Origin of the sequence: Dyadobacter sp. OTU695, assembly GCF_038440355.1 — a bacterium.
In the GTDB taxonomy this organism is placed as follows: domain Bacteria; phylum Bacteroidota; class Bacteroidia; order Cytophagales; family Spirosomataceae; genus Dyadobacter.
In genome coordinates this window covers 1-230,686 of sequence record NZ_JASATN010000012.1, presented here as the reverse complement: position 1 = coordinate 230,686, position 230,686 = coordinate 1, and the positions used below count along the sequence as shown (strand labels likewise).

The 230,686-nt window shown below is 48.3% G+C and carries 205 protein-coding genes, 4 tRNA genes and 2 pseudogenes (1 of these 211 cut by a window edge); 93 read left to right on the top strand and 118 right to left on the bottom strand.

The genetic code is table 11. From position 1 onward, the window contains the following. On the top strand, nt 1-203 hold the 3' end of the coding sequence (locus tag AAHB90_RS21700; protein ID WP_342087302.1) for a sugar phosphate isomerase/epimerase family protein. The gene continues 685 nt to the left of window position 1, outside the view; only the last 203 of its 888 coding nucleotides appear in the window; its start codon lies beyond the left edge, outside the window; the stop codon is at nt 201-203. A gap of 59 nt (nt 204-262) precedes the next feature. Here the strand turns inward: AAHB90_RS21700 and atpH are convergent, their stop codons facing one another. The 4 genes from atpH to atpB form a co-directional block, all read right to left on the bottom strand. After that, entirely contained in the window at nt 263-799 is a 537-nt protein-coding gene (atpH, locus tag AAHB90_RS21695) for an ATP synthase F1 subunit delta (RefSeq protein WP_342087301.1), read from the bottom strand. Nucleotides 800-822: 23 nt separating this feature from the next. After that, complete coding sequence (gene atpF / locus AAHB90_RS21690; RefSeq protein ID WP_342087300.1) at nt 823-1,317, bottom strand: F0F1 ATP synthase subunit B; 495 nt, start codon at nt 1,315-1,317, stop codon at nt 823-825. 146 nt (nt 1,318-1,463) lie between these two features. Further along, nucleotides 1,464-1,727, bottom strand: a complete 264-nt coding sequence (gene atpE, locus AAHB90_RS21685; protein WP_019942415.1) for an ATP synthase F0 subunit C — start codon at nt 1,725-1,727, stop codon at nt 1,464-1,466. 46 nt (nt 1,728-1,773) lie between these two features. Next, nucleotides 1,774-2,868, bottom strand: coding sequence for a F0F1 ATP synthase subunit A (atpB, locus tag AAHB90_RS21680; RefSeq protein ID WP_342087299.1), 1,095 nt, complete (start codon nt 2,866-2,868; stop codon nt 1,774-1,776). 246 nt (nt 2,869-3,114) lie between these two features. On the opposite strand from atpB, the gene AAHB90_RS21675 reads away from it, so the two are divergent. After that, nucleotides 3,115-3,249, top strand: coding sequence for a hypothetical protein (locus AAHB90_RS21675; protein WP_342087298.1), 135 nt, complete (start codon nt 3,115-3,117; stop codon nt 3,247-3,249). A gap of 25 nt (nt 3,250-3,274) precedes the next feature. Here the strand turns inward: AAHB90_RS21675 and AAHB90_RS21670 are convergent, their stop codons facing one another. Next, nucleotides 3,275-3,499 carry an AtpZ/AtpI family protein gene (locus AAHB90_RS21670; protein WP_342087297.1) on the bottom strand — a complete coding sequence of 75 codons (225 nt, stop codon included), beginning with the start codon at nt 3,497-3,499 and terminating at the stop codon, nt 3,275-3,277. Nucleotides 3,500-3,661: 162 nt separating this feature from the next. Here AAHB90_RS21670 and porW point away from each other — a divergent pair, with 162 nt between their 5' ends. Genes porW through uvrC form a run of 4 tightly spaced genes read left to right on the top strand, consistent with a single transcriptional unit; the run spans nt 3,662 to nt 11,205 of the window. Continuing rightward, nucleotides 3,662-5,866: a type IX secretion system periplasmic lipoprotein PorW/SprE gene (gene porW / locus AAHB90_RS21665; protein ID WP_342087296.1), complete on the top strand. Its 2,205-nt coding sequence runs from the start codon at nt 3,662-3,664 to the stop codon at nt 5,864-5,866. 51 nt (nt 5,867-5,917) lie between these two features. Next, nucleotides 5,918-8,215 carry a transglycosylase domain-containing protein gene (locus tag AAHB90_RS21660; RefSeq protein ID WP_342087295.1) on the top strand — a complete coding sequence of 766 codons (2,298 nt, stop codon included), beginning with the start codon at nt 5,918-5,920 and terminating at the stop codon, nt 8,213-8,215. A gap of 19 nt (nt 8,216-8,234) precedes the next feature. Next, entirely contained in the window at nt 8,235-9,377 is a 1,143-nt protein-coding gene (locus tag AAHB90_RS21655; RefSeq protein WP_342087293.1) for a glycerate kinase, read from the top strand. A gap of 16 nt (nt 9,378-9,393) precedes the next feature. Beyond that, a complete protein-coding gene (gene uvrC / locus AAHB90_RS21650) occupies nt 9,394-11,205 on the top strand; it encodes an excinuclease ABC subunit UvrC (RefSeq protein WP_342087292.1) in 1,812 nt (603 codons plus the stop codon). Here uvrC and AAHB90_RS21645 read toward each other — a convergent pair. Next, entirely contained in the window at nt 11,202-12,416 is a 1,215-nt protein-coding gene (locus AAHB90_RS21645) for an NAD(P)/FAD-dependent oxidoreductase (RefSeq protein ID WP_342087291.1), read from the bottom strand. The genes uvrC and AAHB90_RS21645 overlap by 4 nt on opposite strands. Before the next feature lie 112 nt (nt 12,417-12,528). Between AAHB90_RS21645 and AAHB90_RS21640 the strand changes: the two genes are divergently transcribed. From AAHB90_RS21640 to AAHB90_RS21615, 6 genes are all read left to right on the top strand, one after another. Next, nucleotides 12,529-13,590 carry a saccharopine dehydrogenase family protein gene (locus tag AAHB90_RS21640; protein ID WP_342087290.1) on the top strand — a complete coding sequence of 354 codons (1,062 nt, stop codon included), beginning with the start codon at nt 12,529-12,531 and terminating at the stop codon, nt 13,588-13,590. 2 nt (nt 13,591-13,592) lie between these two features. After that, nucleotides 13,593-15,131 carry an L-piperidine-6-carboxylate dehydrogenase gene (gene amaB / locus AAHB90_RS21635; protein WP_342087289.1) on the top strand — a complete coding sequence of 513 codons (1,539 nt, stop codon included), beginning with the start codon at nt 13,593-13,595 and terminating at the stop codon, nt 15,129-15,131. Nucleotides 15,132-15,192: 61 nt separating this feature from the next. Then, nucleotides 15,193-15,459: a PqqD family protein gene (locus tag AAHB90_RS21630; RefSeq protein ID WP_342087288.1), complete on the top strand. Its 267-nt coding sequence runs from the start codon at nt 15,193-15,195 to the stop codon at nt 15,457-15,459. A gap of 3 nt (nt 15,460-15,462) precedes the next feature. Continuing rightward, nucleotides 15,463-15,903 carry a lasso peptide biosynthesis B2 protein gene (locus tag AAHB90_RS21625; protein WP_342087287.1) on the top strand — a complete coding sequence of 147 codons (441 nt, stop codon included), beginning with the start codon at nt 15,463-15,465 and terminating at the stop codon, nt 15,901-15,903. Nucleotides 15,904-15,923: 20 nt separating this feature from the next. Continuing rightward, complete coding sequence (locus tag AAHB90_RS21620) at nt 15,924-16,838, top strand: serine kinase (protein WP_342087286.1); 915 nt, start codon at nt 15,924-15,926, stop codon at nt 16,836-16,838. Between the two features lies 1 nt (nt 16,839). Further along, entirely contained in the window at nt 16,840-18,021 is a 1,182-nt protein-coding gene (locus tag AAHB90_RS21615) for a nucleotidyltransferase domain-containing protein (protein ID WP_342087285.1), read from the top strand. Here AAHB90_RS21615 and AAHB90_RS21610 read toward each other — a convergent pair. The 3 genes from AAHB90_RS21610 to rsfS all read right to left on the bottom strand — a co-directional run bounded on the left by AAHB90_RS21610 (nt 17,962) and on the right by rsfS (nt 21,527). Further along, nucleotides 17,962-18,909 (bottom strand): aldose 1-epimerase, encoded by a 948-nt coding sequence (locus AAHB90_RS21610; RefSeq protein WP_342087284.1) that lies wholly within the window; start codon nt 18,907-18,909, stop codon nt 17,962-17,964. The genes AAHB90_RS21615 and AAHB90_RS21610 overlap by 60 nt on opposite strands. A 104-nt stretch (nt 18,910-19,013) precedes the next feature. After that, entirely contained in the window at nt 19,014-21,071 is a 2,058-nt protein-coding gene (gene ftsH / locus AAHB90_RS21605) for an ATP-dependent zinc metalloprotease FtsH (protein ID WP_342087283.1), read from the bottom strand. A 72-nt stretch (nt 21,072-21,143) separates the two neighbouring features. Next, nucleotides 21,144-21,527: a ribosome silencing factor gene (gene rsfS, locus AAHB90_RS21600; protein WP_342087282.1), complete on the bottom strand. Its 384-nt coding sequence runs from the start codon at nt 21,525-21,527 to the stop codon at nt 21,144-21,146. A 45-nt stretch (nt 21,528-21,572) separates the two neighbouring features. Here rsfS and AAHB90_RS21595 point away from each other — a divergent pair, with 45 nt between their 5' ends. Next, complete coding sequence (locus AAHB90_RS21595) at nt 21,573-22,340, top strand: biotin--[acetyl-CoA-carboxylase] ligase (protein ID WP_342087281.1); 768 nt, start codon at nt 21,573-21,575, stop codon at nt 22,338-22,340. Here AAHB90_RS21595 and AAHB90_RS21590 read toward each other — a convergent pair whose 3' ends face one another. Both AAHB90_RS21590 and AAHB90_RS21585 read right to left on the bottom strand, forming a co-directional pair. Continuing rightward, nucleotides 22,341-22,670 carry a transmembrane 220 family protein gene (locus AAHB90_RS21590; protein WP_342087280.1) on the bottom strand — a complete coding sequence of 110 codons (330 nt, stop codon included), beginning with the start codon at nt 22,668-22,670 and terminating at the stop codon, nt 22,341-22,343. Nucleotides 22,671-22,766: 96 nt separating this feature from the next. Further along, the gene (locus AAHB90_RS21585) at nt 22,767-23,468 is read right to left on the bottom strand and encodes a tetratricopeptide repeat protein (RefSeq protein ID WP_342087279.1); all 702 of its coding nucleotides are present in this window, start codon (nt 23,466-23,468) and stop codon (nt 22,767-22,769) included. Between the two features lie 284 nt (nt 23,469-23,752). Between AAHB90_RS21585 and fsa the strand changes: the two genes are divergently transcribed. Together fsa and AAHB90_RS21575 are read left to right on the top strand one after the other, a co-directional pair. Then, nucleotides 23,753-24,409, top strand: coding sequence for a fructose-6-phosphate aldolase (gene fsa, locus AAHB90_RS21580; protein WP_342087278.1), 657 nt, complete (start codon nt 23,753-23,755; stop codon nt 24,407-24,409). Between the two features lie 158 nt (nt 24,410-24,567). Further along, a complete protein-coding gene (locus tag AAHB90_RS21575) occupies nt 24,568-25,251 on the top strand; it encodes a cell division ATP-binding protein FtsE (RefSeq protein ID WP_342087277.1) in 684 nt (227 codons plus the stop codon). Between the two features lie 65 nt (nt 25,252-25,316). Here the strand turns inward: AAHB90_RS21575 and porX are convergent, their stop codons facing one another. Together porX and kdsB are read right to left on the bottom strand one after the other, a co-directional pair. Further along, nucleotides 25,317-26,882, bottom strand: coding sequence for a T9SS response regulator signal transducer PorX (gene porX, locus AAHB90_RS21570; protein WP_342087276.1), 1,566 nt, complete (start codon nt 26,880-26,882; stop codon nt 25,317-25,319). Nucleotides 26,883-27,045: 163 nt separating this feature from the next. Further along, the gene (gene kdsB / locus AAHB90_RS21565; RefSeq protein WP_342087275.1) at nt 27,046-27,789 is read right to left on the bottom strand and encodes a 3-deoxy-manno-octulosonate cytidylyltransferase; all 744 of its coding nucleotides are present in this window, start codon (nt 27,787-27,789) and stop codon (nt 27,046-27,048) included. A 44-nt stretch (nt 27,790-27,833) separates the two neighbouring features. Between kdsB and AAHB90_RS21560 the strand changes: the two genes are divergently transcribed. The 7 genes from AAHB90_RS21560 to AAHB90_RS21530 all read left to right on the top strand — a co-directional run bounded on the left by AAHB90_RS21560 (nt 27,834) and on the right by AAHB90_RS21530 (nt 34,650). Beyond that, complete coding sequence (locus tag AAHB90_RS21560) at nt 27,834-28,622, top strand: DUF4905 domain-containing protein (protein ID WP_342087274.1); 789 nt, start codon at nt 27,834-27,836, stop codon at nt 28,620-28,622. A 3-nt stretch (nt 28,623-28,625) separates the two neighbouring features. Next, a complete protein-coding gene (locus AAHB90_RS21555; RefSeq protein ID WP_342087273.1) occupies nt 28,626-29,618 on the top strand; it encodes a septal ring lytic transglycosylase RlpA family protein in 993 nt (330 codons plus the stop codon). 17 nt (nt 29,619-29,635) lie between these two features. After that, the gene (locus tag AAHB90_RS21550) at nt 29,636-29,848 is read left to right on the top strand and encodes a hypothetical protein (RefSeq protein ID WP_342087272.1); all 213 of its coding nucleotides are present in this window, start codon (nt 29,636-29,638) and stop codon (nt 29,846-29,848) included. Next, complete coding sequence (locus AAHB90_RS21545; RefSeq protein WP_342087271.1) at nt 29,835-30,635, top strand: TIGR02757 family protein; 801 nt, start codon at nt 29,835-29,837, stop codon at nt 30,633-30,635. Before AAHB90_RS21550 ends, AAHB90_RS21545 begins: the two co-directional genes overlap by 14 nt. A 258-nt stretch (nt 30,636-30,893) precedes the next feature. Continuing rightward, on the top strand, nt 30,894-32,870 hold the full coding sequence (locus AAHB90_RS21540) for a tail fiber domain-containing protein (protein WP_342087270.1): 1,977 nt from the start codon (nt 30,894-30,896) through the stop codon (nt 32,868-32,870). A gap of 311 nt (nt 32,871-33,181) precedes the next feature. After that, on the top strand, nt 33,182-34,267 hold the full coding sequence (locus AAHB90_RS21535; protein ID WP_342087269.1) for a tail fiber domain-containing protein: 1,086 nt from the start codon (nt 33,182-33,184) through the stop codon (nt 34,265-34,267). Between the two features lie 5 nt (nt 34,268-34,272). After that, nucleotides 34,273-34,650 carry a hypothetical protein gene (locus tag AAHB90_RS21530; protein WP_342087268.1) on the top strand — a complete coding sequence of 126 codons (378 nt, stop codon included), beginning with the start codon at nt 34,273-34,275 and terminating at the stop codon, nt 34,648-34,650. An 86-nt stretch (nt 34,651-34,736) separates the two neighbouring features. Here the strand turns inward: AAHB90_RS21530 and AAHB90_RS21525 are convergent, their stop codons facing one another. The 5 genes from AAHB90_RS21525 to AAHB90_RS21505 all read right to left on the bottom strand — a co-directional run bounded on the left by AAHB90_RS21525 (nt 34,737) and on the right by AAHB90_RS21505 (nt 42,178). Then, complete coding sequence (locus AAHB90_RS21525) at nt 34,737-38,144, bottom strand: ThuA domain-containing protein (protein WP_342087267.1); 3,408 nt, start codon at nt 38,142-38,144, stop codon at nt 34,737-34,739. Nucleotides 38,145-38,229: 85 nt separating this feature from the next. After that, the gene (locus AAHB90_RS21520; protein ID WP_342087266.1) at nt 38,230-39,282 is read right to left on the bottom strand and encodes a sugar phosphate isomerase/epimerase family protein; all 1,053 of its coding nucleotides are present in this window, start codon (nt 39,280-39,282) and stop codon (nt 38,230-38,232) included. 98 nt (nt 39,283-39,380) lie between these two features. Next, nucleotides 39,381-39,749: a four helix bundle protein gene (locus tag AAHB90_RS21515; RefSeq protein WP_342087265.1), complete on the bottom strand. Its 369-nt coding sequence runs from the start codon at nt 39,747-39,749 to the stop codon at nt 39,381-39,383. Between the two features lie 70 nt (nt 39,750-39,819). Next, complete coding sequence (locus tag AAHB90_RS21510; protein ID WP_342087264.1) at nt 39,820-40,965, bottom strand: Gfo/Idh/MocA family protein; 1,146 nt, start codon at nt 40,963-40,965, stop codon at nt 39,820-39,822. Nucleotides 40,966-41,050: 85 nt separating this feature from the next. After that, nucleotides 41,051-42,178, bottom strand: a complete 1,128-nt coding sequence (locus AAHB90_RS21505; RefSeq protein WP_342087325.1) for a Gfo/Idh/MocA family protein — start codon at nt 42,176-42,178, stop codon at nt 41,051-41,053. 243 nt (nt 42,179-42,421) lie between these two features. Between AAHB90_RS21505 and AAHB90_RS21500 the strand changes: the two genes are divergently transcribed. Further along, entirely contained in the window at nt 42,422-43,657 is a 1,236-nt protein-coding gene (locus tag AAHB90_RS21500) for an MFS transporter (RefSeq protein WP_342087263.1), read from the top strand. 69 nt (nt 43,658-43,726) lie between these two features. On the opposite strand, the gene AAHB90_RS21495 is transcribed toward AAHB90_RS21500, so the two are convergent. Both AAHB90_RS21495 and AAHB90_RS21490 read right to left on the bottom strand, forming a co-directional pair. Beyond that, entirely contained in the window at nt 43,727-46,135 is a 2,409-nt protein-coding gene (locus AAHB90_RS21495; protein WP_342087262.1) for an endonuclease MutS2, read from the bottom strand. A gap of 142 nt (nt 46,136-46,277) precedes the next feature. Then, the gene (locus AAHB90_RS21490) at nt 46,278-46,796 is read right to left on the bottom strand and encodes a DUF7935 family protein (RefSeq protein ID WP_342087261.1); all 519 of its coding nucleotides are present in this window, start codon (nt 46,794-46,796) and stop codon (nt 46,278-46,280) included. A gap of 142 nt (nt 46,797-46,938) precedes the next feature. On the opposite strand from AAHB90_RS21490, the gene AAHB90_RS21485 reads away from it, so the two are divergent. Continuing rightward, the gene (locus AAHB90_RS21485; protein ID WP_342087259.1) at nt 46,939-47,238 is read left to right on the top strand and encodes a HesB/IscA family protein; all 300 of its coding nucleotides are present in this window, start codon (nt 46,939-46,941) and stop codon (nt 47,236-47,238) included. 9 nt (nt 47,239-47,247) lie between these two features. Here AAHB90_RS21485 and AAHB90_RS21480 read toward each other — a convergent pair whose 3' ends face one another. Further along, nucleotides 47,248-47,820 carry an NUMOD4 domain-containing protein gene (locus tag AAHB90_RS21480; protein ID WP_342087258.1) on the bottom strand — a complete coding sequence of 191 codons (573 nt, stop codon included), beginning with the start codon at nt 47,818-47,820 and terminating at the stop codon, nt 47,248-47,250. 171 nt (nt 47,821-47,991) lie between these two features. Between AAHB90_RS21480 and AAHB90_RS21475 the strand changes: the two genes are divergently transcribed. Then, nucleotides 47,992-48,351 (top strand): CoA-binding protein, encoded by a 360-nt coding sequence (locus tag AAHB90_RS21475; RefSeq protein ID WP_342087257.1) that lies wholly within the window; start codon nt 47,992-47,994, stop codon nt 48,349-48,351. 9 nt (nt 48,352-48,360) lie between these two features. Here AAHB90_RS21475 and AAHB90_RS21470 read toward each other — a convergent pair whose 3' ends face one another. From AAHB90_RS21470 to AAHB90_RS21450, 5 genes are all read right to left on the bottom strand, one after another. Continuing rightward, nucleotides 48,361-49,362 (bottom strand): 3-oxoacyl-ACP synthase III family protein, encoded by a 1,002-nt coding sequence (locus tag AAHB90_RS21470; RefSeq protein ID WP_342087256.1) that lies wholly within the window; start codon nt 49,360-49,362, stop codon nt 48,361-48,363. Between the two features lie 137 nt (nt 49,363-49,499). Further along, on the bottom strand, nt 49,500-50,204 hold the full coding sequence (gene pssA / locus AAHB90_RS21465) for a CDP-diacylglycerol--serine O-phosphatidyltransferase (RefSeq protein WP_342087255.1): 705 nt from the start codon (nt 50,202-50,204) through the stop codon (nt 49,500-49,502). Between the two features lie 6 nt (nt 50,205-50,210). Beyond that, nucleotides 50,211-50,849, bottom strand: a complete 639-nt coding sequence (locus AAHB90_RS21460; protein WP_342087254.1) for an MBL fold metallo-hydrolase — start codon at nt 50,847-50,849, stop codon at nt 50,211-50,213. Between the two features lie 50 nt (nt 50,850-50,899). Beyond that, entirely contained in the window at nt 50,900-51,592 is a 693-nt protein-coding gene (locus AAHB90_RS21455) for a hypothetical protein (RefSeq protein ID WP_342087252.1), read from the bottom strand. A gap of 58 nt (nt 51,593-51,650) precedes the next feature. After that, entirely contained in the window at nt 51,651-52,355 is a 705-nt protein-coding gene (locus AAHB90_RS21450) for an SAM-dependent methyltransferase (RefSeq protein ID WP_342087251.1), read from the bottom strand. Between the two features lie 80 nt (nt 52,356-52,435). On the opposite strand from AAHB90_RS21450, the gene AAHB90_RS21445 reads away from it, so the two are divergent. Next, nucleotides 52,436-52,867: a hypothetical protein gene (locus AAHB90_RS21445; protein WP_342087250.1), complete on the top strand. Its 432-nt coding sequence runs from the start codon at nt 52,436-52,438 to the stop codon at nt 52,865-52,867. Here the strand turns inward: AAHB90_RS21445 and AAHB90_RS21440 are convergent. Then, entirely contained in the window at nt 52,860-53,636 is a 777-nt protein-coding gene (locus AAHB90_RS21440) for an alpha/beta fold hydrolase (protein ID WP_342087249.1), read from the bottom strand. The genes AAHB90_RS21445 and AAHB90_RS21440 overlap by 8 nt on opposite strands. Before the next feature lie 478 nt (nt 53,637-54,114). Between AAHB90_RS21440 and AAHB90_RS21435 the strand changes: the two genes are divergently transcribed. After that, complete coding sequence (locus AAHB90_RS21435) at nt 54,115-57,474, top strand: TonB-dependent receptor (RefSeq protein WP_342087248.1); 3,360 nt, start codon at nt 54,115-54,117, stop codon at nt 57,472-57,474. Nucleotides 57,475-57,672: 198 nt separating this feature from the next. Here the strand turns inward: AAHB90_RS21435 and AAHB90_RS21430 are convergent, their stop codons facing one another. Together AAHB90_RS21430 and AAHB90_RS21425 are read right to left on the bottom strand one after the other, a co-directional pair. Then, nucleotides 57,673-58,563 carry a glycerophosphodiester phosphodiesterase family protein gene (locus AAHB90_RS21430; RefSeq protein WP_342087247.1) on the bottom strand — a complete coding sequence of 297 codons (891 nt, stop codon included), beginning with the start codon at nt 58,561-58,563 and terminating at the stop codon, nt 57,673-57,675. Further along, the gene (locus AAHB90_RS21425; protein ID WP_342087246.1) at nt 58,563-59,564 is read right to left on the bottom strand and encodes a patatin-like phospholipase family protein; all 1,002 of its coding nucleotides are present in this window, start codon (nt 59,562-59,564) and stop codon (nt 58,563-58,565) included. The genes AAHB90_RS21430 and AAHB90_RS21425 overlap by 1 nt, the downstream gene beginning before the upstream one ends. Nucleotides 59,565-59,807: 243 nt before the next feature. Between AAHB90_RS21425 and AAHB90_RS21420 the strand changes: the two genes are divergently transcribed. After that, nucleotides 59,808-60,782, top strand: a complete 975-nt coding sequence (locus AAHB90_RS21420; protein ID WP_342087245.1) for a polyprenyl synthetase family protein — start codon at nt 59,808-59,810, stop codon at nt 60,780-60,782. 310 nt (nt 60,783-61,092) lie between these two features. Next, complete coding sequence (locus AAHB90_RS21415; RefSeq protein WP_342087244.1) at nt 61,093-62,502, top strand: leucine-rich repeat domain-containing protein; 1,410 nt, start codon at nt 61,093-61,095, stop codon at nt 62,500-62,502. On the opposite strand, the gene AAHB90_RS21410 is transcribed toward AAHB90_RS21415, so the two are convergent. Beyond that, the gene (locus AAHB90_RS21410) at nt 62,499-64,676 is read right to left on the bottom strand and encodes a DUF5916 domain-containing protein (protein WP_342087243.1); all 2,178 of its coding nucleotides are present in this window, start codon (nt 64,674-64,676) and stop codon (nt 62,499-62,501) included. The genes AAHB90_RS21415 and AAHB90_RS21410 overlap by 4 nt on opposite strands. 43 nt (nt 64,677-64,719) lie before the next feature. Further along, nucleotides 64,720-65,019 carry a DUF3817 domain-containing protein gene (locus AAHB90_RS21405; RefSeq protein ID WP_342087242.1) on the bottom strand — a complete coding sequence of 100 codons (300 nt, stop codon included), beginning with the start codon at nt 65,017-65,019 and terminating at the stop codon, nt 64,720-64,722. A 234-nt stretch (nt 65,020-65,253) separates the two neighbouring features. Between AAHB90_RS21405 and AAHB90_RS21400 the strand changes: the two genes are divergently transcribed. After that, nucleotides 65,254-67,806 (top strand): TonB-dependent receptor, encoded by a 2,553-nt coding sequence (locus AAHB90_RS21400; protein ID WP_342087241.1) that lies wholly within the window; start codon nt 65,254-65,256, stop codon nt 67,804-67,806. Here the strand turns inward: AAHB90_RS21400 and AAHB90_RS21395 are convergent. From AAHB90_RS21395 to AAHB90_RS21370, 6 genes are all read right to left on the bottom strand, one after another. After that, nucleotides 67,803-69,182, bottom strand: coding sequence for a flavin monoamine oxidase family protein (locus tag AAHB90_RS21395; protein WP_342087240.1), 1,380 nt, complete (start codon nt 69,180-69,182; stop codon nt 67,803-67,805). The genes AAHB90_RS21400 and AAHB90_RS21395 overlap by 4 nt on opposite strands. Nucleotides 69,183-69,345: 163 nt before the next feature. Continuing rightward, entirely contained in the window at nt 69,346-71,946 is a 2,601-nt protein-coding gene (gene ccsA / locus AAHB90_RS21390) for a cytochrome c biogenesis protein CcsA (RefSeq protein ID WP_342087239.1), read from the bottom strand. Further along, on the bottom strand, nt 71,943-72,377 hold the full coding sequence (locus AAHB90_RS21385) for a cytochrome c maturation protein CcmE domain-containing protein (RefSeq protein ID WP_342087238.1): 435 nt from the start codon (nt 72,375-72,377) through the stop codon (nt 71,943-71,945). The genes ccsA (AAHB90_RS21390) and AAHB90_RS21385 overlap by 4 nt, the downstream gene beginning before the upstream one ends. A gap of 5 nt (nt 72,378-72,382) precedes the next feature. Beyond that, nucleotides 72,383-72,607: a CcmD family protein gene (locus AAHB90_RS21380; protein ID WP_342087237.1), complete on the bottom strand. Its 225-nt coding sequence runs from the start codon at nt 72,605-72,607 to the stop codon at nt 72,383-72,385. A gap of 78 nt (nt 72,608-72,685) precedes the next feature. After that, nucleotides 72,686-73,369, bottom strand: a complete 684-nt coding sequence (ccsA, locus tag AAHB90_RS21375; protein WP_342087236.1) for a cytochrome c biogenesis protein CcsA — start codon at nt 73,367-73,369, stop codon at nt 72,686-72,688. A 44-nt stretch (nt 73,370-73,413) separates the two neighbouring features. After that, nucleotides 73,414-74,076: a heme exporter protein CcmB gene (locus AAHB90_RS21370; protein WP_342087235.1), complete on the bottom strand. Its 663-nt coding sequence runs from the start codon at nt 74,074-74,076 to the stop codon at nt 73,414-73,416. 259 nt (nt 74,077-74,335) lie between these two features. Between AAHB90_RS21370 and AAHB90_RS21365 the strand changes: the two genes are divergently transcribed. Both AAHB90_RS21365 and feoB read left to right on the top strand, forming a co-directional pair. Then, nucleotides 74,336-74,563 (top strand): FeoA family protein, encoded by a 228-nt coding sequence (locus AAHB90_RS21365; protein ID WP_019942477.1) that lies wholly within the window; start codon nt 74,336-74,338, stop codon nt 74,561-74,563. Nucleotides 74,564-74,591: 28 nt separating this feature from the next. Then, entirely contained in the window at nt 74,592-76,727 is a 2,136-nt protein-coding gene (gene feoB / locus AAHB90_RS21360; RefSeq protein WP_342087234.1) for a ferrous iron transport protein B, read from the top strand. A 28-nt stretch (nt 76,728-76,755) separates the two neighbouring features. Here the strand turns inward: feoB and AAHB90_RS21355 are convergent, their stop codons facing one another. Both AAHB90_RS21355 and AAHB90_RS21350 read right to left on the bottom strand, forming a co-directional pair. Next, nucleotides 76,756-76,983 carry a DUF433 domain-containing protein gene (locus tag AAHB90_RS21355; RefSeq protein ID WP_342087233.1) on the bottom strand — a complete coding sequence of 76 codons (228 nt, stop codon included), beginning with the start codon at nt 76,981-76,983 and terminating at the stop codon, nt 76,756-76,758. A 46-nt stretch (nt 76,984-77,029) separates the two neighbouring features. Further along, nucleotides 77,030-78,511, bottom strand: coding sequence for an NAD(P)H-hydrate dehydratase (locus tag AAHB90_RS21350; RefSeq protein ID WP_342087232.1), 1,482 nt, complete (start codon nt 78,509-78,511; stop codon nt 77,030-77,032). A 141-nt stretch (nt 78,512-78,652) separates the two neighbouring features. Between AAHB90_RS21350 and rplS the strand changes: the two genes are divergently transcribed. Continuing rightward, the gene (gene rplS, locus AAHB90_RS21345) at nt 78,653-79,015 is read left to right on the top strand and encodes a 50S ribosomal protein L19 (RefSeq protein WP_015814531.1); all 363 of its coding nucleotides are present in this window, start codon (nt 78,653-78,655) and stop codon (nt 79,013-79,015) included. Between the two features lie 171 nt (nt 79,016-79,186). After that, nucleotides 79,187-79,966, top strand: coding sequence for a diaminopimelate epimerase (dapF, locus tag AAHB90_RS21340; protein ID WP_342087231.1), 780 nt, complete (start codon nt 79,187-79,189; stop codon nt 79,964-79,966). 60 nt (nt 79,967-80,026) lie between these two features. Here dapF and AAHB90_RS21335 read toward each other — a convergent pair whose 3' ends face one another. Together AAHB90_RS21335 and AAHB90_RS21330 are read right to left on the bottom strand one after the other, a co-directional pair. Further along, nucleotides 80,027-80,332, bottom strand: a complete 306-nt coding sequence (locus AAHB90_RS21335) for a rhodanese-like domain-containing protein (protein WP_342087230.1) — start codon at nt 80,330-80,332, stop codon at nt 80,027-80,029. A gap of 8 nt (nt 80,333-80,340) precedes the next feature. Beyond that, nucleotides 80,341-81,483: a DEAD/DEAH box helicase gene (locus tag AAHB90_RS21330; protein WP_342087229.1), complete on the bottom strand. Its 1,143-nt coding sequence runs from the start codon at nt 81,481-81,483 to the stop codon at nt 80,341-80,343. A gap of 180 nt (nt 81,484-81,663) precedes the next feature. Here AAHB90_RS21330 and AAHB90_RS21325 point away from each other — a divergent pair, with 180 nt between their 5' ends. Next, nucleotides 81,664-82,512 carry a hypothetical protein gene (locus AAHB90_RS21325; protein WP_342087228.1) on the top strand — a complete coding sequence of 283 codons (849 nt, stop codon included), beginning with the start codon at nt 81,664-81,666 and terminating at the stop codon, nt 82,510-82,512. Here the strand turns inward: AAHB90_RS21325 and AAHB90_RS21320 are convergent, their stop codons facing one another. Next, entirely contained in the window at nt 82,513-84,267 is a 1,755-nt protein-coding gene (locus AAHB90_RS21320) for a M14 family metallopeptidase (RefSeq protein WP_342087227.1), read from the bottom strand. 15 nt (nt 84,268-84,282) lie between these two features. Beyond that, nucleotides 84,283-85,431, bottom strand: coding sequence for a lipase family protein (locus tag AAHB90_RS21315; RefSeq protein ID WP_342087226.1), 1,149 nt, complete (start codon nt 85,429-85,431; stop codon nt 84,283-84,285). A gap of 215 nt (nt 85,432-85,646) precedes the next feature. On the opposite strand from AAHB90_RS21315, the gene AAHB90_RS21310 reads away from it, so the two are divergent. Beyond that, complete coding sequence (locus tag AAHB90_RS21310; RefSeq protein WP_342087225.1) at nt 85,647-86,903, top strand: cation:proton antiporter; 1,257 nt, start codon at nt 85,647-85,649, stop codon at nt 86,901-86,903. Here the strand turns inward: AAHB90_RS21310 and AAHB90_RS21305 are convergent. From AAHB90_RS21305 to AAHB90_RS21245, 13 genes are all read right to left on the bottom strand, one after another. Beyond that, nucleotides 86,900-87,934 carry a hypothetical protein gene (locus tag AAHB90_RS21305; protein ID WP_342087224.1) on the bottom strand — a complete coding sequence of 345 codons (1,035 nt, stop codon included), beginning with the start codon at nt 87,932-87,934 and terminating at the stop codon, nt 86,900-86,902. The two genes, AAHB90_RS21310 and AAHB90_RS21305, sit on opposite strands and share 4 nt — an antisense overlap. A gap of 4 nt (nt 87,935-87,938) precedes the next feature. Continuing rightward, nucleotides 87,939-90,617, bottom strand: a complete 2,679-nt coding sequence (locus AAHB90_RS21300) for a DUF3352 domain-containing protein (RefSeq protein WP_342087223.1) — start codon at nt 90,615-90,617, stop codon at nt 87,939-87,941. An 11-nt stretch (nt 90,618-90,628) separates the two neighbouring features. Further along, entirely contained in the window at nt 90,629-91,372 is a 744-nt protein-coding gene (locus AAHB90_RS21295; RefSeq protein ID WP_342087222.1) for a glycosyltransferase family 2 protein, read from the bottom strand. Between the two features lie 72 nt (nt 91,373-91,444). Further along, a complete protein-coding gene (locus AAHB90_RS21290) occupies nt 91,445-92,581 on the bottom strand; it encodes an acyltransferase family protein (RefSeq protein WP_342087221.1) in 1,137 nt (378 codons plus the stop codon). Nucleotides 92,582-92,583: 2 nt separating this feature from the next. After that, nucleotides 92,584-94,278: a hypothetical protein gene (locus AAHB90_RS21285; protein ID WP_342087220.1), complete on the bottom strand. Its 1,695-nt coding sequence runs from the start codon at nt 94,276-94,278 to the stop codon at nt 92,584-92,586. Beyond that, on the bottom strand, nt 94,275-95,195 hold the full coding sequence (locus tag AAHB90_RS21280) for a transketolase family protein (RefSeq protein WP_342087219.1): 921 nt from the start codon (nt 95,193-95,195) through the stop codon (nt 94,275-94,277). The genes AAHB90_RS21285 and AAHB90_RS21280 overlap by 4 nt, the downstream gene beginning before the upstream one ends. A 78-nt stretch (nt 95,196-95,273) precedes the next feature. Beyond that, complete coding sequence (locus AAHB90_RS21275) at nt 95,274-97,268, bottom strand: NAD-dependent epimerase/dehydratase family protein (protein ID WP_342087218.1); 1,995 nt, start codon at nt 97,266-97,268, stop codon at nt 95,274-95,276. Beyond that, nucleotides 97,261-98,088, bottom strand: coding sequence for a transketolase (locus AAHB90_RS21270; protein WP_342087217.1), 828 nt, complete (start codon nt 98,086-98,088; stop codon nt 97,261-97,263). The genes AAHB90_RS21275 and AAHB90_RS21270 overlap by 8 nt, the downstream gene beginning before the upstream one ends. A 117-nt stretch (nt 98,089-98,205) precedes the next feature. Further along, nucleotides 98,206-100,062 (bottom strand): glycosyltransferase family 39 protein, encoded by a 1,857-nt coding sequence (locus AAHB90_RS21265; RefSeq protein ID WP_342087216.1) that lies wholly within the window; start codon nt 100,060-100,062, stop codon nt 98,206-98,208. A gap of 59 nt (nt 100,063-100,121) precedes the next feature. Then, nucleotides 100,122-102,143 (bottom strand): OmpA family protein, encoded by a 2,022-nt coding sequence (locus tag AAHB90_RS21260; protein ID WP_342087215.1) that lies wholly within the window; start codon nt 102,141-102,143, stop codon nt 100,122-100,124. A 69-nt stretch (nt 102,144-102,212) separates the two neighbouring features. Continuing rightward, nucleotides 102,213-103,508, bottom strand: a complete 1,296-nt coding sequence (locus AAHB90_RS21255) for an apiosidase-like domain-containing protein (protein ID WP_342087214.1) — start codon at nt 103,506-103,508, stop codon at nt 102,213-102,215. Nucleotides 103,509-103,528: 20 nt separating this feature from the next. Beyond that, nucleotides 103,529-104,176, bottom strand: a complete 648-nt coding sequence (gene rpe, locus AAHB90_RS21250) for a ribulose-phosphate 3-epimerase (protein ID WP_342087213.1) — start codon at nt 104,174-104,176, stop codon at nt 103,529-103,531. A 93-nt stretch (nt 104,177-104,269) separates the two neighbouring features. Beyond that, nucleotides 104,270-104,797, bottom strand: a complete 528-nt coding sequence (locus AAHB90_RS21245) for a Uma2 family endonuclease (protein ID WP_342087212.1) — start codon at nt 104,795-104,797, stop codon at nt 104,270-104,272. Nucleotides 104,798-104,976: 179 nt separating this feature from the next. Between AAHB90_RS21245 and ligA the strand changes: the two genes are divergently transcribed. From ligA to AAHB90_RS21180, 13 genes are all read left to right on the top strand, one after another. Then, nucleotides 104,977-107,064 carry an NAD-dependent DNA ligase LigA gene (ligA, locus tag AAHB90_RS21240; RefSeq protein WP_342087211.1) on the top strand — a complete coding sequence of 696 codons (2,088 nt, stop codon included), beginning with the start codon at nt 104,977-104,979 and terminating at the stop codon, nt 107,062-107,064. A 65-nt stretch (nt 107,065-107,129) separates the two neighbouring features. Beyond that, a complete protein-coding gene (dapA, locus tag AAHB90_RS21235) occupies nt 107,130-108,020 on the top strand; it encodes a 4-hydroxy-tetrahydrodipicolinate synthase (protein ID WP_342087210.1) in 891 nt (296 codons plus the stop codon). 169 nt (nt 108,021-108,189) lie between these two features. Further along, a complete protein-coding gene (locus AAHB90_RS21230) occupies nt 108,190-109,248 on the top strand; it encodes an aminotransferase class V-fold PLP-dependent enzyme (RefSeq protein ID WP_342087209.1) in 1,059 nt (352 codons plus the stop codon). Nucleotides 109,249-109,322: 74 nt separating this feature from the next. Continuing rightward, the gene (locus AAHB90_RS21225) at nt 109,323-110,036 is read left to right on the top strand and encodes an NUDIX hydrolase (RefSeq protein WP_342087208.1); all 714 of its coding nucleotides are present in this window, start codon (nt 109,323-109,325) and stop codon (nt 110,034-110,036) included. Nucleotides 110,037-110,131: 95 nt separating this feature from the next. Then, the gene (locus AAHB90_RS21220) at nt 110,132-110,701 is read left to right on the top strand and encodes a MarC family protein (RefSeq protein WP_342087207.1); all 570 of its coding nucleotides are present in this window, start codon (nt 110,132-110,134) and stop codon (nt 110,699-110,701) included. 55 nt (nt 110,702-110,756) lie between these two features. After that, nucleotides 110,757-111,221 carry a nucleoside triphosphate pyrophosphohydrolase family protein gene (locus AAHB90_RS21215; protein WP_342087206.1) on the top strand — a complete coding sequence of 155 codons (465 nt, stop codon included), beginning with the start codon at nt 110,757-110,759 and terminating at the stop codon, nt 111,219-111,221. Nucleotides 111,222-111,251: 30 nt separating this feature from the next. Then, on the top strand, nt 111,252-112,484 hold the full coding sequence (gene pepT, locus AAHB90_RS21210) for a peptidase T (RefSeq protein WP_342087205.1): 1,233 nt from the start codon (nt 111,252-111,254) through the stop codon (nt 112,482-112,484). A 91-nt stretch (nt 112,485-112,575) separates the two neighbouring features. After that, nucleotides 112,576-113,205 (top strand): ribonuclease H family protein, encoded by a 630-nt coding sequence (locus tag AAHB90_RS21205; protein ID WP_342087204.1) that lies wholly within the window; start codon nt 112,576-112,578, stop codon nt 113,203-113,205. Nucleotides 113,206-113,213: 8 nt separating this feature from the next. Continuing rightward, the gene (locus AAHB90_RS21200; protein WP_342087203.1) at nt 113,214-113,936 is read left to right on the top strand and encodes a tRNA1(Val) (adenine(37)-N6)-methyltransferase; all 723 of its coding nucleotides are present in this window, start codon (nt 113,214-113,216) and stop codon (nt 113,934-113,936) included. Between the two features lie 60 nt (nt 113,937-113,996). Further along, on the top strand, nt 113,997-114,968 hold the full coding sequence (locus AAHB90_RS21195; RefSeq protein ID WP_342087202.1) for a glycosyltransferase family 2 protein: 972 nt from the start codon (nt 113,997-113,999) through the stop codon (nt 114,966-114,968). 60 nt (nt 114,969-115,028) lie between these two features. Then, nucleotides 115,029-115,640 carry an inorganic pyrophosphatase gene (locus tag AAHB90_RS21190; protein WP_446717918.1) on the top strand — a complete coding sequence of 204 codons (612 nt, stop codon included), beginning with the start codon at nt 115,029-115,031 and terminating at the stop codon, nt 115,638-115,640. A 197-nt stretch (nt 115,641-115,837) separates the two neighbouring features. Continuing rightward, the gene (locus AAHB90_RS21185) at nt 115,838-117,433 is read left to right on the top strand and encodes a peptide chain release factor 3 (protein ID WP_342087201.1); all 1,596 of its coding nucleotides are present in this window, start codon (nt 115,838-115,840) and stop codon (nt 117,431-117,433) included. A 118-nt stretch (nt 117,434-117,551) separates the two neighbouring features. Then, a complete protein-coding gene (locus AAHB90_RS21180; protein WP_342087200.1) occupies nt 117,552-118,076 on the top strand; it encodes a Uma2 family endonuclease in 525 nt (174 codons plus the stop codon). A 78-nt stretch (nt 118,077-118,154) separates the two neighbouring features. Here the strand turns inward: AAHB90_RS21180 and AAHB90_RS21175 are convergent, their stop codons facing one another. The 4 genes from AAHB90_RS21175 to AAHB90_RS21160 all read right to left on the bottom strand — a co-directional run bounded on the left by AAHB90_RS21175 (nt 118,155) and on the right by AAHB90_RS21160 (nt 120,376). Next, on the bottom strand, nt 118,155-118,523 hold the full coding sequence (locus AAHB90_RS21175; protein WP_342087199.1) for a hypothetical protein: 369 nt from the start codon (nt 118,521-118,523) through the stop codon (nt 118,155-118,157). Between the two features lie 56 nt (nt 118,524-118,579). Further along, complete coding sequence (locus AAHB90_RS21170; RefSeq protein WP_342087198.1) at nt 118,580-119,335, bottom strand: DUF3307 domain-containing protein; 756 nt, start codon at nt 119,333-119,335, stop codon at nt 118,580-118,582. Between the two features lie 6 nt (nt 119,336-119,341). Beyond that, nucleotides 119,342-119,974: a SatD family protein gene (locus AAHB90_RS21165; protein ID WP_342087197.1), complete on the bottom strand. Its 633-nt coding sequence runs from the start codon at nt 119,972-119,974 to the stop codon at nt 119,342-119,344. 105 nt (nt 119,975-120,079) lie between these two features. Beyond that, entirely contained in the window at nt 120,080-120,376 is a 297-nt protein-coding gene (locus AAHB90_RS21160; protein WP_342087196.1) for a hypothetical protein, read from the bottom strand. A 116-nt stretch (nt 120,377-120,492) separates the two neighbouring features. Between AAHB90_RS21160 and AAHB90_RS21155 the strand changes: the two genes are divergently transcribed. Together AAHB90_RS21155 and AAHB90_RS21150 are read left to right on the top strand one after the other, a co-directional pair. Continuing rightward, complete coding sequence (locus tag AAHB90_RS21155; protein WP_342087195.1) at nt 120,493-123,525, top strand: amidohydrolase family protein; 3,033 nt, start codon at nt 120,493-120,495, stop codon at nt 123,523-123,525. Between the two features lie 32 nt (nt 123,526-123,557). After that, the gene (locus AAHB90_RS21150) at nt 123,558-124,862 is read left to right on the top strand and encodes an amidohydrolase family protein (RefSeq protein WP_342087194.1); all 1,305 of its coding nucleotides are present in this window, start codon (nt 123,558-123,560) and stop codon (nt 124,860-124,862) included. Nucleotides 124,863-124,950: 88 nt separating this feature from the next. Here AAHB90_RS21150 and AAHB90_RS21145 read toward each other — a convergent pair whose 3' ends face one another. The 11 genes from AAHB90_RS21145 to AAHB90_RS21095 form a co-directional block, all read right to left on the bottom strand. After that, a complete protein-coding gene (locus AAHB90_RS21145) occupies nt 124,951-125,790 on the bottom strand; it encodes a CvfB family protein (RefSeq protein ID WP_342087193.1) in 840 nt (279 codons plus the stop codon). Nucleotides 125,791-125,838: 48 nt separating this feature from the next. Next, nucleotides 125,839-128,244 carry a TonB-dependent receptor domain-containing protein gene (locus AAHB90_RS21140; protein ID WP_342087192.1) on the bottom strand — a complete coding sequence of 802 codons (2,406 nt, stop codon included), beginning with the start codon at nt 128,242-128,244 and terminating at the stop codon, nt 125,839-125,841. A gap of 132 nt (nt 128,245-128,376) precedes the next feature. Next, a complete protein-coding gene (locus tag AAHB90_RS21135; RefSeq protein WP_342087191.1) occupies nt 128,377-129,114 on the bottom strand; it encodes a nucleotidyltransferase family protein in 738 nt (245 codons plus the stop codon). Nucleotides 129,115-129,119: 5 nt separating this feature from the next. Further along, entirely contained in the window at nt 129,120-130,283 is a 1,164-nt protein-coding gene (locus AAHB90_RS21130; protein WP_342087190.1) for a LegC family aminotransferase, read from the bottom strand. After that, a complete protein-coding gene (locus AAHB90_RS21125) occupies nt 130,270-131,256 on the bottom strand; it encodes an NAD-dependent epimerase/dehydratase family protein (protein WP_342087189.1) in 987 nt (328 codons plus the stop codon). Before AAHB90_RS21125 ends, AAHB90_RS21130 begins: the two co-directional genes overlap by 14 nt. Next, nucleotides 131,249-132,409 carry a glycosyltransferase family 4 protein gene (locus tag AAHB90_RS21120; RefSeq protein WP_342087188.1) on the bottom strand — a complete coding sequence of 387 codons (1,161 nt, stop codon included), beginning with the start codon at nt 132,407-132,409 and terminating at the stop codon, nt 131,249-131,251. Before AAHB90_RS21120 ends, AAHB90_RS21125 begins: the two co-directional genes overlap by 8 nt. 123 nt (nt 132,410-132,532) lie before the next feature. Beyond that, on the bottom strand, nt 132,533-133,879 hold the full coding sequence (locus tag AAHB90_RS21115) for a TolC family protein (RefSeq protein ID WP_342087187.1): 1,347 nt from the start codon (nt 133,877-133,879) through the stop codon (nt 132,533-132,535). Between the two features lie 62 nt (nt 133,880-133,941). Continuing rightward, on the bottom strand, nt 133,942-137,031 hold the full coding sequence (locus tag AAHB90_RS21110) for an efflux RND transporter permease subunit (protein ID WP_342087186.1): 3,090 nt from the start codon (nt 137,029-137,031) through the stop codon (nt 133,942-133,944). A gap of 52 nt (nt 137,032-137,083) precedes the next feature. Then, nucleotides 137,084-138,187 (bottom strand): efflux RND transporter periplasmic adaptor subunit, encoded by a 1,104-nt coding sequence (locus tag AAHB90_RS21105; RefSeq protein ID WP_342087185.1) that lies wholly within the window; start codon nt 138,185-138,187, stop codon nt 137,084-137,086. A 144-nt stretch (nt 138,188-138,331) separates the two neighbouring features. Continuing rightward, nucleotides 138,332-139,579, bottom strand: a complete 1,248-nt coding sequence (locus tag AAHB90_RS21100; RefSeq protein ID WP_342087184.1) for a chorismate-binding protein — start codon at nt 139,577-139,579, stop codon at nt 138,332-138,334. 50 nt (nt 139,580-139,629) lie between these two features. Continuing rightward, nucleotides 139,630-140,055, bottom strand: coding sequence for a hotdog fold thioesterase (locus tag AAHB90_RS21095; RefSeq protein ID WP_342087183.1), 426 nt, complete (start codon nt 140,053-140,055; stop codon nt 139,630-139,632). Nucleotides 140,056-140,140: 85 nt separating this feature from the next. On the opposite strand from AAHB90_RS21095, the gene AAHB90_RS21090 reads away from it, so the two are divergent. The 4 genes from AAHB90_RS21090 to AAHB90_RS21075 all read left to right on the top strand — a co-directional run bounded on the left by AAHB90_RS21090 (nt 140,141) and on the right by AAHB90_RS21075 (nt 143,619). Next, complete coding sequence (locus AAHB90_RS21090; protein WP_342087182.1) at nt 140,141-140,785, top strand: histidine phosphatase family protein; 645 nt, start codon at nt 140,141-140,143, stop codon at nt 140,783-140,785. Nucleotides 140,786-140,891: 106 nt separating this feature from the next. Continuing rightward, a complete protein-coding gene (locus AAHB90_RS21085; RefSeq protein WP_342087181.1) occupies nt 140,892-141,989 on the top strand; it encodes a sensor histidine kinase in 1,098 nt (365 codons plus the stop codon). Between the two features lie 49 nt (nt 141,990-142,038). Further along, nucleotides 142,039-142,773 carry a LytR/AlgR family response regulator transcription factor gene (locus AAHB90_RS21080; RefSeq protein ID WP_342087180.1) on the top strand — a complete coding sequence of 245 codons (735 nt, stop codon included), beginning with the start codon at nt 142,039-142,041 and terminating at the stop codon, nt 142,771-142,773. 30 nt (nt 142,774-142,803) lie between these two features. Continuing rightward, nucleotides 142,804-143,619 carry a DUF3298 and DUF4163 domain-containing protein gene (locus AAHB90_RS21075; protein ID WP_342087179.1) on the top strand — a complete coding sequence of 272 codons (816 nt, stop codon included), beginning with the start codon at nt 142,804-142,806 and terminating at the stop codon, nt 143,617-143,619. Here AAHB90_RS21075 and radC read toward each other — a convergent pair. The 4 genes and pseudogenes from radC to AAHB90_RS21055 form a co-directional block, all read right to left on the bottom strand. Beyond that, nucleotides 143,620-144,323: pseudogene (radC, locus tag AAHB90_RS21070) on the bottom strand (RadC family protein). 61 nt (nt 144,324-144,384) lie between these two features. Further along, nucleotides 144,385-145,935, bottom strand: a complete 1,551-nt coding sequence (locus AAHB90_RS21065; protein ID WP_342087178.1) for a tetratricopeptide repeat protein — start codon at nt 145,933-145,935, stop codon at nt 144,385-144,387. 49 nt (nt 145,936-145,984) lie between these two features. Continuing rightward, the gene (locus tag AAHB90_RS21060) at nt 145,985-146,731 is read right to left on the bottom strand and encodes a zinc ribbon domain-containing protein (protein ID WP_342087177.1); all 747 of its coding nucleotides are present in this window, start codon (nt 146,729-146,731) and stop codon (nt 145,985-145,987) included. A gap of 98 nt (nt 146,732-146,829) precedes the next feature. Beyond that, on the bottom strand, nt 146,830-147,930 hold the full coding sequence (locus AAHB90_RS21055; RefSeq protein WP_342087176.1) for a Nif3-like dinuclear metal center hexameric protein: 1,101 nt from the start codon (nt 147,928-147,930) through the stop codon (nt 146,830-146,832). A gap of 162 nt (nt 147,931-148,092) precedes the next feature. Here AAHB90_RS21055 and AAHB90_RS21050 point away from each other — a divergent pair. The 11 genes from AAHB90_RS21050 to AAHB90_RS21000 all read left to right on the top strand — a co-directional run bounded on the left by AAHB90_RS21050 (nt 148,093) and on the right by AAHB90_RS21000 (nt 153,318). Further along, nucleotides 148,093-148,166, top strand: a tRNA-Asp gene (locus tag AAHB90_RS21050). 94 nt (nt 148,167-148,260) lie between these two features. Further along, nucleotides 148,261-148,334: transfer RNA gene (locus AAHB90_RS21045), tRNA-Asp, on the top strand. Between the two features lie 161 nt (nt 148,335-148,495). Continuing rightward, nucleotides 148,496-148,795 (top strand): hypothetical protein, encoded by a 300-nt coding sequence (locus AAHB90_RS21040; protein WP_342087175.1) that lies wholly within the window; start codon nt 148,496-148,498, stop codon nt 148,793-148,795. 239 nt (nt 148,796-149,034) lie between these two features. Beyond that, nucleotides 149,035-149,331, top strand: a complete 297-nt coding sequence (locus AAHB90_RS21035; RefSeq protein WP_342087174.1) for a hypothetical protein — start codon at nt 149,035-149,037, stop codon at nt 149,329-149,331. 332 nt (nt 149,332-149,663) lie between these two features. After that, entirely contained in the window at nt 149,664-150,134 is a 471-nt protein-coding gene (locus AAHB90_RS21030) for an Lrp/AsnC ligand binding domain-containing protein (protein WP_090156641.1), read from the top strand. Nucleotides 150,135-150,229: 95 nt separating this feature from the next. Then, nucleotides 150,230-150,583 (top strand): PadR family transcriptional regulator, encoded by a 354-nt coding sequence (locus AAHB90_RS21025; RefSeq protein WP_342087173.1) that lies wholly within the window; start codon nt 150,230-150,232, stop codon nt 150,581-150,583. A 39-nt stretch (nt 150,584-150,622) separates the two neighbouring features. Continuing rightward, the gene (locus AAHB90_RS21020) at nt 150,623-151,648 is read left to right on the top strand and encodes an energy transducer TonB (RefSeq protein WP_342087172.1); all 1,026 of its coding nucleotides are present in this window, start codon (nt 150,623-150,625) and stop codon (nt 151,646-151,648) included. Nucleotides 151,649-151,800: 152 nt separating this feature from the next. Then, entirely contained in the window at nt 151,801-152,325 is a 525-nt protein-coding gene (locus tag AAHB90_RS21015) for a 3'-5' exonuclease (RefSeq protein WP_342087171.1), read from the top strand. 76 nt (nt 152,326-152,401) lie between these two features. Next, nucleotides 152,402-152,578, top strand: coding sequence for a hypothetical protein (locus AAHB90_RS21010; protein WP_342087170.1), 177 nt, complete (start codon nt 152,402-152,404; stop codon nt 152,576-152,578). Nucleotides 152,579-152,711: 133 nt separating this feature from the next. Then, nucleotides 152,712-152,785: transfer RNA gene (locus AAHB90_RS21005), tRNA-Ala, on the top strand. A gap of 56 nt (nt 152,786-152,841) precedes the next feature. After that, on the top strand, nt 152,842-153,318 hold the full coding sequence (locus tag AAHB90_RS21000; RefSeq protein ID WP_342087169.1) for a hypothetical protein: 477 nt from the start codon (nt 152,842-152,844) through the stop codon (nt 153,316-153,318). Nucleotides 153,319-153,382: 64 nt separating this feature from the next. Here AAHB90_RS21000 and AAHB90_RS20995 read toward each other — a convergent pair whose 3' ends face one another. The 4 genes from AAHB90_RS20995 to AAHB90_RS20980 form a co-directional block, all read right to left on the bottom strand. Further along, nucleotides 153,383-154,345, bottom strand: coding sequence for a hypothetical protein (locus tag AAHB90_RS20995; RefSeq protein WP_342087168.1), 963 nt, complete (start codon nt 154,343-154,345; stop codon nt 153,383-153,385). Between the two features lie 55 nt (nt 154,346-154,400). Next, complete coding sequence (locus AAHB90_RS20990; protein WP_342087167.1) at nt 154,401-155,228, bottom strand: DUF4393 domain-containing protein; 828 nt, start codon at nt 155,226-155,228, stop codon at nt 154,401-154,403. 825 nt (nt 155,229-156,053) lie between these two features. Next, on the bottom strand, nt 156,054-157,571 hold the full coding sequence (locus AAHB90_RS20985) for a T9SS type A sorting domain-containing protein (protein ID WP_342087166.1): 1,518 nt from the start codon (nt 157,569-157,571) through the stop codon (nt 156,054-156,056). Between the two features lie 35 nt (nt 157,572-157,606). After that, the gene (locus tag AAHB90_RS20980) at nt 157,607-159,916 is read right to left on the bottom strand and encodes a tail fiber domain-containing protein (protein WP_342087165.1); all 2,310 of its coding nucleotides are present in this window, start codon (nt 159,914-159,916) and stop codon (nt 157,607-157,609) included. A 187-nt stretch (nt 159,917-160,103) separates the two neighbouring features. Between AAHB90_RS20980 and AAHB90_RS20975 the strand changes: the two genes are divergently transcribed. Next, a complete protein-coding gene (locus AAHB90_RS20975) occupies nt 160,104-163,085 on the top strand; it encodes a two-component regulator propeller domain-containing protein (RefSeq protein WP_342087164.1) in 2,982 nt (993 codons plus the stop codon). Here the strand turns inward: AAHB90_RS20975 and AAHB90_RS20970 are convergent. The 3 genes from AAHB90_RS20970 to AAHB90_RS20960 form a co-directional block, all read right to left on the bottom strand. After that, nucleotides 163,054-163,680 carry a response regulator transcription factor gene (locus AAHB90_RS20970; protein ID WP_342087163.1) on the bottom strand — a complete coding sequence of 209 codons (627 nt, stop codon included), beginning with the start codon at nt 163,678-163,680 and terminating at the stop codon, nt 163,054-163,056. The two genes, AAHB90_RS20975 and AAHB90_RS20970, sit on opposite strands and share 32 nt — an antisense overlap. A gap of 174 nt (nt 163,681-163,854) precedes the next feature. Further along, nucleotides 163,855-164,109 carry a hypothetical protein gene (locus AAHB90_RS20965; protein ID WP_342087162.1) on the bottom strand — a complete coding sequence of 85 codons (255 nt, stop codon included), beginning with the start codon at nt 164,107-164,109 and terminating at the stop codon, nt 163,855-163,857. A 139-nt stretch (nt 164,110-164,248) separates the two neighbouring features. After that, complete coding sequence (locus AAHB90_RS20960; RefSeq protein ID WP_342087161.1) at nt 164,249-164,776, bottom strand: hypothetical protein; 528 nt, start codon at nt 164,774-164,776, stop codon at nt 164,249-164,251. Between the two features lie 175 nt (nt 164,777-164,951). Between AAHB90_RS20960 and gndA the strand changes: the two genes are divergently transcribed. From gndA to pgl, 3 genes are read left to right on the top strand one after another with little or no spacing between them, the layout of a single operon-like run. Continuing rightward, entirely contained in the window at nt 164,952-166,364 is a 1,413-nt protein-coding gene (gene gndA, locus AAHB90_RS20955) for an NADP-dependent phosphogluconate dehydrogenase (RefSeq protein ID WP_342087160.1), read from the top strand. A 12-nt stretch (nt 166,365-166,376) separates the two neighbouring features. Next, nucleotides 166,377-167,885 (top strand): glucose-6-phosphate dehydrogenase, encoded by a 1,509-nt coding sequence (gene zwf / locus AAHB90_RS20950; protein ID WP_342087159.1) that lies wholly within the window; start codon nt 166,377-166,379, stop codon nt 167,883-167,885. Nucleotides 167,886-167,888: 3 nt separating this feature from the next. Next, nucleotides 167,889-168,608: a 6-phosphogluconolactonase gene (gene pgl, locus AAHB90_RS20945; protein ID WP_342087158.1), complete on the top strand. Its 720-nt coding sequence runs from the start codon at nt 167,889-167,891 to the stop codon at nt 168,606-168,608. Between the two features lie 143 nt (nt 168,609-168,751). Here the strand turns inward: pgl and AAHB90_RS20940 are convergent, their stop codons facing one another. Next, nucleotides 168,752-168,922, bottom strand: coding sequence for a hypothetical protein (locus AAHB90_RS20940; RefSeq protein WP_342087157.1), 171 nt, complete (start codon nt 168,920-168,922; stop codon nt 168,752-168,754). Between the two features lie 37 nt (nt 168,923-168,959). Here AAHB90_RS20940 and AAHB90_RS20935 point away from each other — a divergent pair, with 37 nt between their 5' ends. After that, entirely contained in the window at nt 168,960-169,793 is an 834-nt protein-coding gene (locus AAHB90_RS20935; protein WP_342087156.1) for an SPFH domain-containing protein, read from the top strand. 46 nt (nt 169,794-169,839) lie between these two features. Here AAHB90_RS20935 and AAHB90_RS20930 read toward each other — a convergent pair whose 3' ends face one another. The 9 genes from AAHB90_RS20930 to AAHB90_RS20890 form a co-directional block, all read right to left on the bottom strand. Next, the gene (locus tag AAHB90_RS20930; protein ID WP_342087155.1) at nt 169,840-170,526 is read right to left on the bottom strand and encodes a hypothetical protein; all 687 of its coding nucleotides are present in this window, start codon (nt 170,524-170,526) and stop codon (nt 169,840-169,842) included. 10 nt (nt 170,527-170,536) lie between these two features. Further along, complete coding sequence (locus tag AAHB90_RS20925; protein WP_342087154.1) at nt 170,537-170,917, bottom strand: GntR family transcriptional regulator; 381 nt, start codon at nt 170,915-170,917, stop codon at nt 170,537-170,539. Between the two features lie 11 nt (nt 170,918-170,928). Further along, entirely contained in the window at nt 170,929-171,741 is an 813-nt protein-coding gene (locus AAHB90_RS20920) for a hypothetical protein (protein WP_342087153.1), read from the bottom strand. Between the two features lie 105 nt (nt 171,742-171,846). Beyond that, nucleotides 171,847-172,683, bottom strand: coding sequence for an ABC transporter ATP-binding protein (locus AAHB90_RS20915; RefSeq protein WP_342087152.1), 837 nt, complete (start codon nt 172,681-172,683; stop codon nt 171,847-171,849). 120 nt (nt 172,684-172,803) lie between these two features. Next, the gene (locus tag AAHB90_RS20910; RefSeq protein WP_342087151.1) at nt 172,804-173,403 is read right to left on the bottom strand and encodes a nucleotidyltransferase family protein; all 600 of its coding nucleotides are present in this window, start codon (nt 173,401-173,403) and stop codon (nt 172,804-172,806) included. A gap of 6 nt (nt 173,404-173,409) precedes the next feature. Beyond that, nucleotides 173,410-174,603 (bottom strand): XdhC family protein, encoded by a 1,194-nt coding sequence (locus AAHB90_RS20905; protein WP_342087150.1) that lies wholly within the window; start codon nt 174,601-174,603, stop codon nt 173,410-173,412. Continuing rightward, a complete protein-coding gene (locus AAHB90_RS20900; RefSeq protein ID WP_342087149.1) occupies nt 174,569-175,747 on the bottom strand; it encodes a cysteine desulfurase family protein in 1,179 nt (392 codons plus the stop codon). Before AAHB90_RS20900 ends, AAHB90_RS20905 begins: the two co-directional genes overlap by 35 nt. Nucleotides 175,748-175,925: 178 nt before the next feature. Continuing rightward, nucleotides 175,926-176,798, bottom strand: coding sequence for a proton-conducting transporter transmembrane domain-containing protein (locus AAHB90_RS20895; RefSeq protein ID WP_342087148.1), 873 nt, complete (start codon nt 176,796-176,798; stop codon nt 175,926-175,928). A gap of 146 nt (nt 176,799-176,944) precedes the next feature. Further along, nucleotides 176,945-178,477 carry a putative inorganic carbon transporter subunit DabA gene (locus AAHB90_RS20890; RefSeq protein WP_342087147.1) on the bottom strand — a complete coding sequence of 511 codons (1,533 nt, stop codon included), beginning with the start codon at nt 178,475-178,477 and terminating at the stop codon, nt 176,945-176,947. Nucleotides 178,478-178,783: 306 nt separating this feature from the next. Here AAHB90_RS20890 and AAHB90_RS20885 point away from each other — a divergent pair, with 306 nt between their 5' ends. Beyond that, nucleotides 178,784-179,419 carry a peroxiredoxin gene (locus AAHB90_RS20885; RefSeq protein ID WP_342087146.1) on the top strand — a complete coding sequence of 212 codons (636 nt, stop codon included), beginning with the start codon at nt 178,784-178,786 and terminating at the stop codon, nt 179,417-179,419. A 56-nt stretch (nt 179,420-179,475) separates the two neighbouring features. On the opposite strand, the gene AAHB90_RS20880 is transcribed toward AAHB90_RS20885, so the two are convergent. Then, complete coding sequence (locus AAHB90_RS20880) at nt 179,476-180,204, bottom strand: DUF6962 family protein (RefSeq protein ID WP_342087145.1); 729 nt, start codon at nt 180,202-180,204, stop codon at nt 179,476-179,478. Between the two features lie 321 nt (nt 180,205-180,525). On the opposite strand from AAHB90_RS20880, the gene AAHB90_RS20875 reads away from it, so the two are divergent. After that, nucleotides 180,526-183,015 (top strand): TonB-dependent receptor domain-containing protein, encoded by a 2,490-nt coding sequence (locus AAHB90_RS20875; RefSeq protein ID WP_342087322.1) that lies wholly within the window; start codon nt 180,526-180,528, stop codon nt 183,013-183,015. A 159-nt stretch (nt 183,016-183,174) separates the two neighbouring features. Continuing rightward, the gene (locus tag AAHB90_RS20870) at nt 183,175-183,876 is read left to right on the top strand and encodes an MCP four helix bundle domain-containing protein (protein ID WP_342087144.1); all 702 of its coding nucleotides are present in this window, start codon (nt 183,175-183,177) and stop codon (nt 183,874-183,876) included. Nucleotides 183,877-183,944: 68 nt separating this feature from the next. On the opposite strand, the gene AAHB90_RS20865 is transcribed toward AAHB90_RS20870, so the two are convergent. Beyond that, nucleotides 183,945-184,496 carry a hypothetical protein gene (locus AAHB90_RS20865; RefSeq protein ID WP_342087143.1) on the bottom strand — a complete coding sequence of 184 codons (552 nt, stop codon included), beginning with the start codon at nt 184,494-184,496 and terminating at the stop codon, nt 183,945-183,947. A gap of 240 nt (nt 184,497-184,736) precedes the next feature. Between AAHB90_RS20865 and htpG the strand changes: the two genes are divergently transcribed. Continuing rightward, entirely contained in the window at nt 184,737-186,566 is a 1,830-nt protein-coding gene (gene htpG, locus AAHB90_RS20860; protein WP_342087142.1) for a molecular chaperone HtpG, read from the top strand. Between the two features lie 52 nt (nt 186,567-186,618). On the opposite strand, the gene AAHB90_RS20855 is transcribed toward htpG, so the two are convergent. The 3 genes from AAHB90_RS20855 to rho all read right to left on the bottom strand — a co-directional run bounded on the left by AAHB90_RS20855 (nt 186,619) and on the right by rho (nt 189,423). Next, nucleotides 186,619-187,137, bottom strand: coding sequence for a hypothetical protein (locus AAHB90_RS20855; protein ID WP_342087141.1), 519 nt, complete (start codon nt 187,135-187,137; stop codon nt 186,619-186,621). After that, a complete protein-coding gene (locus AAHB90_RS20850) occupies nt 187,134-187,487 on the bottom strand; it encodes a hypothetical protein (RefSeq protein WP_342087140.1) in 354 nt (117 codons plus the stop codon). Before AAHB90_RS20850 ends, AAHB90_RS20855 begins: the two co-directional genes overlap by 4 nt. Nucleotides 187,488-187,614: 127 nt before the next feature. Then, nucleotides 187,615-189,423, bottom strand: coding sequence for a transcription termination factor Rho (rho, locus tag AAHB90_RS20845; RefSeq protein ID WP_342087139.1), 1,809 nt, complete (start codon nt 189,421-189,423; stop codon nt 187,615-187,617). A 496-nt stretch (nt 189,424-189,919) separates the two neighbouring features. Here rho and AAHB90_RS20840 point away from each other — a divergent pair, with 496 nt between their 5' ends. From AAHB90_RS20840 to lptC, 3 genes are all read left to right on the top strand, one after another. Then, complete coding sequence (locus tag AAHB90_RS20840) at nt 189,920-190,642, top strand: type III pantothenate kinase (protein ID WP_342087321.1); 723 nt, start codon at nt 189,920-189,922, stop codon at nt 190,640-190,642. Next, nucleotides 190,626-191,915, top strand: coding sequence for a hypothetical protein (locus AAHB90_RS20835; RefSeq protein WP_342087138.1), 1,290 nt, complete (start codon nt 190,626-190,628; stop codon nt 191,913-191,915). Before AAHB90_RS20840 ends, AAHB90_RS20835 begins: the two co-directional genes overlap by 17 nt. Nucleotides 191,916-192,007: 92 nt before the next feature. Next, nucleotides 192,008-192,508, top strand: coding sequence for an LPS export ABC transporter periplasmic protein LptC (lptC, locus tag AAHB90_RS20830; protein ID WP_342087137.1), 501 nt, complete (start codon nt 192,008-192,010; stop codon nt 192,506-192,508). Here the strand turns inward: lptC and AAHB90_RS20825 are convergent. The 11 genes from AAHB90_RS20825 to AAHB90_RS20775 all read right to left on the bottom strand — a co-directional run bounded on the left by AAHB90_RS20825 (nt 192,505) and on the right by AAHB90_RS20775 (nt 202,098). After that, the gene (locus AAHB90_RS20825) at nt 192,505-192,942 is read right to left on the bottom strand and encodes a c-type cytochrome (RefSeq protein WP_342087136.1); all 438 of its coding nucleotides are present in this window, start codon (nt 192,940-192,942) and stop codon (nt 192,505-192,507) included. The two genes, lptC and AAHB90_RS20825, sit on opposite strands and share 4 nt — an antisense overlap. Then, complete coding sequence (locus tag AAHB90_RS20820) at nt 192,939-193,601, bottom strand: SCO family protein (RefSeq protein WP_342087135.1); 663 nt, start codon at nt 193,599-193,601, stop codon at nt 192,939-192,941. Before AAHB90_RS20820 ends, AAHB90_RS20825 begins: the two co-directional genes overlap by 4 nt. A 7-nt stretch (nt 193,602-193,608) precedes the next feature. Then, nucleotides 193,609-194,046 (bottom strand): viral A-type inclusion protein, encoded by a 438-nt coding sequence (locus AAHB90_RS20815; RefSeq protein WP_342087134.1) that lies wholly within the window; start codon nt 194,044-194,046, stop codon nt 193,609-193,611. Nucleotides 194,047-194,076: 30 nt separating this feature from the next. Continuing rightward, nucleotides 194,077-195,732, bottom strand: a complete 1,656-nt coding sequence (gene recN, locus AAHB90_RS20810; protein ID WP_342087133.1) for a DNA repair protein RecN — start codon at nt 195,730-195,732, stop codon at nt 194,077-194,079. Between the two features lie 130 nt (nt 195,733-195,862). Continuing rightward, entirely contained in the window at nt 195,863-196,117 is a 255-nt protein-coding gene (locus AAHB90_RS20805) for a hypothetical protein (protein WP_342087132.1), read from the bottom strand. A 13-nt stretch (nt 196,118-196,130) separates the two neighbouring features. After that, nucleotides 196,131-197,057, bottom strand: coding sequence for a type IX secretion system protein PorD (gene porD / locus AAHB90_RS20800; protein WP_342087131.1), 927 nt, complete (start codon nt 197,055-197,057; stop codon nt 196,131-196,133). Beyond that, complete coding sequence (gene coaBC / locus AAHB90_RS20795; protein WP_342087130.1) at nt 197,042-198,250, bottom strand: bifunctional phosphopantothenoylcysteine decarboxylase/phosphopantothenate--cysteine ligase CoaBC; 1,209 nt, start codon at nt 198,248-198,250, stop codon at nt 197,042-197,044. Before coaBC ends, porD begins: the two co-directional genes overlap by 16 nt. Nucleotides 198,251-198,334: 84 nt before the next feature. Further along, nucleotides 198,335-198,646: a DNA-directed RNA polymerase subunit omega gene (locus tag AAHB90_RS20790; protein ID WP_342087128.1), complete on the bottom strand. Its 312-nt coding sequence runs from the start codon at nt 198,644-198,646 to the stop codon at nt 198,335-198,337. A gap of 48 nt (nt 198,647-198,694) precedes the next feature. Further along, complete coding sequence (locus AAHB90_RS20785; protein ID WP_342087127.1) at nt 198,695-199,618, bottom strand: outer membrane protein assembly factor BamD; 924 nt, start codon at nt 199,616-199,618, stop codon at nt 198,695-198,697. A 76-nt stretch (nt 199,619-199,694) separates the two neighbouring features. Next, a complete protein-coding gene (locus tag AAHB90_RS20780; RefSeq protein WP_342087125.1) occupies nt 199,695-200,312 on the bottom strand; it encodes a T9SS type A sorting domain-containing protein in 618 nt (205 codons plus the stop codon). 175 nt (nt 200,313-200,487) lie between these two features. Next, complete coding sequence (locus tag AAHB90_RS20775) at nt 200,488-202,098, bottom strand: OstA-like protein (protein ID WP_342087124.1); 1,611 nt, start codon at nt 202,096-202,098, stop codon at nt 200,488-200,490. 113 nt (nt 202,099-202,211) lie between these two features. On the opposite strand from AAHB90_RS20775, the gene tilS reads away from it, so the two are divergent. Next, nucleotides 202,212-203,561 (top strand): tRNA lysidine(34) synthetase TilS, encoded by a 1,350-nt coding sequence (gene tilS, locus AAHB90_RS20770; protein ID WP_342087123.1) that lies wholly within the window; start codon nt 202,212-202,214, stop codon nt 203,559-203,561. Nucleotides 203,562-203,646: 85 nt separating this feature from the next. Here tilS and AAHB90_RS20765 read toward each other — a convergent pair whose 3' ends face one another. Continuing rightward, a complete protein-coding gene (locus AAHB90_RS20765; protein ID WP_342087122.1) occupies nt 203,647-203,796 on the bottom strand; it encodes a hypothetical protein in 150 nt (49 codons plus the stop codon). Between the two features lie 273 nt (nt 203,797-204,069). On the opposite strand from AAHB90_RS20765, the gene AAHB90_RS20760 reads away from it, so the two are divergent. Continuing rightward, nucleotides 204,070-204,154: transfer RNA gene (locus tag AAHB90_RS20760), tRNA-Ser, on the top strand. 249 nt (nt 204,155-204,403) lie between these two features. After that, nucleotides 204,404-205,624, top strand: a complete 1,221-nt coding sequence (locus tag AAHB90_RS20755) for a site-specific integrase (protein WP_342087121.1) — start codon at nt 204,404-204,406, stop codon at nt 205,622-205,624. Between the two features lie 784 nt (nt 205,625-206,408). Here AAHB90_RS20755 and AAHB90_RS20750 read toward each other — a convergent pair. The 5 genes from AAHB90_RS20750 to AAHB90_RS20730 form a co-directional block, all read right to left on the bottom strand. Then, nucleotides 206,409-206,570 carry a hypothetical protein gene (locus AAHB90_RS20750; protein ID WP_342087120.1) on the bottom strand — a complete coding sequence of 54 codons (162 nt, stop codon included), beginning with the start codon at nt 206,568-206,570 and terminating at the stop codon, nt 206,409-206,411. 133 nt (nt 206,571-206,703) lie between these two features. After that, nucleotides 206,704-207,636: a DUF2971 domain-containing protein gene (locus tag AAHB90_RS20745; protein ID WP_342087119.1), complete on the bottom strand. Its 933-nt coding sequence runs from the start codon at nt 207,634-207,636 to the stop codon at nt 206,704-206,706. Beyond that, nucleotides 207,558-208,130 (bottom strand): hypothetical protein, encoded by a 573-nt coding sequence (locus AAHB90_RS20740; protein WP_342087118.1) that lies wholly within the window; start codon nt 208,128-208,130, stop codon nt 207,558-207,560. The genes AAHB90_RS20745 and AAHB90_RS20740 overlap by 79 nt, the downstream gene beginning before the upstream one ends. A gap of 29 nt (nt 208,131-208,159) precedes the next feature. Beyond that, a complete protein-coding gene (locus tag AAHB90_RS20735; protein ID WP_342087117.1) occupies nt 208,160-208,891 on the bottom strand; it encodes a hypothetical protein in 732 nt (243 codons plus the stop codon). A 1-nt stretch (nt 208,892) separates the two neighbouring features. Next, entirely contained in the window at nt 208,893-209,999 is a 1,107-nt protein-coding gene (locus tag AAHB90_RS20730) for a hypothetical protein (protein WP_342087116.1), read from the bottom strand. Nucleotides 210,000-210,699: 700 nt separating this feature from the next. Here AAHB90_RS20730 and AAHB90_RS20725 point away from each other — a divergent pair. The 7 genes from AAHB90_RS20725 to AAHB90_RS20695 all read left to right on the top strand — a co-directional run bounded on the left by AAHB90_RS20725 (nt 210,700) and on the right by AAHB90_RS20695 (nt 221,403). Continuing rightward, nucleotides 210,700-212,328: a DUF6119 family protein gene (locus tag AAHB90_RS20725; RefSeq protein WP_342087115.1), complete on the top strand. Its 1,629-nt coding sequence runs from the start codon at nt 210,700-210,702 to the stop codon at nt 212,326-212,328. A 24-nt stretch (nt 212,329-212,352) separates the two neighbouring features. Then, nucleotides 212,353-212,592: a hypothetical protein gene (locus tag AAHB90_RS20720; protein WP_342087114.1), complete on the top strand. Its 240-nt coding sequence runs from the start codon at nt 212,353-212,355 to the stop codon at nt 212,590-212,592. 140 nt (nt 212,593-212,732) lie between these two features. Then, nucleotides 212,733-214,451 (top strand): SH3 domain-containing protein, encoded by a 1,719-nt coding sequence (locus AAHB90_RS20715; protein ID WP_342087113.1) that lies wholly within the window; start codon nt 212,733-212,735, stop codon nt 214,449-214,451. A gap of 515 nt (nt 214,452-214,966) precedes the next feature. Continuing rightward, on the top strand, nt 214,967-217,030 hold the full coding sequence (locus AAHB90_RS20710) for a phospholipase D-like domain-containing protein (RefSeq protein ID WP_342087112.1): 2,064 nt from the start codon (nt 214,967-214,969) through the stop codon (nt 217,028-217,030). Between the two features lie 7 nt (nt 217,031-217,037). Then, nucleotides 217,038-218,024, top strand: coding sequence for a hypothetical protein (locus AAHB90_RS20705; RefSeq protein ID WP_342087111.1), 987 nt, complete (start codon nt 217,038-217,040; stop codon nt 218,022-218,024). A 405-nt stretch (nt 218,025-218,429) separates the two neighbouring features. Continuing rightward, entirely contained in the window at nt 218,430-220,142 is a 1,713-nt protein-coding gene (locus AAHB90_RS20700) for an McrB family protein (protein ID WP_342087110.1), read from the top strand. 1 nt (nt 220,143) lies between these two features. Further along, complete coding sequence (locus AAHB90_RS20695; RefSeq protein WP_342087109.1) at nt 220,144-221,403, top strand: McrC family protein; 1,260 nt, start codon at nt 220,144-220,146, stop codon at nt 221,401-221,403. A gap of 28 nt (nt 221,404-221,431) precedes the next feature. On the opposite strand, the gene AAHB90_RS20690 is transcribed toward AAHB90_RS20695, so the two are convergent. The 4 genes from AAHB90_RS20690 to AAHB90_RS20675 all read right to left on the bottom strand — a co-directional run bounded on the left by AAHB90_RS20690 (nt 221,432) and on the right by AAHB90_RS20675 (nt 228,062). After that, complete coding sequence (locus tag AAHB90_RS20690; RefSeq protein WP_342087108.1) at nt 221,432-221,719, bottom strand: hypothetical protein; 288 nt, start codon at nt 221,717-221,719, stop codon at nt 221,432-221,434. 304 nt (nt 221,720-222,023) lie between these two features. After that, nucleotides 222,024-223,340, bottom strand: a complete 1,317-nt coding sequence (locus tag AAHB90_RS20685) for a restriction endonuclease subunit S (RefSeq protein WP_342087107.1) — start codon at nt 223,338-223,340, stop codon at nt 222,024-222,026. Nucleotides 223,341-223,344: 4 nt separating this feature from the next. Continuing rightward, on the bottom strand, nt 223,345-224,982 hold the full coding sequence (locus AAHB90_RS20680; protein WP_342087106.1) for an HsdM family class I SAM-dependent methyltransferase: 1,638 nt from the start codon (nt 224,980-224,982) through the stop codon (nt 223,345-223,347). A gap of 2 nt (nt 224,983-224,984) precedes the next feature. Then, the gene (locus AAHB90_RS20675; protein ID WP_342087105.1) at nt 224,985-228,062 is read right to left on the bottom strand and encodes a type I restriction endonuclease; all 3,078 of its coding nucleotides are present in this window, start codon (nt 228,060-228,062) and stop codon (nt 224,985-224,987) included. 374 nt (nt 228,063-228,436) lie between these two features. Here AAHB90_RS20675 and AAHB90_RS20670 point away from each other — a divergent pair, with 374 nt between their 5' ends. The 5 genes and pseudogenes from AAHB90_RS20670 to AAHB90_RS20650 all read left to right on the top strand — a co-directional run. Next, entirely contained in the window at nt 228,437-229,201 is a 765-nt protein-coding gene (locus AAHB90_RS20670) for a hypothetical protein (RefSeq protein WP_342087104.1), read from the top strand. Nucleotides 229,202-229,304: 103 nt separating this feature from the next. Next, entirely contained in the window at nt 229,305-229,574 is a 270-nt protein-coding gene (locus AAHB90_RS20665; protein ID WP_342087103.1) for a helix-turn-helix domain-containing protein, read from the top strand. After that, nucleotides 229,571-229,894, top strand: a complete 324-nt coding sequence (locus AAHB90_RS20660) for a hypothetical protein (protein ID WP_342087102.1) — start codon at nt 229,571-229,573, stop codon at nt 229,892-229,894. Before AAHB90_RS20665 ends, AAHB90_RS20660 begins: the two co-directional genes overlap by 4 nt. Further along, nucleotides 229,881-230,252 (top strand): hypothetical protein, encoded by a 372-nt coding sequence (locus AAHB90_RS20655; RefSeq protein WP_342087101.1) that lies wholly within the window; start codon nt 229,881-229,883, stop codon nt 230,250-230,252. Before AAHB90_RS20660 ends, AAHB90_RS20655 begins: the two co-directional genes overlap by 14 nt. Beyond that, nucleotides 230,249-230,686, top strand: a pseudogene (locus AAHB90_RS20650) (hypothetical protein); the annotation flags it as partial. The gene AAHB90_RS20655 and the pseudogene AAHB90_RS20650, both read left to right, overlap by 4 nt.

Sequence of the window (230,686 nt, the reverse complement as noted above, 5' to 3'; positions counted from 1 at the left end):
CATTGTGGCACGTGAAGGATATGGACAAAAAAGACGGCACGTTCGCAGAAGTGGGAACGGGTTCTATCGATTTCAAGAAGATCTTCGATAACCGCAAACTCGCAGGGATGACACATTTCTTTGTTGAGCAGGACGTGGCGAAAGTACCGCCGATACAGGCTATCGAAACAAGCTACAAGAATGTGGTGAAGATGAAAGTCTAGCATAAAAAAAGACCCGGCCGCATAGCAGCCGGGTCTTCCAAATTATGCAGATAAAAATTTCAGTTTACTAACTGTAATTTAAGCTCGTTCAAACGGCTGCGCAGTGAAGCGTCGATTTGGCGGTCGCCAACTGTCAACACATATCCGCCAATGAGTGCATTGTCCACTTTCTCGGCAAGCTGTACCGTTTTTCCGGTTGCGTTAGCAACAATATCGGTGAATTGTTTACGAAGTTCATCGGTAAGCGGGGTTGGGGTTACCACCGTCGCTTTTTCGATTCCCATGTGAACGTTATAGGCATTAATGAATTCTACCGCGATTTCATCGAGGATAGCTTCCCGGTTCTTCTTAGTGATAATATCGAATATCGCGAATGAAACGGGGTTTACACGTTCTTTGAAGAGGCTGTTCAAAATGCCTGATTTTTTCTCGTGACGTACCACCGGGCTTTTCAATGCAAGCATCAGGCCGCGATTTTTGTCTGCCGTATCTTTGAACAACAGCATATCCTGATAAACCGCTTCCAGAACGTTCTGTTCTTTCGCCAGCTCGATCAGCGATTTTGCATATCTGGAAGCTACAATACTTACTGACATCGGATTTGAATTTAGAATGCTGATTAGTTAAGACGCGCAGATGAAGCAAGATCAGCGATCAGTTTTTCCTGCGCTGACTTGTCAGCCAATTCACGGTGCAATACTTTCTCAGCGATTTCCAATGAAAGCGTAGCAACTTCTTTCCTGATTTTACTTACCGCCACAGCTTGTTCGTTACGGATGGTTTCGCGTGCGCTTTCGATCATTTTTTGTCCTTCGATCGCCGCTTTCTCTTTTGACTCTGCGATGTTTCTGTCGGCAGCGTCTTTTGCATCGCGAAGGATCTGGTCGCGGATTGCGTTGGCTTCTGCGATCAGTTTTTCGTTGTCAGACTTCAATTGTGCCATTTCAGCACGGGTTTTTTCTGCAAGGTCCAAAGCACCCTGAATTTCGTTTTCACGATCTTTAAGGCCTTTCAGGATAGGTTTCCAGGCAAATTTGGCCAGGATGAAAACTACCAGCAAAAATACTACAAGCATCCAGAAAATAAGGCCTGGGTTTGGAGTAAGCAATGACATAGTTAAATGAGTTTTTGAGTGTAAGAATGATCTTAATCGGCTCTCTTCTTATTAAAATTTCGTGGAAGCCTAATGCTCCCACGAGAATGTTTTTACGCCGCATCCGGGCCTAGCGCGCCGGGGCAACGAGTCCCTTTCGGAAGCTATTAAAGCTTGAAAGAGATAAGCAGACAGATAACCGCTGCGAAAAGCGCTACCGCTTCAATAAGGGCCGCGATGATCAGCATGGCAGTTTGGATTGCACCAGCAGCTTCTGGTTGACGGGCGATACCTTCAACAGCGCTACCACCGATTTTACCAATACCAAGACCTGCACCGATAGCAGCAAGACCTGCGCCGATAGCAGCACCGAAAACTGCAAGACCTGCACCACCTTGTTCAGCAGCTTGAAGCAAAATTTGAAGCAACATAATTGTGTTTGTTTTAAAATATAATTAATAAAAAAGAGATTCAGAATCAATGTCCGTGATCGGCGTGGCTATGCTCTTCAATAGCGCTTCCGATGTACATGGACGACAATAGTGTGAAGATGAACGCCTGGATGAAAGCTACCATGATCTCGATAAAGTTCAGGAACAATGCGAACAGGGAGATTACAGGGGCGATCACGATGCTTTGGAAAATAAAGATCAGACCGAAAAGGCTCAACAGGATGATGTGACCTGCGGTAATGTTGGCGAACAACCGGACCATCAGGGAGAATGGCTTCATGAACACACCCACGATTTCAACAGGGATCATGATCAGCAACAACGGTACAGGAACACCGGTCGGTTTCACAAGGTGTTTATAGTAGTTGCCGTTTGCATTCAGGTGAACCACGATGAAGGTCAATACCGCCAATGTCATGGTTACCGCGATATTACCGGTAAGGTTAGCCGATCCCGGAAGGAGACCCATGATGTTGTTGATCAAAATAAAGAAGAACAACGTCAGAAGGTAAGGCAGGTACTTTTCGTATTTCGGTCCTACGTTTGGTTTCACAACCTCGTCGCGGATGAAAAGGATGATCACCTCCATGGCCGAGTTGAAGCCTTTTGGCGCTTTGCCTTTGCTGTTTTTGTACCAGCTTGCAATGCTTGTAAAAACGAGGATCAATATCAGGGCGCTCAGAAGCATCGAAGCTACGTTCTTGGTGATTGAGAAGTCGTAGACTTTACGTGATTCGTCAACCGGCACGATCTGCTCCGAATCACCGTGTACCAGGTGATAGCCGTTGTATTCGTGATGCTCGTTGTGGAACTTGGAAGACATGAAAACCTCGATGCCACGGTCTTCCGAGTAAAGAATAACGGGCAGCGGAATGGCTACACCGTGTGAGAACTCCCATTCGTGGGAATCGGCGATGTGGTGCATGATCATATCACCGATATTGAACTTCGCTTCGTGCTCTTCAAGCTTATGTTCAATTTTATGCTCTTCCTCGTTCACCGCCTGGGCGACCTTTCCTGCCTCGTGCTGGGTAGGTTCGTCGGCCCGGGCCGGGAGGTTAAAAACGCATGTTGCCGCTATAAGGGCGATAGTAAAAAACCGTCTCAGATGGGTATACATAAATGCTTGAAATACTATGCTTTGTCAATCGCGGCGCAAGTTACGATACAAACCATATATTTCAAAGCATGTATAAAATAAATAGAGTGCAAAAAAGTTGATAACGAATAGGAATGAATCAGTTAGCCCCCTATACAAAAACAGGGCAATGAAAATGATGCTAAGAATGATCCTTGCAACAATGCTGGAAATGTAAAATGTGACAAATTTCTCACGCTTGTTCCGCATTCCGAACTCCATCAGCCGATGGACCAGAAAAGCGAGCCCGAAAAAGAATACGAGAATGTACCATATATAAGGATGCAGGAAAGAATCCGCGTGAAATCTTTGAGCAAGGAAAAATACAATTCCGAGCAAAATGGTTGCGATCAGGGTACGTAGCATGCCGGGGCGCCGGAGGCAGAGGTTATTGCTTGGTAAAACTTCTTATTAAAAGGTACAGGGAGGCGGCAATCGAAACCAGCGAGAGCACGAGCGTCCATATCGGGACCTTATTCTGCTGCCACTCATCGAGCTTGTAGCCACCATAAGTGAATGCCAGGATAGTGCCCAGCATCTGCATCGCCATCCCTGAGTATTTCAGGAAACGCGTTGACTGGCCTTTGTCCACGGGCTTTCTCGGATCTCCCATAATTCAGCTGTTCCCCGTTTCGATTGTAAGCAATGGTAGAATATCGGGGTAAAATTGCTTCAAATTTTGCAAATGGCATTATCTTCGATACGCATTTATTGAAATTACCGTTTTAGGTTTGCAAACCTGGCACTTAGACGAACATCCCATAAAGTCAATTTCGTGATCGACCGTTTTACCTTCTATATCCGACGCATATTACCGCTACTTGTCATGATCATCGTCGTGGCTGCCTGTTCGCAGTACAGTTCACGGCCCGCAGCGATCACTTTTCACAATGTCGCGGCGCGTTATAATGCCTATTTCATGGCCGAGCAGGATATGGCGGATGCGGAGTTCGAGATGAGAAAGGCTTACAAAGAAAACTATAACCAGCTGCTTCCCATACTGCTTCCGATGGATTCTATCCTTGCGCAGTCGGTGAAACCTAAATTGGAGGATGCGATCAAAAAGGCTTCGATCGTGGCAGAAAAGCACCAGAATAGCAAGTGGATCGACAATAGCTACATTCTTTTGGGTAAATCCCGGTTATACCTGGGGCAATGGGCCGACGGCCTGGAAGCGCTGCGTTACGTATATGCCAACGGGCGTGACGATGACGACAAGAATAACGCGCTGATCCTGCTTATGCGCGCTTACATTGAGCACAAGGACTATTCCAACGCATTGGGGGTGGCCGAATACCTCAGCCAACAACCGTTGAATAAAGCCTCGCAGCGTGATTTTTATCTTACCAAGGCATATCTTCATCAGCAAAACGGCGAGTACCTTACTTCGGTAGCCATCCTGGAAGAGACATTTCCGCTTCTGAAAAAATCCATCGAAACTGCCCGGATCCATTTCGCGGCCGCGCAGATGTACGACCGGCTCGGGCAATATGCGTTAGCCAACAGGCATTATAAAAGCGTAAACAAGAATAAGCCCGATTACGACCTCGGCTTTTATTCAAGCATGAATTCGTTGCAAAATGAGGTGGTACTTAACCCGGAGCGAGACCTTACCAACGTGGGTTTCGACAGAATGCTTCGCGACCGTAAAAATGACGACCTGAAAGACCACGTATACTTCACGATGGGGCTGCTTGCCGAGCATAAAAAACAGATCCCCGAAGCGGTAAGCTATTTGCAACAGGCGGCTGCGGCTTCCAAAGGCAACATGCAGCGGAAAGCCTATACTTACCTGCAATTGGCGCGTATCGAATACGAATCGCTTGAGAACTTCGAAATGTCGAAAGCTTATTATGACAGCGCATTGGCCATTCTCCCGCAGGAGGCGCCCGAGTACCGCCTCGTAGCCGACAGAAAACGCGCGCTCGACAATTTTGTCACACAATACACAATCGTTTCAACGGAGGATAGCCTGCAAAGACTGGCCAAAATGAATCCGGCGGCATTGGACAACAAGATCGACGCGATCATCGAAGCAAGGGAGAAAAAGCGCCTGGAAGAGGAAGAGAAGGCGAGAAAAGCGCAAATTGCGGCACAAAATGCGAGTTTGCAGCAAGGTGGAGGAAATCCACTGGTCACTGGCGGAGAACGTCGCTGGGAATTGTATGATCCGGCACTGATCAGCAAAGGTAAAATCGATTTTAAAAGGACCTGGGGTAACCGGCCGTTGGAAGACGACTGGCGGCGGAGTAGTCGCCCTCTGCGATCGCTTACCGGCAACAATGGGGCCGGTGGTACCGATAGTACCGGCGTTGCGCAGGCCCAGCAGGAGAATACCAGCTTGAAAAAGGGCACGGGAGAATGGGATCAGGTCCACGCTTTGCTCAAAAAGGATGTCCCACTGTCCGATACGGCATTTGCAGCGTCTGAAAAGAAGAAAGAAGACGCGCTTTACAATCTGGGCAAGATTTACCGCTTCGACCTTAAAGAATCCAATCGCGCGATCGCGGCATTCGAACGCGTGCTGTCTGAATATCCCAAAACACAATACAAAGACGAGATTTATTACCTGCTTTTCCTGAGTAACGAGGAAAATACCGCTCAGAAAGAATCCTGGAAATCAAAGCTGCTGAGCGAATACCCGACGTCTACTTATGCGCGCCTGGTCAATAAATCCACCGATACCGGCGGTACATCCGGGAATGCTACAAAGGAATATGAAGCTACCTATAAGCTCTATGCGGATGGCAATTATACCAAAGCGCTGGAAGACATAGAGAAAAACCTGCCTTCCTACAAAGGCAGCTCCATGGAAGATAAGTTCGCATTGTTACGTGTTTTTCTGATCGGCAAGGTGAGGGGTAAGGAAGCTTACGGCCAGGCCATTACCGAGTTTATGCGGCTCTATCCCACCAGTATTTACCTTCCGCGTCTGAAAGAAATGCAGGAATTCAATTCCCTGTCCATGGGTAAAAGATAATAGGCTGAAATTGTATATTTGCCTTTTCCAGTAACCTATCACCCCACATCTATGATTGAATTGCAACCCGGAAAGTATCGGCGTACCATTGTCCGTCTCTGGCGGTTTGTTGGCTTGGGACTGGGTCTGATCATATTCTATATTGTCGCTGTTAGCTTTAACTTTTTGTGGTTGTTCGGCGGCATGCCGGACCTGAAAACGCTCGAAAACCCGAAGAGCGAACTGGCATCGGAGCTGATCAGCGAAGATGGCAAGTCGCTGGGGAAATACTTTTTCGAGAACAGGACGCCTATCGACATCGCGCAGATTTCCCCTAATCTGATCGACGCGCTCATAGCTACCGAGGATGCCCGTTTTGTAAATCACTCAGGTATCGATCCGCGAAGCCTTGCCCGTGTTTTTAAAGGTGTTGTTTCCGGAAGTTCGAGCTCCGGCGGCGGAAGCACGCTTACACAGCAGGTTGCTAAAAACCTGTTCAATACCCGGTCCGAAGAATATGAAGGGTTGTTGGGTAAGATCCCGATGGTGCGCATCGTGATCGCGAAAACCAAGGAATGGGTGCTGGCAGTGGTTTTGGAAAGGAAATATACCAAGCAGGAGATCATGCAGATGTACCTGAATACGGTTTCCTTTGGAAATAACACTTATGGTATCAAAGTCGCTTCCAAAACTTATTTCGACAAAGAGCCATGGGACCTCAACGTAACCGAAGCCGCATTGCTGGTAGGTATGCTCCAAAATCCGACGCTATTTAACCCGCTGCGCTTTCCTACCAATGCATTGAACCGCCGGAACACCGTTCTCGCTCAGATGTATAAATATGACTACATTCCCGAGGAAGACTTTAACAGGTATAAGGAGAAATCGCTGGGCCTGAATTTCACGGTCGACAGCCATAATACCGGTCTCGCACCCTATTTCCGCGAGTCGATGCGGGGATATCTCAAAAGCTGGGTGAAGCTCTATAACGAAGAGCACGATACCGATCTCGATCTTTATACAAGCGGCCTGCGGATTTATACAACCATCGACTCGCGGATGCAGCGCTACCAGGAGGACGCATTGACCGAGCACATGAAAACGCAGCAGAAACTGTTCGATGAGCACTGGAAAGGCCGTAATCCGTGGACATTCGATAATGGGAAGGAAATACCGGGGTTCATCAGGACGGCCGCAAAACGCTCTCCACATTTTCTTTCTCTCAAAAGAGACCTGGGTGAGGAAGCCGCCTGGAAGATCATGAAGAAACCTTATAAAATGAAGGTTTTTACCTGGAATGGCGAAAAAGAAGTGACCATGAGCCCGCTGGACTCCATTGCTTATTACAAACGCTTCCTGCGTGCGGGCATGATGTCCATGGACCCGCGTAACGGGCACGTGAAGGCATGGGTAGGAGGTATTAATTTCAAATATTTCAAATACGACCACGTAAAACAGGGATCGAGGCAGCCGGGTTCTACTTTCAAACCCTTCGTGTATGTCTCGGCATTGGACAAAAATTTCCTGACCCCTTGCGATCACGTGACCGATCAGCCCGTTTACTTCGGCCCTTCCGACGGCGTGCCCGGAGGGTGGTCACCGCACAACTCTAATAACAAGTACTCCTACCAATCGCTGTCTTTAAGGCAGGCATTGGGTAAATCTGTCAATACGGTAAGCGCTTACCTGATGAAAATGGTGCGCCCGAAAGCGGTGGTGGAATATGCGCACAAGCTGGGTATTACTTCCAAATTGCAGGAGGTGCCTTCCCTCTGTCTGGGTATCAGCGATGTGTCGGTGTATGAAATGGTGGGTGCCTATTGCGCATTTGCGAACGGCGGCCACCGTACGGAGCCGATGACGATTCTGCGCATTGAAGATCGCTACGGCAATGTATTGCAGGAGTTTTTCCAGAAACAGAACCAGGAGATCAGCGAAAATATGGCCTACAATATGCTGTACCTGATGCGTGGAGCAGTAGAAGATCCAGGCGGAACAGCGGGCCGCCTGCGGCAATACGGCGTGACCGAAGGTAACGAGATCGCCGCCAAAACAGGCACCACTTCGAACTACTCCGATGGCTGGTTCATGGGCATGACCCAAAACCTCGTGTCGGGGATCTGGGTAGGTGGCGAAGACCGCTCTATTCACTTCCGCACCATTGCATACGGACAAGGCGGACGCATTGCTATGCCAGCCTGGGGCTTGTTTATGCAGAAAGTATATGCGGACCCGACGCTGGTTCAATACCGCAAAGGGCCATTCAACAAGCCGGAAAACTACGTCCGCGAATGCGGTGGCGTAGCAACCGATAGTACCGATACCTACATCCCGCCGTCACGATCCGACGACGAGGGCGTTTTATTCTGACCTTATTAATCCTTTGCCCGTGAATATCCTCGTTGCCCCTGACAAGTTTCGCGGTTCGCTGGAAGCTGCGGAAGTATGCGATGCCATTGCAAGTGGCGTCAGGAAGGCATACCCCGATGCAAAAGTGACGTCGATCCCTTTGGCCGACGGTGGGGAGGGTACCTCGAAAATATTAACGAGGCAAGCGAATGGCTCGGAGGTAACGATAGCCGTCATGGATCCGCTAAACCGGCCTATCAAAGCTACCTATGGCCTTTCGGAGGACCATCAGGTTGCATTCATTGAAATGGCTGCCGCTTCGGGGCTGGGCCTTTTGACCGTCGAGGAGCGCAATCCGCTTCTCACAAGCACATTTGGTACCGGGCAGCTTATCGCTGACGCATTGGAAAGGGGTGTTAAAAAGATCATCCTCGGGATCGGCGGAAGCGCTACAACGGACGGAGGCATCGGAATGGCGGAGGCACTGGGCTATTCTTTCAAAGATCATGAGGGAAATACACTTTTCCCAAACGGGCAATCGCTCGAAAAAATAAGTTTCATCGACGTTCGTAATGTCGATTCAAGGCTCACACCAGCCACCATTATTGTAGCCTGCGACGTAACTAACCCACTTTACGGACGAGACGGTGCAGCTTTTATTTACGGTCCGCAGAAAGGTGCAGACCCTGAAATGGTTGCCCGCCTCGATGCAGGGCTTGAAAACCTTGCGTTGGTAGCCACGCGGGCATTAGGCCGGGGTGTAAGCCTGGTTCCGGGTGCGGGTGCGGCAGGTGGGTTGGGCGCAGGTTGCATGTGGTTCCTGGATGCGGTGCTCAAAGACGGTATCAGTATCGTGATGGAGCAATGTAACATCGCTTCGTTGGTATCAAATGCAGACCTGGTGATCACAGGAGAGGGGAAAGTGGATGAGCAAACACTCGCCGGCAAGGTTGTGAAAGGGCTTGCAGGGCTTTGCAAAAGCCACCATGTGCCGCTGGCGGTCGTTTGCGGTTCTTTGCAGATCACGCCTGAGCAGGCCAGGGCAGCGGGCATGACCTACGCCGTTTCCGTTTTGAATCGGCCTATGGACCTGAATACTGCCCAGCGCGAGGCTTATAGCCTGGTCAGCGACGCAACTTTTCAATTGATGCGGTTGTTTTTTTTCAACAGGGGCGCAGCTTAGTCCTAAATTACAATCAATGTCTGAATTCAATTATAAAGAAGAACTCGTCAAAATTCCTCTCGATCCCGGTGTGTACCGGTACTTCGACGAAACGGGCGAGGTGATATATGTAGGAAAAGCAAAAAGCCTGCGCAACCGGGTTTCGAGCTATTTTTTGAAAAATAACCAGCACGACCGTAAAACCAGACGGCTCGTGAGCCAGATCCGGCGGATCGAGTACACCATCGTTTTGAGCGAATGGGACGCATTGCTGCTCGAAAACCAGCTGATTAAACAGTTGCAGCCCAAATTCAATATCCTGCTCAAAGACGATAAGACCTACCCGTTTATCTGCATTACCGACGAGCCATTCCCGCGCGTGTTCCCGACCCGGAATATGGATCGAACCAAAGGCACTTTTTACGGCCCGTTCGCCAACCTGCGTTCGATGCACACCCTGCTGGATATGTTCAAGGCATTGTACCAGATCCGCTCATGCCAGTTGCCGCTGACAAAGTCGAATATCGAAGCCAAAAAATTCAAGGTTTGCCTAGAATACCACATAGGCAACTGCAAGGGGCCGTGTGAAGGCTTGCAAGGGGAAGATGAATACAATGCGGAGATCGAACAGGTACATAATATATTGAAAGGTAACCTGTCATCGCCTCAGCAGTATTTCAAGGAAAAAATGCTGCAAGCGGCCGAGCAGATGGCATTCGAGAAGGCCCATTCCTGGAAAACCAAGATCGAGCATTTGTCGAACTTCCAGAGCAAGGCTACGGTCATCAACCCGCGCATTGGTAATATCGATGTGTTGACGATCGTTTCCGACGAGGAAGCCGCCTACCTGAATTTTATGAAAATAAAAGAAGGTTATATGGTAGCCACGCAGACGCTGGAAGTGAAGAAGAAGCTCGATGAAAGCGATATGGAAATCCTCGCGATGATGATCGTCGAGATGCGTACTACCTATGGTTCGGAGGCCAAAGAGCTGATTTCAAACCTGAAACCGGACCTGGATATGCGGCTCGAAGTGACCGTTCCACAAATAGGCGACAAAAAGAAGCTGCTGGATATGTCCATGAAAAATGTGATGTATTTCAGAAGGGAAAAGGCCGAGCGTCGCGAGGTGGAAGCATCTGCCACTTCTTCCAAAAAGGACCGCGTGCTGATCCGCCTCAAATCCGATTTGCAGATCAAGACCTTGCCACGCCATATAGAATGCTTTGATAACTCGAACATCCAGGGTACCAATCCGGTCGCTTCGATGGTTTGTTTCAAAGATGGGAAGCCGTCAAAAAAGGATTACAGGCATTTCAACATCAAAACGGTGGTGGGCCCGAACGACTTTGCGTCGATGAACGAGATCGTGGGCCGTCGGTATCTGCGACTGATCGCCGAGGAACAACCGCTGCCCGACCTGATCGTTATTGACGGGGGCAAGGGACAGCTCGGCGCGGCGTGTGATGCGCTGAAAAGCCTTGGTATTTATGGGCAGGTACCAATCATCGGCATTGCCAAAAGACTGGAAGAAATCTATTTTCCCGAAGATCCGCTGCCATTATATATCGACAAAAAATCTGAATCACTGAAACTGATCCAGCAGATCCGCGACGAAGCGCACCGGTTTGCCATCACGTTCCACCGCGACAAACGCAGTAAGGCGAGCCTGGTAAGCGAATTGGAAGGCGTTGTGGGTGTGGGCAAAGTGACTGCTACCAAGCTGCTCAAACATTTCGGTTCGGTACGCGCCATTCGTGAAAGTCCCCTCGAAACGCTGACGGATCTCATAGGTCTTGATCGCGCCAAAAAGGTGCGGGCCTATTTCGATGCAATGGCAGACAATTAAAGGCCGATGTTTTTCCCGACAATATAACCGGTCGTCCAGGCATTTTGGAAATTGAACCCGCCGGTAATGCCGTCGACATCAATTACTTCTCCCGAGAAGAAAAGTCCTGGAACCGAGCGGCTTTGCAGTGTTTCGGGATCGATATCGGATAATGCAATGCCACCGCAGGTCACGAATTCTTCTTTGAAAGTGGTCTTTCCTTTTACTTCATACTGGCTGTTGGTCAGTAGCTCGGTCATCCGGTTCAGAACTTTATGGCTTGCATCGCCCCAGCGCAATGTGTCTGGAATTTCTGCTTTTTCGGTAAATGCTTTCCAAAGCCGCGACGGTAACCCGAGCCGGGCGTGGGAGGCGATTTGCTGTTTGGGCGTGTTGGTTTTCTCGGCAAGCATAAAATCACGCACTTCCTGTTCCTTCATTTCCGGCAGCCAGTTGATCCGGCAGGTGAAATGGTAGTCATTTTCTGCAAGGTCGCGCGCGCCCCAGGCCGAGAGTTTCAGTACGGCCGGCCCGCTGAAACCCCAGTGCGTGATCAGCAGTGGACCCCGCCATTCATGTTTGGTCCCCATTATTTTGACCAATGCATCTTTGACGGAAACACCCGCCAACGGCAGTAAATAGTTATCCGGCGTATTGAAAGTAAATAATGAAGGAAGCGGCGGTACGATCCCGTGCCGATGTTCTTCCAACCATTCAAAACTTTCCGCCCTGGGATAGCCGCCCGTCGCAATCAGGAGCCGATCGGTCGGAATCGCTTCGCCATTGGCGATCTCTAAATTGAATGTATCACCGGTTTTCTCAAAAGAAGCTACGCTGACACTCGTTCTGATTTCTATACCCAGGTTTCTGGCCGTCTTAACGAGGCATTCGATAATGGTATGAGATGAATCAGATACAGGAAACATACGGCCGTCGGCTTCGGTTTTCAGTTTAACGCCTCTTTTTTCAAACCATTCTACGGTCGAGTCGGCGTCGAAATGCGTTAGAAGCTTGCGGAGCAGTTTTTCGCCTCTGGGATAATTTTTGACAAAATTTCGCAACTCGTGGGGCCTGTGGGTAACGTTACACCTTCCTCCGCCGGAAATGCGGACCTTGTTAAGGACCGTCCTGCTCTTTTCAAGAATGGTAATATGCGCGTCCGGAAACGTCTCCGCAGCAGTTATCGCCGCCATAAAACCCGAAGCGCCGCCGCCCACAATGGTAATTGTCATAATGTCTGATTTGTCCTACAAAAATGACATGCATCTTTTAAAAACTGCAATTTCTTTTTCTATCTTTCAAAATAGCTTCAAAAATTCTAACTAAAACCATCTAAAACTATACATGCAAAAGGTACTTGTGATAGGATTGGGAAAAGTAGGCTCGCTCGTCGCGACTTTGCTGAGTAAACGTTTCCGCGTAACAGGGGCCGACAAAGCCCAGCCTGCGGTTGAACTGCCGTTTGAAGTAGTTACCGGTGATGTCAACGAAGGTGCATTTCTGGATAAAATACTGGCTGGTTTTGACGCGGTTGTATCCTGTATGCCCTACAATCTGAATCTGCCCATCGCGCAACGCGCACACAAGGCAGGGATCCATTATTTTGACCTTACCGAAGACGTCCCTACCACTTCCGCCATACGCGAGATGGCGAAAGACAGCAGGAGTGTGCTGGCACCGCAATGCGGCCTTGCGCCGGGTTTTATCGGTATTGTGGGCATGGATCTGGCCAAACGTTTTACCAAAATCAGGGATATCGAACTGCGTGTGGGCGCATTGCCGCGCTATCCCAACGGCCAGATGGGTTACTCTTTCACCTGGTCGCCGGCAGGTGTGGTGAACGAATACCTGAATGATGCGGAAGTGATCCATAACGGTGTCCGCAAAATGGTACCGTCGCTCGAAGGGATTGAAATGATCAATATAGAAGGTCAGGAGTTTGAGGCATTCAGTACTTCCGGCGGCCTTGCCACCATGTGCGAGACGCTCGAAGGAAAGGTGGATACATTGAATTACAAAACCATACGCTACCCCGGGCATTGCAGCCTGATGCGTTTCGTGCTTTATGAGCTTTGCCTGAAAGACAAACGCGCATTGGTGGAAGAAATCCTGACGGAAGCCAAGCCGCCCGTGCAGCAGGACGTCGTGTATGTGTATGCAGTAGTAGAAGGCTGGAAAGGCAGTCACCTGGAAAGAGAAGAATTTTATCAAGCCTATCATCCTATTCAGATCGATGGCCAGCATTGGCGTGCCATATCATGGACGACAGCAGCCTCGATTGCGTCGGTAGTGGAAATGGTAGCCGATGGTGTATTGCCTGGAACCGGGTTTATCCGGCAGGAAGACATTGCGCTGGATGACTTTTTCAAGACAATGAATGGGCAGTTTTTTAAGAATGTAGGCTGATTATGAAAGGGATCGATGTAATTCTTGGAAAGTTGGGTATTGGTGATATTAATCACGGTGTAACTACCGGCTTATCGAGCTGGGAAGGCGGCGGTGCATTGCTGGAATCGTTTTCGCCGGTAGACGGTCGTAGAATCGGCGCCGTAACGCAAAGTGGGCGTGCCGATTATGACCGCGCGGTCGAGACCGCTTCGCTGGCATTCAAAACCTGGAGAAGTATTCCCGCACCCAAACGTGGGGAAGTGGTGCGGCAAATGGGGGTAAAGTTGCGCGAATTCAAGGAGGAGCTTGGTACGCTCGTCAGTTATGAAATGGGTAAGAGTTTACAGGAGGGGCTGGGGGAGGTCCAGGAAATGATCGATATCTGCGACTTCGCGACTGGCCTCTCGCGTCAGCTATATGGCCTCACCATGCATAGCGAGCGCCCGCAGCACCGCATGTACGAGCAGTGGCATCCGCTGGGTGTGGTGGGTATTATTTCTGCATTTAATTTCCCCGTGGCAGTATGGTCGTGGAATGCGATGATCGCGTGGGTATGCGGGAACGTGTGCGTGTGGAAGCCTTCCGAGAAAACGCCTTTGACTGCCATCGCATGCCAGAATATCATTCGTGAAGTGTTGAAGGAGAATGAAGTGCCGGAAGGCGTGTCGTGCATTGTTTCCGGTGGACGCGATGTAGGCGAATGGCTCGCACAGGACCGGCGCATCGCGTTGGTATCGGCTACCGGCAGCATTCCGATGGGCCGCTCGGTAGGAGAGGCCGTAGCCGCGAGACTGGGAAAAAGCCTGCTTGAACTGGGCGGTAACAATGCGATTATCGTAACGCCGACCGCGGATTTGAAAGTAGCAATTCCGGCGATCGTTTTCGGGGCAGTAGGCACAGCCGGTCAGCGTTGTACATCTACCCGCCGCCTGATCGTGCATGAGTCCATATTTGAAGAAGTAAAAAGCCGTTTGGTAAAAGCATACGGACAGTTGAAAATAGGCAACCCGCTGGATCCGGCTAACCACGTCGGTCCGCTCATCGACCGACAGGCGGTGGCGCAATACCAAAATGCGGCAGAACAGATCAGGCATGCAGGAGGTACGTTCGTAGTGAACCCCGGCGTGCCCGAGGGTGACCAATATGCATCCGGCTGCTACGTCTCGCCCTGCATTGCCGAGGTAGAGAACCATTGGGCCATCGTTCAGCATGAAACATTTGCTCCCGTCCTGTACCTGATTCGTTACGGCGACGCCGATGAAGCCATAGCGTTGCAAAACGACGTGCCGCAGGGACTTTCGTCGGCCATTTTTACAACCGACTTACGGGATGCCGAGCGTTTCCTTTCCTACGTAGGCTCCGATTGCGGCATTGCCAATGTGAATATCGGGACTTCGGGCGCGGAGATCGGTGGGGCGTTTGGTGGTGAAAAGGAGACCGGAGGAGGCCGGGAATCGGGCTCGGATGCCTGGAAAGCCTACATGCGCCGACAAACGAATACCATCAATTATGGTACCGCACTGCCGCTGGCGCAGGGAATAAAGTTTGAGATTGAGTAATTAAAATTTCTAACTTTGTACAAGTCGGTAGCACATTATACTTTCAGATTTACTTTTCAGAATGAAATATCAGCTTACATCGGAACAAATCTCGTCCAAAGTTGCGGGGGAAACAGTGATCCTTAACCATAGCAAGGGCGCATATTACGGTCTGGATGAAGTTGGGGTTCTGATTTGGGATACTTTGGAAAAAGGGCCACAGACAATCGAATCGTTATGTGAAGTGGTAACCAGTGAATATGACGTCGATCCCGACACCTGTAAAAGCGATGTCGACGGATTATTGAAGGATTTGATTTCCGAGAGACTGGTTGAAATAATCAAATAGATTTTGGGCAAAATCGGTAAGCTGATAGGGAAATGGCGGAGCTTGTCCGGACCGGAGAGAAGGATTTTCCTGCGGGCCGTATGGTGTTTGCTGTGGATCAAAGCCGGGCTCGTTTTATTGCCGTTTTCAATGTTCAGGAAATGGTACCACCGGCTTAGTCGCCCCAGCCGTATGCAGGAAGCAGGCCGGGAAACAATGGACCGGACAGTCTGGGCGGTGGATACAGCCGCGAATTTGCTGCCGTTTGAGCTTTTGTGCCTCCCACGTGCGCTTGCTACCAAATACCTCCTCCGTAACTCACCTGCATTAACCCTGGAAATAGGAATAGAGATCAACCCTGCCAAGCAGTTTGAGGCGCATGCCTGGGTGGAGCAGAACGGTAATATCATCATAGGGCGCTGGCCTGATACCGTTTCGTACAAACGGCTCTGGGTCTGGGAATGATTTAATTCGAACTTACACACATGCACCATTACACAGCCTTCGGGCTTCATATCCATTCAGAGATTTCCCTGCCCGAGCTGTCCGAAGGCGATCCGCATTTGGCAGTAGATGTTTGCATTCGGAAAGGCACTGTCGTGCTCCCGATCATGCGCCCGACAACGATTTACCGGCGTGGGATTAATGCATTTTTCGGGCAGGACGATCAGGCATTGTATCTGGATTGGGCCGGCGTAGCTTCTTTCAGGGCTTCCGGAGGTAGTGAACTGGTGATCTCTCCGACAGCAACGGATGGTAATATCATCAGCCTTTTTACCGTTAGCGAGGCATTAGGCCTTGTTTTGTTTCAAAAAGGATACTTTCTTCTTCATGCTAGCTCTATCGCGATTGGAGAAGAGGCCTGGTGCTTCATGGGTATGCCCGGCGCCGGGAAATCAAGCACGGCAGCGGCGTTTATCAAAGCGGGTTGCAGGTTATTAAGTGACGATCTTACCGCGATTAAATTTGACCAATCAGGAAAGCCGGTTATTATTCCTGCCTATCCGCAGCTCAAAATATGGGAAAAAACAGTCGCCGGGCTGCATTACGATACCTCCGACCTCGAACCGGTCAGTGAGGGCGTCAATAAGTTCTCCTACCAGCCTCGCGGGCACTTTTCGGAGAAGGCTGTGCCATTAAAAAAGGTGTTTTTTCTGCACAAAGCGCGAAATAAGCCGGCGGTTCAAAACGTGGGCATAGCCGAAGTGCCGGGTGAAATGCTTCGTAATTTTCCGCTGCCGACAAAGCTTCTGAACGAAGATTATCTGAAAAGTCACTTTTTCCAAAGCCTCCAATGCGCCAAATCGGCCGAATTGTTTCGCAAGAGACGACCCGAAGGTTTCGATAATCTGGAAAAATGGGTAGAGGAGAGCGTCCGTGGACAATTAATCGCTGGATAAAATGCAGCGCACGAAAATCTCCCCCGAACTGGCATATCTGATCGAAGCGGCTGTGTCGCCTTCGGGAAATCGGCCGTTTGAAATTGGGCATAACCCATTTGATCCGGCAAAATTTGCGGCGCTCGCCAAATGGCATCAAGTCAGGCCTTTGGCGTTTGAGTATGTTCAGGAGCAAGGACTTGCACTTCCCGAAAATGTGCTCAAAATGCTCCGGGATTTCACGCTGGGGCAGGCGGTGACGAACATGGCGTTTCTGGGGATCTGTGTTAGGCTGTACAATCGTTTGGTTGAGAACCAGGTGCGTGTTTTCCCGATGAAGGGGGCTTTATGGGCCTGGATGCTTTATGACAAACCCATTTTGCGCGAGTTTGGAGATATCGATTACTTTGTTGGTAAGGAGGATGTTTCCCAAAGCCTTGATATTCTTCTGGGGGAAGGTTTCGCTGCCGATAGTTACCGCTTCTATTTGCTGAAACATAAGGCGGTCGCCGACGACTACCTGGATACCGATTACCAGCTTCCGCTCACACCCCTGCGCGAGCACGCATTGCAGTCGTTGGAAATACAATGGAACTGTACTTACCCGCGCTACTGCTATAATTTTACCTGGAATGAGCTGGCCGGCGACCTTGTTGAATTTAATATGATGGGTAAACCCGTACTTGTTCCGGGAATGGAGATTCAGCTGATCATGATGGTGATCCATCACGGCGGCGTGGAGCAGTGGGATAAGTTGAAATATATGGCAGACCTGGTGCGACTGCTCGACAAGTCGGCCGGTTCGATGGATTGGGAATTTATTAACCGGGTTACCAGGGCAAAGGGTTTCAATAAATTGTTGCTGGAATCGCTTGGTGCGGCGGGCTACCTCAGCGGCCGGGATTATCTCGCGTATGCGGGCGCAGGCAGGAGCTATCCTTCCCAGCGTTTTTGGAAGGATATGCTAAACCACTGGGAAAATGAGCGGCCTTCTTTAAAAACAAAAACCTGGCGTATTTTTCTTTACAATATAAAATACCGCGACAAATGGTCGGATAAACTTTCCCTTGTCGCGGCACACCTGGGATATCTAACCCATTGGAAGCTTTTGTGGCATAAGATCAGTTGGTACAGAAGCGGGCCGTCAGGTGAGGCTGACCGTGATCGTGCCGTCAATGCTGTGTCCGGGCGCGAGGATGTTTAAGCCTTCTCCGGTATTGAATGCATCCACATTAGCCGTAAGCGCCTCAATCGCGACACAATCACGCGCCGGCGGGGTGTATACAACGAGGTAGTTAAACTTCCCTTCGCCGGTTTCCTGCTGAATGCGCAGGACAACATCCTGGTTCTTCGAGATCAGCTCGGTAACAGTTTGCTTGCCGGTGGCTTCTACAATAAAGCAATTATCGAATTCCTTCCGATGCAGCAATGCAGGCATCGCCATGTCGAACGGCTCGGTACCGATCGGGATCAGGTTTTCATTGAAGGTAACCAGGCGTTTTGATGGGATATTGATCTTCCAGGCTTCTACATCCTCATTACCGAGCATCCAGTAAGGGTGCCAACCAAACATGGCGGGGCAGGGTGATTGTCCATTGTTTTTAGCCTCGTATTTCAACTCGAAACGCCCGTCAGAATGCAATGTGTAGCGAACCGAGAAATGAACCTGGAACGGATAGCCCTCGGCGTGATCGATCGTGTACGATAGCTGAATGGAAGCATTATCCTCCTGAATCACCTGTTCGTCGAGATGAAAATGGTTTTTACGCACCAGACCGTGAATGGCGTTCAAACCACCATCCTCGTTTTTGTGCAGTTGATATTCTTTGCCTAAAAACTTGTATTTACCATCAGGAATGCGGCTTGCGAACGGAAACAGTAATTCGCTTGCACTTTTCGTGTCAGCTACAAGCGCCGACGGGGTAGGCGGGGTTTTCAGGACGGAAAAGAGTGTCAGGCCCTTTCGGAGGGAAAGCTGGCGGACGATTCCGCCTAATTCCGGAATGACTACACAGCGGTTTTCAGTAGTTGTGTCATGTATCACATACTCGGTAAGGTCTCCGAATTGCTGTTTGAAGATTTCAAAGGGCATATGCTTTGATGGTTTAGGGCCAAAAGATTTTACTATATGCTGTAAAAATAATAGCCGGACACGTTGAATTGTCCGGCTATCAGATTTTTATTCATTTAAAAGGCCTATTCAGTATCGGCGCTTTTTTCGGCTTCCGCCATTTCTTCTTCTTTGCGCTCTTTTTCGAGTGTATGCTTCACGACTTCTTCGTGGATCGCAGCTTCTTCGTTGGAGCGACGGTTGATGTAAGCCTGATAGCTCGTTTCCTTTTCGTAAGGACGTTTTCCGATCAGTTTTTCAAGATCCGCCTGGAACAGGATTTCCTTTTCGAGAAGTTCTTTCGCCAACACTTCCAATGCATCCCGTTTTTCCGCCAACAGTTTTTTGACAAACTGGTAAGCCTGATCAACCAGCTTTCGTACTTCTTCGTCGATTGCCTGAGAAGTCGATTCGGAATACGGTTTGGTGAATGCGTAGTCGGATTGCTTCGAATCGTAGAAAGAAATGTTACCGATGCGCTCGTTCATACCGTACATGGTTACCATGCTGTAAGCCACTTTGGTTACCCTTTCGAGGTCGCTCAATGCGCCGGTAGAGATTTTTCCAAATACCACATCTTCCGCAGCACGACCGCCCAATGTCATACACATTTCATCAAAAAGCTGCTCTGTACGGTACAGATACTGCTCACGCGGAAGATATTGTGCATAACCTAATGCCGCCACACCACGGGGTACGATCGACACTTTCACCAATGGATCGGCATGTTCGAGGAACCATCCCGCTACTGCGTGACCCGCTTCGTGATATGCTACGATCTGCTTTTCTTCGGGTGAGATCAGCTTGTTTTTCTTTTCCAAACCACCAATTACGCGGTCCATTGCATCCTGGAAGTCCTGCATCGTCACTTCATCGCGGTTACGACGGGCGGCGATCAGCGCAGCCTCGTTACAAACGTTGGCGATTTCAGCACCCGCAAAGCCCGGAGTCTGGGATGAAAGTTTCTGAATATTGACGTCGGTAGCCAGTTTCAATGGCTTCAAATGCACTTTAAAAATCGCCTCGCGACCGATCACATCGGGTTTGTCAACCGAAATCTGACGGTCGAAACGTCCCGGACGAAGCAAAGCAGGGTCGAGAACATCCGGGCGGTTGGTTGCAGCTACGATAATGATACCGGAGTCGGTTGCGAAACCGTCCATTTCCACAAGCAGGGAGTTCAATGTATTTTCACGTTCGTCATTTGAACCTGGCATTGCGCCGCGGCCACGTGAACGTCCTACTGCATCAATTTCATCAATAAAGATGATACAAGGAGCCTTTTCTTTGGCTTGCTTAAACAAGTCACGCACACGCGCCGCACCTACACCCACGAACATCTCCACGAAATCGGAACCTGAAAGTGAGAAGAATGGTACGCCTGCTTCTCCGGCAACCGCCTTAGCGAGCAAGGTTTTACCTGTTCCCGGAGGGCCTACGAGCAATGCACCTTTCGGAATTTTCGCACCGAGTTTCTTGAATTTGTCAGGGCTTTGCAGGTATTCTACAATTTCCTTGATTTCTTCTTTCGCTTCGTCGAGGCCGGCAACGTCGTTAAATGTAATCTTAACCTTGTTTTCAGCATCAAAAAGCGTTGCACGGGAGCGGCCGATATTGAAGATCTGGCCGCCTGGTCCTACACCGCCCGACATTCTGCCGAGGATGAAGTACATCACCAGGATCATTACAATGAAAAAGCCCCAGGTCCCCAGGAAGCTGGTCCAGTCGTTGCGTGTATCTACTACAAAAGGAACTTTGTCGTCATCAGGCACACCTTCCTGCATTTTATCGAAGTCCTTTTTGAAGGTCTCAGCCGATGTTACCTGGAATTGATAATGGGAAGCACTTTCCCCACCAAAATAGTTATTTTCCTTGGCAACAACCCTGTATTTGTCGAGTTTAAGGGCCTCTGGTTTAAGTGTAACCTCTACTGACTTGTCATTCACAATCGTAACACGCTCCACTTCCTTATCCGCCATCATCTTTTCAAAACGTTTTTGAGTCGTTTCGCGGATTGTCGATGTTCTGTTCAGGTACGTGATTCCGAGTATAGTAGCAATCAGAGCGGCTATAATCCAACCTTGATATCCCTTCTGAGGACTTTTAGGGTTGAGTGGCCCCCTTTTGTTATCGTTTTCAGACATTCGTTCGTTTTAATTAAGAGGAAATATAATAAACAACAATCCCGGCGGGGCTAATGTTCACCCGGCGGGCCTTTATACCATGGAGTCTTCCAGGTATGTTACCTCTGCATCTCCCCAAAGTTCTTCCAGATCGTAGTGTTTGCGGCGTTCTTTGTTGAAAATATGTGCGACCACGTCGACATAGTCAATCAAAATCCATTCCCCATTCGCCTTTCCTTCTTTTTGCCAGGGCTCTGTTTTGGATATTTTATAAACTTCTTCTTCGATAGAATTGGCCAATGCATCTATCTGAGTGTCGGAATTCCCCGAGCAAATCACGAAAAAGTCGGTTATTGAATTTTTTACTTTTCTGAGGTCTAATATGGCAATGTCCAAACCCTTCTTTTCTGTCATGCCCTTCACCACCAGTTCGGTGAGATCTTTTGAGGATAGTTCTTTATTTTTGCGTTCTTTCATGCGTGATTGTTTCCTTTTCTAAAACCCTAAAGTAAAACAAAAAAATTGTACAACTCTACACCGGACACGCTAATAATTGGTAAAAAAGTAATATATCTGCCAACTTGTCATTCCACCAACGACATAGCGGCTGAAATAGTACATGCGGGGCTGTTTGAGGAAGGAACGGTTGTCATTACCGACAATCAGGTAAAAGGAAGAGGCCAGCGTGGTACCGTCTGGAACGCCAATGCAGGCGAAAATCTTACATTTTCAGTAGTACTCACACCCGGTTTTCTACCGATCCAGGAGCAATTCCTGATCAGTCAGATTACCGCGCTTGCCGTCCGCGGCTACCTGGGCAGCTACGTGCCGGACACGAAAGTGAAATGGCCGAATGACATTTACATGAACAACCGTAAATCGTGCGGGGTATTGATCGAAAATTCGTTGCAGGGTACACGTTTCTCGTCATCGATCGTAGGTATCGGTGTGAATATTAATCAACAGGTATTCCAAAATGATTATGCTACCTCGCTGGCGCGTGAAACGGGGCTGACACTTTCATTGACCGAAGAGTTCCACAAGCTGCTGAAATTCCTCGATGCCTATTATGTCAGGCTACGTTCCCACTCGCAGCACGACGCGATCCGCAGTGAATATCTGCGTCATTTGTATGGTTATCAGCAGGATGTGAAGTTTCTTCACAAAGGAAATATCACAAACGGCTCGGTGACCAGCGTGACAAAGCTTGGGAAATTGCGTGTCAGACTGGCCACCGAGCCGGAAGAACTGGAATTCGGTTTGAAAGAAATCGAGTGGGTCAGGGATTGATCAGCCCCATTTACCAATTACGGCCATCACCACCGCGCAAATGCCCAGCCCGAGCGACTCACGCGCGAGTTCGATATTCAGGCTTCTCATCGCAGTTTCTCCAAAGAAAATACCTTCGAATTCGGGCGGCCATTGCAGGATCGCAGCGACCAGGTAACCGGCTGCCAGCACGTAAAATACCCACGACGGCCATAACTCCCGAATGCTCATGAAGCAACCCAGCGCGGCAAAGCTGTAAATGGCAATCCATACGCCCGAATCGGGGTCATTTAGCTGCAAATAGGCAAAGATCACAAAAATGATCCCGAAAAATATCTTTAAAAGTCTCATGACAAAGTGGGTTAAGAATACGATTATTAAAGAATGTGTTAAAAAGCTGTTATCCCTCAGTTATTAACTGCCGGGGATACTGATTTAACATATCTTTTATTGACAAAATTGCGTTAACGCGTTGGCGGCATCGCTATATCCCAGGTTTAGAGCCTGTTTCAGGCTGGTGCACCCCAGATCTTTTTCACCATCGTTGTACTGCGCAAGGCCAAGACCGTAAAAAGCCTTTCCATATTGCCCATCGAGTTTCACCGTTTGGCGGAATGCCAGGGTTGCTTTTTTGAAATCCTGCGTCCGGTAATAGGTATTTCCCAGATTGTACCAGGCTTGTTTATTATTGGCATCAAGCCGGGTCGCTTTTTCGAAGTCTTTGATCGCATCGGGCGTCCTGTCCATAAGTACGAGCAACTGGCCGCGGTTGAGGAAAACGTCGGCGGTATCGGGGGCGAGTTCGGCGGATTTATTGTAATCAGTAAATGCGGAATCCAGTTTGTTTTCGTCCGTATAGAGTAATGCGCGGTTGAAGTAGGGCCGGTAGGAGCCGGGCTGCAGCTTGATCGCCTGACCGAAGTCGAGCAATGCATTCGGGTATTCTTTTAACTCATAGTAAGCTACGCCGCGGAGGTTGAAGGCATCGGCGTTGGCTGTATTTTTTTCAATGGCTTTGTTGATGAATTCAATCGCTTCGCGGGTCTTGCCCTGTTGCATAAGCTCTTTACCTTTTTGGAGGAATGCGTCGGAGGATTGGGAGCAGGAGTAAAGGAAAATCAGAAAAAATAAAAAAAATAATCGAGGCATACTGGTTCATTTCTAGTTGATTCACGCAAAAGTAAGGGGAAAGCTCAAAGGAATGTTTTCTTTTTGTTAATAAAATGTCTTTATCTTTGCAGTGGCAAATCGGAACTACCAGCTCCTTTCGAATCCCCCAGGTCCTGACGGAAGCAAGGGTAGATGGTCGATGCGGTGAGATTCTCGGTTTGCCTTTTTTTATTTCTTCCCGCGTCGATTCCCCCTTTCTTTCTTTTTGCTTTTGTTCAGGGTTTCCTACTTTTGTGGAATATTCTAACCAATAAACTTTCAATATGAAATTTTTCATTGATACTGCGAACCTGGATGAAATTCGGGAAGCGCAGGCGCTTGGTGTATTAGACGGTGTTACTACCAACCCATCTTTGATGGCGAAAGAAGGAATTACAGGTAAGGATAATATAATGCGTCACTACAAAGCTATCTGCGATATCGTGGACGGTGATGTAAGTGCGGAAGTAATATCGGTCGATTTCGAAGGAATGGTTCGCGAGGGCGAAGAACTGGTTGAGATCGACGAGAAAATCGTGGTGAAAATCCCGATGATCAGAGAAGGTATCAAAGCGCTTAAATACTTTTCCAGCAAAGGTGTCCGTACCAACTGTACGCTGATCTTCTCACCAGGACAAGCGCTGGTAGCTGCGAAAGCAGGTGCTACTTACGTTTCTCCATTCGTAGGTCGCCTTGACGATATCTCAACCGACGGTATCGCGTTGATCGAGCAGATCCTGACTATTTACAGAAACTATGGTTTCGATACGCAGGTACTTGCGGCATCGGTTCGTCACCCAATGCACATTATCCAGTGCGCAGAAGTTGGTGCTGACGTGATGACCGGCCCATTGAGCGCGATCGAAGCGTTGCTGAAGCACCCATTGACAGATATCGGTCTGGAGAAATTCCTGTCTGACTACAAGAAAGGAAACGCTTAATCAGTTTGTCACACTGAGCGAAGTCGAAGTGTAAATGCACGATGTGAAGGGCATCACGCAACTATCCTTCGACTTCGTTCAGGATGACAATACCCATACACACTATCCCCATATTTGAGCGTTTTCTGCTCAACCCAATCATTACTTTTAGCACAATTATGACCACCGATTCGACGGAGCCAATAATCAGACTGGAAAGGGCAGATATTTATCAGGGTGAGAGGCCTGTCTTGAACGACGTTCATTTTGAAATCAGTAAGGGCGAATTCGTTTACCTCATCGGACGGACCGGTAGCGGTAAGAGCTCGCTTTTGAAAACACTATACGCCGATTTATGGCTGCATACCGGTTCTGCCAAAGTGGCCGGTTATGAGCTTCACAATATTAAAAGGGCCGACATCCCTTTCCTCCGCCGGAGGATAGGCATCGTTTTCCAGGATTTTCAGTTACTGTCGGACCGCTCTGTAGAAGACAATCTCGCCTTCGTGCTACGTGCGACGGGATGGGAAAACCAGGGCAAAATTTCCAAGCGCATTGCAGAAGTTTTAATGCAGGTAGGCCTGGGAACTGCCCAGAAAAGAATGCCGCATCAGCTATCGGGTGGTGAGCAGCAGCGTGTGGTAATCGCCCGTGCCATGCTCAATGAGCCGCAAATCCTGATCGCCGATGAACCGACCGGTAACCTCGACCCCGAGGTGGGAGATCAGATCATGCAGGTTTTCCGGACCATTAACAATGCCGGCACGGCCATCTTGATGGCCACACACAACCACGACTTCCTGAAACGCTTTCCCGCCCGCGTGATCAAATGCGAGAACGGTGGCATCACGGTAAGCGAGTAACGATATCAAGCCAATAAAAAGGGCATTTGACCAAGTCAGATGCCCTTTTTGCATTTTCAAACTTCTTACTTCGCCTTCATATCGATCACCGGAATGATCATTTCTTCGAGCGACACGCCGCCGTGCTGGAAAGTGTCGCGGTAGAGGTTCACGTACTGGTTGTAGTTGTTCGGATATGCGAAGAAGTAATCCTCTTTTGTAAACACATACGACGTGGAGACGTGTGGTTTTGGGAGGAAAATACGCTCAGGCTTGCGGCAAACCATCAAATGGTTGTCGTCGAAACCGAGGTTTTTTCCGTGTTTGTAACGGAGGTTTGTATTCGTTTCGCGGTAACCGATGATCTTCACCGGTTTTTGAACGCGGATCATACCATGGTCGGTGGTGAGGATGAGGCGTCCTTTCTTTTCGGCGATCTTACGGATGAAATCGAGCAGCGGGGAATGCTGGAACCACGAGCGGGTGATCGAGCGGTACGCCGCTTCGTCGGGTGCGAGCTCCTTGATCATCTGCACATCCGTGCGTGCATGGGAAAGCATATCCACAAAGTTGTAGACAACCACATTCAACTGGTTGCTCAACAAATTGTTGAAAGTGTCTACCAAGGCTTTGCCCTGGTTGGTATTCAGGATTTTGGAATATGAAAATTTGATATTCAAATGGTTCATTTCCAGTTGTTTTTGAAGGAAATCCTGCTCATGGTTGTTCAGCCCTTCCTCGCCCTCGGGCGTATTTTCGTCGCTTACCCACCATTGCGGATGCTTACGCTCCATTTCGCTGGGCATCAGGCCGGAAAAGATCGCATTACGTGCGTAGCCGGTCGTGGTTGGCAGGATAGAGTAGTACGACGACTCTTCCTCGATATTAAAAAATTCCTGCAAAATCGGCTGGATCATTTTCCATTGATCATAGCGGAAGTTGTCGATCAGCAGGAAGAACAACGGCTCGCTCGACCCTTTCAGATGGGGGAATACTTTCTGTTTCATCAACTGATGCGAAAGGATGGGCTTGTCGGAACGCGGGTCGTTCAGCCATTCTTCGTATTCATCCTCAATAAACTTGCAGAAATTGGCATTGGCTTCACTTTTCTGCATGCTGAAAACCTCCGCCATGCCCTGGTCGTCGGAGCTTTCGAGTTCCAGCTCCCAGTAGATAAGTTTTTTGTAAATATCCGCCCATTCCTCGTGACCGATACGGTCCTGATACTGCATAGCCAGGCTGCGGAATTCCTGCTGGTAGCTGAGGGTCGTTTTTTCGGTTACCAGGCGTTTGTTGTCTAATATCTTCTTAACCGAAAGTAATATCTGGTTGGGGTTCAGCGGTTTGATGAGATAGTCATCGATTTTGGAACCGATGGCATCCTCCATAATGTGCTCCTCCTCGCTTTTGGTGATCATGACCACCGGCAGGTTGGGTTGCTGCTGCTTGATTTGTGCGAGGGTTTCGAGGCCGGTCATCCCCGGCATCATTTCGTCGAGGAAAACAATGTCAAACCTGTCATTCTCAATGCGGTCCAGCGCATCCGCACCGCTGTTAACGGGCGTAACGTTGTAACCTTTATTGGTAAGGAACATGATATGCGGTTTGAGAAGATCTATTTCATCATCGGCCCACAGGATGTTATATTGCATAAGACTCTTTTTTCAAGTGGTAATTAGTTTAAAACAATAAAAGGCTAACGCATCGGAAGAAGCTGGTCGTATACGTAAAACGGTTTTAACGTTTTTTATGAAATATACGGCTTATCCTTATACGTTAAGCTTGCACGTAAAAAATGCATTCCACAACGGCCTGTCAGTGTAAAAATTTTCTCGTAACCCGGTCGAGATCATCGGGCGTATCCACGCCGTGTGAATCGTCGGAGGTGACCACCGCCTTGATCGCGTAGCCGTTTTCCAGCCAGCGCAGCTGTTCCAATGCTTCGGCTTTTTCCAGCGACGAAACGGGAAGTTTGGTGATTTCGGCTAAAACGTCTGTTCTGTATGCATAAATGCCGATGTGTTTGTAAAAAACATGCGATTTCAGGAATTCGTCCTGGCTCTGTGCATTGCGCAAATAAGGGATCGTTTGCCGACTGAAATACATGACTTCGCTTCGCTTGTTCAAAACCGCTTTCGGCACATTTACATTGAAGAGAATTTCATCATTGTCGATGACTTTCACCAATGTGGCCAGTTCGGTCTCTCCATTCAGCACAGAGGCAAGGTGGTCAATCGGCTCGGGGCTGATGAATGGCTCGTCACCCTGGATATTGATGACGTAGTCGTAACTTTCTTCCGTTTGGGCAAGGGCTTCGAAGCAGCGATCAGTGCCGCTTTGGTGATCCTGTGAAGTCATAACGGCATTTCCGCCGAATTCTCGGACGTGGTTCAGTATTCTTTCGTCGTCGGTCGCTACGATTACCTGAGCGAGTTGAGTAGCTTTGGAAGCTTGTTCATAAACCCGCTGGATCATGCTTTTGCCACCAATGTCAACCAAAGCCTTGGCGGGGAAGCGGGTAGAAGCATAGCGGGCCGGTATTATTCCTAGAATGCGCACGAGGTCGTTGTCAGTTAATTTGAATTCAAAATAAAGGTAAAAAATTGCAAAATCTTTTTTCGTTCCGTTTTTCCGAAAACATATGGCGCGTAATGCCGGATGCTCGTCCGGATAGTTCGCTGTGGGCTATCGAGTTACGGGATGCGGCGCAACGTGAAGTATGGTTTGCGCTGATCGATACGGATCATCTTGCCGTAAAATGGCAGCGACAGGTGGAAGGTACCGATTGGTGGACTTCCCTGACCGCATTTTCGGATAATCACATTTATTTACATAATTACAGACATCCCGAAGTACCTGAACCGACGGATTTGCTTGCCGTGAATGTGGAAACGGGTTTGCTGTCCTGGATTTTACCCAACCATCTGCTCGTGAAAAATGCAGGCGGCGGTTTGCTGGAAGTGGCGACCAAACAGGGTGATTCATTCAAGCATATGCATTGCAATGCGTCGAACGGTGAACTGCTGCAATCGAATGCAGCATTATCGGAACCGGACGAACAAGTAATTTTAACTGAGCCCGTTCGTTACATCGAAGGGAATATGTACTTCAAAAGGCTCTCGCAATTTATTAGCGGCGCAACGGACGGTCACATTCCGGTAGCCATCGATTATTTGGAGAAAAGACCCTATATAATCTTTTCTTATTATATTTACGAGCAAGATAAAACAGTGCAATACCTCCTCATAGTAACCGATCAGAAGCAACAGGTTTTACACGAGAAACTATCGGAAGAGCGGGAAGGAACAGGCCGCTCGACGATGATGCTGAAAGCGTCCACACTGGTTTATCTGAAAAATAGCAACGAGTTTTCGAGTTTAACGCTTTCATAATAAATGAAATACATTTTTTGCCTGGCCCTTTTGGCAGGATTGATGACAGGTTTGACGAGCGCCCGGGCTAAGGGATTGAATGCTGTTGACTCCGTCGGAGTCGAGAAGGTAGGGGGGAAGATTTTCGTTATTCACAGAGTTAACCAGGGGCAGACGATGTTTGCCGTTGTGCGCCAGTACGGAACGACTATCCATGCCTTGCGCGAAGCCAATCCTGGTATGAGCGACCAGATCCAGTCGGGACAGACGATCCGGGTACCTTACACGCCCAAGGTTGGGAAAAAAGACTCCAAAAAAGAAGATAAGAAAGAAGAGAAGAAGGAACTTCTCAAAGCGGAGGTGAAGGAAACCAAACCCGTCGCCGATACACCCTCCGTGGCCACAAGCACATCAGCACCATCGGCATCCTCTGCCGCTGCGCTTCCCGCAAATGGAATTCATAAAGTAGAGCCGGGGCAGACATTGTACCGCGTTGCGGTTAAATACGGTGTTCTGATGGCCGATCTCCGTAAATGGAACAACCTTACAGATGATAACCTCAAAGACGGCCAAGAGCTTATTGTAAGCGAAAAAGGTGCTGAAAAGGCAGCAGCGCCCGTTGTAACGCCGCCAGCGCCCAAGGTAGCGACGACCGTCGTCAAAGATTCGGTGAAAGCCAAAACAGCGGTTCCGGAAAAAGTTGTTAAGCCTGTGGAAGAAGTAGCTCCGCCGAAAGTGGTGAAAAGCAAGCGCAAATCGGAATCGGGACTGGCGGAAGTGATCGAGACGGACGAAAGTACCAGCAAATTTCTGGGTCTGCATCGCACTGCGCCAATCGGTTCGCTGGTAGAGGTTTTGAACGAATACAATCAGGAAAAAATCATTGTCCGCATTATCGGCCGCATTCCTGATACCAGTGTAAACGACGACATTGTGATCAAGCTGTCGTCCCGCGCATTTGAAAAAGTTTCCCCTAACAGCAAACGATTCAGGGCCGTAGTCAGTTATCTTGAGTAACCACGGTAAAAGTTATTATGAAACACGCACCACAATTTCGTTCCAAGAGAGAAGAGGAACGCGAAGCACTTAAAAATACGGCCGGATATAAGATTTGGAGCGTAATGTTCACCCTGTTGTATCCGTTTATCGCGATTTTTACATTCCTTTTTTCTGGGATTGTGATGATTTTTTCAGGTATCTCACGCATGCTGGCTTACCTGTTCGGAGGTAGCCATGCCAGACGTTAATCAAACGGCCTATCCGCCCAAATACGTTGCGGAGCTGCTGGAAGAAAAAGTAGCGCAATACAACCGACCGGACTTCATTCCTTTCGACCCGATCTGCATTCCACACCGATTTTCCATCAAGCAGGATATCGAAATCATGGGCTTTTGGGCAGCCGTGCTCGCCTGGGGACAACGGAAAACCATTATCAGCAAATGCCTCGAACTGGCGGCATTGATGGATAGTGCGCCGTACGATTTTGTGCGCAATCACCACGAAAGCGACCTCAAACCGTTCCTGCATTTCAAGCATCGTACATTCAACGCGACCGATACGCTCTATTTCCTGCATTTCTTTCAGGAATACTACAAAGTACATGATTCGCTGGAATTTGCATTCAGCAGTCATATGATGCCAAACGATACTACCATCGAAAATGGGCTGATGGGCTTCCATGACCTTTTTTCAAGCTCCGAAAATTTTCCCTTACGTACGCGCAAGCACATAGCGACGCCCGCACGGAAGTCCTCATGCAAGCGTCTCAACATGTTCCTGCGCTGGATGGTGCGCAAAGACGACCAGGGTGTCGACTTCGGTATCTGGAACACGATCCGCCCCGCGCAGCTCGTTTGCCCCTGCGATGTACACGTCGACCGCGTAGCGCGCGTGCTGGGGCTTATCAAACGACCTGTTACCAACTGGCAAACTGCGACTGAACTTACCGCTTCGCTCCGCCTGCTCGACCCGTACGACCCTGTGAAGTATGATTTTGCTTTGTTTGGATTGGGGATTGAAGGGTTTGCGAAGTAGGTATTTCAATTATTTGTAGCTTCTGAAAGCGCTTCCTAACAGGTATTTCAGGTTTCTCGCCAAGGTAGCTGTCGTACCGGATTAGTATGATCTTGCTGGTTCTTTTGATTCATATACGAACTATTTTGTCGCGCTTTCCTTTGACTAAACTTCCATGTCCCCTGAATCATTTGTGTGTCGTTAACCGCTGTTGAAAGCAGAAATTGAGTTGGATTTTAAATCTGAAAGACATCTCAATTTTAGCTAAACAATAGCATTATGAAACATTTCTTCAAACCGATTTTGCTGACCGCCGCGATATTGAGCGCGGAGACTCACCGAAGCGATGCTCAAACCCACTACGGGGTTGGCGCAGGGACTTCCGGAACAGGCCATGCATTCTTTGGGACAAATGCCGGTAAAATGAATTCTAACGGCTCCTTCAATACTTATCTCGGGCATTTTTCCGGTGCGAATTCAGTTTCGGGGAGCTATAACACTTTCACTGGGTACAGCGCCGGTCAAACGAACACGGGAGCAGCAAACACTCTGTTGGGTTACAATGCCGGCATCAATAACGGTGCGGCTTATCAAAATACTTTCGTCGGGGCCAGTTGCGGAGGCATTAGTGTAGGAAACTACAATTCCTATCTAGGAGCAGGGGCTGGCGGACTGAGTGTTGGTTCAAACAATGTCTTTCTGGGATATGAAACAGGAAATTCGAATAAGAATGGTAATGACAATGTCTTCCTGGGAGCCAAAGCGGGGTATGTGAGTTCAAAAGACCAAAATGTTTTTATAGGTACCGAAGCTGGCTACAATAACGACACCGAAAAAAATGTATTCATCGGTTGGCAGGCGGGTTACGGGGCGACACTCGGTGGTAGAAACATATATATTGGGAATAAAACCGGTGCCAATGCGAAGGGATATTTTAACACTTTTATCGGGCATAATGCAGGAGAGAATGCAGGAGGAACGGCTGTCACTGTAAACATGAACACTTTCATTGGCGGTACAGCTGGTCGGAATGCCGACGGTTATGGTAATGCTTATGTAGGAATGTCTGCCGGAAGGGATACGAAGGGGGACAATAATGCGATGTTCGGTTATGGGGCAGGAACGAGCAGCAATGGAAGCAACAACCTGCTGATGGGGGCCATGGCCGGAATGAACAACCAGGGAAATGATAACAACTTTCTTGGGAAAGACTCGGGTATTTGGAACACTTCCGGTAGTGGAAATACTTTTTTGGGTACGGCTTCGGGATTCACTAATGATGTAGGTACGGGAAACGCATTTATTGGCAATAAAAGTGGGTATTCCAATAAAAGCGGAAGCTTGAACACATTCTTGGGGCATGGAGCTGGTTACGACAATACCAGTGGTGAGAAGAATACCTACCTGGGCTATGCTTCAGGCGGGAAGTCGGATATCGTTAATGCAACGGCGATCGGCGCATCTGCAAAGGTTACTGCGAGTAACAGCTTGGTGTTAGGTAACAATGCAAATGTAGGGATTGGTGTGTCCGCACCGGTTTATCAGTTGCAGATGAGTACCGGAACAGCAGCAAAGGCCGGCTCTTCCAGCTGGATGATCATGTCCGATAAAAGGTTGAAGAAGGATATTACCGACTTTACAGACGGCCTCGACCTGCTCCAACAAATCAAACCTGTCTGGTTCCAATACAATGGCCAGGCAGGAATCGAAACTGGCAACAAGAAGTTCGTAGGTATCATCGCACAGGAAATGCAGAAGATCGCGCCGTATACCATCGGTACATTCACCCATCAGGATTCACTGGGTAACAAAACGGAGTACCTGGATTACGATGCGAATGCGGTTACTTATATTCTGATCAATTCGGTGAAGGAACAGCAAAAGTTGATTGAAGGGAAAGAAGCGAAAATTCAGGAGCTGGAAAATCGTGTAGAAAAGTTAGAGAAGTTAATGAGTTCTCTGCCGGGAGTTTCTAATAGTATTGAAAAAGAAGCGGAGAGCGGTGTTTTGGAGCAAAATGTTCCTAATGGTTTCTCAAACAGAACTTCCATCAAATATTTTATTCCGCAATCCGTAAAAACGGCTGTAATCGACATCTATACAATAGCAGGAGTAAAGGTTAGTTCGCACCTGATATCGGAGCGTGGAGCTGGTGAATTAGTCATTTCGGCAGATAAATATCAGGATGGGATACATGTTTACGATCTGGTTACCGACGGTAAGAGTATAGGAGCAAAGAAAATGTTAGTGGAGTAGAAGTAGGATCCCGGGGTGGTACTTCAATCGATGCTTGAAATTGTTTCTTGGCAAGAGCAAATATCCATTCAGAATACCCACCTCGGCACTCTGTTTGAAATAGGCAAAGGGTTTCGTATCGAGACCCTTTTTTGTTGAATGCCATACTTCTGCGACATAATAGTTTGCATGTAAACTATACCATTTGCCGCTTAATAATCTCCTCTGCGCCAATGACTAATCGTTTTGAGACTCCATTTATCGTACACGGCAAATTTGCAGCCGTTACAAATTAACGGGGGAGACCCTCATCACTAAAACAATTTATAAACATGAACAAATGGTACAAGATGACGGGAGCGCTGCTGTTGGGAGTATGCGCGATGACACGGGTGAATGCGCAGACGCATTATGGTGTAGGGGCCGGTACCCAGGGGCCCGGCCACGCCTTTTTTGGAACTCAGGCGGGAGCTTCGAATATTGCGAATGGCTTGGATAATAGCTTTATAGGACATCAGGCAGGATTTTCTAATTTGGACGGTGTTTATAACGTCTTTGTAGGTTCACAGGCGGGTTATTTTAGTAAATCGGGTGGAAATGTATTTGTCGGATATAAGGCAGGCTATCAAAATATTTCAGGGCCGTTTAATACATTTATAGGTGGGTATGCTGGTAAAAGTAATCTTGGTGGAGGTGATAATTTGTTTGCCGGTTATTCGACAGGATTTCTAAATACGTCAGGAAATGACAATACCTTTTTGGGTAATCATGCCGGCGATTCAAATATCACTGGAAATCAAAACGTGTTCGTAGGACGCAGTTCGGGGAACACGAATTCCAATGGCAACTTCAACACATTTTTAGGATTTGAGAGCGGAATTACTAGTGTCGACGGCAGCAGTAACACATATCTGGGGTACAAGGCCGACGGCGGAGCTTCTGTCCTAAATGCCACCGCAATTGGAGCGAATGCAAAAGTAACATCAAGTAATAGCCTCGTCCTGGGCTACAAGGCCAATGTCTGCATCGGCATATCCGCCCCATCCTTCCAACTTCATCTCAGCACCGATGCCGCCGCCAAAGCAGGCTCCCCTGACTGGACAGTCGCCTCAGACAGCCGCCTCAAAAAGAACATTACCGACTTTACCGACGGCCTCGACCTGCTCCAAGAAATCAAACCCGTCTGGTTCCAATACAATGGCAAAGCGGGCATCGAAACTGGCGACAAGAAGTTCGTAGGTATCATCGCGCAGGAAATGCAGAAGATCGCGCCTTATACGGTCGGTTCGTTTACTTACCAGGATTCTCTGGGTAACAAAACGGAGTACCTGGATTACGACGCCAATGCGGTTACTTATATTCTGATTAATTCGGTGAAGGAACAGCAACAAGTAATCGAGCAAGAGATGCGGAGTTAAAAGAAGTGAATGCAGTCGTAGAAGCATTGGCAAAACGCCTTGAACAATTGGAGCGTATTGTGGCTTCCAATACTGCTAAACCGTTGACCGGTAGTGCAGCGCGTACCGAGCCGAATGCGAACGGAGTTGTTCTGGAACAAAACGTTCCTAACGGGTTCTCTGCAAATTCACAGATAGCATATTTTATCCCTGAAGCCGTGAAGGAGGCGACGATCAATATCTATTCGGTAAGTGGCGTGAAAGTTTCTTCTTATCCCGTCAAAGAGCGTGGAAACGGTCAGCTGACCATTTCCGCAAGTGATTTTCAGGATGGATTATTTCTGTATGATCTGGTAACCGACGGCAAGAGCAACGGCGTGAAGAAAATGGTGGTCCAAAAATGAAGTGTTGTTGATTTTTTAAGATCTATATAAACAGAGCGGGCCCCGATTCCGGAGCCCGCTCTCACTATTTTTATCTAAAACTCCTTTTACAAAACAGCATTCTCAAACTTTATCGATTCAATCGAAAACAACGGCTTGTTACCAGCTTCTGCATTTTTAAATACAAAATATACTTTATGCAGCTTGCCGTCGGCCGGCGCTTTCACCGGGACGCTGATCGTCTCTGATTTTTCGACTTTGCCTTCTCCGATTTTGGTTCCTGTCACTCCGTCCAGGCGAACTTCAAGCGTCCCGCCGGCGGATCGCCCGGCCGTACTTGCCACCGCAACGGACAGCTTAGCTATTTCAGTCAGGTCGATATCGTCGAACGCGATGAAGCCGCCGTCTTTCATACCAATTACCATTTCGGTTCCACTGTCACCTTTGTATTTGAAGGTGTTTCTCGTCGTATCGGCCATGTTTGCCATCAGCGTCGACGGGCGCAATGCTACGGTTTTGGAGCCAGTAAGCGGGCCCATCGTTCCATTACCCTTGTCGGTGTAGCTGGCGGTGAAAATATACGACCCCTCTTTTTTCTTGGCCTGCGTCACATAAGCGCTTTTCAACGGCTTCTTATCGGCGGCCTTTTCATTGGCAAGACCCAGAATGTATTTCACCATTTCTTCCACTTCCTCCGGCTTGTGCTGCGGATGGCCCGGCATTGCCTGCTCGCCCCAAACGCCGCTTCCGCCTTTGAGAACTTTGTCGGTGAGCGTCTTCAATGAATTTCGCTCGCGTGCGTACTTCTTCGCTACTTCGCGGTAGGCAGGCCCGATAGACTTTTTATCGACCGAGTGACATGCCTTGCAATCGCTCAGTTCGATCATGCGCTTGCCAGTTTCAAAACCTGTGTTGGCCTGGTGTCCTTGTGCCAGCTGTGTTTTGTCGAAGCCTTCGAGGTAGTTAATCGTCAAAGTAACTTCGTCTTCCGGGATTTTTTTGGTAGCCAGGCTGCCGTCCTCTTTGTCGGAAACAGAAACTTCGTAGTTCACCGGCTTATCATTCCAATAGAACGTCTTGTTGCCTTTAATGGCCACGTCCACCTTTGGAACAGCATTACCCACGCGCACAATCACGTCCGAGGTATTGGAATTCCCGGCATTGTCGGTCACTTTCAAAGTGGCGGTGTATTCGCCGGCCTTCGCATAGGTAAAGCTTGGGTTAGCCAGGGTGCTTTTAGGAAGCCCTTTTCCAAATGACCATTCATATTTGATCGGGTCGCCGTCGTGGTCCATTGAGCCTTTGGAAGAGAAAGTTACTTTCAAAGGAACTGCCCCGGTGGTATTGGTAGCACTCGCGACAGCCACCGGTACGCGGTTGCCCGCATTATAGGTAATGTGTGCGAGGCTGGCTTCGTCATTTTGCGCAAACCAGTTAGGGCCGTATTCTAAAGTGTACAAGGAGCCGTCTTTGGCAAACTGCATATCAATCGGGTGGCTGAACTTGGTGTCTGGCATAAAGCGTTCGATGCTTTGCAGGTCGCCTTTCTCATTCATGGTCACGATGTTGATATAGTCGCGAATCCAGTCATAGGCGAAGAATTTACCATTGTAATAGGAAGGGAACTTAACCTTGCTATCCTGGAAATCAGCAGCATAATACACCGGTCCGGCCATTGCATTACGTCCGCCCTTACCAACGATCGCTCCGAATTCGGGCGAATCGGCATATGGGTAATAGATAAATGCAGGTTGAGCGGGGGGCAATTCCTGCAAACCGGTGTTGTGCGGCGAGTTATTGATCGGTTTCGCCGGATCGAAAGGCTTACCCGAACTGCTGTCGGCAAAGTTGAAATCGATGTAAGGTCTGTTATTACCAATAAACAGGGGATAGCCGAAATAACCGGCCTTTCTGGCCTGATTCACTTCGTCATAGCCTCTGGGACCACGCTTTGGATCGTCGACGGATGCATCAGGACCTACATCGCCCCAATACAAATAGCCGGTATGCTGGTCCACCGAAATACGGTAAGGGTTACGTGTACCCATTACATAAATCTCAGGCCGGGTTTTCTCGGTTCCGGGAGGGAACAAATTTCCTTCCGGAATGTCGTACAGGTTGGTGCCGCCAGGCATATTGGCACGGCGGTCGCCGTAGCGAGGCTTGATGCGGAGTACTTTTCCTCTCAGTGAGTTGGTATTCGAAGAGGTATGCTGGCCATCCCAACCTTCGCGTCCCGGACGTTCGTCGATCGGGCCGTATCCGTTGGACTGAAACGGGTTCACGTCGTCGCCCGTCGAAAGATAGAGGTTGCCTTTTGCATCCCAGGCAATGGAGCCGCCCGTGTGGCAGCAGTCGGTACGTTTTACAGGTACGGTTAAAAGTACTTCTTCCGTGCTAAGCAGTACGGTGTCCTTCACATCATCGTATTTGAATCTCGACAAATGCTGGGCCGTATCCGCCTCCGAAGATGGCGGTGAATAGTACATATAAATCAGCTTGTTGGTCTTGAAGTTTGGGTCGATGTTCAGACCCATCAGGCCATATTCCTGTTTGGTGTAGACCGGTACTTCGCCAACGATTTTTATCTTGCCGGTTTTAGGATTGTAGAGCTTCACTTTACCTTTTCTTTCGGTAAACAGGACGCGCTGATCGTCGAGTACGACCAGTTCCGTAGGCTCGTCGAGCTTGGAAGCAAGTACTTTTTTGGTAAAGCGGTTTTCTTCGGGGCGGGATTTCGAATAGTCCAGTTTCGATGCCATGGCCCAGTTAAGACCGCCGGTAAGGTGTTTTACAAAAACGGGGTTGGTGTAAGTAGCATCTTCATGCCCAAAATTGGTATAAAATGCTTTTCCACCATCAAACTCGTGGTACCATGACATCGGGTGATCGTCACCCATTTTGCCGTCCTTGTAAGTTTTCTCGTCGATTTTGACGAGTACATTCACCTTCGGATTAAAGTTTTTGAAATCATAAAACTCGTCCTTGATCTTCCATTTTTTCGGAAAACCGTCCATCGAAGGATGCTGGTCATTCACCACATATGCTTCACCTTCCTGCACATTGGGGTTACCCGGGTGGCTCAGGAATTGCGCGCCTGCCAGTTTGTTATACCATGGCCAGTCGTACTCGGTATCAGTTGCGGCGTGGATGCCCACGTAGCCGCCACCCGCCTGGATGTACCGTTCAAAGGCATCCTGTTGCTTGTCATTCAGTACATTGCCAGTGGTGTTCAGAAATATGACCGTGCTGTATTTTTGCAGATTTTTATTCGTAAAAACAGCTGCATTTTCGGTTGTATCAACAGCAAAGCCAGTCTCTTTTCCGAGTTTCATGATGGCGGTTTTCCCAGCCGGGATGGAGGAGTGGCGGAAGCCGGCTGTTTTCGAGAATACCAGCACGCGCTTTTCCGGCGTCACCGTCTGGGCCGTAACCATCAGACTGCAACATGCCAGGGCCGTCACACCGGCAATCCTGAAACGTTTTAAAACTTTTCGAAAAGGGGATTCATTCATTAGATTGATTGGGAATTGGTTAACGTAGAAAAAACCTACTTTCCATAAGGAAAATAGGTTTTCAATATACTTGTACGAACGACAATTATAAGCCCAGGACCTTGCGGTTGAATGCTTCGTCTGCGCCGGTTCCTGCGAAATCGTCGAAGGCCTTTGTAGTTACTTCGATGATATGGCTTTCGATGAACGGTGCACCTTCTGCCGCGCCTTGTACGGGCGATTTGATGCAGCATTCCCATTCGAGAACAGCCCAGCTGTCGTAATTGTATTGCGATAGTTTCGAGAAAATACTTCCGAAATCCACCTGACCATCACCCAGCGAGCGGAAACGTCCTGCGCGATCGGCCCAGCCTGCAAAGCCGCTGTAAACGCCCTGCTTACCGGTTGGGTTGAATTCCGCGTCTTTTACGTGGAATGCCTTGATGCGATCGTGGTAGAGGTCGATGAACTGGAGATAATCCAATTGCTGCAACACGAAATGGCTTGGATCGTAGTTGATGTTCGCGCGGGTGTGGCCGCCAAGGTAGTCTACGAACATTTCGAAAGTAGTACCATCAAACAGGTCCTCGCCCGGGTGCAACTCGTAGGCAACGTCCACACCATTTTCGTCATACACATCCAGGATAGGCTTCCAGCGGGTCGCGAGCTCTTTGAATGCGGTTTCTACCAATCCGGCAGGGCGTTGTGGCCACGGATATAGAAATGGCCATGCCAACGCACCAGAGAATGTCGCGCTGGCTTTCAGGCCCAATCTGCGGCTTGCCTGCGCTACATATTTCAAGTGCTGCGTAGCCCATTCCGCACGTGCCTTCGGGTTGTTGCGAACTTCGGGCACGGCAAAACCATCATACATTTCGTCATAAACCGGGTGCGAAGCCACCAGCTGACCGATGATATGGGATGCGAGTTCTGTGATCTCAAGGCCTTTGTCGGCCAGTTTGCCTTTCAGCTCGTCTGCATAAGTCTGCGATTCCGCTGCCTGCTTCACGTCGATTACACGCGGGTCCCACGTGGGAAGTTGCAATCCCTTATAGCCCAGGCCGGCCATGTAGTCGGCGATGGTATCCAGTGAGTTGAACGGAGCTTCGTCGCCGAGGAACTGGGCGAGGAAAATTCCGGGTCCTTTTATTGTTTTCATATTTTTTAATGTTGAATGACTGAATGATTGAATGACTGAATGATTGAGTAATTGACCGGGTCGCCGGAGCGATGATTGAATAGCTTATGATTGACAGACTACCTCGTGTTCTTGCGGGCTTTGGACAGGATCTTGACTAACTCCTCTGCGCCCGCCATCAAAGCAATGAGCTTTTCCGGGGGGATTATGCCCGATTCCGACATAATCTCCATCCAGAAAAGTGACTCGTCTGCTTCTTCGATTGTGATACTGATTTTAGCGAAAAATTCATTTTGACTTCTCGCTCTACACACTGCTCGATAATTGGCTCCGACAGAAGATGCTGATCGCAGAAATTGCTTCCCTACAATTCGAGCTTCCTCTGTTGATGGCAATGCTTTAAAGACCTTAATACTCCGCAACACAAAATGCTTAGTGCGATCCTGCAATTGCGAGACAAAATCCCGCTTGTCATCAACAGTAGCCATATCAAGAGTGTGTGTTAAAAACAAAGCACCAACGCCCTATTCAATCATTCAGTCATTCAATCATTCAAAATTAAATCGTTACCCAAGCCTCCTTCTTATTGCTCTCCAAAATCCTCTCGCAAATCAATAGTTCACGATACCCATCTGCGAATGTTGGGAATGTAGGGTTTTCAGGTTGCTTGCCGGCTGCGATGGCGGCGTACACTTCCTTGAACATTTGTTTCGAAGTATCCGGGAAGCCTTCGTTGTGGCCGCCTGGGAAGGTGATGGTCGAGCGTACGTCCTCGTTCACGAGCGATGGGTCGCGCATGAGGACTTCGTTGGCCTTGTCGCGGTTTCCGATCCACATTTCGTTCGGCGACTCGGAGCACCAGCTGAATGTCTTTTTTGAACCGGAGATTTCCAGTGACATCCGGTTTTTACGGCCAGCAGAAACCTGCGAAACGGTGATTACCCCTTTGTTTCCATTGTCGAAACGGAGCAAAACGTTCGCGTGGTCTTCGGTATTAATAGGAACGTCGGCATAATCTTCCGGTTGGAGCAATTTACCCGAATAGGTTTCTACGGCTTTTAGAGGCTTCTTACGGGTTTTGTGGACAGTATTGAAATCTGCGAAAACCGCTACTGTTTTCAGGCCGGTAATGTATTCCAGAATGTCCATCAGGTGGGAGCCGATATCGGCGATAGCACGTGAATCTCCGGATTTGTCCGGTTCGAGGCGCCAGTTATAATCGGTATTGTAGAACAGCCAGTCTTGCAGGTAAGAGCCGATGAACGAATAGATCTCTCCCAGCTCGCCTTTTTCGCGCATTGATTTCATCTGGCGCGCCAACGGATAGTAACGCAGGTTGAAGTGGACCGCATTCACGAGGCTGGTTTTGGCGGCCAGTTCAACGAGTTCTTCGGCTTCTGCAAGGTCCTTTGCCAATGGTTTTTCACAAATCACGTGTTTGCCGGCCAGCAATGCTGCTTTCGACTGTGAGTAGTGCAAAAAGTTAGGCGTACAGATGTGGACAGCCTGAATGTCATCCTGTTTCAGCAGTTCATCGAACGTGTAGGAACGGGCAATGCCAAGCGCGTCTGCTTTTTCCTTGGCCAGTTCTGCGGTCACTTCGCAAAGTGCGGCAACTTCTACATTAGGAAGACGTCTCAGTGCTTCAATATGTGCGGGGCCAATGAAGCCTGTACCGACAACGCCAACTTTAATTTTGTTCATAAATGGGTATGGAATGGTTGGTGAAAAACAGCCCGCTCTCACGGGTTAAATTGAGATGTAGATTAATTAAGTTGAGTATTCGGGATCAGAAGTCGGTCCATTTGGTCTCCGTCTTGTTCGAGGCAATGACGGCATCGATGAACTTCATGCCCCTCAGACCATCCTGGGCGGTAGGGAAATCATACACGGGATCGGCCTTTTTGCCTTCCCAGTAAGCCCTCAGGTGGATCGCAAAGTTGCGGTAGAGGTTGGCAAAAGCTTCAAAATAGCCTTCGGGGTGGCCGGCCGGGATGCGGGTATGCACCTGGGCGGCTTTGGACAGGTTACCTACGCCTGTGCGGATGATGCGGGTTCCCTGGTTGGTTTTATGGATCAGCGTATTAGGCTCCATTTGTTTCCATTGCAAACCGCCTGTTTCGCCGTAAACGCGTATATTGAGGTCGTTTTCCTCTCCATTGGCGATCTGGCTGTTTTGCAGGATACCCTTCGCTCCATTGTTGAAGCGGAGCAGAACATGTGCGTCATCATCCAGCAAACGGCCTTCTACAAATATTGTAAGGTCGGCGCAAATCTGGGTAATTTTCAATCCGGTGATGTATTCGGCCAGGTTTTCGGCATGTGTACCGATGTCGCCCAGGCCTCCCGCGGCTCCGGAACGCTTCGGATCGGTGCGCCAGGCTGCTTGTTTGTTACCGGTCACTTCAACCAGGGTAGCGAGCCAACCCTGTGGATATTCCACAATTACCTTTCTTACTTCTCCAATGGCACCTGAGGCGATCATCTGGCGAGCCTCCTTTACCATAGGGTATCCGGTATAGTTGTGTGTGAGGCAGAAAACCAGGCCGGTTTTTTCAACCAGGGCCACTATTTCTTCTGCTTCTTCGGTATTGAGGGTAATCGGTTTATCGCATACGACATGGAAGCCATTTTCAAGCGCAAGCTTCGTAGGTGCTTTGTGCATGTGATTGGGCGTAACGATGGCAACAAAATCCATGCGTTCTCCTTCGGGCAGTTGCTTTTCTTTCAGGATCATCTCCTCAAAGTCGTTATAAACCCTGTTTTCAGGGAGATATAGCGCCTTTCCGGTTTCCTTAGATTTGGCAGGATCGGAGCTGAACACTCCGCAAACCAGCTCAATTTCTCCATCCATGATCGCTGCACGGCGATGGACCCCACCAATAAATGCATCCAGGGAGCCGCCTACCATGCCCATTCTGATCTTTCTTGACATTCCAGTTGGTTTAAGATTTTGAAATAGATTATACAGATAAGAAAGAGCCGGGTAAATGACTCTTACTTCCTACAAATATAAATTTAAGACATAAAAAACATTGCTAAGGAATAATGAAAAGCAGTAGAATTCCCCGGAGTTTGTTTTTTTTGTGAAAATCTTTGAATAAAAAGCAGTGTCCCGAAGTCAATCATCTAATTCAAATAATCAAACCCGTTAAGTCACATGTCCCAATCAGTTAACAGCGGAAGACTCTTCAATGCAAGTTGTTTTGCGCTCATAACCACTGCATTCTCATTCAGTATCCGTGCAGGGATTCTGCCCCAGCTGGGTACGGAGTTCAATCTCACAGCCGAGCAACTGGGCTTTATCAACTCGATGTGGTTCTTCGGGTTTCCCCTCGCAATGATCATCGGCGGGCTCGTGTACCACACCATCGGCCCGAAAACTATTATGCAGGTGGCATTCGTGTGCCACGCGATTGGTATCATCATGACAATCTATTCAGGTGGCTACACCGGCCTTCTTATTTCCACCTTCCTCATCGGGGTAGGTAATGGCTGTACAGAGGCTGCTTGTAACCCTATGATCGCTGATTCGTACGAAGGACTGCAAATGAGCAAAATGCTTAACCGTTTCCACATGTGGTTCCCTGGCGGTATCGTAGTGGGTTCTCTGGTTTCGAAATTCATGACCGATGCCAACCTCGGCTGGCAGGCGCAGATCTGGGTGATCCTGATCCCGACTTTGATTTACGCATATCTTTTCTGGGGACAGGCTTTCCCTAAGCCACACGTAGCAGGTGTAACTTCCATCGGTGAAAACGTGAAAGCGATGTTCACGCCGTTGTTCATCTTCATATTTGTCTGTATGGCATTTACCGCTATCAGCGAGTTCGGTCCGCAGCAATGGACAGGGCTGATCATGAGCAAGAGCGGTGCAAGCCCGATGCTGATCCTGGCATTGGTAACAGGTTTGATGGCTATCACGCGTTTCTTCGCGCACCCTATCGTCGCTGCATTGGGGCAAACCGGTATCCTCTGGGGCTCTTCGATCCTCGCAGCAGCCGGTATTTACCTGTTCAGCACTGTAACCGGTCCTGCGGCCTATGCAGCGGCAGTGATCTTTGCAATGGGTGTGGCGCTGTTCTGGCCTACCATGATTGGTTTCGTGGCCCAAAACGTGCCGTTGAGCGGCGCATTGGGTATGTCGATTGTCGGTGGTATCGGAATGTTCTCGACGGCTATCTGGCAGCCGGTAATCGGTAAATGGCTCGATGATGCCAAAGCTGAGAAATTGGCTGCAGGTCTGACCGGCGACGAAATGGAGCTGGCGGCCGGGCAGGCTACGCTGAGCACGATGGTGATGTTCCCCGCCTTGTTGATCGTAGCATTCGGTATTCTGTATTTCTGGATGAAAGGACGTAAAACAGTGCCTGCTTCTTCTGCGGCAGTTCACTGATAATCCGATATTTCAAGCAAAAGGGCGCCGATGAGGCGCCCTTTTTGCATTACCGGGTATTCTAACGAATTATTTCAGCTTCACGATTGTCACGCCCGCACCACCGCGGTCCGCGTGCTCGTCGTACATGCCCGCTACTTGCTTGTATCCGCGCAGGTGGTTGCGTACAAGCGTACGCAGGATGCCATCGCCCTTGCCGTGCACAATGCGCAGTTCGTCGTAGCCAAGCATAATGGCATTGTCCATGAACTGGTCCACCATTCCCAGCGCTTCCTCGCCCCGTTTACCGCGCATGTCGAGGTTAAAACTGAAATTGAGCAACCGCTCATTCATGTCGACGCCTTTGGCTGTTGTTTTCAGCCCTTTTTCGCCGGTTGCCGCGCGGTATGTTTTGCGCGAAACTTTTTCAAGGCGATTCAGCTTTACATTCGACTTCAGGTCGCCAATGCGGATTTCGGCATCTTTCCCTTTCAGCGATAGTACTTCACCAATGGCAGTTTGTCCGCTGATGCGCACGTAGCTGCCCGGCGTGATATCGCCTCCTTCCGGCTCGTATTCCTCCTCGGCTGGCTGCGTCTCGGTCACTTCGGCGAGGACAAGGTTCTTTTTACCAAAATTTTCGAGGTTCGTTCTTACCGTTTTGGTCTTTTCTTTCTCGGCCTTGTTTTCCTTGATTTCGCGAATGGTATTCTCAATCAGCTGATTAGCATCCGAAAGCAGGTTTTTCGCCTTCTGTTTTGCCTCATTGACGATCTTTTTCTCGTTGTTATCGAGTTTCTCTTTCAATGCTGTGTAATCGGCCAGCTGTTTTGCAAGCTTGCGCTCTTTAATGCCTATCTCAATATTCTTTTCCGCAAACACGCGACGTTCGATATCGAGCTCTTTCAACAGTTTTTCAAAATTCACCTGCTGCGTTCCCAGCTTCTCTTTCGCTCGGGCGACCACGGCTTTCGGCAGGCCTATTTTGGATGCGATTTCAAATGCAAAAGAACTGCCCGGACGACCGATTTCCAGCTGATACAGTGGTTCCAGATGCTCTCCATCAAAACGCATCGCGCCATTGACCAGCCCGTCCGTCTTGTCGGCCAGCACTTTCAAATTGGTATAATGCGTATTGATCATCCCGAATGCACCCGACTGGGTGAGATTTTCGAGAATGGCTTCCGCAATCGCACCGCCGAGGCCCGGCTCTGTTCCTGTTCCGAATTCGTCGATCAGAAACAAAGTCCGTTTATTGGCCATTGAAAGAAAGTGGCGCATATTGGTCAAATGCGAGCTGTAAGTACTCAGGTCGTTTTCCAGTGATTGCTCGTCACCGATATCAATGAAAATGTTCTGGAAAAAGCCCATGGAAGAGCCTTCCCGCATCGGCACGAGCAACCCGCATTGGAACATATACTGAATCACGCCAACGGTTTTCAATGCCACGGATTTACCACCGGCATTAGGCCCTGAAACGATCAGAATGCGTTGTTTTTCCTGCAATTCGATATTCAGAGGAACTACCTTCTTCCCCTGCTTCTGGAAAGACAAATGCAGCAACGGATGCCTCGCCTCGCGCCAGTCGATAAATTGACGGTTTTCAAACGGCGGGTTAATAGCGCCCATTTCGCCCGCCAGCCTGGCTTTCGCGCGAAGGAAATCCATGAGTCCCAGAAAGCCGTAAGCCTTTTGCAGGTCGGGTACAAATGGGCGGATGTAGGCGGTCAGTTCAAGCAGAATGCGATTGATCTCCCGGCGCTCCTCGTATTCGAGCTCGCGGATCTCATTATTGGATTCAAAAATGTCCGTAGGTTCGATGAAAACGGTCTGCCCGGTCGCTGATTCGTCGTGGATAAACCCGCGCAGTTTCCGCTTGTGCTCGGCGGCAACAGGAATTACCATGCGGCCGTTCCGGACAGTCAGCGACACATCGTCACCGATCCATCCATTGCTTTTGGCCGATTTCAGGATCGTATCCAGCTTTTTGCGTATGCCCGACTGCTCTGAAATCAATCGCTTGCGAATGCGCGAAAGCTCGGTTGACGCAGAATCACGGATTTGTCCACGATCGTCGATAATGCGGTCGATAGCATCGGTAACGGCTTTTTCGACCCGGATCGTTTTGGCATATTCTCCCAAAATCGGGAATGCGTCGGGTTCCTGGCTTTCGAAAAAGCGCAGGCAGAGACGGATCGTCAGCAAAGAAACTTTTAAATCAGAAAACTCGGGCTGCGTCAGAAGCATGCCTTCAATGGACGCCCTTTTCAAATAAGGCGTGGCGTCGATATAATTCTGGGAAGGGAAATTCTCTCCCAGTTCGAGAATGCGCAGCATTTCGGCAGTCTGGCTAACGAGCTTCTCGACCATGCCGAAGTTTTCGGAGAACCGGATCTTTTCAACAAATCCTTGACCCAAAGAGCTGATACAAAGCTCCTTCAGACGTTCCCTAAGCTTATCGAATCCCAGTTTTTGTTCTAATGTATTGGGGTAAAGCATTTTTTAATGGCTATCGGCTGTCAGCAATCGGCCGTCAGCTTAGTATTTGATGTAAATATTGTATTTAATGTAAGTATTGTATTTAATGTAAATTTTGAACTCCCGTTGCCGACAGCCGACGGCCGACAGCCGACTGCTTGTTCTAAAACACATTCCGGATCTCCTCTTTCAAAACCTTCAAAGCGTGCGTCGACGGCTGTATTTCTTTCTCGATCACGTGTGAGAAGATCTTTTTGGCGAGGTCGGATGCCGGGGCTTCGGCGCTAACTTCCGCTGCCGCCTGATTCACTACCGCGACGGTTTCGTTCATCGCATTAACGATTTGTTCCCAGGCTTGCGTGCTGATGTACAGCTGTTGCGCTACATTATGGTTATATTCTTCCCGGATCTCATGCAATACGATCTGCTGCAGTTCAAGCGCGCTTGTAGCGGAAGGTGCCAGCCGAAGTAACAGGTTATTGGGGGTAATACGTTCCAGATACAGGCACATGCGCTCGTACGCCTGCAAACGCAGGGGTAATGTGATGTCGACATTTTTGCTACGGATATCGATCCGCTGTTTTTCCAGAAACTTGTCTGCAACGGTTGTTATAACGATACTAAATCCAAACGTGATGATAAGTCCAAGTACCAATGCGGCCAATACCAGATAATATTCCATGGTGTGATTTGTAATTTTATGCCAAAATTGAGGCACAAAATTAACGCATTACCCGCATTTGGCAGATATTTATTTCAAAACGCGAATGGAACGAGGGACGTTTGCGTTAACTGGTTTACGCAATCAAGAATAAAAAGCAGGAATGGATAACCCGATTCAATTGACCGAGAAGGCGCAGCTTGAAATCAGATCGACTTTGGAAGCCAACAAAATTCCGGATACCTACGGGCTCCGGGTGGGGTTGAGAGGGGGCGCATGCAGCGGGTCGTTCCTGCTTGGGTTCGACACAGCCACAGAGCATGACCAGACATACCTCATCGAAGGAATTAAGGTACTGATAGACAAGCGCCATTTAATGTACGTAATCGGCGTGTCGGTTGACTTTGAAGAGGGTGCGAACGGCAGCGGTTATACGGTTTCTGCCGCAGAAAAAATCAAATAAGTATTTGGATCAATCTTCAATGGTTACATGTTTCCAGTTCTCTCCCGAACGAATGCGGTTGAGCTGCGTATGTGTAATCCCGAACTGTTTCGCGATCATTTTCAGACGGTTATTGTCGTTCTTCAAAAGCTTTTTGATGATCCGAACTTTACTTTCCGTGAGCTTGTAATTTTTCGTACGGCGTGGGATTACCCGGTTGATGAACGCCGGGTTTTCACGGTTATGATCGATCATTTCCGCTTTCGTAACCCATTTCAGGTTTTCGTAGTGATTGTTCTGTTTATCAAAATCCAGGTGAATCACGAAGTTATGGTCGGCGTCAGGCTTGTCCGCAAAATGCTCGGCCACGAGCTTGTGTACATACCGGTTGATCGTTTTCCCACCTGCAACGCGGATATTCAATGACCTGTAACCCTGGATGACCGATCCTTTGATCACGACACCTTCCTTCGGGTTGTTCTGGAAACTCTTCAACCTGCCATAGTTGGACACCTCATAATGGGGAGCATTCTCGATTTCGTCGAAAATAATTTTTGCCCACTTTTCATTCCAGAAGCTCCGGCTTACATTTGATTCATTCATTTTGATAAAAGATATTATTAGGTTCTATGGTCGTACAGTTGATCTTATAGCACCGTTCCCCCGTGAACGCGGGAACGATCTTTTGGTGTTTCGTAAGTGTGTGAGGGCAGCGGTGGATACCGCGACGGCCAACGCCGCATTCAGTCCCTTATTTCATTAAATTGATTTGGCATGAAACGTACACTCATCATAGGAGCGACTTCCAATCCATCCAGATACGCTTACCTGGCGGCACAGAAACTCAGGCACAATGGACATCCCATCTTACTCATAGGACGCAGGAAAGGTTTTGCATTAGGAGAAGAAATCAACACAGACAAAACTGACTGGAAAGACGTAGATACTGTCACTTTGTATATCAATCCGAGCCACCAACCTGAATACTACGATTACATAGTTTCTCTAAATCCTAAACGCGTTATCTTCAACCCTGGTACTGAGAATCCTGAATTTAAGGATATTTTAATCGATAAAAATATCATACCAATAGAAGGGTGCACATTGGTGATGCTGTCAACCGGACAATTCTAGTCCGGCACCTTACCACCTGATCAGAGCCGATGCCCAGGTAAACCCACTTCCGAATGCAGCGAGGCAAATCAGATTCCCTTCCTGTATTTTCCCAGCCTCCCAAGCTTCGGCTAATGCGATAGGAATGGAGGCGGCCGTTGTGTTTCCGAAACGTTGTAAGTTGTTGATAACCTGCGATTCATCGAGGCCGAGCTGCTGGCGTACGTAATCGCTGATCCGGAGATTTGCCTGGTGTGGGACGAGCAGATCGATGTCACCGGCGGTAAAGCCATTGGCTTCCAAAGCCTCCTGGATTACCTCGCCGAACCGCACGATCGCATGCTTGAAAACGGCATTGCCGTTCATATACACATTGTGCCCACCCGCTTCGATCACTTCCTGGCTTACCGGACGACCTTCGCGGCTGCTGCCCGGATCTTTCACGTAAAGTTCCTCGGCAAACCGGCCGTCGGCATGAAGGTGTGTAGATAATATACAATGTTGGGGATCGTCCGTTGCGGAAACTACCGCAGCGCCGGCGCCATCGCCAAAAATAACAGCCGTGTTGCGTCCGGCCGTGCTCTTGTCGATCCACGACGACTGTATCTCCGAACCGACGACCAAAGCTGTCTTATACATCCCCGATTTGATGAACTGATCGGCAATGGAAAGTGCATACACAAAGCCTGAGCATTGCTCGCGGATGTCAATCACCGGCTTTCCGTCCATTCCCAGTTCACGCTGCATGAGAAATGCGGAGCCCGGAAAGAAATAGTCGGGGGTAATGGTAGCGTACACGATCACATCAATGCCATCCGGCGAAAGTCCGGCCCTGTCCAGCGCCTGGCGCGAAGCTGCGGCAGCCATGCTGTAATTGGTATCCTTCCCATATTCGAAATAGCGGCGTTCCTGAATCCCGGTGCGCTCGCGGATCCATTCATCGGAAGTTTCCATCCATTGGGTCAGGTCGTCATTGGTGATAATATTGTCGGGAACGTAAAAGCCCAAACCTGTAATGCGTGAAAATGCCATGCTAGTGGGGACGGTTCAAAACTGCCGAGGGTTAGAAACGCAGGGAAGAACGGTTTTAAATTCTAAAATGATAATTATTAGCAACATAGGTTGCCGGAAAGATTACAAAAATGCAACAAAAAGTCCTGCTTACCAATTCAAGCATGCTTTTTCCTGATGTTGTCGGTGATAGAAAGAAGTACGTACACGATCAGTATGGCGGGAACAGCGAGGAATTTCAAAGTGATGAGCAGGAGAACCGTGATGCCTATCAGCAGGAAGCGCGATTCATTTCCTTTCCAGCCGAAGTTCTTGAATTTGAGGGCGATCAAGGGAAGCTCCATGATCAGGGCATAGGACATTACCGCGCTTAAAACCAACAGATTAGTTGTGTTAACGATGATATCTTTCCAAAATGTGCTCTCCGTATGAACGATAAGCGGCAGAGAAGCGATGAGCATCGCATTTGCAGGGGTAGGTACGCCAATAAAGGAATCGGACTGCCGCGGATCGTTATTGAATTTCGCCAGGCGGATAGCCGAGAAAATCGCGATGATGAATGCCGCATACGCCTTCCATATACCGAACAAATCGGGAATGCTTTGCATCAGTAATTGATACATAATAATCGAGGGCAGCACGCCGAAAGTAACCACGTCGGCCAGGGAATCCAGGTCGCGGCCGATGGGGGAGGTGACTTTGAGCAAACGTGCGACGAAGCCGTCCAGAAAATCGAATATCAATGCGACACCAATGAGCAGGCAGGAAAGGATCAGGTTATTGTGGAATGCTTCTACCACGCCAATGCAGCCACAGAGCAGGTTACCGCAGGTGAGGGCATTGGGGATGTTGCGACGGATCATAAGGCGCTATTTGAAGAACGGGTTGTTTCTTTTCTCAAAACCAATGGTGGTAGGTTCCATGTGGCCGGCATAAACCGTGTAATCTTCTGGCAGGGTGAACATCTGTTCCCGGATGCTTTTCAGGAGCGTGCCGTGATCGCCGCCCGGGAGGTCGGTGCGGCCGATGCTCATACGGAACAGCACATCGCCACCAATCACGAATTTATCCTTGTCACTTACAAATGCCACATGCCCGGGCGCGTGGCCGGGTACGAATATGATTTTCAGGGAAGTATTGCCAAATTCAATGGTTTCGCCTTCCTTAATGAAGCCGTCGATCTCGGGTTCTTCGAATGTCGAAAAACCGTAGTTGGAAGCATAAGTCTTAACAGCCTTCAAAAGCGGCTCGTCCAGCTTATGCAGAACGAAGGGAATGTTGTACTTCCGTTTGAGTGCGGCCACGCCTAGCACATGATCAATATGCGCATGTGTATTCACGATCTGTACGGGTTTCAGGCCATGTTTTTCAACATAGCCGGCAAGTTCGTTTACTTCCGCGCGGTCGTAACAGCCCGGATCGATGATGATGGCCTCACCTGTTTCGTCGTGAAGAAGATAGGTGTTTTCGGAAAACGGATTGAAAACAAATGTTTGTACCTGGACCATTCCGGTAGGGGTATGTGGGTTAATGAATGGGCGCGAATTTACAAAACACTTTACAGTTCTTTGAACCGAGCGATAATGCGGTCAAAGTAAAATATCGTCGTATCCTTATAGTCAGAATCGGTTCCGGCAAAAAACCATAGCTCGCCATTGCTGTTGGTGGTCACGGTAACGGGTTGTCCGTTATTGGAATAAGTCACGAGCGTATGATAGCGGGAATCGGGGTTGGTGCTGGCAATGCTCCCGGCAAGCAGTACAGCCTTGCCCGGTTGCTGTACGGTTCCCTTGTCGAGATTGAATGTATACGTCCCGGAAACCAGTTTCGTCAATGGCTCGACTGGCGATACGCCGGCTTTAAATGTCACCTTGTCGACAACAGCACTTGCACTGTACCTCGTCGCCAGATCAACCTGGAGTTCCATTTCATAGGGTTTATTAGGCTTAAAGCCGGTTACACGCTTTTTGAGGTAGCTGAATATATTGCCTTTGGAATACCTGGATAAAACCCGGAAACCGTATTGGGTCGTATCGAGGCCGCGGGGCAATAATGCCGTAGTTGAGCCCGTATCCAGCTGCGTGGAATCGGCCGTAGCCGCGTATCCGGCAAATTCGGCGACCCAGCCGTCCTTTCCTTCGCCTGTCGACTGGAAGTTGGAGTCGACCGTAATATTGGCGTCGAGACTGTCTTCATTACAGCTCCACAGGCCTGCCGCTGCCAGAACTGCTATCAGAATGTATTTTTTCAAGGTAAAAATCAGTTTACAAGAAGAACGAAAGATAGGCGAATATCTTTACCTAAAAATCCTATCCGATCAGGAAAATTGCGGGTATTTTGTGCAGATCGGGCTTTTGCGTTTTCCATTTTTGGACCGGCATTGTCCTGATCAGCTCATCCGGGGCAGTTACATCGGCTGCAATACACAATGCCAGGTCGGGCGAGCAAGCGTCTATGACGGCTTCCAGCAACTGGTTATTACGGAATGGCGTTTCCATGAATATCTGCGTCTGTTGATATTGCCGCGCATTTCTTTCTAGGTTTTGCAATGCTTTTTTACGCTGCACCTTATCAATAGGTAAATAACCGTGAAATGCAAACGACTGCCCGCTCATTCCGGAGGCCATCAGTGCCAGCAGAATGGAAGATGGCCCCACCAGCGGCACCACACGGATTCCCAACTCATGCGCAATGCGTACGGCTACCGCGCCCGGGTCGGCCACACCTGGGCAACCTGCTTCCGAGAGGACGCCGGCGCTTTTCGAAATGTTCCGAAGGGAAGCAAGAGTTTCTGCTTCGGGCGTATCCTTATTCAGTTCTATAAATACCAGCTCATCGATAACCTTGCCGAGTTTCAGGCTGCTGATGAAGCGCCTGGCCGTCCGGATATTTTCCACGAAGAAAACATCCAGGTGCTGTACGGCATCTTTGATCTGCGGGGAAAGCACGTCGTTTTGAGTCCCTTCCGCCAAAATGGTAGGAATTAAGTACAGGGAAATCCCGGAATCATTCATAGGTGCTGCATTTTTTCATTTCCTTCCAACCAAACGGCCTGAATGTGAATCTACGGAGTAAATAAAATTATTTAATAAGTATGAAAAGACTATTATACATACCCTTGGTCCTGGTGTGGTTATTGTCTTGTAAAAAGGATAGTTTCAACGACCTTTCGCCCAATTACGCATTTACGCCGGTGTCGGGTATTTGGCATTCCATCGAAGTTGAAAGGTCTTCGCTCGATAATAAAAGTACCTGGGAGCCGATTGAGGCTGCCAAATCCGATTCGTTGATATTTCGTATCGACGGCGTGGTGCTTAACGCCGATGGCACTCCCCGGTGCTGTGCACCTGCCACAATGATCATCAATGGTACCCTGCTCGATGTCAAACCGCAAACTGCGTTGCCCAATAACCCGGATTGCGAACTGTTGAACTGCATTACTTGTCCAACCTGGGAAATATCGCTGAGCGACGACCAGCTTATTATAGGTACCTGCAATTCACCGCGAATAAAATACGTCAGATAGCTTCGTTCAAAAATTCCAGCAGGGTGCTGACAAACGCTTTCGGCTGTTCAGCCTGAACCCAGTGCCCTGCTCCCTCGATCGTTTTCAGTTGTGCATTAGGAAATAAATCGAGAATCCCTTCCAGGTCTTCATCCAATACATAATTTGAATTAGCTCCCCGTATGAACAGCGCCGGGGTTTCGACCGGCTCGTCCGATTTGATCTGCGCGCCCACATTGGCCATATCGGTTGTCAGCAATGGTAGGTTAAAGCGCCACGCAAAGCCTCCTTCTTCATTTCTGTACAGGTTTTTGAGCAAAAATTGGCGGACACCAAGCAATGGCTCATACTCGCTCAAAACTTCGTCGGCCTGGTTGCGGCTTTCGATCTGATCCAGCCGGATCGCATTCAGTCCTTTCAGGATTTTGGTGTGATGGATAGGGTAGGCCTTAGGCCCGATATCGACTACTACGAGCGCATCGAAGGTGCCCGGGTAGGTTACTGCATATTCCATGACCGTTTTTCCGCCCATCGAATGTCCGATCAGGATCGGCGATTCAATGTTTTGCTGGTCCAGAAATTCCTTTAAATCAGCAGCTAATGTTGAAAAGTTCAACGGGGCTTCATGCGGTGAACGTCCGTGGTTGCGCTGGTCGACCAGGTAAACGCGATACCCCTGTTCCGAAATAGTTTTCCCGATCGTGAGCCAGTTGTCCAAAAAACCGAAAACGCCGTGGAGGATGATCAGGGGCTTCCCTGTTTCACCTATTTGTTTGAAATTAAGTTGCATAGTTTAGTTAATGTAGTGCTTCGGCAGTCGGCTGTCAGCCGTCGGCCTTTAGTTATTGCACAACGGTCGAAAGCCGAAAGCCGACCGCCAATAACCATGCAAAGGTTGTAAGGATTTCCGGTAAGGAAAAAATCCTTGCTTTCTAAAATTTAACAATTTGTTAAACGCCGGTTGCCAATGTGGTATAATAATTGCTGCCGGATAGATAAAAAATCTTTTTTTCTCCCTCAAATCTGCCCTTCAAAAGCCATCGGCCCTTCTCGTAATTTGTTAACGATTTGATAAAATAGAAAATATTGAAGTATTGGTGTACGAATCTGCATTATTTCAATAGATCAGCTAGTTACGGGCATTAGTATTGTATTTTAGTAGGATTTAGCCTTTTGTTTGTGAATGTAAAAAGCTATTATTTTGCAACAATTATTCATCCTCCTTGAATGAATCCGCTAGTATTCTTACAAACCAAATCACCAAATTTATGAACGGGAAAAGTTTACTCTTCCGGGCGGTGTGCCTCACGGTTACCGCTTTTCTATTCTCTCTATTGGGGCCCGTGGCGCAAGCCCAGGTTACTTCATCGGCAATCACGGGACGTGTTGCGGACGGCAAAGGCGAGGTGCTTCCGGGCGCCACGGTCGTAGCGGTACACGAACCGTCGGGAACAAAATACGGCTCGGTAACCAACGAGCAGGGGCTTTACACGATCCCGGCCGTGCGCGTGGGCGGGCCTTACAAAGTGACAGTATCATTTGTAGGTTTCAACGAGCAGTCACAGGAAAACATCTTCGCTAACCTGGGTACTGCTGCGAACGTCAACTTTGAACTGAAAGACGGTTCTACGGACCTTGCAGAAGTGATCGTTACCGGCGCCGGCAGCGATATTTTCAGCTCCGACCGTACCGGCGCGGCAACCACTTTCAACAAAGGCCTCATCACGAGTCTGCCTACGCTCGGGCGTACGCTGAACGACATTACCAAATACAATGCGTACAGCAATGGCCGCTCATTCGGTGGCCAGGACAGCCGTTACAACAACTTTACGATCGATGGCTCCGTGTTCAACAACGGTTTCGGTTTGGGTAACGAGGCGCAGGCTGGTGGCCGTACCGGTTCTACGGCTATTTCCCTGGACGCGATCGAAGAGGTACAGATTAATATCGCACCTTATGACGTGCGTCAGTCGGGTTTCGCGGGTGCTGGGATCAATGCCGTAACCCGCTCGGGTACGAACGAATTCTCAGGTTCTGCATTCCATTTCTTTAAAAACAAGAGCCTGGCAGGAAAGAAAATCGACGGCAGCAAGATCACAGTAGCTGAGTTCAATGAAAAAACAACCGGTTTCCGTCTCGGTGGGCCGATCATCAAGAACAAATTGTTCTTTTTTGTAAATGGCGAGTTTGTAAAACGTTCAAGCCCTGCTTTGGACTTCGTGCTTAACCGCGGCGAGTCGGGACCAGGCGGAAACGTATCACGCACGACGCTTGCGGATATGCAGGATCTTTCCTCGTTCATGAAAGAAAAATTTGGTTATGATGTAGGTGCTCTGGATGGTTTCAACAACGAGAATACCAGCAAGAAATTCCTCGGTCGTATCGATTACAACATAAGCGACAAGCACAAGCTGACCCTGCGTTATTCACACCACGATTCGGATTCGGACGTGCTGATCAGTCAGAGTAACAGCTCTAATACAGCAGGTTTTGGTAATCGTACCAACTCACTTTCAGCAATTTCTCCGCAAAACACCGGCTACATCATCCAGGACAACACCCGTTCGTTCGTAGCGGAATTGAACTCGAACTTCGGCGGTAAATTCGCCAACAACCTGATTGGTACTTTCAACAAACAGATCGAAGACCGAAAATACAAGGCGCCGATCTTCCCTACGATCGAAATCCAGAAAGACGGATCGACTTACACCACCATCGGTTCCGATCCGTTCACACCTAACAACCGTCTGGATTACTCGACCTTCAACATTACCGACAACCTGACGTATTTCGCAGGAAAGCACACGGTTACTGTGGGTGCATCTTACGAGCACTTCAAGTCGAACAACCTGTTCTTCCCAACTTCAAACGGTGTTTGGGTATTCAAATCGATCCAGGATTTCAAGAATGCGGCTAATGCATACCTGGCTAACAAAGACCTGACAACTGCTCCTGATACCGTGGTACGTTTCAACTACCGCTACTCACTGCTTCCGGGCGGCGCTGCTCCGTGGCAGGTATTCAAAACGCAGACTTTCAGCTTGTACGCGCAGGACGAATTCCAGGCAGCGCCTAATTTCAAACTGACTGTGGGCCTTCGTGCAGACCTTATCAACATGCCAAATACTTCCAAGCAGTATTACAATCCTGTTGTAGATACGATTGCGTTCAGGTCACCGGACGGAGCCCGTTACAATGTGAATACCGGTAATGTCCCAAAATCACGTGTGTATCTGTCGCCACGTGTAGGTTTCAACTGGGATGTGAAAGGGGACCGCACCACACAGGTTCGTGGTGGAACTGGTCTGTTCCTTTCCCGTATTCCTTATGTGTTGATCTCTAACCAATTGGGTAACAACGGTGTGAACTCGGCTACTATCGCAGGAAGCAATACCACTGCGTATCCATTTACTTTGGATCCAAGCCGTTACAATCCAGCTCAAACGACGGGTCCATTGAAAGGCTACCAGGTAAATGCATCAGATGCAGACCTGAAATTCCCGCAAATCTGGAAAAGCAACATTGGTATTGATCAGCAACTGGGCTGGGGTATCGTCGCGACGGTTGAAGGTATTTTTAACAAAAACTATAACTCACTGCGCTACATCGACGTGAACCTGAAAGCGCCGACTACACAATTTACCGGTGCCGATACGCGTGACCGTTTCCCGGCTTCGGGTCTTAGTGGCAGCGCAGCTACGGCAGCTCGTTTGATTTCCGATCAGGTTTCAAACGTGTACGTCCTTACTAACACCAACAAGGGATACTCTTACTCTTTGACGGGCAAACTCGAAAAACCTGCGACAAATGGCTTAGGTGGAATGGTAGGTTATACTTACGGCATGGCTAAGGACATCGCTTCGGTATCTTCTACTGTGGAAGGCAACGTTCCGGGCGTAAATGGCTTGAACTACCTTGACCTGGCTTATTCAGGTAATGACGTTCGTCACCGTTTCGTAGGTTATGTTTCTTACCGCAAGGAATACGGCGGTAAATTCGGTGGTGCTACGATGATCACATTGGGTGGTGTATCTTCCAGCGGTACTAAAATTTCTTACATCAGCTCGACCGACATGAACGGCGATGGTCAGAATAATGACCTGATTTTCGTTCCAAACAAAGCGTCCGACATTACTTTCCAGACGCTGACAACTACGGTAAACGGCAAGACTTATACATTCTCGCCAGAGCAGCAGACCGAGGCATTCCAGAAATACATTGACAACCACCCTTATTTGTCAGAAAGAAAAGGCAAATATGCGGAGCGTAACGGTGGCGCTTATCCATGGCTGACCCGTTTCGATGTAACTGTTGAGCAGGATTTCTACGTGAAAGTGGGCAAGAAAGACAAAAAGAATATCATTCGCCTTCGTGCCGATATCTTCAACGTAGGTAACATGATCAACGATAAATGGGGTGTAGCCAACCAGGTAACTGCATCTTCAAACAGCACACAATCCAACCCGCTCAACTTCGCAAGCGTAACCAAGGAGGGTGTTCCCACCTACCGCATGGGTACGCAGGTTGTGAACGGTGAGACCGTGCTTGTGCGCGACGCATTCGTGAAATCGAGAACGATCAACGACGTATGGCAAGCGCAAATCGGTATCCGTTATATCTTCAATTAAGAGATAGCAAGCCTCTGATAGCAAACGAGCCCGCGGCAATGCGGGCTCGTTTTTTGTTTGTGGGAATGTCGGTCGAAGCGCTTTGGAGACGGTTAGTACAATCTTGCTGTACGGCCTGTCTTCCACCGCCGGGCGGCCCCGTGCACTCAGACTGACATTTTGCTTTCGTCCCTTTCCTCCTTCCTCCCTTTCCTCCCTCTAATCCTTTTTATAAAAAATACTTTGTACCAATATCGGATTGTCGGTGCAGATAATATCCGGCCCGCCAGAGTCCCGGAGCTTTTGATACAATGGTCGCGATTCAGTGGCCTGAAGTGTGTCGATGTTGCCGTTGGTTCCGAGTGATGAGGCGATGTTCAGGTCGTGGATGCGCTGGTAAAATGATCCTTCCTGCAATTCGCGTGGGGTGAGCGCCACAAGCTGCTCAAAAGGCAAACCCGATTGCTCGATCGTATCGATGTGCTCGGGGCTGTTGAAACCTACCGCGAGCATGAGCTGTGGTGCGAGCTTATGCGCCAGCTGCGCTTCTTTGATCGAATAGCAGATCAATACCGATTTGTAAAGATTCCCCGTCCCTTGCAGCATTTTGATAGTTTGTGTAATGCTGGTTTCCGGCTTTTTGTCGACGATTAGCACGAGGTTTTTACCAGCCGACCAGTTCAATACCTCCTGGAATGTGGGTATGGGATGTTCCGTCATGGAACCATAGGGATCTTTTAGCCTCAGTTTGCTGACTTCTTTCCACTTTTTCCTGCTCAACAAACCCTTGCCATTGGTTTTTAAGGAAAGATCGTCGTCGTGGGAGATAACGAGCAGGCTGTCGGCTGTGGGGCGGACGTCGATTTCCAGAAGCACGCATGGCACTTTTGCATAAGTTCGCTCGAACGTGGCCATGCTATTTCCGGGAAAGCCATCTTCGGTACCACCCTGATGCGCCATGATCAGTGGCGTGGTGCGCTTGCCCGGTTTCAGGTAGCTTTTCAGCGCTTCGGCATCCTTGAACTGGCAGCCACCGGTTTGGGCCTGGGAAGTGTGTGAGAGGGCAGCGAGCAGCAGTACTGCGAATATCTGCCTTGTCTGGTTTTTCATTATGATGTTATATTGTTTGATTCAGTATGAAGCGGCCCATGCCTGGAAGAATCGCGGATGGCTGTACCGTTGATAGCCGGGTCGGTAATCGAGGAGTCACCGCCTTTTTCGGCATTCAAAATTGATTCCACACCCGCGCGATAGCCCTCGATGATCAGCCTCGAGATATCTTCCGAGTTGAAATGCTGCAAATCGAGAAACAGCGGTGTCGACGGTCTCACCACGGTAAGCTTCATGGGCTTGCCACGCAAGTTCGAGCGGTCGACGTACGACTCGGCCCATTGGATATTGTTGTTCACGATCTGGTTTACGGTAATATCCCTGACGCGCTCGATCAATGTGATCAGGTTGCGCGGGTTGAGGCCTTCCGGCTGGTAGAGCAGGGGAGAATGGCAGCCGATCAGGATGATTTCCGTCGCGCCGTCCTCGATGGCCTCGCGTATGGGCGCCACCTCGCGCAAGCCGCCGTCCAGGTAAAGCTGATCGTTGATTTCGATAGCGGGCATCAGCATCGGAATCGACGAGCTGGCATATACAAAATCAATGTAATGTGAATCCTGGGTGGAAACATATTTCATTTCCCCGGTTTCGATATTGACAGCACCCGCTTTAACTTTAATGGGCGTATCGCGGAGGTAATCGTCGTTAAGATGCCTGCGGATGAGCTGATGGAGCGGCGACGGGTCTACGATGCCATCAAAGCGGCTCATTAATGTATTCATGCCCAGCATTACACGCGAGCGCAGCGTGGAAATATCCTGCGGCTGGGTGATATTCTTAATCCAGAACTCCAGAAGCTTGCGACCTGCCAGCGGCCAGTCTATCTTGTTATTTTCAGCGATTTGCTTGCCGGTTTCGTTGGCAAGGAACGTGGCGTTCAGTGAGCCTACCGAAATCCCGTACACCATTTCAGGCTCGAAGCCGTTTTCCAGGACTGCCTGGATGACACCTACCTGAAATGCTCCCTTCATGGATCCTCCACCGAGAACGAGTGCTTTCATATCGATCGGTTTACGTGGTTTAGTTTGTAATCCGGCTGTCAGCCGTCGGCTTCGGGACGATTTCGATGCCTTTGCCTTTGTTCAATTCTAAACATTTTCGGTTTAAAATTGATATAAACAGAAGATTTTATTCCAAATTTGAAGATCAGAGTTCAGAGGGTTAAACGAACATATTTACAAACTCATGCCCCTGTTCGCTTCCTTTTATTATCAGGAGGGACCTTTAAGCCCTCGCACATCAATATGACCCTTTCAATAAAGGATATCCAGGCTCCTATTGCGGATGAAATGAAAGCTTTCGAGCAGAAGTTTCGCCAGTTTATGAAAAGCGAAGTAATGCTTTTGGACCAGATCATGAACTATATCGTGAGGCGGAAAGGCAAGCAGCTACGTCCCATGTTCGTGTTTCTGTCTGCTGGGGTTTGTGGGGATATTTCCGAATCGACCTACCGTGGTGGCGCGATGATCGAACTGCTGCATACCGCCACGCTTGTGCACGACGACGTGGTGGACGATTCCAACTACCGCCGTGGTTTTTTCTCTGTGAATGCATTATGGAAGAACAAGATTGCTGTACTTGTCGGCGACTATCTGCTTTCGCGCGGGTTGCTGCTTTCTGTGGATCATGAGGAGTTCAAAATACTGAAAATCGTTTCTACGGCAGTCCGCGAGCTGAGTGAAGGTGAGCTTTTACAAATTGAAAAGGCTCGGAGGCTGGATATTAATGAAGAAGTTTACTACGAAATCATCCGCCAGAAAACTGCCTCGCTGATCGCCTCGTGCTGTGCGGCAGGGGCCAGCTCGGTTGGAGCTGTACAGGAAGTCGTAGACAAAATGCATGCGTTCGGCGAGAAGGTAGGGATGGCATTCCAAATCAAGGACGACCTTTTTGATTACGGCGAAGACGAGATCGGCAAGCCGCTCGGGATCGACATCAAGGAAAAGAAAATGACGCTACCGCTCATTTACGCGCTCAACCACGCGCCCTGGCTGGAAAAACGCCGCATTATCAACATTATTCGCAACGAAAGCCACAAACCCAATAAGGTAAGCGAAGTAATCGCATTCGTGAAAGAATCGGGCGGGTTGCGTTACGCGCAGGAGGTAATGGAAAGATATGTAAAGGAGGCGCTTACGCTGCTCAACGAATTCGCTGATTCCCCACACAGGCGGTCGCTGGAACAGTTGGTGCAATATACGATTGAGCGGAGTAAGTAGTGAATTTTGAATGATTGAATGACTGAATGATTGAATCGCGTAGCGATGTAATATTGGTAGAAAAGAGCAGGCTAGGTGTTTTTAAAATCCCGTGAGGGATGTAACGACGATAATGACGTAGCGGAAGCATTGTTGTTACATGCCCAAAGGCATTCCGACAAGCGGTGTCGTTATGGCTTGCTATCAATGTTGCATGCCTGACGGCATTTGCGATTATTCAAAAATACTTCCGACAGAAAATATATAAGTAAGTATAATAATATAACTAGCTTTTTAGTTATGTTTGTGTGCTCACTTAATGGTTTCTGTCATGAAAATATTCCTCACTATTTTCCTTCTTGCCGTTGGCCTAGGACTCTCGGCGCAACCTGTGGTACTGATCCACAAAGACGTTTCCAAAGACCTTTCTGATAAACTAAGCCGGGAATACCGCAACGAGGAAGGTGAGGTGAATGAAAAACCGCACACAGTTCAAGCCGCATTTGAGCGTGTTTACAGGGAAATCCTCGAAACGGACAAGTTTCAGGAATACACGGTCTGGAATAGGCTTTATCTGAATGCGGAAGGAAAAATTGACTACCTCGTGCTGACTGTCACGCGCGGTTACGGGATGATGGACGAGAAAGCGGCTGAGGAGCCCTCAAAGGCCGATTCGCTGGCGGGACTCATTTCTTCGCGGGTTGCTCCTCAGCTGACTGATTTTGTTTCACGAAGAACGGTCGGTACCAAAACTTCAATCATCGTTTTTGTGAGCTTCTTTACCCGGCCACCCAGGGAGTTGCGTGCCAAAAAAGACAGTGTAGTGAATGGCCTGGCAGAGGCCGTAGCGACGAAGGATACGTTGAAAGTGAAGGTGCTTGCGCTGGGGCAGAATCTGCTAACGTCCGTCCCGGAAGTAATATACCGCTTTCCTAACCTGGAAGAGCTTTTTTTGGGCGACAATGATATTGAAAACGTCGATCTGGACATGGCGCGCCTGCCCAAATTGCGGCACCTCGATTTAAGCAAAAACATATTGCGTGATAACAGCATTGCTATCAGCAAAAACAAATCGCTTCAACTGATCAACCTGCAAAAAAACCTCATTACAGACATTCCGCGTGCAGCTCGTAACTGCAAAAGGCTCGAAACGCTTTGGCTCGGAAACAACCGGATGACTGGGCTGACCAATGCCAGTTTCCGAAAACTGAAACCCGTGAAAGACCTGAATTTTTACAAAACCGAAATAGCCATATTGCCGAAAGGAATCGGTAAAATGCGCCGGTTGGAAGTCCTGGACTTGTATTATAATAAACTCGAAACCCTACCGAAATCGATTACGAAGCTGAAAAAGCTTACTCATTTGGCTGTTTCACATAATCAGATCACCGCGTTGCCGAAGCGCATCGACAGAATGAAGAGCGTTCACACGCTTTACGCCCATCACAACCATTTGAGTAAACTGCCCGAGCGCATCGGGCGTATGCAGGCATTGCGCATTGTGGATTTGGGATACAACTGGTTCACCACATTTCCACCACAGCTCGTAGCATTCACCAACTTGCAGGAGCTGGACTTGTCGTCCAACAACTTCCCCGAGTTTCCGTTGCAGCTTTTGCAGATCCGAAAACTCGACAAACTGCATTTACGCGGCAACCCGTTTTTGGGACAGGATGCCGAACGTAAATACAGCGAGCAGTTGAGCCAGTTCAAAAGCAAGAATATCGAAGTGTTTTATTAAAGATTCCACCAATAGGTGAATTTCAGCACGATCGCCCGGTTCTTCACCTTGAAGTTTTCGGGCAGATAGTTGTCTGTGTACACGATAAAAAGGTCGGAAGCAGGCTTGTAACGCCATTGCAGACGGGCATTCAGGTTGATGTTGTCGGCCTGGTTATTGTACTGCATAAAAGTCGTGAAGAACAGGCTGTTCGTGAACGTCACGTCCACGCGCGGGCCTACGAGCCAGAGTTGCGTGCGTTTCCAAGGCTCGGGCAGGCGGATATCATTGTAGTTACCAGCCATGGTAATGGCAACATAAGGCTGCACGCGGTAGCCGAGCTCGGCTTTGAGGTTATTGCGCCTGCCGTTTTGGTAATAACCTCCCAAAATACCCGAAGCGAGGTAGGTCAGGCGGTTTTGCGGGCCAGACACGATGTCGAAACCGACCGCTTTCCAGTTATGCTCTGTGCCGGTCGCCAAAGTGGCGCCACCCAGGTTGGTAGGGTCGAAGGGGCGCAGGAGACGCACGTAGTTGCTCGAACCCCACAAGGCTACCGTTGCCCGGTTGATAAAGTTGACATTGTAGGACAATATGAACTCACGGTCGCTCATATCGAACTTTTTGTCCCAATAAATATTACTCACGAGTTTCGGCCCGTGACTGATGATTTTGTTGTGTTTAATGAAAAACAGATAGGCGACATTGGGACTGATCTTGTAGTAACCCATCCTGACAGCATTGGGGACGTAACCTACTTCCGCGTTGTAATTCTTGCCCACATATTCATGCTGCCATTGCCATATCAGGTTCGCTTTGGTGAATTTCAGGTCGGCGGCGTGTGTGAAATCGTCCGAGGATTTGCCGGGCGTGAACGATTTCAGGAACATTACCTTTCCGGTCCAGAGGTTTTTGGCACTGGCGAGGTTAAATTCCGCCCCGATGTTCCGGTTGTAGCGGTTAGTAGCCGAATGCCTTTCCAGCGTGTAATTGGTCGCGTCTTTATTAACAAAAATGAACCGCACGTTGGAGCGCGCCAGCAGTTGCCGTTGCAAGGCGAACACGGCGTAATTATTGTGGGGCGTGAGCGTATCGTTGGCGCCTGTTTGCACATCCAGCACACCGATACGCCAGTTCTTATTGATCTTCCCGCTCATTCGTGCCCCAAACTGGATCGGTACGCCCAAACCAATGCGCCGCGAGAAGAATGGCCTTATGGTAGCGTACCCGAAATTGGCGAAAAGATCGGCGTTTTCGAGAAAGAACTGCCGGCGTTCGGGGAAAAAGAGCTCGAAACGGTCGAGATTGGTCTGCTGCACGTCCACATCCACCTGCGAGAAATCAGGATTGACCGTCAAATCAAGGTTCAGTGAAGGGGTCAGCCCTATTTTCACATCGCCTCCAATGGTAGGTTTGTATTTGGTAGGAAGGTCGTTCTGATGATCCTTCGTCATGCGCATGGCCGCATACGGGATTACGGAGATGTTCGGCCCCGGGTTAGGTGGCGGAACGTCCCACACGAGCGTGCCCGTGTACGCGAGCGAGGCGGACGGGAACTGGCGCGGCACGGGCGCCCACGATGATTTTTCGGAAATGGTCAGGTCCTGGCGGCTGAAATTAATGCCCCAGCGTGTAATACCTGGTTTGTACCGGATGCTTTTAAAGGGAATGGCTGCTTCCCACACCCATTTGTCGTCCTCATTTTTTACGGAGCTGACCCATTTGTTGTCCCAGCTGAGATCGACGGTGCCGCCGTCGCCCTGCTGGCCGTCCCACGGTGCCCCTGCCGCATTCGCACCGAAGGAAAAGCCGTTGGTTTTGTCATCGAAAGTGTCCATGAAAAGCAGGAAGTTATCATTTTTTCCAAATGCGAAATCCCGTTTCAGCGACTCCACGATCAGGGAGCCTTTGATCGGCTTGTAGTTGACAACCAGGATATAAAGGTTGTGTTTGTCATAGCACAGCTTCACGTCCGTGAGCGCCCTGGAAAAGCTCGTGTCCATCGGCGTGATCATGAAGAAGTCCTTCGCCGTTTCCGCGGCCGACCATGCGGGATCGTCGGCTACGCCATCGATTTTAACCGGTGAAACGGCCGAATGGATATGGTACTGGTAATTTTCGTTCGGTTTCTGAGCAATGCTTTGAAAAATGATGAAACAGAAAATGAAAGGGGTTAGGATAAAGGTACGTAGCACTTGGTTCAAGGGGTGTTTAGGAATATAAAAGGCTCGGGGATACTCAGTTTCTGAACCAGCGGGAATCTGCATAAAATGTCCCGAATGGTACCAGCGAAGAAGCGAATGACAAGGCCGACTTTTTGAACGACCAGCTTTTTTCTATCGCGACCTGGATAAGCAGGAGCACGAAAAGCACGAACAATACGCCGTGTGCCATCCCCACGACGCGCACGGCCTGTGGAAGTCCGGCAAAGTATTTCAGGGGCATTGCGATGCCCAAAAGTACGAGAAAGGAAATGCCTTCAAGAAATGCAATAATGCGCAGGCGGCCCAATGCCGATTTGATCAGTTCGGATACCATAGAGAATCAAAATAGTAAAAACACATTTTACCGGCAAAGATACACATCAAGCTCCTTGAAACGCAGGAAGTTCAAAAAAGCTTTTGCCCGGAAATATTACATTTTACCTAAATGTAACCGAAGGTTTAAATGAATTCTGTAAAAGTGAACATTTGTGAAATTTTGTTTTGGAAGCCCTTTGATATAAGAACGAATATTGCATATTTGGCAAATGTTACACCTCATTACGATCCTATGAAACTGATCTGTCAAACATGGCTTTTCGTGTTCCTCTCCTGTTATTGTTATGCGCAGGGCCTGAAAGTAACCGGGAAGGTTACCGATGAAAAAGGGGAACCACTGATTGGCGCTTCCGTATTGGAAAAAGGTACCGGCAACGGTACGGTCACCGGTGAAAACGGTGCTTATAATCTCACAGTTGGCTATAACAATGCCACGCTCGTAGTGACCTACGTCGGCTACAACAAGTTGGAAAGAGAGCTGAACGGCACTGCAAACCAGGATTTTGCGCTTTCGGATGCTACCGTGCTAAACCAGGTGACCGTGGTAGGCTCGCGGAACCTTAATCGTTCGTCGACCGATACGCCCGCGCCGGTAGATGTGATTGACATTCGCGAGGTAACTACCAAGCAGGGCCAGCTCGATGTGAACCAGCTTTTGCAATTCGCCGCGCCGTCGTTTAACTCCAACCGTCAGACTGGTTCCGATGGGGCCGACCACGTGGACCCGGCATCGCTGCGCGGGCTGGGACCCGACCAGACGCTGGTGCTCATCAACGGCAAGCGACGGCATCAATCCGCTTTGGTGAACTTGTTCGGCTCACGCGGGAGGGGAAATACGGGCACCGACCTGAATGCGATTCCGGCGGCGGCAATTGAGCGGATCGAGATCCTGCGCGACGGTGCGGCGGCCCAATATGGCTCGGACGCGATCGCGGGCGTGATCAATATTGTTTTGAAAGAAAGCACCGACCAGCTGACAGTGAATGCGAATGCAGGGATGTTCAAAGCCAAATACCGCTTTGACGACAAGAAATTCGATGGCCTGAACTACAATATCAATGCCAACTATGGCGTGAAAATCGCTAAAAAGGGGTTTCTCAATGTGACGGCCGATTACAATTCCCGCGACCACACCAACCGTGCTAACACGGTTGCCAGCGAGTCGGAACTTGCGCGCCGCCAGTACGGTGACCCGGAAATCCGTAATGCGGCCATTTACTACAATACGAAAATACCGCTCGGCAGCAATTTTCAGTTTTACAGCTTCGGAGGCCTCAACGAGCGCAGCGGCGATGCCTACGCCTGGACGCGATTCGCGGACGACGATCGTAACATTCCCTCGATTTATCCCAACGGATTCGATCCCATCATTACGAGTAAAATCAAGGACCGTTCCGTCGCGGCAGGTATCCGCGGGGTATGGAAGTCGTGGGACATTGATTTGAGCAATACTTACGGTTTCAATAAATTTCATTTCGGTGTTAAAAATTCCCTGAACAGGTCGATTGGGGAGCGTTCGCAGACCTCGTTTGACGCCGGTGGATTCCAGCTGGGGCAAAACGTTACCAATTTGAATATCAGCCGTTTTTACAAAAACATCATGCAAGGACTTAACGTAGCCTTCGGGGGCGAGTTCAGGACGGAACGTTACAAAATCTTCGCGGGCGAAGAGGCTTCCTACCGTAACTATGACCCTGCGTTCGCCGGCGGCTCGCAAGGTTTTCCCGGTTACAGCCCTGCCGACGAGACAAACCGCACCCGCTCGAACGTAGGCGCCTACGTCGACCTCGAAGCGGATGTTACCAAACAGTTTCTGATTGATGTAGCCGGCCGTTTTGAGCGGTACAGTGATTTTGGAAGCACATTGAACGGTAAACTCGGCATGCGGTACAAAATAACCGATGCATTGGCATTGCGCGGTTCGGTAAGCACGGGCTTCCGGGCTCCTTCACTTGCCCAGAAGTATTTCAATTCGACATTTACGAACTTCGTGAACGGCCAGCCGGTGGAAGTGCTGCTTGCCAACAACAACAGTGCCGTCACGAAAGCATTGGGCATTCCGCAACTGAAACAGGAAACTTCACAGAACGCAAGCCTGGGCATTACTTTCACGCCGGTTTCCGGACTTTCCGTTACGGTGGACGGTTACTATGTAAAAGTGAAAGACCGCGTAGTACTCACGGGCCAGTTCAGCGACGACGATGAGGATATAGGTGCATTGCTGAAAGATTTGCGGGTAGGAAAGGCGCAGTTCTTTACCAATGCATTGGAATATACCACTACGAAAGGGCTGGATGTTATCGTGGCGCATTCCGCACCGTTGGGTGTCGGCAGACTGAGCACCACAGTGGCTGCGAATTTCAACTGGATGAAACTCGGTCCGGTGAATACAGTACCTAAGCTGGCCGGAAAAGAGGATATTTACTTCGACGAGCGCGAACGCCGTTTTGTGCTCGCATCGGCTCCGCCTTCCAAGATTAACCTTACGTTCGATTACTCGGTGAGCAAATTCAGCGCGATGCTGCGGTTTATCCGTTTCGGGGAAGTTAAGCTGGCAAATTGGGACTATATGATCGATACATACAGCCCCAAAATTCAGACAGACCTTACTTTGAACTACAAATTCACGAAGAATATCTCCTTGTCGATCGGCGGGAGCAATATCCTGAATGTTTATCCGGATATGTCGCTGCCTGCATTGACGGAGTCGGGCGGTGCCTGGGACCCGGTGCAAATGGGCAGCAATGGCGCCTTCTTCTTTACGCGTCTGGGACTTCGGTTTTAAACAGAAATAGTTTCCGCAGCAGCCATTTCGCCGGTGATAACCGCGCCTTCCATGAAACCCTGCCAGTCGGCAAGGTGTTCACCGGCGAAAGAAGTGTGCAAAAAGGGCCTTTGCAATGCAGGGCGTGTTGAAAACCATTGGTTGAGACCGTACATCGCGTAGGCGCCCTGTGAGATTTTATCAGTACCCCAGTAGTAATTTGCCTGCGATTCGATCAGCTTTTTAGCTTTTGGAAAATACGGATTGAGTGTCTGTCCGAGCATTACTTTTCGCCATTCGTCGTTCTGGGCGGCGACGAGTTCGGCTTTCTCCCCGATAGTATAAGAAATGAGGACGCCTTTTTGCGATGGCTGGTTTTTAGTTGCGTGATAAAAGTAATGCGGGGTCTGGTCGGTTATCAGGTCGAAGCTCTCATCTTTCCAGAACCGTTTTTTGAACAGGATCGCATTCTTGTTGATACGGGCGTATTGGAGTTCGTTGATAGCCTGCATTTTTTCCGTCGGTAGCCCTGGTTCCCATTGGATATTCTTTATGGCGAATGTCGGGATCGCGCAAATCAGCTTGTCGGCCTCGAAAGTTTTGCCATTTTCGCAGGTAACTTTCACCGAACCCTTTTGCTCAATGCGTTTGACGGTATGGCCGGTCAGGATATTGTCGTTTCCTATGTTTTCGGCAAATTTCTTCGCCAGCATCGTGTTGCCTCCCTGCATTTTCAGGTCCATTTCATTCTTTTCACTGCTTTCCGCAAATGTCGCCAGCGCAACGAATGCCGACATGTGCCGGATGCTTTCGCCGAAATCGGTACTGTCAAGCAGCTCGCGGAAGATAAGGTCTTTGCCTTCGCAGCCATTGTTGACCAGATATCGCCACCAGTCGATGCTGTCGAGTTCTACTTTCTGCTTTTCGTCGAGTTTTTTATAACCTTCCAGCAGCGCTTTCATTTTGGGTTTCCAGTTATCCGAGAAATCCCAGGCGTTGGCTTTGGTATATTGGTTCTGGTAAATGAGGTGCGTATCGAACTGATTGTTCAGCAAAGGGATTTTGAACTGATCGCACAATGCACGTACGCGCTCGTGGGAGTTGCCTACCCACTCGGCACCGAGTTCTACGACGAGGTTTTCCTTTGGATCGATGGTGTGGGAGAACACGCGCCCACCAATGCGGTTGCGCGATTCGAGGACTGTCACGTCCACATTCTTCTGTTTGAGGGCATGAGCGGCGGCGAGCCCGGCAAAGCCGGCACCGATCACGATTACGCGGGTTTGCTTGCCGACGTAAATATTTCCGAAAGAGCGGGTTGAAATAGCGGCGGCACCTGCGAGCAGGGCCGATTGGCGGAGGAACTCCCGCCGGGAGGGTTGTTGCGGCTTGTCCATGATATAATGAGGTCGATTGAGTTCCTCAAAACTACCCGGCTGTATACGCAACTCAAATAAACCTTTAGTGAGAGGTGGTTTTACTTACTTTCTGGTATTAAAAGCAAACCGGCCCGGCTATCAATAAGCCGGGCCGGTTTGCAATGTATTCTAAAAGAAACGCTTACGCTGTCTGAACTTTCGGCGTTGGTTTGGACTTGGGTTCTGTCTGTGCGCTTTCCTTGTTCCGCATTTTTACAAAATCCCTGAAACGGCGGATGGTAGCCATCACAAAGCCGATCACCAGCACGAATGTACCGAGCCACAGGATGTTAATGAGCGGCTTTTCAGTCGCTTTCATGACGATGAAGTCACGCTGCGTAGTATTGACGCCAAATGTAAACTGGCCGGTCTGCGGGTTGATTTCGTTAAACTGAATGCGCATGCCCAGCTCATTGCTTACCTCCGGCTTGCGCGCTACCATGCGGTCGCGGATCACGAAAGATGGTGTTACTACAAATTCCTTGTCTTTGTCCAGCACGCGGATGATCGCTTTTACAGCCGCATCACCCTGGCCAAGCTTGATGCCTTCCACTTCTTCGGTACGCACTACGTTGTCGAGAATGGCTACGTAGTCGTTTACAAAGAAAGTATCGCGCAGGTTCACCGTAAAGCTTTCGGTCTGGCTCCATACAGGCTCGGCCGTCGGGTTGGTCACCATCGAAACATAGGTGTACAAGTCCTTGTCGACCTTGCGCTGAATGTCTGGCGAAGATACGATGCCTCCCATGCGCGGGTTAATCTGCACACGCGGGAAGAGTGTGAATATCTTGCCCGATGGCTCGCGGTACTCGATTTCGTAGTAGAAGTTCTCAGGGAAAATTTCGAGTGTATCGCCCTTTTTGTTGTATTTCTGGCCATCCAACTCAATGTCGCGCAATGCTACCGCGTGGAAATCGCCTTCTACAATATCAACCCAGCTCTTCGGAATGTAGCCCGGAATATGGCGTGGCTCCACGCGCACATCGCGCCAGGTGAGCATGTAATCGCCCATTTTTTCCGGCTTGTTGAGCCATAGGGTAATGTTTTCTTTGTTCTCCTTATTGTCGTTGGCCGTAAATTCCTCGCTGCGGGAGATCATCAGGCCGGAGTTATTAATAGAAACAACTTTGGTATAGGCAGACGAGAACAGGATCCCGATCAGCATCAGCGCCACACCGATGTGCGTGATAGCACCGCCGGATAGGTTGTAGTTGCCGCGAATAATGTTCAGCAGGATATTTCCATTGGCTACGACGGCGAAAATCGAAGTCGTGAGCAATGCAATGTACTGAATGTCGCGAACCTGCTTGAACGTGATCACGGCAGCGCTGATCAGCAATGCAACCAATAGCGGGTTGTACAATGCCTGCAACTTGCCTTTACCGGTTTTTTTCCACCAGAAATACTGGCCTACGCCGGTGAGAACGATGATCAATGCAAAGAACCAGAGCTGGAATTTATTGTAATGTGCTACCTGGTCGGCTGGCAGCGCCATGTTCAGTACGGTACCGAATGCCTCTGCTATTTTGTTATAAACTGGAATGGAGGTGGTTGCAATGATCTGAAAGCCAGAAAGGCAAAGTAGCGTTGCACCGATGAAGATCCAGAATTCCTGGGAGTAGGTTGACACTTCCTCCTCGTCGCTTGGAAGGGATTTCCAGCGGTAAACCAGCAAGCCAACCGCCACGATGATAAATGTAAAAAGGTAGATCAGCAACTGGCCGGAAAGACCCAGGTCGGTGAACGAGTGTACGGAAGCATTACCGAGCACACCGCTACGGGTCATGAATGTCGAGTAAAGGACGAGAATGAAAGTCGCTATCGTGAGAATGAACGATGTTTTCAATGCGGTTGCATTCCTTCTGGCGATGATCATCACGTGTACGGCTGCCACGAGCACGATCCAGGGTACGATCGAGGAGTTTTCAACCGGGTCCCAGTTCCAGTAGCTTCCGAAGTTGAGCGTTTCATAGGCCCAGTATGCGCCCATTAGAATACCCACACCCAAAACCAATGCCGAAAACAGCGACCATGGCAATGCAGGCCGGATCCACTCGTGAATGCGTTTGGTCCAAAGACCCGCAATTGCAAACGAAAACGGAATGAGCGTGCTCGCAAAGCCGAGAAACAAGGTAGGAGGGTGGATCACCATCCAGTAGTTTTGTAACAGCGGATTGAGGCCGTTACCGTCTTTTGGGATGAAATTCGGGTCCATTTTGTACACCGGCAGGTCGGGCATTACCTCTTTCAGCAGAAGGAACGGCGTGGAGCCGATTTTAAGATCAAGACCCGGGATTACGACACCGAGGATCATCGAGGTCAGAAATGCCTGTACCAGCGCGAAAACGGTCATTACCGGTGCTTCCCACGAGCGGTTGCTGAAAATGAGCGTTGCGCCTAATACCACGTTCCAGAAGATCCAGAGGAGAAAGCTACCTTCCTGGTCCTGCCAGAAGCTGGAAATAGTGTAGCCGGTCGGCAGGGAAAGGGACGAGTTTTTCCACGCGTAATGGTATTCGAAATAATGGTTACCGATGATCCAGTAAAGCGAGAAGACCACGCCGATCACGGCTGCGAGATGCACCCAGAAAACGCCGCGCGCAAACTTTTTCCAACTCTGCGTCTCTTCGACGGTGCCTCCTGCGATACCCGCCTTAAAATAAGCGAACGTCGCCAGAATGGCCGACACAAATGCGACTATAACCAGCAGGTGCCCTGCACTTCCGATCGTACTGTGAATCATGATTGTTTGGCAGTATGTTCCGTGGTTTCCATTTTACCGTTCTCGTATTTCGACGGGCATTTCATGAGGATTTTTTCGGCTGAAAATGAGCCGTCCCGCATTTTACCCACCACTACGACTTGCTCGGATTTATCGAAATCCTGGGGTTTGGTGTTTTTGTAGACCACCTTTTGTTCCACATTGTTATTGTCTACTAATGTAAAAACAAACAGGTTAGGGTCGATTTCCGGGCGGTATTCCATTTCCAGGATCTGGCCCGCAGCGTCTTTTTTAAGCTTACCTACCACGTGAATGCTTTCATTGTCGCCGTCCGCCGCCATTTCTTTGGCCTTGGTAAAGTCGACATAAGTACTTGCATCACCGGCAGTTGAAACGATAATACCAATTGCAACCGCGATGATCACCAATCCGAATATCTGTATCTTTTTCATAGGGCTTACTTGATATTGAGGTCTTTTTCAATCTTTTTCAACTTGGAATCGATGCGGAAAAGGTTGACGGCCAATCCTGCGAAAACAACGGCTACTACCGCCACCACGACCCAGATTTTACCGTCGGCGCGGAGCTTGTCGGCCATCGCTACGGACGTATCGCCTTCCTGCGCGAACGCACGGCCGCAAATGGCCAGCAGGGTCAGGAGGATAAGGGAAATTCTTTTCATTGTATATATGAGTGGACTAAACCTAAACGAAATTTTACTTTGAAACGTTTGTAAATGGGCCAAATCAGGCCAAAATGCTCACAATTTGCCCGAATCGATCAATGCCTCCTCGCGCACGCGGTTGATTTGCTTGATACGGATGCGGAGCTCGGCGATCCAGAGTCCCAGCAGTATGTAACCGATCACAGCCGGGTAAAAAACCTTTCTGATATTGTTGTCAAAATCATAAGACCCGAAGGTACTGTTGCCTCCGCTGCCGGGGTGTAACGAGTCGGTAAGGCGGGGCAGGATGTAAATGATCGGGATAAAAACGGCAAATGCAAAAATGTTGTAAACCGAAGAAATCCGTGCCCGGCGCTGCTCGTCCTCGAAGGAGCTTCGCAGGAGCAGGTAGGCCAGGTAAATGAGTATGCCTACGGCCGCACCATTCAATTTCGGGTCGTTCGGCCAGGGATCTCCCCAGGTGTAATTGGCCCAGACGGAGCCTGTCAGGCAGCCTAGTATGCCAAAGAAAATAGCGGCTTTCGCTACTTCGCTGGCAATGTCGTCATCTTTGATATTCCCTTTCATTAAATAACGGACCGAAAATACCATCGATAGCAGCAGCAACGTGGTCATGGCAAGCCAAAGCGCCACGTGGAAGTAAGTATTGCGGATACTTTCATTGATAATGGCAAGGCGTGGAACGGGACCGATAAATCCCATGATGATCACATAGAAGATGATCACGACACAGAGGATTTTCCACCAGATCTTTCTCATTTTAAACTAATACTTTAAAGTTGTGCCCTGTAACCTGCTGTTTTTCAGCTTCTCCATAAATATGGAAAAAGCAGGTAAGAGAGCGTAATTACTATCAGATCGATCGATAATAGTGTGGTGATTTCATCGGTGCTGACCGACCAATCGAGACCGTCCATGGCATTTTTGGCCAGGCGGATGGTCATCAGGAGCATCGGCAGAATAATCGGGAAGCTCAGGACGGCCATCAGCGTGGCGCTATTGTCGGCCTTGGAGGCAATGCCCGCGATGAGTGTAAGTACGGAAGCAAAACCTGTGGATGCCAGCAGGATACAGATTGAAAACAGACCGTTGTCCTGGATCGGGTTACCCATTACAAATGCATAGAATACAAATCCGAGTCCGGATAACACAGTCATTACCAGCGAGTTATAGATGATTTTGGAAATGATAATGGCCTGAGGGCTGCACAGGTTGTAATAATAGAGCAACCGCCCGTGACGTTCCTGCGAAAAACTTTTTGCAATGGCATTCACCGCCGTGAAGAGCAGAATAATCCAGAATAATGTATTCCAGACGATCGGTGTGAGCTGGTTGCGGCGGAGATTAAAACTAAGGTAGCAGACAAACACCGTGCTGACCACGTAGAGCAACATCCCGCTCAGGGCGTATTTCTGGCGCCATTCGAGTGTTACTTCTTTCCAGATCAGGGTCTTAATCTCGTTCAAGGTGATTGGTGTGAGCCTTCGGCTTTACGCTTTCGGCATTCGGTTTGCTTTTGTAATGTAACCAGCGTCGCTTTTTCCGGCCTCGGGACTTCGTTTCGCGCTGCAAAAGTACGACACAAAGCCGGAGGGAAATAATAAAACGATCAGGATTTTGAATGATTTAACGACCGGTAGGCACATTAGGGAAAGTAAAGTTTGATTTACCGTCTGAGAGTGCTTTATTTGTACTTTAAATAAAATGAATCTAAATAAGGAACGTATGTCGGCTCGTACCGTTTCCCACCTCAAAAAGGGTGAAAAGGGCATAATCAAATCATTTACAGACCGCGCGATGTCGCTGAAACTGCTCGAAATGGGCTGTTTGCCAGGCTGCGAAGTACGGTTGGATGCGATTGCTCCCTTCGGTGACCCGATCTGCATCAACGTTGGCGGCCATTACAGCCTGTCGTTGCGTTTGAACGAAGCCGCAGTAATTGAATTAGAGTAAAGATTGCGTTCCGCATACAGCCTCTCCATTGAAACAGGGAAATATTAAAGTTGCGCTGGTAGGTAACCCGAATGCCGGCAAGTCTACGCTATTTAATGCACTCACCGGAATGCGCCAGAAAACGGGCAATTTTCCGGGTGTGACGGTCGAGAAAAAATCCGGAACATTCCGTATTGCCGGTGCGAATGGTCACGACGATTCGCATGTGACACTGGTTGATTTGCCGGGTACATATAGTATTTATCCCAAATCGAAGGACGAAACGGTGGTGATGGACATCCTCGCCAATCCCAAACATCCTGATTTTCCCGATGTGGTGGTTATCGTCGCCGACGCGTCCAATTTGCAAAGAAACTTGCTCCTTTTTACTGAAATAAGCGATCTGGGAATTCCTTCCGTGCTGGCTTTGAACATGCTGGACGTAGCTGAAAGTATGAACCTGACCGTGAATGCAGTGCAATTGGCCATGCAGCTGAATGTGCCCGTCGTGCGCATCAACGCGCGTACAGGCGAGGGTATGAAGGGGCTGAAAGAGGCTGTAAAGCAGGTTGTTGAGCGGACGGAAAAGCCTGCATTGCAGTATTTTTACGAACCCAAAGAAAATGAAATAGGGCTGATCAACGAGGTGAAAGAGATTCATCAGCTCGATAATGATTACGTGGCATTACAATATGTCTGCCAGCACGATAATTTCTCCTTCCTCGAACAGCCGGTAAGGGCCAAACTCGACGCATTGATCGAGAAATACGGTTTCGACGAAAATAACTTCCTTGCCAACGAGACCGTAGCACGCTACGAAAAGATCAAACCGATCGTGTCCAAAGCCGTCAGGTCGGAAGGAACGATCGAGCAGCCATACTGGACCCGCAAGCTCGACGGCATCTTGCTGCACCGCGTTTGGGGTTACGTTACATTCGCTTTGGTATTACTCGTCGTATTTCAGGCCATTTTCGCCTGGGCGTCCTACCCGATGGACATGATCGACGCCGGTACCGCCGCCGCAATTGAGTGGGTGAAAGGAGCATTGCCTCCGGGCGTACTGAACGACCTGCTCACTGATGGTATCATGGCCGGTGTCGGCGGTATTATCATATTCATCCCGCAAATCGCTATCCTTTTTGCTTTGGTCGCCATCCTGGAAGAATCGGGCTATATGGCGCGGGTAATGGTGATCATGGACAAGCTCATGCGACGCTTCGGACTCAATGGCCGCAGTGTGGTGCCGCTCATTTCCGGTGTGGCCTGTGCTGTACCGGCTATCATGACGACCCGCAGCATCAGCGGCCGCTACGAGCGCCTGCTGACCATCCTGGTAACGCCATTAATGAGTTGCTCCGCGCGTTTACCTATTTACGCCATACTGATTGCCGTGGTAGTACCGGAAACGAAAGTGCTGGGCATATTTAACGTGCAGGGTTTGGTACTTTTCGGTCTTTATCTGCTTGGATTGCTCGGCGCATTAGGCTCTGCCTGGTTGTTGTCATTGTTTATTCCAAGAAAAGAACCGAGCTATTTTATGCTCGAAATGCCGTCCTATAAGCTGCCGCGCTGGGGACATGTCGGGTTTACGATGTACGAAAGTGTTAAATCCTTTGTACTCGAAGCCGGTAAGGTCATTATGGCGATTTCCATTATCCTTTGGGTATTGGCTTCCTACGGCCCGGGTGACAGCATGGATGTAGCCGAACAGCAGGTTGTCGCTTCCATGAATGCGGCTCCGCAGGAGGAAATTGATGCCGCCGTTGCGTCTGCAAGACTGGAAAGCTCCTATGCAGGTCAGTTTGGACGCTTTATCGAGCCGGTGATCAAGCCAATAGGTTACGACTGGAAGATCGGCATTGCATTGCTCGCGTCATTTGCAGCCCGCGAAGTGTTTGTAGGGACCATGGCTACGATTTATAGCATCAGCGGGGATACGGAGGATGTTCTCACAGTAAAACAAAGGCTCATTCAGGAAAAGAACCCTGAAACCGGCGGGCAGATGTTCACGCCGGCCGTTTGCTACTCCCTATTAATATTCTACGTATTCGCGATGATGTGTATGAGCACCATCGCCGTAGTCTACCGCGAAACACACGGCTGGAAATGGCCATTGATCCAGCTGGCTTACCTGAGCGTGCTGGCTTACGTTTCGGCGTTTGTGGTTTATCAGGTGTTGAGTTAGAATGTGTAGAGGTCGCAAAGGAAGTTCATTATGCAGCTTCATTGATTGCCCGGCCGGATACGAGCATTTTGGCATAATTCAGACTAGCTAGGATATCTTCCCTTTCAAGTTCCGGGTGATCTTCCAGGATTTCGGTGATCTCCATTCCCGAACCCAGCATGTCGATAATGACTTCAACAGGCCAACGCATTCCCCGGATACAAGGTTTGCCGTGGCAAATGGCTGGATCGATCGTGATTCTTTCGAGAAATTCCATAAGAAATAAATGGTTGATTAACCAAATTTAACTCAAATCGTACGAGTTACCAACCTAAATGCTCCACAACATCCGAAGCGATCAGCGCCGTTTGTCCGCGTGCTTCTGCGGCGCGGTCACCGGCGAGGCCGTGTTGGTAAACGCCTAATATTGCGGCGTCGGCCGGGTTGTATTTCTGGGCCAGCAGACTGGTGATAATGCCGGTAAGTACGTCGCCGGTGCCGCCGGTAGCCATTCCCGGATTGCCGGTAGAATTGAAATGGACTTCGCCATTGGGTAGGACAACAGCCGTATTTGCGCCTTTCAGACAAATAATAACCTTGTATTTGGCGGCAAATGCCTGCGCTTTTTCCAGTCGGTCATATTCATTGCTGTTTTCACCTGCCAGGCGCTGGAATTCCTTTGGATGCGGGGTAAGGATCGTGTTTTCCGGCAGCTTGTAAAGGAAATGCCGGTTGGTTGAAAGGATGTTCAATGCATCCGCGTCGATGATCAGAGGTACTTTGGCCTGTTCCAGTACTTTTTCCAATGCTTTTACTGTCGCTGCGTCCTGTCCGATACCCGGCCCGATGCCGATAGCCGTCGCGGACGTCAGATCCGGGGCCTTGCTGATATATTTCTCCGATTCATCGACGGTCGCCATCGCTTCCGGAACTGATATTTGGGTGATCTCATACCCGCACGCGGGCACGTGCATCGTGAGCAGGCCTACGCCCGAGCGCAGGCAAGCTTTTCCCGACAGAACGGCAGCGCCCATCTTGCCGTAGCTTCCCGCGATGATTACCGCGTGGCCGTAGGTGCCTTTGTGCGAGAATTTCTGTCTGGGTTTAATACGCTTTTCGGCTTCGGACCTATCAGTGAAATAGTAGTCGGTGCTGGTGTCTGCGATGTATGCCGAGCTCAGACCAATATCAACAACATGCCATTCACCCACGTATTCGGCATTCTGTGGTAGCATGAATGCGAGTTTCGGTAACTGAAATGTGATCGTGTACCGGGGTTTGATAATAATATCGGAAGGATTATTAGGCTGATCGGTATAGAGGCCGCTGGCGATGTCGACTGCTATCAGTTTATTGGGCAGGCTATTCAAATACTTAACTACAATGCCCAGCAGGCCCTCAACCGGCCGCGACAGGCCGGAACCGAGCAATGCATCGATACACACAACCTGCCTGCTTAGCTGCGGAAGATCGTTTTCCGACTGTATACGCCGGGGGGTAAGATGGTTGCCCAGCCGCAAAAAGTTCTGATGGAAATCGTCGGTAGCATGCAGGGTGTATTCAACGACAAAAACCTGGACATCATAGCCACAGCTGCTCAGAATGCGTGCGATCGCCAGGCCGTCGCCGCCATTGTTGCCCTTGCCGCAGAAGATGGCGATAGGCCGGGTACTTACATATTGATTACAAAACCAGCGTACAAATGCCTGTGAGGCGCGCTCCATGAGGTTAATGGAAGTAATAGGCTCGTGTGCGATCGTGTGGGCGTCCATCGCCCGGATCTGTTCTACGTTGAAAATCTTCATGATAGTCACGGGAAAAGCTTTTACTTGAAAAAAAATAGTGCTAGATTTGCACTCGTTTTCTCAAAAGCTGTTTTGAATGAAGGGGCGTCACCCCGTCCGCTGGGAGCAAGCTATCATTTTAAATCCATAAAATCACTCGTCATGAGCGAACTTATTAAACTCGTAGAAGCTACGATTGAAAATCGTAAATCCGAGTATCCTGATTTCAAATCAGGCGACACGATCAACGTTCACGTGAAGATCCGTGAAGGTAACAAAGAGCGTATCCAGCAGTTCCAGGGTACCGTTATGCAGCGTCGTAACGTAAACGGAGCTGGCGAAACTTTTACAGTACGTAAAATTTCGAACGGTATCGGTGTTGAACGTGTTTTCCCAATCCTTTCACCAAGCATCGCGAAAATCGAATTGATTCGTCGTGGTAAGGTACGTCGTTCACGTCTGTTCTTCTTGCGTGGCCGTCAGGGTAAAGCCGCTCGTATTAAAGAGCTTAAAACAACGAAGTAATCCAAAAGATCTTCGGCACGAAATTTTAAAACCCTGCAAGCGAATTTTTCTTGCAGGGTTTTGTTTTTTATTCGGGTTAGAAGCAATAAGCCGTAGGCTATAAGCTGCTTTGACACCTGTGATTTTTATACAGCTTACGGCCTATGGCTTACAGCTTAAAGCTTTTGAAAAATGACTATTCCATTTTATAAATATCAGGGAACGGGCAATGACTTTGTTATGGTCGACGACCGCGACTTGCAATTCCCGGTTTCAAAAGAACTGATCGCCTCCATTTGCCACCGTCGTTTCGGGGTGGGTTCTGACGGCCTCATTCTGCTCCAAAATGCCGACGGCTACGATTTCCGCATGGTATACTTCAATGCCGATGGCGGAGAAGGCAGTATGTGCGGCAATGGCGGCCGGTGTGTGGTGCGTTTTGCAAACGATCTCGGACTTTTCAAGGAATACACCAAATTCATCGCCGTCGACGGCGAGCATGAGGCAACGGTTTCGGGCGATACCATTCGACTGAAAATGTCGAATGTGAATGGCGTGGAACAATATGAGGAATACGATTTTATGAATACCGGCTCGCCGCATTATGTGACGTACGTGGACGATATTCACGAAGCGGATGTGGTCAATATCGGCAGCGAAATCCGGTATGGCTCCGTTTATGGCCCAAAAGGTGGTACGAATGTGAATTTTGTGGAGGTGATAGAAGATAATCACCTGAGCGTGCGCACCTACGAGCGTGGCGTAGAAGATGAAACCTTCTCCTGCGGAACGGGCGTAACGGCCTGCGCATTATCCGCGCATATCCGCGAAGGTTGGGAAGGACCCGTGCAGGTAGAAACAATCGGGGGAACCCTGGCGGTAGAATACGAGGATGCCGGTGATGGTCAATTTAAAGATATTTACCTGATAGGCCCCGCAGTGCGCGTATTTGAAGGTGCTCTAAAAATATAGGTTATTAAAATATAAGTCGAAAGCCTCGCAAATCCTGGTGATCTGCGAGGCTTTTCATTTTTATTCGGATTCGATAATGCCGCCTTTTACATGATAGATGTGCTTGTCGGCCCATTCCGGGACGCGGCAGTAATCCATCGCTGCTACTTTGCTTCGGACACCGTTGGTACAAATAACCACGATGGTTTGATAAGGGGCCACCAGCGGCCGTTTTTCCCTGATCTCCGCCAGGGGAATATTAATTCCTCCTTCATTGAATTCCTCAAACTCCCAGCTTTCACGCACATCTACCAGCAAGGTATCCGGGTGTTTGGTCAATGCAAGCGCCTGCGGAAGGTCGATATCCGAGTAGGTTTTTTTTGACATACTACCAATTACCTGCCCAGTGCGTACGGATGGTCGTTCACCACCGGGATATTTTTAGCGATCAGCTTATGAATGTCTTTGAGATAAGTCTTTTCGTCCCTGTCGCAGAATGACAGCGCAATGCCTTTCGCCCCTGCGCGGCCGGTACGACCGATACGGTGAACGTAGGTCTCAGGAATATTCGGGATTTCGTAGTTGATCACGTGCGTCAGATCATCCACATCGATACCGCGTGCTGCGATGTCGGTGGCAACCAGGACGCGGGTGGTCTGGCTTTTGAAATTCTTTAATGCATTCTGCCGGGCTGTCTGCGACTTGTTGCCGTGGATCGCTTCGGAAGTAACGCCAGCTTTTCGCAATACTTTCACCACCTTGTCGGCCCCGTGTTTGGTACGCGTGAAAACCAACGCCGTGGCAATGGATTCGTCTTTGAGAATATGCAGCAACAGTGAGTTTTTGTCCGATTTATCTACAAAAAACACGGATTGGCGAATGGTGTCGGCTGTCGAAGAAACGGGGGTAACTTCCACTTTTGCCGGGTTTCTCAGAATGGTACCTGCAAGCGTAACGATCGCTGGTGGCATTGTAGCTGAGAAGAACAACGACTGGCGCTTGGCAGGCAGCAGCTTGATTATTTTTTTAACATCATGCACAAACCCCATGTCGAGCATACGGTCGGCTTCGTCGAGGACGAAAAATTCCAGCTGGTTCAGTTTAATGAATCCCTGATTGATCAGATCCAGCAAACGGCCAGGTGTGGCGATGAGTACATCTACACCCTTTTGCAACGCGTCGGTCTGCGGTTTTTGACCTACACCACCGAAAACTACCGTATGTTTAATACGCGTATGGCGTCCGTAGGCAGCGAAACTTTCGCCGATCTGGATCGCGAGCTCGCGGGTAGGGGTCAAAATCAATGCGCGGATACGGCTCTTTTCGAATTTCCCGACCGGGTTGTCATGCATCAATTGCAGCATGGGAATCGCAAAAGCGGCGGTTTTTCCGGTGCCTGTCTGCGCACAGCCCAGCAAGTCTTTACTTTCTAAAATAACCGGAATAGCTTTGGCCTGGATGGGAGTGGGAGTGGTGTATCCTTCTTCTTGGAGAGCCTTTTTGATAGGCTCTATGAGTTTTAAATCCTGAAATGTCATTTGATCTTTTTAATGGCTGCGTGATGATCATCCATTTTAAACGCAGCCTGCATAATATGAATCGGCCGATCCGGCCAGGTGTATAACAGAAGTATGTTTTTAAACGTTCAGTGAGTACACTTGGCAAAAGTACTCACTTATCGTGTAAATTTGATCATCATTCATCAACACAGCAACACTATGGGCAGGATTATTACCTTCACATTCTTATTGTCCGTCATCTTCACTGCCGTTTACGCGCAGGACGTCCTGGTGCGGAGGAACGGCTCTATCATCGAAGGAAAGGTGGTGGAAGTCGGTATCGACAAGGTATCGTACAAGATTAGTCAGGAGGCCAATGCGGCTAATTTCGTCGTAAGGAAGAACGAATTGCTGCGGATCGAGTTTGGGAACGGGCAGACTATCTGGTTCGACAAACGTCGCGAACGCAGTAGCGAGCGCAGCAGCGCGCAAGCTCACGAGCGGAATTCACCGGTGGTCCAGGACGAACCGATGGGCAAGAATAAAGTTGACTTTTCAGCCTTCAAAGCCTTGGACAGCGGGCCGGGTTTTGGGATCAGCTATGAAAGGATTTTGGATAAAAACGGCTATTTCGGATTGCTTTTGCCGTTTACAGTCACTATTTCGGACAGCTATTACTTCCCGATCGGATCAGAAACGAGCAATAACGAGGAGATGTATTATTTTTCCCCAAGCTTGAAAGTTTATCCCTTCGGCCAGAAACGGGTTACTTACGCAGTCGGCCCTACGCTTTATGCCGGTGCCGGTAAACGTTGGTACAACTATACGGACTATAATCCGACAACACAGGTGTACACCAGCCGCGAAGAGGAAAGGGAACGCTTCCGGATGGGAATGATCGTTAACAATTACGTGAATTTCCAGATCACGAAACATTTCCAGATCGGTCTGAATGCAGGGGTAGGCCCGCGGTACATCGATCGTGAAAAATTCAAATCGACTACTTACAAGACCAGCGGAATGGATATAACCGGCGAGTTTAACTTCAATCTGGGATTCCGGTTCTGATCATTTCACGACGCGGAAAACGGGATAGCGCATGTATTCCTTTTCCGCGTAATCTGAATTTTTATAGATAAAATCCAGCTGGGCGTTGCCGTTTTTGGCAAACTCGGGATCGCTTTTGCGTTTCTCATCGAGCTTTGCTTTCAACACAGGTGATTTTTTGACCAAATCCGAAGCCAAATCTTCAAAAACATAACCCGAATAGTGCTCCTTAGCCTGCAAAATGGTGTCAAAGAAATTCCATTTGAAAAACGAATCGACAGCTTTCGGTTCCAGGGTTTCGATGATATAGCGGTTGGTAGATTGATTAACAGGAACATACCAATCCCCTTTTTTGAATGAGCGTTTCTGTTTCTCAGTCCTTAATTTGACGGAAGTGTGCCAGTAATGTCCTTCAAATGGCTGCTTTGGCGTTTCCAGTTCTTCGATATCGTAAGTTTCCACATTCATTTCCGAATCCTTTGCGAGCGCATTCATTTGCACGCCGTTCAACCGCAGCAGCTCAACGATATTATGCCAGCCCTGGGGAATGATATAAGCTTCCGGGCGTGTCACTTCATCCAGGGGAATGTAGGTGTCGTAAAATGGAATCTCCTTCGTAAACGGTTTCGACCGGTCGTAATGCAGCCTGGGCAGCCCGCTTACTTCGCTGGGAATATACTCTGGTTCGTAGCCTTTGAATGTAATGGTAGATTGTTTTGATTTGTCGACCTGCCAGCTGATAGCGAATTTTTCCTGCTTTTTTACAGCTTCCTTCGTCTCGTTCCGAAGTTTCAGCAGCGTTTTGCGATGTGTAGCCAGGAACTTGATATTACCATGCAAATAAGCATAGGTGGATTTTACACGTTGGTCGTAGGGTTTCAGCATGTGTGTTTCTGTCATCACACCGATGGTATGAAACAAGGCCGCGTAGCCGGTGGAATAACGCGGCCAGTCGGGAAATTGGACAAAGCCTTTGTCGGGCGTTTGCCCGTATGCATTCACATAAGGCGTCGCCTCAAAACCTGCCTCTTTTAAATGCCTGTACATATAGGGTAGGAAAACCTTGTCGTTGAAATCACCGAGCGGGCCGCCTAGCTTGTCTTTCTGAGCATAATCGAGCGTCATTACATACTGATAATCGGCCCCGTTGCTCACATGCGTATCCGCGAAGAGATCGGGATCGAGCTCGTGGAATATGGCTGCGAAGCTTCGGGCATTTCGGGTATCTGCTTTGATAAAATCCCTGTTCAGATCATAGTTCCGTGCATTCCCGCGGAAACCATACTCCTCCGGCCCATTCTGGTTGGTGCGCGTAGTACTGTTACGGTTCAATGCACCACCGATGTTGTAGAATGGGATAATCGCTACCACAATGCTATCCAGTTCGGGGAATCTGGCGGGGTGGACGAGGATATCGCGCAGGAGCATCATCGAAGCGTCCACGCCATCGGGCTCTCCCGGGTGAATGGCGTTGTTGATGAACAGAATAGCCTTTCCCTGGGCTTTCAGTTTCCGTATATCGAAGACCTTACTTTTGGAATACAGTACTAAATGCAACGGCTTGCCGCTATCGGTACCGCCTTTTTCCTGCATTTGCACCTGCGGAAAGCTTTGGGCGAGCTGCCGGTAAAAAGCGATACCTTCCTCGTAGGTGGGAGTTTGTTTGCCGCCGCTTTTTTCAAAACGGGTCTGGTGCTGGGCGGTTGCGGTAAATGCGATGCCCGGCAGGAAGCCCGGCAGGATGCCTAGCAGGAATAGGGTTAGTTTGGAGCGCATCAGTGGAGTGAGATATCAGTATTTATATTGTTCGATCAGCTGAAGATAAGGATGAAGACCGTGATGAATGAAAACGTTCTTGTCTGAATCTTCAAACTGCTTATAGTATTCGTCGTCGGCGAGCAGTACCACCGTTGGCCCGGTACGCACGTAGTTGCTGCTTTTGTAAAAGATAGGCGACTGGTACTCCGGCAGGTTTTTGGAAACAATTTTCCCCGCATACTTGCCAAGGTATTTCTCGTAATTACGCTGCGCCTTTTCGCTCGGCTTTCTCAAACCCTTGTAAGCATGGCGCATACCGATGCGCGCAATGAGTTTTTGCTTTTTAATGATACCGTCGATATTCTTGAAGGGATTGGTATGGTTGAAATCCGCGAGGGTTTGCACCGAAAACGGCACTTCCGGGACCCAGTCGGCCGAGTTGACGACATTATAGCCCCAGCCGCCATCGATCAAATGTTCATACTCGTATGCAAAATAGGTATTGCCCACTTTGGGCGCCGCACTGGCGTAGGTCTTGAAACGAATATCTTTGGGCAACGAACCCTGTTTTTGAAGGGAATACAAATGGGCCGTCAGCAGATAACTGAGTGCACCGCCCTGGCTATGGCCCATGATCAGAAAATCCCTGACACCGGTTTTGTACAGGGAATCAATTTTGGGTACAATATCCCTGGCAAGATATGCCGTGCCGATCAGCCAGCCAATGTGCACGGCCGCTTTGGGATTATCCGCCAAATGGTATTTAAATGTATAATCATTGGTGATTTTGAGCTCTCCACGGCCTGGCACCATGGCGGCATAGAAGTTTTCCAGCCAGCCCACGGCATTCATCGTTGTGCCCCGGAGGTTGATCACCCCTACCGATGATTTGCTTTTCCAAAGCCCCCATCGGTTGTCGAGGCCCATGACGGGCGATGTGTAAATGGAGTCGAACTTCGTAGGCCTGGGCACTTTAAACTTTTGGCGGTTGGTCATGGCCGTGTCGTACAGCAGGGCGTGCATATATACGAGTTCCTGGTATTCGGCCTTATCAAAGCCCGATTTTAGCTTTCCGGTTTGTGAAAACGAGGACTGAGTGGTAAGTATGCCAAGGATTAAGGCAACTACCCGGTATAAATGCCTGGTCAGGCATGGTTTGAAACTTGCCAGGGGCTTTTGCATATTGATCGGAAGCGTTGAAACAGGCAAACTTAGAATCACTAATGTAGGAAAACAATCGATGCAACGGGATTTTCACGCTTTCAAATCGTTTTTCGGACCCATTTTCACGCCGTTCTTTCAAATTAGAATACTATTAGAGTTTGCCCGCCAGGCTCGTTTGACTTGGAATGCCCGCCCGGAATTCTTTATTTTTGGTTAGTCTAAAAAATATTTTCATGGAGCTCTATTATTCTTTTTCTGCGTTAATCGTCCTCTCTGCGATATTTTCTTACCTGAATTCCCGGTTTTTGAAATTGCCTCCATCCATCGGCGTCATGGTGATCGCATTGATGGTTTCGTTAGGGCTTATCGCCACCGACAGCATATTTCCGCGCACATTCATCCGCATCTCGACCCTTATTGCGAGCGTGGACCTCACGGAGATACTCATGGGCGCAATGCTCAATTTCCTGCTTTTCGCGGGCGCTATCCATCTGCATTTGGAAGACCTGCGGGAACAGCGCCTGCCCGTGATTATTTTCTCCACCGTCAGCGTGGTGATATCGACCTTCGTGATCGGTTTTCTGATGTATTACATTCTTCCTTTGCTGGGCATTGCCATTCCCCTCATTCAATGTCTTGTATTCGGAGCATTGATTTCGCCTACCGATCCCATCGCCGTGCTCGGTATCCTCAAACAGGCTGGCGTCCCCAAGTCGCTCGAAACGAAGATCGCAGGCGAATCACTTTTCAATGACGGTATGGCCGTGGTGGTGTTTATTCTTATGCTTGCGCTGGCAAGGGGCGAAGAGGTGAACACTTCGTTTACCGGTATTGCCGGATTGTTTGTGAAGGAGGCAATCGGTGGCATTGTGCTGGGCCTGGCGCTTGGTTTTGTCGGTTCTAAAATGATGTACCGGGTGGATGGCTACAATGTACACGTGCTCATTACCCTGGCGATCGTGATGGGCGGGCACCTCGCGGCGCAGGCGCTGCATATGTCGGGCCCGCTGGCGATGGTGGCTGCCGGCCTGGTAGTAGGTAATTATGGTAAAAACCCGGGTGCTGTTTCGGATACCGAGCGGGACTATATTGACAAATTCTGGGAGCTTATCGACGAAATCCTGAATGCGATCCTGTTCCTGATCATCGGTTTCGAATTGCTGCTGATCCCGGACATGAAGCAATTCGGCTGGGCCGGTCTGGCTGCGATCATCGTGGTGCTTTCAGCACGGTTTATTTCAATCTACATTCCAGTTAGACTGATCCCGTTCAAGACGCGCTTCGGGAAGAAATCGATTACCATATTGGTATGGGGAGGCTTGCGGGGAGGCGTATCCATTGCTTTGGCATTATCTATTGATCAGCATCTCAATAAAGACTTCCTGCTCGCGATTACCTATTTTGTGGTTCTGTTCTCGATCATTGTCCAGGGGCTCACGGTTGGTAAGCTCACTGCCCGGTTTCCGGACGAGGAAGAAGTGGTCGCCTAGGATGTCGGCGCCACTACGAGCCGGTTGATCAGCGCATTGATTTTGTTCAGCCAGAGCGTTTGCCCTTCGCAAGTCCAGTGCGAATCGCCTTTCAAATAAGCGGAACGACCCATGCGCCGGAAATCGGCCAGGACATCGACATACGGTATGTCTAGTTTGGGATGATTGTAAACCCTTTCGATCAGATTGTTGTACTGGCCACCATAATCCGGGCTTAGCACTGATACCTTGTTGGGGATAATGCTGAGTAGCACATTATCGAAACCGAGCGAATCGGCAAAATCGCGGCTGGCATTCAGGTTGGTGATCATCGAATCAACCTCCGTGGCGCGAACCGGTGTGAATGCCGAAGTAATATGCGGCGTGTCGGTATCCATGTAATACACGATGTCACGATCACCGTTCACCAGCGTTACACCAGTGCCAACCCGGTTGAAAAACCGGTGGTTGAAATCCGCTTTCCATTCTTTCATGCGTAACACGAAGTCGTTCTGGAACAGAAAACCGTCAAGCCTGTCGGCGGTATGTGAGCCTTTGAATGCCTCGTCGAGCCGGTACATGAATTTAGCAGGAGCCCCGTTCCGCAGAAATGTCGCTGTGTCGGGAACGAGTACCGTTAGAGGCGATGATGCGAATTTCTGGCGGAAATGCCGTTCGACGCTTTCGATCAGCAGGATATTGTGTTCGGTCGTATCGAGTTTGATATGCAGGAAGTCCGACCATTTTACCCAGGTGTATTCATCCACCGGAAAGTCTTTCTTTTCAACCCTCCCTTTTTCGGTAAAACTGTCGCCTATAACATACAAATGCACCTTTTTGGCCGATTGCGGCCGGGCTGGGGGCGTATAACCGGTGCATTGGTGGCGTGGGTCGCGAAACTCCGGGAGGTTAGAGAGTTTGTATAAATCGCCGTACTGGTAACCGTCTTCCACGACCTGCTCTTTCCAAAGCCAGGGTAAAATGCTCGGGCTGAGGCCCACGGTCCAGATGATGCAGCCAGCGGCCAGGACGATATATCTTAAAATTTTCATAGCACTATCTCAACTTGATCGACCAGACCTGTATTTTCTTTTCTGATCGGCTGAATATCAATAATTTGTAATAGCCGGGCTGATAAGTAAGCTGCACCGGCATTTCGGACGGTATCGCTTTGTCGCCAAGCCGCTTTCCGTTCATGTCAAAAACCGTAGTGTAGCTGCCTGATTTGATCGTGATAAACCGGTTATCGACGCCGAAGAAATGATACTGGATCGTTGCATTCGGTAGAATATCCTTGATTTCGAACAACTCGCGGCCGTCTTTGGTGATAATGGCGGTTTTTGAATTGACAGACCGCACTAATATCCAGTCGAGCGAATTACGGTCGAACAGGATCCGGAAGCGCGAACCCGGTTCCGGGCGCAGGAGTTGCCTTCTGGACGTGATTTTGCCATCCAGACTAATGCGTATCAGTTCGCCGGAAACACTCACGCCGGCAAGTTCCGGTTGGCCGGTTTGCGGATTCTGCGCCCAGGTAAACGGGCTCTCCGTCCGCGTCAGGATATCGACCGGAAAGCCAGGTCTTACCGTCCCGTTTTCTTTGAGTAAGTAGATCTTTCCATTCTGCTGGGTCACAATGAAGCCCCTGTTGCCGATCTGGTTCAGCGCCACCACCGGCCCGACGATCTTCTCGAAGTCTATCAAATGGTTCAGCTTTTTGAGAGAGCGGGTGACGCTTTCCCAAACAAACAGCTCTTCCGCCGAACTTTTGACAATAAACCGGTTACTGCCGTCCTCGCCACCATCGATGAGATACAGGGCCGAAATAGGATCGGAGGTTGGCAAGTGTGCCTGAAATACCGAGACATTGGTCGAGTCGTCTTCGTCCAAGGCGTACACGGTGCGGGTGGTAGCGAAAATACGTTGCTGGCGACCGATGTTCAGGAAATCGACCTTGTAGGCAGCGGTGCTGATCGGACCGTTCAGCTTAGCGATGGTTTCCGTTTTTCCTTCCCGCAGGTTGTTCGTTCTAAGCAGGTTATGCTCTTTGTCGGTCAGTAATATTTCCGAGCTTCCGTCAATCGGGTTTTGCAATGCAGCCAGCTCCGAGTCGAAAATGTCCGGCCATTCGATGTCAATATTCAGGAACGTGCGGTTTAGTACCTTGCTGGCGGTTTGGCGCTTCTTGGGGTGGAATGTGAGCTCTGGAAATGCCTCGCTGCCCTCGAAACGGCATTGCAGGGTAATGGACTCTATTTTGGCCGTCAGGTCGCTATACTTTTTGCTCACCTGTGTTTCCTCACCTGACTGCGCTTTCCGCAGGTTCACGATCATCGAGAGCTGGGCCTCATTGTTCACGTTCGTGAGCACGCTGTCATATTCCGGCGATTGCTTCCAGGTAATCTGGTTTTCGTAATCGACAATGTAGTTCTGTAATACCTGCGAATTGTTGCTGATCACGAGGTAGGGCGCGATATAGGTAATATAGCTTCGGGGAAAGCCGGTAAACATTGGCCCATACAGACCAGCCGGCAATTCAGGAACAGGTACCGAGTAAATGTCGTAGCCCTGATATTGGTCGGCCGAAGCATTGCTTTCCTGGTTGGCCAGTCGCGCGAGCTTTTGCAACACCGGCCTCACTTTGTCGTAGTTGGAGAATTCCGCGAGCAGTATTTTACCATCGGTAATGCTGTTGTTCTCCTCCAATTGGCATAGCACAAACTCGGATCCGATATTATCGACCAGCACATTGCTTTCGCCGGCGATATAATAGTTGAGCTTGTCCCAAGCCGGGGATTTGTATTTACTATGCCATTTCGCAAAAGCTGCCTTGAAAGCGGCCTTGTCGGATGCTGCCGCGCGATACAGAAAGGAAGTTTGCTGGGAAACATGCTTGTGTCCCATAAACGGCGTACCGGGGTTGTCTTTCAGGATTTCGGCCAGGTAATAATCCGGCGCATCTGCCCCATCCGATTTAATGACAAGATTGCCCTTGTTTTCGGCTTTTTCGACGTGAAAATCCTGGTAGGACGGGAAATTTTTGCCAAACTCGGCCAGTGTCGCTACATTTTCCATCGACATGACCGATTTCCATGCGTCCGTCCTCAGGTAAATGCTCGTTCCGTAATCGGAGTCATTGATATTCGAAAAGCGCGATCGCAGCCTGAACGAGCCGATATTGAGTGATGAGGCGCGTACGGCATCTTCGATCAGATCGCCGTAGTAGCTCACAATCAGGAAGTGGTCTTTAACCAGGTAGGAGAACAACGGCCGAGAATTGGCGTCGATGGCGTCGGTAATGCGATGGTCCTGGAAGTTATGGTGTAAAAGCCGGATGTTGGCGTGCTGGGGGCTAGCGAGCCATTTGGTTTCCTCCTCCGTTACGGGAATGTACATGATCACCCCCCATTCCGTGCTTGTGCGCGGGTGGTACGAGTAGGAAAGGGCTTTGCCTTTCAGAAATGTTTTGAGCTTTTTCGGGTCTCTCGTCAGCAGGTTGAGCAATGTCAGGTTATCGCTGGCGATGTCGAGGAGGGGGAGTCGTTTGAGATCAAGCGCGGCTTCTGTGGCCGTGTAGGCCGAATCTTGCAAATGCTCGCTGGTGATTACCACAACGGCATTGGACGGGATGAATTGCCAGGCTGCCGACGAACCCCTCGACCATTTGAACAGGAAATATCCTGCTGATCCGATAATCACGACCAGCAGGATAGCAATCAGGTTTTTTTTCGACACAAGCCTGTTTTTTAAGCGCGGATCGCTTTCACTTTACCATTCAGTTCGAGGCGAAACCGCAAGAGTTCTTTAAAGCTTCGGATACAAACTTTCCACAGGTTCCATTTCACAATTGAAACGGTGCCGGTTTCCCGGTCTTTATGGGTGATAGGGATATCGAACAGTTCCTGTCCTGATTTTTTAGCCATCACAGCCAGGAAAATGTTCGGAGCGAACGGTTCCGGATTAGGCAGCTGATCCATCAGTTTTTGCAGGAATGTTCCTTTGATCAGACGGAACGGAATGTTGCTGTCCATGATGAATGTGCCATAAACTGCCGAGATCGTACCGCGGAGGAATTTCGTAATAAAGAGGCGTACGCCTGCATCGTGCCTTACCTGGCGGTAACCGAGTATGAATTGCGATTGCGAACGTTTGGCCCAGAGTTTGTCAAAATCTTCGGAAACGAACTGGTCGTCGCTGTCAGTCTGGAACACATATTCCGAGCCCACTTCCAGCGCTTTACGGTAGCCGTTTACAACCGCATTGCCATGTCCGCCGTTTTTCTGGTGAACCACTGTAAGATTGTCGATCTTTTTGTCCAGTTCATCCAGTAATACCTTTGTATTGTCTTTCGATCCGTCGTTGATAACGATCAGGGTAGTGTTATCGTTGGGGAATTTGGTTTTGAGGAAGGTGGTCCAATTATAAACTACTTTTTCGATACAATCCTGCTCATTGTATGCGGGCATTACTATACTCAGAAGATATGACATGCAAAAGCGTATTTGGTATGTTGCGCGAAATTAATAAATAAAGCCTGTAACCGGGCTATGGGGTTTCATTATTTAGTAAGCGTACTTGTCTTTCAGGGCATTAATCGGTTTCTCGAAAAAGTGCCAGGAAACCGACGCGACTAAGACAGTGAGCGCCACTACAACCGTTGCTTCGAATGCAATATTGCCTTCGAGGCTGGGGATATATTGGTAGATTTTCCGGAAAAGCCTGACCGTTGGGTGCATGGGGCCACTGTGAAAATGGTTGTATACAAAATTGTGGTACAGGTAGAGGCCATAGCTGATTTTACCTAAATAAATACACACCGGATTTTCGAGAAATGCCGCCATCCAACCCTTGAAACCCATCACGGCGCGTCCTATGAGCATAAACCCGAAAATGGACGACATGGTTCTGTCGAGTACCACGTACGGGAAGTTGAATGGCTGCGCCAGCGATTTGGCCCACCATTGTACCAGCACCCATCCCAGCAATCCAAGCAATACCGGCCATGACTTATTGAAGAATTTAACAAATAAATCGTTTTTGTAGAGTTGCGTCCAGGCCATAAGCCCGCCTAATGCGAAAGAATCGAAACATGCGGGGGTGGATACATACGCGACCGTCCATTCGCCCATGGTAACGAAGTTGGTACCGGGTATTCTGCCTGTATAGAAGATATAAAAACGCAGGAGAATGCTGAATATGCCCATTAAGCCCAGCACGGGCACCAATTTATTTTTTGGGATGAAGAATATCAGAAAAGGGAAGAAAAGATACACCTGCTCTTCCACTGCCAGCGACCACAAATGATCCACCGAACCCATCCAGGTTTTGTGCAGGGCAATGTAAATGTTTGTCCCATACAACGCCAGCCAGGCCAGCTTATCACGGACGGGCGGCACATTAAGGATTAACAGGATGGCGATGATCAGGTAATAGACCGGGAAAATTCGGATCGTTCTGCGGATCAGGAACTTGCGCAGGTATTTCTTGAATCCGCCCGGCGTCCCGTAAGTTTTTTCCTTGCTTTTAAGGAGAATGCGCGAAATCAGGAAGCCGCTGAGCACGAAGAAAATGGTTACGCCGAGGGCACCGAACGGGATGATATTGATCTCCACGATCAGGTGGTCGAGCAGAACTAATCCTACTGCAATAAAGCGCACGCCGTCAAGTTGAATTATGTGTCCTTCCGAATTGGTGCGCATGGTTACCAGTTAACTTTCACTTCTTTTTTACGCGTTTGTTTCACCGTCACACGCTGGTCTTTGAACAGAATGCCGGTTTCGTTGCCTTGCTGATGGATCAGCGCGACTCTGTAAGTGCCTTTATCCATTTCAGAGAAAGGAATGTCGGCGTAGAAGCCCGGGGCGAAATAATATTGTTTCAGGAATAATTGCTTGCGGCTCGTGTTACGTGTGCGCAAGGCCGGGAAAATATAATAGCATTCATCCGAACTGAGCAATACATACACGCCGCTGTCCTGCAACCGCTGGCTGGTGAATGTAGTGTTGTTTATTTTAATGGATGCGGTATCGGTTGTGAATGTCGTCTTATCGTACAGATCCACCATTCCACGCGAGCTTCCGGCATAATTCTGACGGTCGGCAATGGCAATGAGTGGGAGCCATTTGTCGTAGATCACCGGTGTTTTTTCAACGATATTAGCCGCGAATGATGTGTCGGCCGGGTATTTCAGTGATTTATCGGTAAATGTCCAGTTGAACTGCCAGGTTACCAGCTGCTTTCTCAGATTATAGGCGTCCACCAGGTGATAATGGTAGCTGAACACATTGAACGTTACTGCCAGGGCGACGATCGCCGTAATGTAAGGCGAAAGGAAGCTGCCGCGAATAGGAACTACCACGTAGATGTAGGCGATGATCAGCAACAGTACTGAATAGATCTTGTAACGACTGGTAATCAACCCTTCCAAACCAAAACCGGCCCGGGTGTAAACCACGATCAAGGCGGTTCCCAGAATAAACAGGATCGCGCCGAGGCAGAACAGATCCGTCGTGCGTTCGAATTTAATCGAATACTTATTGCGGACAATGCGGAACAGGGTAGTGGAAGCAATTGAAATCGCCACCAAAAACAACACGATACCAATGAAAAGGCACACTTTAAAATGGTCAAGCACAGGGATCGACTCCGCAAATGAACCCAGGAATGCCATATAGCCCTTGGCAAGCTTCAAGATACCGGCCTTCGATTCCGGATTGGACTCAGGTTTGGTATACCAATAGAAATAGCAGAAAATCTCGCCTGCGCTGATGATGAGCCATAATGCAAACCGTTTCCGGTTCCCAGCCAGGAAAAGCAGCAATGCCCCGAGCGGCAGTACCATCAGCCCATTACCACTGGTGAGAACGGTAACCACGCTGAGCAAAATGGCGATCGTAAACTGCAGTACTTTTGGGTTAATAACAAGGTATAATGTCCACAGTACCAGCGTTACCACGCCCAGGTTCTGCACCGCAGCCATTCCCCAGTACATATTCTCCCAAAATGCCAGCGTCATCCACAGGAATGGGATGGGTACCAATGCAAAAAGTGGCTTTTTGTTCTTTTTGAGCAGGTCATACCACAGTGGAATGGCGGCCAGCAGCATAATGTTGCCCGCAATCATCAGATGCCGGTAATTGAGATGCCCGAAAACGGCATAATCGATCCATGCGAAGAGCCGGGTAAGCGCAATGCGATGCTCGTTATGCTGTTTGAAAAGCGCCTGGATTTTTCCCTTCCAGTCGCCGGCCTGTGCGTATTCGGCGATGAAATTTTTCAGCGCATGATCGTCCCACTTGGGTATATTGATGGCATAGTAGTCCCAGACCGTGAAATAAATGGCGACGGGTAACAGCAGGATCAGGCTCAGGATAATGGTGAAAGCCTTTTTCGTCATGCCGTGATCATTAGTTGGCTGATGCTCGACAATATCGAATCCGCGTCAAGTCCGGAAAGTTTCTGGTGATAGCTCTGGCTGCCGTAGCGGCTATTGGGATAGCCTTCCGCTTTGAGACTCTTAAATACAGACGGAAAAATGCCTTTTTCCAGTAGTTGTACAGACAGCTGTTGCGCAAGGCCTCCCGTGCTGATATGCTCTTCGGCAACGAGGATTGCCGGCGCTTTTTTGACCAATGCAATCAATTCGTCGGTCAGTTCCAGGGGGAAATGTAATGCTGTAACGACATTCACCTTTTCGGCCAGCTCGGGGGAGAGTCCAAGCGCCGAGAGTACATTATTGGCAATCGGTCCCAATGCAAAAACAGTTATTTCGGCATGGGCAGGCTGGTGTATTACTTTAAATGAGCCGGTAAGATAGCTGTTGGCTGGCGTAGTCTTCCCCGCGCCAAGGCGCAGGTATGCGGGCCGGGCGTCGGCGGCGATCTGCTGCACAACCGGTATCACTTCGTCGGCGAATGCGGGCACCCACACCTGAGCATTCTGCTGCCCGCTCAAACATGCCAGATCTTCGATCGTATGGTGGCTGCTGCCCATAATGCCGTACCCGTAACCACCGCCATTACCGACCAGAAAAACTGGTAGGTTATTGAAGCATACGTCGTTACGAAACTGTTCGAGGCAGCGGTACACGATAAATGGCGCAATGCTGTAGCAGAACACTTTATAGCCTTTATGTGCAAAGCCGGCTGCTACACCTACCATATTCTGCTCTGCAACACCGGCATTGATAAACCGCTTGCCCATTTTGGCCTGCAGGTTCTCCAATGCATTATATCCAAGATCGCCTGTGATGAAAATAACGGAGTCGTCTTCCACCGCGAGATCTTCTATGGCTGTTGAAAATTCTTTTCTCATCGTTAAGTGGGCGCTACGCCGATTGATGTCTTAACTTAAATGGACTGGCCGCCTAACCGGCTGATACCATGCAATTTATTACTTTCTCAATTGTTTTACCAAAGCCCTGATCTCATCGGCGGTTTTATATGCCTTCGGGCCGCGGCGTATTCTGGTACGGATATACTTCGGCCGTTTCTTGGTCTCTTCGAATATCTTGGTAATGTATTCTCCCAAAAACGAAATGCCCAGGATCGTTAGCCCACCAAAGAATACGATCAGGATAATTACGGTGCTGAGGCCTCTTGGCGTATCCGGGAAGAAAAAGAATTTGGCCAATATCTGCCAGAAGATCCCCAGAATGGAGAGCGCAGTCAATCCGAATCCGGCGTAACTCATCAATTCCAGCGGGGCGAAACTGAATGAGAATATCGCCTTTTTGGCCCACCAGATGTTTTTCGTCCAGTTGTTGGTTGAAACGCCGAACATCCTTTCCGGGCGTACATATGGAACTCCGGTTTGTTTGAAACCTACCCAGGCACGCAAGCCGCGCAGGAATTGCTCCGTTTCGGGCAGGTCGACAAGCTCTTTCACCACTTTGCGGTCGATCATCGAGAAGTCGCCGGCGTCGCGGGGAATAGGAATATAGCTGAGGCCCTGGAATATCTTGTAAAATGATTTATAGAAGAAATGGATATGCGGTTTCATTTCCCGCTGCACGCGTACGCCGTACACAACGTCGTAGCCATCCATCCATTTTTCATAGAATGCCGGGATAATTTCGGGGGGATCCTGCAAGTCGCCATCCATCAGCACCACGCAATCGCCGGTCGCGATCTCCATCCCGCTCAGGAATGCCGATTGCGATCCGAAGTTTCGCGAGTGGCTGATCCCGACCACATTAGGGTCTTTGTCGCAAATCGCATTGATCACTTCCTCCTGGTTGTCGGGCGAGCTGTCGTTGACGAAGATGATCTCGTAGCGGACTTTCAGTTCGTTGAAAGTCTTCACCAGCCTTTCGTACATGAAAGGAATGGCCTGCGCATCTTTGTAACAGGCGATAATGGCCGTTATGACCGGGTTAAGCTTCGGATTTTCAAAGGCCGGGATAACACGCGCTTCATATTGAATGGCGTCCTGCCATTGGCTGTATCGTGTCAGGCCGTCTTCCAGGGAAGTCCGGGCCTTCCAGCCGAAATCGTTTTCAAATGCAGTTGGGTCACCGAACCATTCGGCAAGGTCCCATTTCCGGTTCGACATGCTGCCCCATTCCGGCTCTCTGGCAATGGAAAATGCTTTGCGGGTTACGTCCACCAGGTCGCCCATGGTCGTCTTGCGGCCAGTGGCGATGTTGTAGGAGCGTCCGGATTTTTCGTCATCGATCTTCAATGCCGCATCCAGGAACGCTTCGACGCAGTCTTCCACAAATACAAAATCGCGGCTGATGTCGGGCGATACCAGGGAAGGAAGGCCTTTTTTACGGGCATTCTCGATCAGCCTCGGTATCAGCCGGTCGGGTTCTTCCCAGTATCCGTAAATCGAGTACAGGCGCAGGTTGAGCGTTTTCAGCCCTGCAACTTTGGCATAATATTCGAGCAAATAGGCCGCAGAGACCTTGGAAACCGCATAATGGCTGTTTGGTTCGACGCGATCTGTTTCCTTGGGAGAAGTGCAGTTGAATCCGTATTCGGAGCTGCTTCCGGCATGGATATACACCATGTCCTTCGTGCAGTTTTGCAGGATGTTCACCGTCCCGAGCACATTCGTTTCGTAGGTCAGGTTTACATTGTTCTGCTTGCTGTATGCACCATAAGCCGCAAGGTTGAATATCGTTTGCGGTTTGTATTTTTCAAATACCTCCTTAATCGAGTTGTCGGAAAGAATGTCGCAGTGAATGATGTTTTCAAATGGGACATTCAGCAGTTTCAGGCGCCATGCTTTGGTGGCGTCGTGCGTTACCGCATAGCAATCCTTCCGGATTTTAAATATATCATTGAAGAGATTGGCGCCGATGAAGCCGCTGGCACCGAAAACAAAAACTGGCCCTTTTAATTTCTCTATTTTATCGCGGTAAACCGGTAAATGATCAAGCATTCGTCAATTCATTAAGATAGCGTTCCTTTACTTCCAGCGTAGCTTGCTCGTACTGGTCTTTGTTCATGGGCAGGTAATGCCATTCCAATTTATTCTCCATATAGGAAACTCCTTTTCCTTTGACGGTATTGGCGATGATCGCTTTGGGCAGTCCATTCTTATGCTCCTTTAACTCGCTGATCGCCTTGCTGATGGCCGTAATGTCGTGACCATCCACTTCCACCGTTTCGAACCCGATCGCTTTCCATTTTTCAACGGAGGCGGTTTCCCCCAGGACTTTATCGGTGAACCCGAAACCTTGCAAGCCATTCTTGTCGATGAGCATGATCAGATTATCGAGCTGGTTCTGAATGGCATAGTGGGCAGCTTCCCAGGTTGTTCCCTCGTTGGTTTCCCCATCAGACAGCAGCGTGTATGAATACGTTGCATCGTCGGCGACCTTGGCTGCATGGGCAATTCCCGTTGCAATAGGTAACCCGTGACCAAGCGAGCCGGTGGCAAAAGGGATGCCTTTGTACTGGCGCGGCGCCGGGTGGGCAGGCAATGTGGTACCGTCGAGGTAGAACGTATCGAGCTCTTCGTCCGTGATTTCGCCGAGGGTATTCAGGCACGCGTAAAGTGCCGCAGCAGCGTGACCTTTGGAAAGAATGAAAGTATCGTCGACCGATTTTTGGAGAAAAAGAACCGCGATCATCAGGTCAATGCAGCTGAGCGAGCAACCAATGTGGCCCGCATTGGCCTGGTGGTAAAGGCCCAGTATTTTCAGGCGAAGCTCGCCGCTTAACTGTTTCGGGTCTTTTAATATCTCTTCTGCTGTCATGCCTGATGTTGTATGTCGATGTAAGGAGTTCTCTGCAAAATAACGGCCAGATCTCCGGTTTTAAGTCCGCAATATACGAAATCTTATTGGACGGCTCAGTCAAAACACCCTTGCCGCTTACTCAAATCCGTAACGCTTGCCGGTCAGTTTCATGATTTCAACGGGCTTCGGCCGGCCCTTCTTTCTGATCCATATCCGCTCATTCTGAGTGGTATCCATTGCCTGGATGTACTGCGCGTCTTTCGGGAAATAAAGATTGGTAATCTGCGCATCGTGGATCGAGTAAGGCAGGAAGGTCCGGTCCATTTCGGAAGTGATTTCATAGCGCGGCGATGGGTAATAAATGGTGTCGCCGGGCTGGTAAGTCGCCTCGATCAGTTTTGCGGCTTCCATGTACGGGTTAGGCACGCGCGGCACGGCGAAATAGCCGTATTTCGGAGAGCGGTCTTCATAGAACTCTTTTAACCTCAACCCTACAAAATAGAGCTGGGCTGCCAGGAATACGAAAATAAGTACTCTGAACTCTGCCTGTAAGGTCGTGTAGAATTGCAGTAAAAGACTCAGCAGGATAATCATGTAAGGAAATGAAAACCCGGAATAGCGCTGGGTAATGCCATAGGTATGCCCGTTCTTGAAGGACATCAGGGCCAGGAACAACGTCGGGATAAGCGCCATGAAGTAGAGCAACCAAAGCCGCTTCCGTTGTTCGGGACTTACACTTTTGTGCAAATCGGGGATAAAGGAGAGTGCAAACAGGCTGACGCTCAGGATACTGAATTGTAGCTTATGGTTGCTGTAAAAAAAACCGAAGACGAGGATCAGCAAATAGGGAAAGCGAGGCGTAAGCCAGGCCGGTGTGTTGATTTTGTCTTTGAAACGGTACCAGAGGATTAGTATCAACGCGGCAAGCAATGCTATCGCCACATTCTTTTTGCCACCGAGAGCATCGGTAAGGCCATTGGTGAAAATTACAAGATCGGTAAAAACGGGCAGCGACTTGTTGAAAACGTTGAGCGGGGTCGCCGGGAGGATATTACCAAACGTCTGCCCGCCGGTCTCAGCCATTCTCCGGTATAAATCGGCCTGGTGTTGCAGCGATGACAATGTATAAACGCCCCCCCCGAACATCAGCCACCAGGTCACCCCTGAAAGCGTGAAAACTGCCGCAATGGCAATTCGAACCCAGCCTTTGAAGGTTCTCAGGAAAAATAACGCATAAACCGCGTGCGCCAGCAGCACCGAAATGACAAGAAAGTGACTGAGAAGTCCGAACCCGGCTGCGAGAATATAACCTATATAGAGCCAGAGTGTATTCCGCTTACCGGCTTTGTTTTCAATGATTTGTAAAAAGAAGTAGGTGGCGGCCAGCGTCAGAAAGAAGGTGAGCGAATAGTTGCGTGCCTGGTGGCTGTAAGCGATAAAAAAAGGTTCGATGGCCGTAATGCCGGCCGCTATCAACGCAGTTTTGATCCCGAAAAACCTTCTTGCGAACAAGTAGGTCAGCCCGATGATCATTACACTGAAAATGACGGAAAAGAAGCGAACCGAATAGTCGGAAATGCCGAAAAATTCGATCCACGGATGCAGGAGCGCGTAATAGAACGGACTGTTCCCGATGTCGCTGCGCGTCATGGCTTCGTAGTAATCGGGAATGGCTTTCGGAGCCCAGAACTCGGCCGGTGTGAATGTTTTGGGATGAAAGACCTCGTTTGCGGTAAATGTGCGCAGCACCTGCTTCTGCGGGAATTTCGGTGTTGTCCAAAAACGGGAGTCCACCAGTTCGCGTGTAGCAAATGCCTCCTTTTGATTGGCCCCTTCCAGCACAATGCCCTGGCTGACAAGCAGTGTACTTACTTCGTCGAAGAAAATACTGTAACGATCGAGGTTGTAAAGTCTCAACGCAAGACCTGCAACGAGAATAAGGGTGAGTATGAGCCTTGACCGCAGGGTTTCTTTGGTTTGGTTGGGAGACATTAGTGCGTTCGCTGATGGACGCCGCGAAAATAAGGAAATTTCCCGTTATAGGATATTTTTTAGATTTTAAGAATCGTAAACTCTACTCTGCGGTTTTTCTGGCGGGTCTGTTCGGTGAGGTTGCTGGCGATCGGCCGCGCCGGGCCCCAGGCCTTGGTCTGGATGCGCTTACCATCGATGCCTTTGGACAAAAGGTATTTTTTTACCTGTTCCACCCGGTCGGCGGAGAGCTTGACGTTCTTTTGCACTTCTCCCTGATTGTCGGTATGGCCTTCCAGCAATATTTCCATGGTGGGGTAGCTTTTCATCGTTTCCGCGATTTTGTCGAGCTCGGCAAACGACGACGGGATCACTTCCGCGCTGCTTTGGGAAAACATCGTATTGCTCAGCCTGATCTGCTGTCCGGCCTTGATGGGTTGCAGATAAATATTCTTCCGGATCGTGCGAAAGCTGGTTTCAGCGCTCAGGTCCATGTCTTCCGTAACCGGGAAATAGCCGTTGCCGGACGCTGTAATGCGGTATATTTCTTTCAATGGAAGTATCAGCCGGTATTCGCCTGTTTCGGGGTCAAAACTGGCCGTTGCAAAAGAGGTGTTGGTGCTTTTAATGTCGGCTGCAATGTCTGATTTCACGGGTTTATTCGTTTCGGCTTCCAAAATGCTTCCGCTCACCACCGCCACCGGATCGGGCTTGATCTCGGGCGTCATGCGGATGCGGAAAATGTCCTCCTGCCCTAAAAACTTGTCGCTCGCACTAAAATAGGCATAATCCCCGGTCGCCGGGATATTGATGAATGCGTCCCAAAGCGGAGAGTTGACGGCCGGGCCTAGATTTTCCGGCGTCGACCAGTTGAGCCAGGTGTCGTCGAGACGGCGGGTGAGGAACAGGTCGCCCTGGCCATAACCGGCATGGCCGGACGACGAAAAGTACAGCGTCTTGTTGTCGAGAGCGAGGAACGGAGTGCTTTCGCTGTCGGCGGTGTTGATTACGTCCCCCAGTCTTCGGGGCTCTGACCAGGTTTCGTCTTTTTGCAAGAACGAAACATACAAATCCTTTCCTCCTTCGGAATCCAAACCTTCGACGGCCATAATGAGCACATTTTCAAATGGCGATACAGTAATTTCAAGGAATTTCGCCGTCTTTATGAGATTGGTGATTTTTACAGTACGCGGGAACCCCCATCCTGATTTAGTTTTGAAAGAACGCGAGAAACCGAAGTACATACTGCCATTGGGCTGATATTCATTGATCAAATAAAGCGTTTTACCATCAGCTGAGATGCTGGTAGTTGCATTGTCATTCGCATTATTGATAGGCGGACCAATATTGACCGCGTCAGTCCATTGGCCCTGGTCGTTGAGCGTCGAGTACCAGACGTCCTGATGAGAAGGCGTGCCGGTATTCCCTTCGAAATCGTTTCGGGTAAAGTAGAGTGTCTTGCCGTCCGGCGCGATAATGGGCGCCACTTCCTGGCCTTTGGAGTTGATTGCCTTGCCCAGATTTTCCCTTTGTGCTTTGAGCTGGGATGCCACAAAATTGATTTTCGCTTCTACAGGTACCGCATTCGACGAGATACCGATCGCATCTATCTGATTGAAACCCGAAACCTTGCCCGGTTGCAGCACAATTTTTACCGCATTGGCCTGGATGTCTTGTTTGGGGAAAATATGGAGCATACGGCCTTTCACAGGCTGTTGGGCAGCGGGTGTTTCTGAAACGAGGTATTCCCTACCGGCGGCATCATATGCATACACACGCACGACTGCGCCCGGGTTGAAGTTTTCGGCAATCGCAATCTGTTTTAATGGTATGGCCTTGTCGAAACCCACTTTGATCCATTCCTCGTTGCGACTGTCGGCGTCGGCGGGCGTCCAGGCACAGGGGCTGTCGCCAAAATCGGGGAGTTTGCTGGGAGCGCCCAATATCTGCTTGGACCGGTAAGCATGGCCTATTTGCGACGGGCGATATTCGGAAGAGTAGCCTAGTACCTTGTTGGCCCATAACACTTCCTGGCAGTACGCGGAAAGCGGCATTGCTGCCATTAATATACCAAAAAGGGTGCTTTTAAATCTCAAACGCATGGGGTGATCAGATACCGGCAGGGCCACTCAATATCTGGTAATATATTAATAATACAAAAAAATGTCAATCTACTGCTTCGTGCCGATGAGCAGTATCCAGTCCCATTCCGGCTGTAACTCGGGCGGCTGAACGATCGCTTCTTCGTCCAGCTTCAAATCTTTGCCGTTCCATCTTTTGCCCGTGCGCGGGCTGTACCAAACCGCGCCGAACAGGCTGCCTTCCAAATGTCTGAGGTCCAGGCGGACCGCTCGTGAAGTAGGGAGGTAAAGCATGGCCATCTTTTTGTTCGAAAGCGATACAATGCCTATTTCCGCTTTATCGAGCGAATCCACAAGCAGATCGGGCGTATCCGGCTGCATATATTCCCACGGGATGCCTTTGAGGATCTTGACCAGCTGATGAATGTATTCAGCACCGTCTTTGGTAATATTGACTTTCCAGGTAGGATTGAAATTCTTAATCGTGCTCATATGGCAAAAACCTGCCGCGGAGCTCAAAATGGATTGGTATGCCTGGTTGCGGATAAGGGTCGATTGGTCGGTGATTTCTTTGGGGAATTCGGAATTCGCGATCAGGAACGGTCTTAATGCCGCTTCCGCCGAATTTTTCTGCCAGTTGGCCAACGCGGCATATTCAGCAGGGGTTACCGTGGAATCGGGAATGATGAATTTGAGCTGCGAATGGTTGGGGGAATTATCGTTCACGCTCGTGGGGGAGCAGGTGTTGAGCGACGCAATGATCTGTCCGTCAGATTCCGCCCGGATGCCCTCGGAAATGGCTTTGAACTGCGACGCACTCTGGTACTCTTCTTCGCTGACAATCCAGATGATGTTGGAGTATTTCGAAAAATGCTTTCCAACGTAAGTTCCGTAACTTTTCCACGCTTCTTCCTTTTGCACATCAAAAACCGTGTTCCAGCTCTGGCGTGACACCACAATCCCGACCACCAGATTACGTTCCCTGGCCGCTATGACGATCTTCTCAAGATAGTCGAAATAGAGCTTGTTGGGTTTTGTCAGATCATTGTTGTCGAGAAACGGCGTGACCTTGTTGAAATTCCGCTGATTCGGCAGCGCAGGAAGCAAATGTACCAGGAGCGTATTGAACGACTGAGACTTGCGGATGTCCATATATTGCACCGCTTCCGCATAGCTCAGCCTCCGAAGCATTTGCCAGGCCACATCTGCCACCATCAGAAATGGCGTTCCGTGATTGTCGGTAATGTGCCTGCCGTTCGGGCTGATCTTCAACGGGAACCTGTGCGGGACCTGATCTTCTTTCTGAAAAATAAATCCCAGCGAAATCAAGCAGGCCAGTACAATACCTGCCAACGATTTCGCTGCTAGCGGTTTGGGGATTTTCATTGGTGTCAGCTAAATGAATGCTAGCTATTTCCCAGCTCAGCTATCGTTTGGGCTGGGTCGGGCGAGGTAAAAACAAAGCTCCCTGCCACGAGGATGTCCACGCCTTCGCGCACAAGCCGGGGCGCGTTGTTGAGATTAACGCCGCCGTCGACTTCAATCTTGAAATTGTATCCGAATTTTTTGCGGTACGCGTCGAGTGTGGCGATTTTCCGGTAGCTGTTTTCAATGAATTTCTGACCGCCAAAACCGGGGTTCACGGACATGATCAGGATCAATGACACATCGCCCATGATTTCACTCAAAACTTCTACCGGCGTATGCGGGTTAAGTGCCACGCCCGGTTCGGCACCCAGTTCCCTGATGTGCTGGATCGTGCGGTGCAGGTGCGGGCAAGCCTCGTAATGTACCGTAAGCCCGGCAGCGCCTGCGTTGCGGAATGCTTCGAGGTACCTGTCGGGCTGCTCGATCATTAAATGCACGTCCAGCGGCTTTTTCGCATGCCGGTGGATAGCCTCGCAGACGGGTAATCCAAACGAAATATTGGGAACGAACATGCCATCCATGATGTCGACATGGATATAACCTGCGGAACTGCTGTTGATCATTTCGACGTCGCGTTGCAGGTTTGCAAAATCCGCGGCGAGTATGGAAGGGGCAATTTCAGCCATGAAATCAGAAGCTAGTAATGATTAATGAGGCCGAAATTAGTGAATTTATGGGCAAAGAGGGTAATTCAAAGGTTTTGCATTGCTAACCGCCTGTTAATCATTTGATATAGCATTGACAGGGAATGATAACCCTTCCAGAACCTTCGAACGCACACAGTCCTGCCTCAAAAATGTACCATACAGCTCATATTGGTGATCGACAAGGGTATAAACCTCAATGCAAACCTGCTCGGGAAACACAATCCAGCATTCAGGAACGCCGTAGCGTTCATAAATACCTTTTTTAATAACTGTATCCATTTTTTTCGACCCAGGCGAGACGATTTCAATGACAAGGTCCGGTGTTCCCCGTACCCAATCTTGTAAAATCTCTTGGTTTTGTTTGGATACAAAGAGGATATCTGGTTGCAGATGATTGAAGTCTTGCTCGAAAATAACATCGAATGGGGCATGGAATAGTTCACCCAAATCAAATTTTGCCAGATGATTCAGTAAGAGCCATTCCAATCTCATGGAGGCTCTTTGATGGAGCAATCTCGGGCTAGGCGACATAACTTCCTCCCCGTTTATGATCTGCGTCAGATCCGGATTGTACCGGACCGGCGGTTCCAGTGTTTTCATAGGCTTGGCCGTTTTGAACGAAAATACAAAAAATGTGTGACATACTGAGCTTGTGAAGGATAAGCGAATGTCCCATTGATACGCCACAATAGGCAATTGGTAACACAAGAATTATCCAGTGCTCAGAATTTGGAATAAATCTTAAATTTGGGCCGAATCATCAAGCCGCCGTGACTACTATGAATCCCGAACAGAGAATCCAGGAGCTTTCAGACAAGCTGCATTATTATAATGACCGCTATTACCAGGATAGCGAGTCGGAGATATCGGACTATGAATTTGACCAGATGCTTAAAGAGCTGCAGGTCCTGGAAAACGAGTATCCTGAATTCAAACAGGGCGATTCGCCTACGCAGCGGGTTGGCGGGACGATTACCAAGACTTTCAATGCGGTGTACCACCGGTATCCGATGCTCTCGCTCGACAATACTTACAACGAGCAGGAACTGCGGAACTTCGACGACCGGGTACGCCGGGGGCTTGATGGCGAGGAGTTTGAATACATTTGCGAACTCAAATTCGACGGGATTTCCCTCAGTTTTACCTATGAAAACGGTGTCCTCGTCCGCGGCGTCACGCGGGGTGACGGCACGCGCGGTGACGAGATCACGAATAATGTCAAAACGATCCGTTCGCTGCCTTTGCGGGTGAAAGCGGACAATCTGCCGCCGCTATTTGAAATTCGCGGGGAAGGTTTTATGCCAATCAGTTCCTTTCAGAAACTGAATGAGGAGATGGACACTTTGGGCGAAAACCAATATGCAAACCCTCGTAATGCAGCTTCCGGCTCGTTTAAGTTGCAGGATTCTGCCGAAACGGCACGTCGCGGGCTGGATTGTTACCTGTATTATTTCTTTGCCGACGTCGACGTTTTCCAAAGCCAGGAAGAAACGCTGCTGGGAATGAAGTCCTGGGGGTTCAACGTGTCGCCGGGCTGGAAAAAGGTCGCCAACATCGATGAAGCCATTGAATACATCCGGGAATGGGAGGAAAAGCGCACGCACCTGCCGTTGGCGACGGATGGGATTGTGATCAAGGTCAATTCAGTTGCTCAGCAAAGAGAGCTCGGTTTTACGGCTAAAAGCCCGCGCTGGGCTATTTCGTATAAATATAAGGCCGAAAACAAACCTGCTGTGCTGCGTATGGTGACCTACCAGGTAGGGCGTACTGGCGCTGTTACCCCGGTTGCCAACCTTTGCGATTTGTCGGAGCGCGCATTGCCCTATAACCAGGTGAAAGGGGTGCATTTGTCGGGTACGCGGGTGAAACGCGCCACACTGCACAATGCGAACGAGCTGGAAAGACTAGGTATCCGCCTGAATGACACCGTGTTTGTGGAAAAAAGCGGGGAGATCATTCCTAAAATTACTGGCGTAGACGTGTCGCAAAGGGAGAAGTTTGAAACAGAGCCGATCGTATTCCCGACGCATTGCCCTGAATGCGGCCATGAGTTGCAGCGTAATGAAGGTGAAGTGGCGTTTTTCTGCCCGAACGACAGCCATTGCCCGCCGCAGTTGAAAGGCCGCATCGAGCATTTCATCCACCGTAAAGCAATGAACATTGAAAGTCTCGGTGAGGGGAAAATTGAACTTCTTTTTGATCTCGATCTCGTGCGTACGCCCGCGGACCTGTACGATTTGAACTATGACAAACTGCTCGGGCTCGAAAAGAATCTTCTCAATGAGGAAACCGGGAAGGTTAAAAAGATCAGCTTCCGTGAAAAAACGGTCGATAATATCCTGAAAGGCATTGATTTGTCGCGAACGGTGCCTTTTAAGAATGTGCTTTTCGCATTGGGTATCCGCTTTGTGGGCCAGACGGTAGCAGAGAAACTGGCCGCCTATTTCAAATCGATGCGGGCGCTGCGGGCTGCGACTTACGACCAACTGACTGCCGTTCCGGAGATCGGCGGACGGATTGCATTAAGTATCGAGTCGTTTTTCAGTGTACCTGAAAACCAGCTACTTGTTGAGCGTCTTGAGCAGGCTGGTTTGCAAATGGAAAGTGATGAAAAGCCCGTGGAAATCGAAAGTGACTTGCTGGATGGTAAGACCTTCGTCATCTCCGGAGTGTTTGAAAATTTCGAGCGGGACGAACTGAAAGAGAAAATAGAGGCAAACGGTGGAAAGGTGCTCAGCGGGGTTTCAGGGAAGCTCAATTACCTGCTTGCCGGCGCGAATATGGGGCCTTCCAAACTTGAAAAAGCACGGAAACTGGGCGTTACCATTATCTCCGAGGAAGAATTTTTAGCAATGATTGGAAATTAAGTGAAGAAAATAGCCCCGGAAGGCTAACTTTGTGTTTTAAAATCTAACAATTATATAAGTAAATAATGCCATTGGACCAACGTTTCAAAGGGGTAGGGGCCGCGCTGATCACACCTTTTGATGAACAGAATGAGATTGATTATCCAGGTCTGAAAAGACTGATCGACCTGGTGACGGAAGGTGGTACGGACTATCTGGTAGTACAAGGAACAACTGGCGAGTCGCCAACAGTTACTTCCAAGGAAAAGCGTGATATCCTGGCATTTACAATCCAAAACAACTACAAAAAACTGCCGATCGTTTACGGTATCGGAAGCAATGATACCCAGTCGGTTTTAGATACCATTAAGGAAACTGACTTCGCCGGTGTTGATGCGATCCTGTCGGTATGCCCATACTACAACAAACCGACTCAGGAAGGCATTATCGCGCATTTCACTGCGATTGCCGACGCTTCGCCGGTTCCGGTCCTTTTGTACAATGTACCCGGCCGAACGGTCATTAACATGAAGGTGGATACGATCGTGAAACTCGCGGCGCATCCGAACATCATTGGTATCAAAGACGCTGGCGGCAGCCTCGAACAAAGCATGGAACTCGCCGCACGCGTGCCCAACGACTTTTTGCTGCTTTCGGGCGACGATAACCTGGTAACCACGATGGTGAGCGTAGGCTGGCACGGCGTTATTTCGGTGATTGCCAATGCATTTCCGAAAGAATTCCACGATCTTACCTGGGCTGCTTTGGAAGGCCGTTTCAAAGACGCCGCCAAACTGCAACTCGCATTCCTGGAATTCGATACGCTGCTTTACATTGAATCCAATCCGGTAGGGATTAAGAAATGCCTGGAAATTAAAGGTATTTGCAGCTCGGATGTACGTTTGCCGTTGTTGAAAGCATCTAAAGAACTGGGAGAGAAGTTGGAGAAGGCGATGGTTCGCGAGGGGTTCATGTGACAATGAACGGTCAGGAATAGTCAGGTGTAGCTGATAATTAAGTGCAGTTAGATATGATCGGGGGGTATTGTTTGATATTCCGGCTTTCAATTTATATTTCAGGCATCACAGGTTTGGGGATTTAATTCCGGCCTGTGATGTTTTTTGTTTGAATCAAAAATGAAATGCTATGATTACGTTTTACCCAGGGCCGAGTAAGGTTTATCCTCAGGTCGAACAATATATTTCCGAGGCTTTCGCCAGCGGGCTGATCAGCTCCAATCACCGCAGCACCGGGTTCATGCAACTGCTGGAACAGACGATTGCGGATTTGAAAGCAAAGCTGGACGTTCCGGCTGGCTATGAGGTCTATTTCGTATCGTCGGCGACAGAATGCTGGGAAATCATCGCCCAGTCGCTGCTGATCGATTCGAGCCTGCACATTTACAATGGGGCATTTGGCGAGAAATGGATGGAATATACCCATCGCATTTCGCACCGTGCCAGCGATGCGGCTTTCGGACTGAATGAGACGCTGCTGATGGACCGGTCGGCTGTGTTCTCACGCAACGAGCTTATCTGCGTAACCTACAATGAGACTTCGAACGGCACCAAAATTCCCGAAGGCTTCCTGCTGGACATCCGCAAAAAGGTCGATAACCTGATCGCAGTCGATGCCACCTCGGCGATGGCGGGCGTGGTGCTCCCCTGGGAAAATGCCGATATCTGGTACGCTTCCGTCCAGAAATGCTTTGGCCTGCCTGCGGGGTTGGCGGTAATGATCGTTTCGCCCAAAGCCATTGAGCGCGCGATTCAGGTCGGCGAGCGGAAGCATTACAATAGTCTGCTCTTTATCCGCGATAACTTTTTGAAGTTCCAAACCCCATTTACACCGAATATTCTTGGTATTTACCTGCTTGGAAAGGTTATGCAGCAAGTTGCGCCCATCGACGAGGTTGACGCGCAGACGCGTCGGCGTGCACACGAATGGTATACCTTCCTTTTGGAATACGGCTACGACCTGATGGTTGAAAATACCGCAGTACGTTCGGACACCGTTATCGCCGTGCGCGCGGGAAAGGAGCGTATCGATGCACTGAAAAATGCGGCCAGGAAAGAGGGCATCACCCTGGGTAACGGGTATGGAAAAGAGAAGGATACCAGCTTCCGCATTGCCAATTTCCCGGCGATCAGCGATGAGGAAATAGCCATATTGAAGGCATTTCTGGTAAAAATGGCCCCTAATTGATGGAATGAGTAGTAAATGACCTTCCTTGTATTTTTAACTAAAAACAAATCTACTCACCCGCGGATTTCTAGATTGTGCGATTAGATATTTTAAAACAATACCAGGCCCAGACCAAATGTCTGGTCGCGCTGGATTCGATTATTTTTGGTTTTGATGGCGAAGAGCTGAAACTTTTGCTGGTAAAAAGGGGCATCGAAGATGAGCATCATACCTGGTCGCTGATGGGCGGTTGGGTGCAACCCGACGAAAGCCTTGAAGGCGCATCGTCCCGTATTCTTTTTGAGCTTACGAACCTGACGGACATTTACCTGGAACAACTTTACACTTTCGGAAGCCCTCACCGTGACCCGGTTGAGCGTACGGTTTCCGTTGCCTATTTTGCACTGATCAATGTGGAAGACTACGACCACAAGATCTCCAAAAATTACGAAGCGCAATGGTTCTCCATGCAGGAACTGCCTAAACTGCTTTTTGACCACGGTATGATGGTCGAAATGGCGATCCAGCATTTGCGCTACAAAGCCTCACAGCATCCGATCGGCTTTGAATTGTTGCCGGAGAAATTTACGATCCCGCAGTTGCAGAAGCTTTACGAGGCGATTTTCGGGACAGAGCTCGATAAACGCAATTTTAGTCGCAAGTTGTTGTCTACCAACTTGTTGATTAAGCTAGATGAAAAGCAGAAGGGCTATTCCAAAAAAGGCGCCTTCTTTTACAAGATCGATGAGGAGAAGTACAAAAAACAGTTCAATACATTCCTGAACTTCCTGCCGGGAAGCGCTTCTTAGCCGCTGCTATTTTCGCGATCAATGACTTTTAAGGTTGTGTAAGCAGTCGGTTTTGAGCAACTTTGCGGAACCAAAACGCCCCAAAGTGTAAGCCCATGTTCAATTTTAAGGAAATCGTCTCCGTAACGCTGATCCTCTTTTCGGTGATCGATGTGCTTGGTTCGCTGCCGGTTATCGTTGATTTTAGAAGGAAGCTAGGCAAGATCGAGTCCGAAAAAACGACCATTGTCGCCGGGCTGATCATGGTGATCTTTTTGTTCCTGGGCGAGCGGTTATTAAGCCTTTTTGGGGTAGATATTGCATCGTTCGCCATTGCCGGGGCCATTATTCTTTTCCTGCTAGGATTGGAAATGATCCTGGGACGGGAGATTTTCAAACATGGTAATATGGATGTAAGCGTGGCGTCCATTGTGCCGATCGCATTCCCGATGATCGCCGGAGCTGCCACGATGACCACGTTGCTCTCGCTCCGTTCGGCTTATCAGATTCCCAATATCCTGGTCGGCATTATGCTGAACCTCTTTTTTATTTACCTCGTATTAAAATCATCGAACTGGCTGGAAAGGAAGCTGGGGCAGGGCGGTACGGATATTCTCCGGAAGGTTTTCGGCATTATCCTGCTCGCTATTGCCATTAAATTGTTCAAAACCAACCTTTCGATGTAAGTGTCGCCCAGGTCGTCGCTTTTATGTCAGGACAAATCTTTAAATTAATATAACAATGCAACAACTGGATAGCCTTAATCAAGTCGCGGATTTTCACAGAACTTTCAAACACCCGATCCTGGAAACGCCGACGATCCCCTCTGAAGAAAGAAGCCGCCTGCGTGTGGCATTGCTGGCCGAAGAGTTGAAGGAGCTTGAAGTTGCGATCCTGGAAAAGGACATTGTGGAAGTAGCGGACGCGCTTTGCGACCTGCAATATGTACTGTCTGGCGCAGTCCTGGAATTTGGGCTGGGAGAGAAGTTCCGGGCGTTGTTCGATGAAGTGCAGCGGTCGAATATGTCCAAAGCGTGTAATTCGGTAGAAGAAGCCGAGGCGACCGTGGCGCACTACCAGGCGAAAGGCACGGAATGCTATTATAAAGAGGATAATGGAAAATACCTGGTATACCGTACGGCGGACGACAAGACCTTGAAGAATATCAACTATTCTCCGGCAGATCTTTCGTCGATCATCGGCTAATCATAGTTCCTAACTTCCAATCGAATCATTATGAGCTCTGTTCTCGAACGATTCCTGCGTTATGTGCAAATTGACACGCAGTCGGACCCTAATTCGGAGACATTTCCCAGTACCGCCAAGCAACGTAACCTGAGCAATCTGCTCGCTGAGGAGCTTCGCGCGCTGGGCGTTGCGGATGCGCATGTAGATGAGCACGGGTACGTGTACGCGACGATCCCGTCGAATTCCGATAAAAAGGACGTCCCGGTGATCTGCTTCTGCGCGCATGTGGATACTTCGCCGGATGTTACCGGTGAAAATGTAAGACCGATCGTTCATCGTAACTGGAATGGCTCGGACATTATCCTGCCTGACGATCATTCACAAGTTTTGAGAATAGGGGAACTGCACGATCTCGATCAGCAAATTGGAAACGACATTGTTACTGCCAGCGGAACTACATTACTCGGGGCTGACAATAAAGCCGGCGTCGCCGAAATCATGGCTGCGGCGGAGTATTTCCTCGCTAACCGGCATATAAGGCACGGTGCTATCAAAATCCTCTTCACGCCCGATGAAGAAGTAGGAAGGGGCACTGAAAAGGTAGATTTGCAGAAGCTGGGTGCTGATTTTGGCTATACAGTGGATGGTGAGGCGATCGGGACTTTGGAGGATGAAACCTTTTCCGCCGACGGAGTCAAAATAATCATTCATGGCGTGAGCACGCACCCAGGGTATGCCATCGGCAAGCTGGAAAATGCGTTGAAGATCGCAGCTGAGATATTGTCAAGACTTCCGAATGACAAACTTTCGCCCGAAACCACGAAGGATAAGGAAGGTTTTATCCATCCGGTTCAGATGGAAGGCATTCAGGAAAAGGCGGTTTTAAGCTTCATCATCCGCGATTTTACTGTCGCTGGACTGCATGAGAAGGAGGCGTTTCTGAAAGGAATTATGGAAGAGGTTTTGAAAGGGTATCCCAATTCCTCGGCTGAATTTAAGGTCCAGGAACAGTACCGGAACATGAAGGAAGTGCTTGATAAGCATCCGGAAGTGATTCAAAACGCTCTGACAGCTATGGAAAGAGTCGGTCTCAGTCCCATTCAGCGTAGCATTCGCGGTGGTACCGACGGCTCGCGGCTGTCATTCATGGGGCTGCCGTGCCCGAACATCTTCGCCGGCGAGCACGCATTTCACTCCAAACTAGAATGGGTATCGGTGCAGGATATGGAGAAGGCGGTGGAAGTGATCGTGGAGTTGGCGCAGGTTTGGGAGGAAAAATAATTTTGAATGATTGAATGACTGAATGACCGAATAAGCCATATTCAATCATTCAATCATTCGGTCATTCAATCATTGATATATTCATTCAACATTGAAAAAGACCAAATACTACGTAGTGTGGCAAGGCCGGAAGACGGGCGTTTTTACCGATTGGAAGGAATGCGAGGCGCAGATCAAGGGCTTCGAGGATGCGCGCTACAAGTCTTTTGACTCTTTGCAGGAAGCCGAGGCGGCCATTCAGCGCAATTACTGGGAGTTTGTGGCCAAAAAGGATTCCAAACCCACGGTCCAGGAGCCGCCTGCGAACGTCGGAAGGCCTATTAAAAACAGCATCGCCGTAGACGCAGCATGGAACACCGCTACCGGCGACATGGAGTATCAGGGCGTTTATTACGCTACCGGCGACCGCATCTTTTTGCAAGGACCATTTAAGGACGGTACCAATAATATCGGCGAGTTTTTAGCCATCGTGCACGCCCTGGCTTATTTGCAAAAAAAGGAAAGCGACCTGCCCATTTATACCGATTCCAAAACGGCAATGGCGTGGATCAAGAAAAAGCATGCGAACACCAAGCTGGCTTTGACCCCGAGGAACAAGCCGCTTTTTGAAATGTTGCAACGGGCCGAACGCTGGCTTGCAACGAATACTTACCCCAACAGGATATTGAAATGGGAGACGGAGTACTGGGGAGAGAATCCGGCTGATTTTGGACGAAAATAACTCATATTATGCCCCGTAACGCCCATTTCCGGTTCAAAGAGTTCACTGTCCGGCAGGATCAGTGCGCCATGAAAGTTTGTACCGACGCCTGTGTACTGGGCGCGTGGGCGGACGTCGAAGATGCCGACCGCATTCTCGATATCGGTGCCGGGACGGGCCTTTTATCGCTGATGGTAGCACAACGTAACTCCTATGCGATGATCGATGCGGTGGAAATCGATGCGGAGGCATTCTATCAAGCCGGCGAAAACGTGGAGCAAAGCCCTTTTCACGATCGCATTAAATTGTTTCATTCGCCAGTGCAAGAGTTTGTTTCCGATCATTTATACGATGTGATCATTACGAATCCGCCTTTTTTTCAATCGGATTTGCTTTCGCCGATCGATAAAAAGAACATTGCTCATCATGCCAAATCCCTTGACTTTGAGGAACTGCTTGCCGCTATTGAACGGCTTCTGAAACCGGAGGGTAAATTCAATATCCTTTTTCCTGTCGATGAAGGCTTGCGCTTTGCAGAGAAAGCGGAAAGTGCCGGTTGGAAACTCACCCGGAAATTGACTTTGTTTCACCAGGCAGACAAAAAAGCATTTCGCCTACTAATGCTTTTTCAGCGCCACGAATTCGCTCATAATGTGCACATTGAGCCCGATCTGCATATTTACGAAGCGGATGGCGTCACCCATGACCCGCGTTTCAGGGAGTTGCTTAAAGCTTTTTATTTGAAATTTTGATCAGGAAAAACACGAACTTTGCGGCAAATTACCGGCAAAGCATTGTCACTGAAACCGTACATGACCGACCAAGCTATCCAGATTTCCGTTGTTATCCCGCTATATAATGAAGAAGAGTCACTTCCAGAGCTCTGCGAGTGGATTGCCAGGGTGATGGACGAGAATCGTTTCTCCTACGAGGTACTTTTTATGGATGACGGCAGCCGGGACCGCTCGTGGGAGGTGATCCAGCGGCTTTCACAGGAAAATCCGAATGTGCGTGGCATGCGCTTCGTGCGGAACTATGGCAAGACCGCCGCGCTTCAGACCGGTTTTCAAGCGGCGAAAGGCAATGTCGTGATAACTATGGATGCCGATTTGCAGGATAGTCCGGACGAAATTCCGGAGTTGTACAGCATGATCGTTAACGACCGCTACGACCTGATTTCCGGTTGGAAGAAAAAACGTTATGACCCGATCACCAAAACAGTACCTACCAAAATCTTCAATGCCGCTACCCGCAGTATTTCAGGTGTTTACCTGCACGATTTCAATTGCGGTCTGAAAGCGTACCGCAAGGAGGTGGTCAAGAATATCACTATTTATGGCGAGATGCACCGCTATATTCCTGTGATTGCGAAATGGAATGGTTTTGCCAAAATAGGAGAGAAGGTAGTTCAGCACCGGGCGCGTAAATACGGTTACACAAAATTCGGCCTCGAACGGTTCATTTTTGGCTTCCTGGATTTGCTTTCGATCGCCTTTGTGAATAAGTTTGGACGAAGACCCATGCATTTGTTTGGTAGTCTGGGAACCCTTATGTTTTTTCTTGGAAGCCTTATAGCTGTGTGGCTTATTGGAAAAAAGATATATAACATTTACAATTTATTGCCCTACCGGAATGTTACAGAGAACCCGATGTTCTTCTTGGCGCTGGTAGCCATTATGGTGGGCTCTCAATTATTTCTCGCTGGATTTTTGGGTGAATTGTTTGTGAAGCAATCTGTCTCAAAGACAGGGGATTACACCATTGCCGAAAAGACGGGATTGTAGGAAATTAAGATTAGTATTCAACGAAATTTAAGTTTTAAGTTATTACCTATTACACAACTAATGATCGCTAACGTACACAAAGCACATCCGTGGCACGGAATCCCAATGGGTGACAAGGCACCCGAATTAGTTACTGCATTTATTGAGATTGTTCCTACCGATACAGTAAAATACGAAATTGACAAGGCTACTGGTTACCTCAAAATCGACCGTCCTCAGAAATATTCGAACATTGTTCCCGCATTGTACGGCTTCATTCCCAAAACCTATTGTGCCGATAAAATCGCGGCATTGGCAAGGGAACGTTCGGGCCGTGATGTGACCGAAGGGGATGGTGACCCACTGGATATCATTGTATTGTGTGAAAAAATCATTTCACATGGTAACATCATGTGCGAGGCGAAGCCTATCGGCGGTATCCGTCTGATCGACGGCGGTGAGGCGGATGACAAGATCATTGCGGTGTTGAAAGGCGACGAAGTTTACGGTCAATACAGCGATCTGAGCGAACTGCCGGAAGGGATTATCGAACGTTTGAAACACTACTTCCTGACTTATAAGAACTTGCCGGGAGAAAAAGCGCATATCGAAATCACGAATGTTTACGGAAGAGACGAGGCACATGAAGTGATCCTTACTTCGGTAGAAGATTACAAGCATTCTTATTACTGAGATTCAGAGAATATCCGAGCGGCGCAAAACGCTGTATAATTTAGAGCCGTCCTCATTAGGGGCGGCTTTTCTTTATTCTTATCTTTGTGCAAATTTTGCTATTCTGTCACAATGGGCAATGTGTTGCCAATGCTTTGAAATAAAGTGCATTAGGTAACGCCCTGTAAAATGATTGTCCGTTCCGGGCAGCGATATACATGAGTAATTTACAAGAAATAAAGAAGCGCCGCACGTTTGCGATCATCAGCCACCCCGATGCCGGGAAAACGACATTGACCGAAAAGTTGCTCCTTTTTGGGGGGGCGATCCAGACGGCGGGCGCGGTAAAGTCCAATAAAATTAAGAAAACCGCGACTTCCGACTTTATGGAAATCGAGAAGCAGCGTGGTATCTCGGTGGCGACGTCGGTTATGACCTTCGAGTACAAGGATCTGCTGATCAATATCCTCGATACACCGGGCCACAAGGACTTTGCCGAGGATACCTATCGCACGTTGACCGCGGTGGACAGCGTAATCCTGGTGGTGGACTGTGTGAAAGGTGTCGAAGAGCAAACCGAGCGGCTAATGGAAGTTTGCCGCATGCGCAACACGCCTGTGATCGTGTTCATCAACAAGCTTGACCGCGAGGGTCAGAATCCCTTCGAGCTGCTCGATGAGCTGGAAAGCAAGTTGAACATCCGTGTTCGCCCGCTTACCTGGCCGATCAATATGGGTGCCAATTTTAAAGGTGTTTACAGCTTGTATGAGCAAATGCTGTATTTCTTTAAAATCAATAAGACGAAAATTGAAAGCGATGTTGCGAAAGTGAACCTGGAAGACGAGAAACTGACCGAACTGCTGGGTGAAAAAGACGCCGAACAGTTGACGGAAGATGTGGAGCTCGTGGAAGGCGTTTATGACGTATTCTCAGAGGAAGCTTACCAAAAGGGCCAGCTTGCGCCGGTATTCTTCGGAAGCGCGATCAATAACTTTGGTATCAAAGAGTTGCTGGATACCTTTTGCGATATTTCGCCGATTCCGCAGCCGCGCCCGACGGACGTACGCGAGGTAGCACCAACCGAGCCGAAATTCACCGGTTTTGTTTTTAAAATCCACGCCAACCTTGATCCCCGCCACCGCGACCGTATCGCGTTCCTGCGCATTTGTTCAGGTAAATTTGAAAGAGGGAAGTTTTACAAACACGTGCGGCTCGGCAAGGATGTCCGCTTTTCGAGCCCGTTCACATTCATGGCTTCGGATAAGAGCGTGATGGATGAAGGCTTTCCCGGTGATGTGGTTGGTCTCTACGATACCGGTAACTTCAAAATTGGCGATACGTTGACAGAAGGCGAAAACCTGCAATTCTCCGGTATTCCAAGTTTCTCTCCGGAAATTTTCAAGGAGTTAATCAACATGGATCCTATGAAATCCAAGCAATTGGAAAAGGGTATTCAGCAGCTTACCGATGAAGGAGTAGCTCAGCTCTTTACGCTTGACCTTGGTAATAGAAAAGTCGTAGGGACCGTTGGAGAACTTCAATTCGACGTGATCCAGTACCGCCTCGAACATGAATATGGCGCAAAGTGCCGTTGGGTGCCGATGAACATCTCACGCGCCTGCTGGCTCACTGCCGACGACAAACCGGCCATGGACCAGTTCATCCGCCTCAAAGGCAACCAAATCGCTTACGACAAAGACCGTAACCCGGTTTTCCTTGCCGAATCCGAGTGGATGATCCGCATGAACCGTGAAAACAACCCGGCAATTCACTTCCATTTTACATCGGAATTTAAGACGGAAATGGCGCTTTAAGGCTGATTTTGAGTTGGTAGAAATTCGCTATATTTGTTTAGAAGCAAAGTGAAAGACCATGATACTCACTGAGACGATCCCCGCTAGCTTAATCTTCGAAGAACTCGACGGACGCCCATTGTACCGCAAGGGCTACAAGGAAGTGTTAAAACATAGGAAGTCTTCGGAAATTATAGAGATGGGTTGCAGTTTTCTTCAGGCACTTATTGCGACAATTCTTGGTGCGCATGTCAAAGAAATGGTCAAAGGCCAGCCGTATTGGGTGGTGAGTAATGAGGCGGGGCTGCATATCTCGCGGGGAAATAATTTGGCCAACGACATCGCAGTTTTTGATAAGGCATTGGTCAATAATATTTTCTCAAAAAAAATTGCCGATGTGCCACCGAAAGTGGCGATTGAAGTAGATGTGAAAATCGAGGCAGATCATTTTCCTGACGAAAATGAATACATGTTCCGCAAGAGCGAAAAGATGATCGAGTTCGGGACGGAACGGGTGATCTGGGTATTGACGGATGACCGTAAAATAATGGCTATCGATCGATCGAAAAAATGGGCAGTCTATGGATGGGAAGAGGCGGTTCCGGTTTTTGATGATTATCAGTTTTGTCTGAATGACCTCTTGAAGAAAGAAGGAGTGATTTAGAAATACGAAATAACTACTATTGGTTAACGAAACAGGCTGCTCAATGATGAAGCAGCCTGTTTCGTTTTGAAGTCTTTGTTAGTTTCTCGGCCCACCGCCTCCACCACCTCCGCCACGGTTATTCCGGCGGTCTTCCAGCAGGGTTTTGTATTTTTCCTGCTGTTCTACGGTCAGGATCTTGGCCAGTTCGGTGTTGAATGTTTCCATCGAAGCCCGCATTTGCTCGCGGTCCATATTCTGGGCATCACGTAATTCCTGCATCTTTTTGGCGCGGGCCAGGCTAAGGTCGTACACTTTTTTCTGTTGGTCATCCGAAAGTTTGAGATTTTCGGTCAAGGTTTTCGTCTGGTTTTCGGCACGTTGCTCGGGCGTTGCATTGCTACCGCGCTGCGCGAAAGTTGTGAAGCTTACAAAGGCCAGTAAAATGGCCAGCAATGATTTCCTCATGGTAAAAAAGTTTAGATACCCGGGTTAGACGCAAAAACAGGCGACAAGTTTAATCGCTATTTAAATTTCTGGCTGAGTATCTGGACCATGAGCGCGATAGCAATGGCGCTCGTATAACTCATGAGTGTGCCGACGAGCACATACTCCGATTTCTTACTGATATAGGCAGGCGGAATTCTCGGCTCGGTTGATTTGTCGTTATACCTCAGTAACGATTTGGCGGCGATAAGGAAGCCGATAGCTGAATATTGATTGATCAATACAAAAACAAAAATGAGCAGCCGCTCAGACATACCTATCCAGCGGCCGGCATTTGCAAGGTTGTCATCCGCTCCGGGTGCCAGTTTGGCGAGCTCTTCGCGCCAGGGCCTGGTGAGTATGCCCACAAAAAATGAGATGGGGGTGAGAGATAGCATTGCACCCGACAATGTCGCGAGGGTTTTAGGTTTGTTAAACCAAATGATAAGTGTCTCAAAGCCAGGCAGTATGTTGCTTGTGAGGATTAGGGCGGTAAATGCAATAGTGGCCAGGTGTGCCGCCTGATCGGCCATAAACCAGGTGAGTGATCCTTTCTTGTCAAATGATATTTTAACAAGATCGATGATGCCGTGTGCTATGCCTAATGCAATAGCGGGCAATGGATTTTGCCATTGATGCAGTAGAATATAAGATGCGATTATGACCAGCAATATGTGAAAGTACAGATAGCGGGATTTGTACTTTTTCTCCTTTTTGTCGACTACCCAAGTGGTGGGCTGCAGATAGAAATCTACAAGGACATGCGCTAGAAGCAGCAGCAGAAATTCTTTCATATTGGTTTAGCGTTTGGTGTATAGTGATAACTGCTTTGGAAAGTTAGTAAGAAAACTTTCAATTGCCCACCACTTGGAAGCGCTGATGCGCTGGCTCGCAGCCGATTGGCTGATCGATAACATTTCGGCAATCTGCGTAACATTCTTGCCCAGGATCAGGGCTTCGATGACCTGACTTTGGGCTACCGTCCAATCTTCAATGACTGTTTCGAGCAGGTTCAGCGTAGCTGAAAGCGGTTCCGACGGCTTGGGCAGCGCAATGCCGATCCGCGCTTTCTGCTGGCGGATTTTATCTGCCAGGTGTCCTGATAACCGAAACGCTTCGCCATCGGACGTGCCGGGGCGGTCGGTAAGCTGTTCCGTTTTCCCAATGCCGATGGCTATGCGCATATCGGCGTTGGGGGCATGCTTACGTATGCACGCGCGGGCGAGGATGGCCATCCGCATTACCTCGTCGCTATTTTTCAATACCGCCTGGAAGCTGTCACCGCGGTATATTTCCGGCTTTAACATCCATTTGAAAGCCTGATTTTGGTGCAAAATAGCCAGTAGCTCTTCCAGCCATGCTGTTGATTCTTCCCGCGGAAACTGCGTAGAATTCACCATATCGGCGGTTATAACCGCTCGGAACGCATTCATGAGCATAAGGTTTTTTACTTATAATCATCAAATATAAGGTAAAAGCCTTATATATTAGAGATATAAGCTAAAAACCTTATATTGGCTTAATATAAGGAAAAAACCTTATGCTTTTTGCAGAAACAGATTGGCCAGGTATGCCCATTCTTCTTTCAGGCTTCCTTTAAATACTTCTGAACCAGCACGTCTGTACCAGTACCCTGCATTGAAAGTATCCCCTTCGACGCGGTGGAGGTAGGCGTGCAAACGGTCATAAGCTTGCGTTCCTTCCCTGCTTTGGGCGATATTATGAGCTGCTTCCCAATCGCCTTTGGCGTCGTGCCAAAGCGCTTCCAGCAGGACAGGAAGCTCGTCGGGTGGAGCGGGTAGCGAAATCGATTCCTGAAATTGTTCGAATGTCATGATCAGCGGAAAGATGGTGAACAAGGTAAAAACAGTTGCAAGATACGTCTCAGGGGCCTGATTTATCGATTTTACTTGTATATTGTAAGGCACAATTGTAATTAAGACAACAATATATGTTTAAACAATTATCAACGATATTAGGCTGCATGACGCTGGCAGTGTATTGCCACGCACAGGAAACTTTCCCCAGGAACGGCGCTTATGACGAAAGGACCGGCCGCTACGCTTTCACGAATGCCACGATCGTCGTAGATCCAAAAACCACGATCGAAAATGCGACGATGCTGATCGAAGACGGTGTGATCCGGGAAACCGGAAAGCAAGTTAAAATCCCTGCCGGAACGGTTACAGTCGACCTGAAAGGCAAGTTCATTTATGCATCCCTCATCGAGCTGGATTCGGACTATGGAATGCCGGAGGTGAAAAGAGCGCAGGGAGGTGGCGGCCGGCAAACTCCCCAGCTGGAATCGAATAAGAAAGGTGCATTCGGGTGGAACCAGGCCATTCAGCCCGAAACGGATGCCAGTGCTCTTTTTACACCGGATAACAAAAAAGCAGGTGACCTGCGGAAAATCGGTTTCGGTACCGTGCTGGTGCATTCGCATGACGGTATCGTGCGTGGAAGCGGTGCGCTCGTGACCCTCACCGACGAACCAGCCAACAAGGCGATGCTCAACAGCAAAGCGTCGGCGCACTTCTCGTTTGGAAAAGGAAGCTCCTCACAAACCTATCCGTCGTCGGGAATGGGCGTGGTGGCACTTTTAAGACAAAACTACTTTGACGCCGACTGGTATGCGAAAGGCGGGAATAAAAAGGAAACAAACCTGTCGCTCGAAGCATTTAACCAGATCAAAACGCTGCCTTCGTTTTTTGAGACCGGTGACAAATACAGTGTCTTGCGGGCTGATAAGATAGGGGATGAGTTTGGAATACAATATATTATCCGCGGAGGAGGTGATGAATACCAGCGCATTCGCGAGATTAAGGAGAGCAAAGCAACGTTGCTGCTGCCGCTTGTTTTTCCGGATGCCTACGATGTAGCCGATCCCTGGGACGCGGAAGTGGTAACGATGAGCCAGCTCAAACACTGGGAACTGGCGCCGCGCAATGCCTCGGAGGTAGCGAAAGCGGAGATTCCCTTCGCCTTAACCACCGTAGGGTTGCGCAACAAGGCCGATTTCTGGAAAAACCTGCGGACAGCCATCGAATATGGTTTACCTAAGGAAAGGGCATTAGCGGCGCTGACAACCCTTCCTGCCTCACTGATTAAGGCCGACAATAAAATCGGAAGCCTGAAACCAGGGATGCTCGCCAATTTTATTATCACTTCGGGCGACCTGTTCTCGAAAGACAATGTAATTTATGAAAACTGGATCCAGGGCAAGAAGTTCGTGCTTACGGCGCTGGATGCTCCGGATATCAGAGGCACGTATTCGTTGTCGCTCAACAATCAGCCAGCCGGGAAGTTGCAGATCACTGGCTCGCCTGAAAAGCCCGAATATAAGATCGTGGTGCAGGATTCGGTCAAGATCACTCCCAAAGCGATCGTTGCGAATACATTCCTTACTTTGACCTACCAGCAGGACAAAAAAGTGGCTGGCACAACGCGCCTCACTGGCTGGCTCAGCGGAAACGGGTTCAGTGGGGAAGGCGTACTGCCAAACGGGACAGTGATTCCATGGAGCGCTACTCTAACGGAAAAGAATACGGCCGTCGCCGCGGCAGATACGACAAAACCTGCCACCAGGGAAACAGGACCGATTGTTTATCCATTTGTAGGCTATGGAAATGAAACATTGCCCGCGAAGGAAACTGTCCTGATCAAAAACGCGACGATCTGGACGAACGAAAAAGAGGGTATCCTGCAAAATGCCGATGTGATTGTCCAGAATGGTAAAATCGCCAGGGTAGGAAAAGGCCTCGCCGCACCGTCTGGCACAAGAACGATCGACGGAACCGGTAAGCACCTTACCAGCGGCATTATCGACGAGCATTCGCATATCGCGCTTTTCAGCATTAACGAAGGTGGGCAGTCCAGCTCTGCGGAGGTACGCATGAGCGATGCGATCAATCCCGATGATATCAATATCTATCGTCAACTGGCGGGTGGAGTCACGGCCTCGCATTTGCTACACGGCTCGGCAAACTCGATCGGCGGACAAAGTGCGATGATCAAGTTGAAATGGGGCGCAAGCCAATCGGAAATGTTGATTCCGGAAGTGAAAACGATCAAATTCGCATTGGGCGAAAACGTGAAGCAGTCGAACTGGGGTGATGTGCAGCGGGTACGCTTTCCGCAGACGCGCATGGGTGTGGAACAAGTCTATTTTGACCATTTCCTGAGAGCAAAAGAGTATGCAGCGAGCTGGAAAAGCTACAATGCGAATGCCAAAAAGCAAAATATGGTGCCGCCACGCCGCGACATCGAACTCGACGCATTGGCGGAAATCCTCGGTAATGAACGCTTCATCACCTGCCATTCTTACGTGCAGTCGGAGATCAATATGCTCATGCACGTGGCCGATTCATTGAAATTCAGGATCAACACATTCACCCACATCCTGGAAGGTTACAAACTGGCCGACGGCATGCAGAAACGCGGTATCGGTGGCTCGACGTTTGCCGATTGGTGGGCATATAAAATGGAGGTAAAAGAGGCGATCCCATACAATGCCGCCCTGATGTACCACGAAGGTGTGACGGTTGCGATTAATTCCGACGATGCGGAAATGGCTCGTCGCCTGAACCAGGAAGCCGCCAAAACCGTCGAATATGGCGGAGTGCCCGAAGAGGAAGCCTGGAAAATGGTGACGTTGAACCCTGCCAAACTCCTGCACGTCGACGATCGGATGGGAAGCGTGAAACCTGGCAAGGATGCCGACCTGGTACTCTGGAACGCGAGTCCGCTTTCAGTATATGCGAGGCCCGACTTCACGATGGTCGAAGGAGCTATTTATTTTGACCGGAAAAAAGACGAAGAGAAACAGAAATCCATCGTCGTAGAGCGCGAAAGACTTATCCAGAAAATGCTGGGTGAAAAAGCCGAAGGCAAGCCCACCCAAAAACCGGAAGCGACGAAGCCGCATATGTGGCATTGTGAGGACGTGGTGGGTGTCCATGCGGAGCATGCCGAGGCTGGAAAGTAGCACTGTTTTTCAAGACTTTTAAATGGACTTTTATGAAAAGATATAAACTGATTGCCGGCATGCTGCTCGGATTGACGGCCGGAGTACAAGCACAAAATCCTGCCCCCGCCAAGCCGCAGACCAAGCCGGTCGTACTCACAGGCGCCACTATTCACATTGGAAACGGCGAAGTGATCCAGAATGGCGCCATTGCGTTTGACAAAGGCATTATCACCCAGGTAGGCCCGGCGGCCTCCGTAACAAGCCCGGCGGGCGCTGAGACTATCGACGTGAAAGGGAAGCATATTTTTCCAGGACTGATTTCACTCAATACGACGGTAGGGTTGCAGGAAATTGCCTCGGTAAGGGCTACACTTGACTACCGCGAGGTGGGCGAGATCAATCCTCACGTGCGTGCGCTCGTGGCATACAATACCGATTCGGAAGTAATCCCGACGTTGCGAGGCAATGGTATACTGGTGTCGCAGGCTGTTCCGCAAGGTGGTGCGATCTCCGGCTCGTCGTCTGTTTTTTATAGCGATGGCTGGAACTGGGAGGATGCCGTTTTGAAAAGCGACGATGGCATATGGTTGAGCTGGCCGCCTTTTCTGGCCGGAAATTTCGATAACGAGACTTTTACCTACGCTATTAAGCGAAATGACAAGCGCCAGGAAACGATTGATGTCTTTAAAAAGACTTTCGCCGAAGCGAAAGCCTACGCTGAAATTAAAAACCCGAGCCCGATAAATCTGCGGTTGGAAGCAATGAAACCACTTTTTGCAGGCGCAGCGAACCTCTACATCCGTGCCGATTATGCCAAGGACATTATTGAATCCATCAATTTTGCCAAAGAAGCAGGTGTGAAGAAGATCGTCATCGCGGGCGGTAACGAGGCCTACAAAGTAGCCGCATTTCTGAAAGAAAACCAGGTTCCGGTGATCATCAATACCACCCACAGGCTTCCCGACGGTGTGGACGAGAACGTATACTTGCCTTACGAACTACCCGGATTGCTTCATAAAGCGGGTGTAAAAGTTGCCATTACCTACGCCGACGAATGGTGGCGCACGCGCAATCTCGGTTTTCTGGCCGGTACCGCCTCCGGTTTCAGTGGAGTAGCACCCGAGGAGGCATTGCAGTTTGTAACCCGCAATGCGGCCGACATTATCGGAGCCGGTCAGCAGGTAGGAACGCTTGAAAAAGGTAAACATGCCTCATTGCTGGTATCGAACGGCGATATTCTCGACATGCGTAGCAATATGGTGCAAATGGTATATATCCGCGGCGGCAAAGTCAATCTGGACGACAAGCAGAAGCGGCTTTATGAGAAATACAAGGAGAAGTACGGGAAGAAGTAACTGAGTAAATGGACTAGAAATGGTAAGGCCATCCGTCGCAATTCGGCGGATGGCCTTTATTTTTTGTGATTTGGGTTAATGTATTTGATCAATCAGCGCTGATCAGGTAAATGCCATTCTCGGTAATCCTTATGAGGCCTTGTTTGTACAACCCCCCAATCGCTTTCTTAAATACTTTTTTGCTGATTTTGAGCTTGTTATAAATGTCTTCCGGCGAGGAACTGTCGGATAGGTTCAAAAATCCGCCGCCTTTTTGTATTTCTTCCAAAATCTGTTTTGCTACCGGCTCTACGACTTCATAACCCGTCTTTTGCAGGCTAATGTCCAACTTGTTTTCTTCCCGGATCTTTTTGACGTAGCCTTTGAGAGAATCGCCGATTTGTAGCGGCTGGAATACTTCATTTGCGTAAATCAAACCCTTATGGTATTGGTTTACGACGACATTGTAACCCAAATCGGTTTTTTGCCAAACCAGCAAATCAACTTCGTCGCCTTCTGCAACTGTAAGTCGCTCGTTTTCAAGAAACCTGTCAAGCCTCGCGGAGGCCAGCAGGCGTTGCGATTTCTGGTCGAGGTAAAGAAATACCACATGCCATTCGCCGATCTCCATCGGGCTTGGCTGCTCGCGGAAGGGGACGAAAAGGTCCTTTATTAGCCCCCAGTCAAGGAATGCACCATATTCGGAAACATCTTTCACTTCCAGGAACGCAAATTCGTTGCGGATGATTTTGGGCGTCTGCGTGGTCGCTACGGGCCGGTCTTCGGAGTCGAGGTACACGAATACCTTGATCTGGTCACCGACCTGCATGTCGTCCGTAATATATTGGTTGGGAAGCAGCACTTCTTCACCTTCCACATCGCTCAGGAACATTCCTACGCTGGTAACCCGCTCAATGGTCAGGTAATTGTATTTTCCTATAAAAAGCATTATTCAAATAACGAGGTTCGGGTACAAAGGTAGTGCTTTCAGGCCGATTTACTCTTCGTCGTTCATTTCGCCCTGCTTATCCACATTCTGTTTCTCTTTCGAGCGGTTCAGACGATAGGAAAAAGTAACCAGGAACTGCCGTGGCCGCCATTGGAATACCGAATAGGAATAGTAGCCTGCATTCTCGGTAATGCTTCTACGTTTTTGGGAGTTGAATAAATCCCGGACGCTGGCAGTGATTGTGCCTCGGCCTTTGAGGATGTCTTTGGAAAGGCCAAGGTCGATAAAATAAATCGAAAGATCCTTTCCTTGGGTCGTACGCCTTGGCGCACGGTAGTTGAGCGATGATTGGAAATCCACCGAACCAAACAGCGTAATGCGTGACGATAAGCGGCTGGTCCAGGAATAGGTGTCACTTTGATAGAGTTTATCATTGTAATAACCCTTGTTCATTGCCCTGAAAATGTTAGCATTGGCAGTCAGCTTCCACCATGGCGCCGGATCGTAGGTGAGGTTGAATTCGAAACCGTACGAGTCGCCCGTCGAGAGGTTAACAGGGGTGATGGTCGTGAAACCGGTGGAATCGACGGATGTAATATTCTCTACCACACCGAGCCTGCGACGGTAGTAAATGCTGGAAAGCAGCGTCCCCTGGTTCATATTCAGCAAATGTCCCGCCTCGAATGAATGTGTGAATTCCGGATTCAGCAACGGATTACCGGCGCGGAAAACGCGTGAGTCGCTGAAATTCGAGAAAGGCAGCAAATCCCTGAAATTCGGGCGGCTCAACCGGTAGCTGTAACTGAGCTGCAAAGTCTGTGCGTCGTGCAGCTTGTACGATAAGTGAATGCTTGGAAAGATGTTAAAATATTGTCTGTGATTCGTCTTGGCGGTCTTTTTAAGTTCTGTCAGGATATCGGTATACTCGCCGCGCAAGCCCGCCTGCACGAAAACCTTCCCGAACTGGTTACTCGCCATCAGGTAAGCCGCGTGGATTTTCTCGTCGTAAGCCAGTCGGTTATCATAGTCAGGTAAAACGACCCAGTAATCGGGTTCCAGTTGCTGATGAACTGAAAAATCGTTGTCCAGCAGCCTGACGGATGATTTCAGACCGGCTTCCAGCTTGCCGTCCTTACCAATAGGGTGAATGTAATCCAATTGGGCCAGGAAATTCTTTTCGTCCTCGGTATTGTAAGATCGCTGACGGATATCAACCGAATTATTATCAGCCACTTCATGGTACTGTGACGCTTCTGTTTCGTCGCTGAGAATGTATTTGGCGTCGAAAGACAAACTCTGCCCTTTTCTTTCGAACGTCTTTCGGTAATTCAATGCAGCCTCGATATTAGTTCTTGGCTCGGTCTCATCCTCGTTACGCATCACCGTGCGCGTTAGCGCGTTATTCATGTCGAAATCGCGGTATTCCAGCCACGATTTGTTGTCGTTGTGCGATTTCCGGACGGAGAGCGTCGCGGTAATTGTGTTGTAGTTATTTAAAAAATAATCCAGGCCTAGGCGGACGTTGTTCGAATACCCGGACCGGTTACGCCGGTTGGTTTGTTCATATACAAAACTGGTATCCACACTATTATATTCCTGTCTTGAATGTCCCCGGCCGGGACCGTCGCGGTACATCCAGCCGTAATTGGCGATCAGGTTTACTTTTTTCTTGCGGTAGTTGACATTGAAAGATGCCCCAAAATTGGAGGGATATCCAGCTGTGCCCGTGAATGTTCCATTAAGCCCGTAGCGGATATTTTTCTTCATTACAATATTCAAAATCCCCACTTCCCCTTCAGCATCATAGCGCGATGACGGGTTAGTGATGATTTCCACGCTTTCAATCAGGTCGGCCGGGATCTGGCGTAGTGCCTCGGCGGGATTCAGCCCAACCATACCCGATTGTTTGCCATCAATGAGAATCCGGACATTTCCGCTGCCGCGAAGCGCTACATTTCCTTCCACATCCACGGTCACGGAAGGCATGTTATTGAGCACATCCGAAGCATTGCCACCAATGTTGGCCAGATCTTTTCCCACATTGAAGACCCGCTTGTCCAATTGAAGGTCCATCTGGCTCTTTTCACCCTGAACTACCAGCTCGTCGAGTACCCGTGCATTTGATGTGAGGGTAATCGTGCCTAAGGATACGGGCTGGGCTGCGACACGGACGTTCGGGATGATCTTCTCATCCATGGCCAGGAAAGTGATTTTTACAAGGTAACTGCCCGGTTCGGCCGGAATGTTGAAAAGCCCGTTTTCATCCGCGGTGCCGCCACCAATCAATGCGGAATCTTTTGCAGCAAGAAGCGCTACGTTCGCAAACGGTACCGGCTTTTTCTCCGAATCTTTGAGTTCACCGGTAATAGGGTAAGTTACCGAGGGTTCATCCTGCGCGTAGAGTTGGATGCAGAGAATGTTCAGGAGTGAGGCGATGAGTAGTATTTTCTTCATGACGGCATTGGCCATAACGCCCGGCACGGCCAGGCAATGTTATGTTGAAGGTGAGCCGGTTAGATTGCAAAGCCGGGTAAAGGTTTAATGACTTTTTAATCTTTCGTGAAGAAAATCGCGTGCCAGCTCCCGCTATTCCTGAGCGATGCCTATCTGACTCATTTCCTGCGCCTTCCGAAGCGTTTCCATACTTCCGATGTCGATCCAGTACCCCGTCGTCTGCGGCACGCCCGCTACGTGCAAGCCCGCATGCAATGCCGCTTGGACCAGTTGCCAGCCTTCGTAGGCAATTCCCTTAGGAAGCAGGTTAAGGACTTTTTTATTGAAAATATATACTCCCGCATTGACCATAAATTCGTACCCGGGTTTTTCTGTGAAACTGGTAATACGACCGTTAGGGGTCATTTCCAACACTCCGTAAGGCACTTTAACGGTACTGGGCACGGTCAGAACGGCCATGTCGGCCTTCTGTGAAAAATATTCGGTGCACAAATTGCCGGTATCGAAATTGGAATATACATCGCCGTTGATAACCAGAAAATGCTCGTGCGGCCAGCGATATTTGAGCGTCATGGCACCGATACTGCCCATTGGAAGGCGTTCCTGAATATACCGAATGGAGATTCCCAGATCGCGGCCGTCGCCCAGGTAACTGGTCATCTGCTCGGCCAGGTGACCGACCGAAATGTGGATTTCCTTAAAACCAAATCCAGCCAAATGGTCGATCAGGTGCCGGATAATAGGCTTGCCGCCGACGGGGATGAGCGATTTGTGGGTATTGTCGGTCAGCGGTTTCAAGCGCGTGCCTTTGCCTCCGGCCATGATCACTACATTCACGGGCCAGTGGCCCATTTCTGTGTTCCAGTACATATCGTTCAGATCTTGATACCTACATTCAGAAACTTCCCGACGGTTTGACAAACCCTTTGCAACTGCTCGTCGGATACAGACGTTGAGCACGGGAGCATAATCCCGCGCCGGGACACGTTCGCGGCTACGTTTTCGTGGCTGACGTATAAATCCTGGCGAAATACCGGCAGTTCATGAATAGGCGTCCATAGTGGCCTGGTCTCGATATTTTCTGCCGCGAGAGCCGCGATCAGGCTGCGGCTTTCGCTGACGAGCATGGCAGAATGCCAATGGTTAGAATCGGTTCCGGGAGTCAGTTGCTGGAATATGATCCCGTAGTCGCCCAGCTCGTTTTCGTAATATGCTGCAACCTCTTTTTTTCTGAGCACGAATCCGGGCAGTTGCTCTATTTGTGCGCAGCCCATTGCCGCGAGCGGGTTCACAAGCCGGAAGTTGTAACCAAGTTCGTCGTGGATGTATTCGGTCGGGTGACTTTTGGCCTGGGTAATGAGGTGTCGCGCACGTTTTGCAAGCGCATCGTCGTTCGTCAGGATCGCCCCGCCACCGGCAGTGGTGATGATTTTATTACTGTTAAAACTCATTGTCCCCAGCAGGCCCGAGGTCCCAGAATGCCTGCCATTTCTGAAAGATCCCAGAGAACATGCGGCATCTTCGACCACTGCCAGGGAAAACCGCTCTGCAATGGCATTAAGTTGCTCCATTTCGCAGACATTACCCAGCAAATGCACCGGTACCACCGCTTTGATCCGCCGGTGGCTTTCGCGGTGGAAGCACCCGCCGCTGTTCCGGTATGTCTGGTTTTCCAGGAAATCCAGCAAGAGATCCAGATCCATTAGCCAGGTCCGGGCGTCGATGTCGACTATCACCGGATTGGCGCCGAGGTATCTGACTGCATTTGCCGTTGCCACGAAAGTGAGGTCAGGGACGAGTACGAGATCCCCTTTTTCCACGCCTGCGAGGGTGAGCGCTACCTGCAACGCGCTCGTGCCATTGCTTACGCCTATTACATGTGCGGTGCCCGTATAATCGGCCAGTTGCTGTTCGAAGCGGCGCAGGAAGCTGCCGCCGGACAGCCAGTTGGAGTCGATTGCCTCGGCCATGTATTGCTTTTCGCGCCCATTGAGATTGGGCTCGCAGAGTGGGATAGAGGAGGGTTTAAACGTTTCCATATCTTGCATTCATTGGTTCGCTGATCACCTGTTCGCGGAACAGGGAAGCAATTTCACGGATACCATTTGGGACGGTTTTGGAAATGGCAAAACCAAGCACATTTTTGATTTTATCACAATTCACCTTGTAATCGCGCGGATCGGTTACCACCGGATGATAATTCACTTCCAGTGAGGGAATTGCCTTGCCGATTTCCGCTGCCAGCATTTTCTTGGTGTAGTTCTGCGAGGTATCGCCCACATTAAATGCTTCCCCATCGACCTTCGCTTTGTCGGCCGTGAGTGCGATTTTTACCGAACGGGCCAGGTCGCTCACGTGGCAATAGGGACGCCAGAAGTTTTCACCGTAAATTAGTAACGGTTTTCCCAATGCAGCATCGCGCGTGAATTCATTGACGGTAAGGTCGAAACGTGGCCTGGGCGATATGCCGTAAACCGTGGAAAAGCGAAGAATAGTGCGTGTGATAGTGCTGTTTTCCCGGCTAAGCAGATATTTTTCAAAATTCACTTTGGTTTCGGAATACAATGAAATCGGGTTAAGCTCCGCCGTTTCATCCAGCAGCGAATCGGCTACGGCCATTTTGCCGTAATTGCTGCAAGTGGAGGCAAATACGAACCGCTCGATTCCCGCCTCTTCGCAAAGCTCGTACAGGCGTACGGATGCGTGCCAGTTCACCTGCAGGGCCAGTTCGGGATATTTTTTGCAGGGCGGTTCGCCAACGATAGCCGCCAGGTGGCATACGCAGTCCACACCTTTTAATGCCGCTCTGATATCATCATCGTTCCGAAGATCGCCATTGATGAAGCTGAACGCAGGGTTGCCCCAAAAGCTCAGCAGCGATTCGCCCCCGAAAGACAGATTGTCGAATACAACCACCTGAAAGTCCTCCTGCAAGAGGATGCGAACCAGCTCGGAGCCGATATAACCCGCTCCGCCTGTTACGAGAACCGTCTTATTTTCTTTGTTAAACATGTGCAGCAACTTTGTAAAATGATCGAATGAGTTCTTCTGTGATAATGTCGGGCGACCATTGGTCGATGATTGCTTTCCCGTTGCTGCCCATTTGCGCGAATTTTTCGGGATGATCCATGAACCATAGCAGCTTACTGGTAAAATCCGGCTGACTGGAAGGGTCGAAACGGAAGCCGTTCAGTCCGTCTATTACCAGGTCGGAAGCGCTGCCGCACCGTTCCGAAACCAGTACAGGCATCGAGTAAACCATTGCCTCGTTGGTCAGAAAGCCAAAGGGCTCGAAAGTGCTGGGCAGCACGGCAATGTCGGCGAGCGTGTAGCGGATCGGTACTTCATACCATTCGCAGGGCTCCATCCAATGCACCGATTCACAGCCCAGCGAACTGATCAATTCTTGCAGCAGCGGCTTCTGATTTCCCTCGCCGCTCAGGATCAGTCCCCAATCGTCTCTGTGAGCGGATAAGCTTTTTGCCTCATGAAATGCCCTGATGAACATATCGAGGTTTTTCCGCTCCACGAACCGGCCTGCATACAGGAAGTTGTAACGCGGCAGGCCTGTTTCAGCTTTCCGGCGCTCGCGCAAACGCAGCTCGCGCGTAAAGATTTCGAGAAGCGCATCGTTATCTACGCCAACGTTCTTGGTGCTCAGAATACGCTCACGTTTCACCTCCAGTTTTAGCGCATAGTCAGCTGCTTTCTGCCCCAGGCACACCAGTGCATTGCATTGGCTCAGAAATGCTTTCTTTAATTCTTCTTTCCACCACACCCGCCGCCTGCTGATTTCGCTGCTTTCAAAATCCAGTACAACTTTTATCTTTTTGATTTTGCAATAAGCCAGTACAGCCCAGTAGGAAGGGTCGTAATAGCCGTTGAGATAAACAATGGCCGGCCGATGATTGCGGAGTGCTGTGAGTAGCTTTTGCGTTTTTTCGGCATGCCCGATGTGCTCGATGGCTTTGTCGGGAAACAGCACTTCGTAAGGGTAAGTATGAATGCTGAGATCGGTTTTCAGACCAAGCCGGCTTAGCTCGCTGAAAGCCAGCTGCAACACAAAGAAGTCATTGCCTTCCCTATTCAGCCGCTGGTGAAGTTCGGTGAAAATTTTGGCCTTGTAGTGCGACCAGAGGATATTATGGATAGCCAGTATCTTCATTGATTTCTGATTTCAGTCACGCAAAGCCAGGCTTTTTCAGGCCTTTACACTTTGGACAGGACTGGAACGGAAATCAATGCACGTTCCCGGAAAATTTTTTCTCCCGGGGACGTGAAAGTGGCATTATTGAAGCGTATTGCTAAGTCTTTTTAGCTCGATCTCAGCTGATTTGGCAGCGTAGTTCAGGTTGATCAGCCGGTAACCCGCTTCTTCAAAACTGCGCTGGGCTTCGCGAACGTCGATGATGGTTGCCTGTATCAACTCGAAACGCTGGAGTGTCAGATCGAGCAGCTGTTTGCTTAATGCATAGTTTTTTTTCTGGTTTTCCAGTTGTTCGATCGAGCTCTGGTAGGTTTGATAGGTTTTGACGGCACCCGCGCTGTAATCGCGAAGCAATGTGCTTTTTTGCAATTCAGCGGTTTCCGTATCGATCTCGGCGGCTTGTTTCTGGCGTTTGAATGCCGAGCCGTTGTAGATCGGGATAGCCAGCGAAATGCCTGCCTGAGGACCCGCCACACGGTTGAGCAATGTAAGACCAGCCGCCGTTTGGTTACGGGAAAAGTTGTAAGCTGCATTAACCCGGACCGTCGGATAACGGAGCGCAGCCGTTTCCCTCACAATTAGCTCGTTGATTTTGATCTGATGATCCGCCGCCTTGACATCGGCGTTGGAAGCCAGACGGTCCATTACAGAGGCCAGTTGCAAATTGTTGTCAACGGTGATGGTATCCTTAATGGTCACTGCCGATTTTGGGTCGAGCGTGAGTGTGCGAAGGAGTTCGGTTTTGGCTACCTGCGCAACCATTTGCTGGTTCAGCAAAGTCTGATTAAGCGTGTTCAGATCGATTTCCGCCTGGAAAATATCCGCATTGTTGGCCATACCTGCCTCTTTCCGCACGCGCAGGATTTCAAGGCGCTTTTCTGAGGCGAAAATGGAAGTGCGGATTGTGTTGATATAGCTCAACTGGCGCACCACATCATAGTAGCTTGTCATTACGAGCGCGATCGTGTTCTGGATCTGCGAATTAAGGACTTCGGCGCTTTGGTATTGGAGCTCGGCCAATCGTTTTTTGGTCGCTACCACCCGTTTGCCATTGTACAGGAGCATTCCCACAGTAAGGTTTGCCTGTGTGTTGTTACCTGCGGCGGCGTTGCGATTGATCTCTACACCTGTGTTCAGTTTCTGGTTCACCTGTGTGATCTGCTCTGTATTAGTAGCATTCAGGGATACTGTCGGCAGGCCACCGGCCACGCCATAGTTGTTCAGGATCGTATTCGCCTCCACATTGTTCTTGGCGATCTCGATTTCGTAACTGTTTTTCAAAGCAGTCGCAATTGCCTGATCGAGCGTAAGCATGAGCGTATCGGCAGGCAGGCCCGCGCCTGGAAGACCTGCCCAGGCGCTACCCGAACAGAGCAGAATGAATAGGAATGTGTTTTTGTATTTCTTAGGAAAGGTGAGCGAGCCCATGTAAAGAACAATAGTTGATTTTGTATGAATAATTCCCTCCGAAAAGGATTGTTACCGTGATTTTATGCCACAAGCTCCTCTGCCATCTTCTGCTCTTCGGTCACCTTGTGTTTTTTGGGAGAAATAAATGTGTAGATCGCCGGGATCACAAACAACGTCAGGATCAGCGAGAACATCAGACCGCCCACGATCACAACCCCCAGCGGTACCCGGCTGGTTGCCGCAGCGCCGAGGCTCAATGCGATCGGCAATGCACCGAAGGCCGTCGCAAGGCTCGTCATCAGGATCGGACGCAAACGCTGTGTGGCGGATTCGACTGCCGCGGCCATTCTGCCCATTCCCTGTTCCCGTTTCTGGTTGGCAAATTCCACAATAAGGATACCATTTTTCGTCACAAGCCCGATCAGCATGATCATACCGATCTGCGAGAAGATATTGATGGTTAATCCAAACAAATAAAGGCTTAGTAATGCGCCTGCCAACGCCAACGGCACCGTGATCATGATGATGAACGGATCGGTGAAGCTCTCAAACTGGCCTGCAAGTACCAGGTATACGAGCAAAAGTGCCAATCCGAATGCAAAGCTGGTGTTGGAAGAACTTTCTTCGAAGTCGCGCGAAGGGCCGGTGAGCGATGTCTGGAAAGACTCATCAAGCAATTTGGCCCCGATGCGGCGCATGGCTTCCACGCCGTCGCCAATGGTTTTTCCTTCTACAAGCGATGCGGAGATCGTGGCGCTTTTGTAGCGGTTATAGTGGTAAATCGTTGGCGGGCCACTTTCTTCTTCCATATGCACTACCGCCGTGAGCGGGATGCTCTCCCCGCGATTGTTGCGCACGTACAATTTGTCGATATCAGCAGGCTTATTACGCTCCGCACGTTCTACCTGGCCTATTACCTGGTATTGTTGGCCATTCATGATAAAGTAGGCCAAACGACGACCGCTGAATGCCGCCTGAATGGTCGCCGCGACGTCGGTGGTCGATAAACCCAGGTCGCGGGCTTTGAGGCGGTCGATGGTAAGCCGTACTTCGGGCTTATTGAATTTCAGGTTCACATCGACATTCTGGAAAGTAGGGTCCTGGCGGGCTTCGTCAAGAAATTTCGGAAGCACTTCGCTCAGCTTATCGAAATCAAGGTTTTGCAATACAAATTGAACAGGAAGCGATCCTCTTGAACCGATACCTACGGAAATGGTCTGCTCTTGCGTCGCGAATATCCGGGCATCGTTAAATCTGGAAAGTTTCTTATTAATGTCCTGGGCGATCTCGTTCTGGCTCCTTTTGCGCTGGTCAGCCGGGACAAGCCCGATGCGGCCCGTACCGCTGTTCACACCGCCGCCGCCAAAGCCGGGAGTAGCAGAGAAGGTAAATGCTTTTTCAGGAATAGAATCATTCAAAAAATCGCTGAGCTGGTCGGAAACCTGCTGCATTTGGTCAAAACTGGTGCCCTCTGGTGCAGACAGGTTGAAACGGATACTATTGCGGTCCTCCATTGGCGCAAGTTCGCTTTGCAAATGCGAATAGGTGAACCAGATCATTACGCCGCAGGCCACTACCAGCACCCATGCCACCCAACGGGCTTTCATAAACCCGCGGAGCATCCGGTTGTAGCCGTCTTCCATTCCCGTAAAGAATGGCTCCGTTTTGTTGTAAAACCAGCCGTGGCCCGCATCCTTGCGGTTCAGCACCACGTTCAGTACCGGGGTGATCGTCAGTGAAACGAATGCAGAAATCAATACTGCCGATGCGACGACGATGCCGAATTCGCGGAAAAGACTTCCTACAAAACCTTCCAGGAATATCACAGGTAGGAACACCACCGCGAGCGTCAACGAAGTTGAAATAACCGCGAAGAAGATCTCCCGGCTGCCTTCCAGTGCAGCCTGCCGGATCGGCAGGCCGCTTTCGAGCTTTCGGAAGATGTTTTCGGTTACTACAATACCATCATCGACCACTAGGCCCGTCGCAAGCACGATCCCGAGCAGCGTGAGGATATTGATCGAAAAGCCGCACATGTACATTACGAAAAACGTCGCTACGAGCGATATCGGAATGTCTATCAACGGCCGTACCGCCACCAGCAGGTTACGGAAGAAGAATAGGATTACGATCACTACCAGAGAGAATGCGATGATCAGCGTTTCTTCCACTTCCTTGATAGACTGTCGCACGAGACGCGTGTTATCGATCAGGACGTTGAAGGTAATGTCCGATTTATTCGACTTCTGGATTTCGGCGAGGCGTTTGTTGAATTCGTCGGAAATCTGTACATAGTTGGCGCCGGGCTGGGGGATTACAGCCAAACCTACCGCATACATGCCGTTGTATTTCCAGCTCTGTTCTTCGTTTTCAGGGCCTAGCTCGACTTTGGCTACATTACCGAGCCTTACAATGCCTGAGCTGTCGTTGCGGATCACCAGGTCGTTGAACTCTTTCTCGCTCTTCAAACGGCCCATTGTCCGGATCGTCAATTCTGTATTGTCGCCGTAGATCTTACCGGCCGGCAATTCCACGTTTTCCGCCGCAAGAGTGCTGGTAATGTCATTGAATGAGATATTGTAGGAGCTCATCTGGTCGGGATTCAGCCAGATGCGCATGGCATATCGTTTTTGCCCGAAAATATTGATCGCGCTCACGCCGTCGATCGTTTGCAGGCTTTGTTGGAGCACGTTTTCCGCGTACTCACTCAGTTCGAGCAAGCCTTTCGAAGGACTCTGTACGGCGAGCAGGAGAATGAAATCGGAGTTGGCGTCGGCCTTGCTAACTACCGGCGGGGCGTCGATATCCTGCGGCAGGTTGCGGACAGCCTGGCTTACCTTGTCGCGCACGTCGTTGGCGGCACCTTCCAGGTCGGATTTCAGGTTGAATTCAACCGTAATGTTGCTGGAACCGATCTGGCTGGAAGAGCTGATACTTTTGATGCCGGGGATCCCGTTAATGCTTTTTTCGAGCGGTTCGGTGATCTGGCTCTCGATAATGTCGGCATTGGCTCCGGTGTAGCTCGTTCGCACGTTCACGATCGGCGGATCGATGGCCGGGTAGTCCCTCAGTGAAAGAAAGTTATATCCTACCACACCAAAAAGGATGATGAGCAGGTTCATCACGACCGCCAGAACGGGCCGTTTCAGGGATAGTTCTGAAATATTCATAGCATGGGGTTCAAAGGAATGGTCATTGCAACAAGCGCCGTGAGGGCAGTTGTTACTTACTCGCCACATTCAGGTTTCTAACACTTCTCACTTTCACAGGAGCATCGGGACGGGCGAAAAGTACGCCCGAAACAACCACCGTATCGCCGACATTCAGGCCTTTGGTCACTTCTACCACATCCTCCCTGCGGTCGCCGGTTTCCACCTGCGTAAAAACGGCCTTGCCGCCCTTGACGACCACGACTTTTTTGCTTCGTGCTTCCGGGATAATGCTGTTGGAGGGGATGAGTATGCTATTCTTATTGTTACTGGCAGTGATATAGACTTTTGCAAATGAACCCGGGCTGGTATTTCCCGAGCTCAGCACCGCGCGTACGGTAAGGTTCCGCGTGGTCTGATTGACCTGTGGTTCAATGGCGAGAATGCGGGCAGTTTCGTATTTGCCGGAGGCCTGGTCGAGCATTACCTCCACCGTACCGCCTTTGTTTACATATTGCTGGTAGCTTTCGGGAACCGTGAAATCGATCCGGAGATTGGACAGCTGCTGCATCGTGGCAATGACACTCTGGGGCGTCACGTACGAGCCTGCGCTCACCTTGCGCAAGCCTATCACGCCCGTGAACGGCGCTTTGATGATCGTTTTATCGATCAAGGCCTGCGTATAGGCCATGTCGGCTTTGAGTGTATTGACATTATTGGCGGCCAGGTCGTAGTCCGCCTGGTTAATGCCGTTGACCGCAATCAGCTGTTTAAGCCTTTTCTCAGTCGTTTCGGCGAGGTCGAGCTGTATCTTCGACCGGTTGAGCTGGGCAAGGAGGTCGGCATTATTGATCCGGGCGATGACGGTGCCTTTTTGTACGGTTTTGCCTTCGGGAACGTCGAGGAACGTGAGCAATCCGCTTACTTCCGGCCGCAATTCCGCGAATTCGTTGGCCACGATGGTACCATTCACTTCGACCCTGTCACTGACCTTTTCGGATTTCGCAACGATCACATCTACGATAGTGGGACCGCCACCACCTTTTTGCTGAAAAGTATCCTTTTTTTCTCCGCACGAAAGCGTAATAAAGAGCGAACCGGCAATGAAAAGTGAAGACAGAGGTTTGGTTAAGTTTGGCAGTCCTTCTGCAAAGGCAGATCTGGCGATAACATTCATAGGGTTTGGTTAACCTGGCTTAAAATGGTTTAGGAGTTCCGAGGACTAAATACGTCCTAGTCAGTGGTTTGTTCAAAAATAGATATTAATCTCGAACCGATTAGACTTTTTGCCGCTATAAAAGTTTAATGCCAGCTAATTTTTTTAGAAGGAACTCCCGATTACTTTCAGCAAAGTATCGCATTTTAGCTCGGTTTCGAGCCATTCCTGCTCAGGCACAGAGTCTTCCGTAATTCCCGCGCCGGCAAAAAATGTCGCAATGCCGTCTTTAAACCGCACAGTGCGGAGGTTTACGAACAGATTGGTATCGCCGCCCACCTGCGCCGGGCCCAGAAAGCCACTGTAATAGGAGCGGTTATAGCCTTCCACATCATTGATAAATTGAAGGCTGGGAGCCTTGGGAACGCCGCAAATGGCTGATGTAGGATGCAGAAGTTTAAGCATTACCGAAGCCAGTTCAGGGAAATTCAGCGCCACGGTATCTACCTCGAAAACCGTTCTGAGGTGGTACAGGTTACCCGCCAGTACAGTTTTAGGCCCCGTTTCCAGGTATTCGCGTAAACGTATTTTTTTAAAGCATTCAATAATATACCGGCTCACCAGCGCTTGCTCCTCAATTTCTTTCTCGCCCCAGCGGATGTCGTATTTGGGTATAAGTGTGCCCGAAGCATCGCGGGCGCCCTGCGTGCCTGCGAGGGACATTGTTTTGAAAGTACCCGTGGACACTTGCTCCACCAGCAACTCGGGGCTTGCGCCGAGCCACATTTCATTTTCTTCGGGCAGGTTCACCAGGGAAACAAATGCATGAGGGTAAGCTTTTACGAGCCTTTGAAAGGCCTGCGCCGGCTGGAATGCGTCGGTGTAACGGAAATCTTTCGAGCGCGAAAGCACTACTTTTTTGAACTGGTTCTGACGAATGGCGGCTACGGCAAGTTCTACCGTTCGTTCGAACCGGGATTTGGCATCCATATGGCCACCCAGCGGCAGAAGCGGGAGGGCGCGGTGATATTGTTGGTTTTCTTCAATGCCTGTGGTCGATGCAAGCTGTACCAGCCTTTTTACTTCGGGATGTTCTTCTCCAAGCTGGTTCTCAATTTGTGTGATCCGGTTGTCCTCGGAGAATGTAAGGATAATATCGCCTTCCAGAAAGAGCACTTCCTGGTCGTCTTCCCAGTAAAATGTGCTCATCACGAATCCCGGGCTCATTTTTTCGAGTTCGGGGAGGCACTTGCGAATGCCCTCCTGTATGGAGATCAGCAGCTTTATTTCGTTGGTATGCGGCAAACGCCATAATGCAGACGGGAAACCCATCATTTTGGAGGCGCGCCAAAGCTCCTGAATCTGTAATCCTTCAAATATTGAAATCCCGGTGTCGGTCTGTACTGATAGCATTTATAACGAATGGGCAATATCCCGTTAGGTCAATTTCCTGCAAAATAATGTTAGCGCTCTGCATTCACAATAGCGACGGTGAGTCTGCTTATACAAACGAGTTTGTTTTCCTCATTGGTAATACGAATGTCCCAGATGTGCGTGGTCCGGCCGATGTGGATGGGGCGCACGGTTCCGTAAACATATCCTTCTCTTACCGGCCTGAGGTGGTTAGCATTAATTTCAAGGCCCACGGCGTGCTTGTTCTCGTTTTCGGGAATGCATAAAAACGACGCTATGCTACCCAGTGTTTCAGCCAGCACAACGGATGCCCCGCCATGCAAAATTCCGAAGGGCTGGTGCGTACGTTGGTCGACCGGCATCTTCGCTGACACATAATCTTTTCCGATTTCCGTAAACTCTATTCCGATGTGATGGGCAATACTATTCTTTCCAAAAGATTGTAGTGAATCGACGGTGACGGTTTTAGCAAACATATCTAAAAAATGTATAAATTTGTATTGGCTTTGCGGACCAAAAACAAGGTTTTTGTAAATTTAATATTTAAATTATCCTACTATTTTGAAAAGAAAATCGATTTACCTCATTCGCCACGGTGAAACTGATTTTAACCGCAGGGGAGTTGTGCAGGGAAGTGGTGTTGACTCCTTGCTGAATGAATGGGGAGAAGCTCAGGCCGAAGCTTTTTTTAATGCTTACCAACATGTTCCTTTTGACAAAATTTATACTTCCGATTTAAAGCGAACACATCAAACCGTTCGTGGGTTCATCAGGCTCGGCATACCGCATGAAAGCTATTCCGGGCTGAATGAAATATCTTGGGGAGACCGCGAAGGTCGCGAGCCCAACACGGGTGACAATAACTATTACCGTGAACTGGTTAATGCCTGGAAAGCAGGCGATGTGGACCTGGCGGCCGAGGGGGGGGAAAGCCCTGTCGACGTACGGGCACGCCAGATTCCCGTTATTGAATCGATACTCTCGCGCCCGCATGAAAGGAATATCCTCATCGCGATGCACGGCCGTGCCATGCGCGTATTGCTGACGACGCTTTTTAACCAGCCGCTGGTTAGAATGGACGACTACGAACACAGCAATCTTTGCCTCTACAAGATCAACTACTCGTACGATACCCAGCAGTTTGAACTGGAAGTGTCTAACGACATTACACACCTTCTTTCCATCGAAATCCCGCAAACGATATAGCAGCCGTTTGTGTAGATTCGTTTCCATTGGTGTATTAATGTACCTCTGCTGAGGGGTCATTAATACATTTGTGGCTTTTCAATACATTATCAGCGTTCCTATGTTCATGTCCAAAAAACGCATCTATTGGACTCTGCAAATTCTTGGCTGGACATTGATCATCATGTTCGAATACATTCCTTATGTGTTGGAGTATGGTTTTAAACTGACTGAATTCTATTCTGCATTCGCTAATATCCTGCTAGGCATTTGCCTTACCCACGTATACCGACTTGTGATCAGACGGTGGAACTGGTCGTCGCTGCCCCTGCCCAGGCTTGCGTTACGTGTGATTGGCTCGGTATTGTGGCTGGGACTTATTATGACGATGATCAACCAGCCAATGGACCGGGAAGTACTGGAACACAACATGCTTAACCAGCCGTTGATTTTTTGGGGTTATTATACCAACTGGTGCAAAATCCTTCTGGCCTGGATACTGTCTTACACGGTTTACCATTATGTAGAGCAAAACCGGCTGGCGAGCTATGAAAAGATCATGCTTAAAATGTCGATGCGCGAGGCGGAAGCGAAAGTACTTCGTTCGCAGCTCAACCCGCATTTTACATTCAATGCATTGAACAGCATTCGCGCGCTCGTGTATGAAGATCCCAAACGGGCGCAGCTGAGTATTACGCAGCTATCCAATATTTTAAGAAATTCATTGCTAGCCGATCGCCGCAAGACTGTCGATTTGCAGGAAGAACTGCGCACCGTGGAAGACTATCTCGAACTGGAAAAAGTGCGTTACGAGGACCGTCTCAGTTACAGCATTACCACCAATCCGCAGGCCATTTACTGGCAGGTGCCGCCGATGATGTTGCAGACCCTTGTCGAAAATGGTATTAAACACGGTGTCGCAAAGCAAATGGGAGGTGGATTTATCGGCTTAAAATCGGAAATTGCAAATGAGCTGCTCGTAATCACGATCCATAACTCGGGTAACCTGGGTAATACGGAAGTGAATGCAGGCAACGTCGGCAACACCGAGTCGGGTGGTGTGGGTTTGAAAAACACAGCCGAGCGACTGTCGATTTTGTACGGCAAGGCGGCAACATTCCGGATTTTCCAGGAGAAAGAGAACGTGGTTTGTTCGGAAATAAAAATCCCGATGCTTTCCGAGGGTGTGATGATGGTAGGGGAGGAATCCGGAAAAGAGAACTAATGACCAAATCAATATACTATCTGTTTATTTCCTAACTGATCCATCCGCCATGAGGACCTTAATTGTAGATGATGAGCGACTAGCGCGCAATGAGTTGAAGAGATTGCTTGAACCATACACTAAAATTGAAATAGTGGGAGAAGCCGCGAATGCGGAAGAGGCGCTGAAACTGATCGAAGAGCAGCAACCAGAATTGCTTTTCCTGGATATCCAAATGCCTGGCAAAAACGGTTTCGAATTACTCTCGTCGATCGAGGGTAAGAGTCCGGAGGTGATTTTTACGACCGCATTTGATGAATATGCGATCAAAGCATTCGAATTCAATGCATTGGATTACCTTTTAAAGCCGATCGATACCGAGCGACTTAAAGAAACCATTCATCGTATTGAGGAGAATCAGGCACAGCCCGAGGCCAGTACACATCCCAGCGAGCGCGCCGAAAAAGTTCTTGGTGAAAACGATCAGGTGTTTGTGAAAGACGGAGAGAAATGCTGGTTTGTCAAACTGGGTAAAATCCGCCTGTTCGAGTCGATGGGGAATTATGTTCGCCTGCATTTCGACGACCAAAAGCCTTTGGTATTGAAATCTTTGAATAACCTGGAAGAGCGTCTGGATCCGAACACCTATTTCCGGGCCAACCGCAAGCATATTATCAATTTGCATTGGATCGAGAAGATCGAGCCCTGGTTTAGCGGCGGGCTTTTGGTGACCTTGCAAGGTGGGGACAAAATCGAGATCTCACGCCGTCAGGCCATCCGTTTCAAAGAACTGATGAGCCTTTAATATCTTCCCGAAATATTAAAACCAAAATCTATGGGTTTGAAGCAAATGGCGGGCCTGGTGTTCGGCGCCTTGTTTTTTTGGGCGTGTAACCGGTCTTCTGAAAAGGAAGATGCAATCGCTGACGTTAGCTACCAGGCAGGAAAGGTAAAAAAAGAGCAATTCGGAGGCTGTGATACGATTAGGAACAAGGGAGTTTCTGTGCTGATCAACCTCTGGGAGCCGACCGATTCGGGAACAGTTGCTACGAAAATCCGGGAAATTCTGACTAAGAAGACAATCCAGCGGTTGAATTCCTACGGCGATCCGGCAAGTGTCGTCGCGCGTCTCGAGGCGAACAAGAGCGCCCGCGATGCATTCGAGGTTTTTGAAAAGAATTATAGTGATTTCAAAAAGGACTTTCCCGACGCGCCTGGTTGCTGGGAGGTAGAATTGCATGGTGATACTGTGATGACAACCCCGAAAGTGCTTTTCTATCAACTGGACCATTATGCGTTCACCGGCGGCGCGCATCCCAACAGTTTTACCTCCTATCATGCATTCGACGGCAAAACCGGCGAGGAGATTGAAATGAAAAATTTCGTAGCCGATTCCGTGGCGTTGCTGAAACTGGTGGAAACGAAGTTCCGTGAACTGGAAAAACTGGCACCCGGGGTAGACCTGGAAGATGCCGGATACTTTCTCGCGAACCACAAGTTCTTTATTCCCGCCAATTATGTGTTTACATCGGAAGGTGCCCTTTTCTTCTATAATCCTTACGAAATAGCTGCCTACGCGCGCGGGCCCATCGAATTTACGATCCCCTACGAGGAACTGAAAGGCATTATCCGAAAAGAGGCGGTGTTCTGATCACATCTCGCCGGAATCCTTAAAACTATAATAGCCGTCATCGGTAAAGATCATATGATCCAGCACAGGCAGGTCGAGCAATCGGCCTGCTTCTTTAATCTGCGCGGTAAGCACCTTGTCGGCCAGGCTGGGTATCAACTGTCCTGAGGGGTGGTTATGTACGAGAATAACTGAGCTGGCCATATGGTCCAGCGCGATTTTGAACACCATCTTAATGTCGGTGGCCGTACCGGAAATGCCGCCTACGCTCACCTGTATTGCCCGCATGACGTAATTCCCGCGGTTGAGCAGCAAAATCCAGAATTCTTCATGGGTCTTATCCATCAGATAGGGACGCATGGCTTCGTAGACTGGCACAGAGCCGTTTATTTTAAGTTTTTTATGAGGAATAATATCGCTGCGCCTTCTCCCGAGCTCTAATGCGGCCAGAATTGTGAGCGCCTTCGCTTCACCCATCCCTTTGATTTTGGTCAGGTCTTTGACGTTCAGTTTGGCGAGCTCGTTGATATTGTTCCCAACAGATGCCATCAGCGCTTTGGCAAGGTCGACGGCCGTCATTTCTGTGGTACCCGAGCGGATCAGATGGCCATCAGCTCCGAATCGGAGCAGGCAGCGCGGCCCTTGTTCTTGAATTTTTCACGGGGTTTGTCATCATCGTGCCAGTTGATGATCACTTTGGGATTGTCGGTTTTCTTTCTGGGCATATTCAGGACATATTAATGCATGCATCCTTGATACGCAGAAAGTGTGGTTTGGTAACAAATGCTATCGCCCCAGTTCGGTCAGCGCCGCACGGGCTTTGTTGTCTATGCTGTTTTTGTATTCATGTTTTTTGAAGCTCATGGCTTTCGTGAAATACATTACAGCCTTCTGATTATCAGCCTTTTTTTGATAAATATAGCCCATTTGCAACGCCGAAGACGCAGCAAAACCACCTGCGCCTGCGTCCGCCAGCCCGAGCGTGATCGAGCGGTCATAAAATGGCATAGATTCATTCGTACGGCCGGATTTTTGAAGGATTCGAGCCATACGATAATTGAACTCGGCTTTTTCGTAAGTTGTGCCAAAACTTTTTTCCGAAACAGTCTTCATCAATTCCGATGCCTTTTTGAAAAAGCCGCCGTCGGTTGCATATCGGGCCTTGTAAAGTACTTTTTGCCTCGGACTGATTTTGCCTTCGTTAAGTTCTTTCGCGATCCTTTCAGCAAATTGGTCGGCTTCCACGATGGTACTGCCGGTTTGGCCTACCTTTTGAATATAACCAATAGCCTCCTGGTCACGGTCGGCGAGCCAGCGGCAGAGGAACATTTTGAAATAGCTATCCTTGATGTAGTTGAAGCCGGCATATTGTTTCAAAAACCGGGCGTAAAAAGCAAGAGCTTCCTCATACTCACCACTCTGCAACGCAATTTCCCCACGGAGGTAATTCAGGAAGGGGAAAGGCATATATTCCTTACCGACCGGCGCACTGGCCAGGAAAAACGAGGCTTCCTCGCTCCGGTTTTCTTTCATGAGCACCGTGGTGGCAAAAAAATGCAAGAGCAGGTTATCGGGCTGTTCCCTAGGCCACTGACGGATGCGCGCCTGCTGCTCCGGGCTCAGTTGCAGGGTGTAGGCATGTAACAGCAGGTCGATCAGTTCGGCTTCCTGTTTGAAAAACGGTTCTTCCTTTACAACCTGCCGGAGCTCGCTGATCCCTTGCGCGATGTTGCCTTTCAAGCCCAGGATCTTTGCGATCCAGGTATAGTTTTCGGGAATCGAGCCTATCAGGACGTGCAGCAGGCCCAGCGATTTGAAGGTAGGGGTAAATGCCGGGAATTTTTTGCGGTTGTCTTCCAAAAGCCGGTATGCCCTGATGATCTCCCAGGAGCCGCTCACTTCGTTACCGAATTTCAGCTTGGCAAATGCAGAATGCAAACGGATATCGGCCTGGAATAACCGCTTGTAGGGTGACTTCTCCGAAAGCTTACCGACCTGATCGAGCCGTTTGTCCTGCTGTTGAATGAAAACTTTATAGCGCGGTCTGTCTTCGGCGATGAGCAGGTAATGCAAATCTGCGTAGCTGTCAAGGTAGGCGATGAATGGGTTTTGGACATTGGCCGCCCTTTCATCGTCAATAAGTTCCCGTGCCGCGGGCAGCCTTAGTTTTTGTATTTCAAAATAGGCCTTTTGCAATTTGGGCGAAAAAACGACGTCGCCCTGTTCTTCGCCGGCAAATGCGGGCAGGAGAAAAAAAGTGAATAGAAGCAGGCATAGCAACAACCTGTAAGCCGCGTACTTGCCTTCGGGATATCTCCTGCTCATGGTAATGCGCATAAAAAAAGGTTGTCCGGATAAGACAACCTTTCAATTTAGTATTTAAATCCTAGCGGCGCTGGTGAACCGGTTGAACGCTCTCCACATCTGCAAGGATACGTCCGCAGTGCTCACAAACGATCAGTTTTTTGCGTTCACGAATATCAGCCTGGCGCTGAGGAGGAACGATGCTGAAACATCCGCCGCAAGCACCACGCTGCACATGCACGACGGCCAGGCCGTTGAGCGAGTTGTCGCGGATTTTTTGGTAAGATTTCAGTAAGCGTTCTTCGATTTTCTTGATATGTTTCTCTCTTTCAGCGATCAGCGCCTGTTCTTCGGCCTGGCTTTCTGAGGTAATGACCGAAAGTTCGTTTTTCTTCACTTTCAGGTCTTCGTTTCTTTCGTTCAGGACGGATTCCGCACGATTGGCGTCTTCTTCGATGAGGCGAATGCGGGCTCTGGCTTCGTTGATCTTCTTGTCGGCCAGTTGCATGTCAAGTTCCTGCAATTCTATTTCTTTGGTGATGGCGTCGTATTCGCGGTTGTTGCGGACGTTCATCTGCTGATCCTTGTATTTTTTGATCAGTTTTTCCCCTTCTTTCTGTGCATTTTTGAAATTGTCGATCTCGGTATTCAGATTGGCAATTTCAGATTTAAATTTTCCTAAACGCGTCTCGAATCCTATAATCTCGTCTTCCAGGTCCCTTACTTCTTCGGGAAGGTCCCCGCGGGTTTTTAGTATTTCGTCAAGGCTTGAATCGATTTCCTGAAGTTTCAGGAGAGCATCTAGTTTTTGTGCGATTGTGTTTTCCATGTATGTCTTTTATGGACTTGTTTCAATGCTTTGAAATGTGAGGTAGTCAGCCCTAATGTAAACAGATTATCAGCAGAATTCGTCGTCAAAACCGGATTTCAGGAAAAATACCGCACCGGATTAGTACTGATTTCTGACAAACAGAGTGCGAAATTACTAAATTTTCCTGATATATAGTCATGCAATAAATTTTTCGTAAATACTTCGCTTTCGTAATGTCCTATGTCACAGATCATAATGCGTCCTTCTGCATCGAAAAATTCATGATACTTGTAATCTGCCGTTACGTACACGTCGGCGGCAGCTGAAATAGCATTGCGCAATAAAAAACTGCCGGCCCCGCCGCAGACGGCCACACGTCGGATCTTCCTGCCGGTGGGTTCTGTGTATTTGATCACCGACGCCTCCATGCTATCCTTCAAATAAGCCAGAAAATCGGCTGTTTCCATAGGCTCGGGAAGCTCGCCAATCGCCCCGGCACCTACCTCCTGGTTTTCGTTTTCGAGCGCGGACATATAATAGGCTACTTCCTCATACGGGTGCGTGCGTTTGAGTGCGTTCAGCACTTGGGCTTGCAGGTGTGCGGGGAGCAGTACTTCTACCCGATGTTCGTTCACTGTTTCCAGATCGCCGCGTGCACCAATGACGGGATTCGCATTTTCCCCGGGCAGGAATGTTCCTAATCCCTCGCTCCGGAAGCTGCAATGACGGTAATCGCCGATTTCACCGGCACCCGCCTCAAAAAGTGCATCCAGTATGTTCTGCGTATTTGCGACAGGGCAGAAAAAGGCAAGTTTGTTTAGTATCTGCTTTTTGGGTGCAAGCACCTTCGTGTTTTGAAGGCCTAGACGACGGGCGATTTGCCAGTTTACACCGCCCACCACATGGTCCAGGTTGGTGTGGGTAGCATACAGCGCAATATCATTCTTAATGGCCCTGATCACCGTGCGCTCGACATAATTCTTTCCATTGAGCTTTTTGAGGCCTTTGAAAATAACAGGATGATGCGCCACAATGAGGTTGCAATGCTTTCGGATGGCCTCGTCGACTACTTCCTCGGTGATATCGAGTGTGAAAAGGATGCCCGTCACTTCGGTATCGGGCGAGCCTACGAGCAGTCCTGCATTATCATAGTCTTCCTGGTAAGGCAACGGTGCGAGTTTTTCGAGTTCGGTTAAAATTTCTTTGATGAAAGTCATAAATTTTTCTCGTGATTCAACTATTTCATTTTCAGAATATTCTTGATTGGAGGGTTATTGTTTTACAAATAAAATAACTAAATTGCTGTGTAAGGTGTTGCAATCGTAAATATTAATAGTAGTTTTGCACCACGTTTTACAAAAACGATTGTGAAACGAATCGGTTTGGTAGTTCAGTTGGTTAGAATACATGCCTGTCACGCATGGGGTCGCGGGTTCGAGTCCCGTCCAGACCGCCGATTTTTGAAGTAAGTAAGGGGTCAGCTGGTTCGAGTCCCGCCGAAGTGTCGGCCCAGCCAGATCGCCGATTTTTGAAGTTCTTTATTTAATGGTTTGGTAGTTCAGTTGGTTAGAATACATGCCTGTCACGCATGGGGTCGCGGGTTCGAGTCCCGTCCAGACCGCAGAAAGCTCGGAGAAATCCGGGCTTTTTTCGTTTTTGCCTGTTTCGTTTGGTGGTTCAGTTGGTTAGGGTACATGCCAGACTCATAGGCTTAACCGATTGATAATTAGTTTTTTATTAGGATTTTCAAACTGATAAGTTTGGGGCCTAACTTATAACTACATGAAAATTATCTTCTGGCTCGCTATCGCGCTGGAATCGGCTGGACTGGCGTACTTTGTACGTAAGGCATGGCTGCTGTTCCGGGCGGACCAGCGGTATGTGTATCCTGAATATTACCGCCAGGTTTTTTATCCGATCCTGGTGCTGTCGCTGCTGATCATCGTCAGTCTGGCTATCAAATATTATTTCCAGTCCGACAGGTCTGCCACATTTGTCGCTTTGCTTCCCCTGATTATGCTCGTGATTTTCCTGATTGTTGTGATTGTTACCGCTATCCTTGCAGCGGGGAAATGGCACTGACCAATGGTATGGTTTTCATAGTGGCCGATGTTTTTCGGATTTGTGTAATCAAAAATGAAAAACTATGAGCAACCACCAATTTCAGGAATGTATCGATGCCTGCCTGTTATGTGCGCAGGCCTGTACGCGCTGTGCCACCGCATGTCTGCAGGAAGAGCACGTTACGCATTTACGTAAATGTATCCAGCTGGATATGGAGTGCGCTGCGTTATGTCGTGCAGCGGCCGAACTTATGCCCCTTGGAAGTGGCTTTGCACCGCACCTTTGCAGGGTTTGTGCCGATGCATGTAATGCTTGCGCTGCTGATTGTGAGCAACATGCGGCGATGGGAATGGAGCATTGCCGTATTTGCGCCGATGCCTGCCGGGCATGCGCAGCGGCTTGTGAGAGGATGGCTACGCCGGTTTGAAAATGGCCATAAAAAAACACGCAGGTTTCAAAATGAACCCGCGTGTCAAATTACACTTCATCAACAAACTAAAAACCAAATAAAACTAATACGAAAAAAATCGCTTGTCAAGTTTTTTTTGCTGTAGGAGGGGGATTCGAACCACCCACGGTGCGGTTAGCTACGGTACAAATACTGTTGGTGGTCCACCCCAGTCGACTTGCGTCGGCATTATGCCGCGTTTATCCCTTATTCACCACCCCCGAGACAGGAGGGCATGGCTGCCAATTTCATCACCCTACAATATGATGTCAAACTAAGCAAAAGCGGTATTGCTACCGGCTTTTTTTTAATTTGGTTTTGCAAAACTAAAACTTCTGATCTGAATTCTAAAATATTTTCATTTAAAATTGTTAAAATTTACGATTCTTTCATAATTTGAGGTTGATTGTTGCGAAGAATTCAAACATTTAACACGAAATGCATAAATATTCAGATATTGATAATACGGACCTGCGCATCCTTTCTCTATTGATCGAGAACGCAGCGTTACCGTACACGGAAATTGGAAAGCGCGTGTTTGTGTCAGGTGGGACCGTGCACGTGCGTATGAAAAAGCTGGAACAAATGGGCATTGTGAAGGGCTCCCAGCTCGTGATCGACCCGACCAAACTGGGCTGGGATATCAGTGCTTTCCTGGGAATTTACCTCGATAAAAGTTCGCTCTACGAGCAGGTCGCTACCGAGCTGGAAGGTATACCTGAAGTTGTAAATATCCACTACACTACGGGAATTTATAGTATCTTCCTTAAAATCGTTTGCAGGGACACCGGGCACCTTCGTGAAATTCTCCACGATAAGATCCAGAAAGTAAACGGTATCCAGCGAACAGAAACGTTTATATCGCTCGAAGAACGAATCAATCGCTCTATTCCTCTGGCAGAGAGTTAGTTAAATATTTCTCTTGACGTCAACAAAAGAAATTTGTAGATTTGTATTGTATATATAAAAAACTTATATATATTTGCTGTATAAAAAACTCACTCATGGAGAATAACACAACGAGTAACGAATATGTACGGGGTACATTAAAAACCATCGTGTTGAATTTGCTCGCAGAGCACGACCGGATGTATGGTTATGAAATCACCCAGGAGGTTAAAGACAGAACAGGCGGAGCTATCGCCCTGACATTCGGTGCGCTTTATCCGGTACTTCATAAACTGGAGCAGGAAGGGTTGCTGCTGACCGAGTCGGTGGAGGTCGACGGACGTCTTCGGAAATATTACTCGCTGACGCATAGCGGAAATGAAACCGCCCGTACTAAAACCAATGACCTTGAACGTTTTATAGATGCAGTAAGGTTGCTACTGGCTCCTAAAAACCTGGCGACAGAATAAAAGAATAGGTACATGGCTAATCTCTAAACAGATCGATCTATGAAACGCCTTCAGGAAAATCGCATTGACCAAATAAGCAAGTATTTGCAGGCAAACAAGCTGGACCCGGAATTGCTTCCGGAGATTCTCGATCACCTGGCTTGTGAAGCGGAGGAAAGTCTTTGGGATGGCAAGCCATTCGAGCAGATTTACCGGGATATGGTAAAGACGGCGGATGCGCAAACCCTCCTGAATCTGAGTGTTGATCATCAAAATCTATTAGCCATGGAAAAATCTTTGAACGACATCGTCTTCGAGAACCGTAACAAATCTTACGGTGCGTATGATTTGAGAAAAGGTTATGGGCAGACTATCCAGCGATCGGTGGTAATGGGAGTCGCGTTCTTTCTGCTGCTGGTGATGTTCCCGAAATTGTATGCGAGGCTTACGCCGGATCCCAAGCCGGAGGACATCGCCTATATTGTGGAGGCTACTCCTGTCGACATAGTAATGGAAGAGCCGCCCGCACCGCCTCCAGCCAGAGAGGAGCCGGCGCCTGTCCCAAAAACAGTGAAGTCGCTGACGCCGGAAGTACTTCCTGATAGCAAGGTTGAGATGGAAGAGTTGCCGCCCGTAGTAGAAGACCTCGAATCGGCGCAGCCATCGACTGCAACAGTGGACGGGACAGACAATATTGAAGTAATTGCTCCACCGGTAGCGAACGTACCCGTTGCGAAAGAGACGGCGGTTGGTGTAGAAAAACGGGAAGAGAAAGAATTCGTGCACGTAGAACAGTCGCCCCAGTATGCAGGCGGAAACGAAGCAATGGCTGCTTTTTTACGTAAAAACCTTAAATACCCAAGGCCTGCATCGCAAGCGGGTGTACAAGGTAAAGTATTTGTACAATTTACAGTAGGTTCTGATGGAAAAATAGAGAATGCGACCGCATTGAAGGGCATCGGTTTTGGTTGCGATGAAGAAGCGGTAAGAGTGGTGAAAATGATGAAAGACTGGATGCCTGGCAAGCAGGCCGGCGTTCCGGTGAGGGTAAGGTTTACACTGCCGATCGCATTTCAACTGGACTGATCATCGCCCACTTGCGTAGATGCCTCCCTGTTATTGAACAAAATCCTCGCTTCGGCGGGGATTTTTTCGTTTTTTTGTACTATTCAAACCCCTCCGCCGGTGCGCAGGACGATGATAGTAACAATGTGTAACCAATTCAGTGTAAGTAATTAATGTATGCAATAGTTGATATTGAAACCACGGGTGGAGGAGGAGCTGCACGCATTACCGAAATCGCTGTTTTCAGACATGATGGTGCCCGTATCGTCGATTTTTTTCATTCTTTAATCAATCCGGAAATCTACATTCCGCCGTTTATCACCCGCCTCACAGGCATTGACAATGAAATGGTGAAAGATGCACCTACATTTTATGATGTTCAGGATGCTGTGAGGGGAATGACGCGCGACGCCTGGTTCGTAGCGCACAATGCCAAGTTCGATTATGGCTTCATTAAGAGAGAGTTCGGTGCGCTGGACGAATACTTTCAGCGCGATTTGCTTTGTACTGTTCAGTTGAGCCGGAAAATCTTCCCCGGTCTGAAATCGTATAGCCTTGGCAACCTTTGCGAAAGTCTGGAAATCATGATCGAAAACCGTCACCGGGCGCATGGCGACGCCGAAGCGACTGTGCGACTTTTCGAGAAACTGCTTCTGAATGACAGGCAAAAGCTTATCCCAATGGACCTCTACCAATAAGCGTTAGTCGCCCGATCTTTTCATGGAATGGTTTTTGAAGGTTAATGAATATCACTAACCTAAATATTTCCTTCTCATGAAAGCTTACATCAATCTTCTGATAATCCTCCTTTTGTCGTTCACTTTGACTAGCTGTGAACTGATTGGCGACATTTTCAAAACTGGTGTCTGGACAGGCGTAATTCTCGTGGTGGGCATTATAGCGGTCGTAATCTGGCTGATTGCCAAGGCATTTGGCGGCGGCTCGCGATAGCGGTTTTTGAAAAGATCTTAAATGAGATATAAAAATCATGCAGGTGCTTGCATCTGAAAATTCTCCGTTTCATCTTTGCACTCCTCAAATGAGGGCCGGTATATCCAACGGGAATGCCGGGAAGTCTTGAAATGGGGGATTAGCTCAGTTGGCTAGAGCGCTTGCATGGCATGCAAGAGGTCGTCGGTTCGAATCCGATATTCTCCACAACACATCAAATACCTCGTGAAAACCTCCCTTTCCGGGAGGTTTTTTTGTTCCATATGCGCGTACCAGGTTCCATTTTCAGGATTTTATCCAGATCACTAAAACCGACAGACTACATTATTACCGGTATCGACGGAAAGCAGTGGACCGTTGAACCGCGCCAAAAAACTGAGACGGAAGCGAAAGTCCCGATCGATCAGTTTCCGGAAGTACGGGCGATCGTCTCCAAATATGGCGGCTGGGGTAAGGTGCCGACGTTCTCAAATGCTAAAATGAATGACTGGCTTAAATTGTGCGCCGCCGAAGTAAATATGAAGCTCGTGCCTGCACAAAGGATTTACCCGGAATTGTCGGTAAAGCATGGCCGTACTTCATTTTGCGACTACTGTCTGAACGAGTTGGGGCTTTCTCGTGAGTCAATTCTCACAATGATGGGCAGGATCTCGGCCGCAGAACTCGATCGTTATGTCCGGAGCGACGAAAGGGCGGTTATTGCTGCCTTCAAAATCAGCGAAGCCGCACTTGCTTCATAACTGACAGAGGGGCGTCGTCGTCCCTCTGTTTGAATCTAGTAACCATAAAAACCCCTCGACTTTTTTAGAAGCCGCGAAGATAGTATCGAAGCCATCCCTGTTTCGGACGTTTTCCGCCACTGTAAAGCACTTTTGCTTCATTCCATCTACAATATATTTTGTAAAATGGTGGTCGGTAGAATTTCAACGTGCTTATCCAATCGAAACGATAACCTAGTTTAATAGACCACCACCGTTTTATCGAGGCCTCTTCTGTGTTAAAAATTCTATTAATCTGGGCTATTTCGTCTTGATTCTTTGTTGGTGTCCATTTTTCGCTCAATATTAGATAATTGCGTACTAGCGCAAGCTTGGCCTCTTCAATGCCTAATCGTTGGTTAATGATCATCGCATAATTCACAAAAATGGTGCAAACTAAGACCACGATGATAATGACGAGCCGATTCGACGAAGGAGTGTTGTCGATGTAGTTTACCGTATATAAATAACTTATCAATGCTCCCAGAATAAGAGACTCTAAAAACCTCACGTTTCTAAACTTATTGTCATTTTCTTCTTCTAGCCATTTCAATGAGCCGAAATTCAAATAACTGGCATTGATTCGTGCTTCTTCTAAGAGTTGATTTACTTTAATTTCTAATTTGTGTGTACTTTCTATTTCGGGGAAATACAACCAAATCAACTCAGCTGAGTATCGAGAGTGAATCGCTCCATAAAATGATAAGTTTATTGGAATTAGAGCCCCAAGAAAGTAAATAACCTTGTTAATAAAGTAGGAAAACGCTATCAAAATCAGTACTACTAGAATGGGAATGATGCTGCTAAGATAAAGACTATCGATCATTTGCTTTATTTTCGAAACTTCTAATGAAACTAAAAACCGGGTCACTTCATTTCGAATGCAATATGTAAGTACGCCGAAGGTTACAAAATGAGCAATAACAGCGAATATCGCCAACCTGACTATCGGAGGAATGATAAATTCGAGAGTGTCAGTCACTGCACTTCTAAGTTCGTTGACTACCATATGTTGTGATAATGTTTTTTTCGATCTAAATCATCAGCTCTTTTGCGATTGTACTCTAATCCGAAAGGCATGCTTGAATAAAGTCGCGCCCAAATGGTGTAATCTCAAATATTAAGCGGACAATTTTTGCTTCGAACTGTCGCCCTTCTTTTTCGCTTTGCTGTGCGGCAATATCTTTCATAGTTCCAATGTCTTCGCTATAATAATCCTCCAGTTGCCGATAATCATCATCTCGATTCGCTAAAGCGTCATTCCGGAAAGCGAATATTCCGAGCCTTTCCAAGTTCCGAAGATAAAGTTCAATATTGTTAGGGAAGTGCAGCGCAAGCGTTTTTTCGAAGCCGGTAAGCCTTGACAATGGGGTTCTGGTAAAGGCATATCTACCGGCATCATGCTGTTCCATGAAGTGAACTTCCATGTCTATACATGGGATTGATTTCTTGGTTTTGAGGCTTTGAAGGATAACCGCTTCATCCCTCGACAAATCTGAAAGCGTTGATATGAAGGCGGGGTGTACCTTGTGAATTGAATCGTCAAATGAGGCATTAGTTAACAAATTGATAAACGCTTCGGCAAGTTCTCCTTGTGATAAAAAAGTAAGTTTTTGCAAAATTGGAACTCCAAGAAATGCGGGCACTTTGCTAGGTTCTTTACGCTTTTCGTTCAATTTTTCTTCGTACTGCCTTAGATTGCTATCGAGGTAAACTACAACCCTTTTTTTTGCGTGCAGTAAGGGCAATAGCGGTAGAGTGACCACTTCGATAATGTCCGCCAGTGCCCGTCCAGCCTTTTGTAAGCCTGCTTGTGCCAGATCTTCATAGACTTTATCGACTGGAATTTTGTCCAATGCTTTATCTACGATCGTAGTGATTTTGCCTTCCATTTAGTTGTAAATCAGGAGTTTAATGGCTAGTTTGAAAGTTGCACCATAAATTGAGGAAATAATTGCATAATTTACTGATTTGCAGAGTGATAAATTTTTCTTTTACCCAAAATTTGCCAAAAATCTCTCGATCGACCCCGCCCTTTATCTTTTTGGAAATTTCCATTTTTCAAAAATTCGAATAGCTGTGAGGAGTAAGGGGGGATACTAATGCCACCCCCGGGGTGACCCCGGGCGATTCCCCCGCACCCTCCTGTGCGCGCCCGCTCGCGGTGGCGGGTCGCCGTTCGGGCTACTTGAACTCGATGTCGAAGTCGCCGTCGATCGGCCTGATACCTGCGAGGCACCGCCACGCCGCGTAGTAGTCGACGGTGTCCGATAGATGCGTGGCTCTCTCTTGGTCATCGTTCGACTGCTCGCTCTTCTTGTCCTTCTTGTAGTCCGCAGTCAACGGTGCCCGCCGCATCGATACGATCGTGCGTTTGGGCTTCGACGGGATGGAGGCGCATGTGCATACCGTCTTCCCTTGTCTCGCTTAGTATCCCTTCCATGAGCTTATGGATCTCATCTTTTAAAGGATTATAGGTAAGCGGGCAGAGTAAAACATCCCAGCCTGCCTTTATCAATACTTGCCAAACTCATCATCCGTTCCCCACCGGAACCGTAGGGCAGGGAGGAAAACACGGAAATCAGCCAGTGCAGATTCGAGCCATTCCCTCTTAAAGAGCAGGGCTTCATCCAGGAAAGCATAGTCGTCGTGGTTAAAGCACCAAAAAGCCACCTACAATCACGCGTAAGTGGCTTTTCATTTCCAATTCGTGCATTCTATTGCTTCACAATCTTAAAGGCTTGTCCATGAACTTTAACAAGATAAACTCCCGGTTGGAGTGCGCTGATATTTACCTCCTTTCTGAACCCGGTGGCAGATCCTGATGCAGGCATTTGAGCAGCCTCGCCATTGGTCACACGAGTACCATTGAGGGTAAATATCTCAATCGAATCCAGTTGCCTGGTCGATTCGATGCGAAGCAGGTCGGTCGCTGGATTGGGGTATACACTGATTTTGACATTTGCATCAAACCTGACCGAAACCGTTCTCGAAAAAGAAAAGGCATTGTCGCCACGGTCCGTTGCCAGGTCGATTTGTTTCAGTCGGTAGTAGTTTACACCCGGCAGGGGAGTCGGGTCGGTAAAGTTATACCTGACCAACACTTTGCTTTCGCCCGCCGCATCGACTCGTCCGATTGCCTCGAAGTTTTTAGCATCGCTGCTTCTTTGTATCTCGAAATGCGAGGCATTCTTTTCCTCGGTCGTTTCCCATTCGAGTAAGCTCGTGTTTTCAGAGGCCCGCGCCGTGAAGCTGACGAGCGTCACGGGAAGCGGCGGCTCCGAACTGCCGATAGCGAGGGCCGTGATGGAAACCCCCGCCGGTATGACGCCGCTCAGGATACTGTTTTCGATATTTCCGGTTGCATTGGAACCGGCGGTCAGTGAAAGCCACTGTGTGCCGTCCCAACCGGCAAGCCGTAAGTTGGCTGGCAGAGTGAACCCGGAGACGTCCGGAATGGAAACAGTCACCGTGATATTATCGTCGCTGCCTGCCAGGTTAGCCCAATCCCAGAAACCTGCCGGGCTGATCGCTTTCAGGGTAGACGCCAGCGCTGTAAGACTGTGCGTACCGCCGTCCGAAGGGTCAGTTACAGTAGCGGGGCTTCCGGCAAACCATGCGGTACCGATCGTAGCTGCCGCTGTGGGAGCCGAAATGGTAACCTTTCGCAGGTCGGTACCGCTGCCAACGGGAAATACGAACGCGTCGTTACCAGCCTTGGTTACGTAGCCGTTGACGTGCTGCGCGTCCGCATCCCCGCCCGTATAGGTAGCGCCGTCACCGAAATGAAGCGCGCTGCTAATGTGTGTATTGCGTACTGTTGTAGTGATACCGTTGTTGAACTGCAAACTCCCTGTGATGTTTACGCCCTGGGTGTTGGTGATGGCCATCGTATTCGCAGTCCCGATGTTGAATTGCGCGTTCGAAAACGAGGGCGCTACGCTGCCGCTGATGGCACCGGTGGCAAGGAAGAGGTCCAGGCTGGCCGTCGAGGTCCAGGGGCCGTCCACTTGCAACAGGTTGTTGCCGTGTTCGTAGGTCGCATTGTTCGTCAATGTGACGGCACCATTCGCGAGCACGATCGTGCCCCCGGGGGAGTAGTCGCTGAAATAGCCGCCGTCGACATTCGCAGGGGCGCCGGCACCACCGTAGGTCGTGTTTTGCGCCCTTACGTAGCCTGCCAGCGCGGTAACCGTTACCACAGAGATCAGGGTTAATAGGTTGAGTCGTTTCATAATGGCTGTTTTTAAATGAATGGAATGCATGGAAGCTATTTGCTGACAGCCTTTGTGCCGCCGTGGGCCCCTTTAACCCCCATTATCTGCTCCATTTGTTTCACACGCTCTACTAACTGAGCGGTAACAGCCTGGGTGTCTTTCAATTCCCGGTTCTCGGCTTTCAGCGCCTCAATTTGCGCCTGTTGTTCCTGTATGGCTTTGGTCAATACCGGGATCAGCTCCGTGTAGGAAACGGAGAGCGTTTTATGCGCATCATTCCCTTCGCTTACCAGTGATGGCAGCACCTTTTGAATTTCCTGCGCTACGAATCCGATCTCATGGCGGTTGTAGTCCGAAGCTTCCACGCTGTTTTTCTTATCATACTCCACAGGGCGCAGGTTCATTACCGTGCTCAGACCGTGACGGGTACTGCTGATATTGCGTTTCAGGCGGACGTCGGAGGTAAGTACCACGCCATTGGCACGCACGGAGGCGGATGCATTAATGTCGCCCACCACATCCAGTTGATAAGCCGGTGCCGTAGTGCCGATTCCCAGTCTTCCGATATCGGTCAGGCGCATCCATTCCGACGGCGTTTTTCCATCGATCCAGCTTCCGTTGGTGGCCCATATAAAACCAATTTCGTTGCTGTTGATACGTGTATTGTTACGGTCGGTGATGAATACCATATTTTCCCGCGCTTCCACATATAGGTTATTGCCCGGTAGTCCCAATGCGGGATACATATAAATCCTTTCGGCGTCATCGTTCTCAGCCCAGCGGATGCCATACCTGGGTGAAAGGTGCATATTCCCGAGACTCACATCCAGCTTAGCGCTGGGGTGTGGCGTATCCGTGCCGATGCTGACGGTCCCGTCCGCGAGGATGCGCATACGTTCGGCCGCATTCGTGCGCATGACGAGCGGCTGCGCATCTGAGGTGCCCAGGTAGTTGGTAGCCGGGTTGGTGGCTGCATTACCGGTAAGTCCCCAGCCGCTGGCGCCACCGCCTGATGCCGACAATACCCCATTGGCTAGGGAAAGGTTAGCACCCAAAGTAATATTGCCTACATTACCCGTGCCGTCGCGACCCGTGATGAAAGTAGGTGTTCCCGCGCTGCCAGCAATGCGCGCCGTACCGTTTACATCCAGCTTGGCAGCTGGCGCGGCAGTGCCGATACCTACATTACCATTGCCCTTAATGCGGAATAGTTCTGTCCCATCCCCGTTTTTACCGCCCGCAAAAAATGCATGGTCGGCACCGGGAACCGTGTGGTAGTTAAACTGATTCGAACTGACACCAAAACCAACATGGTCATTGGCGCCGCCGTCGAAAAATGAAAGTTTGGGGCCTACTGCCGAAGCAAAAGCAAGGGGCACAAGTGGTACCGGGGTGCCGATACCGATGTTACCCGTGGGAGTGATTCTCAATCGTTCCGCTGAATTCGTACGAAGCAGTAGTGGTTGCGCGTCGGTAGTTCCGAGGTATTGAATGTTTGGGTTAATGCCCGTATTGCCTGTCAGCGACCAGCCCGAAGATCCGCCGGATGCCGACAGCACGCCTGACGTTAGCGACAAACCTGCGCCCAGGCTGATATTGCCAATGTTCCCGGATGCGTCGCGGCCGGTAATGGCATTGGGGGTGCCGGTGCTGCCCGCGATGCGTACGGTTCCGTTCACGTCGAGCTTTGCAGCTGGTGTGCCTGTACCTATACCAACATTACCATTGCCCTGTATACGCATGAGCTCAGTGCCGTCTCCGTTTTTTCCTCCGACATAAAACTGATGGTTAGCGCCAGTCATGACATGGTAGTTGAGCTTACCGCCTGTAATGCCAAATCCATAATTTTCTGTCGCATTGCCCCCATCATACAGCGATATTTTCGGGCCTTCCGTCGAGGCAAATGACAACGGCACAAGCGGTGCCCCATTGTTGATACCGATGTTGCCTGCTGCCGTTATCCGCAGGCGTTCCAAAGCATTTGTCCGGAATACCAACGGTTGCGCATCCGAAGTGCCGACGTAGTTTGTAGCCAGATTGGTGCCCGCGTTGCCGCTGAGGTTCCACGCATTGCTGACACTGGAAGACGTCCATATCGGTGCGGCCGGTGTGCCTGTGTTTACCTGTAATTGGTTCGTGGTAGTATTGTAGATTATTAAAGCAGTTGCGGGGTTTACGATCGCATCTCGCTGCGCGGTGGTGAGCCGTGGTGCCAGCAAACCTTTGTTGTTACCCGTTCCGCTGGTTACTTCCAGCATGGCGCTGTTGTCGGGCGCTCCGGCGCCGCCTACTTTGGTTTGGGCATGGGTTTGAAAGGATATTGCAAGCAAAGTGCCTGCAAGCAGTGCGTAGGACTTTTTCATAGTAGAAACGATTAGTTGAGCTGAAATTAGCAGCGTCAAAATTGGCGGTTGGCCGCGAAGTGGTTTGTATTGAAGTGTAAGAACTTTTTGTAATAAAGCCCCTCTCTTACTTGTAGTTATTCGTAGAATGTTTTTGTAGTTATGCCAATACAAAATCGATGTATATTGTGTAAAAATTACCTACAATATGCCTTGGCTTGCCACCCGAATCACTGCCTTGCTCTTCATTGTTTTTTTAGTGGCATTTAACGTGTCTGCTGCAATCTCAGATTACCATATCACGCATTATACCAGCCAGAACGGATTACCACAAAACAGCGCCAAGGGCATAGAACTGGATAAGGACGGGTTCCTGTGGATCGGCACCGAAAGCGGACTGGTGCGCTTTGACGGGCAGCGGTTCAAGGTATACGATGCCGATCATTTTCCTTTGATGAAATCCAACCGGATCAGGAGCGTGGCGCTGGACACAGCCGGATTGGTTTGTTTCGTCGATGAAAGCTGGGCCAAGTTAACTTTCGACAACAAAGGCCGGATGCAGCAAATAACAGACAAGGCTTATCTGGGAAGAATCGCCCGGTTTCAAAAGGACTATCTCGCAGTCCAGGACTACTCATTGTCATTATTTTCCGGAGAAAAGCTTCGCTGGGCCATGGTTTTGCCTGAACTGGTGTATAATTCTTCCGTTAGTTTCTGGGCAATACGGAAGCTTAAATGCTATGTCCTTGTAAAGCCCGGAGTGATATCGTGTATCGATGCCGACAAGAAGAGAACGACGGTCAGGATAACCGGCTTACCCGCAAACCATTCCCCTCGGGTTCAGGGCCTTTTGGAACAGGATAGCCTGCTGTTTTATCACACCGACAAGGCTATTTACCAGCTTACGGACGCCGGTCACAATGAATTGAAGGCTACGCTGGTCTTGGAGGCAGATTTGTCGGAGGTTACGATTTTTCGCAGCTACCCCAAACTGAACATGTACGTGATAGGGACAGGGACGCACGGCGTGTCCATTGTGCGCCGCAAGCAGTTTGCAGCTTATAGGCACACCAATGGGTTCGGCAACTTTTACCCGCAGGTGCCCTACGGCGACTCGGGCGTGCTTACTGCTTATGGTCTTCTTTACCCGGGAGCGTCGCGTTTAGGATATCCTTTCAATGTAGGGCCGTTTCAGGGCGTGCTCAGGGACAGGCGTGGGCATTACTGGATGGATAGGGTGCATGTCATATCCGATGTCTCGTTCAGGGTTTTATTGGTTGAGATGGACGAAAACCTGCGTGAATTGAGGGCGTTGCATAACCGATTGGGGAGCAGGTGTATCCGGGAATCGCCCGACGGCCGCATCTGGATATTGACCTCTGCCGGGCGGCGCCTGAGGTATGTGGATGGCGACTCCCTGCGATGGTTGCCCGAGCATTGTGGCCCCGAACAATCGGTGCAAACTTTTTTACCCGCCGATAACGAGCATTTCTGGATCGCTGGAGCGCGGATTATGGCTCAATTAAATGTGAAAACCGGAAAGCAGATTCACTATAAAAGCCTCGAAGATTATAACATCGAAACCTTACATCTCGATCGGAACAAGGTGCTTTGGGTTGGTACTACCGGCAAAGGTTTCTATGCGATCCGACAGGGCCGGGTCATTAAGCTGCCATTGGATAAGAAAGGCTCGCTCAAAGATGTCCATTCATTTATGGAGGACCACAGCGGATTTATGTGGATGAGTACCAATAATGGTTTGTTCCGGTGCAGAAAGGCCGATCTCGACCTTTTCATATCAGGAAAAGCCAGGGAGGTCTATTACCAGTGTTTCAAACAGGAATCGGGCTTTAACACGAATGAGTTCAATGGCAGTTGTACCCCTTCCGCTGTCGTTTTAGGTAATGGTAAATTTTCGTTCCCATCCATCGACGGGCTGGTCCAGTTTTACCCCGATGCGATTCAGGAGTTGCTTCCCGTCAATAAAATCATGATTGACAAATTATTGATTGACGGGAAACCCCAGTATTCCGGCGGACAAGCCATTGAGCTGGATCCTGATTTCAAATACCTGGAAGTGCAGGTTGCATCGCCGTTTTTTGGAAATCCCGCCAATCAGCAATTGGAATACAGGCTCACCGGACTGGACAGTGCCTGGCAGCCGTTGAAGGAGGATAACACCATGGTATTTAACAGTTTGTCGCGCGGCAATTACAGCCTGCAACTCAGGAAGCAGGCGGGTTTCGGTGTCAATAATGTCATCACGACGAGCATTCCGCTGTTCGTCCGTCCATTTTTTTACCAGACATTTTATTTTAAACTGATTATCCTGCTCGCGATCGCATTGCTGATTTATATGATCGTCAAATTAAGATATGCCTACCTCCTTCAGCGTAACCGTGAACTGGCTCAGGAAGTGGCGTCGAGAACGGAGCATTTGAACAATGCCAACCGACTCAAAGAGAAAATGCTAATGATGGTGGGGCACGATTTGCAATCGCCGCTGCATTTTTTGGGATACCTGTCGGAAGCTAATTACGAAGCGGTAATGTCCGATCAAACAGAGAAAGCGGGCTCAATAAGCCAGCAAATGAAGAATACAAGCCGGAAAATTTATGCTTTCGTCGACGAATTCAGTCTTTGGGCAAGGGTGCAGGACGAACAGTTTAATTTGAAGAAAACCGCTTTTTCGCTGACATCACTCGTGGAGGAACTCGAAACTTTTTCCAAGGAATTGTTGAAACTCCATGACAATGCTTTCGAATTCAAAACAGAAGAAGAGTATGCGTTGTATACCAACAAAGAGCTGTTGAAAGCGATACTGCGTAACCTGATCGAGAATGCGCACAAGCATACACGTGGGGGGACGATCAGCATCCATTGTAGCCGGGACAGCGACGTCACTTGCGTCATCCGCGTATCGGATACGGGCAAAGGTATGCGGCCCGATGTGCTCCAAAAGATCAACGAACTGATCGGAAAAGCCGGGACAGTCAGCGAATTCGATTCCGGAGAGCGGCTGGGATACCAGTTCATCAGCGACTTTGCGGCCCGTCTGAACACACGATTAACGATCCAAAGCACGGAAGGAGAGGGGACCACGGTTATGGTTAGTGGTATTCCGCTGCACCGGGTGGGGCGTCAGGAAAAAGTGGCGGTCAAAGCCCGTAAAGGAGGGACAGTTCGGTAAGGTCTTTGTGGTGTTCGATGTTCAGCTTCTCAAACAGGCGCTGTTTGAGCGTATTCACTGTGCCGTATTGCACCTGCAGCATCTCGGAAATCTGTTTCTGGGAATATCCCTGTACAAGATGCATCGCCACCTGAAACTCCCTCGCGCTCAGCCGCTCGAAAGGGTTAGCCCTTTTCCCGTCAAGCGATTCCTGTACCAATGCATCCCCCAACTCCTGGCTGACGTACTTTTTGCCGGCTAGTACCGTATGTATGGCTTTCCTGATTTCTTCTTTCTGGGCATCCTTTTTAATATATCCATGCGCTCCCAAGTGGATAAAGCGTGCGCCGTACAAGGCTTCGTCATTCATGGAAAGAATCAGCACACGGGTGCCGGGATGGAAGTTCCTGATATGGTGAAGCAAAACATTAGGGTCGGTGTCGGGCATTACCAGGTCCAACAAAAGCAGCGAATATTCGTTCTGCTTCATCAGGGCCTTGACACTCTCCGCATCCCAGGCTTCATCGGACTTACAGCCTGGAAATGTGTCCTGGATCATCATCGTCAACCCGAACCGGACGATATCGTGATCGTCGGCGATTAAAACTCTGTTCATAGCCGATGCATTTAGTGCGTAAATATAGAATGTTTGTCACTTTCTTTTTACGTCTATTTGTCTAATTTGTTCGATCGTTTCCTACTAAGCCGATGCTATATCACTTCACTTTCTCAATTCCGAGAACCCGGGCATCGAATTGCTTCTCAATTTGAACAGCAATGCCTTTTTCAATTAATTCTTCCCATTGTAAACGCCCATATCCTTTCCGTTCTCTGGCGAGAATAGCCGGTACTTGCCGGATGCGTCAGCCAGGGGAAATGCAAACGTCCGGGAGTTTTCCACCGATCCATTGCGGAAAAAGAATAACACGCCACCCTGTTTTTCTTTGTTGAATTTGTAAACGCCGTCCCAGTTACTCATCGTTGGCCGCTGGAAAATGTCGGAAACGTACGAGAAGCGCGTAAACTGGTATTTCTTATCCATCATTTTAAACCAGGTGTTCCATTTCAGATACCATGGTTTGAGTTCTTGCGGAAGCTTTCTCGAATCGCCGACTAGGATTGGTTTGACGGACGCCAGCGACAGGAATGTATATTTGGAATAGGGCGAATCCGCTGTAGGGGCGCTAGGCGAAGCGGGAACCGTAGTTGGTGTATAATTCAGATTGTTGGGAAGAAACTGGTACCAGGTTAAGCCGTTCGACTTCCAGATCGGCAATGGCAATGGGTTTCGGGCCTTTATTGGTGATGCTGAGCTGCTTTCTGACAACCGGCAGTTCGTCGTAAACCATGTAGTTTAAATCCACTACTACATTTTCTGCGTCAGAGCCTTGCTTACCAACCAGTTGTATAGTTACTTTCTGACTTCCGTCACCGGTTCTTGCCGATGTATGCTTGCTGTATTTAAATAATCCATTCGTGCCGTTACTGCTCGCGGGCGTACCATTAATTGTAAAATAAAACTCCTCCGAGCCAGGGCGACTGTAATCTTTGCTCGTCAGAAGATGCTGGAAGCGCGATGTGTAGAAAGAATTATCACCAATAGTGAATTTTCTTTCCAGGAAGCGGTTTTTGATAACAAGCGAATCTTGTGAAAACGCATTGCACGACGCGAGGACAGCCAGTATGGCGACCCGGATTAGTTTGTAGTACATAGTAATGTGTATAGTTATTATTGACTATTTAACTAACTATGAAATAACCATAGTAAGGGTGAATTTAATAAAATCTTAAGAACAATTTAAATTTTAAACAGATTCTCAATGAAGATGTAAGCTGGTCTTTGAAAAACCCTGATATTGCAGCTTCTTAATTCAAGACGTTTAATCTATGTCACAGAACTTATTCGATTTTGGGATGATTGGACTGGGTGTAATGGGCCGAAACCTGTTACTGAACATGGCCGATCATGGTTTCTCTGTTATCGGTTTCGATAAGGACGAAACCAAAAATTCTGCTTTGGAATCCAGTGCCACCCCGGGCACAACCGTTAAGGGCGTTTCAGAACTTGCCCAGATGATCCAGCTGTTGCAACGTCCCCGCAAGGTGATGATGCTGGTCCCTGCCGGTCAGCCGGTCGACGATGTTATCGCATCCCTGTTACCGCTTCTTGAAAAAGGCGACGTTATTATTGACGGAGGAAACTCCCATTATACAGATACGCTCCGTCGTGTGAAATACCTCCGTGAAAAGGATATCCATTTTATGGGAATTGGCGTTTCAGGCGGTGAAAAAGGTGCGCGTACCGGCCCGAGTATTATGCCGGGCGGCGATAAGGAGGCTTATGCGCACGTGCAGCCAATGCTGGAAGCGATCGCAGCCAAAGTGAACGGCGAGCCTTGTGTGGCTTACCTCGGAAAAGAGGGCGCAGGCCATTATGTGAAAATGGTGCATAACGGTATCGAATATGCGATCATGCAGCTCATCAGCGAATCGTACGCGATCCTGAAAAAGGCCGGTTTGAGCAACCAGCAACTTCACGAAGTATTCAAAAGCTGGAACGAGGGCGACCTGCAATCGTTCCTGGTGGAAATTACCGCCGATATCTTCCTGCAAAAAGACGACAAGACCGACGCTCACCTGGTTGACGTGATCTCCGATAAGGCAGGTTCTAAAGGAACCGGTAAATGGACTTCGCAAGACTCGATGGAGCTGCCGGTGGCTGTTCCGGTGATCGATACGGCGGTGGCAATGCGCACGCTTTCGGGTTACAAGGATGAAAGAGTAGTTGCTGCTGAACTATACGGCGCGAGCAATGCGATTTCGGAAGAAACCCAGGTACTGATCCAGCAGGTGCACGACGCGCTGTATTTTGCCACTGTTCTGGCTTACGCACAAGGACTTGCCATGTTGTTTCAGGCTTCGAAAGACCTGCAAATGGAAATCCCGCTGACCGACGTAGTGAGCGTTTGGAGAGGTGGTTGCATCATCCGTTCGTCGCTCCTCAGCGTGTTTACGAACGCCTACAAGCAAACCCCGGAATTGTCCAATATTCTGTTGAACCAAGAGGTAGCTGCATTGGTTAAGTCTGTGGAAGGTAATACGCGAAAATTGATCGCCTTTGCCGCCCAGTCGGGGATCCCGGCTGCTGCATTGATGTCGTCGCTGGCTTATTTCGACGCATACAAAACAGCGTATATGCCGACGAACCTGATCCAGGCGCAACGCGATTATTTCGGCGCACACACCTACCAACGTACCGATATCCCAGGTACTTTCCATACAGAATGGGGTCAACAATAAATCAGAAATTTTATGCAAAGCAATAAACGTCCCCCTGCCTCGGTACTTTTCATATTCGGCGGAAGCGGGGACCTCAACTACCGGAAACTCACTCCCGCGCTCTATAACTTGTTTTTGGATAACTGGATGCCCGATCAATTCGCGATCGCAGGTATCGGCCGGAGTGCTTATTCCAATGAAAAATACCATGAGCACCTGCTCGACGGCGTGACGAAATTCTCGCGCCGCAAAGGCAAGCAAAATGGTCACTGGACGGATTTTACGCAGCACGTTTCGTACCTGCAAATGGATGGCGACGACGCGGCAGCTTACCACAAAATCACCGATCTGGTAAAGGAAAAAGAAGAAGAATGGGGTGTGCATCCCAATGTAATATTCTACCTCGCAGTTGCGCCCCAGCTGGTTCCTTCTATCGCTCAGAAACTCGGTGCATTGAAGATCTGCGGAGACAAGGGCACAACCCGTATTGTAGTTGAAAAGCCTTTCGGGCATGATCTGGAAAGCGCCCACGAGTTGAACCTGCTGCTTTCAAGCATGTTTGCAGAGGAGCAGATCTTCCGCATCGACCATTACCTTGGTAAAGAAACAGTACAGAACATCCTTGCGCTCCGTTTTGCCAATGCATTGTTCGAGCCGCTCTGGAACCGCAACTATATCGACCACATTCAGATCACGGCTGCCGAAGCGGTAGGTCTGGAAGGTCGCGGAGGCTACTTCGAGCACGCTGGTGCATTGCGCGACATGGTGCAGAACCATATTCTGCAAATTCTATGTATGATCGCGATGGAGCCGCCGGTATCGTTCGATGCGAATGAAATCCGTAACAAAAAGGTGGACGTGCTGAATGCGATCCGTCGCATTACCAAGGAGCAGGTGCACGATTTTGCCGTTCGCGGACAATATTCGGGTGGTTGGAAAAAAGGCGAGAAAGTGGTCGGTTACCGTCAGGAAGAAGGCGTGAACCCGCAGTCGAATATCGATACTTTCGCGGCTGTGAAATTCTATATCGATAACTGGCGCTGGCAGGGGGTACCGTTCTATGTAAGAACCGGTAAATACCTTAACCAGAAAGCGACCCATATTACCTTGCATTTCAAACAGGCGCCGCATTATGCATTCCCGCCTGAATCTGCTGAAACATGGCGTTCCAACCGTCTGACCATCAGCATTCAACCTAATATGGACATCAGCATTCGCTTCCAGGCCAAGCGCCCGGGGCAAACAATGATGCTCGATCCAGTGGATATGACTTTTGATTACGACGCAGTAGCAGGCGAGCACGCACCCGAGGCGTACGAAACGTTGCTTCTGGACGTAATGGAAGGCGATGCGACGCTCTTCATGCGTAACGACCAGGTGGATGCAGCATGGCGCGTGATCATGCCCGTGCTCGAAGCATGGGAGAACCGTCCGCCACAGGACTTCCCGAACTATGCGCCGGATTCATGGGGCCCGGATGCCGCCGATGCACTCATCGCCCGCGACGGACATACCTGGCTTAACCTGCCACCGACCCCGTAAGCTATGGAGTTGCATATCGAGAAGGATACCAAAGCATTAAGTGCCAGCCTTGCTGAATGGATTAATAATTACATTCAGCAAGTGCTTGCAAAGCAGGACCGCTTCACCTTCGTTCTTTCGGGTGGAAGCACGCCGAAAGCTCTGTACGCATTGCTGGCCGAATCGCCTTACAAAGAATCGATTCCCTGGGAAAAACTTCATTTTTTCTGGGGTGACGAGCGTGCGGTTCCGTTTGAAGATTCAAGGAATAATGCCAAAATGTGTTATGATGAACTGTTGGATAAAGTGCCTGTAAAGGCTGAAAACATCCACATCATGCGCACGGACATTACCCCTGAGGAATCGGCAGCCGAATATGAGGAAATAGTTAAAACCTATTTCGAAGGCTCCGAAACCACTTTCGATTTTGTACTGCTTGGAATGGGGGATGATGGCCACACATTGTCGCTCTTTCCCGGAACGGAAGTGATCCACGAACAGAACGCACTTGCTACTTCCTTTTTCCTGCAAGCTCAGGACATGTACCGCATTACCCTCACGGCCCCGGTCGTAAATGATGCGGCGTGCGTGGCCTTCCTGGCAGCAGGTGCGGGTAAAGCCGAGGTTTTAAAACAGGTTTTGAAAGGAGAAAAGAATGTAGATCTCTATCCGTCGCAGATCATTCAGCCTGTAAAAGGGCAGTTGCATTGGTTTGTCGATGAGGCTGCGGCTGCTCTGCTTTAAGCATTATATTATTATTCCAATGCTGCGAAGCGCGTCGATCCGTCGGCGCGCTTTGTGCTGTTTATGGGGTTTTTGAAGCGTTCAACAATGCGCAGCACCATTAGATAAAATCTAACGGCCGTTGATCCACCTGCGTATTAATTTTACACAAAACAAACCTCGATCACATGATACACATTCTGAAAATCGCGGCGGTTGTCATCGTGGTAACCTACGCCCTCCGGCTCGTCAACGCCCAGTCCGATTTGCTCGTTTTTGCCGGCCTCGCGATTATCGGGCTCTCTTTTTATTTCCTCTATATTGTCCTGGGACAAATTGTAAACCAATTGAAATCTAAACTGTAAATCGAATATGAAGCGAAACATTATTATCGGAGTTCTGACCCTCATTGTATTTATTATGGCGCTTGCCATACAACCATTTTCGTTCGAAAATATCGATGCTGGTAATGTCGGTATCCGCATTAACCTTTACGGTAGCGATAAGGGCGTCGACAACATTACTTTAGTAACAGGCCGTGTTTGGTACAACGCCTGGACCACAAAGATTGTGGAGTTTCCGACTTACACGCAGAGTGTTGATTACGAGTCATTTGTGATTACTACCAAGGATGCGGCCGAATTCAAAGTCGATCCGAAATTGAACTACCACATTAACCCGGACAAAGTGCCACAGATTTACCGCCAATACAGACGACCGTTAGCGGAAATTCAGCAGGGTTTTATGAAGAATACCATTTACGACGCTTACCGTATTGTGGCCAACTCGTTTACATCTGACAGCGTCATGTCCAACCGGGAAGTGTTCGAAGATCGGGTACAAAATGTATTGACCAAAACCCTGGGCAAAGACGGTTTCATTTACGATCAGCTGACATCTGCCATCACCCCGCCGCCATCGCTCCGCCAGATGATCGACGAAAAAAACGCCTCGATCCAGGCGCGGTTAAAAGCCGAAAACCAGGCCAAGCAAGCAGAAGCCGAGGCAAAAGTTATCATCGCACGTGCGGAGGGGCAGGCGAAGGCAACATTGATTAAAGCAAGGGCCGAAGCGGAAGCAAACCAATTAAGACAAAAAACAATAACCCCGTTACTCATTCAGCAGGAATGGGTCGCCAAATGGAATGGTATACTGCCGACCACGAATGCAGGCGGCAGTACGAGTTTGATGTTGGGGATTAAATAGTGTGAAGTTTGAAATAGAGAATCAAGCCCCGGGGATCACCTCGGGGTTATTTATTGCCCGTCATCATCTTTTTAAGCATACTTCCCGGCATACTAATGTAAGCTGAACTGTCGATTTTGGCGTTAAATCGCCTAAACATGTCCTTATCCGCGCTCAATGCACTACTGTCGTGCACAGTTATATCAGCGGTTCCGATCTGGTTATCCTGAGCGAGTTTGAGATAGCCATTTGCTGCCACATCCGCCGTTAGGTTGTCGATTGAGCTGCCCGCGAAAAAGAGACCGTCACCCTTTTGCTGCACTAGCAGATCTCCGAATTTGTAGTTTCTCACTTTGCACCGTACGTTGTCCGAAATGATACCTTTAAGCGTTGGTGTCATCACGTAAAAGGAAGGAAGTGAGCCATAGGTACCACCTCTTGGCCGATAACCCTGATTTGTTTCCGGTGTGTACGTCAATACCAAGGTATCTCCCGAGTAGTCCCATCGCAGGTACTTCGGCAGTGTAATCATTCGGATCTCAGCAACTGGCCCCTGGCGAATTTCAGTTAACCCGACGTCCTTGCCTTGTAATTTCACATATTGAAAGGGTTTGATCTGATGTTTCGAAAATCCGTAAAACGGATCATTCTTGTCAATTTTGTCAAACTGGCTTTTCAAAACCAGGTTGGAGGAAAGCGTGACAAGAAGGAATAAGGATATGGTCACGATAAGCAGAATATGACTTGTTTTCATAGTCTCTGAATTACTTGGTTAACGGGTACATTTCTTCGATGAACTTGTGATAACGGCTTTGCAGCTCCTCTATTCCGATGTCGAGCAAATACATGGTCTTGAAAAAATCGGGTAATTCGGTTGCTATGAAGCGCTCCTTCCGGTAGGCCAGTATTTTTTCATTGGCCTTTTCGTCGGCGGAGTAGCCTATACCCCGCTTGTTGAATATGATTTCTTTGTTTTGAAGGAAGTCATAGGTTCTCATAACCGTGTTAGGATTAACCTCCATCATGGAAGCAAGGTCTCTTACAGAGGGAATGCGTTCTCCGGGCGGCCATTTGCTTAGAAGTATCTGCTCGCAGATGTAGTCGGCGATTTGCAGATAAATGGCTTGTTTATCTTTGAATTCCATAAATAGTGGTATTAAATTTCTCTTTCTTTCATCTGAAAGTATGCGCACGTCCAAAGCATCAGGGCAATGAACACGGAAAATATCTGTAACGCGGTAAACATTTCGGGAGGAAATGTGAGGTGGTAAAATCCGGCGACGTATTCGGGCTGGGACATACCATCTTTGGAATAGTACCAAAGCTTCCAGCCCGTGAGCGGAAAGGCCACGATCTTGGAAGGATTTGAGGCAAGCCTGGTGGCGAACATGAGGTTTATCAACGTCAGGATACAGGCAAATCCGATAAACACAGCCGCAGTTTTGATATAGGCCGATTTCCTGAAATAGACAGAGCCCAAAAAAACCGCGCTTTGAATACCAAAATAGGAATAAGTAGAATAGAGCATAAAATCTTCCGGGATATACCTGTATTTGTCGCTGCTGGCGGGAAGATTCTTATTGGCGATGTCTATGATCCAATAGTGGAATTGCCAGAAAAAGACCAGAAATGAAATGACAAAAAGGAGATTAATCAACAGCGAACTGAGAAATTTCTCAACCCCCGAAGCAGGAAGCATTGTTGCCGCTATACCCGTGTCGGACGCCGAGTATTGAGAGAATGCGTTGCTGGTATAGAGGCTGCCCCCGAGAAGCAGGACCATAATCAGCGCAAAGTAATGCAGTACTTCCCGGAAATTCCCGTACTCGTCGGATAATGCAACGGGTACCATCAGTATTAGCAGGCAGGAGATCAATACACCGGCCATCAGCAAATAATTTTTGCCTTTGTCGGCCCAATCGATCCTTAGCATGAGAGTAAAGCGGTGTATGTTGAATGTCTGATTCATAGTGAAAGAATTAGAGACGAATGGACAGGTACAAGTGATGATAATAAGTGCCGGAGTATCAGCCCGAGGCCAATGAGCAGGAGCATAATGATCAGTCTCATGGTGTTAGTGGGCAAATATCTGACTTATCCGCACAGGGTTTTCGATAACCGCATTGAACAAATGTTCGAGATCAACTCGGCTTTCCTCCTGTAATGAATTCTCGAAAACCGCTTTGTAGCCCCGCAATGATGGTTCTGAATACAGCACACGATCGTCGTATTCAATGCTGGGCAAAATTCCGAAGTAAAGACGTTCAGAAACAGCTTCCAGACTGTGGCGGATCATGATTTTGCTGTCTTCCAGAATAATAATAGCGTCGATAAGATTGTCGAGGTCACGTACCTGGTGCGTAGAAATCAGAATTATCCTGTCTTTGTCCAGTGCGGAGGAAACCAGTTTTCGAAACTGACTCTTGGAAGGAATATCGAGGCCATTAGTAGGCTCATCCATAATGAGCACGCGGGTATTGGTAGCTAACGCGAAGGCGATTAATACCTTTTTCTTTTGGCCATAAGACATTCCTGTCAGCTTGTTGCCATGGGGGATGTCTAGTTCAGCTATATACCCTCTGAATTGCTTTTCGTCAAATTTTGGATAAAAAGGCGCCAGCATTTCCAGGTATTTTTCCACGGTCACCGACGGAAGGTAAATCTCTTCTGGAATAAAGAAGACATCCTGTAAAAAGGCAGGCTGGCGTTTTCGGGGCTCGTAGCCTGCGACTTCAATCTGGCCTTCCCGCGGAAACAATAGCCCCGCCATATTGCGCAGCAAGCTTGATTTTCCGGCCCCGTTTTTGCCGAGCAACCCGTAAATGTGGCCGGGTTCCAGTTTCAGACTAAGATTTTCAAAAAGCTTGTTGCGTTTACTGTACCCAAAAGAAACCTGGTTAAGGTGAATCATGGCTCAATTGTTTTAGTGTATTAGTTAAATAGTACACTACAAATGTAACTGTTGATTTGACATTGTCAACAGGTAGCGCAAAAAAATATTTTTGAGGAAGTATAAACCGGGAAGCGTGGCTTACTCGCCTGAGATCAGGCGCTTGTAATCTTCCTGCGTATCAATATCGACGCTGCCTTGCGGAAATGCATAAGCGGAAACGTTATCTGAATAGCGCTTGAAGAGCTTTTTAGCGCCCTCCGCCCCGGTGAGTTGTAGCAGTGCAGGAAAATAGGAGGCGGCAAAAAAAGCAGGCGTTCCCAGCGAATCACCGTATTTCGAGGCAACAATGCCCTTGGCAGTTTCTTCGAAAGTGTCAATTAAGGCATTGAAAACTTCTGCGGAAACAAATGGCTGGTCGCTGACGGCCAGAATTGCTCCTTTAACATGCGGATGCTGAGATTGCAGCGCATGAATGCCGGTTTTAATGGAGGCAGACATTCCTTCCTGCCAGGCGGCATTGAAGATACGCCGGCAGGGTAGGTCTGCCAATTCTTTTTCAACTAATTCGGAGTTGGCACCGGTGACGACAATTGCATTATGTCCTACAATTTCCAGCGCAGCCCCGCTAATGTGCCGGATCAGGCTCTGTCCGTTAAATTGAAGCAACTGCTTGGGCTCGCCAAGCCGGGAGGAGTTGCCTGCTGCGAGGATTACAATGCCATATTTACCGCGTGCCATAGCCAATCAGCTTGTGATGGTCTGAACGGCGCAAAGAAAATCTTCCTTTTCATCACGGGTATAATCCACGCGTTGATCGGACCGGTTGTGAATAGGCTCTAGCTTTTGGCGAAGGGAAAATCCGGCACGCTTGCCTAGTACCGCCTTAATCTCCGCCAGCACGGATAATGCGATTTCCTCGGAGGTTTCGGCGCCGATATCCAGCCCGACCGGTCCATAAACTTTCGCCTTCTGCTCATCGGTAATCACCATTCCCTCATTTTCCAGCTCGGCGTACATTCTTTCCAGTTTTTTCTTAGGTCCTAATGCACCCACATATTGACAGGCGTCGACAGTGAGGAGCTGTTTCAGCAATGCGAGGTCGTAATTGTAATTGTGTGTCATCAGTAGCACAAATGTCCGCTCATCGACGGTAATGTGCTTTAAAACATCCTCGGCGCGAGATACCAGCACTTTTCCGGCTTTGGGAAACCGCTGACGTGTAGCGTGGCTGGTGCGGCCATCCACGACGGCAATATCCCAGCCAAGCACGCTTGCCATTTCGGTGAGCGGGATCGTATCGTTGCCCGCTCCGGCTATAATCAATGACGGCGGGGTATTAAAATACTCGACAAAACCGGTAAGCGACTGGTCGAATGCTTTGAAAAACGAATCGCCGCGTTGGTAGGCGACCAGCGTTTCAGCGAGCAGCCGGTCATACATTTCCGGTTCGGCGCAGTGGCATGTTACCTGATCGTCGGTTTGCAGGTGCAGGAAACAGGTGCCGGGCTGTGCGCCTGTCCGGGTTTGTAATGAGAACAGCGTTACCAGGGCTGCATTCTGCCGTTTCGCAGAAACCTTTTTCAGCAACTCCACCGGATTTTCGGCGTCATCTGTTTTAATGGGTTCGAAGAGAATATGTACGATGCCATTGCAGCCAAGCTGAACGCCCAGCGTGGTGTCGTTTTCGTCGGTGGTATCGTAGGTTACCAGCTTGTTTTTCTGTTGAGAAATGGCCAGCAGCGCTTTCCGTAATGCGTCACCTTCGAGACAGCCGCCGCTGATGGCGCCCGTAAGCTGACCATCGTCCGTCACGAGCATACGTGCGCCGGGGCGCCTGTACGAGGAGCCCTCCACGTGCACGACCGTCGCGAGCGCCATGCGCTTGCCCGAGATCAATGCCTGCTCATACGACCGGATGATGTCCGTGATCTCTTTCATGGCGATGTTGTTTTACAATCTTTGAAATAACCGAAACTGCATGATTTACATGCTCTTCGGTCGAAAACCTTCCGAAGCTGAAACGGAAGGAGTTGTGGATACGTTCGTCCGAAAAGCCCATGGCTTTCAGCACGTAGCTGGGTTCGAGCGTGGCGGAGGTGCAGGCGGAGCTTCGCGAAAATGCCAGATCGCTGCCTGCTTCGAAAATTAGTTTTTCACCGTCCACTTGTCCAAACGAAATATTGGTACAATGCGGCAGCCTGCGCGCGTCCTCGGCGTTGATCTCGATGTCCTGCAACACCAGCAATTCTACCTCAAAAGCATTCCTCAGCGCGGCAACATGCTTGCTTTCACGGGCCATTTCAGCTTCGGCAATCTCGCACGCCCGTCCGAGCCCGACAATACCCGGCACATTTAACGTGCCGCTGCGCATGTTCCGTTCATGGCCTCCGCCGTCGATCTGGGCTGTCAGTGCCACGGCCGGATTTTTTTTGCGTACATACAGTGCGCCTACACCCTTTGGACCATAAATCTTGTGAGCGCTCAACGCGAGCAAATCAATTCCGTCGTTCTGGACATTCAGGGGAACTTTGCCTACGGCCTGGGTGGCGTCGGACAGGAATGCAATATGGTGCTTTTTCGCAATAGCAGCTATTTCGCGGATAGGTTGGATCACGCCGGTTTCATTATTGGCATACATGACGGCGATAAGAATGGTATCGGCAGTAATGGCATTTTCGAGATCCGCAAGGTTGATCAGTCCGCTGGCATTGACAGGCAGGTAGGTGACGCTGCCTCCGAGGCGTTCGATGTGCTTGCAGGTGTCGAGTACCGCTTTGTGCTCGGTGCATACCGTGATGATATGCTTTTCCTTTTGTTCCGAATTTTCAAAAATACCTTTAATACTCAGATTCACAGCCTCCGTGGCACCCGATGTGAAGACAATCTCCTGCGGATGCGCACCTATGAGGTTGGCAACCTGCTCTCTCGCGATGTCCACCGATTCCTCAGCTTCCCATCCATAAGAATGCGTACGGCTGGCGGCATTCCCGAATCTGTCGGAAAAATAGGGGAGCATCTCCTGCAAAACCCTCGGGTCCACAGGGGTGGTCGCGTTATTATCCAAATAGACAGGTAGTTTCAAGGGTAAAGGTTGGTTTTATCTAAAAAAGCAAAACAGGCAGGCTTAGTTCAAAATAAACAAAAAACCATCTCATTTTAAACATGAGATGGTTTCCGAAACTTAAACGAACAGGTTAACTATAATTATGAAAATCGGTATTCGGTTTGTTGATCTGGTTGGTGGGTTAACATAGATATGGTCATTGTCGCAAGTACCTGGATAAGCGTGAATACAGTCCCCATTCCTTCATATCGAGCATGTAAAGCGTGTATTTCAACTTTTTAGGCAGCCGATCTTCCCAAGTTTTGGTATTTGGAATACCTTGGTCCGCACTGGCCGCATCGATTAGAAGTGGCGGGACCAGTAACCGGTACGCGCTCAGAAATGCATTTGCTGCGATGTGTATGAGCGCCAGGTTCTTAAATCCGGCTGCTACTTCGATAAAAATGAGTCCGGCATGGGCCATCGTAATGTAAGCAACGCGCCGCTTTACCGAGGACTGCACCCTGGCAAAACTTGCCGCCATCCCAGCCGCTGCCAGCCCGAGCAATGCCACAAGCACACGAACAGAGAGCTGATGTTCCCAAAACGGATAGCTTCGCAGCAACAGGAATACACCCATCTGGACTGTCAGCGTGGCAAGCAGGATAGCGCTCGCCGTAGTGGAATTTTCCAGTGCCTGGGGGAGCCAGGACGAGAACGGCAGCTGCGACGATTGCATGGAGGCCGTCGCCAGCAGCATAAACGAGATCAGTGTCGTGTTTTCCCGCCACAGGTGGTGGCTTGCCCACATGGCAAGGAGCAAGCCCACATCACCCAAGCGATATATAAAGAAGGCTTTCGCCGAAATGCCGTACGACGGGCTATTAAGCGCGGGCTCGCGGTGGAAGATAATGAGCCAAAATGAAGCAATTCCCATCATCTCCCAGCCGAGCAGTAATGTTTTAAAACCACTTGAAAAAACTGTCAATCCGTAACCGACGCAAAAAAGCACTGCGGTGCAGACGAAGCGGACCCAATGCTTGTGCCCACGAAATGTTCTGCGACCATTCCAGACGGCCAGGAGCGTCATAGCGAACCCGGTTGTCAGGTAGGCTAGTGCCAAACCGTCAAAATGGAAACTATTCCAAAACATACTCTCATTCAAAAAAGCTATCGACGACCGGTATCATCGGTTAATGCGGCTTCACCAATCACCAGCCACCGATAGCGAATATTTTAATGCACGGCATCTTCTACCGGGCGGCGATCCGGGAACCGACGGTCCGATTTATAAGCAACCATTTCTCCGTTTTTCAAGACCCTGATTTCATGAGAGACCGGATCGGCGACCACCAGGTGCACCCATTCGTTCAACAGCCAATGCGCAGAATTCAGCCGGTAGATCACTTTCAGCACCGTATCGGGAAACTGTTCTACGATGCACAGCAAACGCACGGGTTCGAATCCCATGGTTAGGTCGGCGGGTAAGCCCGTCCGCAAATCGCTCCGGGAGCTGTCGGCTACCCCAAACAGTCCGATCATCTGATCTGTAAGGGTATTCTCTACGTCTGTTCCCACCAGTCCCGTTCGCGAGAAGAAGTATTCGAGATTTGCCGCGCCCAACGAGGGTACCACTGTGTCAAGAACCTTTTCCAATACTTCTCCGTCGGGGTCAAGCGCGAAGTCATATCCATGCCGAAATGCCCGCTGGCCTGTGCCAACGTTCCGGGCCAGCGCCGGCCTGCCGATGATGCAAAGGGAATCCGCCGCATTGGCGACCATAGTCAATGGAATGTGCCCACCGGTTTGATACGGGGAGTTTTGTGAATCCCGGCGCAAGTCAGCCAGTATCCCCTCATAATAACTCCATTCAACGGCCTGCTGCCAAATGGCGAGTACTTCGCTCTTTTCGGTGCCCGGAACCGGTGCGAACAAATCTTGGGGACGGTCCGGAAGTCCGTGAGCGAGCGGCTCCCAATGCTTGTCCAGGCGACCATCCAGTACATCTATTTCCAGCAGCAGCTCGAATAGGATGATATCGTGGAGGGTAATTTGGCCACCATTGGATAAGGCTTTCCGGTCTGCTTCCAAAGTCGCTACCAGCCCGGACCAGCCGCGGTGGGCAAACTGCTGGTCGAAAAGGTATTGTTTGAAAAGCGTTTCATCCCCGACAATAACCGTCAGCAAATCGCTGATCGAGGGACTGGTGTACAAAAGCAGGTTCCGCGCCCGGGGCGTATTGAATGCGCTGACAAAGCTGTTCGATTCTATTTCGCGCATGGAATCGAGAAAGCTCTGTCCGCGTACCGGGAATTTCCAGTCCGAAACACCGTAGTCGAGATAGTTTCCCAAAATCCGGAACAATCTCGGATGGACACGGGCATCCGGATCGGTTTTGTATTGCCTTTGCCAGTTAGCCCTCAGTTTGCCGATCCTTGGCGGAGATTCAGCCGGAAATTTTTTCATTAATATTTTGTCCTGCCATTCAAATGTATTGGCAGCGCCTTTTTTCTCGACGAGCACCCTTTCCAGGACATCCGGTTTCACTCTTTTGGAATTATAGAGCGAGCGGTATTCTTCCAGAGACAGCAAAGCGCGGTAGCCCAGCATTTCGGAGGCTTGCCGCACCGCGTCAAAAAAGTTTTGCCCCTGAAAAGCGCGCAGTGGATTCTGGTAGGTAAATGCCCTTCCCGGCGACAATACCGGCAAAAAATGCTTCAATTCATGCAGTACCGTTTGTTCGTCGAAAGAGTTGTTCGGGACTGTCATGTGCTGAGGCTGCTAGCGTTTTACAAAGTCTGTTTGCCGACCGGAGCAGGGGCAGAAGCCATCTCCGGTTTTCGTTTCTCAAAGGAGCCAAACAGCAATTAAAACGCAATTAAACAAGCCTTAAAAAGCGGTTAAAATTGGTTAAAATGAAGATAATCAGCTTGTAATGTAGCCTCTGGGGTAATGGTTCGCCGTTAGATTTATAAATAGAAGAAATGGGGCGTTAAATGAAACTATTTCTTTAATTTTGTGTTCTACTCTACAATGTTAGTAGATTAATGTTTCATTCTTTAAACCTTCACCATTATGTCACTTCGATTAGGAGATATCGCACCGGACTTTGAAGCAAATACTACTCAGGGACCCATTAAATTCCACGAATGGCTGGGAGATAGCTGGGGCTTGTTGTTCTCTCACCCCGCTGACTTTACTCCCGTTTGTACAACCGAATTGGGTAAAACGGCTCTTTTGAAAGGTGAATTTGAAAAACGCAATGTAAAAGTGCTCGCCGTGAGCGTCGACGATCTGGATTCGCACAATCGCTGGATCCCGGATATCAACGAAGTAAACAATACCGAGGTGAACTTCCCGATCATCGCCGACGAAGGTCGTCAGGTGGCACAGCTATACGATATGATCCATCCGAACGCGAGCGAAAAAGCAACCGTCCGCTCGGTATTCGTGATCGGTCCCGACAAGAAGATCAAGCTTACGCTGACTTACCCTGCATCGACAGGCCGTAACTTCAACGAAATCCTCCGTGTGGTGGATTCGCTCCAACTGACAGCCAACTATTCCGTGGCGACGCCGGCAGACTGGAAAGACGGCGAAGATGTGATCGTCGTGCCTGCGGTAAGCACCGAAGATGCGCAGAAGAAATTTACAAAAGGTTTGAATATCGTCAAGCCGTATTTGCGTTACACCCCGCAGCCAAACAAATAAGTTTGCCTGCACTGAAAAAAGCGGATGTTCCGATCGGGGACATCCGCTTTTTTGTTTCAATTTTCGTTCTCGATAACCTCCTCCGGCACGATCATCTCTTCTCCGTAATAGATCATATGGCGGGCGCCCTGGTAGTAGAACCAGATGGAAAGCGACATCGGAATATGCGCAATATCGTTAAAGTTGAACCACGGGCCAAAACTGAATTTCAGCGCATGGAAACCGGCGGCTATCGCTCCCATAAGGGTCGCAAGGAATATATTTTTGCTTCCTGGGTCCTTCTTCTTTTTGTAAACATAGATTTCAATCATGAAGAGCATCAGGAAGAGGCCGTAGAATGCGTGGACTTCTACAATCCTGAAATCGAGGGTAATGAATGTCAGTATAAAAAAAATGGCCAGCTCCGCATAGTTAAGCCAACCTAAAATGAGGCCATTGCGGCGATGCAGCAGCGGCTTGATATGCCAAATGGCGGCTCTTTCGAACAATGCGACGGCGATCATGCTCGCAAACCAGCCAGGTATTTTACCGACTTTCCCCGTCAGATACAAAAAGCCGTGTCCAAGGACTCCGCCGATGGCCGTTGCGATGGCCATAAAAAGGAAGAAATACTGGATTTGCTTGTACATACGGTGCGCGCGGCCGAGTTTGTTGAGATGGAAAAAGGCATAGATGCACACGGCGGTCATCATCAGGCTGGAAAGCACTGTTGACGGCTCCAAAATGGTTATTCCGAATAGATTTATCTGGTGGACTTTGCTGAAATCTATGACAACATCATTCATGAACAGAAGAGTAAGTTAGCACATAACCGGCCCCGCCGGTTTGCATTCGTATTTCAAAAGTAAGCACAAATGGGGCAGGAACCTGCACGATCCCGGTATTGTCTGCCTTCTTCACCAAAATTGTACCACATATTTCGGGCTGCCGGCCCGACGGGTGTGTATCACCACCCGGCAGGGTTTGGTATCCCGAAAGTACCGATTCGCAGATGAATTCGGGTGAGCCATCTATTATTAAATAATAAGTGTGAAGGATGTTTTTCCTTTGTATTGAGAATTGTATTTAAGAAGGACAGCAGCGAAAGCACCCTCTCTGATTAATTTATAGAAACCATGAACAATCCCTTACTATCAACCGTCAGATTTATTGTTTTGGCGTTATTCCTCGCCACCGCGCACAACTATTCCTTCGCGCAGGTACCTGCACAGGGAAACTCCAAGATTTCAGGAATTGTACTGGATTCAGCTGCCGCCAAAGGTGTTGAGTTTGCCAGTATTGCATTATTCAATGCCGCTGATAACAAAGCGGTTGACGGTACCACTGCCGACGAGAGCGGCAGGTTTGCGATCGCGAAAGTGGCACCGGGTTCCTACAAACTGATGATCTCCTTTATCGGGTACAAAGACAAGGCCGTGAGCGTGAAAGTGGAAAACGGTAAGGATGTGGAGCTCGGATCGATTCGGCTAGCTTCCAGCGTGCAGAATTTGCAGGAGGTAACCATCACGGGTGAAAAATCGTTGGTAGAGGAAAAAGTGGACAGATTGGTTTTTAATGCAGAAAAGGATATTACTTCAAAAGGGGGCGACGCGTCAGATCTGTTGCGTAAGGTGCCGATGCTCTCGGTGGATCTGGATGGTAATGTATCGCTGCGCGGAAGCTCGAATATCAGGGTTTTGATCAATAATAAACCTTCTACCATTATCGCCAGCAATGTTGCCGATGCGTTGAAACAGATTCCGGCCGATATGATCAAATCTGTGGAGGTGATCACTTCGCCATCTGCCAAATATGACGCGGAAGGCTCGGGCGGGATCATTAATATCATTACCAAGAAGAACAACCTGCAAGGGCTGACGCTGAATGTCGATTCGGGCGTCGGGAACCGCGGCTCGAACCTCGGTTTGAACGGAAGCTACCGCAAAGGCAAAATGGGTTTCACGCTTGGCGGGTTCGGTCGCGCTTTTTATAACAAAGCCACTTCGGTACTCGATCAGACGACCTATTCGGGCGGAAGCTCTTTTCTGACCAACCAAAGCTCGACGGCAAAAGACCGCGGCCTGTTCGGACAGTATTCGTTGGGTTGGGATTATGATTTGGGTAAAAATCAGGCATTATCGGCAGGGCTGCGCTACGGGACCCGGAATTTTATCCAGAAACAGGATCTGACTATTAATCAGTTCGAAAACAGCATCCTGAACAACAGCTCATTGCGCAAAGTTGACCGTAAGGATCTTTCGGGAACTGTGGATTTCAATATCGATTACATCCGTACTTTTAAACCGCAACAGGAATGGAGCATTTCGACATTGTACAGCCGTACGGGCCTTACAAACAACTTTAACACTGACATCCTGAATGAATCGGGCTCGGTGGCCAGCAAATTAAAGAACGAAAACAAAAATGAGAACTCGGAGCTGACCCTGCAAACCGATTATCAGACGCCACTGGGTAAAAATCAGTTGCTGGAATTTGGTGCAAAAGGCATTTTCAGAACTGTGAACAGCGATTTTAAATACTTTACAGCCGGCGAATCAGGCGATTTTGTGATGAGTGCAACCAACCCATCGGGCGCATTGAACTATAAACAGAACGTGGCGGCGGGCTATTTTTCCTACACGCTTTCTACCCAAAACAAATACACTTTCAAACTCGGTACGCGCTACGAATACACGGGCATTACGGCCGACATGGGAGAAAACAAGCCGATCGACATCCCCGCTTACGGAAACCTGGTGCCGAGCATCAACGTTTCGAAGGCGCTTTCGGGCAGCACTACTTTGAAAGCGGCTTACAACCGTCGCATTCAGCGCCCGGGTATCCAGCAACTGAACCCAAATGTGAACCTGTCGAACCCGCAGAGTATCAGTACCGGCAATCCCGCACTGAGCCCTGAATTGACAGACAACTTCGAACTCGCATTGAGCACCAATATTAAAAAGACATACATTAATGCTTCGGTTTTTGCGCGGCAGACTAATAATTCGATCACCCAGGTGAGAATGGCGGTGGATACCTTGCAGGGCGCGATCGTTACGACCTATGAAAATATTGGTAAGCAAAAAGCCTACGGAGCCAACATCTTCGCCAATGTGTACCTGACGCCGAAATGGACGCTGAATGGCAGCATCGACATTTTACATTCGTACCTGGAAGGTCAGACAACCGCGCTGGACGGCACTTCCACGGGTGTCAGCAATTCCGGTTTCAACTATGGCGGCCGGTTAATGTCTCAGATTTCACTGCAAAACGGTTGGGGCGTACAGGCATTCGGGTTTTACCGGGGCAAGGAGATCCAGTTGCAGGGAACACGGACGGGTTTCTACCTATATTCGTTAGGGTTCAAAAAGGATTTCGCCAGCAAGAAAGGTAGCATCGGGTTCGCAGCTGAGAACTTTTTGACCAAAGGGGTGCGATTCACCTCCGATCTGACTTCCCCGCAATTCGTGCAAACGGGAGCGACACAACTTTATAACCGCAATTTCAAGGTGACATTCAGCTATTCGATCGGAAAGATGAGTTTCAATGCGCCAAAGAAGAAAACCAAGTCGGTTAACAATACGGATGTTGTAGGAGGCGGCGGCCAGCAAAATTGATTTTACCGGTAGCCGTAGCGCAGGGGCTTTTGCCTCTGCGCTTTTTTTGTGTGTACATTGTAAAACAGATATTACACAGCTAACTTTTTCGTTAATATAGAAAGATATTTTTGTATTTTGTAAATACAATGATACCTTAGGAAAGTTAATTTTCAATCCATGAAGTGGTCATTTGTTATTCAGCAGAAGTTTAAAGCTGCGATTTTGTTGGGAGGGATAATGGCATTGATCATTGGTGCTACGCTAATCTCCCGTTATAACGTGGAGGGGATCGACGAATCGTTTTCATCTATCTACGAGGATCGCCTGGTTCCGGCTACCACTATTCTGTATCTCACTGAAAACCTTTATCGTAAGCGCCTGTCGCTGGAAAATTACCTATATTCAGAAGCGCAGCAGTCGCCCATGCATGTGAAGGCGCAGTTGCGCGCCCGTGACCGGAGCATTGATTCGCTGATCCGGTTGTTCGAGAAGACTTACCTGGTAGATGAGGAAGCGAAGAGTCTTTCGGGTTTTAAAAGTCAGATAGGTGATTACGCAAAGCTGGAAAACCGGGTGCTTGCATTGTGTACGGCCGGGTCTTTTGCGGAGGCAAAGCTGCTGTTTTCAACGCCTGGAAGTACCACATTCGAAAGTACGATTCTAAATCTGAATGAACTGGCAGCAATCCAGTCGACGATAGGGAAGGACCTGGTGAAAGCGTCGAAGGTGAATGTGGCGAGCTTCGGTATTATTTCCTTTTTGCAAATCTCACTCGCAATAGTTACCGGCCTGGTTGTGATTATTTTGATCCGTAACTCGCAGATCATCCAGAAGCCCGCGTCGAATAGTAAGAAAAGCCAATATTTTAACCTAAACTGATAAAAGGAACACCTAAAAAAATAAAAGGTCGGGATTTCCCGACCTTTTATTTTTGGCATATAAGCGGATTATTGGTTCACTTTACGGCCTTTCAATGTCTCCCTCTGATTTTTTACCTGCTTCAACAAATCTTTCTTGACAAAAAGACGGGTGCCGTTGCCGCTCTGGAGGTCGAACGTGCGTTCTTTGTAATCGAATTTGTTGTTGGGAAGCACATCGAGGAAGTAGTTCTGCCCACTCAGGTTGAACTTCATACCCTTTGTATCCTGCTGCGTATCGTCCCATGAAACGTTGATGGTCCCGTCACCAGTGGCCAGTGCGACGCCCGGAGTGAATGGCAGTACGTTAATCGTCTGGATACTTTTTCCGTTGCTCATCGTAATCTGTCCCTCGGGATTTACCTTGATATCGTTGGGGTCGGTCACTTCACGCCGGATGTTGATCGACTTGTCGTTGAAAAACTGAACTTTCGTAAGGGAAATATTGGCAGCTTCCAGGTCGCGACGGAGGTCTTCGGTAAAAACGGTGTAATTCGAGAGAGGAACGGAGTTCATCGTGGTGCAGGCAGAGAACCCGCTGAAAAAGAATACTCCTACAAAAAGTTTTTTAATCAGATTCATGTCAGAAATTGGTGTTCGGCGGAACTGGTTTGGTGATTTTAGTTGAGTTGGTTACCGGTCGCAATATTAGTAAAAAAGCCTTTCACTTACCAGCTGATTGAGCTTTCGTACCACTTGCTAGCGTAGTACTGACAATGTGTCAGCCAGTATGCGTTTTGATTGTTATTGGAACGCATATTTGTGACGCGTATTGCGAAGCGAATTACATTCTTAATATATAAAACAAACGATAGCATAACTATGGAATCAGTGATTCAGGAAAAAGGGAATTTGAGCATTCATACCGAGAACATCTTTCCGATTATCAAGAAATTCCTTTATTCGGACCACGAAATCTTTCTTAGGGAACTCGTTTCCAACGCGGTCGACGCGTCACAAAAGATCAAAAAGCTGGCTTCGTATGGTGAATATAACGGAGAGCTGGGTGATCTTAAAGTAGTTGTCAAACTCGACAAGGATGCCAAAACGATCACGATCAGTGATAATGGTATCGGTATGACAGCAGATGAGATCAAAAAATACATTAACCAGATCGCTTTTTCCGGCGCTACCGAGTTTGTAGAGCAATACAAAGACAAAGGAGAAGGCGACAAAGGTATCATTGGTCATTTTGGTCTGGGTTTCTACTCGGCCTACATGGTAGCTCAGAATGTCGAGATCATTACCAAATCCTACAAGGAAGGGGCTGAGCCGGTGCGCTGGGAATGCGATGGCTCGACAGAGTTTGAAATCTCTCCCGTAGAAAAAGAGGAGCGCGGCACCGAGATTATCCTGCATATTGCCGAGGATTCCGAAGAATTCCTTGATGCACACCGCCTGCGGGGCATTCTGGAAAAGTATGGTAAATTCCTGCCGATCGAAATCGAGTTTGAAGACAAGGTTATCAATAACCCAAGCCCAATCTGGACAAAAAGCCCGTCAGACCTGACAGACGAGGATTACCTGGCATTCTACAAGGAACTTTATCCGTTTGGCGAAGACCCGCTTTTCTGGATCCATTTGAATGTAGATTATCCGTTCAACCTGACAGGTGTTCTGTACTTCCCGAAATTACGCAACGACTTCTCCGGACAACGCGAAAAAATCCAGCTTTACAGCCGCCAGGTGTTCATTACCGACGAAGTGAAGGATATCGTTCCCGACTTCCTTCAACTGCTGCACGGGGTGATCGACTCCCCGGATATTCCGTTGAACGTATCCCGCAGCTACCTGCAAGCAGATGGTAATGTGAAGAAAATCAATGGGTACATTACCCGCAAGGTGGCTGATAAACTGCTTGAAATCTTCAAAAATGACCGGGACGGCTTTGAGAAGAAATTCGATGATATTGGCCTGTTTGTCAAGTACGGCATCATCAGCGATGATAAATTCTACGAAAAAGCGAAAGATTTCTGTCTGCTGAAAAATACCGAAGGCAAGTATTTCACTTTCGAAGAATACCGCGAGCATATCAAGGAAAACCAGACCGATAAGAACGATTCGCTCGTCTGGTTGTATACCACCGATGAGAAGAAGCAGGATGCATTCATTCAGTCTGCCAAAAAGCGTAGCTACGATGTGCTCGTGCTGGCCACCATGATCGACTCGCACTTCATTAATGCGTTGGAGCAAAAGCTGGAAAAAATCAGTATCAAGCGCGTCGACGCCGATACGCTGGATAAATTGGTTGAAAAAGAAGTGAAGCTGGAAAGCATTCTATCTTCGGACGACCAGGAAAAGGTGAAGAAGGTTTTCGAAGGGATTTCTGAAAGTAAAACAGCGCACATCCAGGTGGAGGCCATGCCGGTCGACGAACTGCCGGTAGTGATCACATTCCCCGAGTTCATGCGCCGTATGACCGACATGCAAGCCTCGTCGGGCCAGCGCTCGATGTTTGGTGATATGCCATTGATGTACACGGTTTCACTTAACTCCAATCACCCGCTGATCGGCAAGATCGCCGGTTCGGAGAATGAAGACGAGCAAAAATCGCTGGCAAAGCAGGTTTATGATCTTGCATTGCTCTCGCAGGGAATGCTGTCAGGAAACGATCTGACACGTTTCATTCAAAGAACGGTCAGCACGCTTTGATATAGCGTCTCGTCAATATGCATAAAGCCGCTCATCGAGCGGCTTTATTACTTTATTCTCTTCCTGAAATCAGTTTAAGCTTTAATCTTTCCAGTTCCTCCCATTTCTGCTGCTTGGCCAATGCCGCCTGTTCCGGCCAGCTCGACGGGTCTTGCAGCTGGTACCGTGGGCCGGCTTTTTTGAGGTAACCAGCTGTACGCAATACCGGCGTTTCCATAAGTTGCTCGTAGGTATGAATGCCTGCTTTATTTAAAATCTCTTCAATTTTCGGCCCTATACCTTCAATTACTTTGAGATCGTCGGGCGCGTGATCGGGGCTGATCGTGGGATAAACGGTTTTGGAAGCGTTGGTAGCAATCGGGTAATCCACTGTGGTGTCTGTTAAAGTCCGGAGTTGAGCGAGCTCGTATTTTTTTTCTTCTAATAATTCCTGCAAGTTATCAATTCTCTTTTTGATAATCACTTTTGCCAAAAACCAACCGGCGACAGTTGCGCCAAGCAGCAGCAATGCGATTTCAGCAACTGCTACGGGGAAACTGTCCAAATCGAGCGAAATAGCTGGAAGATTCATTGTTTTGATTGGTAAAAGGCCAATTCGCGTCGGATACGGTTTAGTCTGTATCGTAATTCCCTTGTTTTCTTCATTTCGTAGGTGCTACCAAGCACGAACCCTAGCAGCAGTGCGACACTGATCATGATAATGTGCTGCCAGAAATGCGTGAACTCGATACGGTAGGTTGGAAGGCCAATGTCCCTCAATGAAAGGCTAAACTGTCCTTTTTGAGCAGACATTTCAGGAAGAAGGCCTTGCGAGTCGAACAGCATATCACAGTATTGTTCGATTTTGCATACATGCCAGTAAATGGAACCTGCCATCCAGAATCCCAGGAAAGTCCACCAGAGCGCCTTACTATTGAACATGAGGAACGGGAGTTTAACGGTAGGGAACGTGTGTTTAAACTACCTAAAAATAAGGTTCCGCGGGACAAGATGCAATAGGAGGGGGACTAACATGAAAAAGCCCGGACATTAGCCCGGGCTTTATTATTTAGCGGTTCATCGAGATCAGGAACTCTTCGTTGTTCCGGGTCCCTTTCATATGTTCTAAAAGGAAGTCCATCGATTCCATCGCATTCATGTCCGACATGTGCTTGCGCAGGATCCACACTTTTTTGAGTGTTTCCTTGTCGAGCAGCAGGTCTTCACGACGTGTTCCGGAAGCCATTACGTCGATAGCCGGGAATACGCGTTTGTTCGACAGCTTGCGGTCGAGCTGCAATTCCATGTTACCGGTACCTTTGAATTCTTCAAAGATTACCTCGTCCATTTTGGAACCTGTATCGATCAAGGCCGTAGCGATAATGGTCAGCGAGCCGCCGTGTTCAACATTACGTGCCGCACCGAAGAAGCGTTTCGGCTTGTGCAATGCATTGGCGTCCACACCACCGGAAAGGATTTTACCCGATGATGGAACCACCGTGTTATATGCACGTGCAAGACGCGTGATCGAGTCAAGCAAAATCACCACATCGTGACCGCATTCGACCATTCTTTTGGCTTTTTCCAAAACAATGCTCGCTACTTTCACGTGGCGGTCGGCCTGCTCGTCGAATGTCGATGCGATCACCTCCGCACGCACGCTGCGCTGCATGTCAGTTACCTCTTCCGGGCGTTCGTCGATCAGCAGGATCAGCAGGAATACTTCCGGGTGGTTGCGGGTAATGGCATTGGCGATTTCTTTCAGGAGCACCGTTTTACCGGTCTTTGGCTGCGCAACGATCATACCGCGCTGTCCTTTTCCGATTGGTGCAAAAAGATCGAGAATACGGGTGGAATATTGTTCCGGGCGTGAGCTCAGGCGGAGACATTCGTCGGGAAACAACGGGGTAAGGTATTCAAACGGGATACGGTCGCGGATTTCCTCGGTGGTTTTACCGTTAACCGTCTCCACGCGCAGAAGTGCAAAGTATTTTTCTCCTTCTTTCGGCGGGCGGATCTGACCTTTTACGGTGTCACCGGTTTTCAGACCGAACAATTTGATTTGCGAAGGCGAAACGTAAATATCGTCGGGACTGGCCAGGTAGTTGTAATCCGCAGAGCGAAGGAAGCCGTAGCCGCCATCCTGCATGATTTCCAGCACACCTTCGTTGACGATCAGTCCGTCGAACTCTCTTACGTAATTGTTGTAATTGCGTTTGATCTTCGATGACGGGTCTTCGCGTTGCGGCTGGGGCTGCTGATGCCTTTCCTGGCCTTCTTGCTGGGGACGTGGTTGGCGCTCTTCACGAGGCTGAGCTGTTGCTTCCTGCAATACTACCGCAGGTTTTTCCTCCTGGATATCAGCCTGAATGTCCGCAACGGCTACTTCCGGTTCGGGTGTTGCCTCTGTTTCCACAGGGATTTCTTCCCGGCCCAGGTCGTTGAGGGTGTCATTATCCTCGTCGATTTCAAGCGATGTATCTATATTTTTCGGACGTTCTTCCTGAGGTTTCGGGAATTCCTGACGAACAGGAGTATCGAACAACGGGGTAGAAGAAGGGCCGTTTTGATTGCTATCTTTTTTATTGCGCACAGGGCGATTGTTTCCGCCTTTCACGGAAACGGCCACCGGCGTAGGCTCAACAGGCCTGCGGGCGCGTTTTTTCTTCGGTTCGGCCGAATCGGCTGAGCTGTCATCCGTTTCCGGAGCTTGTACAGCAACGGGTTCTGCAACAGGCGCAGGAGCTCCCTGTTGAGACACAATCCGGTTAATCAGTTCTTTTTTAGGAAGTTTGGCATGATCGGGTATTCCCAGGGAACCCGCTATTTCTCGTAGCTCTGATAAAAGCTTAATGTTTAAATCATCAATTGTAGGCATACAGAAAATGGAAAGTAAAGGGTCACTTTACCAATTGGACAATAAGGTTGTGAATTTAATTGGATATAAACAGGACTGCGCGCCCCGAAGTCACGTGATGGTCATTGATAGGTTGATATGCTTTAATTGCGAAAGCCTGCGCGAAAGGCTTTACTAACTGCAAAACTTTGATGGATCAAATCTGACAATTGTAACTGGTACAAACAGGAAGTATTGACAATAAATCTGCAAGATTTTGAACCTCGATAACGCTGAGATGAGAAGTTACCGCAAGATGGATTTTGGATTTATAAGTCGATACTGACTTGGATGGACGAAGGTAAATATATGTGGTTTAATTTCCAAATATTTAACTTTAAAACCATGCCAACGGTATTGTTATTGCTTTCAAATGCCAAAAAATCTCTGACAAGATGGCAAACTCAATGATTTAACGCGCATTAACATCTTTTGAGCCTTAGTTTTTATGACAGGAAAATCGGATTTTTGCGGGACTATGAATATTGTTGTGGATTCCGGTAATACCTTTTCGAAGATCGGATGGTTCGAAGGGGAAAAACTTATACGATATACGACGCACCTGGAATTCCCGGAACTGATCCGGAACGTCAGGGCGGAACTGCCCGAATACCTCTTTTTTTCGTCGGTCGGAAGAACACAGGAAGAGTTTCAGGAAGCCTTGGGTGAACCGGTTCAGGTGATGGGCCTTACGCCCGAAACGCCGTTGCCGATTACCAAGCAATACGAGACCCCGCAAACCCTCGGCGCCGACCGGATTGCCGCTGCTGCCGGGGCGAATTACCTTTTCCCAAATGAAGATCTGGTAGTGATCGACATGGGGACCTGTATTACTTACGATCTCATCGACCGAAACGCAGTGTTTGAAGGCGGACTAATTTCTCCCGGCGTGCGGATGCGATTCAATGCAATGCATACGTTTACTAAAAGACTTCCACTTTTCGAGCCTGAAAAAGAGCCGGATTTAATCGGAAAAAGCACCCGTCAGGCTATGCAGAGCGGTGTGATGAATGGCACACTTGCTGAAATCGAAGGAATTATTGAACGATACCGACACAATTACCCGACTTTACGCGTAGTATTATGCGGTGGGGATGCTGCTTTTTTTGAAAGTAGCTTGAAACCACCCATCTTTGCGGTGCCGGAATTGGTTTTAATAGGATTGAACAGAATTTTAACATATAATGTCTCTTTACAGTAGAATAGGAATAATCACGCTTGCCATTACACTCGGTTGGAGTTGTACAAATCTTGCAAAAGCACAAGGATTGGGCAATTCTCCGTATTCGTCGCTCGGAATGGGCGAGTTTTACGGGGATGCATATTCCGACAATACTGCAATGGGAGGTTCCGGCGTCAGTACAGCAAACGGGTTCCAGATCAATAACCTGAACCCGGCACTCTGGGTGCGTAACAGGTTTACGACATTGGATGTGGGGCTGATCGGCCAGTATAAAGACATCGCTTCGGGTAATTTAAAACAAGGAAATGCAGGCGGTAACCTTGGGTACCTGTCGCTGTCATTTCCAATCACACCGAAATGGGTTATCGGGGCCAATTTGAAACCTTATAGCTTCATCGACTACGAAAACACATTTACCCGTTCAGTTTCGGGATCGCCTGGGGTCGCACAATATACGGTTTCAGGAAAAGGGGGAGTCAACAAAGCCTCGCTGGTCAACTCATTTCAAATCGGTCGTTATGTGACGCTGGGTCTGGAGAGCAGTTACTTTTTCGGCAATGTGCGCAGATCGTCGGATGTTCTCCTGTATGTCAACGGGGTCCCGTCCGACTACATCGTGAGCCTTAACGAACGCAATACCTATTCGGACGTGGCTTTTCGCGCAGGCGGTGCCGTTCGGATTCCCATTAAGAAAGAAAACAAGCTGAATCTTAATGTAGGGGGTGCATACAGTTTCAGTACTTCACTAAATGCAACCAAAACTACCTCTTTTGAGCTGACGCAAGGCTCATTCCCCGTTGCAGCACCCGATACACTGGAAAATAACCTGGGCGGTTCGATGAAAGTGCCTGAGCAATACCAGGTAGGAGCAAGTCTGGAATGGCCGTTCAAAATGACCGTTTCTGTGGATTACAGTCATCAGTCGTGGTCACAATACAGAGGTTTCGGAAATGTGAATGAGAGTATGAAGGATGTCAACCGCCTGCATGTCGGTGCGGAATATATCCCGCGTTTCGGTTCGATTAATTATTTTGATAATGTTCGTTACCGCGTTGGTTTCAGCACTGGCAACACACCATATGTAGTCGGCATCACCAAAATCAATGATACAAACGTTAGCCTTGGTTTTACTTTCCCAATGGGGCACGGCTTTGCCAACCTGCTCTCAATAGCAATGGTAGCAGGTCAGCGTGGAACGAATTCCGGGGGGGCAATCCGCGAACGATATGGTCGCGTGGTTTTGGGTGTGACGCTTATGGAAAGGTGGTTTGAAAAGCGACGGATCGACTAACGAGTAATCATATGCTTAGAAAAAGCATTCAAAGGTTTTTATCAAAAAAAGGAGATAACCATTTATCTCCTTTTTGTATTCTGGCACTTTGTGTGCTGTCTTTTACTGCTTGTGAATCCAAAAAGGACAAGATAGGAGCGGTATATAACGGACCGGTCGAAATTGTCAATGACCTGGTGGTTAAATACAGTGAGCTGGGCAATATGAAGGTATACGTCAAAACGCCCAGATCGCTTACCTATCAGAATGAAACCCGGGTTTTCCCCGACTCTGTCAACATTAGTTTCTTCGACTCGCTGGGCACGGTCGAGACCACGCTGCGTTCGGACTCGGGCAGGTACGACCGCAATGCAGATCTGTACATTGTAAAGGGGAACGTGCGGGTCGTAAAATTGGAAACACATCAGATCCTGACAACGACAGAGCTTAGCTGGAGTCCCGGAACGCGGAAGGTTTTTACCGACAAAGCATTATCTATTCGAAATACCCGCACGACTGAGATTACCAATGCGGTGGGAATGGACGCCGAGCAGGATTTTTCGCGGATCAAATTGCGGAAAATGACCGGTACAGTCCTTTCAAAGGGCATTTAATCAGGCTTGCATTGGGCCAGTGCCTTGTGTACAAACTCGATCGGGGTGTAAACGCTATCCTTTCCCCATTTCATTGACACAAAGCTGACAATCTCCGCAATTTCAATTTCAGTTAATTTGGGATTTGGAGGCATCGGCCGGCTGAATTTTTTGCCATTCACGATGATCGTATCGCTCATTCCGTACTGAATAATGCAAGCCACGCGCGCCTTATCGGAGATGATCTGCGAACCTGCAATCGGCGGATATAGATTAGACATTCCGTTGCCTTCCATTTGGTGACAGTTGGCACAATGGGTCATGTACAATTGCTGCCCGGTTACGAAATATTGCTCGCTTTTGAGCTCTTCCGAACTCCGGCAGGATGCCAGACCCAGCATCAGGAACGCCAGTATGCGGGCTGGGGTAGCATGGTTACTTTGCAGTAATTTCATTTTTTATATTCAGCCAGTAACCGCTCCATGTCGTTGAGCAACTTCTTTGTTCCCTCCTCGGTGGTGCCATCGTACATCCCGCGTACGTGCTTCTCCTTGTCTACAAGGATGAATGCCCCGCTGTGAATGTAGCCGCCTTGCACTGTCGTATCTTCTTTGGCGGTGGACATATAGTTATTCTGACCTATTTCATAGATTCGGGCCTTGTCACCTGTCAGGAACTGCCATTGCTTGCCTTCCACGCCCAGGTCTTTTGCAAACTTATTCAGTACTGCCGGCGTGTCGTGCTCGGGATCAATGGAGTGGGAGAGGATCATTACATCGGGGTTGCCTTTGTATGCCTGGTAAACCTTCACCATTTGTTTTTTCATAACCGGGCAAATGGTAGGACAGGTCGTGAAGAAAAAGTCGGTCACGTAAATCTTGTTCTCGACGATTTTCTCGGTAACGGTATCGCCGTATTGATTGACGAATGCGAATTTCGGGATGGTGTTATAGATGGTGTCAACAACTTCTTTTCCGTCCACAGTCTTTTTCACCCAGTCGCGCTCTCCCAGGATCGGCAACTTCTTTTCCGAATCGCCACAGCCGGTAACGGCAAAAATAGAAGCAGATAAAAGCAGGGAGTGGAAAAGAATTGATTTTACTTTCGATTTCATAAACAGGTTATTCTAAAAATGTTTTGGCCTCCTGAATCGATTTCAGAGTGGCTTGTTTCACGACCAATATCTTTTCTTTCTCGTTCTCGAAATAAAGAATGGCTTGCTTGGAATCCAATTTTTTGGCTGAATCGCCTCTATACGAATGCATCCAGTCCATCATAAGCTTGTCAGCATCGGCGAGTTTCTGGTTCAAATCAACAGCTTTAATGCGCTGCTCGGCCATTGTATTGCTGCTTACGCCTATATTTTGAAGGCTGTCGATCCCCTGGATTTTCGACGAAAGCTGTGATTTCAGGCTGATAATATCTTCCTGCTTGGGCATTACTTCGTCATGAATTGCCAGGACTTCTGTTTCAAGACCAGCAATTTTTTCCAAATCTTTATCCTTACCACAAGCAAAGCAAAGTGTAATCAGGAACGATAGTAGGACGAGGTATTTCATATAAAATTGGGTTAACCGAATAGGTGTATGTCAATCTCTCAGGATCATTTCGCGTGCGTTGTGCAGCACGGCTTCCGACGGGTTATGCCCGCCGATCATCTGGGCGATTTCCTGTACACGTTCATCGATGGTGAGTTTTTTGATCCTGCTGACAGTCCTGTCAGAGGAATGGTCTTTATATACAAAATAGTGTGCATCGCCGCTGCTGGCGATCTGGTGCAAATGGGTAATGGCGATAATCTGGTGATTTACGGCCATATTTTGCATCATTTTTCCCATTTTTTTAGCGATCTCGCCCGATACGCCGGTATCGATTTCGTCGAAAATAATGGTAGGTAATTTCCGCTTGTCGGCGAGTATATATTTAATAACCATCATGAGCCGGGAAAATTCCCCGCCGGATGCAACTAATTTCAATTCCTGGGGGACGATGCCCTTATTTCCGCTGAAAAGAAAAGTTGCCGAATCGATTCCTGCCGGCGTCGGAGCGGTTTCGTTGATCTGGATGCTAAGCGATGCATTAGGGATGCCCAGTTCATACAACCTGTCCAGAATGAGCGTTTCAATGGCTTTGGTCACCTTTTTGCGCCGGTCCGAAAGTTGTTTGGCGCCTGCAAGCATCTTGGTCTGTGTCTGCGCGACTTTCTTTTCAGCAGCAGCCAGATCTTCGTCCAGATTCATGACGATGCTCAGCTTGCCCTGCAACTGGGCTTCAATGTCGAGCAACTGTCCGACCGCCGATACCTGATGTTTTTTAAGCAATGAATAGATAAGATCCAGCCTTTCCTGGACAACCTCCGTCCGGGCCGAATCCAGTTCCACATTCCCATTTACCTGGTCGATTTCTTCTGCAAGGTCACGGAGCTCGATCAGCGCACTTTGTGCGCGCTGGCGAAGGATATCGTATTCACTAACCAGCCGCGATGCCTGTGTGAGTGAGCCGACCACACTTTTCAGCAAGTCGAGCACCGAATTTTCGGGATTGTCGAGATAAGCGTGGGCCAATTGCAACCGCTCTTTGATCTCCACTGCGTTTTCAAGAATTGTCAGCTCCTGTTCGAGCTTTTCCTGCTCATCGGCTTTCAAGCCTGCATTATTCAGTTCCTGGAAAAGGAACTGGTCATAATCAAACTCTTTGCGAAGCTGATGTGCTTGTTTTTTTAGTTCCTCGAAGGCTTTAACAGCTTCTTTGTAAGCATTAAAATCGGCCTGATATGTTTTTAGCAAATCGGCGTTTTCGGCATAAGAATCCACGACGCGCAACTGGAATTCGTTGTTACCAAGCAATATCGAATCGTGCTGTGAATGCACGTCGAGCAGCTGCATGCCTATTTTTCGTAAGGTTTCCAGGTTGACGGGCGTGTCGTTGATAAACGCCCTTGATTTACCTGCCGCCGAGATTTCGCGCCGGACTATGCACTCTTCCGAAAAATCGAGATTTTCGTCCTCGAAGTTAGGAGCGAGATCGTAACCCGTCAGGTTGAACGTGCCTTCAATGACGCATTTTTCGCTGCTATCGTACAATGATTTCGCATCCGCCCGGTTTCCGAGCAGAAGGCCTATGGCTCCCAGCATAATGGATTTACCGGCACCCGTTTCGCCTGTAATAATGTTCAGGCCGGGATCGGGGGACATTTCTAGGTGCTTTATCAGCGCATAGTTTTTGATCAGTAAATTAGAAAGCATGTCTAATTTAGGCAGCAGATTGCCGGAGATGATGCAACCTGGCTATGATGAAGGGGATCAAGGTCGTCTCCGATACGAATATAGGCATGATCTTGCCAATTAAGAAATATAACGGGAAGTAACCCGGATTTTATAAGGTGGTATGTCTGCTCGCCGGGACAATATTCTTGTCATCGTCGTAAACCAGCTCGTACAAGTCGGAAAGAGGGATGCGGTGGCTGTGGGCACGGGTATCTTTCAAAATAATTTGCGACGCATCTACGGATATTAATCTGCCGAATACCGTATTTCCATTAGACAGGACGGCATTGAGCGTATGTTTTTGCAAAATGTGCTGCTTGCTTATTATCTCGCCGGGTGTGACCCGTATTAATCTTTTACTCATCGATTTTGATCAACTACATAGATAGCCGCTGGTACAGTTGGGTTTTCGAAGGGTCGAGATTAACCAGCAGAGAATAGGCCTGCGCACGTTGTTCCGGCAATCCTTCGATCAATATTCTGTAAAGTTCATCCGATTTGGCATCGAAAAATGAATTGACGACCACACTCGCAGGGCGTAGCTGATTGACTTCTTTGATGGTATTGAGGAATTCCAGGACTTTCGCACGCGTTTCGACCGGATTCTGGGTGGCGACATCCAATCCCTGGCGGTAATATTTATACATGCCTTCCCGGAATGGCGTAAATTGTTGACTTTGAAGGTTTTCAATGAGCCAGTAGCGGTTTTTCGAATCCCCGTTTGAATCCCAGCCGCGCTTATTAGGAGATGAGTTTCTTGCAAGGTTCACAAGGTTGAACGCCTTCTGCACATACGGAGATCCGCCCATTTTGCTGAACGAATCATAGTCGAAAATCAGCGCAATGTTAGCATAGAATGCCAGCATATAGGGAAGCTCTTCGGTATAGCTGTTTTCGTTAAAATAGAGCTGCGTGCTGGGCAAGTAGGTAAATGTGAAATTTTTGTCCACATAGGTAAAAAGCACGGTTTCGTAAGTAGAGCCATACACAGGCCGGGATACCACCAGTTGCGCGTTGCCTTCGTAGCTGCCTTGTGCCAGCGAGCGGGTGAGGTTCACATTGAGCTTGCATTTGATCTTCTCTTCCTTGGCAAACTGATCATTTGTCCAACGGGTGTTATTCAAAAAATCATTCATGTAAGTCTGCAACTGGTTCATCGACTGCGGATCAGTCTTTTGCTGGGCCACCAGTTGCTCGTAGTTGAGATTGACCGTAAACTGGAATTCCTGCGCGTACACGCGTTGCGCGAGCGCCCCGAAAAGCAACGGGATTGTCAGGATCAGTAGTTTTATGCTTCGCTCCATTTGGCTAGTACGATATTAAGAATGTCCTGCGCGACCCCAGCTTTGGATTTAAGATCGAATTGCTGCACATTTTTCTCCTTGTCAATAACGGTTATTTTGTTGGTATCGTGTGCAAAACCTGCGCCGGGGTCATTCAGGGAATTTAATACAATATAATCGAAGTTTTTCCGGGCGAGTTTGTCCTGCGCGTGGCTTAGTTCGTTCTCTGTCTCGAGCGCGAAACCGATGATCAGCTGTCCAGGCTTTTTCTTACCGCCCAACGTTCCGGCAATATCGGTTGTTTTGGCCAGATCCAATGTCATGCTATCGCCCTGCTTCTTGATCTTCTGTTCTGCGACATGTCGCGGCGTATAATCGGCTACCGCCGCTGCGAAGATGACCAGGTCACTCGCTCCGAAATGGTCCTGCGCGGCATTGAACATCTGGCTGGCGGTTTCGACGGCAATTATATGGATGTTTGGATTTGTAGTTTTCAGATCTGTAGGCCCGCTTACGAGCGTTACTTGCGCGCCTGCGGCGGCAAATGCTTCGGCAATGGCGTAGCCCATTTTGCCCGAAGAGCGGTTACTGATGAACCGCACCGGATCAATCGGTTCCACGGTAGGACCGGCAGTGACAAGCACGCGTTTCGGGACGGCAACAGGACGTTTCGCAAAATGACCGGTGATAACTTTCAGAATATTTTCAGGTTCGGCCAGCCGCCCGTCACCAATTAATCCGCTGGCCAATTCCCCGTGCTCGGGGGAAATGAAAAAGTTGCCATAACTGCTCAGCTTTTGAATGTTATGCTGTGTCGAAGGATGCGTGAACATATCCACATCCATAGCGGGAGCAAAAAACACCGGGCACCTGGCTGAGAGGTAAATAGCTGTAAGCAGGTCGTCGCAATGGCCACTGGCGCATTTGGAAAGGGTCTTTGCTGTTGCCGGGGCTATAACGATCAGATCCGCCCAAAGCCCCAGCTCGACATGGTTATTCCATTCGCCCGTTTCATTTTTAGTAAATGAGGTAAGTACGGGGTTTTTGGAAAGGGTCGACAATGTAAGCGGCGTGATAAATTCTGTCGCCGACCGGGTCATCACCACACGCACTTCTGCTTCCGCTTTCACGAGCAGGCGCACTAGTAACGCCGATTTGTAAGCAGCAATACTGCCAGAGACACCCAGTAGTATCTTTTTACCTTTCAGATTCAATTTTATAACGATTTGACGGTAAAGTTAAAATAAAAAAGCCCGCCATCAATCTGATTCATGGCGGGCTTCGGGAAATCGGTTGTATTACTCTTCGCTGGCGTCGCGATAAGCGTGGTAAGTCTTACCTTCGATGAACTCGTCGATTGCAATGCTTCCAGCCTTAGGCATACGCTCGTAAAATTTCGAAATTTCAATTTGCTCTCTGTTTTCAAACACTTCTTCAAGGTTATCAACACCGGAGGCAAATTCGGCCAGTTTGTTGTTCAGCTCTTCTTTCATTTTGCTGGAAATCTGGCGTGCCCTTTTGGAAATGACTGATACGGATTCATACAGGTTACCTGTTACCGCCGCTATCTTGTCTGTATCACGGGTAATGATCGATGGATTCGTTGCCATAATGGTCTGATATAGTTTAAAATTCTAAAACAATATAAATGGTGCCTGCTACTGGCCATTCGGGCCGCTGACAGCCGGTGTGGTCACCTTGGCCGGTTTCGTAGCCGGATCAGGCTGAGATTCTTTGAGTTTTTGACGTTCCGCTTCTGCCTTGGCGATGACTGCGATCTGCTTCTGGCTGTCGTCGTACATCCTTTCTGCGTCACGGTTATATTTGCCTGTCGGATATTTATCTACAAGCTCCTGGTAGAATTTGACAACATCCTGAAATCTTTCTTTTTGCTTGTCGACGAAGCTATTGCTGGCCAGATTGTATTGAGATTCTACTTTCAGGAAAGCGAGTTCTTCGTTGTATTGCGAATCGGGAAAGTCTTTCCGGAAGTTTTCAATGGATATGACTGCCGATTTAAGCGACATTGGATTAAAGTCACTGATCTTGTGATACAGCCTTGCGCGTTCATAAGCTTTTCTTTCCAGCTTGGACCTCAATTCCAGAATATAACGGGTACATTCTTCGCGGAAAGGGCTGTCCGGATAAGTATTGATGAAATCCTGCATGGCCGAAATCGCCGTGAAGGTACTCGTTTGGTCGAGATTATATGGTGAGGAATCCTTGTACAAAGAAAATGCATGCATGTACAAAGCTTCCTGCGCATAATCACTGCGTGCGTAGGTATCGTAAAATTTCTTGAAGAGAAACTGGCTCGTATTATACTGGCTCTGATGGTATTGAGTATAAGCATAATAAAACTGAGCGAGCTCCGACTCGGTACTTCCTTTCAGCAACGGGATCAACTCCTCAAACAGCAGTCCTGCACGGTAGTAGTCCGCCTTTTTGTAGTAGGCCATGGCAGCATCGTATTTCTGCTGATCCGTACCTGTCTTCTGTAACTTGGAGAACTTACTGCAGGAAGTAACAACAAGGATTGCAATGAATAGCAAGAAATAGCTTGCCGGACTGTTTTTTCGCATATTAACTGCAAAGGTAATAAAAAAAAGCTACACCATCCATAACGAATGCGTAGCTGATATAGTGTTATAGATAAGCCTATTGCTGATGGCGGACAAGCATTTTCTTGGTGGCAACTTTTTTGCCATCTACGGACAGCTGGTAGAAATACAAGCCGGTAGCCATATCTCTTGTGTTTACGCGTAATTTGCGTTCGTTTTTGTTCAGTGTAAACTCCTGGATCTGTGAACCAAGCACATTGTAAAAAGTTAATTTCGCATCGCGCAAGCCTGGGGAGATGGTGAAATCTATTTCAGCATATTCACTCGCAGGGTTGGGGTAGACATTTGAAACGGAAATCTTGTCATTAACGAACAGCAGCTCTTCCGCTTTCAACTGAGCTTCCAAAGCCGGAGATTTTTTTTCACCACCTTTTTCGGTGACCTCGACTGCCAAAGTATTGTTCTCGGCCGTACTTGTAGATGCAAAAAGAAACGAAGTGTAGAATCTGTTCAGCGCTTTTGGATTTTGCAAAGTCAGCGGCTTGTAATTTGGCCCGCTGGAAAAGTTGGAGAATCTGATAGGCTGGGGTGCAGGGGCCTTCTTTTTGCCGACTATATTCAGGCGACTTCCCCCAGACACGCTTTGGGCCTGTAACCCTTGAAAACTCAGGGCTAAGGCTAAAATGAAATATATAAAGTGTATAGTTCTTTTCATAGCTGCAATCGGATACTTTTGACTAATGCGTTATGTGTTTTAGCTGAAAAGTACGCTACAAAAATATAGAGAAATAATTGTATATTCAAAATATATTGTGCGAACGGGTAACTTTATTTTTGTATGGTAAAAAATCGTGCCGACAGCTAACCCCGGACACATTTTTGTATTAAACTTATTTTTCCTGCCAGGTCGTCTTGGCCTTCGTTGGTTTCTCTGATATACGCCAGTTGAATCCATCCAGTTGCCTCTCAGCCGGTTTTATTTTGGACGGCGGTATCAGCTTTCCGTCCGGCTTCCCGATGAAAGCGATACGCTGTACGCGATTGTCTTCGAAAAGCAGGTTCATCCTGCCGCATTCGACCCTGTTCAGACCGATACTTTTCTGCTTATCATCTATCGCGTAGTAGGCACTTTCTCCATTGCCGTCAACCAGCACCTGTTTCAGCTTGTTTCCTGTCTGAAAATAGGCGTTGATCGTTCGTCCCTTCACCTGGTTGAATTGCTTTACAATCGTATCTTCGGTGATTACGAACGACTTGCCTTTCAGTAGCATCCGGTTAATCTCATTGCTGACGAGGAATGCGGTGATCGAATCGGCTTCCATCTGGTAATGCTGATCGCTCCACAGGATCGGTTTGCGGAAAAAACGGATAATGGAATCAGCCGTGTCGTATGTGATCGAGTCACATTTTCCCTGGAAATCGGATTTGTAAATGAACACATTCCGGTCACCGATCAGCTTTCGGGTGCTGTCACGTGAATTCTCGTAGGAATAAAGCGTGTCGGCGCGAATGTAAAGCGTGTCATCGGATACCACATTTCTGACATAGGCATGACCGAAAATTTTGGAATATCCTTTTGTTTTCCAGTAGTATCCTTCGTCGCCATTGAGAACCGTTTTATCCTTTTTAGCCACAATAACCACATTCCCTTTCCCCTTGCCGTCATTGGATTTACCATCGACGATCAGTGAATCGGCGGTCAGTGTATACGTTTCATTGTCGACCGTCGTGCGCGTATGAAATGCTGATTGGGTCGACTCGGTATTGTACTGCCCTTTGGTCCCTACAACAGTCCCGTCTTTATTTACGATCTTGGTCTTTCCATTGAAATAAGACCACTTTGTAAGCGAATTATAGAGCAAAGTATCTGTTGTGAGCGTGTACTTTTTATTGACCAGCTTTACGTTTTTATAATACGTGAACTCTTTGGTGGCTGTATTATAAAACCCTTCCTTGCTGGTTAGTACATTCTCTTCGTCGACGGTCCGACCGGGTTGCTTGTAATATGCGATCCCGTTAGCCATATCGTACTCGATTTTTCGGGTCGTAAGCGTTTTTTTGGTGTCTTTAAGGACTGTTTTTCTTCCACTTACAATAGCCAGGCGGGTGTTTCCGTAATAATAGAGCGTATCGCCCGTCACCGTCATTGTGTCACCCTGGACAATTCTGATATTGCCAAAAGCTTCGATCATGTTGGAATTGATGTGTTGGATGGCCAGGTTGCTGTATAAAAGCGCCCCTTTATGCCTGAAAACACCATTTGTAACACGCCGTGAATCGTCTCCTGGAATGTTGATGATTTCCAGCTCATCCGATTTAAGGATCTCAATAAGATCTCCGCTTTCAGGCGACTGCGTTGGAGGTAATGCTTTCTGCGCGAACAGATAAGGCGAAAAAATCAGTAAGGCAAAGAACGTAACCTGAAATATATTTCTTTTGATATTGATGACGCCGAAAAGTTTAAAAGGGTTGCAGGTTTCTGCACTATTTTTTTTCTTCATGTTGCTTTTCTTTCTCTTACCTTTGGCAGTATCCTGTCCTGTTACCATCCGGGCGAAGAGAGTAAATCCATTCTCATTTATTCAAAAGTACATCAAATACGATTCGCAGGTTCATGTTGGATTCGTTTTTAACTTTTATTAACCAACACACGCCGGATCTGAAACACCAGCCGACCTTGCTTGCTGTAAGCGGCGGTATTGATTCGGTGGTAATGACTCATCTATTTCATAATCTGGGACTTCAGGCTGGTATTGCGCATTGTAATTTTGGATTGAGAGGGGAGGAGTCGGACGGCGATGAGGCTTTCGTACGGGAACTTGCGGCTCAATGTAATTTCCCGTTTTTTGTAACCAGGCCGGACGTTAAAGGCGCGGCGAAATCCGGGTCTGTTTCCACACAGATGGCCGCTCGTGAGCTGCGCTATGCGTGGTTCGAAAAAGTGAGGGCGGAATCAGGTTATGAATGGATAGCTACCGCACATCACGCCAATGATTCACTGGAGACTTTGCTGCTTAACCTGGCCCGGGGGACTGGCCCGGCAGGATTGACCGGAATCGCGCCTGTCAATGGTAAGGTGATTCGGCCGTTGCTATTTTCGAACCGGGCAGAAGTCAGCAAGTATGCGGCCGAAAACGGCATTCGCTGGCGGGAAGACCGGACTAATGAGACGGACGACTATCACCGGAACAAAATTCGTCATTACGTGATACCCGTGCTGGCGGAGTTGAATCCTTCTTTGGAAACGACTTTCAATGCTACATCCGAACGGTTAAGGGCTGGCAATGCATTACTGGAAGCGTATCTGCAAAAATGGAAAGAACAGATCATCAAGCACGAAAACGATACCATTCGCATCCCGATCGGTGAGCTGCTGAGTAGTAGTGAGCCGAACTACCGTCTCTGGACCATTTTGCAGGATTTCGGTTTCCAGTACAGCCAGATCAGTGGTATTTTGTCGGTACTTGACGGGATTCCCGGGAGGCGTTTCTTTTCGCCAACACATGCATTACTCATCGACAGGGAATATCTGATCTTAAAAGCGAAGTCGGGAGCTCCCGACCACGAGGAGCTGATCATCGAAGGGCCGGACGCTACATTTGACTGGCAAGGCGAGAGGTTTATCCTAAGTGCCTGTCCAGCAGGGAAGTCTCTTCATTTCGATAGGTCAACAATCATGGTAGATGCTGACAGACTCAAATTTCCGCTTACATTAAGAAAGTGGCGTCAAGGCGACAGCTTCCAGCCGTTTGGAATGGCCGGTAAACGTAAGAAGGTAAGCGATTTGCTGATCGACAACAAAATCGACCGTTTCCGAAAGGAAAAGACCGCGGTGCTGGTTAATGGAAATGGCGACATTATCTGGGTTGTTGGAATCCGTGCAGACGAGCGTTTTAAACTGAGTGATACCTCACAAAGCGCTATCATGATCTCCCTGAATCCCGGTGAAACAAAAATGGTCTGACGTAACCTGACCATTTTTCACGAAATTCTATCGTTTTTGCATGGTCTTTTCATTTAACGGATTCAGAAATGTTAGTTAATCGGGGCTAAACTTCCCATGTGCAACCAAGGTCGCCATAACCCAGATCATCCGCATAAATCAGAATGATATTCGGCTGTTGATTGGGTTGGCTGACGGGTCGGGCCGAAGCGGTTACTCCGCATGGGAATATGGCGATAAAAAGGAATCTGAGCATAGTGGCTAGAATGTTGTTATGTCTAATGAAAATTCGTCGTTATTCCTGTTCAGCGAATATTTAAGCCTTTCTGTCAATCGTTTCACTTGCGGATGCTCTTTACTATAGCGGGATAGGAGGGCTCAAGAGATTCGGCCCGACCAGGCATTGCAACTAGTGTTCGACTCATAATGAATTACTTACAATAAATCGGAACAAAATCTCCAAAAATTTCTTGCGCTTATGGTGAATAACTGTACCTTTGCACCATGAATCGCGTACGGCGAATCATTTAGAGAGATGGCAGAGTGGTCGATTGCGACGGTCTTGAAAACCGTTGACTGTAACAGGTCCGGGGGTTCGAATCCCTCTCTCTCTGCAGGACATGATGTCAAAACATTCAAAAACCCCGTTTAAACGCTTTAAACGGGGTTTTTGCATTTTTGGGCTACACCAAAAAATGCAAGAATTCCCAATGAAAATGTAGGGTATCGTGGAAGTAACAAAAATGCAAAAAAACTTCCACAGCATATCGACTAACTGGCTGATCAAAAGATGTTTATACACTAAACATCTTTACTTTCAAGTGTAACAATTCGATTTTTGTTCATCTTAAACATTTTGTAACATGTTAGAAACAAGCTTCGGGTTGATTTTCTTTTTGAAAAAGCCCAAACCAGAATTGCCAGATGGAATGCGCTATCTCTACTGCCGGGTTACCGTCAACGGCATTCCCAAGGACATCTCTACAAAACGCATCTGGCATCCATCCAAGTGGAGTGTCAGCGCTGGCCGGGCAACAGGAAACAAGGAGGACACCAAAACTTTGAATGCCTACCTCGATACGCTAACCTCCAAAATTTACGAGGCAAAGCGATCCCTGATTGAGGCGAACAAAGAGGTGACATCGGAAGCGATCAAGAATATTCTTCTCGGCAGAACGGAAGGCGGGAAAACTATCCTGCCCATTTTTCGCGAGCACAACGATCAAATTGCCACTTTAATCGGAGCCGATTTTGCGCCTGGCACACTGGAGCGATATGAGACTTGCATGAAACATACCCGCGACTTCATTAAGTGGAAGTACCAGGCAGACGACTTTGAAATTAGGAAGCTGGACTATGAATTCATATCGCAATACGAATTCTGGCTGAAGGCAGTTAAAAAGATCAGTCATAACACGACGATGAAGTACTTAGCTAACTTCAAGAAGATAGTTCTTCTGTGTGTAAAAAGAGGATGGCTGCAACGTGATCCATTCTATGCCTTCAAATTTTCGAAACGGGAGGTTGACCGGCAAGCATTGACCGAAGCCGAGTTGAAGAAAGTGTGGGAGAAAGATATGGGTGACGGCCGCCTTGCTCTTGTCAAGGACATCTTTTTATTCTGCTGCTACACCGGGCTTGCCTATGCCGATATATATAAGTTGAAGCGAACAGAAATCGCGGAAGGGATTGATGGAGAAAAATGGATCACAACCAAGCGCCAGAAGACAGACACTCCATCCCGGATCCCAATCCTACCGATGGCCCTGGAAATTATGGAGAAGTATGAAGATCATCCTCAATGTGAGAATGAAAACAGGGTGTTGCCTGTGCTTTCCAATCAGAAGATGAATGCCTACTTGAAGGAGATCGCGGATTTGTGTGGGATTAAGAAGAATATCACGTTTCACCTTGCTCGGCATACCTTCGCTACCACAGTGACTTTGACCAATGGAGTGCCCATTGAGAGCGTTTCGAAGATGCTGGGGCACAGGAATATTAAGACTACTCAGCAGTATGCGAAGATTGTGGATCGGAAGATTAGTGACGATATGGCGAGGTTGAAGCAAATATTGTTGAAATAGGCATCACATGCGGCACGCAGGGCATAAAATCCTGTGGGCCGAAACGTCCGTACGGGTTCGATTCCCGTCCCCGGTACTGATGAAGGAGTTACGAGCAATCGCAGCTCCTTTTTTACTTCAATCCTTTTCCTTGCCAAACATTTGCCAAACAATCGATGTTCTGCAAATGATTTCACTTGAATCTACATGACATCGAACAGACAAATTTCAATTTCCATTTCGGCATACGTACCAAGACGACCCACTCTCAATCGGCGTTCATTAACAAAAGATCCTGATGGACGCTTGATGCTGTTCTAGGAATTCTTCGACGCAAGGGCAAATGAACAGTTGTACCGTATCCGGCCTATCAACTACATATTTGTTAATTGGTGAACCTTGTTAAAGTGTTACGGAACAGGTCTGTGATATTTTTATGATTGATTGTGGAGATGGATATACCGGAGTAAACTTCATTAATACTTTTCACGAGCGTCCTCAGTGAGGTCAGAACTAACCGATTAGTCTTGATTGCCTCCGCAACTGCGTCACAATCGTCATGACTGCGAATATATTTGTCAAATACCTCATAACCCTTCGTTGACTTAGGCAATAAATCATCGATGACTTAATCATGTTATGATAACGAGCATACTGACCCGTTGTATCAATTGCCACCACCTGATCTCCAACATTGCCATCGCTGTCAGCATCCGTCTTCATGCCCGTGTCCTTGGATGTACTATCCACACTTTGCGATGCTTCTGGGGTCATTTTCCTCAATCCAATCCATTGTCTAATTTCATCATCTGGCTATGAATGCCAGTAGCAGCCCCACAACTCCGACTTTATCTACGGTACTTGAATCGGTCCAGAAGTTCTTTTTGTCGCGGTTTTCAGGAAGTTGATTACCTGAAACAGGTTTTTCGGCCATTGTCAAACGAGAGATGCGGAGCTTGACAATCATTGCTTAAATTACAACCTTAATCATCTTATATCCAAGCTGAACGAACGCTGATTCACTAACACCAGCCAAAGATAGTGCCTATCAACACGGCGGCACTGGCAACATCATGACGAAGCTTATAATTCTGAGCAATCTACTTTAGCGCTTCCATTTCCAGACGTCTTCGACATCTTAAAATGGGAATTTCTTTATTAAAATTTTCTCGAACAGCCGAAACAATTTCCTTCTCGTGGTCGTCTGAAATATCACATCCCAGTATAACCTCTGCAACAGACTCATCCGAAAATTTCTTAGCCCGATCAGTTTGAGACTCAATTCGAGCAGTCAGAAATCTGTATTCAGACTCATTCTTCCACGCTGTCGTCTTCTTGAAGAACCCAGATGCAATTTCTTGGCCACTATACTCCTTTAGTGGATCGTAATCTAATAATGAATCCGAATAAACAACTTTGCCATAAAGACCCATCATATCCCTACTTAGTTCATTGGTGCTAAATCCAATGCAAAACCCTTTATGTTTATCACCATAGCGCTCCCAAACCTCATCTTCGAGAACTTTGTCTGTGAGGCTTAGGACGCCAAAGATGTCGTAGTCGTCGGCATTAGCCTGCGTTACCCAAAGCCCCTTCTGGAAGTAGCCGACGGGGTCAGCTTGAATTTCACGAAATTTTACATCCAGCATGGTCTTTTTGAACTTTCTCGTTGCATCGGGGTAAATTTGCGAAACGTAATCCCACCAGTGACGGTAAGCGTCATACGAGAGTAGACGATCTATAACAACTTTCGAAGGCTGCCGTAAATCTTCATGGTCATTCAATGTGAACGGATGAGCAAACCAAAGCTCCTTGTCAGTGAAAATTTTCCGATGATATAAGTCTGCCCATGATCGAAATTTGTACACAGTTTGTGGCACTTCGCCAAGAGTATCTGGAACAAATTCTGTGTTTTCTACGGATTTAACATACATAAGCGTGACAGGAATACCAATTAAACTGATTTCGTCTTCTCCTCCATCATTGAAAGTGCTCCGGCCCCAACGAGGTAAATCAGACTTAGAATAAAACAAACACCGCTGATCACGATAATAAAAAGACCTTGCATTACGGGCTCATAAAACTCATGGCTCACAGGCTGCCTTTTTGTTTGAACAATCCACGAATCGACTAGCGCCGTAGGATAAGCCAGCGCATTGAAGGAGAGGCCTATTCCTGAAAACACCAGTGCCAATATCATCATTGCCCAACTTATGATTAACAGCAGTTTAGAATATATGCTTGCCTGGTTGAAATTGATGATCTTCTCAGAGAAAGTGACAGAAAAAATCAGCATCGCTGTTAACAACGAGATCATTTGCTTAACAAGGTCTTTAATCTCGCCGTAACCATACTTGATAAAATAATCTGCATCGTCGAACCCAGGGAGTACCTTCGGATCAGAGGGATTAACTTCGTAATCGATTAGCAACACTCCGAGAAGGTCATTGGAACACCCAACAACCGCGATGATTACTGGTATGGAAACTCCGACGCCAAAATAGGTGTTTTTTGAAATCTTTGCCATTTGCTTTGAGTAAAAATGTGATACAGACTCTACTCGGGTTCAATAACTTCAAATGTGCCATTCTCATAAATTGTGTCCTTTGCAGCTATGTAGCTTACCTTGTAAGTAGCTCGACCCAGTTGCAAAGCGTTGCCAGGAGTAAAATAGATTGATGCCTGCCCCTTTTCATCGGTGGTGGTGCGCGATCGAAACATGTTCGAATTCTCAGGCGTAAACCCCTCAACTGAAAATTCGATGCGCGTTCCTTTGCTGGGCAGCGCCGAATCCGCCTTTGCGTTCGCAATTAGTTGGATTTCATCACGAAAGCCTCTTGCTACACCAAACTTGTTTTTATCAGTTGTCAAAGCCGTTGGATATGACGGACGCAATTGGAAGCCCACCTGAATTTTCGGAACATTGGGAACTGTTACCGTTAAGATGTGATTGCCCTTATTCACCGTCGCTCTAATACGAGCAACGGCATAAAACCCATTAGTTAGGGTATCCTTCCTAATCTGCGAACTTGTGTATTCTGACTTATCGTTTTCGATAAAAACTCCCTCAGTTGTAGAGAATGTCACTGTAGAGCTTTTTTTATCCGGCAACGTCTCAAACGAAACCTTTACCTCTAACAAGTCTTTCCCGTTGGCAGGAACTCCAATTGACGGAGACAACGTCACAGTTGGCAACTTGCTTTCACTTTTCTTCTTCATATATTCTTCCACGTCGTAGCACGATGTGAATGCAACCGCAGAAAAAAGTAAGTATAATTTCGCTTTCATATTACTTAAGTCCAAGCGTGGTGATTATTCCTCCTAGTAAATCTTGCAACTTTATATCAAGTGTAAGAGCTAAATATGACGTGGCTTTGATTGATTTACTATCGCTCAAAAGTAGGTTGGGATGTATTTCGTTAAAGAACATTGCCCCATAAGAAACCCGTAGTGCATCAAAGGGCTGGAAGCCGACACCGAGTACTAAATTGTTGTTTCCTACTAAGTCATCCCTTACATTGTCCTTTGCGAAACTATTGATGGTTACTCCTCCCATGATTGACCATCGTTGCCATGCAAGAGGCTGGTAAGATTTGAAAGGTATGTCCGGATCGATAGGACGAAAATGGTAGTATACAGAAAACAAAAGGCTCACTTCGCGATCATACTTTTTTTTGCCGACCTTAAATTGCCCGGCCATAACGCCAATTTGTGGGATTAAGCGCTGCGTCAAACGTTTATCAAGTGATGATGACACGGTCGAAAAGTGGTATTCCTCGGGTGTGTAAACATCTCCCTGCTTCCAGGTAACCTTTACTGTATACGGACGTTCAGGCAAAAGTGGATTAACTCGTAAGTACACAAAATCAGAAGATGGTTTCGAAGGCTCTATTTGAATAACTTCATCAAGTATCTTTTTCTTTTTTAGGAAATTTATTGTCGATAATTCTAAGCTCATTAAAACCGCTGGTGGCGTCGCTTTCGTAATGCCAGGAATTTCCTCAGTGAATACATCAGTTACTGTCTCTTCCCGGGTTTTTTCGTCAACAGTGCCTTGGTTGAGGGTTTGGACTTTCGATGTCGTCTTTACTGTTCTCGTTTTGTTCCCTAACGGCGTAGCTTTAGCGCCCTTCGAAAGCCGTTTTATCTTGATATAAAAGCTCTTATCGAAAGGTGCAGTTTCTTTTGCAATTTTTAAGACGGAATCAATTTCTATTACTTTCAGCTCTGTATACCCCAAATCTTTTGTCTCCTTAGTCGTACCTTTCGATTCCTTCTTATTTTGGGCACAAACAATCGTGTGGTTTGAAATAAAACCAACTATAGCGAGGAGACCGCAGATTGCCCTGATATAACAATGAGGTGCTACGAGCAAACGTAGTAAAGGAACTTTCATATCGGAGGGATTTATTTTGGAGATCTTGCTAGTCGAATATATCTAATTTCAGTTGTACCTGTTTGAGAAGATAGGTTTACTTCTGAAAAACTTATTTAACGGACAAATGTGCTGCTTGTCACAACGTGCAACTTTCCTCAAACCAACTTTAGCTTTGTTTCACTTGACCCACAATTAAGACCAACCCAAAAACTTAACCGGGTGCTTGCTATTACAAATAGCGTCTCAGAAAATCCCAATTCCAAAGATATCTTTCCGTTTTCGAAACGCGAATTCCTCTGCTTCAAGAGAAAGATATTCACGGGGCGCGCAAGCGTTTAACAAGAAGTAAAGACTCTAGCGACTACCTGCTGTATAGTGTTCCGCACCGGCAATGCTCAGGGACGTCATTAGCCGCTATACGCTCGATGTTTGGCCATTCAAGCCTCAAAACGACGGGGATATATCTGAATTGTCAGAAAATACACTTGATGATTACAACGAAAAAATCGTCCTCTATCTCCACCTCAAAGCAGGGCGCATACCAATACAATTCACGGCTCTTTTAATGACGAGTAATCCAGCTCTTATTAACCGCTTAATAAGAATATAATTATTCTTAGTTTTCATTGTCAACTATTTTGATTTTGTTGTATAAATTATATGCTAGGATAATTTCCTTATCACTGCTACCCTTCAAATAATTAATCTTCAGGATCATATGCCTTCTGGAATAAAGCCAACAGTGTACTTACTTAAATCCGAAGTCGGGTCACCAGCAGATGTTTTCAAGGATTCATCCCGTCTTAGGTCAAAGGAATCTCACGGTGTATCCCTCTTCTACAAGAATAGTCCTACCCACCCACCTAAATGGGCTCCTTTTCTAAGCGACAATTTTGAAGTCGACCAGGGAAACTTCAAAAATGCGTCTGCATATGCGGCAATAGTAATGAAGGTAGACAACAGGTTTTTTGTTATCCCTCTTGGTATGGGCGTACACCTGGTCGACATGACAAAGATTGAATACAATTTTGGATTGAAAATTGCTATCAATTGTATTCCAAAGGATGAGATACGGCAGATGGATCTAACTACTCCGGAAGCCAACTCGCAAAAAACAAAAAAACAAGCCGTTAGAAGTTCTACAACTGAGGAGTTCGGGGTGAACAAACAAAAAGATATTCTGCGAGGGGTGGTTGGCAAACTTCCCGAAAATCATGTATTCGGTGAACGTATAGAGGGGAAAGACAGCGTAAGGACATCCAAGACTATTTCTTCTGTGGAAGATTTGCAAAATCTCTGTAGCCGTTTACTGCTTGAAAGTAATAAAGACAGCTATAAGACCGACTTTCCATGGATAGACAACATGGCGATAATCAATGATCCGACCGTTCTTGAAAACCTGTATTCCGATCTAGTCGCAGCGATTAAAAATAACACGACTGACAATATTTCTTTATCGGCACCAGAATTTGTTGACAATTTGTATGATTACGAGGGATTCGTATTTACTGGCAACGGCAAACGCCGGAGTGGAAAAGACGCTTATCCTTTTCCAACTATTGAAAATGTCATAGGTGAAATAGGAACTGAGGGGATAAATGATCTAGGCCGTGACGCGCTCTTCAAAACACACAAGGTCTGTCTACGCGATGCCGACGGTAACTATCATTTTAACTGGCCGCTTTATAGGTGCCTCAATTGGGAAATAGAAAAAGATGGGTCGAAATTCATTTTATCTGAAGGCCATTGGTATCGTATTGAATCAAATTTTTACAATCAAGTTACTCAGTACTTCAATTCACACTTCCAATCGAATTTGGGACTTCCGCTAGTACCGGCAGATATCAAAAGAGAATCCGACTATAATGCTCACGCATGCGAGACAAATCCAGACAATTTTCTCTTTGATCTTGGTCATCCATCCGCGAGAACAAAATTTTTCGGACAAGATAAAAACGAGTTCTGCGATATTTTCGACTCTTCAGGTAAAAGATTCGTTCATGTTAAGCCTGGCAAAAACTCTCCCGACATAAGCCACCTTCTAAGGCAAGGAGTATTTAGCGGTCGATCTTTAAAACTAACCCCCGAAACAGCTTCGACACTAGTTCAACATCTCAACGACTATGGCTGTGCACCAGGGATAATATCGCTACCTTTTTCACCTAACGAGTATAAAGTTGTGTTTGCCCTCATTTTGGAAAGCAATCAAAGGCTAGATATCCCATTTTTCAGCAAGGCGAGCTTTATGGACGCTTCGCAATTTTCACTTGAAATCATTGGGTATGAAGTTCAATTTGGCTATCTCATCAAAGACATTCCAATTCTAGCTGCCGAGGAAGAAGTGTAATCAGACTAATCGCTATAAAAAACTATGCAGGTTATTTGCCTAGAAGAAGCAGCCATTTATGAGTTATTTGATCAGATAGTCGAAATGCTGAGAGCTACCCAATCGGAACGGTTAGAAAGGAGGCTTCCAGAGGGATCAGGCCATGCAGCTTTTAAATATCAAATTGAAAACCATTCTTCAAAAGCTCCAGGACGAAGGAAAAACTACGCCTTCCCAACAGCAGAAAAAGTAATCCTGTATGACCGCACCTCCATCGAGGCATAACATTTGGTCGACTCGGCGAAAATTCTTACTTTCAGTTACTGACTTGCCTCCCCGAAGCTGGTTCATGCAAGGACTACATAGTGGAAGCGAAAAAAATAATTGAGCAACATGCTTAGACTTTCTTGCATAACACCCTTCGAATGAATTCATTTGATAAATTCCAGGCAATCACAGATAAATTTGCCTCTGTCACTGACCATGCCGCGAGGTTAACAACACGATTCGACGCAATTGCTAGGTTTAACACCGTTTTACCGAAAGACAACTTCTCAAATTTTGCGTTTACCGCAAAATCGCATGCCATTGCCGGATTGGCAAATCTAGGAGACCTAAGAGACATAGCATTGACCAATCCCTTTACGTCAAACATACACGGGTCTGGAATAACAGCGTTATCGAGTGAGAAGAAATATCCTTGGGCCGAGCCAACGAACTATCCTGCACTAGCGGTATCCAGCAAACCAAGCTGGATGTCAATCGATCAACCAAACTGGGCGACATCAGCAGTAACCGCTAATTCATTATCATCCCCGTTTGCGAAAAGCTTTGCGACAGATTTATTCCCAAAGCATTCCGTATTGTCGCAGCTTCTGGGAAAAACTTCGGAGCTTGACACGGGTTTGTCGACTAAGTCTTTATTGCATACGATAAATCCAGCTACTGCGGTCGCTTCATCATCGTTGTTGGGAGATTACAAATCATTTCCGTCAGCAACATTCAACGCTTATGACAAGTATTCACCCGTTGCAGTATTAGATCCCTTGAAGTCTGCTGCTGCTTGGACTAATCCTTCCAAATCAATTGGGGAATCAATTGATCCATTAAAGCGGGCACTCGAATCCAATTATTTAACGGCGTCAATCTCGTCGTCATTTGTTGTAAAGGGCTTTGCTACAACACAGCTATCCTCGCCAATCACCCAGTTGAGAGCCCTACGGGCAACACTTTGGGATGCGAGCTCGCCGGTTTTCAACTTGACAGAGAAATCTTCTTTTTTTTCCGGTCAGCACTTGAAAGACTTGGGAAGAGCAGGTGTTTTAACTATGCTCGCAGCTATTCCAGCGACCACGATTGCCGACATCAACATCATTTCAAACAGTCAAGCAAGGCTTACAGCGGTCGCCAGCGATTTGTTAAAAGGTTACCATTCCAACATCGGGTCTTTTACTTCGAGATTAGATATCGAGACAGAAAATCGCTACTTAAAACTGAGCGCGTTACCACACGTTCTAGGCAAGCAGACATTCGAATTCACAACCGCCGCAATAGCTAACCAAAGATGGGACGCAATCGAGGAATTTAGCAGACTTAATAGCGAAGTAGTTGAAATCACCGAAACAGCTATTGCTGACGATGGCCGTCTTCATGAAATCATCGATCGTGTAAAAGCACTAATCGAACATGCCAAGTCTATAATTGGCCATCATCTTACTTCTCCGACGAGCTGGTTCTGCGTCTTGATGTTGTTACACACCTACTTCATGGATATTCATCAGTATATGGATTTCCTTACTTCGGAAGAGGCCGCCACTAAGGAAGATATCGTGACGATCAAAAACGAAATTGAGCAACTGAAAGCCGTTTTTACGGAACAAGAATATTCAGTTGCTGTACACTCCTGTACAGTTTATTTGAAACCCAAGGATAAGGGTAAAAGATTGGGCAAGATCGCTTCTGGAACCCGCATGGTCGTGTTGGACACTCACAAAAAGTGGGTCTATGTGAGTTTTCAGGACGATGAAGACAATTTCGATCGAACTGGTTGGATCTTAAAAAAATACGTCCGTAAGATCGACGCGAACCGTGGACGAGGTAAAACGATCAAAACTTATTCAACTCAGAACAAATTGATCAAGTAGTGTATAATTGTGATTATTTACAGCGTCTTAAAACTCGACATACGCGTACACCTGACGCTACCGCTTCATCTATCAACGGCGACTTTCAATTCTACCTTCGTCACGATGTACTCACAATTACCGAAAAGTAATTTTTAACAACCGGTAGATAACAATATTAGCGGTAATTTGTACTTTAGAATCCCATTAAACCTCCTCGATCTACTATGAATAAATTTATACCTCGCCACCATTCACTTGTCCTGTACTGGACTCACTTCGCTTTCAGCAGCCTGTTCCCACCTGCATCCAAAATTTCTCATTTTTAGAATCATATTCAGATATTCAGTTGTATTCACCGACTACCTAATAACCTCTGAGAGTCGATGACTCATACTATTCTTTCAAGGCTGGCACAACCAGACTCTTGAGTTTACTATCGAGGCGTCGATTTTCAAACAAGAAACAAAGTGAACGGTTTATGATTAGCTGAACGCCAATTAGCTGTAAACATTTTAACTGACCTAACCTATCATATGGAATTTGAAGAGCTTATTCAAGACACGCTTTCGGACAACATTGTAGTCTTCGAAAGGATTAAATCTGAACTGCAAAACGCCAGAACGCAGATACTTGTTGCGATGTCATGGTTTACCGACCAAGACCTTTTTAATGTCTTGGAGGAAAAGGCGCGCGAAGAAATTGAGATATCCATTATACTTTCGGATCAGCAGGACAACTACAAACTCGATTTTGATTCACTTCAACGTATTGGAGTTGAGGTAATTAGGGTCAAAAATGTCGGATGGGGCCTGATGCACCAAAAATTCTGCATCGTCGACCGTGAATTGGTTATAGCAGGCTCATATAACTGGAGTGTAAATGCAAGAACAAACAATCACGAATCTGTTATTGTCACGAATTTACCGAAGACAGTATCTGAATATATAACTATCTTCGATGATATCAGGACTCGTGCCAAAAGGTTAGCAAGCGGTGAAACAATTGTTGAGATGGACAGCTCACTATTAGAACCCCGTCCAACATCCAATCCAAAGATAGCAGCAGAGTTAAAATCCTCAAAAACCCCAAGTTTTGAAGAGCAGTCGATCATTGAATTTAAAGCTGTTCTAGATTCTCTCATAGACTCAGAAGTCGCAAATTTTGATCAAGACATGCTGAAAAATATTGGCTACACTCGATGCAAGGCCAATAGCGGTGATTGTCAAATAATTCCACAAGCGATGGACAGCCTATATCATAACTTTATCAATGATGTAGATGTTGTGGAAGAGAAAAAGAAGCGACTATATAACAAAATACATGAACAGCAGAAACTGGTTATCGCCACTGTTGAAACGAATACGGAATTCGAAACTCGAAAAAAAAGAGACAACTCCGTCTTCATAGCAGAGTCTGCACAACAGGATATTGAAAAATTGGATAAAGAGATAGAGAAATTGACTGTCGAAAGCGAGCTAGTATTTGACACAAATATTCCGTTCCTGGAATCCGAAATAAGTGACTTAAAACGAAAAATATCTGAAAGCAAAATTGATTTTGTAAGACCACCTATCAACTGGCCTAGTTTTGGATTATGTTTGTTAATGATAATTCCACTAGCACTATACATTTTCGTATTTTATTCGTCAGTGGCATATATCTTCGTTTTCTCGAAACAGGACGTTCGGGAGCAACTTGCAAAGTCAATATCTTTTGAGATGCCAGAAGTATTTGATCCAAACGCCTTAACGAAGGTGATGGACAAGGGTATGGGAGGCATATTATTTCTATTTCTATTTGTTTCAATTCCGTTAGTATTAGGAACAATAAACTTGTTCAATTATAAAGCTCCGTCCAAAGGAGATGCCGAAAGTAGCAATGTCTTACTGAGGGCTTGGCGGACAATAGTTTCTAGCCAAGGAATTCTACTGATCCTCGTTGTTGATATATTTATTGCCTTCAAGGTGTCAAAAAATATAAATCAGATTGAATATTTAACTAATACAACAAATAAGGAGCTTAGCGGACTAGATTTATTGACAACCGACAATTTTTGGCTAGTATTCGTTCTAGGGTCACTAGGAGTGTATCTGTTCAAAGCAGTAGCAAGAAGATTCTTTGACCTGCTCGAAGAGAGAAATCCTAGTCTACGGGAACAGAAGAACAAAATACAGATAGCTCAATATGAACAAGCGATCGATGAAAAAAACAGCAAGATCAATGATCTAAAAATCAACGCGGCGGAAATACGTGTAGCGATTTCTCAAAGAAATCTTGAACGAAAATCAAAAGTATCGTTTTTACGCGAAGTGCCTATAAAACTAAACGATGCTATTGCAGAACTAAACCAAGACTTGATCAGATTTAAGGAGAGGATAACAAATTTATCTAGTATTTATCTGAGTCAGATTGATAACGACAAAATTCCGATATCAGTAGATGCGCTTCATGATAGAATTAATATTTTCCTTGAAGGTTGGAGTAAGTATTTGCATGAAGTTTTTTCAACTCTAATTGCTGAAAGAAAAACACAGGAAGCTATAACTGAAGTCGATAGATGGAAGCTAATAAAGTCAATTAAGCACAAAGAGATTTAATTTCATTATGAGTAAAAAATTTATTACGAACTTTTTTTTGGCGTTATCGCTACTCGGGTGTGGACGAGGAAAACCTGGAACAGAGGAATCTAATCCGGCATCGAAGCCGAGTGAAGTCTTAATCAATAGTTACAATGTACTTCTCGTCCCCGACCTATCAAATAGAATCAATCCCCAAATTCATCCCAAGCCAGTTCATGACACAATACTTTTGAATTCTTTCGTGGACAATATCAGGCAGTTCCTCACAATTGGCAACAGAAAAATGAATCAAAACGATGTCTTCACAATTGACTTCATGAATCGAGGAGTCCTGAGTTCGGGCATTGTCAACGCGAAAGATATGCAGATTAGTTTTGACAAGTTTGGAAACAGGCAACGCGATCGGTCCGATTATATCAGGGTTCAGCTTGTGAACGATCAAGGGAAACTAAAGAGAGAACTTGCTGCCTTATATAAATATTCTTTAAAAAATAATTCGGGCTCCGATATCTGGACGTATTTCGACCAGACAATTCATGAATCTTTAATTAATCGTCCCATAAAAGTGGAGAAAATTAGCCCAACGACGACGACAAGAGTCATCATGAAGAACATGGCGATAATTCTAACGGATGGTTACATAGAGAACAAAAACCAGACACCAGGGTATTCTTTGAGATATTCAGTCATTGACAAAGCAAGGATTGATTACAACAAGACCGGTGGTAGCATAGATCAATTCATCGCAAAGAATCCTCAATATCAAATTAAACCGACGTCGACCTCCTTGAAAGGACTTAGCGTTATGGTCGTGGAGTTTACGGACAGGTCAAGGAATCCACAAGGTGTTGCTATGAAGCATCCAAATGATTATCAGATAATGAGAGCGATTTGGAAAAAGTGGCTTCTCGATTCTGGTGCGGATGCATGTGAAGTTTATGAAGCTGTTAAGCAACCCAATGAGTTCATAGCAAATTTCATAAGATTTGTCCAGGCAGGTGAGCGCCAATAAAATATTGCATAGTTAACAACGAATACGCGATCAGATTATGAGGGCATTCAAGGAGATTACGAACGATTTAATACAATGACGCCAAGCGACCTCGCGAGCAATTTTTTAGCCTTTCTAAAAAATCTCAAAGAACAACAAGCGATTAAGAATTGGCGATTTACTGGAAGCAGCGATATTCGATATAACACTCCCATAGGACCTTGGCAGGAAGACGGATTTCTATTTCATAACCTAACACCCTCATATTCATACATTCTACGAAGCGTTATTCGACCCGCGGACGGAGTCTATAAGATCGTGATTGAATCTGTAAACTTGGAGGGGCAGTTGTATAACATTGACCTTACGAAAAAGAAGACTCACTTACAACAGAATAGCGAATCTCACTTACTTGAATCCTATGATATGACCATTGGTCATGGTAGGACAAGTCGAGAAACGGTTCGGGAAGCGTTCGAAAAGTTTGGGTACTACGGCAATGAGATTTCCGTCCTTAGCGATACCCAGCAAGATTGGGAAGCATTTACTGCCGATCTGCTTAATTGGGCAATCAAGAGGGAAAGGGTTAAAGCGAGCATTAAAGATGAGAAGCCTCCATTCGATGCGGAAAGGAAAACAGCGAGTTATATAGTGAGCCATAACAACAAATTGAATTCCCCATTGAACCAAATACTATACGGCCCGCCCGGGACTGGAAAGACTTATTTGACGATTGAAAAGGCAGTGGCGATTGTCGATGGACTGGATGATGAGGACCTGGCTGGCAAAACCCGGGAAGATCTTAAAAGCCGCTTTGAGGAACGGAAGCAAATGGGGCAGATTGTGTTTTGTACCTTCCATCAAAGCATGTCTTACGAAGATTTTATTGAAGGGATTAAACCCGTGCTTGGTCAGGAGGTTTCCGAAGATAACATAAGCTATCGAATTGAAGACGGCATTTTTAAACGGCTATGTGTCAGAGCGACTTATGAATTAAAGATATCTGGATCCCCACGGACCGGCCAGGAATTATCCGAAATTGAAAAGTTTAATGCTGTTTATGAAGAATTCTTATCGCAAGTAGAGGACAAACTTGCAACTGGACAAGCGGTAGAATTACAATCGATCACCGGATTAAAATTGTACATCACGGATATCTCAGAGCTTCTTAATTTGAGAATAAAGCACGACGGTGAAGTCCGCGAAAGGCCATATATAGTATCACGTCAACGATTAATAAAACTCTTTACTTATTTCGAAAGTATTGACGCGATAAAAAACGTCCATAAAGACATTCGAGGTGTGATCGGCGGCGCAAACACTACGGCTTATTGGGCAGTTCTGTCTGAATTATACAAGATAGCGAAAACCAAGAGCGGACAGCCCCAGGGAATAAATCAGGAGAAAGAATCTGAGGTTGACTATGAAACAATGAAGCTTTTAAACTCCGATGGCCCAGTAGTTGGAAGTAATATTTCTTCGAAGCGGTTTCTTATCATCATCGACGAAATCAACCGCGGCAACGTCTCTCAAATATTCGGCGAGCTGATCAGTCTGATCGAAGACGATAAGCGCCTCGGCGCTTCTGAGTATCTAGAAGCCCTCTTGCCATATAGCAAGGAGAAGTTCGGCGTTCCTTCTAATTTGTACATTATCGGTACAATGAACACCGCCGATCGGAGCGTCGAAGCGTTGGATACGGCGTTACGACGCCGGTTCAGTTTCCAGGAGATTTCCCCTAATCCAGAAGTGCTGGAAAACGAGGTAGAAGGTTTCCCATTGAAGGATATTCTGAAAACTATCAACAAACGAATCGAAAAGCTACTTGACCGAGACCATCTTATTGGGCATAGCTATTTTTTGGCTATTCATAACCTCTTCGATCTCAAACTCACCTTTCAAAACAAAATCATCCCGCTGTTGCAGGAGTATTTTTTTGGAGACTACGGGAAGATCGGACTAGTTCTTGGTCAGGGGTTTATTAATGTCGAGGAAGTATCAGAGCCAAACCTATTTGCTAAATTTGACTATTCGGATACCGAGGCATTCAGCGAGCGGCCGGTTTATACCTTGCAAAACGCTTCTGCCATGTCTGACGAGGCTTTTGTGAACGCATTGAAACTATTAATGAATAAATAGTTTGCGAAGCCGGAACAAGCATATCACAGTCTTTGAGCATCAGTGCCTTCGTTTGAACGACCGGTGCGAAGACATTGTCTTTGATCAATCTAAACTCCACGCATTACAGTCATTCTATGGAACCGGTGTGCCTTATTTTTCGCTGATTCATCATGGCGTTCGGTTTAATGAGCACGTGGGAGTGATACAGGTCGGAGATCTGGTTGTAGAAATACTGCCCAAGGCCGATCGACGCAATAACCAGTCAGAAGATGAGGCAAAATGGCGGAAGGTCCTGATTGGCATGTTGCTCGAAGTGGACGCTTTCAATCTCCATGCGCCCACAAGCGCCGCATTGCACCTGAAAGCGAATTCTGTCCTGGATTTATTTTTCCAGCTTTTTATTAGCGAAGTTGAATATCTCTTACATAGCGGATTGGTGAAAAAGTATCGCCGAAAAGAAGGGAATGTCACGGCTCTGAAAGGGAATCTAATCTTCGGCAAGCACATTCAGCAAAACCTGACACATCAGGAGCGGTTTTATGTTGGCCACACCGTTTATGATCCGCAACACAAGCTTCATGCGATCGTTTACAAGACCATCCGGCTGTTGAAACACATCAACACGAGCGCCGATCTGCATAGCCATATCGGCAATTTGCTGCTAGGCTTCCCTGAAATGGCCGACATATCTGTATCGGCAAAGACGTTTGAAACGGTTACTTATAACAGGAAAACGGAGCCCTATCGAAAGTGCATTGAAATAGCCCGTCTGATTCTACTCCAATATCATCCTGACGTAACGAGGGGGCGCAATCACGTGCTGGCGCTGATGTTCGATATGAATCTGCTCTGGGAAAAATTTGTATACAAGAGCCTGAGAAAACATATTAGGCCGGAAACTACAATCACCGTTCAGAGTTCGAAGTCGTTCTGGAAGCCTGACCGGGGAATGCATTCACGAATCAGACCTGACATTGTGATTGATCAGAACACGGAGCATTGCATGGTGATCGATACCAAATGGAAGAATCTGAACGGATCGAACCCATCGCCAGACGATCTTCGGCAGATGTATGTGTACCATCAGTATTTTGGCGCGAAACGGGTCGGGATGATTTATCCGGGTCCGGTGCCATCCCGGGTAGCGGGCGTTTACCTGCCTACCAAGGTACAGGATGCCAGCCTGCAATGCTCGCTAATAGGAATTTGTGTTGATACGGATTTGAGGCGCTGGCAAAAGGCCATTTACAATGAAGTGGCAAAGTGGTCTGAAAACTAAAAAGGACTGCCTCCGCAGTCCTCCATTTTCAAACTTTTTCTCCCATCTTCTCGAAACCTTCCCAAAGCACTTTCAAATCAAAGAGCGCCGACTTTTCCGCTGTATCAAACGGAATGTCCGAATGATAAAGCGCCAGATCGTGGACCATCCTCAGCGAATGCGCCAGCTCCTTGCAGCCTTGACATTCGATGAGGTACCAAAACTCGGCTTGTGAATCTGTCAGCGGTGCGCTGAAGTTTGATGCGTGATGTGCATCGGGTGTTGTGTTGACTGACTGATCGTTCGAGTCGACACCTGGACCATTTGAAGTTCGCATTTCCTAAATGGATGATGGTGAATAAACGAGGAGAGGTCACTGCGAACTTCATCAAAGCAGGGCTATGATAGGTCTCGGGACTTTCACCCGTATGCCTCTCCAAGACCACTTTTCAAACCTAAACTGTAACATAAGCACCTCAAAATTTTAATAAAGTTCGCAGGGCAAATATAGAGGAAAGATTTGATTCATGGCAGGTCAATGAACGATCGGTAGCTCCGGCCATACGCTCACGTACAAATGAAAAGCGGCCACCCAAAGGCAGCCGTTACTTCAAACTTTATGGCAATGCGCAGATTCATATTCATGCAAACAAATGCATTTGAGTCCCTTCTTGTCCGATTGTATCTACCCGTGCTTCCGAATCTTCCTCTGAGCGGTCCAGAACTTCGCCGACGGTTACCTGGCCGTTCATGAGCATCGGAAGCAACCAATCGCGAAGGGAGGCGAGTTGTTGGTTTTGTAATTTATTATTCAAAATTCGCTCATAAAAACTTGCCGTTCTTTGACCGAACAAATCAATTGTATCTCTCGCGGGTATAACTGCGCTAGTCAGTTTGAAGTCATTTGATACTAAGGCATCAAAAACAGACCCAGCAGCTTTGACTTTCATATACTGTATCAAATTGACACAAAACTGATGTAAAAAGTAATAGTTTATACCTGGCTTGGTTGTCACTGCATAACAAGATTGATTCATCGCCATATCGGTTGACGCAATATTGATATTCCCAACAGTTCCCCGAGCAGTTATAAAAATAGTTCCCTTCGGATAGAGTCTACTGCTGCAACTAGCTAGTCCCACTTCTGTAATGTGGCTCTCAGTGTAGGTTGCGAAAACAGATTTTTCATAATCTTTCGGCGTAAAAAAAGGAATTGCGCCATTCCAATACTCCGGAACCTCTTTTCGGGGAGTCCCTCCACCAAGTAGATTGCCAATATCTTCCAGTGTTCCCACTTCCCAGCCCTGCGGAATCTCTTTTTTCAGAACCTCATCATAAAACATCTTACCGCCAGAAGATTTGTAGGGCTCGCCATCTTCATTGGGAAAATCAAACTGCACAAACCAATAGTCGTACAGGGTTTTAGCCATCTGTTCCAGCTCGGCATTGATACGGTTGTTGAGTAATATCTTGTCGTCTAGGGATTTAAGTAGTTCAACGATTTTCGCTTGATTTTCCAACGAGGGAATGCTTATTGGGAAATTAGACATTTCTGTTATTGGAATTCTGTCAACCGTCGCCCCACGAATCGTATTCGAGACAATTGTTTGTTGAAAAGCGGGAGACAAATAGAAGTACAATAAATACTCAGGTAGGACTAAACTCCTGTTTGGCCTTAACAATCCCATCCTTCTTCCAAGACATGCATCAATACCTTTTGGCATTAGCGCGGCCTCACCTAATCGAGTTTCATAAGAGAATAGTAGATCCCCCGGTTCCGGAGTAACTCTTTTCGTCCATTTTCTAAGATCCTCGAAACTAAGATGCGCAGACTTTGATAGGTCGAGTCGCCCCTTTTCTAAACTTGAAATACTAAGAAAATATGGCCCAGACTCAGTTTTCAACGGAGTGGCATGTGGCCCATCGTATATTTGGGCAATATCGGCGATCGTCAGCATTCTATTATCCATTAAACCTTAGTTGAGATAGCTCTTTTTGAATTTTAGCATCCAAAAGACTGCTATGGCTAAACAAAGCTTTAAGTCTCTCTTCAAAACCCTCGATCTTGGCATTGAACTCGTCCACGGAAATAGCAAGATGATCAATCTTAACCTCAAAATACTGTCCTGCGCCGAAACTGTAATTTTTCTCCTTTACCTGCTTCTTAGTTACGACGACAGAAAGATCATCCGCAGCTTGGCGGTTATTAAAAGTATCAACAATGCGCGCTTCTTCGGCCCTGGTAAGCACAGTTCGCTGGTTCTTACCTTCTTTTACAGTGTCGCCCAATTTGCTGGCATCCATCAGTACAATGTGCTCGCTATCGGCGGTCTTGTCAATAAACAAAACCGAAACATTGGTACCTGTGCTGGCAAAAATATTGCTAGGCATACTTACTACACCACGCAGCCAGCCCTTATCCACCAGCCGCTCCCGTATTTTCTTTTCAATACCACTCTGCGCGGTGATAAAGCCCGTCGGCACAACAACCGCGGCTTTACCTGTATCATTCAGGCTATGAATAATGTGCTGGATAAAAAGCAGGTAAATTGCCATCGACTCCTTCTTTGCTTTGGGCACGTTAGGTATCCCAGCAAAAAAGCGCTCCTTGAAACTGTCTTTTTCAAGATCGTCCCTGAAATCAGAGAAATCCAGTTTGAAGGGTGGATTGGAGACGATATAGTCAAACTTTTGCTTTTCCAAATAGAATGGCTGCGAAATGGTATTCGTCTTGATTACATTCGGAATGCTATGTGTGAGATTATTGAGAATCAGGTTAAGTCGGAGCATGGTGCTCGACTTTTGGGAAATGTCCTCCGAATAAATGGTGCATTTGTCTTCGCCAATCTTGTGCGCCAACGACATTAATAGCGACCCCGATCCTACACTGGGATCGTAGCATTTCTTGTTGCCCTTCTCGTCCTCAGCCACGAGGATATTCGCAATAATGCGGGCGACGGCATTAGGCGTATAGTATTCAGCGTATTTCCCGCCGCTGTCGCTGTTGTAATCTTTAATGAGGTATTCGAAAATATCCTTGAAGAAGTCGTATTTCTCGTCAAAGTAAGTGTCAAAGCTTTCTTCAAAGCTGAACTCGAACAGCTTGTTAATTAATGCCCTGCAAAATGCATCTCGCTGCGAAGAGTCGGTAATAAAATTGCTAAGCTCGTCAAACAGTTTGTCCTTAGCACCGGTGGAGGATTTAATAGAAAACACGTCAGCATTTTCTACGCTGATATCCCGCAGTGTATCATCAAATGTTTTAGCAAAATCACCTGTGTTCTGGATGTTGTACAAGTAGGTGATGAGCTGATGCGGTTTGAGGCGCGGGACGTTCTCATCGAGCAAGTCCATCAGCAATTCGCGTTCGCCGATGGACATTGCTTCCAGTTGCTCGTTAAAAGTCTTGCTATCTCCTAGTTCCGGTTTGAGCTTTTTGATCTCATACCGAAACTTATCATTGAGAAATTTATAAAGAAAAACCTGGGAAATGATCTTGAACTCGTTGCCGTCATTACCCAAACCATAGTTGGCACAAACACTTTTCAGGTTGTCTATCAGCTGCTTGGTTTTGGTAGTGTAGGTAATATCTAATGTCATTGTTAATAATGCGGGTGGTATAAATTGAAATACTCCTTGGAAATAAGTGTGGTGATGTTTTTGCGAGTCGGCGTATCCAGGTCTAGCTTTTCCTGTTGAACAAATTGCTCGGCTACCAGTCTCAGCACATAGCGGTCGAACAGTGCTTCATTCGCCAGGAAATCCTCCTGACCTTCGAGCTTTGTGTCCACTTCCGTCTTTACAACCGTCAGCGCGCGGTGCAGCTGCATCTCTTTACTATTCAATCCTCCTTTCTCTGTCAAGCGCTTATGGATGCGTGCATACTTCTCGTCGTTGCTGTATTTGGCTTTCAGCAGGGCGTTTCTACGATTCAACTCTTTGGCCTGGTCGTAAATTCTGCGCAGCAAAGGTAAGTTCGCTACCAACTCTTCCTGCGTGGTCTCCGTAATATTTTTCTTTTTGAAGATCCGCTCCAATTCTTCTCGTAGGGTTACAAACTGCGGGTCCTGCTGGTCGAAGTTGTCCTGCAATGCTGTTCTGGTCTTGCGCAATTGCTCTTTGAGCTCATCGGCAAGCCGCAATTCCTCTTCACCGACTTTGATAAACTGGAACACGATATCTTCCAGGGCCGCGGCGAGCAGATTTTGGGTAGCCGTATCATTGCCGATGTTCTCGATGAAGTTGAGGTTATCCAGGCGGTTTTGCGCTTCGATCAGCAATCGGTTCAGCACTTCGAAATTCACAAGCTCGCCCATTCCTTCATAGCCATTGATGGCGATCATGTTTTTGAGCTCCTTCGCAGTCCGTAATGCCTTCACCAGTTCCAGCAACTCGCTCTTATCGGTCAGTTGCGCGATCTGCTGCGAGAATATCTCCTTGTTTTCGGTATCATAATGAAAGAGCGTTTCCTTGATCTTGTTCAACTCTTCCCTGATCTCCTGCTCCGATTTGAAAAGATGGTTATAAAACTCCGCTTCATCGCCCAGCTGATCCTGCAACTCCTGGAAGTAAAGCTGGTTCGTACGGTCGAATGCCTTGGAAATATCCGCGAAGTCTACCACATACCCGTATTTATAGGTTTTGTAAGGACGGTTCACACGCGTGAGCGTTTGCAGTAGGTTGTGATCCTGTATGACGCGTGCCAGGTACAATTTCTTCAACCGCTTTGCATCAAAGCCGGTAAGCAGCATATTGTATACAAACAGGATGTCCACTTTCGCCGCCTTATAAGCTTTGATCAGCTCCTTGCGGATCGTCTTGTCATTCTCATCATGCAGGATCAATGCTGCGGTGAGCATCTTCCTGGGCCGTTTTCCATAAGGCACAAACGGCTCAGCCGCCATACGCACCAGATTTTCGGCGTAGATTTCCTGGGTGCCATACTGTTCCTCAAACAACCGGAACAGCATTTTGGCTTGCTTGGAAGAATCGCAAACCACCATAGCGCCTAAGCTATCGTCCCGCCAGTAATCCCTAAAATCTTGCAAGTCCTGCGTGATGTAATTCAGCAAACCACTGGCAAATTTTCTATCCGCATACACATCCGACGCTTTGATATCCCCCTCCCGCAGTTTGATCTGCTGCATCAAATCCTTCATTTCCATTTTGAAAGAAGCCCGGATATCTTCCCGGATCAATCGCAGGGTGTATCCGTCGGCAATGGAGCGGTTGTAATAGTATTTATGGAAGTAATTGCCAAACAGCAATTTGGAATCGTACTCCTTGGCCACTTCACGCAACAGCGGCGTGCCGGTGAGAGCAATCAGCACGGCCGATCTGTCGGAGTTGATCAGGTTAGCCAGGTAATTTCCTTTGGGATTGTAGCTCCGGTGTGCTTCATCCAGGAAGTAAATGCGCTGCGTGTTGATATCGTACTCAGGCAAATCCTTAGCCACCGCGTCCTCGCTGAACTTCTGAATGTTTACGACCGTGATTTCCGCTCGTCCGCTGTGATTTTTAATGGCACCAATGATTTGCAGATCGTCAATAAAGTCCGCCTTTGAATTCACTTGGTTCACCTTCAACCCACGATTGGAAAACTCGGTGCTGGCCTGAATGAGCAAATCCAGACGGTCCACCACGAAGTAGAACTTGGGAATGATTTGCTGGCGCTGATAATAGTCCGTCAGGTGCTTCACATTGTAATAAGCCAAGGCCGTTTTCCCCGAACCTTGCGTGTGCCAGACAATCCCTTTCCGCTTTCCCTCGCTCAACCTCGTTGAAATAGCCATGGTAGCAAAAATCTGAGGATAGCGCATAATGTGCTTCTGCAAGCCGGTTTCTTCTTTTACGTACGCAATGGCATAGCGCAGCATGAATTGCAATCGCTCCCGGCTGAAAAGGCTGGTGAGAATACGATTAGTGGGTGTATTGAGCTCCTTGTTGGTTTTAAACTCAGGGCTATGCTTGATCACTTGCAGGCTATTGTCCCTCAATACGCTGTTTTCAAGCTGTTCGTCAATGTTGAGAAACTTATGACGAACAGGAAAATCCTCGTCCTCCCGGAAATAGTTGAAATTCAGGTCAGCGTAGGCGGATGTGGCATAAAATGCACCAAACACCGGTTCAACAATTCCATCTTCATACTCCATATTATTGGAGAACACCATGAGTTGGGTAATGTTGGCAAAGCGACGAAACCGTTTGTTTTTGAAACGAGCATTAATGCGGCTCCGCTCGGCTAATATGCCTTCTTTGTTGTGGGGCTTTTTGACTTCGATAAATGCGAGCGGCATCCCATTGATTAAAATGGTGATGTCCGGCCGGAACTCCTCATCGCCGTTTTGGGCGGTCAGCTCAGCAGTTACATGAAAACTGTTGTTATCGAAATTTTCAAAGTCGATCAGCTTAATGCCCGACTTCGCTGTAATCCGGTCATAAAATTTCTGGCCAAGGTCCTCATAGTCCAATTCCAGACTCAGCTCATCCAGCACGCGGACGATTTCTTCCCTGCTGATTTCACCTCCATTGATCTTGAAGACGCTTTCGATGAAGATGCTTTCGAAGATGTTGGTATCTATCCTTCTTTTTTGTTGATCGAAAGGGATGTACTCATATCCCAACTTCATCAGGTGAAGGATGGCAGGTATTTTGACGCGTGAGTTTTCGTTGAAGGGCATTGAGTTATTATTCAATTTACACTTTTAGCTGTTTGTCCAGTTCGATAACTGATCCATTGTTTCATCCGTCTGAGTAGAGTTAAGTTTTCCTTGAATCCTCAGTTATGCGGTTAGAATCTTTTTTAGATCTTTAAAACTTGTTACTGCAACCTATGCAAGATACTAGGAAGCCAACTGTTTTCCTTGTTTCAAGGTCACCGAGAGTTAAATCTTCCAGTACACCTAATATTCAACTTTATTGGATTCCTCCTTTAACAAGTCGTCGCAGCAAACTTTTGCCCTTTTGCCGGAAATGTATCTGCCTCTATGACGAACTTAACTGTTGACACCACTTGATTTCCTCACTCACCCCATGTAACTTATGGTTAAAAACTATGCAACACTCCTATTTCAAAATCCGTGATCCCTGGAATTTTAGACCTCACAAGTTCGAGATTGGCACTCCTTTCATCCGAAGTTCTTTTCATGACAATCACTTTCTTTCAAAGCTCTACGATTTGAAAGAGCGGGAGTTTTCCGATTTCTATCATTTCCATCTCCGGCATCATATCCAGTATTTCTGTGATGGGGAACAAGATTTTCATATCCATGTGTCCGAGCTCGTCTCAACGAGGATCGCACATTTCAAGATTTTAGATCCATTCTCCCGAAAAGCTCTTCGCACCAAATTGCAGATAGAGAGGCTTAAAGGCTTTCAAAAGTTCCTGGTCTCGATAGATCAGTGGAACTCCTCAAAAACGTTGGAACTAATAATTGCCGAAAAAAGTGAAGAACTCGAAGATCTGAAGAAGCAGATTCACAAACTCCAAAACGAACTACAAAGCTTACGTCAATATGAGTCGAGCACGAAAATCGATATATGTGAAAAGCATCTGCCCACATTCATTAATCTTCTTCATCAATTACAAGGTTTGACTCTGCCAGATGGCCGGAAGCTATTTACCTTTCAAGGGCAAAGTGCCTGGTACAAGCTGCTCAGCAAGTACTTCAGTCACAACGGAAACTCGATTCCAATCGAAACCGCTCGAAACTATTTCCCAATCAAAGAGCCTGAAATCCATGGCAAGGGCACACAAGTACCCACTGATTTACAACACTTTAAAATCAACTTGATCAAGTCTGGCACGAGTAAGTCATGACCAGCTCCTAAGTTTGGTCATTGAAATCAGCCCTCCCCCGTTCATTTTTGCAAGCAGCCGGCGGCCTTCATGCCGGGATGTTTCACAATAAACTTGCAGAACAATGAATGTAGAGATGATCACCAGGGAAGATCTGCAAAACCTGAAAAATGAAATCATTGCAGAGCTCAAATCAATCCTTTCGCAGGATAAGCCCTCAGAGGGCACCTGGCTCAGAAGCGCGCAGGTAAGAAAGATGCTGAGCATCTCGCCGGGCACCTTGCAGAACCTTCGCATCCAGGGGCTTCTTCGGTTCACCAAGATCGGTGGATGCTTCTTTTACAGCCAGCGGGACATCGCTGCCATGCTCAATCAAAACGGCTCCAAGAGATGAAAAGGTCCAGCAATGCAAGTGCTGCCATGGACATGGCGGCACTTGAAGCAGTCAAATCCGACGACCGGCTCAACTGCTATCACATCAGCCTTTACACCGCGCTTCTTTACTACGGCAAAGGGATCAGGCAATTCCCGTTTCACGCAAGCCGCAGGAAGTTGATGGGCTTTTCAAGGATCAAATCCGGGGCGACTTATCATAAGTGTTTGCGGGAGCTGATCAGCTACGGCTACCTGAGCTACGACCCTTCTTTTCACCCGCAACTCGGAAGTCGTATAGTGCTTACCGGAACAACTGCTACCTCCGATGCTGATCGATGAGAAGCTTCTGATTGAGCTCTTCGAGCAGAAGGACCGAAAACGCAGGGAGGCCTTATTTGAGCTTTTTCCAGACGAGCTACTAGCCAGACTCACGCGAGCCAGGATCGCCGATCTAATCAACGCGAAACTAGCCAGGCCAGGACTTGTCACTGCGGATGATGTGCGCTATTGCCGGTTTTACTTCAAGGACAAGAAACACTTGGGGGCGATCAGGCCTGTAGAAAAGCCCAAACCTAGGCCGGATCATTCAGCAGGCAGTGGAGACAGTCCACTCAGCACCTTCAAGGTAACCGATCCGGATGGAATCAAACTAGAAGATCAATTTACGTTCAAATCAAAACATTCTAACAAACAATGAAAAAAGAATTTCACTTCATCGTGCAGGCCAAGGGCGGCGTAGGCAAAAGCCTGCATACCTACCTGAGGGCGCTTTCCCAGGCCGGCAGCACTTCCCTTTTTGTTGACCTTGACAGCTCAACAAAAACTTCTTCCAGACAACTTGCCTTCTTAGGGCAGGACCGGTTTGAAGCTTTCTCTTTGCTTGACAACCGCGAAAGGCTCATGCGGGACCTTTTTATCGGCTACGTGGAAAGCCTGGCAGATAGCCCCTTTGACAAAGTGTTTATGGATTTCGGAGCGCCGGAAAGTGAACAATTGCCCGCTTTGATCACGCGTGACATCGATTTAAAGGAGTGGTGTGACGAGCTGGGGATCAAGGCCATATTCCATATCATCATCGGTGGCGGCGGAGCATACCTGGCCAGTATACAGTTTCTGGAAAAGATGCGGGCA

Bases quoted from the DNA above. Each gene is read 5' to 3' on its own strand.
- porD (WP_342087131.1), bottom strand. From the start codon at position 197,057: ATGGAGCGAAGCATAAAACTACTGATCCTGACAATCCCGTTGCTTTTC.
- AAHB90_RS20880 (WP_342087145.1), bottom strand. From the start codon at position 180,204: ATGAATGATGTTGTCATAGATTTCAGCAAAGTCCACCAGATAAATCTA.
- AAHB90_RS21115 (WP_342087187.1), bottom strand. From the start codon at position 133,879: ATGGGCTCGCTCACCTTTCCTAAGAAATACAAAAACACATTCCTATTC.
- AAHB90_RS20890 (WP_342087147.1), bottom strand. From the start codon at position 178,477: ATGACAGTCCCGAACAACTCTTTCGACGAACAAACGGTACTGCATGAA.
- AAHB90_RS20725 (WP_342087115.1), top strand. From the start codon at position 210,700: ATGCCTTCTGGAATAAAGCCAACAGTGTACTTACTTAAATCCGAAGTC.
- AAHB90_RS21420 (WP_342087245.1), top strand. From the start codon at position 59,808: ATGACCCTTTCAATAAAGGATATCCAGGCTCCTATTGCGGATGAAATG.
- AAHB90_RS21165 (WP_342087197.1), bottom strand. From the start codon at position 119,974: ATGAATGCGTTCCGAGCGGTTATAACCGCCGATATGGTGAATTCTACG.
- AAHB90_RS20985 (WP_342087166.1), bottom strand. From the start codon at position 157,571: ATGAAACGACTCAACCTATTAACCCTGATCTCTGTGGTAACGGTTACC.
- AAHB90_RS21415 (WP_342087244.1), top strand. From the start codon at position 61,093: ATGAAAATATTCCTCACTATTTTCCTTCTTGCCGTTGGCCTAGGACTC.
- AAHB90_RS21440 (WP_342087249.1), bottom strand. From the start codon at position 53,636: ATGCAACTTAATTTCAAACAAATAGGTGAAACAGGGAAGCCCCTGATC.
- AAHB90_RS21000 (WP_342087169.1), top strand. From the start codon at position 152,842: ATGCGCGTACCAGGTTCCATTTTCAGGATTTTATCCAGATCACTAAAA.
- AAHB90_RS20720 (WP_342087114.1), top strand. From the start codon at position 212,353: ATGCAGGTTATTTGCCTAGAAGAAGCAGCCATTTATGAGTTATTTGAT.
- AAHB90_RS20930 (WP_342087155.1), bottom strand. From the start codon at position 170,526: ATGAAAACAAGTCATATTCTGCTTATCGTGACCATATCCTTATTCCTT.
- AAHB90_RS20735 (WP_342087117.1), bottom strand. From the start codon at position 208,891: ATGAAAGCGAAATTATACTTACTTTTTTCTGCGGTTGCATTCACATCG.
- AAHB90_RS21125 (WP_342087189.1), bottom strand. From the start codon at position 131,256: ATGTTTAACAAAGAAAATAAGACGGTTCTCGTAACAGGCGGAGCGGGT.
- AAHB90_RS21215 (WP_342087206.1), top strand. From the start codon at position 110,757: ATGCAACAACTGGATAGCCTTAATCAAGTCGCGGATTTTCACAGAACT.
- AAHB90_RS21285 (WP_342087220.1), bottom strand. From the start codon at position 94,278: ATGACGAAAAAGGCTTTCACCATTATCCTGAGCCTGATCCTGCTGTTA.
- tilS (WP_342087123.1), top strand. From the start codon at position 202,212: ATGTTGGATTCGTTTTTAACTTTTATTAACCAACACACGCCGGATCTG.
- AAHB90_RS20685 (WP_342087107.1), bottom strand. From the start codon at position 223,340: ATGCTGACGATCGCCGATATTGCCCAAATATACGATGGGCCACATGCC.
- AAHB90_RS21400 (WP_342087241.1), top strand. From the start codon at position 65,254: ATGAAACTGATCTGTCAAACATGGCTTTTCGTGTTCCTCTCCTGTTAT.
- AAHB90_RS21060 (WP_342087177.1), bottom strand. From the start codon at position 146,731: ATGGAAAACACAATCGCACAAAAACTAGATGCTCTCCTGAAACTTCAG.
- dapF (WP_342087231.1), top strand. From the start codon at position 79,187: ATGACTATTCCATTTTATAAATATCAGGGAACGGGCAATGACTTTGTT.
- AAHB90_RS20980 (WP_342087165.1), bottom strand. From the start codon at position 159,916: ATGAAAAAGTCCTACGCACTGCTTGCAGGCACTTTGCTTGCAATATCC.
- AAHB90_RS21015 (WP_342087171.1), top strand. From the start codon at position 151,801: ATGTATGCAATAGTTGATATTGAAACCACGGGTGGAGGAGGAGCTGCA.
- AAHB90_RS20670 (WP_342087104.1), top strand. From the start codon at position 228,437: ATGCAACACTCCTATTTCAAAATCCGTGATCCCTGGAATTTTAGACCT.
- uvrC (WP_342087292.1), top strand. From the start codon at position 9,394: ATGTCTGAATTCAATTATAAAGAAGAACTCGTCAAAATTCCTCTCGAT.
- AAHB90_RS20805 (WP_342087132.1), bottom strand. From the start codon at position 196,117: ATGAGTAAAAGATTAATACGGGTCACACCCGGCGAGATAATAAGCAAG.
- recN (WP_342087133.1), bottom strand. From the start codon at position 195,732: ATGCTTTCTAATTTACTGATCAAAAACTATGCGCTGATAAAGCACCTA.
- fsa (WP_342087278.1), top strand. From the start codon at position 23,753: ATGAAATTTTTCATTGATACTGCGAACCTGGATGAAATTCGGGAAGCG.
- AAHB90_RS21430 (WP_342087247.1), bottom strand. From the start codon at position 58,563: ATGAAAAACCAGACAAGGCAGATATTCGCAGTACTGCTGCTCGCTGCC.
- AAHB90_RS21385 (WP_342087238.1), bottom strand. From the start codon at position 72,377: ATGAAAAAGATACAGATATTCGGATTGGTGATCATCGCGGTTGCAATT.
- AAHB90_RS21405 (WP_342087242.1), bottom strand. From the start codon at position 65,019: ATGGTATCCGAACTGATCAAATCGGCATTGGGCCGCCTGCGCATTATT.
- AAHB90_RS20820 (WP_342087135.1), bottom strand. From the start codon at position 193,601: ATGAAATCGAAAGTAAAATCAATTCTTTTCCACTCCCTGCTTTTATCT.
- AAHB90_RS21630 (WP_342087288.1), top strand. From the start codon at position 15,193: ATGAAATATCAGCTTACATCGGAACAAATCTCGTCCAAAGTTGCGGGG.
- dapA (WP_342087210.1), top strand. From the start codon at position 107,130: ATGCCATTGGACCAACGTTTCAAAGGGGTAGGGGCCGCGCTGATCACA.
- AAHB90_RS20785 (WP_342087127.1), bottom strand. From the start codon at position 199,618: ATGCGAAAAAACAGTCCGGCAAGCTATTTCTTGCTATTCATTGCAATC.
- AAHB90_RS21525 (WP_342087267.1), bottom strand. From the start codon at position 38,144: ATGAATGAATCCCCTTTTCGAAAAGTTTTAAAACGTTTCAGGATTGCC.
- AAHB90_RS21025 (WP_342087173.1), top strand. From the start codon at position 150,230: ATGGAGAATAACACAACGAGTAACGAATATGTACGGGGTACATTAAAA.
- AAHB90_RS20925 (WP_342087154.1), bottom strand. From the start codon at position 170,917: ATGGAATTCAAAGATAAACAAGCCATTTATCTGCAAATCGCCGACTAC.
- AAHB90_RS21010 (WP_342087170.1), top strand. From the start codon at position 152,402: ATGAAAGCTTACATCAATCTTCTGATAATCCTCCTTTTGTCGTTCACT.
- AAHB90_RS21260 (WP_342087215.1), bottom strand. From the start codon at position 102,143: ATGCGTTTGAGATTTAAAAGCACCCTTTTTGGTATATTAATGGCAGCA.
- AAHB90_RS20660 (WP_342087102.1), top strand. From the start codon at position 229,571: ATGAAAAGGTCCAGCAATGCAAGTGCTGCCATGGACATGGCGGCACTT.
- AAHB90_RS20895 (WP_342087148.1), bottom strand. From the start codon at position 176,798: ATGACGCTCCTGGCCGTCTGGAATGGTCGCAGAACATTTCGTGGGCAC.
- rpe (WP_342087213.1), bottom strand. From the start codon at position 104,176: ATGGCTGAAATTGCCCCTTCCATACTCGCCGCGGATTTTGCAAACCTG.
- AAHB90_RS21020 (WP_342087172.1), top strand. From the start codon at position 150,623: ATGAAACGCCTTCAGGAAAATCGCATTGACCAAATAAGCAAGTATTTG.
- AAHB90_RS20905 (WP_342087150.1), bottom strand. From the start codon at position 174,603: ATGAAAGAGATCACGGACATCATCCGGTCGTATGAGCAGGCATTGATC.
- AAHB90_RS20870 (WP_342087144.1), top strand. From the start codon at position 183,175: ATGAAGTGGTCATTTGTTATTCAGCAGAAGTTTAAAGCTGCGATTTTG.
- ftsH (WP_342087283.1), bottom strand. From the start codon at position 21,071: ATGTCTGAAAACGATAACAAAAGGGGGCCACTCAACCCTAAAAGTCCT.
- AAHB90_RS20790 (WP_342087128.1), bottom strand. From the start codon at position 198,646: ATGGCAACGAATCCATCGATCATTACCCGTGATACAGACAAGATAGCG.
- AAHB90_RS20885 (WP_342087146.1), top strand. From the start codon at position 178,784: ATGTCACTTCGATTAGGAGATATCGCACCGGACTTTGAAGCAAATACT.
- AAHB90_RS20740 (WP_342087118.1), bottom strand. From the start codon at position 208,130: ATGGCAAAGATTTCAAAAAACACCTATTTTGGCGTCGGAGTTTCCATA.
- AAHB90_RS21550 (WP_342087272.1), top strand. From the start codon at position 29,636: ATGAAACACGCACCACAATTTCGTTCCAAGAGAGAAGAGGAACGCGAA.
- AAHB90_RS21460 (WP_342087254.1), bottom strand. From the start codon at position 50,849: ATGGTCCAGGTACAAACATTTGTTTTCAATCCGTTTTCCGAAAACACC.
- AAHB90_RS21355 (WP_342087233.1), bottom strand. From the start codon at position 76,983: ATGGAATTTCTCGAAAGAATCACGATCGATCCAGCCATTTGCCACGGC.
- AAHB90_RS21485 (WP_342087259.1), top strand. From the start codon at position 46,939: ATGGATAACCCGATTCAATTGACCGAGAAGGCGCAGCTTGAAATCAGA.
- AAHB90_RS21265 (WP_342087216.1), bottom strand. From the start codon at position 100,062: ATGTCTCCCAACCAAACCAAAGAAACCCTGCGGTCAAGGCTCATACTC.
- AAHB90_RS21545 (WP_342087271.1), top strand. From the start codon at position 29,835: ATGCCAGACGTTAATCAAACGGCCTATCCGCCCAAATACGTTGCGGAG.
- ccsA (WP_342087236.1), bottom strand. From the start codon at position 73,369: ATGAGAAAGATCTGGTGGAAAATCCTCTGTGTCGTGATCATCTTCTAT.
- AAHB90_RS21100 (WP_342087184.1), bottom strand. From the start codon at position 139,579: ATGCTATCAGTACAGACCGACACCGGGATTTCAATATTTGAAGGATTA.
- rho (WP_342087139.1), bottom strand. From the start codon at position 189,423: ATGCCTACAATTGATGATTTAAACATTAAGCTTTTATCAGAGCTACGA.
- AAHB90_RS21080 (WP_342087180.1), top strand. From the start codon at position 142,039: ATGAGGACCTTAATTGTAGATGATGAGCGACTAGCGCGCAATGAGTTG.
- AAHB90_RS21380 (WP_342087237.1), bottom strand. From the start codon at position 72,607: ATGAAAAGAATTTCCCTTATCCTCCTGACCCTGCTGGCCATTTGCGGC.
- AAHB90_RS20960 (WP_342087161.1), bottom strand. From the start codon at position 164,776: ATGTACTACAAACTAATCCGGGTCGCCATACTGGCTGTCCTCGCGTCG.
- AAHB90_RS21555 (WP_342087273.1), top strand. From the start codon at position 28,626: ATGAAATACATTTTTTGCCTGGCCCTTTTGGCAGGATTGATGACAGGT.
- AAHB90_RS20920 (WP_342087153.1), bottom strand. From the start codon at position 171,741: ATGAATCAGACATTCAACATACACCGCTTTACTCTCATGCTAAGGATC.
- AAHB90_RS20715 (WP_342087113.1), top strand. From the start codon at position 212,733: ATGAATTCATTTGATAAATTCCAGGCAATCACAGATAAATTTGCCTCT.
- AAHB90_RS20915 (WP_342087152.1), bottom strand. From the start codon at position 172,683: ATGATTCACCTTAACCAGGTTTCTTTTGGGTACAGTAAACGCAACAAG.
- AAHB90_RS20935 (WP_342087156.1), top strand. From the start codon at position 168,960: ATGAAGCGAAACATTATTATCGGAGTTCTGACCCTCATTGTATTTATT.
- AAHB90_RS21195 (WP_342087202.1), top strand. From the start codon at position 113,997: ATGACCGACCAAGCTATCCAGATTTCCGTTGTTATCCCGCTATATAAT.
- AAHB90_RS21155 (WP_342087195.1), top strand. From the start codon at position 120,493: ATGTTTAAACAATTATCAACGATATTAGGCTGCATGACGCTGGCAGTG.
- AAHB90_RS20710 (WP_342087112.1), top strand. From the start codon at position 214,967: ATGGAATTTGAAGAGCTTATTCAAGACACGCTTTCGGACAACATTGTA.
- AAHB90_RS20990 (WP_342087167.1), bottom strand. From the start codon at position 155,228: ATGGAAGGCAAAATCACTACGATCGTAGATAAAGCATTGGACAAAATT.
- AAHB90_RS20655 (WP_342087101.1), top strand. From the start codon at position 229,881: ATGCTGATCGATGAGAAGCTTCTGATTGAGCTCTTCGAGCAGAAGGAC.
- AAHB90_RS21135 (WP_342087191.1), bottom strand. From the start codon at position 129,114: ATGTACTGGAACACAGAAATGGGCCACTGGCCCGTGAATGTAGTGATC.
- AAHB90_RS21495 (WP_342087262.1), bottom strand. From the start codon at position 46,135: ATGCTTTACCCCAATACATTAGAACAAAAACTGGGATTCGATAAGCTT.
- AAHB90_RS21110 (WP_342087186.1), bottom strand. From the start codon at position 137,031: ATGAATATTTCAGAACTATCCCTGAAACGGCCCGTTCTGGCGGTCGTG.
- atpE (WP_019942415.1), bottom strand. From the start codon at position 1,727: ATGTTGCTTCAAATTTTGCTTCAAGCTGCTGAACAAGGTGGTGCAGGT.
- AAHB90_RS21160 (WP_342087196.1), bottom strand. From the start codon at position 120,376: ATGACATTCGAACAATTTCAGGAATCGATTTCGCTACCCGCTCCACCC.
- AAHB90_RS21515 (WP_342087265.1), bottom strand. From the start codon at position 39,749: ATGGCTACTGTTGATGACAAGCGGGATTTTGTCTCGCAATTGCAGGAT.
- rsfS (WP_342087282.1), bottom strand. From the start codon at position 21,527: ATGAAAGAACGCAAAAATAAAGAACTATCCTCAAAAGATCTCACCGAA.
- AAHB90_RS21540 (WP_342087270.1), top strand. From the start codon at position 30,894: ATGAAACATTTCTTCAAACCGATTTTGCTGACCGCCGCGATATTGAGC.
- AAHB90_RS21335 (WP_342087230.1), bottom strand. From the start codon at position 80,332: ATGTCAAAAAAAACCTACTCGGATATCGACCTTCCGCAGGCGCTTGCA.
- pgl (WP_342087158.1), top strand. From the start codon at position 167,889: ATGGAGTTGCATATCGAGAAGGATACCAAAGCATTAAGTGCCAGCCTT.
- gndA (WP_342087160.1), top strand. From the start codon at position 164,952: ATGTCACAGAACTTATTCGATTTTGGGATGATTGGACTGGGTGTAATG.
- AAHB90_RS20700 (WP_342087110.1), top strand. From the start codon at position 218,430: ATGACCATTGGTCATGGTAGGACAAGTCGAGAAACGGTTCGGGAAGCG.
- AAHB90_RS21315 (WP_342087226.1), bottom strand. From the start codon at position 85,431: ATGCAAAAGCCCCTGGCAAGTTTCAAACCATGCCTGACCAGGCATTTA.
- ccsA (WP_342087239.1), bottom strand. From the start codon at position 71,946: ATGATTCACAGTACGATCGGAAGTGCAGGGCACCTGCTGGTTATAGTC.
- AAHB90_RS21675 (WP_342087298.1), top strand. From the start codon at position 3,115: ATGGACCAGAAAAGCGAGCCCGAAAAAGAATACGAGAATGTACCATAT.
- AAHB90_RS21200 (WP_342087203.1), top strand. From the start codon at position 113,214: ATGCCCCGTAACGCCCATTTCCGGTTCAAAGAGTTCACTGTCCGGCAG.
- AAHB90_RS21645 (WP_342087291.1), bottom strand. From the start codon at position 12,416: ATGACAATTACCATTGTGGGCGGCGGCGCTTCGGGTTTTATGGCGGCG.
- atpH (WP_342087301.1), bottom strand. From the start codon at position 799: ATGTCAGTAAGTATTGTAGCTTCCAGATATGCAAAATCGCTGATCGAG.
- AAHB90_RS21505 (WP_342087325.1), bottom strand. From the start codon at position 42,178: ATGGGCATGGTAGGCGGCTCCCTGGATGCATTTATTGGTGGGGTCCAT.
- AAHB90_RS21435 (WP_342087248.1), top strand. From the start codon at position 54,115: ATGAACGGGAAAAGTTTACTCTTCCGGGCGGTGTGCCTCACGGTTACC.
- AAHB90_RS21255 (WP_342087214.1), bottom strand. From the start codon at position 103,508: ATGAAAATCCCCAAACCGCTAGCAGCGAAATCGTTGGCAGGTATTGTA.
- AAHB90_RS21330 (WP_342087229.1), bottom strand. From the start codon at position 81,483: ATGACATTTCAGGATTTAAAACTCATAGAGCCTATCAAAAAGGCTCTC.
- AAHB90_RS21245 (WP_342087212.1), bottom strand. From the start codon at position 104,797: ATGAAAACACTGGAACCGCCGGTCCGGTACAATCCGGATCTGACGCAG.
- AAHB90_RS21500 (WP_342087263.1), top strand. From the start codon at position 42,422: ATGTCCCAATCAGTTAACAGCGGAAGACTCTTCAATGCAAGTTGTTTT.
- AAHB90_RS21475 (WP_342087257.1), top strand. From the start codon at position 47,992: ATGAAACGTACACTCATCATAGGAGCGACTTCCAATCCATCCAGATAC.
- AAHB90_RS21040 (WP_342087175.1), top strand. From the start codon at position 148,496: ATGAAAATTATCTTCTGGCTCGCTATCGCGCTGGAATCGGCTGGACTG.
- AAHB90_RS21365 (WP_019942477.1), top strand. From the start codon at position 74,336: ATGTCGGCTCGTACCGTTTCCCACCTCAAAAAGGGTGAAAAGGGCATA.
- AAHB90_RS21395 (WP_342087240.1), bottom strand. From the start codon at position 69,182: ATGGACAAGCCGCAACAACCCTCCCGGCGGGAGTTCCTCCGCCAATCG.
- AAHB90_RS21170 (WP_342087198.1), bottom strand. From the start codon at position 119,335: ATGAAAGAATTTCTGCTGCTGCTTCTAGCGCATGTCCTTGTAGATTTC.
- AAHB90_RS21030 (WP_090156641.1), top strand. From the start codon at position 149,664: ATGCATAAATATTCAGATATTGATAATACGGACCTGCGCATCCTTTCT.
- AAHB90_RS21510 (WP_342087264.1), bottom strand. From the start codon at position 40,965: ATGAACAAAATTAAAGTTGGCGTTGTCGGTACAGGCTTCATTGGCCCC.
- AAHB90_RS21310 (WP_342087225.1), top strand. From the start codon at position 85,647: ATGGAGCTCTATTATTCTTTTTCTGCGTTAATCGTCCTCTCTGCGATA.
- AAHB90_RS21290 (WP_342087221.1), bottom strand. From the start codon at position 92,581: ATGCGCACCAATTCGGAAGGACACATAATTCAACTTGACGGCGTGCGC.
- AAHB90_RS20910 (WP_342087151.1), bottom strand. From the start codon at position 173,403: ATGGCACGCGGTAAATATGGCATTGTAATCCTCGCAGCAGGCAACTCC.
- AAHB90_RS21140 (WP_342087192.1), bottom strand. From the start codon at position 128,244: ATGAAGAAAATACTACTCATCGCCTCACTCCTGAACATTCTCTGCATC.
- porX (WP_342087276.1), bottom strand. From the start codon at position 26,882: ATGCAATATAACATCCTGTGGGCCGATGATGAAATAGATCTTCTCAAA.
- AAHB90_RS21130 (WP_342087190.1), bottom strand. From the start codon at position 130,283: ATGGAAACGTTTAAACCCTCCTCTATCCCACTCTGCGAGCCCAATCTC.
- AAHB90_RS21615 (WP_342087285.1), top strand. From the start codon at position 16,840: ATGCAGCGCACGAAAATCTCCCCCGAACTGGCATATCTGATCGAAGCG.
- AAHB90_RS20765 (WP_342087122.1), bottom strand. From the start codon at position 203,796: ATGCTCAGATTCCTTTTTATCGCCATATTCCCATGCGGAGTAACCGCT.
- AAHB90_RS21445 (WP_342087250.1), top strand. From the start codon at position 52,436: ATGAAAAGACTATTATACATACCCTTGGTCCTGGTGTGGTTATTGTCT.
- AAHB90_RS20850 (WP_342087140.1), bottom strand. From the start codon at position 187,487: ATGTTCAATAGTAAGGCGCTCTGGTGGACTTTCCTGGGATTCTGGATG.
- AAHB90_RS21275 (WP_342087218.1), bottom strand. From the start codon at position 97,268: ATGCTTGATCATTTACCGGTTTACCGCGATAAAATAGAGAAATTAAAA.
- AAHB90_RS21350 (WP_342087232.1), bottom strand. From the start codon at position 78,511: ATGAAGATTTTCAACGTAGAACAGATCCGGGCGATGGACGCCCACACG.
- AAHB90_RS20825 (WP_342087136.1), bottom strand. From the start codon at position 192,942: ATGAAATTACTGCAAAGTAACCATGCTACCCCAGCCCGCATACTGGCG.
- AAHB90_RS21520 (WP_342087266.1), bottom strand. From the start codon at position 39,282: ATGAAAACAATAAAAGGACCCGGAATTTTCCTCGCCCAGTTCCTCGGC.
- AAHB90_RS21305 (WP_342087224.1), bottom strand. From the start codon at position 87,934: ATGAAAATTTTAAGATATATCGTCCTGGCCGCTGGCTGCATCATCTGG.
- AAHB90_RS20840 (WP_342087321.1), top strand. From the start codon at position 189,920: ATGAATATTGTTGTGGATTCCGGTAATACCTTTTCGAAGATCGGATGG.
- AAHB90_RS20965 (WP_342087162.1), bottom strand. From the start codon at position 164,109: ATGATGGATAAGAAATACCAGTTTACGCGCTTCTCGTACGTTTCCGAC.
- AAHB90_RS21490 (WP_342087261.1), bottom strand. From the start codon at position 46,796: ATGGAATATTATCTGGTATTGGCCGCATTGGTACTTGGACTTATCATC.
- AAHB90_RS21055 (WP_342087176.1), bottom strand. From the start codon at position 147,930: ATGACTTTCATCAAAGAAATTTTAACCGAACTCGAAAAACTCGCACCG.
- rplS (WP_015814531.1), top strand. From the start codon at position 78,653: ATGAGCGAACTTATTAAACTCGTAGAAGCTACGATTGAAAATCGTAAA.
- AAHB90_RS21575 (WP_342087277.1), top strand. From the start codon at position 24,568: ATGACCACCGATTCGACGGAGCCAATAATCAGACTGGAAAGGGCAGAT.
- AAHB90_RS21280 (WP_342087219.1), bottom strand. From the start codon at position 95,195: ATGAGAAAAGAATTTTCAACAGCCATAGAAGATCTCGCGGTGGAAGAC.
- AAHB90_RS21075 (WP_342087179.1), top strand. From the start codon at position 142,804: ATGGGTTTGAAGCAAATGGCGGGCCTGGTGTTCGGCGCCTTGTTTTTT.
- AAHB90_RS21270 (WP_342087217.1), bottom strand. From the start codon at position 98,088: ATGACAGCAGAAGAGATATTAAAAGACCCGAAACAGTTAAGCGGCGAG.
- AAHB90_RS20995 (WP_342087168.1), bottom strand. From the start codon at position 154,345: ATGGTAGTCAACGAACTTAGAAGTGCAGTGACTGACACTCTCGAATTT.
- AAHB90_RS21120 (WP_342087188.1), bottom strand. From the start codon at position 132,409: ATGAAGATACTGGCTATCCATAATATCCTCTGGTCGCACTACAAGGCC.
- AAHB90_RS20730 (WP_342087116.1), bottom strand. From the start codon at position 209,999: ATGAAAGTTCCTTTACTACGTTTGCTCGTAGCACCTCATTGTTATATC.
- AAHB90_RS21105 (WP_342087185.1), bottom strand. From the start codon at position 138,187: ATGAATGTTATCGCCAGATCTGCCTTTGCAGAAGGACTGCCAAACTTA.
- AAHB90_RS21470 (WP_342087256.1), bottom strand. From the start codon at position 49,362: ATGGCATTTTCACGCATTACAGGTTTGGGCTTTTACGTTCCCGACAAT.
- AAHB90_RS21230 (WP_342087209.1), top strand. From the start codon at position 108,190: ATGATTACGTTTTACCCAGGGCCGAGTAAGGTTTATCCTCAGGTCGAA.
- AAHB90_RS21670 (WP_342087297.1), bottom strand. From the start codon at position 3,499: ATGGGAGATCCGAGAAAGCCCGTGGACAAAGGCCAGTCAACGCGTTTC.
- AAHB90_RS21425 (WP_342087246.1), bottom strand. From the start codon at position 59,564: ATGAAAGCACTCGTTCTCGGTGGAGGATCCATGAAGGGAGCATTTCAG.
- AAHB90_RS20865 (WP_342087143.1), bottom strand. From the start codon at position 184,496: ATGAATCTGATTAAAAAACTTTTTGTAGGAGTATTCTTTTTCAGCGGG.
- AAHB90_RS21150 (WP_342087194.1), top strand. From the start codon at position 123,558: ATGAAAAGATATAAACTGATTGCCGGCATGCTGCTCGGATTGACGGCC.
- AAHB90_RS21190 (WP_446717918.1), top strand. From the start codon at position 115,029: ATGATCGCTAACGTACACAAAGCACATCCGTGGCACGGAATCCCAATG.
- AAHB90_RS20975 (WP_342087164.1), top strand. From the start codon at position 160,104: ATGCCTTGGCTTGCCACCCGAATCACTGCCTTGCTCTTCATTGTTTTT.
- AAHB90_RS20680 (WP_342087106.1), bottom strand. From the start codon at position 224,982: ATGACATTAGATATTACCTACACTACCAAAACCAAGCAGCTGATAGAC.
- AAHB90_RS21640 (WP_342087290.1), top strand. From the start codon at position 12,529: ATGCAAAAGGTACTTGTGATAGGATTGGGAAAAGTAGGCTCGCTCGTC.
- AAHB90_RS21145 (WP_342087193.1), bottom strand. From the start codon at position 125,790: ATGCTTTTTATAGGAAAATACAATTACCTGACCATTGAGCGGGTTACC.
- AAHB90_RS21175 (WP_342087199.1), bottom strand. From the start codon at position 118,523: ATGAGGAAATCATTGCTGGCCATTTTACTGGCCTTTGTAAGCTTCACA.
- AAHB90_RS21535 (WP_342087269.1), top strand. From the start codon at position 33,182: ATGAACAAATGGTACAAGATGACGGGAGCGCTGCTGTTGGGAGTATGC.
- atpB (WP_342087299.1), bottom strand. From the start codon at position 2,868: ATGTATACCCATCTGAGACGGTTTTTTACTATCGCCCTTATAGCGGCA.
- AAHB90_RS20675 (WP_342087105.1), bottom strand. From the start codon at position 228,062: ATGCCCTTCAACGAAAACTCACGCGTCAAAATACCTGCCATCCTTCAC.
- AAHB90_RS20970 (WP_342087163.1), bottom strand. From the start codon at position 163,680: ATGAACAGAGTTTTAATCGCCGACGATCACGATATCGTCCGGTTCGGG.
- AAHB90_RS21065 (WP_342087178.1), bottom strand. From the start codon at position 145,935: ATGCGCATTACCATGAGCAGGAGATATCCCGAAGGCAAGTACGCGGCT.
- AAHB90_RS20690 (WP_342087108.1), bottom strand. From the start codon at position 221,719: ATGCGAACTTCAAATGGTCCAGGTGTCGACTCGAACGATCAGTCAGTC.
- AAHB90_RS21185 (WP_342087201.1), top strand. From the start codon at position 115,838: ATGAGTAATTTACAAGAAATAAAGAAGCGCCGCACGTTTGCGATCATC.
- htpG (WP_342087142.1), top strand. From the start codon at position 184,737: ATGGAATCAGTGATTCAGGAAAAAGGGAATTTGAGCATTCATACCGAG.
- AAHB90_RS20775 (WP_342087124.1), bottom strand. From the start codon at position 202,098: ATGAAGAAAAAAAATAGTGCAGAAACCTGCAACCCTTTTAAACTTTTC.
- AAHB90_RS21590 (WP_342087280.1), bottom strand. From the start codon at position 22,670: ATGAGACTTTTAAAGATATTTTTCGGGATCATTTTTGTGATCTTTGCC.
- ligA (WP_342087211.1), top strand. From the start codon at position 104,977: ATGAATCCCGAACAGAGAATCCAGGAGCTTTCAGACAAGCTGCATTAT.
- AAHB90_RS20855 (WP_342087141.1), bottom strand. From the start codon at position 187,137: ATGAATCTTCCAGCTATTTCGCTCGATTTGGACAGTTTCCCCGTAGCA.
- AAHB90_RS20665 (WP_342087103.1), top strand. From the start codon at position 229,305: ATGAATGTAGAGATGATCACCAGGGAAGATCTGCAAAACCTGAAAAAT.
- AAHB90_RS21295 (WP_342087222.1), bottom strand. From the start codon at position 91,372: ATGTCATATCTTCTGAGTATAGTAATGCCCGCATACAATGAGCAGGAT.
- AAHB90_RS20705 (WP_342087111.1), top strand. From the start codon at position 217,038: ATGAGTAAAAAATTTATTACGAACTTTTTTTTGGCGTTATCGCTACTC.
- AAHB90_RS21660 (WP_342087295.1), top strand. From the start codon at position 5,918: ATGATTGAATTGCAACCCGGAAAGTATCGGCGTACCATTGTCCGTCTC.
- AAHB90_RS21320 (WP_342087227.1), bottom strand. From the start codon at position 84,267: ATGCGCTCCAAACTAACCCTATTCCTGCTAGGCATCCTGCCGGGCTTC.
- AAHB90_RS21220 (WP_342087207.1), top strand. From the start codon at position 110,132: ATGTTCAATTTTAAGGAAATCGTCTCCGTAACGCTGATCCTCTTTTCG.
- AAHB90_RS20750 (WP_342087120.1), bottom strand. From the start codon at position 206,570: ATGATTGTCAAGCTCCGCATCTCTCGTTTGACAATGGCCGAAAAACCT.
- AAHB90_RS21585 (WP_342087279.1), bottom strand. From the start codon at position 23,468: ATGCCTCGATTATTTTTTTTATTTTTTCTGATTTTCCTTTACTCCTGC.
- AAHB90_RS20755 (WP_342087121.1), top strand. From the start codon at position 204,404: ATGTTAGAAACAAGCTTCGGGTTGATTTTCTTTTTGAAAAAGCCCAAA.
- pssA (WP_342087255.1), bottom strand. From the start codon at position 50,204: ATGATCCGTCGCAACATCCCCAATGCCCTCACCTGCGGTAACCTGCTC.
- AAHB90_RS21450 (WP_342087251.1), bottom strand. From the start codon at position 52,355: ATGAATGATTCCGGGATTTCCCTGTACTTAATTCCTACCATTTTGGCG.
- AAHB90_RS21610 (WP_342087284.1), bottom strand. From the start codon at position 18,909: ATGCCCTTTGAAATCTTCAAACAGCAATTCGGAGACCTTACCGAGTAT.
- AAHB90_RS20835 (WP_342087138.1), top strand. From the start codon at position 190,626: ATGTCTCTTTACAGTAGAATAGGAATAATCACGCTTGCCATTACACTC.
- AAHB90_RS20815 (WP_342087134.1), bottom strand. From the start codon at position 194,046: ATGAAATACCTCGTCCTACTATCGTTCCTGATTACACTTTGCTTTGCT.
- AAHB90_RS21480 (WP_342087258.1), bottom strand. From the start codon at position 47,820: ATGAATGAATCAAATGTAAGCCGGAGCTTCTGGAATGAAAAGTGGGCA.
- amaB (WP_342087289.1), top strand. From the start codon at position 13,593: ATGAAAGGGATCGATGTAATTCTTGGAAAGTTGGGTATTGGTGATATT.
- AAHB90_RS21620 (WP_342087286.1), top strand. From the start codon at position 15,924: ATGCACCATTACACAGCCTTCGGGCTTCATATCCATTCAGAGATTTCC.
- AAHB90_RS21095 (WP_342087183.1), bottom strand. From the start codon at position 140,055: ATGTTTGCTAAAACCGTCACCGTCGATTCACTACAATCTTTTGGAAAG.
- AAHB90_RS21085 (WP_342087181.1), top strand. From the start codon at position 140,892: ATGTCCAAAAAACGCATCTATTGGACTCTGCAAATTCTTGGCTGGACA.
- zwf (WP_342087159.1), top strand. From the start codon at position 166,377: ATGCAAAGCAATAAACGTCCCCCTGCCTCGGTACTTTTCATATTCGGC.
- atpF (WP_342087300.1), bottom strand. From the start codon at position 1,317: ATGTCATTGCTTACTCCAAACCCAGGCCTTATTTTCTGGATGCTTGTA.
- AAHB90_RS20780 (WP_342087125.1), bottom strand. From the start codon at position 200,312: ATGAAAAGAACTATACACTTTATATATTTCATTTTAGCCTTAGCCCTG.
- pepT (WP_342087205.1), top strand. From the start codon at position 111,252: ATGAGCTCTGTTCTCGAACGATTCCTGCGTTATGTGCAAATTGACACG.
- AAHB90_RS21325 (WP_342087228.1), top strand. From the start codon at position 81,664: ATGGGCAGGATTATTACCTTCACATTCTTATTGTCCGTCATCTTCACT.